Raw genomic sequence first — 183400 nt, 5'->3', positions numbered from 1 at the left:
CCAGAATGCTGCGGGTTCGAGGCTTGATCCACCCGACTTCGGCCGTTTGCGCGACGACAGACACCGCTCGGGGCGAAGAACGCTTGCCCAGCGAGCAAAATCAGGCGATCTTGAAGTCAAGCGGCAGGCCACTTGGGGAATGTCGGATCGAGATCCGCTGAACTTCAGTTCACCAACAATCTCAAATAGCCTCTCGCGACAATCTCTTTATCGTGTTCAGTTCCGCAAGCCCTTGTATGGCTGTCGAGACTTCCCGTCCAAGACCGGTAGCTCAACTAAGCCCAGGACAAGCCGTTTGCCGTAGCTCAAGGCTCTGATCCTGTTGCCGTCTTCACAGAAGATGGCAGTCTAGAACGACTAGCAATCCGGTTGCGGACTGAGGATGAAATAGCCTACACTGGTCAAGCAGATAGAACTGTCTATTTTCACGACTGTTAGCTCTTGTCGTCGCAGGGGGTATGGGCCTTGACCCGCAGGAAGTCCAAGGATCTTAACTGGCCTGTCGAGCAGCGCTACGCGTTCATCGAGTATAGGCTGTATTGGGAGGGACGGCTGAACCGAGGGGATCTCGTCCAATGGTTCGGTCTATCCACCCAGCAGGCCTCCATCGACATCAACTCCTACATCGATCGCGCAGCCCGAAACCTCGTTTATGACAAGAGCCAGCGCACTTATCGCAGGGGCGTTCGCTTCAAGCCGCAGTTTTACACTCCCTCAGCTGAGACCTATTTGGCTGAGGTGCGGGCGCGAGATCAGGGGTGGGTGAAGGCGAGTGAGACATGGATCGGCGAGATGCCACCGCTTGGCTGCGCACCAAGTCCAGTCCGCGGGATCCAGCCGGACATTCTGAGGGATGTGTTGGCGGCGATCCATAATGGAAATGCCATTCAGGTGACCTATCAGTCTATGTCCCGACCGGAACCTGCAAGCCGCTGGATCGAGCCCTATGCCCTGGCAGATGACGGATTTCGATGGCATGCCCGCGCTTACTGCAGGAATAATAATATTTTCAAAGACTTTCTGATTTCTCGAATTAACAGTATCACAATGTCAGAACCACGCACCGTAGACCCTTTGATGGACACCGCATGGCATACAGACGTCGTCCTCGAAATTGGACCCCACCCTGAACTAACTGCTGGGCAACGGCGGGCCATCGAAATGGACTACGGGATGACAGACGGAAAGACGACCATCCAGACCAGAAGGGCTCTTCTCTATTATACACTGAAGCGGCTTGGTCTGGATACGGATCCCGCGTTGCGTCGAGCGCAGGATCAGCAGATCATTCTGTTGAATCGCGCGCAGGTAATTGGGGCGGCGCGATGAATAGCGGATCTCAAAAGCGCGCTCAGGAAGACGTTGTCTCTAACCTGAAAGCCAGACTGGTTGATTTTCGGGACCGCAGGGTCCGTCTCACCGAGTCAGACACGATCCGCGTTCTGGTTCTGCCCTTGCTGGAAGCACTCGGTTGGGACTTACAGGATGTGGAAGAAGTCCGAAGCGAGTACCGGCACGCCTCCGCAGACAACCCCGTCGACTATGCCCTGTTTCTACACGGTTCACCCGCCCTTTTCGTGGAGGCGAAGGCGCTTGGGGTGAGCTTGGATGACCGAAAGCCGCTCCTCCAGACCCTGAACTACGCCAACGCAGCCGGGGTAGATTGGTGTGTGCTGACGAACGGAGCCGAGTGGCGGATCTACAAAGTTCACGCCCCCGTCGCGGCGGAGGAGAAGCTCTTCCTGACCGCCAAACTCGACCAGACGGTGGCGGAGACGGGACTGATCACCTCCACCCTTTCGCTCCTGTCGAAGGATCGAATGCGCGCGCGCGCGATAGACGCACTGTGGTCGGAGTGGCGGGTGGATCGGGCAGTTGAGCGTGTCCTCGACACGATCACCGATGATGACGCGTTCATCCGGCTGATCGCGAAACGCACCGACGGGCTAACCCTGGGCGAAGTGCGCGCTTCCCTGAAACGGTCGGGTCTGCGCAGCTTCTACCCGGCGGTGGATGCCTTCATGGCCTGGCTCGATGGCCAACCGAAGTCGATGGCGATGACGGTGCCCACAGCGGACGTGGCTGGGGCTGCAACACCGCCCCCTTTCCCAGTGCCGCCGTTGACTGGAGCCGGACGGGCCAGCCTGATGAAGACGGGAGAGATGGTAGAGCGGGGGCTCTTGTCCATCGGAACCGTTCTGACCATCAAGGACCGGCCTGACAGCGCCGCCCGTGTCGTGGATGGCAAGCGGGTCGAGTTCCGTGGCGAAGTGATCAGCTTCAACGACTGGGGCTGCCGTGCGACCGGCTGGACCGCGATCCAGATTTACAAGTGGGCTGTGCTTCCGGACGGTCGGCTTCTTGAAGCCTTGCGTGAGGTGAGTGTGTGAACCCGGCTGAAATCTACGACGCGCTCGCGGCCCTCGCGGCCAAGCCTTACGACCCGGTCGAGTTCCCCTTCGACTTCGCGCTCGCGACAGACAATACCCCCGCGACGGTTGCCAAGCTCAAGGGCGGGACCTTCAACAAATCGGACCTCCCCGGTGGGGTCCTGATGAACCAGAAGTTCCATTTCGCTCCCGCCCTGACCGGGATGGCTGCGGTCACCCTGGACGCGCTGCGAGCCAACAAGCGGACCCTGAAGCACAAGCCCGCCATCCTGATCGCCACGGACGGGGTCGAGATCGCGGCCGAGCATCCGAAATCCGGCGATACGCTCCACTGCGCCTTCGCGGAGCTGGGCGACCGGTTCGGCTATTTCCTGCCCGCCGCAGGCAAGGAGCGGTACCGGGCCGCCGAGGAGAACCCGGTTGACGTCAAGGTCTCGGGCAAGCTCGCCAAGCTCTATGACGCGCTGATCCGGCGAAACCCGGACTGGGCGACCGACGCGCGGCGGCACGACATGAACCAGCTGATGACCCGGCTGATCTTCTGCCTCTTCGCCGAGGATGTGGGGATCTTCCCGGACAACCAGTTCAGCCGCCTGATCTTCACCCATGCCGGCGACAAGGGCGAGGGGATGCGCGAGGTGCTGATCAGCGCCTTCACCGCGATGAACACCCCCCGGGACCGGCGTGATGCGCTGCCCGCCTGGGCGCGCGAATTCGAATACGTCAATGGCGGCCTCTTTGCGGGCGGGATCGACGCTCCCGTGTTCGATGCCCCCTCTGCCCGCTACCTGCGGGACGTCAGCGCGGAGAATTGGAAGGGGATCAACCCGGATATCTTCGGGTCCATGATCCAGTCGGTCGCGGACGCGAAGCTGCGGTCCGAACTGGGGATGCACTACACATCGGTCCCGAACATCATGAAGGTGCTTGGTCCCCTGTTCCTCGATGATCTGGACGCCGAGATCGAAAAGGCGTGGGACCGGGAGCGCGCCCTGCGGCATGTGCTGGACCGGATCGCGAAGATCCGGGTCTTCGATCCGGCTTGTGGGAGCGGGAACTTTCTGGTGGTCGCATATCGGGCCCTCCGTGAACGCGAGATCCGGGTCCTGACCCGGCTGGCGGAGCTGACCGGCGGGGCGCAGACGGAAATGTGGTCCGTGGTGCCGATCCGGAACTTCTACGGGATCGATCTTGCCGATTTCGCGGTGGAGACCGCCAAGCTCGCCCTGTTCATCGCGGAGTATCAGGCGAATGCGCTGTTCCAGCAGGCGTTCGGTCGCAAGCCGGCGGACCTGCCGCTGAGGGATGCGGCGAATGTGGTCTGCGGGAACGCGCTGCGGCTGAACTGGGAGGCGGTCTGCCCGGTGCCGGAGGATGGGGGCGAGGTGTTCATCGCTGGGAACCCGCCATTCCTGGGGAAAGCCCAGCAGGAGGATGACCAGAAGGCCGACAAGGACGCCGTGTTTTCGGGCGTGACCAAGAAATACAAGGCCTTCGATTATGTCGCCGGGTGGTTCTACAAGGCGGGTCAGTACATCGCGGGTCGGAACGCCCGAGCGGCGCTGGTGTCTACCAACTCCATCGTGCAGGGTGACGCGGTTTCGACGATCTGGCCTCTTGTTTTAGGGGCCGAGCGGGAAATCTTCTTCGCACACCGGACCTTCAAGTGGCGTAACAACGCCTCGGCAAATGCCGCGGTCATGTGCGTCATCGCCGGGATCCGGAACCGGTCCACGGCGCCCAAGACCTTGATTGACGGGGAGCTCAGCTTCACCGCAGCGAACATCAATACCTATCTGCTTGATGGTCCTGATCTTGCGGTTACCCGACAGAGCACTTCGCTATTCGACTTGCCTACAATGCGGTTCGGGAACATGCCCGGCGACGGAGGGCACCTGATACTGTCCACCGAAGAGGCTCGAGATCTTCGTGAGAAGTCACCGGAAGCATCGCCTTTCCTTTTCAAATTCTTGGGTTCACAGGAAGTTATCAGGGGAATTGAGCGTTGGTGTCTGTGGCTCCCCGAGGAAGATAAGCCTGATTGGGAACGCGTTGATGAGATATCACGGCGCCTAGAACTTGTGACTGAGTTCCGGGCAGAAAGCTCGAGGGAGGAAACGCGCCAATTGGCGGGTGAGCCCCACCGATTTATTTTCGAGGCGGGAAAACAACGCGATCACGCGATCCTGGTGCCAAGCGTTACTTCAGAACGTCGCCCATATCTCCCGTTCGAACGCGTTGGGGCGGATACCATCGCCTCCAACCTGAACTTCGCCCTCTACGACGCCCCCGACTGGTGCATGGCGCTGATCGCCTCGCGCCTTCATCTGATCTGGATCGGGACGGTCTGCGGCAAGTTAAAATCCGACTTCCGCTATTCCAACACCCTCGGCTGGAACACCTTCCCCGTCCCGAAATTTACCCAAGACCAGCTGGATGCGCTGACGAAATCCGCGATGGCGATCCTGCGCTGCCGCTACGGGCATTACCCGGCCACGATCGCCGAACTCTATGACCCGGAAAAGATGCCCAACGACCTGCGCGCCGTCCACAAGGCGAACGATGACCTGCTGGAAAGCATGTATATCGGCCGCCCGTTCCGAAACGACACGGAACGGCTGGAGCACCTGTTCAAGCTCTACGCGGCCCGGGTGAAGAAGCTGAAGAAGGGGGCCGCCTGATGACCGATTTCGTCCGCGTGACCTACGGCCAGACCGGCAAGACCCAGGCGCCTAACGCGATGGGGATGCGCCCTATGCAGGCCCGGGTCTATGAGGCCCGCGCCGCCCAGTTCCTGCTGCTGAAGGCCCCGCCCGCCGCCGGCAAGTCCCGCGCGCTGATGTTCGTGGCGCTCGACAAGCTGGAGAACCAGGGGGTCGGCAAGGTGATCGTCTGCGTGCCCGAAACCTCGATCGGGGCCTCGTTCCGGTCCACCGACCTCACTTCCTACGGGTTCTTCGCGGACTGGGAGGTCCAGCCCCGCTGGAACCTCTGCCTGAACGGGGCGGAGGAGGGGGCGACCGCGCGCAAGGTGCGCGCTGTGCGGGAGTTCATGGCCTCCGACGACCGGGTTCTGGTCTGCACCCACGCCACCTTCCGCTTCGCCTTCGACGAGATCGCAGAAGATGAGGGGACGGCTGCCTTCGACGACTGCCTGATCGCCATCGACGAATTCCACCACGTCAGCGCCGGGGACGACAATCGGCTGGGCGAGATCCTGCGCCGCCTGCTTGCCCGGGGCCGGGCGCATATCATGGCGATGACCGGGTCCTATTTCCGGGGCGACAGCATCCCGGTCCTGCGCCCCGAGGATGAGGCGCTGTTCCGGTCGATCACCTACAGCTACTACGAGCAGCTGGATGGGTACCGGTTCCTGAAAAGCCTCGGGATCTCCTACAGCTTTTACCGGGACAACTATATCAGCGCGATCCCGGAGGTCTTGAACCCGGACCTCAAGACGATCATCCACATCCCGCACCGCGGCTCGGCCGAGGCCTATGACGTCAAGCAGTCCGAGGTGGGCGCAATCCTCGACGCCTTGGGCGAGGTGATCGGCCGCGAGCCCGAGACCGGGTTCGATCTGGTTCGACTGCCGGACGGGCGGGTGTTGAAGGTGGCGGACCTGGTCGATGACGGGCCGGAACGGGACACGGTGAAGGCGTCTTTGACGCGAGAGGTCACCGGCCCTGACGGGAAGCGGGAAGACGCGGCGGACAGGGACAAGGTCGACCTGATCATCGCGCTGGGGATGGCGAAGGAGGGGTTCGACTGGGTCTGGTGCGAGCACGCGCTGACCATCGGCTACCGGTCATCGCTGACCGAGATCGTGCAGATCATCGGTCGCGCCACGCGCGATGCGCCCGGCAAGCGCCACGCCCAGTTCACCAACCTGGTGGCGGAGCCGGGAGTGGAAACCGGGTTGGTCACGGACGCGGTCAACGACATGCTGAAGGCGATTTCCGGGGCGCTCCTGATGGAGCAGGTCCTGCAACCGAACTTCAAGTTCTACCGGCGCGAGGACGGGGACACCCGGCCCCCGGTCGAAGTGGACCATGAGGGACGGGTCCATATCGGGATCGGCGGCCTGATGCTGCCACCCACCGCCCGGGCGCGCGAGATCGTCGAGAACGACATGCACGAGCTTGTCGCCAAGGCCTGCCAGCAGATCGACCGGCGCACCGTGGCGGATGACGTGGCGCCGGAGGTGGCGACCCAGCTGATCCTGACCGACATCATCGAGAAGAGCTACGAGAACCTGACCCCGGATGAGACGGAGGCGATCCGACAGGACTTGGCCGCCCGGATGAACATTGCGGCGATCGCGCGCCGCATGGCGCAGGAGGAGGGGCAGAAGGGGCTGGCCGAACCGGCGGGAACATGGACTACCGCCCCGCCGGATGGCGAGCCGAACGCCCCGGACGCGATGAACCTGATACGGATGGTGAAGAAGTTCATCAACGTGCGCGAGCTGGACATCGACCTCATCGACTCGATCAACCCGTTCCGCGAAGGGTTCGACGTTGCCTCCAAGGCGCTCGACACCCCGCTCCTCCAGCAGATCCAGAGCGCGATGGTCGCGCAACGCATCCAGATGACGGAGGAGGAGGCGTTGGTCCTATGGCCCCGGATCAAGCGTTTCACGGCCCAAGAAGGCCGCCCCCCGAACCCGCACGCCGCCGACGACCTTGAGCGTCGGCTGGCCGAGGCACACGCCTACATTCGGACCAAGAAAGCGGAGCGGATGCGTGCCGCCCAAGACGCGGCGCGGGGTTGACGCATGGCCCGGTACCGGTCGATCGAGGAGATTCTTGCGGAGGAGGACGATCTGGGCCTCCTGAACGTGACGCTCCGGCCCCGTGCTGCCCGCACCCCGGAGCGGGAGCGGGACGCGCAACTGGTCGAGAAGGTGAACGAGTTCTTTGAACGGAGCGGTCGGGTCCCGAACCCGGAGGCGGAAGACCATGATGAGATGCGGCTCGGGGTCATCTGGAAGCGCCTCGCGGACAACGGGCCGGCGGAGGACCTGGCGGACGTGGATCGGAACAGCCTCCTATCCGGCGGACCCTTGGCGCTGACCGCTGCGCCACCGCCTCCGGACCGGGATTGGCGCGAGGAGCCGGATGAGAGGGAGATCCCCGCCTCCCTCGACGACATCTTCGATGACGATGAGCTGGACGTGTCCGAGGCGCTGACCACGATCCGGCACGTCACCCCGGCGGAGGATCGGCTGGTCCCGGATCATAAGGCAGAGTTCTACCCCTGCCACGACTTCGACCGGTTTCGGGAGATGTTCGAGCGGACCCAAGCCGCGCTCGAGTCCGGAGAGCGGGAGGTGCGCCCTATCAACTTCAACGAGGAGGTCCGGGTGGACGAGGGGTCCCTCTTCATCCGCAAGGGGCTCCTGACCTACGTGGCCGAGAAGGCGGAGATGACCGCGCGGGCCGGCAAGCGGGATCACCGGCTCCGGATCATCTTTTCGAACGGGATGGAGAGTGACCCGCTCCTCTCTTCCTTCCGCAAGGCGCTGGCGGACGACCCGACCGCGCGTGCTATCCACCGCCACGGGCTCGGGGCGATGGACCCTGACTGGGAGGCGGACCGGATCGACCTGACCGGGACAGTCTACGTGGTCCGGAGCAAGTCGAAGGACCCCGCCATCGCGGCGGTGAGCGGCATCCTCCTGAAGATCGGGGTCACCACCCAAGAAGTCCGCCGCCGGATCGCGGACGCGCGCGACGACCCGACCTTCCTGCTGGCCCCCGTGGAGTTGGTGGCGACCTATGACCTGGTGAACCTGTCATGGCGCAAGGTAGAGGGGCTTCTGCACCGGTTCTTTGACGCCGCCCGTCCGCGCGACTTGTGGATCACGGACCGGTTCGACCGGAAGGTCTACCCGCGGGAGTGGTTCTACGTGCTGCCGGAGCATGTGAGCCGGGCCGTACAGGCAATTCGAGACGGGAACTTGCATGAGCTGGAATACGACCCACAGAGCCAGACCATCCGGAAAAAGGCAGGCGCCCAACCCTAAGAATGCTGGGGCGCTTTAGCGTCAGATAGATGCGGAATATCAATGGTTAACAGAAGCTGCGGTTAGATGTTTCATGATTTGTGAGAGAACAATCGAATTCGGGGCGTGATCGGAAGGGAAGAACAAGTTGGAGTTACTTGGCGGCATCGGGACGGGCATGTCCCAGTTCATTTTCTGGGCCTCTTCGTTCCTTACCCAGGAGCAGATGCCCGGCTGGATCTCCATTCTGATCCTCTGCTGGCTCGCCCTTTCGGTGCTCATGGTGGTGGTCACCACGCGTCAGAAGCTCACCACCTTGCGTTGGTTGAACGGGCTGATCGCGAAGCCCAACAATGAGGAGGAATTCACGGCCCAGTCGCCGCGGATCGACTCTGAAGTGAAGTCCCGTCGCACCAAGAAGGGGTACGCGCATATCACCGCCGCCTGGTCAGAGTTCCGGGAGACGCTGGTTCTCGACGAGACGGTCTCCCCGCCCGTGCTTCGCAACAGCGTTCGCCCTTCGAGCTTCTTTAACCTTGAGGATCTCCACTACGGCCCGGGGTTCTACAGACATCTGCCGGGTCTTTTCGTGTCCGTCGGCCTCCTACTGACCTTCCTCGGACTCATCTCGGCGTTGCAGGCGATCGGAGTTGGTCTCAGTAACGCGGCGGATCAAATTGCGATGCAGGACGCACTTACCAACCTGCTCGGGGCCGCGTCCGCAAAATTCATCATGTCCTTGACCGGTCTTCTGGCGTCCATCCTGTTCACGATCACACTTCGGGTCTCCATGGGGTGGGTCGAGCGCGACATCCATCTGCTCTGCGTGCGTCTGGAGGAGCGTCTCAGCTTCGTAAGCCTTGAGGGGGTCGCCCTCAAACAGCTGGCAATCGCCCGCGGTCAGGAGGACAGCTTCAAGCGGATCGGGCTTGAGCTGGTCGAGAAGCTCGGCGAGCCGCTGCGCAAGGAGATCCCGGAGTCGATCGCCACCTCGATCGGGGCCGCTATGGCCCCGCTGCTTGAACGGGTCGGGAAGGCGGGCGCCGACGGGGTCGGCCAGATGGTAAACGACCTGTCCTCCCGCTTCTCGGAGGACGTGGGACGCGCCCTCTCCGAGGCGAGCACGCAGCTTTCCGCCGCCGGCGAAAAGATCGCCCACCTTTCGGACCGCATGGACCAGAGCGCTGGCCGGATGGGCCAAGAGATGGAGAGTTCCATCGCCCGGCTCGCCCGGGCCGCTGAGGACCTGACAGCCCGCCTCGCCTCCGCCGCGGAGACGACGGACGGGACGCTGAACGCGGGCGCTGAAAAGCTCCTTGGGATCATGAACGAAACCCTTGAGGGGATCCGGCGAAACACGTCCGAGGGGGCGGACGCGCTTCGGGAGGCGGCCGACGCGATGCGGACGTCTGCGGACAGCTTCAAGGAGCGGCTTGAGGCGGCGGCCGAATCCGGCTCTGCCGCGGTCCGGTCCAGGATGGAGATGGCCGGGGTGGAGGTCAGCGGCGCCGTGAGCCTGGCTGGTAAGGAACTGGTCGAGGCGGTCTCTCGTAGCGGGGCGGACCTCCTGAGCGCCACCGGGTCATTCGGGGACAAGCTCCGTGAAGACCTGATCGACCCGATCAGCGAGGTTGTTGAGCAGCTGGACCAGATGGCGACCCGCCTGAAGGACGGGTCCGGGCAGATCGCGACCGCGGCCGGGAACATCCGGGCAGGGGGGGAGGCGACCCGTGACGCGGCCCAGTCCGTCACAGCCGCCTCGCGTGAGCTCGCGGCCGCGGCCGGACCTATCCGGGGCAGCGTGGAACAGATCGAGACGGCAGTGACCGGACTCTCGATAAGCGCGGAGCGCGCCGCGGACACGGTCACTCGTAGCGCCCGGGAGACAGCTGAGGGGGCCGTGCGGATCCTTGACGCGGCGAAGTCCGCCCTTGGCGCGGAGCAGAAGCTCCTCGAGGCGACACTTGCAAAACTTGGGGAGGCGCTGACCCAGATCGAGCGCCAGCGCGAGCAGATCGACGACATGGACGAAAAACTCGGGTCAGCTTTCGAGGAGTTCACCAAGCACGTCCGAACCGCGGTGGACACCCTGTTCGGGCACGTTCGCACCATGAACGGGGAACTCGCCCCGGCGATCGACAAGATGCACGAGATCGTCGACCGGGCCGAGAAGTTCCTTCCTGAATCGAGGCGCTGATCATGCGGGGGCTCGTTCGGCGGCGGACACAAGAGGATGAGGAGGAGTCCGTCTTTGTTACGATGACGGACATGACGATCAGCTTCCTTCTGATCGTGATGATCCTACTCGCCTTCTTCGCCACCCAGCTCAGCAGCCAGGACACGGTCCCGCGGGATCAGTTCAACGTGATCCTCAACGATCTTCGGGAGGCACGTGCGGATATCCGGCGGCTGGAGGCGGAACGGGACGCGGCACGCGAGGCGCTGGATGCCGCGATCTCCGAGCGCAATGCGGCAATCGAGGAGCGGGACCGGCTCAGGGCGGAGAATGCGGACCTCCTTGCGCGGATCAGAGAGCTTGAGGCGCTGGTCGATCAGCTTCAGCGTGATCTTGATGCCGTCACGGCGGAACGCGACGATCTCCTTGAGCGCCTCTCCCGGCTTCAGCAGATCAACCCTCTGGAGGCCTATCTGGCCCAAGCGATCGAGCAGCGCCGGGAGATACTGATCGAGCTACGCGAGCGGCTCCTGATCGAGTTTCCTGACCTTCAGGTGGTCATCAGCGCGGAACAGGACGCGCTCCGCTTCCAGGGGGAAGGCCTTTTCAGGAGCGGGTCCAGCCAGCTTGAGCCGCGGCAGCGGCAGATCGTCGACACGATGGGTCGCCTGCTGGATGAGATCCTCGTCTGTTTCACCCTCGGGGACCGAGCGAACCGCGGCCCGGACTGCGACAGCGGCAACGCGCTGATCGAGGCGGTCCAGATCGAGGGACACACGGACGCAGACGGGTCCGACCTCAACAACCTCCGTCTGTCAACAGATCGGGCAAACGCGACCCTGCTCGTCATGCTGGACGAGGAACGGACGATCCTTGCCCATGAGAACCTTCGGGGTCAGCCGGTCATGTCAGTATCCGGTTACGGGGAGATGCGGCCGATCGAGACCAACGCGACCACAGAAGGGAAGGCCGCGAACCGGAGGATCGACCTCAGGATCATCATGTACGCCCCGAGCACCGTGGAGGAGGTCGAGGAGATCGGCCGCCGCCTTGACGCTCTCCGGGCCGCCGGGGGGTCCGAATGAGGCTCGATGACGCGATCACCCGGCTGATCCGGTTCAGCCCGCCGGCGGTTCCGGAGCTGCGCTACATCGAGACGGCGGTCCAGAGGGTTCATGAGCGCTGGCCGGACGTGGCCGTGAACGTGAACCCGCGCGAACGGGAGGCGCTCGCCGTCCGACTGCGTGACCGGGTCGCCAAGGATGACTGGGAGAACGCCCGGATCTCCTTCGTCCTCGCGGCCGCCTCGGCGGTGTTCGACCCAGAACGGCGCGACAGGGCGGACCTCGCACAGGCGCGCAGCTTCCTTATTGAGGAGCTGCGCGCCTCCCGATCCGAGACGTTCCTGTCCGGGCTGTTCGCGGTCTATCTCGAGAGCTATGTGGCGAACGGGGCGCACACCCGGTCTGTCGCCTCCGCGATTGACGCCGCACGGGGCCGGATGAGCCCGTCCGTGCGAGGCCTCCTGCAGGAGGTGCCGGAGCTCCTTGACGCGGCGGACGGACCCCGCCTTCTCGCGTCCCGGATGGTCCGGATGACGGACCCGTTCCTTGAGCTGAGCCGGGCCGGCCTGCGGAACCCTCACGGGCCCGGTTTCATGGAGCGGGTGCATGAGGTCCTCTCCGCGCTGGTCGCGCCGGAACTCACCGGGCGGACCCGGATCAACTGGTACATCGACTGGATCCGCCCCCCGGGTCGTGAGGCCCGCACAATCGGGGCGGAGCGGGCGATCGAGGCGCTGACCAGCCCGTGGATCAACACGGCCCCGTCCGATCTGCTCCGGTCCCATCTCGTCGAGGCGCTGATCGAGATGTACGGGGATCCCCGTATCCGGTCCGGCGGGGTCTGGGCCGGGGTCGGCCGGGCACACATGGAGGTCATCCACCGCTGGCTCACCCGCGAGGACATGCGCTTCTTCACCGGCGTGGTGGACGCGGCGCAGAAGGATGCGATGTGGCCGCCGAGGCGGGACTTCTGGCTCAAACTGTTCGACGAGAAGCGGATCGATGCGGCCTGGGTGGCCTTCTCTTCCCAGGCGGCCGATTACGCGCGGGCGCACCTGATGCGGGAGGACGCCCGCAACGCGGACAGCCGGTTCGGGTTTCAACGCGCCAGGCAAAACACCTCGCTCCTGATCATGAAGATCGGCAACAAGATCATGGTCGACGGGTGTCACAGCTACAAGACCCACGTTTTCGATCAGGACGACCCTATGGCGCCGAAGCTGTTCCAAGAGGGCTACGATTGCGACGAGATCATGCGGGCGTCCCCGGAATCGAAACCCCACAACAGTATCGATTCGTGGCAGCGGTGGGTCCGCGACATGATCAACGCCGACGTGGGGCGTTCTCACCGTAAGAACCCATACACCAAGGTGTATCGCCCCCGTGCACCAGCGGCTCGTTATACGCCGCCACCCCGCCCGTACGCTCCCCCGCTGAGACGGGACCCGCCCGTCCAGCCCCAATTTGATCTGGGGGCTCGCGCGCCTGCCGGTCCGGCCCCGCACCCCGCTGGCCCGGCTGCGGTCCCACCCCGCATCATCATCACCTCTCCCCCCCGGTCTCCGGCCGCAGGAACGGCCGCCCCTCCCGATCGCGCCCGGACGACGCTTGACCTGCTGTTGAAGTCCGGCGCCCCCGCAGCACGGGCGATCATCGATTATTTTGATCGGCTGGGTGACGGGAAAACGAAGACCCTTCTCTCACCGAACGCGCGCGCCAGTCTGGAGTGGATCATCCGCTCGAACGGGCCCCTGCCGGACAACCTGCGCAACGCACTCGCCCACCTCCTGTCCTCGATGGAGACGTTCGGGCACGGTCCAGCCGGAATCATGGCCCGTTCCGTGGAGACGCCGCTGCGGGAGGTGACGGACCCGGCCCCGCTTCCCCCGCTCCCGGACACGTCCGAGCAGCGGCTTGAGCTCCTTTTCCGGCACGCCGAGGTGATGGAGGCGTTCGCACGCGAACGCTACGTCTTCTCCGGGGATCGAACCCTCGGGACGGCCCTGGCGAAGCTAAAATCAAGGAACCCGGATCTCCGCCCGGCGGAGATCCACGACCTTCAGCAGCTCTATGAGCTAATGCGGCGGGACGCCGCACGGGGGCGAAGATGATTCAGCTTTTCTACGACACGGATTGGGTGACCCTGGAGTTCCGCTCCAGGCAGACCTTGCTCAACCGGCTGTTGTCGCGCCCGTCGGACCGGATCATCGACCATGATCAGCACCTCAGCTTCGCCCTCGCGGACGTGAGGTCGACCGCCGAGGAGGCGGGGGACGAGGTGGAGATCGGCGGGAGCCGGATCCGCATGACCCACCGCACGCTTAGCGGGCTCTCCTCGGAAACGGCGGAGGCGCTGGGGCTCCCGCCGCTGATCGACCTCACCCTCAGGACGGACGTGTCCGGCCTTCTCGGCGCGCCGGATTTCCGGCTGACCCATGAATGGGTCCGCGCCGGACGACCGGAACTGGTCCATCGGACCGGCGCGATCGCCCAGACGTCCGGGGCGGGCTCGGACGGGCTGCGACGGCTCCCGCGCTGGATGCTGGACGCGCTCGAGGTGGCGGACCGGTTCCGGTCCGGGTCCGATCTGGATGCGCACTGGGATGCATTGGCCCGGTTCCGCCGCGCACTGGAGCCGGGGGTCCGGATGAGCGGGAAGGACGCGGAGGCCAGGCTCGGGATGACGGACTTCCTGTCCGGGCTCGAGGTGACCCTGACGGACCGGTTCGCGATCAGCCCGAGGGGGGAGGACCAGTTCGCGATCATCCCGTTCTCCGGGGAGGCGGTCGATACGGCAGCCACCGAAGGGGCACCGATCAGCGAGCGTGAGGCGGAGCTGAACGGGGGCCGACTGGACACGTTCCAGAACCTCGCCTTCTCGCGCGGAGCACGGCCCGCCTACAAACTCGGGGCGCAAAGCTACCTGGTGGTGGATCCTTCTGCGGCCCCTGTCCTGAAGGTAATGACGGAAATGCAGCGGGTGGACCCGGTCACCCGCGCCGCCTTCATGCGCAACCCGCGCCAACGGATCACTGATGCAGTGACCGAGCACCTCCGCTCGAAGGGACGTCTCGAAGGGCTCTCGCCAGCGGAGGAGCAGGAACTGATCGAGCAGGCGGCGGAGCCCGCCTTCGTGGAGACGGTCGAGTATTCCGAATACTCCGACCGGGTGATCGGGGTCGCGGTCTATGAGAAGCCGGATATCCAGATCACCGGCTCCGGCACCACCTGGCTGCCGGAAGCATTCACCGGCGCGGCGGCGCAGAGGATCGCTGCGATGCCACCGGATCAGGTTGAGCAGCTGATCGGCGAGGTGGAACGGGCCATGGCGGTCGGCGCCCCAACCGTCGATGTCGGTGGCGCGGAGATCCCGGCCACCCAGACCACTCGGGTGGCGCTAGAGCAGCTTCTCGAGACGCTGAAAGGGCGCGGTGAGGCTGATCCGGTTCCACGACCAGACGAGCCCGTTGAGCAGCAAGTTGGTCCGATCATTGTGGACACGGCCGACAACCTGTCGGAGCTGAGATGGGCGGCACGTGTAAAGCCGCGCACCAGACTCGCTCCGGACACCCTGCCTGAGGTCGTGCAGGCGGATCTGAAGGGGCACCAGCGGGACAGCTTCCGCTGGAAGCTGGACGCTTGGGCTGCCGGACTGCCCGGGGTCCTTAACGCCGATGAGCAGGGGCTCGGTAAGACCCTTCAGGCGATCGCCTTCCTCGCCTGGATGAAGGAGAACATGTCGCGCGCTGAAGGGGGCCGCACCGGACCGGTCCTTGTTGTCGCCCCCACCTCGCTCCTCGAGAACTGGGAGCTGGAAGTCGACAAGCATCTCTGGGCGCCCGCGCTCGGCAACGTGATCCGGCTCTACGGGTCCGCGCTGGGCGGGAAGAAGAAGCCGGGACCGCAAGGGGTCGAGACGGAGAGCGGGAACGCGATCCTGGACCTCTCGGACCTTCATGAAGCGATCGTGGATGGGCGCGGTCACCGCTACTGGGTTCTGACCACCTACACGACCCTGACGAACTACCAGCATTCCCTCGCGAAGATCCCCTTTTCGACCGCCGTGTTCGACGAGATACAGAACGTGAAGAACCCGACCACGCTGAGCGCAAAGGCGGCGATGGCGGTGAACGCCGACTTCCGGATTGGGCTCACCGGGACGCCGATCGAGAACAGCACCGTCGACCTCTGGGCGATCATGGAGCAGATCACCCCGGGCCGCTTCGGGTCCCTGTCGGACTTCCGGGCCCGGTTCGGGGAGCCGGCAGAGGGGAACATGCGTGAGCTCTACTCGCTCGTGTTTGAGCCGCAGGACGGGCTGCCGCCCGTGGCGCTACGGCGTCTCAAGGAGAAGGTCGCCAAGGACCTGCCCACCAAGGGGCGGCGTATTCACCCACGCCTCATGCCGGATATTCAGGCAGCCACTTATGAGGAGGCCCGGCGCAAGCTCTCCTCTGGGACCCGAGGGGCCGCCCTCAAGATGCTGCACCATATCCGGTCTGTCTCCGTCCACCCGAACGCCGAATCCGCCGCGGAGGACGCGGCCTATGTGGCGATGTCCGCCCGGCTTCAGGCCGCAGTGGACATCCTGCGCGGGATCAGGGATCGGGGGGAGCGAGCGCTCGTCTTCATCGAGCACATCAAGATGCAGCACCGGTTCATCGAACTGGTGAAGCGGGAGTTCCGACTGCCCCGCGTTGACCTGATCAACGGGAGCACCCCGATCCCGCGGCGTCAGGAGATTGTCACCCGGTTCCAGCGTCACCTGAAGCGGGATGAGGGGTTCGAGGTGCTGGTGCTCGGCCCGAAGGCGGCCGGGACAGGCCTGACCCTCACAGCTGCGACGCACGTGATCCACCTGTCCCGCTGGTGGAACCCGGCCGTCGAGGAGCAGTGCAACGACCGGATCCACCGGATCGGACAGACCCGGCCCGTCACTGTGCACATCCCGATGGCGATCCATCCGGGGTATCAGCACAATTCGTTCGACTGCCTGCTCCACTCCCTCATGACCCGCAAGCGTCGGCTGGCCAACTCCGCGCTATGGCCAATGGGGGACACCGAGGGCGATGCAGGCCAGCTTCAGCAGATGTTGGCAGACGGAGCCACGATCCAGACAGGAGATCCAGTGCGCTCGGCCATGACCTTGATGTTCAGCCGTGATCAGACAAACTTGCCGCTAGCGAACCCAGACGGCTCAATCCCGTATTCCTGACCTGTGCCGCTGCTTGGGATGCTTATGTCCGAGAGTTCGACTTGCCATCCATACCACAAGTGGGATTGGCGGATGCCTCTAGACCTACCCCCACGTGCCGGTATTCCGGCGCAAGCAAAGGTGGTTGCGCCCTCCTTCCACCTCGAACCCCCACGCCTTCGCCTCGACGGCTTTGATCCGTGGCTTTGCCAACTCACTCGGCCGCGAAATTCTCCGCTGGGTAGGGCGCCCGCGCTGCCACAAGGCGATGCAGCGCCTCAGGCCGGATGTGGGTATACCGCCGGAGCATCTTCCAATCTTTGTGCCCGGTCACCAGCGCAACTTGTTCGATGGACAGGCCGACCTCGAACAAGCGGCTGGTGCCTTCGTGGCGTAGGTCATGGAAGTGCAAATCCTTTACGTCGGCGTCGGCGCATGCGCGCCGGAACGCAGTTCCGACGGATTTGGAGTTGTAGGGGAAGATCGGACCCTTCGCGTTTCCGAGATGCTTGGCCTGCGCCATGACGAGGGCCCAGGCATCGAACCCAGTGGCGGCGAAGAGCGGGATCCGTTGGTCGTTGCCGGCCTTGTTGCGCGGGTCCTTGCGGTCCCGGATCAGGAGCATCCGGCGGTCTATGTCGAGGTCGCTCCAGTCCGCGCGGCAGATCTCGTCCAGCCGCATCGCGGTAGCGATGGCGAACTGCACGATGCGCGTCATGGGCATCGTCAGGCGCGCATTTTCGTCAAAGCAGCGGAAGAGGCGGCCGAGTTCAGCTGTCGTCGGGCGTCGGTCGCGCTCTATACCCTTGCCTATGAGACCAAGCCGCTTCAGTGCCACTCGGGCCAGATCGACGCCTTCCACGCGGATCTCCAGCCCATGGACAGCAGCGGCATGTGTCAGGATCATCTTGATGACGCCGATGTCGATGCCGAGCGTTACCGGCCCGGCACCCTGGTCTGCACGCTTGCGGCCATACTCGATGAGCTTGTGACGATCGAGGTGGCCGATCTTCTCTTTCCCGAGGTCGCGCTTCAGCGTCGCGAGTGTCGCCGCCTTGCTGCGTCGGGGTGGTTTCCCTACGGCGCACATATCGGCTATATGAAGGTCAACCAGGTCACCGAAAGTGTGCAGGCGGGCCACGGACGATCGGTTGGGCGGAAGCCCCTGATCGACCAGGGTCTCGGCTTGGCGCGCCCATTTCTGGGCGTCGTCACGGCGCAGGAACGTCTCGCTCGCGTAGCGGCCCTTCCGTCTGACTTGGACCCGGTAAGCACCGGAGGGAAGCTTGGTGATCGAGGCCATTTTCGTGTGCGCTATGTGTGCAGTGAGTCGTCGAAACAGGGGATATTGGGGGCTATCAGGGCGTAGTCTGGCGTGGACACAAACTGTGCCAACGGATTGAAGATACAAGAAAAATGACAGAAAATCAATCACATAGACTATCGGTTGCGCCCATGATGGACTGGACGGACAGGCATTGTCGCGTCCTGCACCGCCTGATGACGCGGCGGGCGATGCTTTATACCGAGATGGTCACCGCCCCCGCCGTGGTGCATGGCGACCGGGCGCGGCTTCTGGGCTATTCCGAGGTGGAGCATCCCGTGGCGCTGCAGCTGGGCGGATCGGACCCGGCGGAGCTGCGCGCGGCGGTGCGGCTGGCGCTGCCCCATGGCTATGACGAGATCAACCTGAATGTGGGCTGCCCGTCGGACCGGGTGCAATCGGGCTGTTTCGGCGCGGTGCTGATGGAGCGCCCGGCGCTGGTGGCGGATTGCGTGGCGGCCATGCTGGAGGCGGCGGATGTGCCGGTGACGGTGAAATGCCGGATCGGGGTGGATGATCAGGATCCCGAGGTGGTGCTGCCCGATTTCCTGGAGCGGGTTTCGGCGGCGGGGGTGCGGCATTTCGTGATCCATGCGCGCAAGGCCTGGTTGCAGGGGCTGTCGCCGAAGGAAAACCGCGAGATCCCGCCGCTGGATTACGGGCTGGTGCTGCGGATGAAGGCGGCCTTTCCGCATCTGACGATCTGCATCAATGGCGGGGTGACCTCGCTGGATCAGGCGCGGGGCTTTCTGGCGGCGGGGCTGGACGGGGTGATGATCGGGCGGGCGGCCTATCACGATCCGGGGTCGGTGCTGATCGGGGCCGATGCGCTGTGGGGCGATGGGCCGGGGCTGGATGCGGTGGCAGTGGTCGAGGCGATGATGCCCTATGTCGCGGCGCATCTGGCGCAGGGTGGGCGGCTGCATCAGATTACGCGGCACATGCTGGGCCTGTTCCATGGCCGCCCCGGGGCGCGGGGCTGGCGCAGGGTTCTGTCCGAGGGGGCGTCGCGGCCCGGGGCGGGGCTGGAGCTGATCGCGCAGGCGCTGGCCGAGGTGACGGGTCAGGCGGTGGGGGCGGGCTGAGCCCGCCGGGCCAGCGCGAGGCGCGACAGGATCAGGGCAAGCAGGCCGCAAAGCGCGATGGCCCCCAGCATCGGCGTGGCGGTGCCGTCGAAGAAGGGGCCGGTGGCCGCGACCATGGCCCCGCCCGCCAGCATCTGCAGCGTGCCGCCGAGCGAGGAGGCAAGGCCCGCGATATCGCCGTGATCATCCAGCGCCATGACCATGGTCGTGGGGATGATCAGCCCGAGGAAGGCGTTGGCGACAAAGAGCCCGGCCATGCAGAGGACCAGCCCCACCTGCCCCAGAAGGGCCAGAAGGAAAAGCCCCCCGGTCGCCAGCGCGAAGCCGAGGCTGGCCACTGCCATCACCCGCCGCGCGCCAAGCCGCAGGCCAAGGGGGCCCGCCGCCTGCGAGGCGGCGAAGAAGCCCACCGCATTTGCGGCGAAGGCCAGCGAGAAGCCGGTGGGCGAGAGGCCGAAGCTTTCGGTATAGACGAAGCTTGCCGAGGCGATGAAGACGAAGAAGCTGGCCATGCCGAAGCCGCCGAGGAAGGTGAGGCCCATGAAGCTGCGGTCGCCCAGCAGGCGGCGGGCGCCGCGCAGGGTGGCGGTCATGTCGAAGGGCTGGCGATCCTGGGCGCGCAGGGTTTCGGGCTGGGCGAGGGCCAGCACGGCGAGGCTGGCGAGGCCCGCCAGCAGGAGGGCGGCGAAGATGCCGCGCCATCCGGTGACGGCCATCAGCCCCGAACCTGCCAGCGGCGCGAGCATGGGCGAGACCGAGATCACCAGCATGACCGCCGCCATGAGGCGGGTTGCGGCGGGGCCGGTATGCATGTCGCGGATGATGGCGCGGGGCACCACCATCATCGCGGCCCCGCCCAGGCCCTGCACGAAGCGGCCCGCGATCAGCCATTCGACCGTGGGCGCGAAGGTGCAGAGGACGGAACCGGCGAGGAAGATCGCGATGCCGGCATAGAGCGGCGGCTTGCGTCCGGCCTGATCGGCCCAGGGACCGTAGAGCAGCTGGGCCAGGCCGAAGGCGATGAAATAGGCGGTGATCGTGGTCTGCATGGCCGGGACCGAGGCCCCGAGTGCCGCGCCGATCTGGGGCATAGCGGGCAGATACATGTCGATGGCGAAGGGCCCGATGCAGGACAGAAGCCCGAGGATCAGGGCGGGGCGCAGGAAATTGTCGGACATGAAAGGGCCTTTGCCATCGGAAATGAAGGATGCGGGATACGCCTTTTCGCGGCGGGCTTCCAGTGCGAAGAAGGGGCGGTTGCAGAGGGGGCGGCATGGCGGGGGAAGCGGAAGGCCGGGGGTGGCGGCGGGTCGTATCCGGCAGGATCGCGGCCTGGGCGGCGGCGGCGGCAGGCCCGGCGCGCGCGGCGGTCGCGCGCGGGGGGGCGGCGGGCTGGCGCTGTGGCGGGACATGGTTCGTGGGGCTGGATGCGCTGCCCAACGGGCCGGACGGGGCGATGGGGGGCGTGGAGTTTCCGTGGCGGGATCTTGGGCTGGCGCCGGTTCCGCTGCATCCGGGGCAACTGTCGGTGACCCGGGCGGGCTATCCCAGGCCATCGGAGGAAGAGGGCGAGGCGGCCTACCGCTTCCGCCTGCTGCGGGATGCGGCGCATCTGGACGGGTTGTTGCCCGTGGGGCCGGACAAGCGGCGGATGGTGAAGGAGCCGCATGGCTGGATCCTCGGGCTGCCGCTGAACCGGGCGGGGGCGGGGGCGGCGCCGCTGGTGGTCTGGGAGGGCAGCCATCTGGTGATGGGGGCGGCGCTGCGCGCTGCCTTTGCCGGGGTGAGGGGGCCGCTGGAAGATCACGACATTACAGAGGTCTATCAGGCCGCCCGCAGGCAGGTGTTCGAAACCTGCCGCAGGGTGGAACTGCCGGGAACCCCCGGTGAGGCGGTGGTGCTGCACCGCCACCTGATCCACGGCGTCGCGCCCTGGGCCGAGGGGGCAGAGGCAGAAGAGCCGGGGCGGATGGTGGCCTATTTCCGGCCCGTTATGGCCTCGGTCGCCGCATGGTTGGGGCAGGAGGGATAGGCCACCATGGGCGGCGGTGATCTTCGCCATGCCACAGAGGGGCGGGGAACCCGTGCTGCTGCCTGTGCATGGGCTTGCAGTGCCAACGGATCATTAAGGTTAACGCAGGGTTGAGGCGGGTGCTGCTGGCGCGGGCGGGGGGCCTTTGACCGGGCTGCGCGCTTTTGCGAAGGCGTTCGGGAGGGGCGGCGTTCGGCAGGGGCGGGGCTTGCCGCGCGGGTGTCGGAGTGGGCGCGGTTGGCGCGGTCAGGGGGATCCTTGACCGGGCTGCGCCTTGTCGCGGAGGCGTTCGGGTGGGACGGGTTGTGCGGGCGGGTGTTGGGGTGGGCGCGGCTGGCACGGGCGGGGGGGGCCTTGACCGGGCTGTGCCCTGTCGTGGAGGCGTTCGGGAGGGGCGGGGCTTGCTGGGCGGGTTTCGGAGTGGGTGCGGCTGGCGCGGGCAGGATGGCCTTGATCGGGCTGCGCGCTGTCGCGGAGGCGTTCGGGATGGGCGGGGTTTGCCGGGCGGGTGTTGGAGTGGGCGCGGGTGGCTCGGGCGGGGGGGGCCTTGATCGGGCTGCGCCCTGTCGCGGAGGCGTTCGGGAGGGGCGGGCTGTGCGGGCGGCTGTTGGGGTGGGCGCGGGTGGCTCGGGCGGGGGGAGCCTTCTTCGGGCTGCGCCCTGTCGTGGAGGCATTGGGGAAGGGCGGCTTGTGCGGGCGGGTGTTGGGGTGGGCGCGGGTGGCTCGGGCGGGGGTGCCTTGATCGGGCTGCGCCCTGTCGTGGAGGCATTGGGGAAGGGCGGGTTGTGCGGGTGGGTGTTGGAGTGGGCGCGGCTGGCGCGGGCGGGGGGAGCCTTCATCGGGCTGTGCCCCGTCGCGGAGGTGTTCGGGAGGGGCGGGCTGTGCGGGTGGGTTTTGGAGTGGGCGCGGGTGGCTCGGGCGGGGGGAGCCTTGACCGGGCTGTGCCCTGTCGCGGAGGCGTTCAGGAGGGGCGGGGCGTATCGGGCGGATGTCGGGTGCAGGGGGGCAGGCGAGGCGGTGTCGCCCCCGGCAGGAGCAACCCCGGGGCGGTTCGGGGCAGGCGGCGGTTGCGTAGGGCGGGCCGGGGGGAAGGTCAGTCCTGCAGGCGGCCCATGCGGCCGCCGCGGCGCTTGGCCAGGCGGGGGGCGCGGGCGGGGAGTTCGGCCATGATGGCGCTGCGCGCCTCATGCGGGAGGCGGGACCAGGCCGAGATTTCCTCGATCGTGCGGTAGCAGCCCACGCAGATGCGTTCGGCGGGGTGGATGGTGCAGAGCTTGATGCAGGGGGACTGCACCTCGTCGCGCTTCCAGACGTCGTCCTTCAAGGCCGCACCCCGTTTCCCATATGGCCCATCCGATCAAGGGCCCCTTGCAGGATATAGCCTGCGGCGACTGCGTCGATCACCTCTTTCCGACGCTTTCGCGACGTATCCGCCTCGAGCAGTGCCCTTTCTGCCGCAACGGTGGAGAGGCGTTCATCCCAGAAGGCGATGGGAAGGTCGGTCAGGCGGGTGAGGTTGCGGGCGAAGGCCTGTGTCGCCTGCACCCTTGGCCCCGTGCTGCCATCCATGTTCAGCGGCAGGCCGAGGATGATGCCCCGCACCTCGCGCGCGGACAGAAGGGCGAGGAGACGGTTGGCATCTTCGGTGAATTTCACCCGGCGCAGGGTCTCGTTCGGGGTGGCCACCATGCGGCGCAGGTCGGAAATGGCGATGCCGATGGTCTTGTCGCCGAAATCCAGCCCGCAGATCGCGCGGTTGGGCGGCAGGAGGGCGGCGAATTCTTCCAGCGAGGCGCAGATCACGGGGTCAGGCCCGCATCCAGCGCGGCTTCGCGCAGGAAGCTTTGCTGCGAGGGGGAGCCTTCGAATTTCGACAGCGCCTCGGCATAGATTTCCTGCGCCTCATCCTTGCGGTTCAGCACGGAGAGGGAGGAGATCAGGCGGGCCCATTCCTCGACCGTGCCGCCTTCGGTGGCCAGCCGTTCGCCGAGTTGGGCGACCATGCCTTCGATCATGGCGGTGCGATCCTCGGCCGTCATGTCTTCGGCGGCGGCCATGGCATCGGCATCGGGGCCGGGCAGGCCTGCGGCGGGGGGAAGGGTGAAGTCGATGCCCGCGCGCATGGCCACATCCTCGATCTGGGCGCGGATCGGTTCGATCCAGGGCGCATCGGGCGGGCCTTCGTCAAGCAGCGGGCGCCAGAGCGCGAAGGTGCGGTCGAAGCGGCCGACCTGGGCGGTCATCAGGCCATAATAGTAGCGGGCGGTCGCGTTGCGCTGTTCCAGGGTCAGCGCCCGGGCGAGATGGCTTTCGGCCTCGGGCGAGACGAGGCCGCCCGCGGCCATGATCATCAGTTCGGCAAGGGCCGCATGTTCATCGGCGGTGGCCTGATCGCCCTTGACGCGGATCAGGTTCTCCATCGCGGCGCGGGCCTCGGGCAGGTTGCCGAGGCGCGCCTCGTTCGCGGCCAGAAGCTCGAGGCCGCGGGCATCGTCGGGGCGTTCGGCCACGGCGGCGCGCAGCTTTTCCATCAGCCCGGCGAATTGGGCATCGGGCTGGATCGGGGCGGGGCGGGAGGCGGCGGCGGTGGCCTCCATCTCGGCCTGGGGGGGGCGGCTGGCGCGCAGGGCATCGGATTGGGCGAAGCGTTCGGCCAGTGGCAGATCGGGATAGCCGGGCGCGCCGAGGCGCGTGTAGACCCAGTAGCTGCTGCCCAGCACGAGGACGATCAGCCCGGCGGCGAGCATCAGCCCATCGCGCGAGGCGGCGCGGCTGGCGCGGCTGGCGGCGCGGTCGGCCTCGAGCAGGCGACGCGACACCTCGACCCGCTGGCGTTCGCCTTCATCGGCGGGCAGGGTGCCGCGGGCGATGTCGCGGTCGATTTCGGCCAGCTGGTCGCGATAGACCTTGAGATCGAATTCGGCGGCGGTGGCGATTTCGGAGCGGGCGCGCAGCAGGGCCAGAACGAAAAGCGCGGCCAGCGCGAGGCCCATGCCGCCGGCGGCTGCCCAGAAACCGATCATCTGCATCCTGTCCGTCCGTTCTGCCCAAGGGTCGCGACAGGATTTAACCTTTCGGCCGGGCTGGCGGAAGGCGCAAACGCGAAAGTGACGGCGGCGACCTTGTCGCAGGGCGGGATGTCGCATTTTTCCCGATTGTGGCGCTGGCAGGTGGGGAATTTCCGGCGGGAGGCCGCAGAAGGGCGGGAGGTCGGAACAGATGCGCCGGGGCGGGATGCCCTGCGCGACGGGGGTCATGCCATGAAACGCTATTCGGTCTTTGCCATCGCCCGCGAAGCGCTGCGCCATCATGCGGGATGGGAGCGGGCCTGGGCCTCGCCGCAGCCGAAGGCCTCGTATGATGCGATCATCGTGGGGGCCGGGGGGCATGGCCTGGCGACGGCCTATTACCTGGGCAAGAATTACGGGATCACCAATGTCGCGATCCTGGAGAAGGGCTGGCTGGGCGGCGGGAACACGGGCCGGAACACGACGATCATCCGGTCGAACTATCTGCAGGATTCGTCGGCTGCGATCTATGAGAAGGCGCGGTCTCTGTACGAGACGCTGAGCCAGGACCTGAACTACAACGTGATGTTTTCCCCGCGCGGCGTGATGATGCTGGCGCAGACCCATCACGAGGTGCGCGGCTATCTGCGCACGGCGCATGCCAACAAGCTGCAGGGGGTGGAGACGGAATTCATCACGCCCCAGCGGGTGAAAGAGTTGTGCCCGATCCTGAACATCGACGGGCCGCGCTATCCGGTGCTGGGTGCCTTGTGGCAGGCGCGCGGCGGCACGGGGCGGCATGATGCGGTGGCCTGGGGCTATGCGCGGGCCTGTTCGGCGATGGGGATGGACATCATCCAGCAATGCGAGGTGACGGGCGTCCGGTCCGAGGGTGGCAAGGTCGTCGGGGTGGACACGACCAAGGGTTATATCGGCACGAAGAAGCTGGGCATCGTGGTGGCGGGCCATTCGGGGCAACTGGCCGAGATGGCGGGGTTCCGGCTGCCCATTGAGGCGGTGGCGCTGCAGGCGCTGGTGTCGGAACCCATCAAGCCCTGCATGGATATCGTGGTGATGGCCAACACCGTGCATGGCTACATGAGCCAGTCCGACAAGGGCGAGATGGTGATCGGCGGCGGGACGGACGGGTTCAACAACTACACCCAGCGCGGCAGCTTCCATCACATCGAGGAAACGCTGCGGGCGCTGATCGAGACCTTCCCGATCATCAGCCGCCTCAAGATGCTGCGGCAATGGGGCGGGATCGTGGACATGACGGGGGACCGGTCGCCGATCATCTCGAAAACGCCCTTGGGCAATTGCTTCATCAACTGCGGCTGGGGCACGGGCGGGTTCAAGGCGATCCCCGGTTCGGGCTGGGCGATGGCGGAACTGATGGCCAAGGGCGAGCCGGGGCCGCTGGCCGCGGAGTTCGACATGTGGCGCTTCAAGGAAGGGCGGTTCATCGACGAGTCGGTGGCGGCCGGGGTGGCGCATTGATGTCTGGGATCATGGAAACCTGTTTCGGGGGGCGCGCGCATGCTGCTCATTGAATGTCCTTGCTGCGGCGTGAAGGCCGAGGAGACGGAGCTTAGCCCGGGTTATGAGGCGCATCTGAAGCGGTTCGGGCCGGGCTCCACGGACGAGGAGTTCGAGGCCTATATGTTCGCCCGCAAGAACCCCAAGGGCGTGCATTTCGAACGCTGGCGGCATGCCTATGGCTGCGGGAAGTGGTTCCTCGCCGCGCGCTGCACGGCCACGCTGGAGGTGTTCGGCACCTATCCGGCGCAGGTGGGAGAGCCGCCTGCCGACATCATCGAGAAGATCAAGGCCCGCAGGCCGGACTGGAAGGGTTACAAATGAGCACCCGTCTTTCGAAAGGGGGCCGTCTGATCGACCGGTCGGCGGCGCTGGAATTTTCCTTCAACGGCAAGCGGTTGAAGGGCTATCGGGGCGATACGCTGGCGGCGGCGCTGCTGGCCAATGACCAGATGCTGGTGGGCCGGTCCTTCAAGTATCACCGCCCGAGGGGCATCGTGGCGGCGGGGCCGGAAGAGCCGAATGCGCTGGTCAACCTCGGGTCTGGGGGGCGGCTGGAGCCGAACCAGCGGACAACGGTGACCGAGCTTTTCGACGGGCTGGAAGCGGCCAGCCAGAACCATTGGCCCAGCCTGGAATTCGATGTGGGGGTGGTGAACAACTATGTCAGCCGCTTCCTGCCGGCGGGGTTCTATTACAAGACCTTCATCCATCCGCGCCCCTTCTGGAAACATGTCTTCGAGCCGATCATCCGGCAATCGGCGGGGCTGGGTTCGGCGCCGAAGGATCGCGATGCGGATCGCTATGAGCAGGCCTATGCCTTTTGCGACCTGCTGGTCGTGGGGGGCGGGATCGCGGGTCTGCAGGCGGCGCTGGTCGCGGGCCGTGCGGGTGCGCGGGTTCTGCTGCTGGAGCAGGCCGCCCATTGGGGCGGGCGCGCGCCGGTGGATGGCGATGTGATCGACGGCAAGCCTGCCGGGGACTGGGTCGATGCGGCCGTGGCGGCGCTGGAGGGGATGGAGAATGTCACCCTGCGGGCGCGCTGCATGGCGGCGGGGGTCTATGATCACGGCTATGTGCTGGCCGATGAGAAGGTGGCGGATCACACGCCCGGCGACGGACGGCCCAAGCATCGGCTGTGGCGCATCCGGGCGGGCAAGATCCTGACGGCGACGGGGGCGATCGAGCGGCCTCTGAGCTTTGCCGGGAACGACATTCCGGGCGTGATGCTGGCGGCATCGGTGCGCGACTATGTGGTGAACTGGGCGGTGTCGCCGGGGGATCGCACGGTTGTCGTGACGAACAATGATGACGGCTATCGCACGGCGATCGCGCTGCGCGAGGCGGGGCTGGCGGTGCCGGCCATCGTGGATGCGCGGGCCAATCCGGCGGGCGATCTGGTGGCGAAGGCGCGGAGCCTTGGCCTGCGGATCGAGGCGGGGCGCGGGATTGCCAAGGTGAAGGGCGGCAAGCGCGTCACCTCGGTCGCCATCTGCTTGCAGGCGGGCGAGGGCGCGGTGATCGACGAGATCGCCTGCGATGCGGTGGCCATGTCGGGCGGCTGGTCGCCGGTGGTTCACCTGTGGAGCCATTGCGGCGGCAAGCTGACCTGGGATACGGCGAATGCCTGCTTCCGGCCCGATCCGGCGCGGCCGCCGCTGAACCATGATGGCGGGGCGATGGTCCATGTGGCCGGGGCGGCCAATGGCGCGATGAAGGCGGCGGAGGCGCTGCTGGATGCGACGGCTGCGGCCGAGGCGGCGGTCACGGCGCTGGGGATGAAGCCGAAGAAGGCCAAGGCCCCGGTGGCAGAGGCCGTGGCGGAAGGGCCGATGGAAGCGGTCTGGATCATGCCGCAGGGCGCATCGGCCGAGTTGAAGGCCAAGATGTGGCTGGACTATCAGAACGACGTGAAGGTCAGCGACGTGCAGCTGGCCGCGCGCGAGGGCTATGAATCGGTCGAACATACCAAGCGCTATACCACGCTGGGGATGGCCACGGATCAGGGGAAACTGTCCAATATCAACGGACTGGCGGTCCTCGCTCAGGCGTTGAATGAAGATATCCCGCAGGTCGGCACCACCACCTTCCGCCCGCCCTATACGCCCGTGACGCTGGGCGCGCTGGCGGGCGAGGCGCGGGGCGAGATCTTCCAGCCGCTGCGCCGGACGCCCATGCATGAATGGCATGAGAGGAACGGGGCCTATTTCGAACCCGTGGGCCTGTGGCGGCGGCCCTATTGCTTCCCCCGGGCGGGCGAGACGCATGAACAGGCGGTGCATCGCGAGGTGACGAATACGCGCGAGCGGTTGGGGCTGCTGGATGCCTCGACCCTGGGCAAGATCATCGTGAAGGGGCCGGATGCGGGGAAATTCCTCGACATGCTGTATACCGGCGTGATGTCGACCCTGCCGGTGGGCAAGTGCCGCTATGGGCTGATGTGCAACGAGCAGGGTTTCCTGTCGGATGACGGCGTTGTGGCGCGCATCGACGAGGAGACCTGGCTGTGCCACACCACATCGGGCGGGGCGGATCGCATCCATGGCTGGATGGAGGATTGGCTGCAATGCGAATGGTGGGATTGGCAGGTCTATACCGCCAATGTGACCGAGCAATATGCCCAGGTCGCCGTCGTGGGCCCGAATGCGCGCAAGCTGCTGGAGAAGATGGGCGGGATGGATGTCTCGAAAGAGGCGCTGCCCTTCATGCAATGGGCGGACGGGCGGCTGGGCGGGTTCCCGGTTCGGGTCTATCGCATCTCCTTCTCGGGCGAATTGTCCTATGAGATCGCGGTTCCGGCGAGCCATGGCGCGGCCTTCTGGGCGGCGCTGCATGCGGCGGGGGCGGAACTGGGCGCGATGCCCTATGGCACCGAGGCGCTGCATGTGATGCGGGCCGAGAAGGGCTTCATCATGATCGGGGACGAGACGGACGGGACGGTGATCCCGCAGGATCTGGGCCTTGACTGGGCGATTTCGAAGAAGAAGGAAGACTTCCTCGGCAAGCGCGGGCAGCAGCGGACCTTCCTTGCCAGCGCGGATCGCTGGAAGCTGGTGGGGTTCGAGACGCTGGACGGATCGGTGATCCCGGATGGCAGCTATATCGTGGCGCCGGGCGTGAATGCGAACGGGCAGGGGAAGACGCAGGGGCGCGTCACCTCGACCTACTATTCGCCCACGCTGAAGCGCGGCATCGCGATGGGTCTTCTGCATCGCGGACCCGAGCGGATGGGCGAGGTGGTGGAGTTCAACACCGTCAAGGGTGGCACGGTGAAGGCGCGGGTGGTGAACCAGGTCTTCTTTGACAAGGACGGGGAGAAGCAGAATGTCTGAACCCATGAGCGCGCTTGGGGGCGCGAAGTCCGAGGGCTTTGCCTCTGTCCGCGAGATCGGCCCGCTGGGGATGATCTCGCTTCGGGCCAAGGCCGATGTGAAGGCGCTGCCCAAGGCGATCAAGGCGGCGGTGGGGACGGGCGTGCCCGGCTTGCGCCGGATCGAGATCGAGGGCGAGCGGGCCTGCGGCTGGATGAGCCCGGACGAATATCTGCTGGTCATGCCCTATGGGGCGGTGGCGGGCGCGCTGGAGGCCATCGCCAAGGCGATGGGCGGGGCGCATCATCTGGCGGTGGATGTGTCGGATGCGCGGGCGGTGTTCCGGGTGGGGGGGGCGAAGGCCGATCAGGTGTTGGCCAAGCTTGCGCCTGTCGATTTCGCCACGCTGGGAACGGGCGAGTTGCGCCGGACGCGCGCCGCGCAGGTTGCGGCGGCGCTGTGGAAGGAGGGGGACGGGTTCACCGTCGTCTGTTTCCGGTCGGTGGCGCGCTATGTGTTCGACCTGCTGGCGACGGGGGCCACGCCGGGATCGGAACTGTCCTGACGCGCGCCGGGGGACAGCCGTCCCCCGGACCCCCTGCTGCGCGCCATTTGCGGGCGTGGTGCGGGGTGGTGGGTGGAACAGGGGTATTTGGGCCAGGATGAAGGGGCGGGGTTTCCGGCCCCTTTCTTCGTGGCGGATGACTGGATCGTGACCCTGTGTGAGCGGTTCCATGGGGCGGCGGCATTTCCGGATTTCGGAACTTTTGCCATGGTGGCGGCGGGGTCGTGCGTCGAGGGTTTCATGCTAACGCGCGCCGGGGGACAGCCGTCCCCCGGACCCCCTGCGCGTCGCTTGTGGCGTGGTGCGGGGTGGCGGGTGGAAGAGGGGTATTTGGGCCAAGATGAAGGGGCGGGGTTTCCTGCCCCGTTCTTCGTAGCGGATGACTGGATCTTGACCCTGTGTGAGCGGTTCCATGGGGCGGCGGCATTTCCGGATTTCGGAACTTTTGCCATGATTACGGCGGGGTCGTGGGACGGGGGTTTTCATCTTGCCGCGCCGTGGGTTCGGGATGCTGTCCGGGGCGGGGGTGGTGGCGCTGGCGGCGCTGTCCTGACGCGCCCGGGGGACAGCCGTCCCCCGGACCCCCTGCTGCGCACCACTTTTGGGCGTGGTGCGGGGTGGTGGGTGGAAGAGGGGTATTTGGGCCAAGATGAAGCGGCGGGGTTTCCGGCCCCTTTCTTCGTGGCGGATGACTGGATCGTGACCCTGTGTGAGCCGCCCCGGACGGGCGGCATTTCTTGCCATCGGAAGGTTTGCCATGGTGGCGGCGGGGTTTTGTAACGGGGGTTTTCATGTTGCCGCGCCGTGGGTTCGGGATGCTGTCCGGGGCGCGGGGGCGGGTTCGGCGCTGTCCTGACGCGCGCCCGGGGGACAGCCGTCCCCCGGACCCCCGTCTGCGCGCCATTTGCGGGCGTGGTGCGGGGTGGTGGGTGGAAGAGGGGTATTGGGGCCAGGATGAAGGGGCGGGGTTCCCGGCGCCTTTTTTCGTGGCGGATGACTGGATCGTGACCCTGTGTGAGCGGCTCAGGAGGGGCGGCGGCATTCCTTGCTTGCGGAAGGTTTGCCATGGTGGCGGCGGGGTCGTGAAACGGGGGTTTTCATGCTGACGCGCCGTGGGTTCGGGAGGCTGTCCGGGGCGGGGGTGGTGGCGCTGGCGGCGCCTGCCCTGGTGCGGGCCGAGGAGGCGGTGGCCGCGGCGCGGGAGGCGGCGCTGGGGCTGGCGCAGTTGCATGCGATCCTTGTCGCGCGGGGCGAGGAGCGGGTGATCGCAGAAGCGCCGCGCGGGGCGGGGCTGGGGCGGGTGGCGAATATCAAGTCCTGTTCCAAGAGCGTGCTGGCCCTGCTGCTGGGATCGGCGGTGGAGCGGGGGGAGGTGGCGTCGCTGTCGGCGCGGCTGGGGGAGGTTGCGCCTGACCTGCTGCCCGAGGATGCCACGGAAGGCGCTGCGGATCTGACGCTGGAGCATCTGGTGACGCTGCGGGCGGGGCTCAAGGGAACATCGGGCGCGCAGTATGGCGCCTGGGTCGGATCGCGGGACTGGGTGGGCCATGTGCTGCGCCAGCCGCGCATCGCGCCGAATGGCGGGCGGATGATCTATTCCACCGGGACGACGCATGTTCTGGGCGCGGCGCTGGCGGTGGCCACGGGGCGGAGCCTGCTGGACCTGGCGCGGGAGCGGCTGGGCGGGCCCCTGGGGATCGAGGTGCCGGGATGGACGCGCGATCCGCAGGGCTTCTATTTCGGGGGCAACGAGATGGCGCTGACGCCCGAGGCGATGCTGCGGCTGGCGGTCCTGCTGCGCGATGGCGGGCGCCATGGCGGGGCGCAGGTGATCGGGGCGGAGTGGATCGCGGCCTCACGGGTGGTGCGGACGCGGTCGCCCTTTTCGGGGCTGGGCTATGGCTATGGCTGGTTCCTGTCGGAGAGCGGCTGGATGCTGGCACGGGGCTATGGCGGGCAGGTGATCGCCGCCCATGCGGCGCGGGGGCTGGCGGTGGCGATCACGTCGGATGCGGGGCGACCGGCGCGGTCGGAGGGGTATTTCGGGGATCTGATGCGCCTGCTGGACGGGCCGGTGCTGGCGCTGGCGTAAGGGGGGGCGTGACGGCAGGCGTGACGGGGGGCGTGAGGGGCGGGGCGGAACCGGGGCGGGCTTTGTGCGTTGGGACAGGGCGGCGGTGCGGCGGTTCTGCCGCTTTGGCCCTTGACCTTCGGGCCGTGAGGCATCTTATCTGCCCCATCTTCGTGAACCGCGAACAGAGAGGAACATCCCATGGCCTTCACGCTTCCCGATCTTCCCTATGCCCATGATGCGCTGGCATCGCTTGGCATGTCGAAGGAGACGCTGGAATATCACCACGACCTGCACCACAAGGCCTATGTGGACAACGGCAACAAGCTGATTGCCGGGACCGAATGGGAAGGCAAGTCGCTGGACGACATCGTGCGCGGCACCTATCAGGCGGGCGCCGTGGCGCAGAACGGCATCTTCAACAATGCCAGCCAGCACTGGAACCACAACCTGTTCTGGGAAGTGATGGGCCCGGGCGAGGACAAGAAGATGCCCGGCACCCTTGAGAAGGCGCTGGTCGAGGCCTTTGGCTCGGTGGCCAAGTTCAAGGAAGATTTCGCCGCCGCGGGCGCGGGCCAGTTCGGCTCTGGCTGGGCCTGGCTGGTGAAGGACAAGGACGGGTCGCTGAAGGTGACGAAGACCGAGAACGGGGTGAATCCGCTTTGCTTTGGGCAGACCGCGCTGCTGGGCTGTGATGTGTGGGAGCATTCCTATTACATCGACTTCCGCAACAAGCGCCCGGCCTACCTGACCAACTTCCTGGAAAAGCTGGTGAACTGGGAAGCGGTGGCGGCGAAGCTCTGACCCTCGTCTGATGGTTTGGGGAAGGCCCGTCGCGTTTGCGGCGGGCCTTTCCGTTTTGCAGGCGGAGCGGGCGTGCCGCCCGCACGCCCTTTAAACTTGTATCGCGCCAAGGGGCGGACAGAAACCAAGCTTCAGAGCCGACATCTTGTCATGAATTCCTGAAGCTCTTCGTCCGGATGTATGCCGTGGCCAACCTTCTGATTTCGTCGCCGGCAGACATCATTGAAGGCATCAGCAAGCTTAATCGACTTCTGGATCGCGTAATTGCAGTACACCACCGGATATCCGGTTTTCTCTCCTTTGACGCGACCGTAAACGACAGCCACTTCTTGGCCGTTGGCAATCGGTAGATCGTACCTCCAGATTTCAATCTGTTCGTCAGCTTTGTCGGCCCGCTTTAGGAAGAACTCCGTCACGGGGAAGATCATGTTTCCGTCTCGTTTCTGATACTTTGACGCACCGTAAACGATGCCTCGGTAGTAGAAGAAATCGAGAAAACGTTCGGCCCTTCTTTGCTCCTGCTGTGCCTCCATCGCTTCCCGTCGCACGCGAGCGGCCTCGGCCTCGACCTCAGCTTTCTTCTTTGCCGCTTCTTTTGCTCTCTCCAGCGCATCTGGGAAACGAGGGTGCCGAACAAGCCTTATGGCGCTCCTGCCAATGTAGAATCCGAACAGAGATGACGGCAGTAAAAGTAAATCCGCGCTATCGGCGCAGCTGTATACTCTTTTCCATTCTTGAAGAAGGTTTCGCTCTTGATCCGACAGCGGATCATCCGGTCCAGCAGACATCATCACCACCTACGCTTAAGGCACGTTTGGAGAATTGCGACAGAACCGACCTCAGTCAACAGCTTGATGCCCGAACGGGCTATCGAGCGGAGCGGGCGCAGGCGCCCGCAAGCCCTTGAGACCTGTCCCGCGCGGGGCGCGCGGGACAGGGCGGGGGGGCATTCTGCCCCCGTCGCCATGCGGCGACTCCCCCTGAGGATGTTTTGGAACGGAAAATGGGCCGGGGCGGTTTTCGCGGCTTTGGGTCGGGGATCGGCTTGCGGCCATCGGTGCGCGGTGCGAGGAGGGGGCGAGGCGCGGGAGGGCGGGATTTGGGCGAGGCGGGCAGGGGCATTCTGGCGATCGTGGGGGCCTGCACGATCTGGGGGACGGCGACGCTTTACTACAAGGCGATGGCGCATGTGCCGCCGTTGGAGGTGCTGGCGCATCGGACGGTCTGGACCTTGGCCTTCTTTGGCGTGCTTCTGGCCGTGCAGGGGCGGTTTTCGGCGGCGGTGGCGCTGTTGCGCGGGGCGCAGCGGCGGCGGGTGTGGCTGGCTGCGGGGATCGTGGCCTGCAATTGGGGGCTGTTCATCTGGGCGATCCAGACGGGCCATGCGGTGCAGGCGTCGCTGGGCTATTACATCTTTCCGCTGGTGACGGTCTGTCTGGGGGTCGTCGTCCTGGGCGAGCGGCTGTCGCGGGGGCAGGGGGTGGCGGTGGGGCTGGCCTGCGGGGCGGTTCTGGTGCTGACCTGGGGGCTGGGGGTCGCGCCCTGGGTTGCGCTGGCGTTGGCCTTTTCCTTTGCGCCCTACATGCTGATCAAGAAGCAGCTGGATGCCCCCGCGGCGGTGAGCGTGACGGCGGAGGTGCTGCTGCTCTTGCCGCTGGCGGTGCTGTGGCTGGGGCTGGCGCAGGGCGGTGTGGTGGCGGGGGGCTGGTTCGGGGCGGATGCCTTCACGAGCTGGATGCTGCCCCTGTCGGGGCTGATCACGGGGGGGCCGCTGATCCTGTTTTCCTGGGGGGCGCAGCGGGTGCGGCTGTCGACGCTGGGGCTGGTGCAATACCTGAACCCGACCTTGCAGGCGCTGTCGGCGGTGCTGGTGTTCCGCGAGACCTTTACCGGCTGGCACGCGGCGGCCTTCGCGATGATCTGGGGGGCGCTTGCGCTTTATTCGCTGGAGGGCTGGCGTCAGGAGAGGGCGGCGCGCAGCCTGGCGAGCAGCGCGGGCAGGTCGGGCACGGTGATGTAGTAGTCCTGCATCGTCTCTTCGGCGAAGCCTTCGTCGATGATGTGGCGGATCAGCGCGGCGAGGGGCTGCCAGTAGCCATCGGTATCCAGAAGGAAGATCGGCTTGCGGTGCAGGCCGATCTGGCGCCAGGTCAGCACTTCGAAGAATTCGTCCAGGCTCCCCGCCCCGCCCGGAAGCACGACGATGGCGTCGGAGTTCATGAACATCACCTTCTTGCGTTCATGCATGTCTTCGGTGACGACAAGCTGCGCGAGGTCGCGCTTGCCGCGTTCGCGCGTCATCAGATGGGTGGGGATCACGCCCATGGTGGCGGCACCGGCGGATTGCGCGGCGCGCGCCACTTCGCCCATGAGGCCGACATCGCCCGCGCCATAGACCAGCCGCCAGCCCTCGGCGGCCAGGGCCGCGCCGAAGGCGCGGGCGGTGGCGGCATGGGCGGGGTTCAGGCCGGGACGTGAGCCACAGAAGACACAGACGGAACGCAGCGGGGGCATCGGGCAACTTTCGGGGTGTAGGAGGTTCTGGCCTTCCGTGTTATCGGGCTTGGTAAGGGAAGGGAAGAAGGGGCCGGAGACAGGCCCCGGGTTCCGCAGGGAAATGGGGACGTTCGGATGAAGCCTTGGGCAGAGATGTCGGCCGGTGGCCGCTTTGGCGTGATCGGATCGGTGGCGGCGGTTGTGGTGGCGCTGTTCTGGGGGGCCTGGCAGATGCGCCCGGTGCCGCCGGAAGGGATGCAGGCGACCGGCACGTCGGAGGCAGAGGGGCAGGCTGAGGAAACCGCGGCGGGCGCTGGTGCTGAGGCTGAGGCTGGGGCTGAGGCAGAGCCGGAAGCGGCGGCGGAAGCGGCGACAGGCGCTGAGGCTGGGGCTGAGGCGGGGGCTGCACCTGCGGCAGAGAGCGGAGCCGAGGCCGTGACCGAAGCGGCAGAGCCGGAGGCGGCACCCGCGCCCGGATCGGAGGACGCGGCTGCGGGCGAGGCTGTCGGCGGAACGGTGGCCGAAGCGGTGCCGGGCGCAGAGGCCGAGGCTGCGGAGGAGGCCGCCTCTGCGGCAGCGGCGGAAGCCGCGCCAGAGGCGGCAGCGGGGACGGCAGAGGCGACGGACGGGGCTTCCGGCGGCGATGGGGCAGAGGCCGAAGCCGCGCCGGAGGTGGCAGAGGCCGCCCCGGCGGAGGCGGCCCCGGCCGAGGCCGCGCCGGAGCCGCCGCTTTTCGATCTGGTGCGGGTGGAGCGGGACGGATCGGCCCTTGTGGCCGGATCGGCGCAGCCCGGATCGCAGCTGTCTCTGCGGGTGACGGGGGCGGAGATCGCCCTTGTCCCGGCGGATGGGCAGGGAAATTTCGTCGCGCTCTTCAACCTGGCCCCCAGCGCCGCGCCGCGCGTGCTGTCGCTGGTGATGCAACTGGCGGACGGGACGGAGGTGCCGGCGGCGGGCACGGTGGTGATTGCGCCGACAGTGGCCCCAGTCGCCGCGCCAGTGGCGGTGGCGGCGGGCGCGGCTGCGCCGGAGGCGGCGGAGGAGCAGCCCGAAGCGGTGGACGAGGCCGCCGCGCCAGCGGCGCTCTTGCTGACGGATGAGGGTGCGAAGGTGCTGCAATCGGCAGGGGACATGCCCGCGGAGATGGTGGCGAATGTGACCATCGACACGATCACCTATACGCCCGAAGGGGCGGTGCAACTGGCCGGGCGCGGCACGGCCGAGCGGATGGTGCGGATCTATCTGGACAATGCCCCGATCGCGGAAGCCGCGATTTCCGGGGCGGGGGATTGGGCGGTGACGCTGCCCGAGATCGCGCCGGGGATCCATGTCCTGCGCGCCGATCAGCTGGATGCGGCGGGTGCGGTGACGAGCCGCTTCGAGACGCCCTTCAAGCGCGAGACGGCGGAGGCGCTGGCGGCGGCCTCGGGTGCGGAGCCTGCGGCAGAGGCGGCGGCAGACGGGACGGAAGCGCAAACCGGAGAGGTGGCCGCTGCCGGGGATGCCGCCGGGGCGGCGCAATCGGGGCCGGTGACGGTGACGGTGCAGCCGGGCTTCACGCTGTGGCGGATCGCGACGGAGAACCTGGGCGAGGGCGTGCGCTATGTGCAGGTCTTCGAGGCGAACAGGGACCAGATCCGCGACCCGGATCTGATCTATCCGGGCCAGGTCTTCACCATTCCGCAGGAGTGAGGCGGGGCCGGGCGGCGTTCGGGGCCTGGGCTTGCATCCCTGCACAGGGGGCTGTTCGGGCCGCCCTCTGGTGCTTTTTCGGGAAGCGGCATAGGTAGGGGCCGAGAGGATCCCGACCCATGCGACAGAGCCCCGTTTCGACTGTGACCGAAAAGCCTGCCTCCGGCTGGCAGACCATCCGGCGCGTGCTGCCCTATCTCTGGCCCGAGGGCGAGGGATGGGTGAAGCGGCGCGTCGTGGGCGCGCTGGTGATGCTGGTTCTGGCCAAGATCGTATCGGTCTCGACCCCGTTCCTTTACAAGCAGGCGGTAGACCGGCTGGCCGGGGACATGCCGGATGCGGCCACGATCATGGGGCTGACGGCGGTGGGGCTGACGGTGGCCTATGGGCTGGCGCGGCTGGGGACGGTGGCGTTTCAGGAATTGCGCGACGCGATCTTCGTGCGGGTGGGGCAGCGCGCGCTGCGGCGGCTGGCGCTGCAGACCTTCCAGCATATCCATGCGCTGAGCTTGCGCTATCACATCACGCGCAAGACCGGGGGATTGAGCCGGATCATCGAACGCGGGGTGAAGGGCGTCGATTTCCTGCTGCGCTTCATGCTGTTTTCCATCGGGCCGCTGATCCTGGAACTGGCGATGGTGGCGGTGATCTTCGCCACGGTCTTCGGGATTTCCTACATGCTGGTCGTGGTGGGGGTGATCTCGCTCTATGTCTGGTTCACCTTCGCGGTGACCGAGTGGCGGGTGAAGATCCGGCGCGAGATGAACGAGCAGGACACCGATGCCAACCAGAAGGCCATCGACAGCCTGCTGAATTTCGAAACGGTGAAGTATTTCAACGCCGAGGCGCGCGAGGCGGCGCGCTATGACCGGGCGATGCAGCGCTATGAGGTGGCGGCGGTGAAGACCGGGCAGAGCCTGTCCTTCCTGAACGGGGGGCAGGCGCTGTTGATCACCACGGGGCTGGTGGCGGTGATGGTGATGGCGGCGCTGGGGGTGCAGCGGGGCGAATTGACGGTGGGCGATTTCGTGATGGTGAACGCCTACATGATCCAGATCACCATGCCGCTGAACTTTCTCGGCACGGTCTACCGCGAGATCCGGCAGGCGCTGGTGGATATGGGCGAGATGTTCGGGCTGCTGGGCCAGCCGGCCGAGGTGGTGGACAAGCCCGGCGCGCTGCCGCTGGCGGTGGCGGGCGGCACGGTGGAATTCGACCGGGTGGAATTCGGCTATGATGCCGCGCGGCCCATCCTGAAGGGGATCAGCCTGACGGTGCCCGCCGGGCAGAAGGTGGCGCTGGTGGGGCCTTCGGGATCGGGCAAGTCGACGATCGGGCGGCTGATGTTCCGCTTCTATGACGTGAACGGGGGCGCGATCCGCATCGACGGGCAGGACCTGCGCGATGTCACGCAGGGGTCGATCCATGCGCAGATCGGGGTGGTGCCGCAGGATACGGTGCTGTTCAACGACACGCTGCGCTACAACATCGCCTATGGACGGGCCGATGCGACCGAGGACGAGATCGTGGCGGCGGCGAAGGCCGCGAAGATCCACGATTTCATCCTGTCGCTGCCGGAAGGTTTTGATACGACCGTGGGCGAGCGGGGGCTGAAGCTTTCGGGGGGCGAGAAGCAGCGCGTGGGGATTGCGCGGACGCTGCTGAAGAACCCGCCGATCCTGATCCTGGACGAGGCGACAAGCGCGCTGGACACCCAGACGGAGCGGGACATCCAGGACAGCCTGCACGAGATGGGCCGGGGGCGCACGGTGATCACCATCGCGCATCGCCTGTCGACCATCGCGGATGCGGATCAGATCGTGGTGCTGGAAGCGGGCGAGATCGCCGAGCGCGGCACGCATGAGGAATTGCTGGAACGCGGCGGGCGCTATGCCGCGATGTGGGCGCGGCAATCGGCCGAGGAAGAGGACGAGACGCTGGCGGCGGAGTGATCCGCCAGCGCCGGGCCCGGCATCAGGTGACGCGGGTGAGGGTGATCTGCGCCGCCGTCAGGGTGGTGGTGCCCTGCACATAGGCGGCCAGCGTGCCATCGACGAAGACGAGCGAGCGGTTGCCGGCCGGATCGGCCGTGACGGTCACCCGGGGCGTGGTGGTGCCGGACCATTCCACCACCAGACGGTCTTCCGCGCCGAAATCGGCAACTGTCGTCACGCCTTCCGGGTTGCCCGCGGTTTCGAGGATGAAGTCATCCGCGCCGGTGCCCCCTGTCAGCGTGTCATTGCCGGTGCCGCCGACGAGGGTGTCGTTCTCGTCCCCGCCCGAAAGGCTGTCATTGCCCGCGCCGCCGGCAAGCCAGTCGTCGCCGCCATCGCCGGTGATCGTGTCATTGCCTTCCCCGCCCGTCACGCGATCCGTTCCCGCGCCACCGCCGAGGGAATCATTGCCCGCGCCGCCATCGAGGATGTCGTCATCGGCCCCGCCATAGAGGCTGTCATTGCCCGCGCCGCCTGCGAGGCTGTCATCGCCTTCGAAGCCGCTGAGGAGATCCTGGCCCTCTTCGCCCTGCAGCGTGTCGGCCCCGGTGCCCCCGATCAGGCTGTCATTGCCCGCGCCGCCGAGAAGAAGATCATCGCCCGCATCGCCCGACAGGCTGTCATCTCCCAGACCGCCCGAAAGGCTGTCATTGCCCGCGCCGCCGAAGAGGCTGTCCTTGTCGGCGCCGCCATCGAGGCTGTCATTGCCGGAACCGCCGTAAAGCGCATCCTCGCCCGCATCGCCGAGGAGGGCGTCATTTCCGGCCCCGCCATGCAGGCTGTCGCCGCCGGTGCCGCCGGTGAGGCTGTCATCGCCGAGGCCGCCATGCAGGAAATCGGCGCCGCTGTCGCCCAGAAGCGTATCGGCGCCGGTGCCGCCGAAGGCGAAATCGTCGCCCGCGCCAAGGCCGAGGCTGTCATTGCCGCTGCCGCCCGTGGCCCAGTCATCATCGCCGCTGCCGGTGACGGTATCGTTGCCCGCGCCGCCGGAGAAGGCGATGTCGGTGGCCCCATCGGGGGCTGTCAGGGTGTCATCGCCGGTGCCGCCGGTGACGGTATCGGTATAGTCACCCGACGAGAAAAGCGCCGCCGCGTCGGGATCGCCCGTCTCGCTCTTGCTGCCTGCGGTTGTCGTGCCGGGAATGTAGCCGGCATCCGGATCGTCATCGGGGGTGTCGGTGGCCGTGCTGCCACCATCATCGCCGCCCGTCAGAAGATCATATCCCACCAATCCCGCAAGCAGGAGCGGCCACATCAGAAACTCGATACCCATTCCGGACCCCGGCTACTGGTTACATGTTACAGACTGCCACCTTGTCAGCCGGATGTGGAGAAATTTGGACAGTTTGCAGGTATCGCTGCGGCGGGCGGATCGTCACCGCAGATGGGGGCAGGGCTTGGCAAGGGTTCCTGCTTGCGTGTAAGACGGGGGAAAAGGACTGGAGAGGCCCGTGAGCAATCCTGACAGCTTCATCGAAGAGGTGACCGAGGAGGTCCGCCGCGACAGGCTGTTTGCACTGTTCCGCAAATATGGCTGGATCGGCGCGCTGGTCGTGCTGGGCACGGTGGGCGGGGCGGGCTGGACGGAATGGACATCCGCCCGCGAGGAAGCGCGCGCGCAGGCCTTTGGCGATGCGGTGCTGGATGCGCTGGATCTGGGCGCGCCCGAAGAGCGGGTGGCGGCGCTGGAGGCGGTGGCGACGGACGGGTCGCAGACGGCGATCCTGAAGCTGCTGCTGGCCTCGGACCCGGTGGCCGACCGGGCCACGACGCTGGCCGCGCTGGAGGCGCTGGCCGCCGATGCCAGCCAGCCGCCGAGCTATCGCGATCTGGCCGCGCTGCGGCGGGTGGTTGTGGCCGGGGCCGAGATGCCCCTGTCGGAGCGGCGCGCGCTGCTGGACGGGATTGCCGCGCCGGGGCGGCCCTATCGCGCGATGGCGCTGGAGCAGATGGCCTATCTTCTGGTCGAGGACGGCAAGACGGACGAGGCCATCGCGGCGCTGACGGCGCTTCTGTCGGATCAGGAGGCCACTTCGGGCATCCGGACGCGGGCACAGGAAATGATCGTGGCACTGGGCGGCGAGGTGGCACCTGCCGCCGAGGCGCCGGTCGCGGCAGGGGATGATGCAGGCTGACGCGCCCGGTGGGCGCGGCGTGCGGATGCAGGGAAAGATGGGGGCCGGGACGGTGAAACGCAGGTTTTGGGTGACGATCTCTGGTTTGGCCATGGTGACGGCCCTTGCCGGATGCGAACGGGAACTGATCCTGCCCGGCGAACGCTTTCCGGTGCGGGCCGATCTGGACGCCTCGATCCCGGTCGAGGGGCAGCCCGCCCCCGTGGCCCCGCCGATCCGGCCCGAGAACCGGGCCGAGCCGATTTCCCTGCCCGCCGCGGTGGCCAATGCCGACTGGAGCCAGCGCGGCGGCGCGGCCAATCATGCCCAGCCGCATGGCGCGCTTTCGGCCAGCCCGGTGCGGGTGTGGTCGGTCAATGCAGGCAAGGGCAACAGCCGCAAGAACCGCGTGAGCGCGGCCCCCGTGGTGGCGGAAGGGCGCGTCTTCACGATGGATGCGGCGGCGATGGTGCAGGCCACCTCGGCCAATGGCGGGGTTTTGTGGCAGACGGATCTGACGGCGGAATTCGACCGGGGCGGCGGCGTGTCGGGCGGTGGCCTGGCGGCGGGCGCGGGCCGGGTCTATGCCGCCACGGCCTATGGCGAGCTGGTGGCACTGGATGCGGCCAGCGGCGGCGTGGTCTGGCGGCAAAGGCTGGACAGCGCGGTGACGGGCGCGCCGACCGTGTCGGGCGGGACGGTCTTTGTTTCGGGGCGTGACGGATCGGGTTGGGCGATTGCCGCCGATACGGGCCGTGTGCGCTGGACCGTGCCGGGGGCCGTGGGCAGCACGGGGATGATCGGGGCGGCGGGGCCGTCGGTCGGGGATAACCTTGTCCTCTTCCCCTTTGCCAACGGGTCGATCACGGCGGCGCTGAAGGTTTCGGGGGTGCAGGTCTGGCAGGCCCCGGTGACGGGGCAGCGCGTGGGCCGCGCCTATGCGGGCGTGACCGACATCACCGGCGATGCGGTGGTGATCGGGGATGTCACCTATGTGGGCACCGCCTCGGGCCGGACGGCGGCGATGGATACCTCATCCGGCGAGCGGATCTGGACGGCGGTCGAAGGTGCGCTGAACCCGCCGCTGGTGGTGGGCGGATCGGTCTTTCTGGTGAATGACGAGAACCGCCTTGTCCGGCTGGATGCCGCGACGGGCGAGCCGATCTGGGCGATCGACATGCCCTATTTCACCAAGGAAAAGCCCAAGCGGCGCAAGGCGATCGTTCCGCATTTCGGCCCGGTTCTGGCGGGCGGACGGCTGGCGGTGGTGTCGGGCGACGGGCAGCTGAGGCTGTTCAACCCGGCCGATGGCGCGCTGGTAGGCGGGGCGGAAATCCCGGGCGGCGCCTCGGCCCCGCCGGCGCTGGCGGGGGGGACGCTTTATGTTGTCAGCAACAATGGGCAACTTCACGCTTTCCGTTGACCTGATCCGCGTGTAAGGGGTTCCCCTTCGGAATTCAGGAGCGGCAGATGAGCTTCACCCTTGCGATCGTGGGTCGCCCCAATGTGGGCAAGTCCACGCTGTTCAACCGCCTTGTCGGGCGCAAGCTGGCGCTGGTCGATGACCAGCCCGGCGTGACGCGCGACCTGCGCGAGGGCGATGCGCGGCTGTTCGACCTGCGCTTTACCGTGATCGACACGGCGGGGCTGGAGGAAGTGACCGACGACTCGCTTCAGGGCCGGATGCGGCGGCTGACGGAACGCGCGGTGGAAATGGCCGATGTCTGCCTCTTCCTGATCGACGGGCGGGTGGGTGTGACGCCATCGGATGAGGTATTCGCCGATATCCTGCGCAAGAAGAATGCGCGCGTGGTGTTGGGGGTGAACAAGGCCGAGGGCGCCGCGGGCGACAGTGGCGCGTTGGAGGCATGGAGCCTTGGTCTGGGCGAGCCGGTGCGGCTGTCGGCGGAACATGGCGAGGGGATGGATGACCTGTATCGCATCCTGATCCCCTTCCGCGAGGAATTCGCCGAGCGCGAGGCCGCGAACACGCCCGAGACGGAGGTCGATATCCCCGAGGAGTTGGGGGATGAGGAGGCCGATCCCGCGGCCCATCGCCCGACCGCGAAGAAGCCCCTGCAGATTGCCGTGATCGGGCGGCCCAATGCGGGAAAATCCACGCTGATCAACAAGATCATCGGCGAGGACCGTCTGCTGACGGGGCCCGAGGCCGGGATCACGCGGGATGCGATTTCGGTGCGCGCCGACTGGCAGGGCACGCCGATCCGGATCTTCGACACGGCGGGGATGCGCAAGAAGGCGCGGGTGACGGAGAAGCTGGAGAAGCTGTCCGTCGCCGACGGGTTGCGCGCGGTGCGCTTTGCCGAGGTCGTGGTGGTTCTGCTGGATGTGGAGATCCCCTTCGAGACGCAGGATCTGCGGATTGCGGATTACGCGGAAACCGAGGGGCGGGCAGTCGTCATCGCGGTGAACAAATGGGATCTGGAAGACGATAAGCAGGAAAAGCTGGCCGAACTGAAGGAGATGTTCGAACGGCTTCTGCCGCAGTTGCGCGGGGCTCCGCTGGTGACGGTATCGGCCAAGACGGGGCGCGGGCTGGACCGGCTGCATGACGCGATCTGCCGGGCGCATGATGTGTGGAACAAGCGGATCACGACGGCGCGGCTGAATTCCTGGCTGGGGGCGATGACCGAGGCGCATCCGCCGCCGGCGCCCGGGGGCCATCGGATCAAGCTGCGCTACATGACGCAGGTGAAGGCGCGTCCGCCGGGTTTCGTGGTGATGTGTTCGCGCCCTGATGAGATGCCCGAAAGCTATAAGCGCTATCTGGTCAACGGGCTGAGGGACCATTTCGAGATGCCGGGCGTGCCGATCCGGATCATGTTCCGCAGCCAATCGGACAAGAACCCGTTCAAGGAGCGCAAGTTCCACACGCCAAGCCGGTTGCGCAAGCATATCGAGGGACGCAAGGACTGATCCTGGACGAATCCCCCCCACCCCCGGCCCCTCCCCCGCGAAGGGCGGGGGAGGGGAGGGCGCCGTCAGGCGACCGGGGGTGGGGGTGGCTGGCGTCGGATTTGGGTATTTACGCCAAGATGAAGGGGCGGGGCGGTCTTATCCCTGCCGGCTGGAGCGCAGGACGAGGGCCATCAGGCCGATGCCGATGCCTGCGAGGATGGCGACGACGGGGTTCAGCCCGGCATTGGCCACGGTGATGCCGATCAGCGCCCAGATCACGGTGAGGCCATAGACGGGCATCCGGGGCTTTTGCCGCTGGGTCCAGGTGGCAAGGGCCAGGGTCAGGGCAATCATGGCCACGGCGGCGACAGTGTCCGACATGAGCCCATATCCCGCGATCACCACCCCGGAGGAGACGGCTGCCGCCGCCGACAGCCAGCCTGCAAGGATGGCGATGGGGGCGGAGAGAAGCCAGCGATCGGTTTCCGTATCGGCGCGCAGGAAGGCGGCGATGGCGGCGGCGGCCATGATCAGGATTGTGACCGTGGCCCAGATAGGGGCGACCGGGGCGATGGAAAGCCAGGCCGAGCCCAGGGCGATGGCCAGGGCCAGTGGCAGGCGCGGCCTGTCCCAGGCCGGATTTTCCGAATGTTTCCAAAGGCCCAGCACGGCATGGGAAATGAGCCAGAGGTAGATCACGCTCCAGATTCCAAAGGCATAGGCGGCAGGCTGGATGGAGGGGCGGGCGATCTGCACCGGGAAGAGGGCGGGGTCGTAGCCGCGGAAGGGGGGCGTGAGGAAGGGGGCCGCGCCGAAGGCGAGGGTGACGAGGAGGAGGAGGGCGGCGCGGGCCTTCATGCCAGCGCGCCCTCGGGGGTGATGCGGGTCTTGCCGCCGAGATAGGGGTGGAGGGCGGCGGGCAGGTCGACCGAGCCATCGGCCTGCTGGCCGTTCTCCAGCACCGCGATCAGGGTGCGCCCGACTGCGAGGCCGGAGCCGTTAAGTGTATGGACGAATTCGGGTTTTCCACCACCCGCCGGGCGGAAGCGGGCGTTCATGCGGCGGGCCTGGAAGTCGCCGCAGACGGAGACGGAGGAGATTTCGCGATAGCGGTTCTGGCCGGGAAGCCAGACTTCCAGATCATGCGTCTTCTGCGCGCCAAAGCCCATGTCGCCGGTGCAAAGCACGATGGTCCGGTAGGGAAGCCCCAGTTTTTCAAGGATATTTTCCGCGCAGCGCGTCATCCGTTCATGTTCGGCGAGGCTGGTTTCGGGGGTGGTGATCGACACCATCTCGACCTTTTCGAACTGGTGCTGGCGCAGCATGCCCGTGGTGTCCTTGCCCGCGGAGCCGGCTTCGGAGCGGAAGCATTGCGTATGGGCGGTCATGCGGACAGGCAGTTGATTTTCTTCCAGAATATCGCCCGCCACGGTGTTCGTCAGCGTCACCTCGGAGGTGGGGACAAGCCACCAGCCATTGGTTGTCTGATAGCTGTCCTCGGCGAATTTGGGGAGCTGGTTGGTGCCATACATGGCGTCTTCCTTGACGAGGACGGGGGTCCACATCTCGGTTAACGCATGGTCGTTCACATGGGTGTCGAGCATCATCTGCGCCAGCGCCCGATGGACGCGGATCACCGCGCCGCGCAGCACGACGAAGCGCGCGCCGGAGAGTTTGGCGGCGGTCTCGAAATCCATTCCGGGCTTCACGCCCGGGATTTCGAAATGTTCCAGCGGCTTGAAATCGAAGGCGCGGGGGGTGCCCCAGCGGCGGAGTTCGACATTGTCTTCCTCGTCGCGGCCTTCCGGCACATCGGCGAGCGGCAGGTTCGGGATGCGCATGAGCATGTCGCGGAGCGCGTCGTCCCGGGCATCGGCCTCGGCCGTCAGCTGCGCGATTTCCGCTTTTTTTTCAGCCACTAGCGCGCGGAGGCGTTCGAATTCGGCGTCATCGCCGCGCGCCTTGGCGGCGCCTACGTCCTTCGACGCGCGGTTCTGGTCGGCGGTCGCGGTTTCGGCGGCGACGATCCGGGCGCGGCGGTCGGCGTCGAGGGCGAGGATCTCGGGCGAGGCGGGGGGGAGGCCACGGCGGGCGAGGGCCGCATCGAAAGCGGCGGGGTTTTCGCGGATGGCGCGGATATCGTGCATGGCCCTGTCCTCTGGCGGTCAACGGGGGTGGTATGCCTGTTTTGGCGCGAAAGGGGAAGGGGGCGGCAAGGGGCTGATCTTGCAGGGAAAGAGTTTTGGGGGCGTTCAGCAGCGCAGTGCAGACGCGCAGTGCAGAGGGCTGTGCATACAAATCGGGATAGGGACGGCCGGGCAAAGGTGGTTAAGGGTGCGCGGGCGCACAGGATGGAGAGACCCCGCCCCGGACCTGATCCGGGGCCTCCTGCCGGGGTGGAGGCCCCGGGTCAGGCCCGGGGCGCGGGGGTGGCGGGGGGTGATGTGGGGCCTTTCGCCGGGGCGGAGGGCCAGGGGCGCGCGGCGGGGTGGGCTGGGTTTTGGACCTTGGTCCGGGACTTTGGGGGGATGATCGGCTTGTCAGGGATCGGGTAGGGATTAACATGGATTAAATCCGTTCCGGCCCATCCGCGGCCGGAGCCCCAGCCGACCGGAGCCCCCATGACCCGACCCGTCCTGCCGATCGACCCCGAGACCCTGCTGATTTCCACCGATGCCGCACGCGAGGCGGCGCGGCCCCATGCCGAGGCCTATCGCGCCGCCCAGCCCTATCCGCATGGCGGGTTCGACGATTTCCTGCCGCCCGAGATCCTGGAGCGGGTGCTGGTGGAGTTGCGCGACCTGCCCGAGGCGGAAACCAGCTTTGACCGGGCGCAGGAGCGGCTGAAGACCAGCTATACGCCCGAGCGGCTGGGCACCTATACCAAGAACCTGTTCTATGCGCTGAATTCCAAGCCCTTCATCCTGTTCCTGGAGGAGTTGACGGGGATCACCGGGCTGATCCCGGACCCCTATTTCTCGGGCGGGGGGATCCACCGGATCGAGACGGGGGGGCATCTGGATATCCATGCCGATTTCAACCATCACGCCAAGATGAACCTGGAGCGGCGGCTGAATGTCCTGATCTATCTGAACCATGACTGGAAGGCCGAATATGGCGGTTCCTTCGAGTTGTGGGACAAGGAGATGAAGGGGATGGTCAGCTCTTTCGTGCCGAGCTTCAACCGGATGGTGTGTTTTTCCACCACCTCGGACAGCTGGCATGGCAATCCGTCGAAGGTGAACCACCCCGAGGGCCAGCCGCGCCAGTCCATCGCGCTTTATTACTACACGGCCACATGGGATGCGACGCGCAAGGGCCATACCACGCTGTTCAAGCCGCGCCCCGGCACGGCGGACCAGAAGGACAAGCGCACGGCGCGGATCGAGCTGATGCAGGATCTGCTGCCGCCCATCGTCTATCGCAAGGTGGCGGGGCTGATGTACCGGCTGGGGATCTGAGCCGGGCGCGAAGATCGGCGACGAGGGGCTGGCAAAGCGGGGGGGCGCACTTATATCGGGGCGGCGCGGGCCTTGTGGGGGATGGCTTCGGGGGCCGCCTTGCCTTCGATAGCCCCCGCCTATAGGGTGCGCGCCAAATCGCCGGGGCAGCCCGGCCCCTGACGAGACAGTGAGAGGACGCCCATGTTCGCAACCCCCGCCTTTGCACAGGCCGCCGGCGCCGGTGCCGGTTCTGCCTTTGCCTCTTTCATCCCGCTGATCCTGATCTTCGCGATCATGTATTTCCTGCTGATCCGCCCGCAGCAGAAGAAGATGAAGGAGCACAAGTCCATGGTCGAGGCGCTGCGGCGCGGGGATCAGGTCGTCACGCAGGGCGGGATCGTCGGCAAGGTGACCAAGGTGCAGGAAGACGGCATGGTCGAGGTGGAAATCGCCGATGGCGTGAAGGTGAAGGTGATCAAGGGCACCATCGCCCAGGTGATGAACAAGACCGAACCGGCCGCGGCCTGAACCGAAAGCCCAAGCCATGCTGCAGACGCCGCTTTGGAAGCGCATCCTGATCTGGGCGACGGTTGCGCTCGGTCTGGTGCTGGCGGCCCCGAACCTGTTCTATTCCCGGGTCGAGGGCCATAATGATGCCGCGCAGGCGGTGGAGGCGGCGGGTTTTGCCACCGTGGAACAGCAGGCGGCGCTGGATGCCTGGCCGTCCTGGCTGCCATCGGGGATCGTGAATCTGGGGCTGGATCTGCGCGGCGGCGCGCATCTTCTGGCCGAGGTGCAGGTGGCCGATGTCTACAAGGCGCGCATGGATGGCTGGTGGCCGGAAGTGCGCGACGCGCTGCGCGAGGTGCGGGCGGATGTGGGGGCGGTGCGCCGCCAGCCCGCGACGGACCCGGCCGAATTGCGGGTGGAGATCGAGAACGAGGCGGGCATGGCGGCCGCGGTGGCGGCGGTGAATGCGCTGGCCTCGCCCATCGTGTCGCTGACGGGGATCGGCGAGAATGACATCTCGGTGACGGCCGAGGGCAAGACGCTGATCGTGGCCCTGTCGGAAAGCGAGCGGGCGGCGGTGGACCAGCGGACGATCCAGCAATCGCTGGAGATCATCCGCACGCGGGTGGATACGGCCGGCACGCGGGAACCCACGATCCAGCGCCAGGGCGCGGACCGGATCCTGATCCAGGTGCCGGGGATCGGATCGGCGAGCGAGTTGAAGGCGCTGATCGGGACGACGGCGAAGCTGACCTTCAACCCGGTGGTGCGGCGCGGCACATCCGAGGATGCGGCCCCCGGCGCGGGCAATGTGAGCCTGCCCTCGATGGACGAGGAGGGGGTCTGGTACACGGTCGAGGAGGTGCCCGTCGTTTCGGGCGAGGATCTGACCAATGCCAAGGGCGACTTTGACCAGAACGGGCGGCCCGCGGTGGCCTTCCAGTTCGATGCGCGCGGCGCGCGGGCCTTTGGCGATTACACGGCGCAGAACATCGGCGCGCCCTTTGCCATCGTGCTGGATGGCGAGGTGATCTCGGCCCCGGTGATCCAGAGCCATATCCCGGGCGGATCGGGGATCATCACCGGGAATTTCACGGTGGAAGAGGCGAACCGGCTGGCGGTGCTGCTGTCGGCGGGGGCATTGCCTGCGAGCATGACCTTCCTGGAAGAGCGGACCATCGGGCCGGAACTGGGGCAGGACAGCATCGACGCGGGCAAGGTGGCGGCGGTGATCGGGATGGTGGCGGTGAGCCTGTTCATGATCGCCTCTTACGGGTTGTTCGGGGTGTTCGCGGTGCTGTCGCTGGCGCTGAACATGGCGATGATCTTCGGGATCCTGTCGATCATCGGGGCCACGCTGACGCTGCCGGGGATCGCGGGGATCGTGCTGATCATCGGGATGGCGGTGGATGCGAATGTGCTGGTCTTTGAACGCATCCGGGAAGAGCTGAAGAATGCCAAGTCGCCCGCGCGGGCGATCGAGATCGGCTATGAGCGGGCCTTGTCGGCGATTGTCGATGCCAACCTGACGACGCTGATCACGTCGCTTGTGCTGTTCACCATGGGGGCGGGGCCGGTGCGCGGCTTTGCCGTGACGCTGGCCATCGGGATCGTGACCTCGGTCTTCACCGCGCTGTATGTGACGCGGCAGATGGTCGAGACATGGTACGGCCTGCGCCGCCCGAAAACCGTTTACGTATAGGAGAGCGCAGCATGGCATGGCGTCTGCGGCTTGCGCCGGAAAAGACAAACTTCGACTTCTTCCGCTGGCAGGGGGTGACCTTCGGCGGGTCGATGCTGCTGATGGTCCTGGCCTTTGTCGCCTGGGGCGTGATGGGGCTGAATTTCGGGATCGATTTCAAGGGCGGCACCACGATCCGCACGGAAAGCGCCCAGGCCGTGGATGTGGCGGCCTATCGCGCGGCGCTTGAGGAATTGCCGCTGGGCGATATCGCGATCACGGAAGTCTTCGATCCGACCTTCGGGCCGGAGCAGAATGTGGCGATGATCCGCATCGCGGCGCAGGATTCGACCGAGGCGGTGACGCCCGAGCAGATCGCCGCCGTCGAGGCCGCGCTGCGGACGATCGACCCGGCGATGACCTTTCCCAGCGTGGAAAGCGTGGGGCCGAAGGTATCGGGCGAGCTGGTCTGGGGATCCATCCTGGCGGTGGCGCTGACCTCCTTCGCGGTGCTGGCCTATATCTGGATGCGTTTCGAATGGCAGTTCGCGCTGGGGGGGGTGCTGGCGCTGCTGCATGACGTCTTCATCACCATCGGCATCTTCGCGCTGTTCCAGATCAAGTTCGACCTGACCATCGTGGCGGGGCTGCTGACGATCCTTGGCTATTCGATCAACGACACGGTGGTGGTCTTCGACCGGCTGCGGGAGAACCTGCAGAAATACAAGCAGATGCCGCTGCGCGACGTGATGAACCTGTCGGTGAACGAGACGCTGAGCCGGACGCTGATGACATCGGTGACCACGCTGATCGCGGTGGGGACGATGATGATCTTTGGCGGGGACGTGATCCGGGGCTTCTGCTTTTCCATCTTCATGGGCGTGATCCTGGGGACCTATTCCTCGGTCTATGTGGCCAAGAACATCGTGCTGTTCATCGGGCTGGACCGCAGCGAAAAGCCGAAGAACAAGGGCACGCCGGACGAGTTTGCCAATATCGACGCCTGAGGAACCGCGATGCGCCTGACCGAGATCAGCTATGGCACAGCCCAGCCGATCGCGGGCTATGGGCCGGGCTTCTTTCGGGTGGGGGCGCATGTGCTGCGGGGGGCCTGTCTGGTGACGCCCTGGGATGCCGGACCCTGGGGCGGGCTGGAGGACAGCGCGACGCCGCTGAGCCTGGCGGGGCGGATCGACGTGCTGTTCCTGGGCATGGGGGCCGAGATCGCCCATCCGCCCGCGGCCTTCCGCACGGCGCTGGAGGCGGGCGGCATCGGGGTGGAGGTGATGACCTCGCCCGCGGCCTGCCGGACCTATAACGTGCTTTTGAGCGAGGGCCGCCGGATCGCGGTGGCGCTGCTGCCCGTCGGGGGCGCGTGATGGCGCGCGGCGGGGTGGAAAAATTTTCGGCGAAAATTTTTCGGGAAGGATCTTCTCTGGAAGATCCTTCCCCCGCCCGGAGGGCGGGATCCGCTGGGGCTCTGGCGGTTTGCGATCCGGGAGCGACGCGGGGGGAAAAGTTTTCAGTGAAAACTTTTCCGAAAGATCTTCGCTGGAAGATCTTTCCTCCGCCCGAAGGGCGGGCCTCGGCATGGAGTTGAGCGTTTCCGATCTGGCGGTGGCGCGGGGGGGCTTGCGGGTGCTGGAGGGGCTGTCCTTCCGGCTGGCCGCGGGGCGGGCGCTGATCCTGCGCGGGCCGAACGGCGTGGGCAAGACCACGCTCTTGCGCACGCTGGCAGGGCTGCAGCCGCCGCTGGTGGGGCAGGTGTCGCTGCCGCCCGAGGCGATTGCCTATGCCGCCCATGCCGACGGGTTGAAGGCGGTGCTGACAGTGGCGGAGAACCTGGAATTCTGGGCCGCGATCCATGGCACCGACCGGGTGGGGCGGGCGCTGGAGGAGATGAACCTTGTCGCGCTGCGCAATCGGCTGGCGGCGAATCTCTCGGCCGGGCAGAAGCGGCGGCTGGGGCTGGCGCGGCTTCTGGTGACAGGGCGGGAGATGTGGCTGCTGGATGAGCCGACGGTCTCGCTCGATGCGGCTTCGGTGGCGCTGTTCGGGGGTGTGGTGCGGGCCCATCTGGCGGCGGGCGGGGCGGCGCTGATCGCCACGCATATCGACCTGGGCCTGGCGGAGGCGGAGGTGCTGGAGCTGGGCCCCTATCGCGCGAAAAGCCCGGCGGCGGGTGGCGCGCGCGGGGATTTCGACGAGGTTTTCGGATGAGGGCGGGGCGGGGAACCCGGCCAGAGGCGCGGCGCCCGGTGGCGGGCCGGGACGGGGGGCTGTCTGCCCCCCACGGCGCGTGCCGCGCCTCCCCCCGAGGGTATTTTTCCCAAGATGAAGCTGCGGGATCGAAAGACGGGGAGGGGCGCGCATGGGGGCGCTGCTGAGCCGGGACCTGCGGCTGGCGATGCGGGCGGGGGGCGGGTTCGGGCTGGGGCTGGCCTTCTTCCTGCTGCTGGCGGTGCTGGTGCCCTTGGGCGTGGGGCCGGAGGGCGGCACGCTGGGGCGGATCGCGCCGGGGATATTGTGGGTGGGGGCGCTGCTGGCCTGCCTGCTGTCGCTGGACCGGATCTTCGCGCTGGATTTCGAGGATGGGTCGCTGGACCTGCTGGCCACCAGCCCGATGCCGCTGGAGGCGGTGGTGGCGGTGAAGGCCCTGGCGCATTGGATGGTGACCGGGGTGCCGCTGACCCTGGTCGCGCCGGTGCTGGGGGTTCTGCTGAACCTGCCGGTCGAGGGCTATGGCTGGCTGGTGCTGTCGCTGGCCCTTGGCACGCCCGCGCTTTCGGTGATCGGGGCCTTTGGCGCGGCGCTGGTGGTGGGGGTGAAGCGGGGGGGATTGCTGCTGTCGCTTCTGGTGCTGCCGCTTTATGTGCCGACGCTGATCTTCGGGGCGGAAGTGGTGAAGCGGGGGGCGGCGGGGCTGGAGGTGGCGGTGCCGCTGCTTCTGCTGGCGGGGATCACGCTGGCGGCGGGGGCCTTGTTGCCCTTTGCGGCGGCTGCGGCAATACGGATCAACCTGAGGTGACGCTAGCGTGTTAGTGAGTTGAGACGCGCGCGAAGAGGATTTAGAGAGCCAGCATGTCGATCTGGGAATATGCCAATCCGAAGCGGTTCATGCAGACATCGGCCTGGGTCCTGCCCTGGGTGGCGGTGCTGGCGCTGGCCTGTCTGGTGGCGGGGCTGATCTGGGGGTTCTTCTTCACGCCGGATGATTTCCGGCAAGGGTCGACCGTGAAGATCATCTACCTGCATGTGCCAAGCGCGATGATGGCGATCAATGCCTGGGTGATGATGCTGGTCACCAGCCTGATCTGGCTGGTGCGGCGGCATCATGTGAGCGCGCTGGCGGCCAAGGCCGCCGCGCCGATCGGGTTGACTTTCACGGTCATCGCGCTGGTGACCGGGGCCTTCTGGGGGCAGCCGATGTGGGGGACGTGGTGGGCCTGGGACCCGAGGCTGACGTCCTTCCTGATCCTGACGCTGTTCTATCTGGGCTATATCGCGCTGTGGCAGGCGGTGGAGAATCCCGACACCGCCGCCGATCTGACGGCGGTGCTCTGTCTGGTGGGATCGGTCTTTGCGCTGTTGTCGCGCTATGCGGTGCTGTTCTGGAATCAGGGGCTGCATCAGGGGGCGTCGCTGTCGCTGGACAAGGAGGAGAATGTGGCGGATGTGTTCTGGCTGCCGCTTCTGGTGTGCATCGCGGGCTTCGTGCTGCTCTTCGTGGCGCTGGTGTTGATGCGGACGCGGACGGAGATCCGGGCGCGGCGGTTGCAGGCCTTGTTGGCGCGGGAGCGGCTGGCATGATGCCGGATCTGGGGAAATACGCCTTTGCCGTGCTGTCGTCCTATGCGGCCTCGCTGCTGCTGCTGGTGGCGCTGGTGGGCTGGACGATGTGGCGCGGGGCGCGGGTGAAGGCGCAGTTGCGCGAGGTCGAGGCGCGGCAGGAGCGCGAGAATGGCTAGATGGCTGATGGTGCTGCCGCCGGTGCTGTTTCTGGGGCTGGCGGGGATGTTCTGGGTGGGGATGCAGCGCAGCAATCCCGATGACCTGCCGTCGGTCTTCATCGGGCGGCAGGCGCCGGAGGTGCCGGCGCAGGCCCTGCCGGGCTATGCCGCGCTGACGGATGCGGATCTGCGGGCGGGCGAGGTGACGGTGGTGAATTTCTGGGCGAGCTGGTGCCCGCCCTGCCGGGCCGAGCATCCGGTGCTTTTGGAGATGGCCGCGCGGGGCATCCGGGTGGCGGGCGTGAACATGCGCGACGATGCGGCGGCGGCGACGAAATACCTGGAGGAGGAGGGCAATCCCTTCTTCGCGGTGGGCTTCGATCCCGATGGCAAGGACCGGGTGGAATGGGGCGTGACCGCGCCGCCCGAGACCTTCATCCTGCGGGGGGATGGGACGGTGGCCTTCCGCTTCATCGGGCCGCTGGTGGGGACGGATTACGAGGCGCGCTTCCTGCCCGCGCTGGAGGCGGCGCTGGCGGAAGAGGCCGGGTCGCCCTGACGCGGGCGGGCGCGGCGATTGCCGGATCAGGACTGCGGGAATGGAAAAAGGGGGGCAGGTGACTGCCCCCCTTTTCTGGCCTTCGCCCAAGGGAGAGCGGCGGCCGACCTGAAATCGAACTCCGGGAAATTCCGGTCACATACCTGAAAGCACAAGGCAGAGCAGGGCGAAGAGAAAAAGCCCTTCGCCCAAGGGAAGACACGCGCCGGGGCGCGCCATGCGCCTTGAGACAGGGGGGGGTGTTAAGACGATCATCTGGCGGTTCCCGGCGTGAGTGACACTCATACGCGACGGGATCAGAATAGCCGATTCCGGCGGGAACACAGTCCGCTTTGTTGGAAACAGTAGGTTTCCACAGAGGCGCGCACAGGCGCCGGGTTTTCCCCCGGTCCTGCGCGTGCGGCCTTGCGCGATGGCGGCTTTGTGCCTGGGGAATGCGGCGGGAAAGCGGCGGAAAAGCGGAAGCCCCGCGGCATTTCTGCCGCGGGGCCTGATGGTTGCAAGTTCCATGCCGGATCAGGCGGCGGCGAGGTTCCTGAGCACGTAATGCAGCACGCCGCCATGTTCCACGTATTCGATCTCGATCTCGGTATCTATCCGGCACTTGATCTGGATCGTCTTGGTGGTGCCATCGGCGAAAGTGATGTGGCAGGGGACCAGAGACAGGGGTTTCAGGTCGCCTTCCAGCCCTTCGATGGAGACGGTTTCATCGCCCTTGAGCCCCAGCGATTTGCGCGTGTCGCCATTGGTGAATTCGAAGGGGATGACGCCCATGCCGACGAGGTTGGAGCGGTGGATACGTTCGAACGACTCGGCGATCACAGCCTTGACGCCCAGAAGCGCCGTGCCCTTGGCCGCCCAGTCGCGCGAGGAGCCTGCGCCGTATTCGATGCCGCCGAAGATGACGAGGGGCGTGCCATTCGCCTGATAGGCCATGGAGGCGTCGAAGATCGAGGTCTGCGCGCCGTCCGGGCCTTTGGTGTAGCCGCCTTCGACGCCATCGAGCATCTCGTTCTTGATGCGGATATTGGCGAAGGTGCCGCGCATCATCACCTCATGGTTGCCGCGGCGGGCGCCGTAGGAGTTGAACTCCGACACGGGGACCTGACGGTCGGTCAGGTATTTGCCCGCAGGCGTGGTGGCCTTGAAGGAACCCGCCGGGGAGATGTGGTCGGTGGTGATCATGTCACCCAAGAGCGCAAGGACGCGGGCGTTCTTGATGTTGCTGATCGTGCCCGGGGTTTTCGCCATGCCGCGGAAATAGGGCGGGTTCTGGATATAGGTGGAGGAGGCGGGCCAGTCGTAGGTTTCGGCCTCGGTGATTTCCACCCCTTGCCATTTGGTGTCGCCCTTGAAGACGTCGGCGTATTTCTTGAGGAACGCCTCGCGCGTCACGGTGGCGTGGACGAGGTCGGCGATTTCCTTGTTCGTGGGCCAGATGTCACGCAGGTAGACGGGTTTGCCGTCCTTGCCGGTGCCCAAGGGTTCGGTGGTCAGGTCGATGTTCATGTCGCCTGCCAGCGCATAGGCCACGACCAGCGGCGGGCTGGCGAGGTAGTTGGCGCGGACATCCGGCGAGATGCGGCCTTCGAAGTTGCGGTTGCCCGACAGCACGGCGGTGGCGACGAGGTCACCTTCCGCGATGGCGGCCGAGATTTCGGGTTGCAGCGGGCCGGAGTTGCCGATGCAGGTGGTGCAGCCATAGCCCACGAGGTTGAAGCCCACGGCATCAAGATCTTCCTGCAGGCCTGCGGCGTTGAGGTATTCGCTGACGACTTGGCTTCCCGGTGCCAGCGAGGTCTTGACCCAGGGCTTGCGCGTCAGGCCGAGTGCGCGCGCCTTGCGCGCCACGAGGCCTGCGCCGATCAGCACATAGGGGTTGGAGGTGTTGGTGCAGGAGGTGATCGAGGCGATCACCACCTTGCCGGAGGAAAGCTTGTAATCCTCGCCCTTCACGGCGACCTCAACGCCCATCGGGCGCTTGAACGAGGCTTCCATTTCCTTGGCGAAGGAGGCCTTGGCATCGGTCAGCGGCAGATAGTCCTGCGGGCGCTTGGGGCCGGAGATGGCGGGGACGATCTCGCCCATGTCGAGATGCAGGGTCGAGGTGTAGATCGGATCGTAATCCGCGCCGCGCCACATGCCGTTGGCCTTGGCATAGGCTTCGACCAGCGCGATGCGCGCTTCATCCCGGCCCGTCTGGCGCAGGTAGCGCAGGGTTTCGTCGTCTACGGGGAAGAAGCCGCAGGTGGCGCCGTATTCGGGGGCCATGTTGGCGATGGTCGCGCGATCAGCCAGCGGCAGGTGATCGAGGCCTTCGCCGTAGAATTCGACGAACTTGTTCACCACGCCGTGCTTGCGGAGCATCTGCACGACCTTCAGGACGAGGTCGGTCGCGGTGGTGCCTTCGCGCATCGCGCCCGTCAGCTTGAAGCCTACGACTTCGGGGATGAGCATGGAGACGGGCTGGCCCAGCATCGCGGCCTCGGCCTCGATGCCACCCACGCCCCAGCCGAGGACGGCGAGGCCGTTGACCATGGTGGTGTGGCTGTCGGTGCCCACCAGCGTGTCAGGATAGGCCACTTCGTTGCCGTTCTGGTCTTTGTCGGTCCAGACGGTTTGCGCGAGGTATTCGAGGTTGACCTGGTGGCAGATGCCGGTGCCGGGCGGGACGACGCGGAAGTTGTTGAAGGCCTTCTGGCCCCATTTCAGGAACACGTAGCGTTCCATGTTCCGTTCATATTCACGGTCCACGTTGGCCTGGAAGGCGCGGGGGGTGCCGAATTCGTCGATCATCACCGAATGGTCGATGACGAGGTCCACAGGCACCAGCGGGTTGATCTTTGCGGCGGAGCCTTTCAGCCCGAGGATGCCGTCGCGCATCGCGGCGAGGTCCACCACGGCGGGAACGCCGGTGAAATCCTGCATCAACACGCGGGCGGGGCGGTAGGCGATTTCGCGCGGGTTCTTGCCGCCCATTTTCGCCCAGTCGCCGAAGGCGCGGATGTCGTCGACGCTTACAGTCTTGCCATCCTCGAAGCGCAGCATGTTTTCCAGCACGACCTTGAGCGCGGCGGGCAGGCGCGAGAAATCGCCCAGGCCCGCTTCCTGCGCGGCGGGGATGGAGTAATAGGCGACAGACGCGCCGCCTGCGGTAAGGGTCTGGCGGGTTTTTGCGCTGTCATGTCCGACGGTGACGGTCATGCTTGCCTCCTGCGAATGGCTGGCGTTCACGATGGACCCGGGAAGCGGGCCTCTCTGGGGTTTCCGATGCCTGAAAGAATCCTGTCGGGCAAGGGGTTCTGCGCTGTTGTATGCAATTGTATGCAGAAAATCCAGTCCCTTTCTGCGGGAAATCCGGCGGGGTGGGGGCGTGTCCTGCGGCACGCAGGGGCGTGAAATCCGGCGGCATGGCAATCGCAAAACCTTGATTGGCCGCGGGGGCGGGCTTTTTGTTACAGCAAGACGACGTTGGAAGATCGGGAAGGAACAGATGCGACATATCGTCAGCGGGGCCTGCGGGCTGCTTCTGTGCCTTGCCGCGCCGGTGGCGGCGCAATCGACCGAAGGCGTGGTGGTGGAGCTTTACACGAGCCAGGGCTGTTCCTCATGCCCGCCCGCGGATGAATTCATGGCCGAGCTTGCCACCCATGAAGAGGTGATCGCGCTGGCGCTGCATGTGGATTACTGGGATTACATCGGCTGGGAAGACAGCTTTGCCAAGGCCCAGTTCACCGAGCGGCAGAAGAGCTATGCCCGGGCGGCGAAGAGCCGGATGATCTATACGCCGCAGATGATCATCGGCGGGGTGGAGCGGGTCGAGGGCAATGAGCCGGAATCGGTGGTGAAGCTGATCGGCAAGCATCTGGCGGCGGTTCCGACGGTGCGGGTGACGCTGGAGCGGATGGGCGATCAGGTGCGCATCGGCGCGGTGGCGGATCGGCCCCTGCCGGGCGGAGCGGTGGTGCAGATGGTGCGCTATCTGCCCGCGGCGGAAGTGGCCATCGAGCGGGGCGAGAATGCGGGCCGCGTGGTGACCTATCGCAACATCGTGACGGAATGGAAGACGCTGGCGGATTGGCCGGGGCAGGCCCCTCTGGAGATGATGGCGGATGCGCCGGGGGCGGAGCCGGTGGTGGTGATCGTGCAGGAGCCGGGGCCGGCCTCGGTTCTGGCGGCGGCGCGGCTGGAGTGAGGCCCTGATCAGCCCGCGCGGCGCGCGCGGGTTTCGCGGTGCCAGACATAGAGCCCCGCGATCACGATGATCGCGGCCCCCAGCAGGGTAAGCGCGTCGGGCCATTCGTCATAAAGGATGATCCCCCAGCCCGTGGCGAGGATGATGCCCGCATAGCCGAAGGGGGCGATGGCCCCGGCCTCGGCCATCGAGAAGGCGCGGATCAGGCAGATCTGGGCCGCGGTGCCAAGCGCGCAGATGAGCGCGAAGCGCCAGAGGTCGGCCGCCGCGATGGGCTGCCAGACCATGGGCATCACGGCCGACATGACGATCGTGCCGAGGAAGGCGCCGTAGAACATGGCGGTCCAGGGGCTTTCGGTCATGCCGACCTTGCGGGTGAGCAGGGCGGCGGTGGCATAGGACAGGGCGCAGGCCAGGGGCAGCAGGGCGGCGGGGGTGAAGACATCGGCGCCGGGCCGGATGATGATCAGCGCGCCGATCATCGCGGCAAAGACGCCCGCGATCCGGCGCGGACCCAGTCTTTCGCCAAGGAAGAGCGCGGCGCCAAGGGTGATGAGGACAGGGTTCAGATCGGCGAGGGCCGTCGCCTCGGCCAGGCCGATATGGCCGAGCGAGGCGAAGAAGAAGCCGGTCGCCCCGAGCTGGGCCAGCGAGCGCAGCGCATGCAGCCCGGGATGGCGGGTGCGCAGGGCCGGGCCGAGCCGGATGTTCAGGATCAGCACCACAAGGAAAAGCTGCCCCGCGAAGCGCGCCCAGATGACCTGGGCGGTGGGATAGGTCTGGACCAGCCCCTTGGCCAGCGCATCCATCGCGGTGAACATCAGAAGCGACAGCAGCATGAGGACGATGCCCTGGCGGGTGGAGGCTTCGGTCGGGTGCTGCATCGCGGATTCCTTGCTGGGGCGGACCCTAGGCGGGCGGCGGGCCGGGTGCAAGGCGGCGCGTGGAGGAGGCAAGGGGCGTGCCGCCCCCTCTGCCGGCGCGTGCCGCGCCGTCATTCACCCCCTGCGGGTATTTGGGCCAAGATGAAGGGGCGGGCCGCCGGTGCGGGGGTGTTCCGGGAGGGGAGGCAAGGCCGAGGGGCTGGCCATGCGGGCGGCGTGGCCCCTGCGGCCCCGGTCCGAGGGGGAGATGAGCGGGAGGGAGAGCAGGAGGTGGACAGGCAGGGGCGGGAGTAGGGACGGGGAAAGGGGGACGGTGTGAGGTTGGAGAGGGGACGGAGGAAACAAGGGCAGGGAGGGACGGTGTGAGGGAGCGGGAGCAGGAGGTGAACGGGAAGGGGCAGGAGAGGGGGAGGGGGGTAGGTGGTGAGGGAAGGTGAGAAGGAGGTGAGGGGGGAAGGGGGTGGCAAAGGGAGAGAGGGACGGTGAGAGGGAGGTCACGGGGGAGGGACAGGCGAAGGAGGAGAGAGACTGTGAGCGGGCGGTGAAGGGAGAGGGGGACGGTGAAGCGGAAGGGGAAAGCGAAGGCGAAGGGAAAGCGAGGGCGAAGGCGAAGCGGAAGCGGAAGACGACAGGGAAGTGGAAGGCGAAAGGGAAGGCAAAGGCAAAGGGAGGGAGGGACGGTGAGAGGGAGGTCAAGGGGGAGGGAGAGGCGAAGGAGGAGAGGGACTGTGAGCGGGCGGTGAAGGGAGACGGGGACGGCGAGGCGGAAGGGGAAAGCGAAGGCGAAGGGGAAGCGGAAGCGGAAGCCGAAGGGGATGTGGAAGGTGAAAGGGAAGCGGAAGGCGAAAGGGGAGGCGAAGGCGGAGGCGAAAGGGAAGGGGAGGGCGAAGCGGAAGGGGAGAGCGAAGGCGAAGGCGAAAGGGAAGCGGAAGGCGACAGAGAAGTGGAAGGCGAAAGGGAAGGGGAAGGGGAAGGGGAAGGGGAAGGGGCCCCGGTCACTCCCCTTCCTGTTTCAGAGTGAGTTCGCCCGAGGCTTCGAGGTTGCGGATGGCGGTGGTGATCGCGGTGAAGGCGGCATCGGCGTCGCGGGGCGTGACGCTGCCCCGGGCGGCCATGTCTTCGCGCAATTGCTGCACCATGCGGGGGGAGAGCGCGGCGAGGATCTGTTCCAGGACGGGAGACAGGGCAGGATCGGCGGCGGCGGCGGCGAAGGCCGTGGTCAGGGTGGGCGCATCGACGGCGCGCAGGATGCGCGGCAGGTCGCGCGGGGCGATGCGGGCGGGGATATGGGCGAAGGTGAAGATCGCGCGGCGGACCTGTTCGGCGAAGCTGGCATCGGCCTCATCCAGCCCGGCGAGGACATCGTCGCGCGTGGTGGCGGGCGAGACGTTGAGGATGGCACCGATCCGGTCGACCGGGCCGGTGGAAAAGGCGCGGGGCGGGCGCTGATCCAGTTGCGCCAAGAGCGACAGGCCGATTCGGCGTAGGGTTTCCGGCGCGATGGCGGCGGTGCGCGACATGGCAAGGGCAACCCGGCGCGCGCGGTCGCCCGGCATGCGCGACAGAAGATCGGCGGCCCGGGCGACGGGCAGTTTCGACAGGGTGACGGCGGCGGTTTCGGCCGCCTCTTCCGCGATGAGGGGAAGCAGGTCTTCGGGCGGGAGGGTGGCGATGCGTTCCCAGGGATCGGTGCGGGCGGTGCTGGCGGCCATGCGGCGCAGGCGGCTGGCGGCATTGGGCGAGATATGGCCATCGACCAGGGCCAGCGCATCATCCAGCCCGTCGGGAAAGGTGAGGCCGGCGGCATCGAGCGCGGTGAGGAAGTCATCGACCACGGCGGCAAGCGTGGCACGATCCACAAGGCCCATGCGGGCCATCTGTTCGGCGAGGCGGGTCTGGTGATGTTCAGGCAGGCCCGACAGCGGCAGCGGCGCGCCTTCGGCCAGCATCAGCCTCACGATGATCGCGGCCTTTTCCGTGGGGGTGGTGCTGCGCGGCAGAAGCCCCGCGACCGGGGCGTTGCGCGCGAATGCGACAGGGCTTTCGTCCTGCATGGTGATCCTTCCCGATGCGACTTTCGGAAAGGGTAGCGGGGCCGGGTTAACCGGCCCTTACCGGGCCCCCGATCAGGAGGTGGTCTGCGGCACGCAGGTGCCCGATTTCGCATCGTAGACGGTGCCTTCGGCACAGGACGAGGCGGATTGCTGGGTTTTCTCCCAGTTGCAGCCGCCGCCGGCGAGGGCGAAGGTCGGCGCGAGGCCGAGGGTCAGGGCAATGAGGGTGGTCTTGATCTTCACGGGTCGTCCTTTCATGCGCGTGTTGCTATGGGCAGGGCGACCGGCCGTCGGAAAATCCGCATCCGGTACGTATCTTTGAAGGTAACATGGAATCGACAAAGGCAAGGATGGTTTTTTCCGTCCCTGCCGCAGGTCGTTTTCACGCTTTCGTGAGATCAGCCGAAGACGCGGGCGAAGATCGTGTCGACATGTTTGGTGTGATAGCCAAGGTCGAATTTCTCTTCGATTTCGGCGGGCGAGAGGGCGGCGGTCACCTCGGGATCGGCGAGGAGTTCGGTCTTGAAATCGGCGCCCTTCTCCCAGACCTTCATCGCGTTGCGCTGGACGAGGCGGTAGCTGTCCTCGCGGCTGACACCGGCCTGGGTGAGCGCGAGGAGAACCCGCTGCGACATGACCAGACCCTTGAACTTGTTCATGTTCTTCAGCATGTTCTCGGGATAGATCACCAGCTTTTCCACCACGCCCGCCAGGCGGTGCAGCGCGAAGTCGAGCGTGATGGTGGTATCCGGGCCGATGGCGCGCTCGACCGAGGAATGGGAGATGTCGCGTTCATGCCAGAGCGCCACGTTTTCCAGCGCGGGCGTCACGGACATGCGCACAAGCCGGGCAAGGCCGGTGAGGTTTTCGGTCAGGACCGGGTTCCTCTTGTGCGGCATGGCGGAGCTGCCCTTCTGGCCGGGAGAGAAGAATTCCTCGGCCTCCAGCACCTCGGTGCGCTGCATGTGGCGGATCTCGATGGCGATGTTCTCGATGCTGGAGGCGATGACGCCCAGCGTGGCGAAGAACATGGCGTGGCGGTCGCGGGGGATCACTTGCGTGGAGATGGGTTCGGGGATGAGGCCCAGTTGCGCGCAGACATGTTCCTCGACGCGGGGGTCGATATTGGCGAAGGTGCCGACGGCGCCGGAGATGGCGCCGGTCGCGATTTCGGCGCGGGCATTCACGAGGCGGGCGCGGTTGCGGGCCATTTCGGCATAGAAGCGCGCGAAGGTCAGGCCCATGGTGGTGGGTTCGGCATGGATGCCGTGGCTGCGGCCGATGCGGACGGTGTCCTTGTGTTCGAAGGCGCGGGCCTTCAGCGCGGCAAGCACCCGGTCGAGGCCGGCCAGCAGGAGGTCGGCGGCGCGGGCAAGCTGGATGTTCAGCGTGGTGTCCAGCACATCCGACGAGGTCATCCCCTGATGGACGAAGCGCGCCTCGTCATTGCCGATGATTTCGGCCAGATGGGTGAGGAAGGCGATGACGTCATGCTTGGTGACGGCCTCGATCTCGTCGATGCGGGCGACGTCGAAGGTGACGTCGCGTGCCTTCCAGACGGCTTCGGCATTGGCCTTGGGGATGACGCCGAGGGCGGCTTGCGCGTCGCAGGCATGGGCCTCGATCTCGAACCAGATGCGGAAGCGGGTCTGGGGTTCCCAGATGGCGACCATGTCGGGGCGGGAATAGCGGGGGATCATGGGGGCCTCATGTCAGGACGGGGTCGCGCAGGCCTTACGCCGGGACGGCAGGCGAGGCAAGGCGCAGGGCGGGGTCGGAGGGCACGAATTTTCTGCGAAAATTCTGAAGGAAGGGGGACTTTGCGTCCCCCTCGGCGCGTGCCGCGCCTCACCCCCTGCAGGATGTTTTCAGAACAGATGAAGGGAAAGGCGGGCCTGCTGCTTCATCTGTTTTCAAATATCCTCGGGGGTGAATTGGCGCGGCACGCGCCAAGAGGGGGCGGAAAGCCCCCTGATTCTTCGCAGAAAAATCGCAAATCACGGCTGGCCCATCAGGGCGCGGTCAAAGGGGTAGCGGGTCAGGTTCTCGCAGCCGGTTTCCGTGATCAGCACCTGATCTTCCAGCTTGATCGAGAAATCGCCGCCCTCCGGGCTGACCAGAGCCTCGACGCAGATCGTCATGCCGGGTTCCAGGACGGCGTCGAAGGCGCCCTCCATCCAGCCGTCGGGATAGGTGACATAGGGCCATTCATCGCAAAGCCCCACCCCGTGCATCTTGCAGGAGTATTTCTGCTTCCAGTAGCGGTCTTCCAGCTGATGGCCGCCGAAGGTTAGCTCGCGGATCGACACGCCGGGTTTCAGCCGCGCCTGATGGTCGCGGATATGGTCCAGCGCATGGGCATGGGCCGCGATCATCGCATTGGTCGGGCGTTCGTCGCCCACCCACCATGTGCGCGAGATGTCGATGCAGAAGCCGTAGGCGCCGATCAGGTCGGTGTCGAAGGCCACGATCTCATTGTTCTGCACGATCCTTGGCCCACATTCCTGAAACCAGGGATTGGTGCGGGGGCCGGAGGCGAGGAGGCGGGTTTCGATCCATTCGCCGCCGCGGCGGATGTTTTCGGCATGCAGGACCGACCAGATGTCATCCTCGGAGATGCCGCCCTTGGGCACGTTCTCGCGGGTGAAGGCCTCCATCGCGGCCACCGCGCTTTCGCAGGCATGCGCGGCGCAGCGCATGGCGAGCATATCGTCGGGGCCCTTGATGGCGCGGGTGCGTTCGGTAAGTTCTTCGCCCTCTGTCACCTCAAACCCGATGGCTTCCAGCGCGCGCAGGCCGTGGACCATGATCTTGTCCACTGCAAGGCGGCGATTGGTGCCGGCATGGTCGCGCATCACCTCGTCCACCTGGGCGGCGAAGGCGCGGGCGGCGGCCTCGCCCCGGTCGCCGGTGGAATTGTAGAAGAAGGTGGCGCCGGAGCGGAGTTCCTTCACCAGCGGGTTGAAGGTCACGAGGAAGGGGGAGTTCTTGTATTCCCACATCACCATATGCCCGTCGGCGCAGAGGAGGCAGGCGCGGAAGGGGTTGTGGGTGTTCCAGATCTGCATGTTGGTGGTGTCGGTGGCGTAGCGGATGTTCAGCGGATCGAACATCAGCAGGCCCCCGCAATCGCGGGCGTGGAGCGCCTTGACCAGCCTGTCCCAGCGGTATTCGCGCATCCGGGCGAGGTTCGGGGGGGTGAGGCCTGCGGCCTCCCACTCGGTGAAGGCAAGCTGGGTGGGGCCGATCTCTACCCGGTCATTCTCGTTCGGGGTGCCATCGGCGAGGCGGGGGCCGCGCGTCGGGTCGATCTTGCGGCGGTCGGCATGGTATTGGGCGGTCATGCGGCATCATCCCCCTGTCGGTTTTCCCGATGGTGGCGGGGGGCGGGGGTGCAGGATTGCCGGGGGGCGACGGGGCGCGTCGGATTCAGACCGGCTTGCACGGGTTTCGCGCGGCGGCTAGCAAGGGGCATGCGCGCGCCGGTTCTTCAGGACAGATTGCCCCATGTGCCGTGGATGGATCCGCGGACCTGGCGGCTGCCCGGGATGCTGCCCTGCGGGGCGGAGGACTGGATCCGCGCGGATGAGGCCTTTGCCGGGCAGATGGCCGAGCGCGACTGGCTGATCGCCACGCGCCAGCCACTGGTGCATGCGCTGCTGCCCGAGGGGCGGGCGGCGGCGGAGGAATTGCTGGAGACGGTGCTGGAGATCCTGTCGCGGCGGCCGGGCTATGGGGTTGATCCGGCGCGGGTGACGCGGCCGGATGGGGTGGAGGTGCGGGTGGACCGGGCCTATCCCCTGGTGACGCTGGGGCGGCTGGTGCAGGAGGATCTGTGCCTGATGCAGCGGCAGGGCGCGGAATCGGTGCTGACGGGGGCGATCCTGTGCTTTCCGGCCAGCTGGACGTTGGCGCAGAAGATCGGCAAGCCGATGACGGGCATCCATCGCCCGGTGCATCATTATGACGAAGAGATCGCGCGCCGGGTGCAGCGGCTGTTCGACATGGTGCGGCTGGGCCAGCCGCTGGAGCGCTATAATGCGCTGGTCTATGACGATCCGACGCTGTTCCAGCCGAGGCTGGAATTCGACAGGCGGCCCTATGCGGTGGAGCGGCTTTACCTGCGGTCCGAGCGGCAATGCATCCTGCGGCTGCCCGTGACGGAGGCGGTGGTGTTCTCCATCCACACCCATATCGTGCCCTTGGCACGCTTCACCGAGGCGGAGCGGGCGGCCATGGCCGAGGCGGGGCTGTAGCGGCGCGAAGGGGGCGTCAGAGGATCGACAGCGTGGGCGTCAGGCCCGCGATATGGCTGAGCGCCATCAGCGTGCAGGTAAGCGCCATGACCCGGCCCGAGGCATTGACATCGCCGCCGCGCAGAAGCGAGCAGGTGAGCATGGCCGCGCCCATGGGCAGGTAGACCATCATCAGCGTGACATCGAGCGTCGAGGCGGCCAGCCGCATGCGGACATTCTGGCCCTGGGTTTCGGCCTCGGGCGGGTAGAGGGCCTCGCGGATCTGGCCGAGATCGGCCGCGACGGGGCGTGAGGCGGAAGGCGGGGCCGGATCGGGGGCGGCATTGGCCGCGGGCGGGGCGGTGATCGGGCCGGGCGCGAAGCGGGCCAGGGTGGCGCGGGCGCGTTCGGCCTTGGCGGCCTTGATGGCCATGGCCTTTTCCACGAAGGAGACGGGGGTGTCATCCTCGGCCTCGGGGAAGGCGCGGATCGCCTCGGCCGGGGCGGAGCGGCGGGTCAGGGGGCGGGCGGCGGAGACGGAGCCGAAATCGGGCAGGCGGTCGAAGAGATCATCCACCAGATCGGCGGTGACGGGGCCTGCGACCTGATGCCAGAGCGTTTCGCGTGGGGCGAAGCGGTGGCGCAGGCGATCGGCGATGAGGTGGCAGAGATCCTCGTACCGCTGGCGGTCCTTGCCATCGACGCGGCTGACCGCGCCGGGGCCGACCGAGATCATCAGGCTGCTGGGCAGGCCGGGGGCAGCTTCGCCGGTATAGGAAAGGGTGAAGCGGACGCCGTCGAGATCGACGAAGACGAGGTCTTCGCAATCCCAGGTGATGCGGCGCTGGCCCGCGCCGGAACGCCCGAGTGCGGCATCGAGTTCGCGCACCAGAAGCGGCAGGTTCAGCGCGGGATCGCGGTCGAAGACGAACTGGGCGATGGTGCTGTCATCGAATGCCAACGGCGTGCCCTCCTGTCTTTCGCATGGCCACGCGTTAAGGTTGATGAACAAATGCGCCGAATTTCGGGTGGGTTTGGGGAAGTTGTGCGGAATCGACCGTGTTTCTGCCCGATTGTTGCCTGAATTGGCGCTGAATGGGCGGGAAACCGCCGAAAGGCCCGGGGTTGTCGCCGGAACGTGAACGGCACCGGGCAGGGTGCGCGGCTAACCCCGGGTTGATCGCCTTGCGTCAGAGGATGGCGGAGGAGAGCGACAGGCCGATCATGGCCAGCATGGCGCAGCCCGCGACGGCGCGCGGTGCGAGGGGCGGCAGCAGGAGGGCGCGCGGCGGGGCGAGCCGGTCGCGCAGCGCGGCGGCCCGGGGCGCGAGCAGGGTGAAGAACGGCAGGAAGACCGCGACAAGGGCCTGCCAGAGCGCGGCGGCGCGGTGGGGTTGCGGTGGTGCCTCTGCCCCGGCGGGATCTTCGGCATAGAGCGCGTCGCGGATCAGGTGCAGCTGTTCCTGCAGCGGGTCCAGCTCGGCCGGGGCCTGGGGCGGGGTGGACCGGACGCTGCGCGGGGTCAGGTGACGGACGATGCGGCGGCGGGGATGGGAGGCGGTCGCGGGGCATTCCGTCTCGGTCACGGTGAAGCCTGTCTCGGGGGCGGCGGGTTCTGCCGCGTCGTCGATATCCATGTCGTGCCAGAGATTGCGCGCCTCGGGCGGCAGATCGGCCTGATGCGCGGCGAGGCAGGCGCGGGCGCGATCCCGGCCGCGTTGCAGGCGGGGGTCGATCCCGGGGCCGTGCAGGCTGTCATCGTCGAAGACATTGGCGAAGAGGTTGAGGACGGGCAGCGTGACGGGCGCGTGGTCGCCGCCGTCGCGGGCGGGGGTGAAGCGCAGCGGGCGGCGCGGCGTGATGGCGCGCGCGTCGGGGGTGGTGGTGTCGGTATCCTCGGGGGCCTGCCCGGTGAGCGGGGTTTCGGCGGGTGTCGGCGCGAGGGCGGCCGGTTCCTCTGCTGTCGGATGCCCGGGGGCCGGATCGCGCGGGACTGGCACGAAGCTTGCAGCATCGGTGCAGGCGGCGAAGGACTCGGCGCAGAAGGGGAGATCGGAAGACCGCGCCAGGCCCTTGGTCGGCGCGCGACGGATGGTGTGAAACTCGGGCACAAGGGAGAAGGATGCGTCACTGTCCAGCATGGCGGCGGCTCCTTAAGTTTTTTTAAACGAACCATCCAATCGTGACGAGATTTTGTCCTTTCTGAGGAGGGCGCAGGGGGATTGCCTGCAATTATTGGCGTATTCCATTCCTAAGGTTGTATCCGCCGACAAAAGGTTGCCTGAAAGCTGTGGCGGGAATGAGAAAGGGCCACCCGAGGGCGGCCCTTTCGGCAGTGCTGCGATGATCCCGGAAGATCAGCAGGAATAGTACATCAGGTATTCCACCGGATGCGGCGTGTGTTCGAAGGCGTAGACCTCTTCCCATTTCAGCGCGATGTAGCCTTCGAGCTGATCCTTGGTGAAGACGTCGCCTGCGAGCAGGAAGTCGTGGTCCTTTTCCAGTTCCTCCAGCGCCTCGCGGAGCGAGCCGCAGACGGTGGGGATGGCAGCCAGTTCTTCGGGCGGCAGATCGTAGAGGTCCTTGTCCGAGGCGGGGCCCGGGTCGATCTTGTTCTTGATGCCGTCGAGGCCGGCCATCAGCAGCGCCGCGAAGGCCAGATAGGGGTTGGCCGAGGGATCGGGGAAGCGGGCCTCGACGCGCTTGGCCTTGGGCGATTCCGTCCACGGAATACGGACGCAGCCCGAGCGGTTGCGGGCGGAATAGGCGCGCAGAACCGGGGCCTCGAAGCCCGGGATCAGGCGCTTGTAGCTGTTGGTCGAGGGGTTGGTGATCGCGTTCAGCGCCTTGGCATGCTTCAGGATGCCGCCGATGAAGTAGAGCGCCTCCTGGCTGAGGTCGGCGTATTTGTCGCCCGCGAAGAGCGGCTTGCCGTCCTTCCAGATCGACATGTTGACGTGCATGCCGGAGCCGTTGTCGCCCTTCATGGGCTTGGGCATGAAGGTCACGGTCTTGCCATAGGCTGCCGCGACGTTGTGGATGACGTATTTGTACTTCTGGATGTTGTCGGCCTGTTCGGTGAGGCCGCCGAAGATCATGCCCAGTTCGTGCTGGCAGGTCGCCACTTCGTGGTGGTGCTTGTCGACCTTGATGCCCATCCGCTTCATGGTGGAGAGCATCTCGCCGCGCAGGTCCTGCGCTTCGTCGATCGGGTTCACCGGGAAGTAGCCGCCCTTGTAATTGGCGCGGTGGGCGAGGTTGCCGCCTTCCATGACGGTGTCCATGTTCCAGGCCGCCGCTTCGGCGTCGATCTGGTAGGAGACCTTGTTGGGCGAGACCGCATAGCGGACATCGTCGAAGATGAAGAATTCGGCTTCGGGCCCGCAATAGAAGGCGTCGCCGATGCCCGAGGATTTCAGATAGGCTTCGGCCTTCATCGCCGTGCCGCGCGGATCGCGGCTATAGGCCTCGCCCGTGTCGGGCTCGACCACGTTGCAATGCACGCACATCGTCTTTTCGGCATAGAACGGGTCGATATAGACCGAAGACGCATCGGGGATGAGCTTCATGTCGGACTGGTCGATCGACTTCCAGCCGGCGATGGAGGAGCCATCGAACATGAAGCCTTCTTCGAAGAAGTCCTCATCCACGAGGTCGGCCACGAGGGTGACGTGCTGAAGCTTGCCCTTCGGGTCGGTGAAGCGGATGTCGACATATTCGACTTCCTCGTCCTTCATCAGCTTCAGAGCATTCTTTACTGCGCTCATCATGATGCCTTTCGGTTTGGTGTTTCAGTTTCCGCGTTGCCCTTGCGGGCGCGCGGTGTTCATCAGACCGCGTCGTCGCCGGTTTCGCCGGTGCGGATGCGGATGGCCTGTTCGATGGGCGAGACGAAGATCTTGCCATCGCCGATCTTGTCGGTGCGGGCGGCAGAGACGATCGCCTCGATCGCGGTGTCGACCATGTCGTCGGTGAGGACGACCTCGATCTTCACCTTGGGCAGGAAATCGACCACATATTCGGCGCCGCGGTAAAGCTCGGTATGGCCCTTCTGGCGGCCGAAGCCCTTGACCTCGGTCACGGAGAGGCCCTGGATGCCGGCTTCCTGAAGGGCTTCCTTCACCTCGTCCAGCTTGAACGGCTTGATGATCGCCTCGATCTTCTTCATGGGCCGACTCTCCCCCCGTGTGCCTTGTCTTTCGGGGTATGATCATTTCTGCTGGGGAGGGACAATCGCAGTTCCGACACGGCGAAAGGTTAAGGGGCCGTTTCGGGGTGGTGTGATTAAAATTTGTGCAAAGCGGCTGTTTGGTGGGCGGTTTGCGAACGGATTGGGCGGCGGGATGGCTGAGCTTCTGACTTCTGCACAAATGCGCGCCATCGAGGCGGCGGCGATTGAAAGCGGCGCGGTGACCGGGCTGGAGCTGATGGAGCGGGCCGGGCGGGGGGTGGTGGAGGCGATCCTTGCGGAATGGCCGGAGTTGGTGGCGGGGTCGTTCCGGGCGGTGGTGCTGTGCGGGCCGGGGAACAATGGCGGCGACGGGTTTGTCGTGGCGAGGTTGCTGCGGGAGCGGGGGTGGGAGGTGACCTGCTACGCGTGGGACGATCTGGCGCGACAGGGGCCGGATGCGCGGGCGATGCGGGCGCGGTGGGAGGCGGCGGGGGGTGAGACTGTTCCCTTCCGCGAGTTCCATGTTGCCCGGGACTGGTTCGACGTCGCGGTGGATGCGCTGTACGGGATCGGCATGCGCGACGGACATGGCGTCGACGCAAGTCTTGAGGAGTTTCTGTCCTGCACGGAGCGCATGGTGGCGGTGGACGTGCCGTCGGGGTTGATCGCGGATGATGGGAGGAGCGTGGAGCCGAAGTTGGTGGCTGCGCTTACGGTAACCTTTCATGCACCGAAGCTTGGGCATTTCCTCGGGGTTGGGCCGGGATGCTGTGGCAAGTTGGTGGTGAAGGAGATCGGACTGAGCGGGGGCGGTGGCGTGCCTCTGGTCGATCCGCCTTCGACGGACCGTCTGAAACGGACGTTCTGGACGAACAAATATTCGAATGGTGCGGTTCTCGTTCTTGGCGGGCCTGCCGGACGCGGGGGCGCGGCGCGGCTGGCGGCGCGGGGGGCGCTGCGGATCGGGGCGGGGGTGGTGACGGTGGGGTGTCCTTCGGCGGCCTTGGTCGAAAATGCGGCGCGGCTGGATGCGGTGATGTTGCGGGTGGTGGAGGACGGGGGGGCCTTGGAAGCCGTGCTGGAGGATGGGCGGATCGGGGTGGTCTGTCTGGGGCCGGGGCTGGGGACCGGGGCGCGGGAGGTGGGGTTGGTGGCGGCGGCTTTGGGGGGGCGGGGTGAACCCCTTCAGCGGCGGGGTGAACCCCGCCCTACGGGAGTCGTGCTGGATGCGGATGCGCTGACGATCCTGTCGCGGGAGGCGGGGCTGTTCGGGGCGCTGCATGGGGCTTGCGTGCTGACGCCGCATGGCGGCGAGTTTGCGCGGCTGTTTCCGGATATTGCGGAACGGCTGCTGGCACCGGCGGTGACGGGGCCTGCCTATTCCAAGGTGGATGCGACGCGGGAGGCCGCAGTTCGGGCGGGCTGTGTGGTGCTGTTCAAGGGGGCGGATACGGTGATTGCGGCACCCGATGGGCGCTGTGCGGTGAATTCGGCGCAGTATGAGCGGGCGGCGCCGTGGTTGGCGACAGCCGGGTCGGGGGATGTGCTGGCGGGGTTCATCGCGGGGTTGATGGCGCGGGGGTTTTCGCCTTTCGATGCGGCCTGCACGGGGGCCTGGCTGCATGTGGACTGCGCGCGGGAGTTCGGGCCGGGGCTGATTGCGGAGGATCTTCCCGAGATGCTGCCTGCGGTGTTTCGGCGGTTGGGGGTGTGAGGGCGATTTTTGACGCAAAAATCGCGGCGGAATTTGACGCAAATTCCGGTTTGCGGGCAGGATGCCCGCCACGTTTCCTGCGTCAGGAAACGGCGCGAAATCTGTGTCAGATTTCGCCCTGATTTTCCTCTCGCATCCCCCGTGGGGCTTTGCTAGAACGGCGCGGAATTTTCAGGGCGCGTGCGGGCCGGACCTGAGGGGACGGGCGGGCGCGTTTTGGGCAATTTGCGGGTGTGGCGAAACTGGTAGACGCACCAGATTTAGGTTCTGGCGCCGTGAGGCGTGGGGGTTCAAGTCCCTCCACCCGCACCAGGGATGAGATGAGAAGGACGGAAACATGCAGGTCACCGAGACCCTGAACGAAGGTCTGAAGCGCGCCTACACCATCACGGTGACGGCGGCCGAGCTGGACGCCAAGGTGCAGGAAAAGCTGGTCGAGGCGCAGCCCGAGATCGAGATGAAGGGCTTTCGCAAGGGCAAGGTGCCGCTGGCGATCCTGAAGAAGCAGTTCGGCCAGCGCCTGCTGGGCGATGCGATGCAGGATGCCATCGACGGCGCGATGAAGGACCATTTCGACAAGACCGGCGACCGCCCCGCGCTGCAGCCGGAAGTGAAGATGGTGGATGGCGAGACCTGGTCGGAAGGCAAGGATGTCGTCGTCGAGATGAGCTATGAGGCACTGCCGCCGATCCCGGATGTCGATGCGGGCAAGATCAAGCTGGAGAAGCTGGTCGTGAAGGCCTCGGACGCCGATGTGGAAGAGGCGCTGAAGAATCTGGCCAGCAATGCGCAGAACTTCGAGGACCGCAAGAAGGGCGCCAAGGCCAAGGATGGCGATCAGGTCGTGATCGACTTCAAGGGCTCGGTCGATGGCGAGCTGTTCGATGGCGGCTCGGCCGAGGATTATGCGCTGGTGCTGGGGTCGAAATCCTTTATCCCGGGGTTCGAGGATCAGCTCGTCGGTGCCAAGGTCGGTGACGAGGTTTCCGTCAATGTCACCTTCCCCGAGGAATATGGCGCCAAGCATCTGGCCGGGAAGGCCGCGGTCTTTGCCTGCACCATCAAGGCGGTGAAGGAAGCCAAGCCCGCCGAGATCGACGATGAGCTGGCGAAGAAATACGGGGCCGAGGATCTGGCCGCGCTGAAGGGCCAGATCGCGGAGCGTCTGGAGGCCGAATACAAGGGCGCCTCGCGCGCCGTGCTGAAGCGGGCGCTGCTGGATCAGCTGGACGGGCTGGTGAAGTTCGACCTGCCCGCGCGTCTGGTGGAGGCGGAAGCTGCCCAGATCGCGCATCAGCTGTGGCACGAGGAGCATCCCGAGGAGCATGGGCACAACCACGGCTCCATCGAGCCGACGGATGAGCACAAGACCCTGGCCGAGCGCCGGGTGCGCCTTGGTCTGCTGCTGGCCGAAGTCGGCCGCAAGGCCGAGGTCACCGTGACCGATGCAGAGATGACGCAGGCCGTGCTGGCGCAGGCCCGCAACTATCCGGGCCAGGAGCGCGCCTATTTCGAGTTCGTCCAGAAGAACCAGCAGGTGCAGCAGCAGCTGCGTGCGCCGATCTTCGAGGACAAGGTCGTGGATCACATCGTGGCCGGGGCCAAGGTGATCGAGAAGGACGTCAGCAAGGACGATCTTCAGAAGGCCATCGAGGCGCTGGACGAGATGTGAGGGGCGGCCCCCCGGAATTTGGGGGGCATGCCGGAACTTCCGGGCCGGGGGCGATGTCCCCGGCCTTCTTTATTGCCGGGTGGTGGCTGCCTCGCGCCAGAGGATGAAGAGCCCGGCCCCGACAATGACCGCGATGCCGAGCCAGTCGAGCGGGCCGGGCCACTGGCGCCAGAAGATCCAGCCATAGATCACCGACCACAGGAGCCCGGTATATTCGAAGGGCGTCACGACCGAGGCTTCGGAGATGCGGTAGGCCTGCGTCAGCAGCGTGAGCCCGAGGGCCGCGATGACGCCGCAGGACATCATCAGCATCAGGTCGAAGGGCGTGGGCATGACCCAGCCGCGCAGCAGGAAGGCGAGCGAGGGATGCGCCTCGTCCGCGTAATGGCCGGTGCCGAGCAGGGCCGAGAGCGCAAGCGCCGCGGCGAGGAAGACGGCATTGCCCCAGAAGGCGAGGGCGGCGGCGGTTTCCGTCTGGCCGAGGCGGCGGGCGGAGATCATCGAGATGGCATAGGCGAGCCCCGAGAGGACGGGCAGCAGGGCCGCCCAGTCGAAGAGATCGCCGCCGGGGCGGACCATGATCAGCACGCCCGCAAATCCTGCCAGAAGCGCCAGCCAGCGCCGGGGGCCGACCTTTTCGGACAGGAAGAAGACCGAGAGGATGGTGATGAAGAGAGGGGCAGAGAAATAGAGCGCCACGGTCGTGGCCATCGGCAGGGCCGCGAGGGCGAGGTAATAGGCGGTATAGGCGGCAAACATCACCAGCCCGCGCCCGATCATGGCCCGCGTGCCGGGGGTGAAGAGGCGGTTCAGGCCGCCGTCGCGATGCACGAGCAGCAGCAGGAAGGGAATCGCGGTGAGCGAGCGCAGGACCATGGCCTGATGCAGCGGATAGGCCCCGGAGAGCAGTTTCAGGATCATGTCCTGCACGGAAAACACCGCGACGCCCGCGACAAGCAGGGCGATGCCTTTTGCCGTCTGGCCGGGCAGGGGCTGGATCGTGGGGGTCATGGGCTCCTCCGTCCGCCACGCTAGGGGGCGGCGGGGAGGATGGCTTGGGCGGCGGCGACATCGGCATGTCGCGGCTGGGGAAGGGAGCAATCCCCGAGGGCGGAAAGGAAAGGGCCGCGCGGTTGGCACCGCGCGGCCCCTTTGACTTGCCTGACGGCCCGTCGCTTAGGCGTCTTCCGACGCAGCCCCGCCGAGATCGTCGAAGAGTTCGGCGATTTCGAAATCGGCTGCGGCTTCGGCTTCGGCGGCGAGGTCCTGGATGGACTTGCCGGAGGCCTGCAGTTCGGCCTCTTCGGGCGAGCGGGCGACGTTCAGCGTGATGCGGACCGAGACTTCGGGATGCAGCACCACCGAGACGGCGTGCAGGCCGAGATCCTTGATCGGGCGATCCAGCACGACCTGGGCACGGTTCACGGTGAAGCCGGCCTCGGTCGCGGCTTCGGCGGCGTCACGGGTGGTGACGGAGCCGTAGAGCGCGCCCGCGTCGGAGGCGGAGCGAATCACCACGAAGGTCTGGCCATCGAGTTTCGCGCCGACGACTTCGGCCTCTTTCTTCGTTTCGAGGTTCTGGAGTTCCAGCTGGGCCTTCTTGGCCTCGAACGACTTGATGTTGGCCTCGTTGGCGCGGAGCGCCTTGCCCTGCGGCAGGAGGAAGTTGCGGGCATAGCCGTCCTTGACGTTGACGACTTCGCCCATCTGGCCAAGCTTGGCCACGCGCTGAAGGAGGATGACTTGCATCTGGGTCTCTCCTTATTTCACGGCGTAGGGCAGCAGGGCGAGGAAGCGGGCGCGCTTGATGGCTTGCGCCAGTTCACGCTGCTTTTTCGCCGAGACCGCGGTGATGCGCGAGGGGACGATCTTGCCACGCTCGGAGATGTAGCGCTGCAGGAGACGGACGTCCTTGTAGTCGATGGCCGGAGCATTGTCGCCCGAGAAGGGGCAAACCTTGCGGCGGCGGAAAAACGGTTTGTTCGCCATGGTTTATGGTCCTTTCCTGGGCCTGATCAACGACGGAAGCCGCCGCGGTCGCCGCCGCGGTCGCCACCACGATCGGGACGGTCGCCGAAGCTGCGCTCACGACGTTCGCCACCGCCGAAGCCGCCTTCGGGACGGTCGCCACGATCGCCACGCTCACGCTCGTCGCGCTTTTGCATCTGGACGGAGGGGCCTTCGCCATGGGCATCGACCTTGATCGTCAGGACGCGCATCACGTCGTCATGCAGGCGCATCAGGCGTTCCATTTCCTGCACGGCGGCCGAGGGGGCATCCGATTTCAGGAAGGCATAGTGGCCCTTGCGGTTCTTGTTGATCTTGTAGGCCATCGTCTTGACGCCCCAGTATTCGGATTCGACGACCTTGCCGCCGTTGTCCGAAAGGACGGTCGAGAAATGTTCGATCAGACCTTCGGCCTGCGCGTTGGACAGATCCTGACGCGCAATGAAGACATGCTCGTAAAGAGCCATGTTCACTCCAGTTCTTGTCATGGCGCATTTCATAGGGCGGGCGTTCGGCCTTTCCGCGGCCCGTCCACGAGAGGCTGCGCCGGTTCACGTGAATGCGGAAAGGATGGGGCCTTATACAGAAAGGCGGCAGGAAGGCAAGGCTTTGCGCCGTGGCGCTGCGGGGATGCCGGGGAGGCGATTTCTGACGCAGAAATCGCGGAAAATCCTGAGGCAGGATTTTGGCGGGCGGGGCCCGCCGCGCGGATGGGCGGGCGGGGGAGGGCGTCAGCGCGCCGAGGCGGGCAGGCCGAAGAGGCGGTCGAAGGCGAAGGTGAAGATCCAGGTGTAGATCAGGAAGGCGAGGATCAGCGCGGATTCATAGGCCAGCGCCTGGAGGAGCGGGACCGAGAACCACCAGGCGGTGAGGGGCAAGAGGAAGAGGACGAGCCCGCCTTCGAAGAGCAGGGCATGGGCGCTGCGGCGGGCAAGGCTGCGGCCGCGGATGGGCTGGCGGGATTCCCATCTTTCGAAGGCCGCGTTGAAGGCGAGGTTCCAGAGCATGGCCACGGTCGAGGCGAGGATGGAGAAGACGAGCGAGCTGCCCGCCGTGGTTTCGGCCATGGCGAGAAGGAGCAGGGTGGAGAGCAGGATGCCGCCCGCCTCGAATGAGGTGGCATAGATCACGCGGCGCAGGCGGGGGTGCTGATGGAGGGCCATGGCGGGGATGTGCCATGGCCGCCCGGGGGCGGCAAGGGCCGGGCGGAAGGGGGGGCGATATCAGGCGCGATAGGCCAGCCGCAGGCCGCCCCAGTGGCGGCCCTGGACAAAGATCGGGGCCGAGACGTCCTTCATCAGGGCGAAGGTGCCGCCGCCCATGTCGCGCCGGTAGGATTGCAGGTAGAAGGGCCGGGTGCTGCGCCCGGCGCCGAGGCCCACGCGATCGGCGAAGATGCGGCGGTTGCGGCAGTTCGCCGTGTTCCATGTGGGATCGCCCGGACGCTGGGGTTGCGAGAACTTGCGGTTATGGGTGGGCAGATAGCCGTTCACATCCACCGCGGCACAGAAGACCACATCGGGCGAAAGATCGAGAAGCGGTTCCTGCACGGCGGGAAGGAGGCGGTCGGTCAGCGCGGTGAAGGCGGTCATCACCTGCTGGGGATCGCTGCCCGGGATCGGGCGGTAGGTCTGATCGAAGAGGTCATGCAGCGAGATCCGGCCTGCCGCAACCTCGGCCTCGAAAAGGGCGGAGATGCGGGCGGCGGCCTCTTGCACGGCATTGATATAGGGGGTGTCGACGGTATCGACGCCAAGGCGGGCGGTGGAGGCGACGAGGCGTTCGCTGGCATCGACGAGATCGGAGAGGCTGCCTTTCGCGGCCGAGAGCCGCCCCGCGGCCTGCGTCACCCCGACGCCGATGCCCTGACAGCCCTGTTCGGTGGCGGCCACCTGGGTGGCGGCGGCGTCGGTGCAGGCGGTGATCTGATCCTGCCGGTCGGCGATGGCGAGGACCGCGCCGTCGATCTCCGTCATCACGCGGGAGACGTGATCGGCCTCGCGCCGGACCTTGCCCGCGCTTTCGGCGGCGGAGCGGCCCGCCTCGGCCAGGGCGGTGATTTCGCGGGTGAGATTGGCGAGATTGGCGTCGATGAGCTGGGTCGCCTCTTGCGTGCGGCCGGAGAGCTGCTTGACCTCTTGCGCGACGACCATGAAGCCGCGCCCGGCGGCACCGGCGCGGGCGGCCTCGATCGAGGCGTTGAGGGCGAGGAGGTTGGTGGTGCGGGCGATGGCGTCGATATCGCCTGCGGCGCGGGCGACGCGGGTCAGGGCCTGGGTGAGCGACTCGATCCGGTCGCCGAAGAGCGCCACCTGATTGGCAAGGGCGGTGACATCGGACAGGGCGGCGCCGATCCGGGTCTGGCCGGAGGCGACGGTTTCGCGCGCCTCGACCGTGGCGCCGCGGGCGGCGCGGGCGGCGTCGCGGATGGCCTCATTCCCGCGGGCGAGGGATTCGGACAGGCCGTGCAGGCCGCGCAGGGTTTCCACCTGGGCGTGCATGAGCTTGTCCACATCCTCGACCGCGCCGGAGACATCGGCGAGCGAGACCGAGAGGGTGCCCACCTCGGCCGCGATGTCGCGGATCACCCCGGCGTTGCGATCCGTGGGATGGCCGACGGGATGGCCGGTGCCATGATCCGCGATCATCGGCATTTCTTCGTGGGAAATGTCTTTCATGGTCACCTTGCGGAAGGATGTGGGGGGCGGCGGGTGTCACCGGGTCTCAGGCATCTTGAACGACGGATATGAAGCCGGGTTTAACCGCCGGGCGGATCGGATCGGGCGCGGGGCCGGGCGGGATGGGGCGGGGCGCTGGGTGATTGCGCGCGGAGGGGGCATTGGGTAAGCGGAAGGGGAGGCGGGCCGCAGAGGGCCCGGAGCCAGGGAGGGACGGGCGATGAGCCGAGCATTCGTGTTTCCGGGACAGGGGGCGCAGACCATCGGGATGGGGCGCGCGCTGGCCGAGGCCTATCCGGCGGCGAAGGCCGTCTTCGACGAGGTGGATGCGGCGCTGGGGGAGAAGCTTTCGGCGTTGATCTGGGAGGGCGACATCGCGGAACTGACGCTGACGCAGAATGCCCAGCCCGCGCTGATGGCCACCTCGATCGCGGCGCTGCGGGCGCTGGAGGCGGAGGGGATCACAGTTTCCTCGCATGCCGGTTTCGTGGCGGGGCACAGCCTTGGGGAATATTCCGCGCTTTGCGCGGCGGGGGCGCTGAGCCTGTCGGATACGGCGCGGCTGCTGCGGATCCGGGGGCGTGCGATGCAGGAGGCGGTGCCGGTGGGCGTGGGGGCGATGGCAGCCCTTCTGGGCCTGGATTTCGAGGCGGCGGTGGCGGTGGCGGCCGAGGCCGCGCAGGGCGAGGTCTGCCAGGCCGCCAATGACAACGATCCCGCGCAGGTGGTGGTATCGGGCCACAAGGCGGCGGTGGAGCGGGCGGTGGAGATCGCCAAGGCCAGGGGCGCCAAGCGGGCGCTGCTGTTGCCGGTCAGCGCGCCCTTCCACTGCGCGCTGATGCAGCCCGCCGCGCGGGTCATGGCCGAGGCGCTGGCCGCCGTGGTGGTGGACAGGCCGGTTGTGCCGGTGGTGGTGAATGTCCGCGCCGAGGCGGTGACCGAGCCGGACCGCATCCGTGATCTGCTGGTGGCGCAGGTGACGGGATCGGTGCGCTGGCGCGAATCCGTCTTGTGGATGGAAGGCGCGGGCGTGACCGAGTTCTGGGAGATCGGCGCCGGAAAGGCGCTGTCGGGGATGATCAAGCGGATCGTGTCAGGCGAGATGTCCCTGCGCGCCATCGGCACGCCCGAGGATGTGCTGGGGGCGAAGGGCTGATCCCGGGGCGGCGGCGTGTGATCTCGCTGTCGGCCCGGACCGGGCCGGGGGCACCTTGCCCCCTTCTGGCCCGGGTTGGCGACCGTCGCAGGTAACCGGCGCAAGGGGGAAGCGGGATGTCGGAGGAGAGCGTCGAGATTGCGGGATTCGGGCCTCTGCCCTGTCTCGCCTTCGGATCGGCGGGAGCGCAGGAAAGGCTGGCCGCGCTGGTGATTGCGGGGCGCAAGCGCGCGACGGTCTGGGATGGGCGGGAGGCGAACCCGACGGTTCCGGGCATGGCCTGGGCGGTGATGGCCGCAGGCCGCGCGGTGGCGGTGATCGAGACGGTCGCCGTCGGGCGGCGGCGGCTGGACGAGATTGACGCGGAATTTGCTGCGCTGGAGGGTGAGGGCGATGGATCGCTGGCCTTCTGGCGGCTGGCGCATGAGGCGTATTTCCGCGCCGAGGGATACTATCGGCCGGACATGTGGCTGTGGTGGGAGGAGTTCCGCCTGCTTGCCGTGCTTGATGCCGACCTGGCCGCCGCCGCGCCGGGCCATGTGGCCGCGGAAGAGGCCGAGGCGGTGGCGAAGTCCCTGCTCTGATCAAAAATCTTCGAAGATTTTTGCAAATTTCTTCGAAGAAATTTGGGCCGCGTCTAGGGGCGGCGGCTGCCGAGGGCGGTGATGCTGGCGCTGCCCGCCACGGGGGCCAGATGGCCCTGGACGCGCTGGCGCAGAAGGCCGGGGTCGAAGTCGGGCTCGACCTCGATCAGGGGGACCCCGGCGCGGCGGATCGCCTCGCGCTTGACGGCGTCGCGCATGAAGGCGGTGCCCTGGTGATGGCCTTCGCCCTGATATTCCACGGCAAGGGCCAGCCGGCCGGCCCTGTCGATGATCGCGAAATCGAGGCGTTTGGAATTGATCGAGGCGAAGGCGGCGTTGCGGTCATCGGGGCCTGCGCTGTCGGGGCGGGGGCGGATCAGCTCGCCCAGGCTGGTCTGGGCCATGACGCGGTGACCGGCGCAGAGATCGCGGGTGGCGGATTCGAGCAGCGGGAGAAGGCGGGCTTCCTTGCGGTTCAGGAGGGGCGTGCATTCGAATTCCACCCGCGCGATGGCATGCAGTTGCTGGGCGGGATCGCGCAGGTCGGGGGAGGCGGGCGCGACGGGCGCTTCAGCGCTGGCGACGGGGGGCGCTGCGGGCGGGGGAAGGGGATGGATCGCGGCGGGGCCGGACCATCTGCTGAACTCCGTGCCATGGCGCGCGCGGCGGCGGTGGCGGCGACGATGGGGCCGCGCGAGGCGGCGCAGGATCAGCGCGGCGAGGGGGAGAAGCAGAAGGGCGACAAGCACCGCTTCGGGAAAAAGGCTGTTCGACATGGCTTTGCCTGCTGGCAGAAAGCCCCCGATGGAAGCTTGCCGGAAGCGGCGGGGCCGCGCAATGGCTGGTATGGCGGAATTGATGCTGCTAGGGAAACCGTCAGTTTCTGAGCGAAGGGAGCAGGCGATGTTCGATCTGACGGGTAAGGCGGCGCTGGTGACGGGGGCCTCGGGCGGGATCGGGGCCGATATCGCGCGGGCGCTGCATGGCGCGGGGGCGACGGTCGGGCTTTCGGGCACGCGGGTGGAACCGCTGGAGGCGCTGGCGGCGGAACTGGGGGGGCGCGCGCATGTGCTGCCCTGCAACCTGTCGGTGGCGGAAGAGGTCGAGGCGCTGGTGAAGCGGGCGGCCGAGGCGATGGGATCGGTCGACATCCTGGTGAACAATGCGGGCATCACGCGCGACGGGCTGGTGATGCGGATGTCGGATGACGACTGGGCGAGCGTGCTGGACGTGAACCTGACCGCGACCTTCCGGCTGTGCCGGGCCGCCGTGCGCGGCATGATGAAGGCGCGCTGGGGGCGGATCGTGAATATCGGCTCGGTCGTGGGGACCACGGGGAATGGCGGGCAGGTGAACTATTCCGCGGCGAAGGCGGGGCTCCTGGGCCTGTCGAAATCGCTGGCGGCGGAAGTGGCAAGCCGGGGGATCACGGTGAATGTGGTGGCGCCGGGCTTCATCGCCACGGCGATGACGGACAAGCTGAACGAGGAGCAGAAGGCGCGCATCCTGACGGCGGTGCCCGCCGGACGGATGGGTGATCCGGCCGAGATCGCGGCGGCGGTGCTGTATCTTTCCTCGGCCGAGGCGGGTTATGTGACCGGTGCCACCTTGCATGTGAACGGCGGGATGGACATGGTATAGCGCAGCGTCGGGCCTGTGGCATGGAAAGCGTTTGCCTTGCGGGAACGCCCTTGCTATAGGCGCGGCGAAAGGGCCGGGAGTTAACCCGGCCTTCCCGTATGGTTTGCGGGGACGGTGCCCCCCTGGGGCAGGGACAAGGAACGGGATGCGATCCCGCAACGGAAAAGAGGAAGAGACATGAGCGACATCGCTGCACGCGTGAAGAAGATCGTCGTCGAGCATCTGGGCGTCGAGGAAGACAAGGTGACCGAGAACGCCTCGTTCATCGACGATCTGGGCGCGGATTCGCTCGACACCGTGGAACTGGTCATGGCCTTTGAGGAAGAGTTCGGGATCGAGATCCCGGATGATGCGGCCGAGACCATCCAGACCTTCGGCGATGCGGTGAAGTTCATCTCGGAAGCCGCCTGATCCCTTCCGGATCGGCAGGGTTTGGCGGGCGTCCCGAAAGGGGCGCCCGTTTTCCTTTGCGTGGTTTTGGGGTGGGGGACCCCCTCCCCGACGCTCCCCCGAAACGGGGGAGGGAGAAGGGCGCGGGGTGCGGGGCGTCCGGAGCAGGGGTGCCGGGGGGGTGCGGGGGGGCGGTTGCCCCCCCGTCTGCCCTGGCAGGCCCGGGCGGACCGGCGGGGAGTGGCGGGCGCGGGGGGCTGGCGGCGGGGCCGTGTTGCACGGCCCCGCCCCCCCGTGTATCACCCGGCAGGACAGGCGTTCATGGAGGGGCCGAATGCGTCGGGTTGTCATCACGGGTCTGGGTCTGGTCACGCCGCTGGCCTGCGGGGTGGAAGAGACCTGGGAGCGGCTGCTGGCCGGGCAGTCGGGCGCGGGGCCGATCACGCGTTTCGATGCGTCGAACGTCGTCACGCAATATGCCTGCGAGATCCCTTTCGGCGATGGCAGCGACGGCACCTTCAATCCCGATGACTGGATGGAACCCAAGGATCGCCGCAAGGTGGATGATTTCATCCTCTACGGCATGGCCGCGGCCGAGCAGGCGGTGCGGGATTCGGGGTGGATGCCGGAAGACGAGGAAGGCCGTCTTCGGACGGGCGTGATGATCGGCTCGGGGATCGGGGGGCTGACCTCGATCGCCGAAACCGCCGTGCTGATCAAGGAGAAGGGGCCGAAGCGCGTTTCGCCCTTCTTCATTCCCGGCGCGCTGATCAACCTGATTTCGGGGCAGGTCTCCATCCGCTTCGGCTTCAAGGGGCCGAACCATGCCGTCGTCACGGCCTGTTCCACCGGCGCCCATGCCATTGGCGATGCGGCGCGGTTGATCCAGTGGGGGGATGCCGATGTGATGCTGGCGGGCGGGGCGGAAAGCCCCATCAGCGAGATCGGGATTGCCGGGTTCAACGCCTGCAAGGCGCTGTCCACCAAGCGGGCCGATGATCCGGCCAAGGCATCCCGCCCCTATGACGCGGATCGCGATGGATTCGTGATGGGCGAGGGTGCGGGTGTGGTGGTGCTTGAGGAATACGAGCATGCCAGGGCGCGCGGCGCGAAGATCTATGCCGAAGTTCTGGGCTATGGCCTTTCGGGGGATGCCTATCACATCACCGCGCCGAGCGAGGATGGCGACGGGGGCTTCCGGTCGATGTCGGCCGCGCTGAAGCGGGCGGGGATCGGGCCGGATCAGGTGGATTACATCAATGCCCATGGCACCAGCACGATGGCGGATACCATCGAACTGGGCGCGGTGGAGCGGTTGATGGGCGATGCGGCGGCCAAGGCCACGATGTCTTCGACCAAATCCAGCATCGGGCATCTTCTGGGGGCGGCGGGCGCGGTGGAGGCGATCTTCTGCGTGCTGGCGATCCGCGATCAGGTGGCGCCGCCGACGATCAACCTGGACAATCCGGCGGTGCAGCCGAAGCTGGACCTGGCGCCCAACAGGGCGGTGAAGCGCAGGATCGACGTGGCGCTTTCGAATTCCTTCGGCTTTGGCGGCACGAATGCGAGCCTTGTCCTGGGCAAGGTGACCGGCTGATGTGGCGGTCCATCGCCTCGAATGCGCTGACGCTTTTCGTCGTGGTGATGGTGGCGGCGGCGGGGCTGCTGGCCTGGGGGCGCGAGCAGTTCACCGGGCCGGGGCCGCTGGAGCAATCCATCTGCTTCCGGGTGGAGCGGGGGGCGTCGCTTTCGGCGGTGAGCCGCGCGCTGGAGGAGCAGGGGGCGGTATCGGATGCGCGGATCTTCCGCATCGGGGCGGATTATTCCGGCCGGGCGGATGCGCTGAAATTCGGGTCCTACCTGGTGGTACCGGGCAGCAGCATGACCCAGATCCTCGAATCGCTGACGGCGGGGGGGCAATCGACCTGCGGGCGCGAGGTGAATTTCCGCATCTCGGTCGCGACGAGCGAGGTGGTGCTGCGCGAGCTTGACCCGGCGACGAACCGCTATGTCGAGGTGGTGAAATTCGATCCGGCGGCCGAGGCGGCGCCTGCGGATTATGTGGATGTGGCAGAGGCGGATGATATCCGCTGGCGGGTGACGCTGGCCGAGGGCGTGACAAGCTGGCAGGTGGTGGATGCGCTGAAGCGGGCGGAGTTCCTGACCGGCGAGATTGCCGAGGTGCCGCCCGAGGGGACGCTGGCGCCTGACAGCTATGAGGTGGCGCGGGGCGCGGATCGCGCGGCGCTGCTCGCTGAGATGGCGGCGCGGCAGAGCGCGGCGCTGGCCGAGCTTTGGGCCGCGCGGGCCGAGGGGCTGCCCTATGACACGCCGGAAGAGGCGCTGATCATGGCCTCGATCGTTGAAAAGGAGACCGGCATCGCCGAGGAGCGCCGCCGGGTGGCCAGTGTCTTCGTGAACCGGCTGGAGCAGGGGATGCGGCTGCAGACCGACCCGACGGTGATCTATGGCGTGACGCGGGGCGAGGGTGTGCTGGGGCGCGGGCTGCGGCAGAGCGAGCTGCGCCGCGAGACGCCGTGGAATACCTATGTGATCGACGGGCTGCCGCCGACGCCCATCGCCAATCCGGGGCGGCTGTCCATCGAGGCGGCGCTGAACCCGGAGGAGACGGATCTGCTGTATTTCGTGGCCGATGGCACGGGGGGGCATGCCTTTGCCCGCACCCTGGCCGAGCATAACGAGAATGTCGCCCGCTGGCGCGCGATCGAGGCGGAACGCGGCGAGGCCGAGGCGGGGGGCGTGCAGGACTGATGAAGAAAGGGTTAAGGCTGCGTCCGGCAAGCCTTTGATCCGAAACGGAAAAGCTTGACTCGGCGCGCGGCCTGGTCTATAGCTTTGTGCATGATGGGACAGTTGGGCAAGCGGCACGGGGGATGACCCCGGGGCCGCTTTTCCTTTTCCGCCGTTCGGATCGGCAGAGGGCGGAGTGACATATGCAGGATGGTAGCACGGGCAGGCCGCCCCTTATGGGGGCGGAGCTGCTGGATCATGCGTTGCAGGTTTTCGATGCCGCCGCAGCCGATGTGGCGGCGGCCCTGGAGGCGATGCGCGGACAGGGCGCGGAAGGATCGGGGCGGACCTTGCTGGCCGTGCGCGATCTGCAGGCGGCCTTGGCCGTGCTTATGGACGAGAGGGTGAAAGTTGACAGGCTTCGCAACCAAGTGGCCGGCGTCGTCGGAGAGCGCGCTCTCGACCTCGATGCTGCGCGGGCTGAGATCGGGCGCCGTCTGGCTCGCCTCCGCGACGCCGGAGGCGGTGACTGAGTTCCTGCACGGGCTGAGCGAGGGGGCCTTTCTGGCGCTGCCCTGGCTGTTCGAGTTCTGGGCGCTGCCGCATCAGATCGCGCCGGATGGCGCCTGGCGGACATGGGTGATCATGGGCGGGCGCGGCGCGGGCAAGACGCGGGCGGGTGCGGAATGGGTGCGCGGGCAGGTCGAGGGGGCCGGGCCCGCGGATGCGGGCCGGGCGCGGCGGGTGGCGCTGGTGGGCGAGACGGTGGATCAGGTGCGCGAGGTGATGATCTTCGGCGAAAGCGGGATCCTGGCCTGTGCGCCGCCGGATCGCCGCCCGGTCTGGGAGGGGGGGCGCAAGCGGCTGGTCTGGCCCAATGGCGCGGTGGCGCAGGTGGTTTCGGCCCATGACCCCGAAAGCCTGCGCGGGCCGCAATTCGACGCGGCCTGGGCGGATGAATATGGCTGCCCGGCGGTGGACAAGGGCACGAACCAGCCCAACCTGTTTCAGGATGCGGCCTCGTCCGAGGGGGCCTTGCCGCGCGCTTCGGCGGGGATGCGGGATGACCTGATCCAGATGCAATACTACCGGGCGGTCACGGGCTACTGGGGGCAGGCAGAGGCCAATCCGGTATCGCCTGTCTATGGCGGGCCGATGGTCGATCTGGAGAATGCCCATGCCTGGGCCTGGGATGCGCGGCCCTTTCCGGCCTTTCCGCTGCGCGAGGATGTCTGGTCGGACGGGCCGAACCATGCGCGGGGGCACTGGCTGAACGGGCGGGCGACGGCGCAGCCGGTTGAGGCGGTGCTGGCCGAGATTGCCGAGCGCGCGGGGCTGGACCTGCCGGATCTGGACCGGGTGCAGGGGGTTGTGCGGGGCTATGCGCTGGACAACCTCTCGACGGGGCGGGCGGCAATCCAGCCCTTGATGCTGTCCTGCGGGTTCGATGCGGTGGAGCGCGGTGGGAAGCTTGCCTTCCTGCGCCGGGGCGCGCGGCCCGTGGCCGGGTTCGGGACGGGGGATCTGGTGGAAGGCGGCGACGAAGGCGCGCTGTCGATCCAGCGCGCGGGCGAGGGCGAGGCGGCGGGGCGGCTGCGGCTGTCCTATCTGGATGCCGAGGGGGAGTTCCGCCGTCTGGTGGCGGATGTCCTGCGGCCGGATCATGCCGGGGCGGGGGCGCTGGATCAGGATGTGCCGCTGGCGCTGCTGCCGGAAGAGGCGCGGCGGATGGCGGAGCGCTGGCTGTCGGAGGCGCGGGTGGCGCGGGAGGTTGCGCGCTTTGCGCTGCCCTATTCGGCGATGGGGGTGGGGATCGGCGATGTGGTGACGCTGGAGGGGCAGCGCTGGCGGATCGACCGGCTGGAACAGGCCGAGGCCCTGATGGCCGAGGCCGCGCGGGTGGAGCCGGGGGTTTACCTGCCCGGCCCGGACCGGGGCGAGAAGAGCCGCATTCCGGCCTTTCTGCCGGCGGTGCCGGTCTATCCCGTCTTCATGGACCTGCCGCTGATGACGGGGCAGGAAGTGCCTCATGCGCCGCATCTGGCGGTGGCGGCGCGGCCCTGGCCCGGGCGGGTGGCGCTGTGGGCGGCGGATGGGGCGGATGGCTTCGTGCTGAACGGGGTGCGGACAGAGGCCGCGGTGATCGGCGAGACGGAGAATGCCCTGCCCGCCGCGCGGCCGGGCCTGTGGGACCGCGGGCCCGCGCTGCGGGTGCGCTTTGCGGGGGGCGCGCCTGCAGCGGCGCTGCGGGGGGCGGTGCTGAACGGGGCCAATCTGGCCGCGATCGGGGATGGCAGCGCGGATCGCTGGGAGTTGTTCCAGTTCGCCGAGGCGGTGCTGGAGGGGCCGGATCTCTGGGCGCTGTCGCTGCGGCTGCGCGGGCAATGCGGGACCGAGGCGGGGATGCCCGACTTCTGGCCCGCGGGCAGCCGGATCGTGCTGATCGACCCGGCGGTGACGCAGGTGGATCTGCCCGCGTCGCTGCGCGGGCTGGAGCGGACATGGCGGATCGGGGCGGCGGATCGGGGATTCGACGATCCCGATGTGGAGGAGCGCCGCCTGGCCTTTGCCGGGATCGGGTTGCGGCCCTATGCGGTGGCGCATCTGCGGGCGCGGGCCGTTGCGGGAGGGTTGCGGGTGACGTGGGTCCGGCGGAGCCGGATCGACGGGGACAGCTGGGAATCGGTCGAAGTGCCGCTGGGCGAGGAGCGGGAAGCCTATTCCCTGCGCGTCATGCGGGACGGGCTGGTGCTTCGGACGGTGGAGGTCGGCACGCCGGACTGGACCTATGGCAATGCCGAGAGGTTGGCCGATGGTTCGGGGCCGGTGCGGATCGAGGTGGCGCAGGTGTCCCAGCGCTTTGGGCCGGGGCCGTATCGCGGCATCGCGGTGGATTGATGCGGCGCGTCCTGATCGGGGATCTGCTGGCGCTGGCCGCCTATCTGGAGGCCGCGCCGCAGGAGCGGGCGCAGGCGGTGCTGGCCGAAGTGCATGCCGCGCATCGCTACATGGACCGCTTTCGCCGCCCGCATCCGCGCTGGGGAAATGGCAGCCTGATGTCGCGGCTGGGGCCGGTTTCGGCTGCCGGGCCACGGGGCGGCGGCGGGGTCGCGCCGCTGGCGCTGGCGCGGGCCTGCCTTGCGCTGGAGGAATGGCGGGCGAGGCCATGGTTGGCCTGTCCTCCGCCGCGCCTATATGATATGCGTTCAGTCCAAAGCGGAGGGCGCAGCATGGCCGAGACCAGAGCAAAAGTGACAACCGTCGATCCGGTCTGGACCCGCGTCTGTGACGAGGCGCGCGAGGCCATCGCCACGGAACCCCTGCTGGGCGGGTTGATCCATTCCAGCCTGCTGCATCATTCCGGCATGGAACGCGCGCTGGCCTATCGGTTTTCGCTGAAGCTGGCGAGTGGCGAGATGAGCGAGCAGATCCTTCGGGAAATCGCCGATCAGGCCTATGACAGCGACCCGGAACTGGGGGCGGCGGCGCGGGCGGACCTGATGGCGGTCTATGACCGCGATCCGGCCTGCCATCGCTATATCCAGCCCATTCTCTTCTTCAAGGGATATCAGGCGGTGCAGGCCTATCGCATCGGACATTGGCTTTGGACGCAGGGGCGCAAGGATCTGGCCTATTTCGTCCAGATGCGGGTGTCCGAAGTGTTCGGGGTGGATATTCACCCCGCCGCGCGGGTGGGCAAGGGGCTGATGATCGACCACGCCCATTCCATCGTGATCGGCGAAACGGCGGTGGTGGGCGACAATGTTTCCATGCTGCATTCCGTGACGCTGGGCGGCACGGGGAAAGAGGATGGCGACCGGCATCCGAAGATCGGCAATGGCGTGCTGATCGGGGCGGGGGCGAAGGTGTTGGGCAATATCACCATCGGCAACTGCTCGCGCATCGCGGCCGGTTCGGTGGTGTTGCAGGATATCCCGCCGATGAAGACGGTTGCGGGCGTTCCGGCCAAGATCGTGGGCGAGGCGGGCTGTTCGCAGCCGGCCGTGTCGATGGATCACAAGCTGACGGGTTGCGTCGACTGCGAGTGATGCAAGACATGAAAAAGCCCCCGGAAGCTGTTGCTTCCGGGGGCTTTTCTGTTTCCTGCGTCTGGCTCAGGCCAGCATGGCCATCGGGTTTTCCAGATTGTCCACGATGGCCTGCATCAGTTGCGCGCCCAGCGCACCGTCGATGACGCGGTGATCGACGGACAGCGTCATGGACATGACCGTGGCCACGCCGATGCTGCCATCCTTCATCACCACCGGCTTCTTGATCCCGGCACCCACGGCAAGGATCGCGCCATGGGGCGGGTTGATGACGGCATCGAAATTCTCGATCCCCATCATCCCGAGGTTGGAGATCGCGAAGCTGCCGCCCTGATATTCGTGGGGGGCCAGCTTCTTCGTCTTGGCACGGGTGGCGAGATCCTTCATCTCGGCCGAGAGGGCGGAGAGGGATTTCTGATCGGCATCCCTCAGGACGGGGGTGAAAAGGCCCCCCTCCACGGCGACGGCCACGGCCACATCCGACGGTTTCAGCTTCAGCATCCGGTCGCCCGCCCAGACGGCATTGGCATCCGGCACGGCCTGCAGCGCAAGCGCGCAGGCCTTGATGATGAAATCATTGACCGACAGTTTCACGCCGCGGGTTTCCAACTGCTTGTTGAGCTGTTCGCGGAAGGCCATCAGCGCATCCAGACGCACCTCGCGCCGCAGGTAGAAATGCGGGATGGTCTGCTTCGCCTCGGTCAGGCGGGCCGCGATGGTGCGGCGCATGCCATCAAGCGGCACTTCGGTGAAGGCCCGGCCCTGATACATCTTCAGCACCGTTTCCGCAGCCGGTCCCGTGGGCATTGCCGCGGGCGCAGGGGCTGCTGCCGCCGCGACCGGGGCTGCTGCCGGGGCCGCTGACGCCGCCACGGGCTTTGCCCCTTCCACATCCGCCTTCACGATGCGGCCATGCGGGCCGGAACCCTGCACCTTCGTCAGGTCCAGCCCCTTTTCCGCAGCGATGCGACGGGCGAGGGGCGAGGCGAAGACGCGCGCCCCGCCGACCTTCGGCGCAGCAGGGGCAGGGGCCGCCGCCGCGACCGGGGCCGCTGCTGCAGGGGCCGCTGCCGGAGCCGACGCCTTTACCGGCGCAGGCGCGGCATCGGCGCTTTCGCCTTCCTCGACCAGCACGGCGATGGGCGTGTTGACCTTCACCCCCGCCGTGCCTTCGGCGATCAGGATGCGGCCGACGGTGCCTTCATCCACGGCCTCGAATTCCATCGTGGCCTTGTCGGTTTCGATCTCGGCGATGATCTGGCCGGACTTGACGGTATCGCCTTCCTTGACCAGCCATTTCGCCAGCGTCCCTTCCTCCATCGTGGGGGACAGGGCGGGCATCAGGATCTCGGTTGCCATGATCCCCTCCCTTACCGGTAGCAGACGGATTTGACGGCGGCGACCACTTCGGCGGTCGTCGTCAGGGCGAGCTTTTCGAGGTTCGCCGCATAGGGCATCGGCACGTCTTTCCCGGTGCAGTTCACCACCGGCGCATCCAGATGGTCGAAGGCCTTCTGCATGATCGTCGCGGCGATGTGGTTTCCGATGGAGCCCACGGGGAAGCCTTCCTCGACCGTCACGCAGCGGTTGGTCTTCATCACCGAGGCCAGAACCGTGTCATAGTCGATGGGGCGCAGGGTGCGCAGGTTGATCACCTCGGCGCTGATCCCCTCTTTCGCCAGTTCCTCTGCCGCCTGCAGCGCATAGGTCAGGCCGATGCCGAAGGAGACGATGGTGACATCCGTCCCCGCCCGCAGGATCGACGCCTTGCCGAAGGGAATGGTGAAATCACCCTCTGCCGGAACCTCGAAGGACCGCCCGTAGAGGATTTCGTTTTCAAGGAAGATCACCGGGTTCGGATCGCGGATCGCGGTTTTCAGCAGGCCCTTCGCATCCGCCGCCGAATAGGGCATGGCCACCTTGATGCCCGGAATGGCCGCATACCATGCCGCGTAATCCTGGCTGTGCTGCGCGCCCACGCGGGCGGCGGCGCCGTTCGGTCCGCGGAAGACCATCGGGCTGCCCATCTGGCCCCCCGACATGTACAGCGTCTTGGCCGCCGAGTTGATGATGTGGTCGATGGCCTGCATCGCGAAGTTGAAGGTCATGAATTCCACGATCGGCTTCAGCCCGCCCCAGCTTGCGCCGACGGCGATACCTGCAAAGCCATGTTCCGTGATGGGCGTATCCACCACGCGCTTGGCGCCGAATTCATCCAGCAGACCTTGGGAAATCTTGTAGGCCCCCTGATATTCGCCGACCTCTTCCCCCATCAGGAAGACGTTCGGATCGGCGCGCATCTCTTCCGCCATCGCCTCGCGCAGCGCTTCGCGCACTGTCATGGTCTTGGTCGGCACGCCTTCGGGCAGGTCCGAATGGGGCCAGCCCTGCGCCGCCACGGGGGCGGGCGTCGCAGCCGGGGCCGCGACTTGCGCGGGGGCCGAGGCGGCAGGGGCCGCAGCCGCCGCAGCAGCCGCCGGGGCAGGGGCGGCATCGGCCGACTCGCCCTCTTCCACCAGAACGGCGATGGGCGTGTTCACCTTCACCGATGCGGTGCCTTCGGCCACCAGCAGCTTTCCAACGATCCCTTCATCGACCGCCTCGAATTCCATCGTGGCCTTGTCGGTTTCGATCTCGGCGATGATCTGGCCGGATTTGACCTTGTCGCCTTCTTTCACCAGCCACTTGGCCAGCGTGCCTTCCTCCATCGTCGGAGAAAGCGCGGGCATCAGAACTTGCGTTGCCATCTGTCTTTCCCCCCTTACGCGTAGATATCCGTCCAGAGCTCCTCCAGCGGGGGCTCCGGGCTGTCCTTGGCGAATTCGGCGCTTTCGTTGACCAGCGCCTTGATCTCCTTGTCGATGGCCTTCAGGTCGTCATCGGACGCAAGGCCGCCCTGCAACAGCAGGTCGCGCACATGTTCGATGGCGTCCTTTTCCGACCGCATCTTCTCCACCTCTTCCCGGGTCCGGTATTTCGCCGGGTCCGACATGGAATGGCCCCGATAGCGATAGGTCATCATCTCAAGGATATAGGGGCCTTCGCCCGCGCGGCAGGCGGCAACCGCCTTTTCACCCGCCGCCTTCACGGCCAGCACGTCCATGCCATCGACCGCCTCGCCCTTGATGCCATAGGCGGCACCGCGTTCCCAAAGGGAGGGCGACTTGGTCGACCGCTTCACGCTTGTCCCCATCGCATATTGGTTGTTCTCGATCACGAAGACGACGGGCAGGTTCCAGAGTTCCGCCATGTTGTAGGTCTCATAGACCTGGCCCTGGTTCGCGGCCCCGTCGCCGAAATAGGCAAAGGTCACGTTGTCATTGCCCAGATACTTGTCGGCGAAGGCCAGCCCCGCGCCCAGCGGCACCTGCGCGCCCACGATGCCGTGGCCGCCGTAGAAGTGCCGCTCTTTCGAGAACATGTGCATGCTCCCGCCCTTGCCCTTGGAATAGCCGCCGATGCGCCCCGTCAGTTCGGCCATCACGCCCTTGGCATCCATGCCACAGGCCAGCATATGCCCGTGATCGCGGTAGGAGGTGATGCGCTTGTCGCCTTCCTTGGCCGCGGCCTCAAGCCCCACGACCACCGCTTCCTGCCCGATATACAGGTGGCAGAACCCCCCGATCAGGCCCATGCCATAAAGCTGGCCCGCCTTCTCTTCGAACCGGCGGATCAGCAGCATCTCGCGGTAATATTTCAGCAACTCGTCCTTCGACACGTTCGGTCGATCGGCTGGCTTCTTCGCGGCCATCGGCGGTGTCCTCCCCTCGGCTGGCAATAAAGTAGTTCAACGTTAAACGACCTATACCGTATCGGGGTTTCTTGGGTCAAAACAAAAAATCCGGCGCAAGGCCGGGGGGGCGCATGGCTGCCATGCAGCAGGGGAAAGGCTGGCAGGGGGTGGCGAGGCCCCGCCCGGACGCGATCCGGGGCCTCTGGCGATGCGGTTATGGGGAGGTCCCGGGTCGGGCCCGGGACAGCGTCAGTGAATGACGACCTCATCGGCGCGGACATAGCCCAGGACGCTGCGCGCCTGTTCGTCCAGCAGGTCGATATCGAGATATTCATCCGACAGGCGCGTCGTGCGATTCTGCATTTCGGCCAGTTCGGCGGCCAGACGATCGCGTTCTGCCATCAGCACCTCGGCCTCGGCGGCGATCTCGACCTGGCGGAAGACGCCGTAATCGCCCTGCACCGCGGCAAAGGTGAAATAGCTGCCCAGCGTGAAGGCCAGAAGGAAATAGGCCAAGGCACCAAGCGAGGGCCGGGTGGAATTCTGTGACATCTGCGTCCGCCTCATGCCGCCCCTCTTGCCGGGGGCGCGTTTGAAAGGAGTTCACCATATTCCCCGGGCGGGACCAAGGGCCTGCGGCCTTGCCCATGGCCGGAAGGCAAGGAATGGGGCATCCGTGCCACAGGAACGCCGGCGGAGGGGCCGGCCCGATGGCCGGCCGCCCCTTCAGCCCGCCACAGAGGCGGCCCAGATCCCTTCGATGGCCTGGCCCAGCATGGCGTTGAATTCGGCATCGGACTGCTGGGCATTCAGCCCTTCGGTCAGCGCGCGGCTGAAACTTGCGATCACGCCGCGATTGCGCGCCAGGATGGCATTGGCCGCATCCCGTGCATGGCCGCCCGACAGGGCCACCACCCGCAGCACGCGGGGATGATCCACCAGCGGCAGGTAGAAATTGTCCACGCTGGGCAGGCTGAGCTTCAGCATGACCTGCTGATCGGCCGGAAGCCTGTCCAGCTCTGCGAGGATGGCATCGCGCAGCAGCGATTCCGCGGCGGCCTTGTCGGGGATGGAGATCGTCACCTCGGGTTCAAGGATGGGCATCAGCCCCGCCGCGATCACCTGCCGGCCGAGCGCGAATTGCTGGGCAACGGCGGCCTCGATCCCTCTGGCGTTGGCGGCATTGATGACCGAACGTTCCTTCGTGCCAAAGATCCCGGCGGCAACGGCGCGCGCCAGCAGGGCATCCAGCCCGGCGATGGGCTTCATCAACTGCACGCCGTCGGCTTCGGCCTCCAGCCCCTTGTCGATCTTCAGGAAGGGGACGACGCCGCGCTTTTCCCAAAGGAAGCGGGCGGTCGGCGTGCCGTCGACGGTGCGGTCCATGGTCTGTTCGAACAGGATGGCCCCGATGACCTTTTCGCCGGTGAAGGCGGGCGAGGTCATGATGCGGGCGCGCATGGCATGCATCAGGTCGAACATGCCCGCCTCATCGGACCATGCCGTTTCGGCGATGCCGTATTGGCGCAGGGCCTTGGGCGTGGAGCCACCCGACTGGTCGAGGGCGGCGATGAATCCCCGGCCCTCGCGCATTTTTGCGGTCATTGCGGCGGTGGTCATGTCTGCTCTCCCCGTGGAACATGCTGCCTGCGCACATAGCCTGGGAAAAACCCGTCCGGCAATGCAGTTAGCGCCAACGCAGATGGAAATTCGGGCACCTTTTCCAGATGCCCGACCGTTCAGGCCATCAGCGCGGAAACGCCGGGCAGATCCTTGCCTTCCATCCATTCGAGGAAGGCCCCGCCCGCGGTGGAGATGAAGGTGAAATCCGCCGCCGCCCCGGCCGCGTTCAGCGCGGCGACCGTATCCCCCCCGCCCGCAACAGAGACGAGCGTTCCGGACCGCGTCAGCCGGGCCGCCGCCTTTGCGGCGGCATTGGTGGCGGCATCGAAGGGCTTGATCTCGAAGGCGCCCAGCGGGCCGTTCCAGATCAGCGTCCGGGCCGATTCGAACACCGCCTGAAGGGCGGCCACCGTGGCAGGCCCGGCATCGAGGATCATCGCATCCGCTGGGCAGGCGGTGACGGCGACCGTCTCGTTCGCGGCCCCGGCCTTGAATTCGCGCGCCACCACAACGTCGACGGGCAGATGGATGGTGCAGCCCGCCGCCCTGGCCTTGGCCAGGATGGCGCGGGCGGTATCGGCCATGTCACGTTCGGCCAGCGACTTGCCGACTTCCACCCCCTGCGCCACGAGGAAGGTATTCGCCATCCCCCCGCCGATCACCAGATGATCGACCTTGGTCACCAGATTTCCCAAGAGGTCGAGCTTGGTCGAAACCTTGGCCCCGCCCACCACCGCCACGACAGGCCGCACCGGATTTCCCAGCGCCGCCTCGAGCGCGCGCAGTTCCGCCTCCATCAGGCGGCCCGCCGCTGCGGGCAGCAGGCTGGCGATCCCGGCGGTGGAGGCATGGGCGCGATGGGCGGCCGAGAAGGCATCGTTCACATAGACATCGCCCAGCGCCGCCATGCCCTGGGCAAGGGCGGGATCGTTCTTTTCCTCGCCCGCGTGAAAGCGGGTATTCTCCAGCAGGACGACATCGCCCGCCGTGGCTGCGGCAATCGCCGCGCTGGCGGGCGCGCCGATGCAATCGGCGGCAAAGATCACCTTGCGGTCCAGCGCCGCCTGAAGCGCGGGCAGGACATGGCGCAGGCTCATCTCCGGCACGACCTTGCCCTTGGGCCGGTCGAAATGCGCCAGCAGCACCACCTTGCCGCCGCGCGCGATGATATCCTCGACCGTGGGGCGGATCTTCTCGATCCGCGTGGCATCGGTCACCCGGCCCGCCTCCATCGGCACGTTGATATCCACCCGCACCAGCACGGTCTTGCCCGCCAGCGCCACATCGTCGAGCGTCTTCCAGCCCATCATCGCCTCCTTCACGGAATGGTGCCCCCTCTTTCCGCCGCTTCCCGCCCCCCGTCAACCATGACGCAGGCTTTCGCCCTTTCCATGACAGTGGCGCACCATTAGGTTCGCCCCCGAAGAAACCGAAGGATTCCCCGCATGGCCGATATCAAGGACCCCGAAAACACCATCATCCTGACGCTGAAGGATGGGGAAGTGGTCATCGAACTGCTGACCGACATCGCCCCGAAACATGCCGAGCGGATGAAGCAGCTTGCCCGCGACAAGGCCTATGACAATGTGGCCTTCCATCGTGTGATCGAGGGCTTCATGGCCCAGACCGGCGATGTGGAAAACGGCAATATGGAGAACAACTTCAACCTGCGCCGGGCGGGCACGGGCGGATCGCAATATGACGATCTTCCCGCCGAGTTCAGCCGCATCCCGCATGATCGCGGCACGCTGGGCGCGGCGCGTTCGGCCAATCCGAACTCGGCCAACAGCCAGTTCTTCATCAACTTCACCGACAACCATTTCCTGAACGGGCAATACACCGTCTATGGCCGCGTGATCAAAGGCATGGAACATGTCGACAAGATCACCCGGGGCGAGCCGCCGGCCAGCCCTGACCGCATGATCACCGTCCGGGTGGCCGCCGATGTCGCGTGACCGGTTCATCGCGGCGGGGATCTTCGCCCTTGGTCTGGCCGCGCTGGGTGGCTTTGCGCTCAGCCAGTCGGCCACGGCGCAGGATGCGACCGATGGGCCGGGCCCGAATCTGGTGATCGAGGTGGCGGGCGGCACCGCCGGGACCATCGTGATCGACATGGCGCAGGACGTGGCCCCGAACCATGTGGCCCAGATCACCGCGCTGGCGCAGGAAGGCGCCTATGACGGGGTGGTGTTCCACCGCGTGATCGACGGGTTCATGGCACAGACGGGCGATGTGGAATTCGGCAAGACCGGGGGCGATCTGTCGATGGCCGGGATGGGCGGATCGTCCAAGCCCGATCTGGCGGCGGAATTCTCGTCCCTGTCCTTTGATCGTGGCGTGGTGGGTATGGCGCGGTCGATGGACCCGAACAGCGCCAATAGCCAGTTCTTCATCATGTTCGCCCCGGCCCCGCATCTGGATGGGCAATATACCATTGTGGGCAAGGTGATTTCGGGGATGGAGGTCGTCGACGCCATCAAGAAGGGCGATGAGGCGGCAAATGGGGCCGTCGAGGCCCCCGATTACATGGCCAAGGTCACCGTGCAGGAGTGATCCTGCCGCAGAACGAATTTTCTGCGAAAATTCGGGGCCGGCCGCTTTGGCGGCCGGCGCCTTTCCATCATTAGCCGAGTGTCACGAGCGCGTGGCGCTTTTTCCCGGCGGTCAGCTTCAGCGGTTCGGCCAGATCCCCCGCGCCCAGCCGCAGGGCGACATCGGTGACGATCTCGTCATTCACCCGCGCCCCGCCTTCGGCGATCAGCCGCTTGGCATCCTTGCCCGAGGCGGCAAGCCCCGCCCGCACGAAAAGCTGCACGATGCCCACGCCATCGGCGATCTCCTCGGCGGCCAGCTGGATGGCGGGAAGATCCTCGCCGATCCCGCCCTTCTCGAACACCTCGCGCGCGGTCGCCTCGGCGGCGGCGGCTGCCTCGGGGCCGTGCAGGAGCGCCGTCACGGCATTGGCGAGGATGATCTTCGCGGCGTTGATTTCCGCCCCGGCCAAGGCGCCGAGTCGGTCGCATTCCTCGACCGGCAATTCGGTATAGAGCTTGAGGAACCGCCCGACATCGGCATCCGTCGTGTTCCGCCAGAACTGCCAGAATTCATAAGGCGACAGCATCGCCCCATCCAGCCAGACCGCGCCCGAGGCCGACTTGCCCATCTTGCGCCCGTCGCTGGTGGTGAGCAGCGGCGAGGTGAGGCCGAAGATCTCGCGGTCAAGCACGCGGCGGGTCAGGTCGATCCCGTTGATGATGTTGCCCCATTGATCCGATCCGCCCATCTGCAGAAGGCAGCCGTAGCGGCGGTTCAGTTCGAGGAAGTCATAGGCCTGAAGGATCATGTAGTTGAATTCGAGGAAGGACAGCGACTGCTCGCGATCAAGCCGCGATTTGACGGATTCGAAGGACAGCATGCGGTTCACGCTGAAATGCCGCCCGATGTCGCGCAGGAAATCGAGGTAGTTCAGGCTGTCGAGCCATTCGGCATTGTTGAGCATGATCGCATCAGTCGCGCCCGCGCCATAGGCGAGGTAGCGGGCAAAGACCTTCTGCATGCCCGCGATATTGCTGTCGATCTGCGCGGGTGTCAGCAGCGGGCGCTCTTCGGCGCGGAAGGAGGGATCGCCCACCTTGGTGGTTCCCCCGCCCATCAGCGTGATCGGCTTGTGGCCGGTCTTCTGCAGCCAGCGCAGCATCATGATGTTCAGAAGATGCCCCACATGCAGGCTGGCCGCCGTGGCATCATAGCCGATATAGGCGGGGACGATCCCCTTCACCAATGCCTCGTCCAGCGCCTGATAATCGGTGCAGTCGGCCAGATAGCCGCGCTCGATCATCACGCGCATGAAATCCGATTTCGGATGGTAGGTCATGGGTCACCCGTGCTTTATGATGCCGGTGGGGTATAGCCGGGGCAGGGGGCAAGGGGAAGATGCTGAAAGGCGGCGCAGTCTGGGCCCTGGGATGCATGTCGGGAACCTCGCTCGACGGGGTGGATGCGGCCATGCTCCTGACCGATGGCGAGCGGATCCTGGAGTTCGGGCCGACCGCCTTTCGCCCCTATGACGCCAGTGAACAGGCGGTGCTGCGGGCGGCCCTTGGCCGCTGGCCGGGCGAGCCGGGGGTAGAGGAAGCCGCCGCCGTGGTGGAGGCCGCCCATGCCGAGTTGCTGTCGCGCTTTTCGGGGGCCGGGATCATCGGCTTTCACGGCCAGACGCTGGCGCATGATCCGCGCGGGCGGGGCACGCATCAGGCGGGGGATGGCGCGCTGCTGGCGCGGATGCTGGGCTGCCCGGTCGTGTGGGATTTCCGTTCGTCGGATGTGGCCCTGGGCGGACAGGGCGCGCCGCTTGCGCCGTTCTTCCACTTCGCCTGCGCCCGCCATGCCGGGGCGACGCAGCCTTTGGCATTCCTGAACCTTGGCGGGGTGGGCAATGTGACATGGATCGACCCGCGCCAGCCCGCGCCGGAAAGCGCGGGCGCGCTCTTGGCCTTCGATACCGGCCCGGCGAATGCGCCGATCAACGATCTGATGCAGGCGCGCGAGGGTTTGGCGCAGGATCCGGGCGGGCGTTTTGCGCTGGCGGGCGCGGTGGATGAGGCGCGGCTGGAGGCCTTTCTCGCCCATGGCTGGTTCCATCGGATGCCGCCGAAATCGCTGGACCGGAATGCCTTTCATGCGGTTCTCGACATCGGCAACCTGTCGACCGAGGATGCGGCGGCCACGCTGACCGCCGCCGCCGCCGCTGCCGTTGCACGCGGGGCCGAGCATTTCCCGATCCCCGTGACACGGGTGCTTGTCTGTGGCGGCGGGCGGCACAATGCGGCGCTGATGGCAGAGCTTGCCGCAAGGATGAAGGTGGATGTCGCCCCGGTCGAAAGCATCGGGCTGGATGGCGACATGCTGGAGGCGCAGGCCTTCGCCTTTCTGGCGGTGCGGGTGGCGCGGGGGATGGCCACATCGGGGCCTGCGACCACGGGCGTTGCCGCGCTGGTTGGCGGGGGGCGGGTCAGCCAGCCGGACTGATCCCTAGCGCTGGCGCAGCATGGAGGCGGTGTAGATCACCAGCGCCGCCCAGATCATCGGAAAGGCCACCGCGCGGGCCATGCCGAAGGGTTCGCCGAACAGGAAGACCGCCGTCAGGAAGATCATCGTCGGGGCCACATATTGCAGGATGCCGATGGTGGACAGGCGCAAGAGCTTTGCCCCATTGGCATAAAGCATCAGCGGCACCGCCGTCACGACGCCTGCGGACAGCAGCAGCAGCGTGATCAGGCCATCGCCAAGGAAGACCATCTCGCCCCGGGCCGCAATCCAGCCCATCCACCCCAAGGCGAAGGGCATCAGGATCATCACCTCGAGCATGAAGCCCTGATTGGGGCCAAGCGGCAGCCGTTTCTTCAGATAGGCATAGAAGCCCCAGGAAACGGTCAGCCCCAGCGCCACCACCGGCACGCGGCCCGCCTCATAAGTCAGCACCAGCACGGCCAGCGCGGCCAGCGCGATGGCGGCCCATTGCGCGCGGCTGAGCCGCTCCTTCAGCAGGACCGCGCCAAGAAAGACGGAAAACAGCGGGTTGATGTAATATCCCAGCGCCGCCTCGAGCGCCTGGCCAGACTGGATCGACCAGACATAGATCGCCCAGTTGACCGAGATCAGCGCAGCGGTCAGCCCTGCCATCCCGATCATGCGCGGGTTGCGCAGGGCCGCGCGCAGGTCTGCGGTGCGCCCCAGCCAGATCAGGATCGCCCCGGCCACCGGGACCGACCAGATCACCCGATGGGCCAGCACCTCCAGCACCGGCACATCTGATAGCGCCTTCATGTAGACGGGCAGGAACCCCCAGAGCATGTAGGCCGCGAGGGCAAAGCCGAAGCCGCGCGCGCTGTCCCTGTTCTCTGCCCTGTCCATGGCCCCGGTTACCCCAAGGGCGGGACGGGTGCCAATGCTATCTTGTGCCCGTCACAATCGGCCATCCGCGCGAGGGACGCTATCCGCGTGGGATGTCAAACCCCGGCGGGGCGAGGGTGAAGCCGTCGAACAGGAAGCCCGGGCTGACGGTGCAGCCCACCAGCGACCAGTCGCCCGTGCTGCGCGCGGCCTGCCAGTGATCCTTGGGCACGATGCCCTGCGGGCGCTGGCCTGCCAGCAGATCGGGGCCAAGCAGAAGATCCGTCACCGGCCCCGCATCGCCGGGGGCAACCGACAGGATCAGCGGGGCGCCCGCGTGGAAGTGCCAGATCTCCACCGCGTCAACCCTGTGCCAATGGCTTGGCTTGCCCGCCTCCAGCAGGAAATAGATCGCGGTGCCGACGGGGCGGCCCGGCCCATCGGCCACCCATGTCTGGCGATACCAGCCCCCCTCGGGATGGGGGGCCAGATCAAGCGCGGCGATCACCGCCTGCGCCGTGGTCATGCCTGCCGCATCCACCGCAGCAGGCCGAAGACCATGGCCACAAGTCCGACGCCCATCAACCCGCCGCCGATCATGCCGGTGATCCGGCCGATCTCGGCCGCGGCCTCGGGGGATTGCGCGGGCGGCAGGAAGGCGGGCAGGGCAAAGGCCAGCCCGCCAAAGACCAGAAGCGTAAGACCCATCAGGAAGGGGCCGCGGGAAAACAGGCTCTTGCGTGCCATCATCAGCCCTTCAGGATGGAGGCCCCGGCATATTCGGCGGTTTCGCCCAGCATCTCTTCGATCCGGATCAGCTGATTGTATTTCGCCAGACGGTCCGACCGCGACAGCGAGCCGGTCTTGATCTGCCCGCAATTCGTGGCCACGGCCAGATCGGCGATGGTGGCATCCTCGGTCTCGCCCGAGCGGTGGCTCATCACATTGGTATAGCGCGCGCGATGGGCCATCTCGACCGCCTGCAGGGTTTCCGTCAGGGTGCCGATCTGGTTGACCTTCACCAGCATGGAATTCGCGCAGCCCTTCGCGATGCCTTCGGCCAGGCGCTTGGGGTTGGTCACGAACAGATCGTCGCCCACCAGCTGCACCTTGCCACCCAGACGGTCGGTCAGCAGCTTCCAGCCTTCCCAGTCATCCTCGGAACAGCCATCCTCGATCGAGATGATGGGATAATCCGCCGCCAGACCGGCAAGGAAATCGACGTTTTCCGCGATGGAAAGCGACTTGCCCTCGCCCTTCATCTCGTACCGGCCGCCCTTGAAGTATTCGGTCGCCGCGCAATCCAGTGCCAGATAGATATCCTCGCCCGGGCGATAGCCTGCCTTTTCGATGGATTTCAAAATGAAATCAAGCGCGTCGCGGGCAGAGTTCAGGTTGGGCGCAAAGCCGCCCTCATCGCCGATCCCGGTATTGTGGCCCGCATTCTGAAGCTCTTTCTTCAGCGTGTGGAACACCTCGGATCCCATGCGGATCGCGTCGCGGATATTCTCCGCGCCCACCGGCATGATCATGAATTCCTGGATGTCGATCGGGTTGTCGGCATGTTCGCCGCCATTGATGATGTTCATCATCGGCACCGGCAGGACCCGGGCCGAGGTGCCGCCCACATAGCGGAACAGCGGCTGGCCCGATGCCTCGGCCGCGGCCTTGGCCACGGCAAGCGACACGCCAAGGATGGCGTTCGCGCCAAGGCGGCCCTTGTTCGGCGTGCCGTCCATCTCGATCATGGTGCGGTCGATGCCGACCTGTTCCATGGCGTCGAAGCCGACGATCTCTTCGGCGATTTCGCCGTTCACGGCGGCGACCGCCTCCAGCACGCCCTTGCCCTTGTAGCGGGACTTGTCGCCATCGCGACGCTCCACCGCCTCATGCGCGCCGGTCGATGCGCCCGAGGGCACGGCGGCACGTCCCATGACGCCGCTTTCAAGGGTGACGTCCACCTCGACGGTGGGGTTGCCGCGGCTGTCGAGGATTTCGCGGGCATGGATGTCGATGATCGTGGTCATGGCGGATCTGCCTCCGTATCGGACGGGTGGATGCTCTCGCCCGTTCGTTTAGCGGCTGTGGCCCTGCAAGGAAAGGGCGCGTTTGCGGGCACGTTCGCGTGCCAGCGCGTAAAGGCCCGAACCGATGATCATCGTGGCCCCGATGAGCATCGGCAGGTCGGGCGTTTCGGCGAAAACCGCCCAGCCGATGGCGATGGCGAAGACAAGCCGCGTATAGCGGAAGGGGGCCACGACGGCCACTTCCCCCGTGCGCGAGGCCGATACCACCAGCCAATAGCCCACCGTGCCGAAGGCGACCGCCCCCAGCAGCGTCGCCGCCTGAACCCCGTCGGGCCGCATCGCGCCACCCTCGACCATCAGGCCCGCCCCCAGAAGGGCGACGGAAAGCAGGCCCCAGGCCGAAACCTGCGCCGATGTGCAATCGGGCGGGATCGCGCGGGTGGCAAGATCGCGCAGCGTAAGCCCCGCCACCGAGACGAGAACCCAAAGCGCCTCGGGGCGAAAGCCGTCAAGGCCCGGGCGGATCACCACCAGCACGCCGGTGAAGCCCACCGCGATGGCCGACCAGCGCCGCCATCCCACGCTTTCGCGCAGAATCACGGCGGCGCCCAGCGTCACGGCAAGGGGCAGGGCCTGAAGCACGGCCGAAACCGTGGACAGGGGCACAACGGCCAGGGCGGTAAGATAGGCGAAGGTGGCGACCATCTCGCCCAGATTGCGCGCCAGCACGGCGGGATGCAGGGCGGCGCGGGTCAGCGTGCGGCCACCTTCGGCCCGGGCCATGAGCATGAAGATCGGCGCGCCAAAGGCCCCGGCGGCAAAGATGACCATGCCCACGGGCATTTCGGCAGCCGCGAGTTTCAGGAACATGTCCTCGACAGCGAAGAACGCCATGGAGGCGACCATCAGCGCGATGCCGCGCAGGTTCTGCGATGCATTGTCCAAGGTCAGGGTTTCTTGATCGGCACGCCCAGCAGTTCCAGCCGGTGCCCGACAAGCCTGTAGCCAAGGCGCGCAGCGATGCGTTCCTGCAGTTCCTCGATCTCGGGATCCACGAATTCGATCACGTCGCCGGAATTGACGTCGATCAGGTGATCGTGGTGGTCGCGTTCGGCATCTTCATAGCGCGCGCGCCCATCGCCGAACTCAAGCTTGTCGAGGATGCCCGCCTCTTCGAACAGCTTCACCGTGCGATAGACCGTGGCAATGGAAATGCGCGGATCAATGCGGGCGGCCCGCGCATACAGCTCTTCGACATCGGGGTGGTCTTCGGCATCGCCGATGACGCGGGCCACGACCCGGCGCTGATCCGTCATGCGCAGACCCCTGGCCTCGCAGCGGGCGATGATATCCGCCATCCCGTGCCCTTCCTTCTTCCCTTGCGCCGGATTTACGTGATCCGGTCGCGCGGGACCAGTGCTAACGTCTTGCATGTCGATTCGACGCCACCGCCGGGACAGGCCGGGCGTTGCGGCCGGGAGGGGCGGGGAAGATGCAGCGGAAGGACAGGCTTGACGCCTTTGGCGCCGGGGCGCTGCTGGCGGTGACGCTGCTGCTGGCCTTCAACCAGATCCTGGTGAAATGGATCAATGACGGGCTGCAGCCGGTATTCTTTGCCGGGCTGCGTTCGGTGCTGGCGGTGGTCTTCGTGGCGGGCTGGATGGCCTGGCGGGGACGGCCGCCGCGGCTGACAAGGGGCGATCTGCTGCCGGGCCTGCTGATCGGCACGGTCTTTGCGGCGGAGTTCCTGTGCCTGTTCCTGGCGCTTGACCTGACCGCCGTCAGCCGCGCCTCTGTCATCTTCTATTCGATGCCGGTCTGGTTCGCGCTGATGGCGCATTTCCTGCTGCCCGGCGAACGGCTGGTGCCGCAGCGGGCGCTGGGGCTTGCGCTGGCCTTTCTGGGCACCGCCTGGGCGATCCTGTCGCGCGATGGCGACAGGGCGGGCAGCCTTGCCGGGGATCTGCTGGCGCTGGGGGGCGCGCTTGGCTGGGCGGGCACCGCGATGATCGCCCGTGTCTCGCGGCTGAAGGCGGCGGGGCCCGAGATGCAGCTCTTCTGGATGGTGCTGGTTTCCGGGCCGATCCTGATTCTGCTCTCGCCCGCCTTCGGCCCCCTGATCCGCGAAGTGACACCGCTACATGTAGTGGGTGTCATCTTCCAATCCTCCATCGTTGTGGCGGGGGGCTTTATCGGATGGCTCTGGCTTCTGTCGGTCTATCCGCCCTCGACGGTGGCCAGTTTCTCTTTCCTTACCCCGATCCTGACGATCTTCCTGGGCTGGTCGCTGCTGGGTGAGTCGGTCTCTCCGGCGCTTCTGGGGGCGGCGCTGCTGGTTGCGGTGGGAATTGCGCTGATCAACCGAAGGCCTGTCCCCGGCAGGGAATCGCAGGGGGGCGGGGCAGGGCGCTGATCGCCATATTCAACCTTGCCGTGAAATCCCTGATCCAAGCCCGCGCGATTGCGCCAGAATTCGCCGATGTCCCAAAGTTTCGCCGGTGTTTTTCCACCGGGCTGTCCACAGAATGGCGGCGTTCCGCCGACCTGTTGCAGGAAAACAGTCAAGCGAAAAATCGCCCGCAGGACCCCAAAATTCCCGTTGAATGCAGTCACGGTTTACGACAGTTTGACGAAGCCGACGGGACGGCCACAAGATGTAGTGGCTACCGGGAGGCAAAGCAAAGAACTCGGCAGAAGGGGCGGCCTTGGCGCTGCCTTGATCCTTTGTCCACGGGGCAGGGGGTGGCGAAGCCTTGTCTTGCGGCAGGTAGAAACATCGGACGGGGCGCAGGCCCTGCCATAACTGGAGACGGGGCAGCGATGAAGATCGAGCGCAAGTTTACCACCGAGACGACCGGCGCCTATGGGGCCATGTCCTTTGCGACGACGACTTCGGAAATCCGCAATCCCGATGGCAAGGTCGTCTTCCGCAACGATGCGGTGGAAGTCCCCGAAGGCTGGAGCCAGGTCGCCTCGGATGTCATCGCGCAGAAGTATTTCCGCAAGGCCGGCGTGCCCGCGCGGCTCAAGCGCGTGAAGGAAAAGGGCGTTCCCGAATTCCTGTGGCGCTCTGTCCCCGATGAGGCCGCACTTGCCGAACTTCCGCAGGCCGAACGCTTCACCGGCGAAACCTCGGCCAAGCAGGTGTTTGACCGTCTGGCAGGCGCCTGGGCCTATTGGGGCTGGAAGGGTGGCTATTTCACCGCCGAATCCGACGCCCGCGCCTATTACGACGAGATGCGCTTCATGCTCGCGCGCCAGATGGCCGCGCCGAACTCCCCCCAGTGGTTCAATACCGGCCTGCACTGGGCCTATGGCATCGACGGCCCGTCGCAGGGCCATTTCTACGTCGATTTCCAGACGGGCAAGCTGACGAAGTCCGACTCGGCCTATGAACACCCGCAGCCCCATGCCTGCTTCATCCAGTCCGTCAGCGACGATCTGGTGAACGAAGGCGGGATCATGGACCTCTGGGTCCGTGAGGCGCGGCTGTTCAAATACGGCTCGGGCACCGGCACCAACTTCTCTTCCCTCCGCGGCGAGGGCGAGAAACTGTCGGGCGGCGGCAAATCCTCGGGCCTGATGGGCTTTCTGAAGATCGGCGACCGCGCGGCGGGCGCCATCAAGTCGGGCGGCACCACGCGCCGCGCGGCCAAGATGGTGATCTGCGACATGGATCACCCCGATATCGAGCAATTCGTGAACTGGAAGGTGATCGAAGAGCAGAAGGTCGCCTCTCTCGTCGCCGGCTCCAAGGCGCATGAGCAGAAGCTGAACGAGATCTTCGCCGCGATCCGGGAATGGGACGGATCGTCCGAAGATGCGGTCGACCCGTCGAAGAACCCCTCGCTGAAGGCGGCGATCCGGTCTGCCAAGAAGGCGATGATCCCCGACACCTATACGAACCGCATCCTGCAATATGCGCGTCAGGGTTTCACCTCGATCGAATTCCCGACCTATGACACCGACTGGGATTCCGAGGCCTACATCACCGTCTCCGGCCAGAACTCCAACAACTCCGTCCGCGTGACGGATGCCTTCCTGAACGCGGTCAAGAACGACGAGGATTGGGCGCTGATCCGCCGCACCGATGGCAAGGTCGCCAAGACGATCAAGGCGCGCGATCTGTGGGATCAGGTGGGCCACGCCGCCTGGGCCTGCGCCGACCCAGGGATCCAGTTCCATGATACCGTGAACGCCTGGCACACCTGCCCCGAAGACGGCCCGATCCGCGGATCGAACCCCTGCTCGGAATACATGTTCCTGGATGATACGGCCTGCAACCTGGCCTCGATGAACCTGCTGACCTTCTACAAGGACGGCAAGTTCGACGCCGCCGCCTATATGCATGCGACGCGGCTCTGGACCGTGACGCTGGAAATCTCGGTCACCATGGCGCAGTTCCCCTCGAAGGAGATCGCGCAGCTTTCCTATGATTTCCGCACGCTTGGCCTTGGCTATGCCAATATCGGCGGCCTGCTGATGAACATGGGCCTTGGCTATGACAGCAAGGAAGGCCGCGCGCTGTGCGGGGCGCTGACCGCGCTGATGACGGGCGTGACCTACGCCACCTCGGCCGAGATGGCCAAGGAGCTTGGCCCCTTCCCGGGCCATGCCCGCAACGCCGCGCATATGCTGCGCGTGATCCGCAACCACCGCCGCGCCGCCTATGGCGAAACCGCGGGATATGAGGCGCTGAACGTCAACCCCGTCGCGCTGGATCAGGTGAACTGCCCCGATCAAAACCTTGTCGCGCTTGCGAAATCCGCCTGGGATGAGGCGCTTTCGATGGGCGAGGCGCATGGCTATCGCAACGCCCAGACCACGGTGATCGCACCCACCGGCACCATCGGCCTTGTGATGGATTGCGACACGACCGGGATCGAGCCCGACTTCGCGCTGGTGAAGTTCAAGAAGCTGGCCGGGGGCGGCTATTTCAAGATCATCAACCAGTCGGTGCCTGCCGCGCTTGAGACGCTGGGCTATGCCTCGTCGCAGATCGCTGAGATCGTCGCCTATGCCGTGGGTCACGGCAGCCTGGGCAACTGCCCCGGCATCAACCATACCGCGCTGATCGGGCATGGCTTCGGCCCGCGCGAGCTGGAAAAGATCGACGCGGCCCTGCCTTCGGCCTTTGACATCCGCTTCGTCTTCAACCAGTGGACGCTGGGCGAGGAATTCTGCAAGGGCACCCTGGGCATCCCGGCCGAGAAACTGGCCGATCCCACCTTCGATCTGCTGCGCCACCTTGGCTTTACCAAGGCCCAGATCGACGCCGCCAACGATCACGTCTGCGGAACGATGACACTGGAAGGCGCGCCCTTCCTGAAGCCGGAACATTACGTGGTCTTCGACTGCGCCAATCCCTGCGGCAAGAAGGGCACGCGCTACCTGTCGGTCGACAGCCACATCCACATGATGGCGGCGGCGCAGTCCTTCATCTCGGGCGCGATTTCCAAGACGATCAACATGCCCAACTCGGCCAGCATCGCCGAAACGCTGGCGGCCTATGAACTGTCGCACTCGCTGGGCATCAAGGCCAACGCGCTCTATCGCGATGGGTCGAAGCTGTCGCAACCGCTCGCCTCGGCGCTGGTCGAGGATGACGAAGAGGCCGAAGAGATCCTCGCCACCGGGTCCGCGCAGGAAAAGGCCGCCGTTCTGGCCGAGAAGATCGTCGAAAAGATCGTGGTGAAGGAAATCATCCGCACCAACCGCGAAAAGCTGCCCGAACGTCGCAAGGGCTATACCCAGAAGGCCATCGTGGGCGGCCACAAGGTCTATCTGCGGACCGGCGAATATGGCGACGGGCGCCTGGGCGAAATCTTCATCGACATGCACAAGGAAGGTGCCGGCTTCCGCGCGATGATGAACAACTTCGCCATCGCCGTCTCTGTCGGCCTGCAATATGGCGTGCCGCTGGAGGAATTCGTGGAGGCCTTCACCTTCACCCGCTTTGAACCGGCGGGCATGGTGCAGGGCAATGACTCGATCAAGAACGCGACCTCGATCCTTGACTATATCTTCCGCGAACTGGCGATTTCGTATCTCGACCGCACCGACCTCGCACATGTCAAACCGCAAGGCGCCGCCTTCGACGATCTCGGCCGCGGCGATGACGAGGGCAAGCGCAACTTCGGCGAAGTGAGCGAGTCGGCTGCGTCGAAGTCGGTGGAACTGCTGCGCTCCATCTCCTCGACCGGCTATCTGCGCAAGCGGCTGCCGCAAGAGCTTGTGGTGTTCCAGGGCGGGATGGGGGCGACAGCGCTCTCCACCGGCACGGATCCGGTGGCCGCGCTGAACACGCTGATCCCCGAAACCATGGGCGGTGGCGCAACCACGGCGCTTGCCTCGGGCACGGTCAGCATGGATGCGCGCACCAAGGCCAAGATGCAGGGCTATGAGGGCGATCCCTGCGGGGAATGCGGCAACTACACGCTGGTGCGCAACGGCACCTGCATGAAGTGCAACACCTGCGGCGGCACGAGCGGGTGCAGCTGATCCCGGCGCTGTCGCCAGACAGGAAAGGCCCGCCACAGGCGGGCCTTTTTCCATTCCGGGCCAGAGCCGAGCGTGGCGCTTCAGGCCCGCTTGATAAGCCGGATGACGATCAGCAGGATCACCGCGCCGATGGTGGAATGGAGGATGGCCGAAGGCACGCCGCCCCCAAAGCCGAATCCCAGACGGGGCAGCAGGAAGCTGGCGATCAGGGCGCCAAGGATGCCCACCGCCATATTCCCCAGCAGCCCGAAGCCAGAGCCGGAAACCAGCTTTCCCGCAATCCAGCCGGCCACCGCGCCGACCAACAGCATGACAAACAGACTTTCGATCCCCATGGTCGCACCCGGCAAGCCGCGGCCCACACGCCGCAAGAATTGCCTAGCACCGCTGGCGCCATAGGACAACGCTGAGCCGAGCGGGGATTGAAATGTCATGGGAACAAGGTTTTGGCTGGGGCGCTAGGACTCGATGACCTATGGAGGCCGCCAAGGGGTCTCTGCGGTAGCGGATGGCGGGTGGGGCATCCCGTGTGGCAAATGAAACGGCAAGTAGGGCTATAGGCAGTCTCGATAAACAAAGGAGCACTATAATGGCTGTCCCAAGGTGTACCTTCCGGTGACCATCCGCTCGACAATGCTTTGCGGCGGCAAGACACTTCCGATCTCTGCCTTTTCATACGTGGGGCTCAAAGTTCCAATCTCCTGAAAAGGCTCGTTAATCCGCCATACATACCAACGCCGCGAAACCTTTACGTCCGGGTTTCCATCGTCCCAGCAGCCACGAAAGAGCACTTCAATTCTGTCGGGTACTGGGGCGTTGCCTACGTTCTTCCAGAATCCGTGCATTACGCAGACCTTGAGAAAGACATGCGCGTAGAATGCAACCTCCAGTGACACTACCTCGGCAATGTCTAGAGGACCGGCTAGGTCGTATACTCCCCGGAACACCCTGATCACATAGCTATCGAGCATTGACGCGTCATCGGCGACGTATTGGACATACCCAGCCGTCCCGTTCGGAAGGGGCACTGCGAAAACATCCCCTATTTTCAGTCGTTTGGGCATAACAATCCCCTAGCCAGAAGCACGTCGCAGCAATTGAATTCTGGCTCGGATGCACTCGAATCTCAATCTATTCCGTCAAGGGAGCCGACTGAGCTAGTTGCCATATGTGACGAACAAGTTGGAGCAACCTGTGGGGCACCCGGAGCAGTGCGCTATCACCAATGTCGGTAGAAACCATGGACGCCACGAGCATCGCGGGTGGCTGGCTGGGGCGCTAGGATTCGAACCTAGGTATGGCGGTACCAAAAACCGCTGCCTTACCACTTGGCGACGCCCCAACCGTGCCGGGGTGTTTAGCGAAGGCTTCGGGGGGGTGCAAGAGGGATGCGCAGGAATTTCTGCATGATTGTGCCGCTGCTTCCAAGCGGTTAGGGAGAGCCATGCAAAAGACCGATGTCATCGTCCTTGGGGCCGGCGCGGCCGGTATGTTCGCCGCGATCGAGGCCGGTCGTCGGGGCCGAAAGGTGCTGGTCATCGACCACGCCAAGGCGGCGGGCGAGAAGATCCGCATCTCGGGCGGGGGGCGGTGCAACTTTACCAACATACACACGGCGGCGGACCGTTTTCTCGGGCGAAATCCGCGCTTTGCGCTGTCGGCGCTGCGGCGCTACACGGCCCAGGATTTCATCGCCCGGGTCGATGCGGCGGGGATTGCCTGGCATGAAAAGGCGCTGGGTCAGTTGTTCTGCGACGGGTTGGCCACGCAGATCGTGGCCATGCTGCTGCGCGACATGGCCGAGGCCGGGGTGACGCTCTGGCTGGACACCAGCCTTGGCGCTTTGCGCCGGGTGGCCGGGGGATTCGAGGTCGAGACAGGCCGCGGACTGGTGCGGGCGGAGGCGGTGATCGTGGCCACGGGGGGGAAGTCCATCCCCAAGATGGGCGCCACGGGATATGGCTACAAGGTCGCGGAATCCTTTGATATTCCGGTGACGGAGACGCGACCCGCGCTGGTGCCCCTGACCTTTGCCGAACAGGAACTGGATTGGATGAAGCCGCTGGCGGGGGTGTCGCTGGCGGGGCGGGTGAGCCTGGGGCGGGTGGGGTTCGACGAGGCGGTGCTGTTCACGCATCGGGGATTATCGGGGCCCGCGATCCTGCAGATATCAAGCTATTGGCGGGAAGGTGAGGCGATCACACTGGATCTGGTGCCCGGGCGGGATGTGGCGGGGTTCCTGCTGGCCGAGAAGCAGGCCGCAGGCCGCGCGGCGCTGCGCACGGCGCTGGGAAAGCTTCTGCCCGAGAAGCTGGCGCGCCTGCTGGAACAGCGGGCCGGGGTGGATGGACCCCTGGCCGAGATGTCGCGCCAGAAGATCGACAGCATCGCTGCCGGGATCGGGGCATGGCAACTTCGTCCTGTCGGATCAGAGGGTTACCGGACAGCCGAGGTGACGCTGGGCGGCGTGGATACCGATGCGCTGGATGGCCGCACGATGCAGGCCCGCGCGGTGCCCGGCCTTTATTTCGTGGGCGAGGTGGTGGATGTCACCGGCTGGCTGGGCGGCTACAATTTCCAATGGGCCTGGTCTTCGGGCTGGGCAGCGGGGCAGGTGGCCTGAGCGGAAATCCCGCCAGAGGGCGTGCAGCGGCCGGTGCAGATGCGCGGTGCAGCAGGGCGTATGCACGAAGGTGCATCCGGGCGACGGGAATCGTAGGGCGGGGTTAACCCCGCCCTACCGGGCGATCAGATGCGGATCGGGTCGGCCTTGGCGAGACGGTCGAACTGCATCAGGCTTTCCACCAGCGCGGGCATGGCGGCCAGCGGGATCATGTTCGGCCCGTCGGAGGGCGCTGTATCCGGTGCCTCATGCGTTTCGATGAAGACGCCCGCAATGCCCAGCGACACGGCGCAGCGCGCCATCACCGGGGCGAATTCGCGCTGCCCGCCCGAGGATCCGCCCTGGCCGCCCGGTTGCTGCACGGAATGGGTGGCATCCATGATGACGGGCCAGCCCGTCCTGGCCATGCGGGGCAGGCCGCGCATGTCGGCCACCAGCGTGTTGTAGCCAAAGCTGGTGCCACGTTCCGTCAGCAGGATGCGCTGATTGCCGGTCGAGGCGACCTTTTCGGCCACATTGTCCATGTCCCAGGGCGCCAGGAACTGGCCCTTCTTGATGTTCACCACCGCGCCCGTCTCCCCCGCCGCCAGCAGAAGATCCGTCTGCCGGCAGAGGAAGGCGGGGATCTGGATCACATCCACCACTGCCGCCGCCATCCGCGCCTGTTCGGCATCGTGGATATCCGTCAGGACAGGCATGCCCATGGCGCGCACGGCTTCCAGCACCTTGAGCCCCGCCTCGATCCCCAGTCCGCGACGGCCCTTGAGAGAGGTGCGGTTGGCCTTGTCATAGCTGGCCTTGAACACATATTGCGCGCCCGCCCTGGCGCAGGCCTCGGCCATGGTGCCCGCGATCATCTGGGCGTGATCCAGGCTTTCCAGCTGGCAGGGACCGGCGATCACCAGAAGCGGGCTGTCATTGCTGACCGACAGCCCGCCGATTTCAACTTGCTTCATCTTGTCCTCAGGCCGTGACCTGTTCGCGCAGGATTGCGGCAGTCATCGACAGGACGAGGTATATACCGGCAAAGATCAGCATCGCCACCATCGTATTCTCGAATGCGCGGGGATAGGTCGCCTCGTCCGGTGCGACGGGCGCCACGGAGAGCGAGATGTAGCGCGCCTGACGGTTCGCCTCGATCCGGGCGGTTTCCATCGCCTGCAGCGATTGCGCCAGCATCATCTGCCGGGTTTCGGCATCGGCCTCGGCCACGGCAAGCTCGGATTGCACGCGGGCCAGCGACTGGCCGGAACTGTCTTCCTCCACCAGCTTGGCGCGCAGGATGGCGATTTCGTTTTCCAGCGTGGCGATGCGCCGCTTCAACGGCTCCATCCTTGCGGGGTTTGGCGTGGCGTTCGATTCCATCTGCGCCAGCGACAGCTTGTCGGCGGTCAACTGCCCTTCAAGCTGGCCGATCTGGCCGGTGATCAGGCCAACCTCCACCTCGGAGGACAGCACCTTGTAGGTTTCCTGCAGCGTCACCGCGCGCTGGCGCGCGTCCAGCAGGGCTGCCTCGGCCTCGGTATAGCTTTCGCGGGCGCCCTTCATCGCGTCTTCGCGCAGGCGCTGGGTCAGTTGATCGACCTGTTCCTCGGCATAGCCGATCAGCGCTTCGGAGAAGCGGACGGAAACCTGCGGATCGGGGGCGATCACCTCCATCCGGATGATGCCCTCGGTCGGGTCATAGGAGACGCGGACATTGCGCTGATAGATCTTGTAGGCGGCTTCATTCGTCGCCGCCGGATCGAGCCGCTGGATCGGGTCGATCCCCGGGGCGGAGAAGACATCGCGAAAGCCGATGTCGCGATCCAGCCGCAGCATCGCATCGCGCGATTGCAGATAGCCCTGCACGGTGATCGAATCCTGCATGTTGGCCATCGGCGTATTCGACAGGCCCCCGAGCGAGGAACTGGAGGTCTGCTGCGGCATGGCCTGCTGGATGACGAATTCGGTCTTCGTGGCATAGAGCGGGGTGGCGATGCGGTAATAGTAGAAGCCCGCCAGAAGCGTGGGCAGCATGACGAAGAAGACCAGCCGCGCCATCATCAGCATCGAACGCCGCCGCCGCCGCCGCGCCAGATCGCGCTGCATCTGCAGGATCTCGGCCGCGGGGTTCATCTCTTCGCCCGGGGCGGGCATCTTGACCGGCTTGATCGTCTGGGGAAGGCGCGCGCCAGCGGGCACCGGCATCATGTTGCCCGGCCCGGCCTGGGCGGGGCCTGTGGCGGCAACCTCGTCTTCGGCCACGATCTCGACCACGGGGTTGGGGCGGAAGGGATCCAGCCCGGCCTGGCGCAGAAGGCGGACGGCATCGAAATCAGATGTGGCGGGCAGGCCGTATTTCTGCGCCATGCGCCGGGCGAGGCGCAGTTGCCGCCCCGTCAGCCCTTCGCGGCGGATGGAATCGATATCCGTCGCCTGATCCTTGGCGACGGGCGAGCCCGCCTCCTCTGCCGTGGCGGCGACGGCGCTGGCCCCGGCGGTGGGGAAGGGCTGGCTGCCGAAGCCGTCCTCGGTCTGGGCGAAAAGCGCCTCATCCGACGTGCGGGCCGGGCCGGATGGTGCGGCGGCAGGGGCAGGGGCGATGGTCTGCGGCGCGTTGCGCAGGGCCGGGCGCGACGGCACGGCCTGGGGGGCCGCAGGCTCCGGCATCGGTTCGGGACGGCGCGTGTTGTACCGCTTAACCTTGAGTTTCATAGTTATACAGCCGTTTCGCTTCTTCGAGGGTGTCGAACATGTGCAGCCGCCCGTTCTTCAGGACGGCAGCGGAACGACAGAATTTTTCAAGGGTCGAGGCCTGGTGCGACACCACGACCACTGTGGCATCGCGCAGGCGCTGACGCAGGATCGTGCCCGCCTTGCGGTTGAATTCGGCATCCGTGGTGCCGGGCATGCCTTCGTCGATCAGGTAGATGTCGAATTCCAGCGCCAGGAGCAGCGCAAAGGAGAACCGCCCCCGCATCCCCGAGGAATAGGTGCCGACCGGCATGTCGAAATATTCGCCGATGCCGCAAAGCCAGCGGCAGAAGCTTTCCACGTAATCGGGATCGAGCCCGTAGAGCCGCGCGATGTAGCGCGAATTCTCGGTCGCGCTGTGGCGGTTCACGACGCCACCCATGAAGCCCAGCGGGAAGGAAATCCGCGATGTGCGCTTGATGGAGCCTTCGTCGGGCTGTTCGAGGCCCGCCATCATGTTGATGATCGTGGTCTTGCCGGTGCCGTTCGGGGCGAGGATGCCCAGCGAATTGCCCACTTCCACGCGGAACGTGGCCTGATCGAGGATCACCTTGCGCGTCTTGCCCGTCCAGAAGGACTTTGAGACGTTCTCGAACTCGATCATACCTGCCCTTTCCGCAAGGCGGCCCTTGATCGCCACCCGGTAACACGCACCCCCGGTTTATCGCCCGGTTTCGTCCACAACCGCAAGCGCGGCGCCTGCCTGTTGCTGCATTTCTGCCTCGCCACCCGGCTAGCCCCGCATTCTGGCGATATTATGTCGGAATTCACCGATGTCTGACAATGGCGCAAGAAAGCCTCTCACTGTTTCCTTGCAGATACGTGAAACCCGCCGCCGGTTTTAGCGGGCGAGCAAGCGTTTCAGCAGAAGTGCGGCGGGCCAGGCAAGAAGCGACAGCGCAAGGCCAAGGCGCGCGGCCTCGGCCATGGCGCCGCCGGGCAGGGCGCCGTCGATGGCGAGGACCGGGGCCGTGAAGCCGATGCCCGAGATCACCGCCACAAGCACCAGATCGCGGATGCGGATCCCGGCGGGCATCGGCACGCGGAAAAGCCGCGCCGCGGCCAGCGCGCCCAGCACCAGCCCCGCAGGCTTTCCCAGCCAGAGCGCGGCCAGCACGGTCAGCGTCGTCGGGGCAAACGCCCCCAGATCGACGCCGCCCTGCACCATCCCGAAGAGGAAAAGGACGACCGACAGCGGCTTGACCAGAAGATGCGCCATCCGGTTCAGCGGATCATGCAGGTATTCCTCGGCCTCGGCGAACAGGCCGAAGGCGCGGTCGGCATGGGGAATGGCGGGGATGATCGGCAGAAGGCCAAGCGCGCCGGGCAGGCCCGCGGCCACCATCCCGAACCAGGACAGCGCCCCCGCCACCATATAGGGCCAGATCGCCATGCCGCGCCGCCGTTCCCTTTCGCTGGCCGTCGGCGCGACGGCCCGTCCGAACAGGCGGTTCACCCCGATCGCCGCCGCCAGCGGCAACAGAAGCCAGAGGGGCTGCAGATCGGCGGGCGGAAAGGCGAGGCCAAGCGTCAGCAGCCCCAAGATATTCGTCGCGATGCTGATCAGCAAAAGCAGATGCAGCGCCGGATGCCCCGCGCCAAAGACCATGCGCCCCGCGACATAGCCCAGCACGATCTCGGATCCGATGGGCAAGGGCCAGCCCGCCCACCAGGAGACCCATTCCTCGGCATTGAAGAGCGCGGCATGGCCAAGCCAGACAAGCACCGCCCCAAGGCAGCCGCCCAGCACCGCCCCGGCGGGAAGAAGCGCGCGCCGCCCAGACAGCGCCCCGCGTTTCAGGACCAGCGCCTCCCACAGCTCCTTGCCCACGAAGAACATGAAGAAGGCCATCAGCAGATCCGACACCACGGTGATCGGCGTGATCACCAGCGTCTCGCCCGCGATCCAGACGGGTTTGTGCAGGTCGAGCAGCCGGTATTCCATCGCATCGTAATAGCTGCCGGGCGACAGGTTGACCCAGGCCGTCGCCAATCCCGCGCCGCCCAGAAGGGCCCAGGCAAAGCGGCGAACGAAGGGAGAGACGCGATACATCGGCGCATAGCCCCTGGCGTGACTGTCTGCAGGCGGCCTAAGCGCGCGCCCCGTACTCTGCAAGGGGAATCGCGCCGGGGTGGCGGCGGGTGTTGCCTGCACGCCATGAACCGCCCATCCTGCGCCCCTGTCGATCCGGAATACCCCAAGAAGCCTTGCCATGTCCCGCATCCCTCTCCCTACGCCCCCGAAAGCTTCCCCGCCTGCGTCCCCGCCTGCGCCCCTGCCGGAGTCTGCCGCCGACCTGATCGGGTCGATCCGCGCTTGCAGGATCTGTGCCGATCGCTTCGCGGCCACCGCGACCCGCCATGATCCCCGCCCCGTCGCCTGGTTCGCCCCCGGCGCGCGCCTGCTGATCGCGGGACAGGCGCCGGGGACGCGGGTGCATGCCTCGGGCCGGCCCTTCACCGATCCCTCGGGCGACCGGCTGCGCGACTGGACGGGATTGAGCGAGCCGGACTTCTATGATCGCGGCCGGGTGGCCATCGTCCCGATGGCCTTCTGCTTTCCGGGCCAGGACGGCAAGGGAAGCGACCTGCCGCCCCCCACCATCTGCGCGCGGCAATGGAGGGGCAGGGTGATGCAGGCCCTGCCGGAGATCCGGCTGATCCTGGCCATCGGCGGGGCCGCGCAGCGCTGGCATCTTGGCCCCGGGGCTGTCAGCCCGAGGGTGGCGGATTGGCGCAGCCATGCCGCGCGGGGCATCTGGCCCTTGCCCCATCCGTCCTGGCGCAATACCGGATGGCTGCGCCGCAATCCCTGGTTCGGCTCCGAGCTGCTGCCCGAACTGCGCCGCGCGATCCGCACCGTGATGGAGACAGACCGATGACACCGCTGGATGCCGCCCATGCCGCGATGGAACGTGATGGCGCGGATGAGACCGACCGGCTGCGATTCTTCGAATGCCTGGCCGATGGGGAATTCTTCCTGCTGCTGGAAGAGGAAGCGCAGGGCACCGATCTGAAGCCCCGGGTCTTTCCGCTGGAAAGCGGCCCTGTCGTGCTGATCTTCGATCTGGAAGAGCGGATGGCCGAGTTTTCGGGCGGGATCGCCCCCTATGCCGCCCTGCCGGGGCGGGTGATCGCCCAGCAACTGGCGGGGCAGGGGATCGGGCTGGGGGTCAATCTGGGATCGGCCCCGTCGCAGATGATCCTGCCGCCCGAGGCGATGGATTGGCTGGCGGGCATGCTGGAGGACGGCCCCGAAGAGATCGAGGCGGTGCCCGAGCGCTTTCATCCGCCGGTGGCCCTGATCGGGCCGGTGGAAGAAAGGCTGCGGCGCAAGCTGGGCATGGCGGCGGGGCTGGCCACGGCGGCCTTGCTGGCAGGCGTCACCTATCGCGATGGCCGCCATGGCCATATGCTGGTGTTCCTCGACCCGGCCTCGGGGGCCGAGGCTGCCCTTGCCCGCGCCGCGCATGAGGCGGTGGCCTTTTCCGGCGTCGATCTTGGCGCGCTGGACGTGGCCTTTCTGGCCAGCCCGGACCCGGCCGCGGGCAGGATCGCCGCCGTTGCCACGCGGATCGACCTGCCGGCCCGCGCGGCGCCCAAGGCCCCGACCGCGCCCTCTGCCCCCGGGATGGACCCGGACCGCCCGCCGAAGCTGCGATAGGGGCCGGTCGCGGGCGAAAATCGCCCCAAGAGATGGGGTATTCGGATACCGTTTTGACAAACCATTGAAATACCTGTATTAAAACTGATCCGTCGCCCTTGACCGCAAGGCGACAAGGCGCGATAAGCCGCCATCCGAGATTCCGGGGGTTCGCCCTCGCTTCAACTTCACAGGGTTCGAGATGAAAACCTTCACGGCTACGCCGGCGGACATCGAGAAGAAGTGGATCCTGATCGATGCCGAAGGCATCGTTCTGGGCCGCCTCGCCACGATCGTCGCCAACATCCTGCGCGGCAAGAACAAGCCGACCTTCACCCCCCATATGGACATGGGTGACAATGTCATCGTGATCAACGCCGACAAGATCCAGATGACCGGCAAGAAGCGCGACGACAAGGTCTATTACTGGCACACCGGCCATCCGGGCGGCATCAAGAGCCGCACCGCGCGCCAGGTGCTGGAAGGCAACCACCCCGAGCGTGTGGTGATCAAGGCCGTCGAGCGGATGATCACCCGCAACCGTCTGGGCCGCCAGCAGATGACCAACCTGCGCGTCTATGCGGGTGCCGCCCATCCGCACGAAGCCCAGCAGCCCACCGTTCTGGACCTGCGCGTCCTGAACCCGAAGAACACGCGGAGCGCCTGATCATGGCCGACATCAAATCCCTCGACGATCTGAAATCGGCCGTCTCCGGTTCGGCCGCTCCCGCCGCTGCGGAAGCTGCTGCCCCGAAGACCCCCGTGCGTGATGCGCTTGGCCGTTCCTATGCGACCGGCAAGCGGAAGGACGCGGTCGCCCGCGTCTGGGTGAAGCCCGGCTCCGGCAAGGTTGTGGTGAACGGCAAGGAAATGGCCGTCTACTTCGCCCGTCCCGTGCTGCAGATGATCCTGAAGCAGCCCTTCCAGATCGCCAATGTGGAAGGCCAGTTCGACGTCTATGCCACCGTGGCAGGCGGCGGTCTTTCCGGCCAGGCGGGCGCGGTGAAGCATGGCATCTCCAAGGCGCTGCAGCTTTACGAACCCTCGCTGCGCCCGGCGCTGAAGGCGGCAGGCTTCCTGACCCGCGACAGCCGCGTGGTGGAACGGAAGAAATACGGCAAGGCAAAGGCCCGCCGGTCCTTCCAGTTCTCCAAGCGCTGATCCGCGTCACATCCTTCGAAAGGCCCGCCCCATGGCGGGCCTTTTGCATTCGGGGCGGCGGGGCGGTTCTGTGCCTTTTTGCACAGGTCACTTGCAAGCCCCCCGTTTCACGGGTTCCATCCAGAGAGATCACCGCTGCGTGAGGGGATTTTCCGGGCCGCAGCCCCGACTTGGCCCTTTCAGGGCGGTTTGGACGGCCAGAAGGGGCCGGAAGGGACCTGCGGAAAAAGTTTCACCTCACAGCGGCCACATCTGCGTGAGGGAGTGCGATTTTCTTGTGATTTTTCAAATGGAAGGGCAGGGGCCATATCCATCTCACCAGGCCACGGACGGCCTGACCCGGAACCGGGTTCAACCAACGACCGACTTCAATAAGGAAAGCATCATGAAAAAGATCCTTGCTGTCACCGCCCTTGTCGCCGCTTCGTCGACCGCTTCCTTCGCCATGAACGTGGATGGCGAGCTGACCACCGCCACCAAGATGGAAGCGCGCCAGCTGGTGCCGAATGCCGATCTGGACAACCTGACCCCGGCCCAGGCCCGCGCCATCGCGAATGCCGTCCACAGCGACGAAAGCGGCGCGGCCGCGCTGATCCGGTCGATCCTGGCAAACGGCTGATCCGGGCGGAAGCCTGCGATTGCAGAGAGGGAAGCGGCGGGCCACGGCCCGCCGTTTCGCATTTCTGCGGGCGGGGGCGGCCAAAAAAGAAGGGCCGGATGGAACCGGCCCAGTCAGGGGATCAATCTCGGGGATCTGTCTTGGGAAGGTCAGTCCTGCCAGAAGTGCCTGCGCAATTCGTCGGCCCGGCAGTCATGGGTCATGCCGATGTCACGCAACAGGTGATCGTCCAGCCGCGCCAGCGCATGACGCCCGCGCAGGCGGGTTTCCCATGCGGCCAGGGTCAGCCCGACGGTGACCAGCAGGCGCGACAGCGGCGGCAGGCTGGCAGGGATCGCGGCGGGCATCGAACGGGCGGCCATCGTCTCATTCCTTTTGTATTGATACAAGAAAGGCGTTACGTTAAGAAGATTGATACAATGAGTTGAAAGCTGGGGCCAGAGGAACATTGTGATCAGCACAATATGGAAGCCAGACCTTTCCGCCTATCCCGGCCCCAAATACCTGGCCCTGTCGCGCGCCCTGCGCGAGGCGATCCGTTCGGGGGAATTGCCGCAATCCGCCCAATTGCCGACCGTGCGCGATCTGGCCTGGGCGCTGGGGGTGACGCCGGGCACCGTGTCGCGCGCCTATGCGCTGGCGACGCAGGAAGGTCTTCTGGCGGCAACGGTCGGGCGCGGCACATTCGTTGCCGCCCGCGCGCCGCGCCTTGGGCCGACCCAGCCCCTGCTGCTGGAACGCGAACCCGATCAACTGCATGGCCGGATCGACCTGCGCGCCCCGCGCCTGCCCGATGTGGGCCAGGCGGATGCCTTCCGCGCAGCACTTCAGGACATCCTGCCCCGCATCGGCGAGGACTGGATCGACTATCCCACCCAGCGCGGCGAGGTGCCCTTGCGCGCGGCGCTGTGCGATTGGCTGGGCGACCGCGATCTGGGGCCGGTTTCGGCCGATGACATCGCCCTGACGGCGGGGGGGCAGAATGCGATTTCGCTGATCCTGCTCTGCTGTCTGCGCGGGGATCGCCCCGTCGTGCTGACCGAGGAACTGGCCTATCCCGGCTTTCGCCATGCCGCCCGCCTTGCCCGGGCCGAAGTGATCGGCGTGGAAACCGATGATCAGGGCATGATCCCCGAAGCGCTGGAGGCCGCCTGCCGCCGCCATGGCGCGCAGGTGCTGTGCCTGACGACCGAGGCGCAGAACCCCACCACCGCCCGGATGACGCCGGATCGCCGCGCCCGCATCGCCGCCATCGCCCGGCATTTCGACCTGCAGGTGATCGAGGACGACTGCTATACCCTGTCCGAAAGCGAATGGCCCGCCCTGCGCGCGCTTGCGCCGGAACGGGTCTGGCATGTCGGCAGCCTGTCCAAGACGATCTCGGCCGCGCTGCGGTTCGGCTATGTCGTCTGTCCCGCCGGCATGGGGGAAACCGGGCGGCTGACGGCACAGCACGCCTTCTTTGCGCTGCCCAAGGCCGTGAGTGATCTGTGCCTGCATCTGTTCCAGAGCGGCACCGCCGAGGCGATCCGCCGCCGCGTGGGCGAGGATCTGGCCAGCCGGATCCGGATCATGGTCAATCATCTGGGACGCTTCGATCTGTGCTGGCAGCCGGGGCTGCGCTTTGCCTTTCTGAACCTGCCGCAGGGGTGGCGGGCCTCGACCTTTACCCGCATGGCCGAAGCCGAGGGCGTGCTGCTGCGGTCGGCCGATGAATATGCGCTGATCCATGGGCGCGCCCCGCAGGCGGTGCGCATCGCGCTGGCGGGCCATATCCCCGAAGAGCGCTTCACCCAGTCGATGGAGCGTCTGGCCACGCTTCTGTCGCGCCCGCCCTATGACCCGCCCGCTGTCTGACGCGTCCTGAATTGTGGCGTAATCATGGCAATTCGGGGGCGGATTGTCACAATCCGCGGCCAGGAAGGGCCAATCTGTGGCGGCGATGGCGCGGATTCGGGAAATTGTATCGCAATCGTTAACGATTGATTGACGCAACCACGCGCGGCCGGTTTTCCTTTCGGGGCACGAGCAGCAAACATATGGACCCGAAAATGGGACAGCAGGCATTCTTTCACGCGCCGCATGGCGGCGCCGATTTTCTTGGTATTCGCAAGGCCCGCAATGGCGGCATGGAAATCGTCTATGATGACGGTGTGACGCGTCGCATGGTCTGGCGCGTCGAGGGGCAGGCCCCGGAAGGCAAGCTTTCCGATGCGCTGCGCGTCGCCGTGGGCAGCCTGCGGGTTCTGCCGACACTTTATGACGAGTTGAAGAAACGCGCGATCTCGATCGAGCGTGTGGCGGGCTGACCGCATCTTCCCCTGGCGTCGGGTGGCGATGAAACTTCGGGCGATTGCGGAAGATTTCGCCGCCCGGGCCCCTTGTCTGCGCGTCTGTCCCTTGCGTCAGGGATCGGATTGCGTCTAGTTTTGATCAAAGATCAATAAACGTGCCAACAGGGGGCATGATGGCGACCAGCACCGGAAAGGGCGGGGAAACCCGCTCCGAGGCGAGAAGCGGCTTGCTGCTTGTCAGCCCGACCTTGATCTACGCGGTCCTGCTGCTGGCGGCACCGCTGGCCACGGTCCTGTTCTATTCGCTTTCGCTGCGCGATGGCGGTTTCGGGCTGGAGAATTACGCCACCGCCTGGTCGGACCGGATCAACCAGCTTTTGATCATGCGGTCCCTGACCGTGTCCTTCTCGGTCACGCTGGCGACGGTGGTTCTGGCCTATCCGGTGGCCTATTTCGTCAGCTTCTATGTCAAGCCCGAGCGGAAATCGCTCTGGCTGTTCCTGATCACGATTCCCTTCTGGACCAGCTACCTGATCCGGGTGTTCCTGTGGAAGGTGATCCTCGGCTATAACGGGGTGATCAATTCCGGGCTGATTTCGCTGGGCCTGATCGACGAACCGCTGCAGGCGATCAATTACAACGTGCCCGCGCTGGTGATGACGCTGGCCCATGCCTATGCGCCCTTCGCGATCCTGCCGATCTTCGTGTCGCTGGAAAAGATCGACCGGTCCTTCCTTGAGGCGGGCCGCGATCTGGGCGAAAGCCAGATCATGACCTTCATCCGCGTGACGCTGCCCCTGTCGATGCCCGGTGTCATCGCGGCGGTGCTGATCGTCTTCATCCCCACGGTGGGCGATTATGTGACGCCCGATCTGATCGGCGGGGGCAAGCTGCCGATGATCGCCAACCGGATCGAGGGCACGCTTCTGAAACAGAACAACCGCGAGCTTGGCTCTGCCATCGCGGTGACGGCGATGCTGGTCGTGGCCATTGTCAGCGTGGTCTTCCTGTTGCTCAACCGACGCTTCCTCAAAGGTGCGAAATGAAGTCGCCGCTCTTTCGCAGCTATACCATCGCCTATCTGGTCTTTCTCTATGCGCCGATCGTCCTTTTGCCGATCTTTGCCTTCAACGACAGCAAGGTGATCGCCTTCCCGCTGCAGGGATTCACCACCAACTGGTTCAAGGAGATGTGGGCCGATGTGACGCTGTGGAATGCGGTGCGCAATTCCATGACGATCTCGATCTCGGTCGCCGTGATTTCCACCACGCTGGGCCTGTTCGCGGCGCGCGCCAGCACAAGGTTCAAGTTCCCCGCCAAGGCCGGGATCATGGGCCTGATCATGCTGCCCCTCGTGCTGCCGGAAATGATCGTGGCCATGTCCATGCTGGTGGTGCTGCTGGCGGTGGGGATCGAGCTGTCGATCTTCACCATCATCCTGGGCCATGTCCTGATCTGCACGCCCTTTGCCGTGGCGATCCTGTCTTCGGCCTTTCAATCGCTGGACAATTCGCTGGAAGAGGCGGCCTATGACCTGGGCGAGACGCCGCTTTCCACCTTCTGGCTGATCATCCTGCCGCTGGTCATGCCGGGGATCATCTCGTCGCTGCTGATCTGCTTCACCATCAGCCTGGACGAGTTCATCATCGCCTATTTCCTTGGCGGCAACGAAACCGTGCTGTCGGTCTATATCTACGGACAGTTCCGCTTTCCGGCCAAGGTGCCCGCCATCATGGCGCTGGGGACGATCCTTGTCCTTCTGTCCATCACCCTTCTTGCAATCGCTGAATATTTCCGCCGTCGCGGCATCGCCCGGTCGGGCGGCAAGGATACCGGAGGCTTCCTGTGACCACCAATGACACGATGATCGAGTTCCGGGACGTCCACAAATATTACGGCGATTACCACGCCCTGCGCGGGATCACGGCGACGATCCGCCCGGGCGAGTTCTTTTCGCTGCTTGGCCCCTCGGGCTGTGGCAAGACCACGCTTCTGCGCACCATCGCGGGGTTCGAGGGGATTTCCTCGGGCGCCGTGCTGATCGACGGGCGTGACATGGCCGGGGTGCCGGCCAACAAGCGCCCGACCAACATGGTGTTCCAGTCCTACGCCATCTTCCCGCATCTGTCGGTGGCCGAGAATGTGGGCTTCGGCCTGCGCCGCGACACGCGGTCGAAGGAGGAAAAGGCCAAGGCCGTGGCCGAGGCCTTGGAGATGGTGGGGCTGAAAGGCTATGGCAGCCGCGCCGCGCATGCCCTGTCGGGCGGGCAGCGGCAGCGCGTGGCGCTGGCGCGGGCGCTGATCCTGAAGCCGAAGGTGCTGCTGCTGGATGAACCGCTTTCGGCGCTGGACAAGAAGATGCGCGAACAGATGCAGGTGGAACTGATCCGCCTGCAGCGGCAGGTGGGCATCACCTTCATCCTGGTCACCCATGATCAGGAAGAGGCGCTGGTCATGTCGGACCGGATCGCCGTGATGTTTGAAGGCGAGATCGCGCAGCTGGCCGATCCCGAAACGCTCTATCGTCGCCCCAACAGCCGCAAGGTGGCGGATTTCATCGGAACGATGAACTTCCTTCCCGCCAAGGTTCTGTCCGAGAGCAGCGATGCGGTGGAGATCGACGCGGCGGGCTTTGGCCGCATCCATATCGAGGCCAGTCAGGTCATGGGCGGAGCCACCGCCGAAGGGGCGACCGTGGGCTTCCGGCCCGAGACGCTGACCATCCTTTACGAGGGCAGCGCGGCCACGGATCGCGAAAGCATGGCGACCATCGAGGAGGTCGTCTATTTCGGCGACATGACCTATTACGACGTGCGGATCGACGGGACCGAGGCCCCGGTGCGCATCTCGATGCGCAATGTCTTTGGCCGTCCGGTTCTGGATCGCGGCGCCCGGGCGCGGGTGGGCTGGTCGCCGGGGGCGCTGGTCCTGTTCCGGTAGGGCGGGGTTAACCCCGCCTTACCTTTGGCGAGAATGGCGGGGTGAACCCCGCCCTACGCGGCCCGGTTGGGCGCAGGCCCGTCAGCAGTCGGGGGGCAGCAGGCCAAGACCGCGCAGGTAGATGCCTATCCCGGCCTCCAGCAGGTCTTCGGGCGTGAAGGGCGATTTCGCCCCCGGTGCGCCGCGCATGTAGAGCTCCACCACGCCATGGCTCATGGCCCAGACATGGGCTGAGAACATCGTGGCCGGGGGTCGGCGGTCGGCGGGCATCTGTTCCGACAGTTTCTCGGCGGCCTTTTCCAGAACGCCGCGCGCCTTGGTGGCCACAAGCGCGAGGTCAGGATGCGCGTTGAAGGACAGGCCGCTTTCGAACATGGCCATGTAATGGCCGGGATATTTGCGGGCAAAGGCCAGATAGGCGCGGCCCGTCGCCTCGAAGGCGGCCAGCGCGGTGGGCTGGCCGTCATTATAGGCGAATTCCATCAGGGCGGCGAAGATGTCATAGCCTTGGCGGGCCACTTCGGCGATCAGGTCGTCGCGGCCCGCGAAATGGCGATAGACGGCGGCGGGCGTCACATCCGCGCGCTTGGCCGCCTCGGACAGGGTGAAACCCGTCGGTCCCCGTTCGGCAATCAGGACAAGCGCCGCCTCGACCAGCGCCTGCCGCAGGTTGCCGTGGTGATAGCCGTGCTTCATCTCACTCCTTCGGGCGCAGGTCCGGCCCGCCACAGATCGCCGGATCGGGCGTGCCGATCAGCGCGTCATCCTTGCCCTTGAAATCCACCGCGCGCAGCACCGTCTGGATGGCGGCGATGCGGGCGCGTTTCTTGTCATCGGACAGGATCACCGTCCAGGGGGCAAAGTCGAAATGGCAGCGCGCCATCGTTTCATCAATGGCGGCGCAATATTCATCCCATTTTCCCAGACCTTCGATGTCGATGGGCGAAAGCTTCCATTGCTTCAGCGGATCCTGTTCCCGCGCCAGGAACCGCCGCAACTGTTCCGCGCGGCCCACTTCCAGCCAGAGCTTCACGAGGGTGAATCCCTCATCCACCAGCATATGTTCGAATTCCGGCAGCTGGCGGAAGAAGGTTTCGCGCTGCGCGGGCGTGCAGAAGCCGAAGACATGTTCCACCATGGCGCGGTTATACCAGCTGCGGTCGAACATCGCCATTTCACCCGCGGCGGGCAGCCAGTCGACATAGCGCTGGAAATACCAGCTTGCCGACTCGCGGTCGGATGGTTTGGAGAGCGCCACGACATTGCAGACCCGCGGGTTCAGGTTTTCGCGCATGACGTCGATGGTGCCGCCCTTGCCGGCGGCGTCGCGCCCTTCGAAAATGACGATGACGCGCTTGCCGCTGGCCTTGATATCGGCCTGCATCCGCACAAGCTGGCGCTGCAGACCCTCCATCGCGGCATCATAGTCCTTGCGCTTCATCTCGGCGTCATAGGGATAGGACGGGGTCAGGATGTCATCCTTCCCGGCCTTCTCGATGGCCTTGCGGATCGCCTTCGGGGCGCCCTTTTCGAAATAGCGGGTGATCGCGGCATCGAAGGGAAGGTCTGTCATGGCATCCTCGCGCTGGTCTGCGCGCATCAGTATGGCGATGGGCGCGGTCAGCGCAATCCGGCGCGGGCTGCGGCGCGGTGAATGGCGGCGATCACCGCGTCGGGATGGCTGTGATGGGGCATATGGGCGGCGTCGGGGATCAGGGTCAGCGCGGCATCGGGCAGGCGTTCCGACAGGGGAACCGCATGGATGCGCGCGGGGACGATGGTATCGGCCGTGCCATGCAGGATCTCGACCGGCAGGACAAGCCGGGGATAGGCCTCGGCCATGCGGGTGACATGGGGCTTCAGCCCCGTCACCTGGGCCGCGTTGATGCGCAGCGTGTCGCGCCGCATGGTCAGGCCCGCGCCGACGTAATCGGCATAGCCGGGCGGGGGCGGGGCGGGGGCGAAGATGCCATCGATCACGGCTTCGGCCCGGTCCGGCGGGGCAAAGGCGGTGATGGCGGGGATCACGGTCGCGGCCCCGATCCGGCTGCCGGTGATGGCATAGAAGGGGCCAAGGCCCCCGGGCCAGGGCATCGTCGCCCCGGAAACGATGACCAGCGCCGCCGTATCGGGCGTATCCGTCAGCCCCCAGGCCATGGCCACCGCCCCGCCATAGCTGTGGCCCAGAACGATGGGGCGGCGCACGTCCAGTTGATCGGCGGCGGCCTGCAGGAGGCGGGCCTGCATCATCGGGCTGATGCCCTCTGGCCCCATGTCATCGGACCAGCCCAGACCCGGGCGATCGAAGGCGATGACGCGGTAATCCTGCGCCAGCCTGTCCACCAGCGCGAAGGTGAAGTCGCGCGTATTCCCGCTGGCGCCATGGATCAGCACGAGGTCGGGGCCTTGGCCCTGCACATGGGCATGCACGCGCCGCCCTTCGACCATCAGGATCTGCCCGGTGGGGGGATAGTCCGCCTCGGCCGCTACTTCGCGCGCGGTGGCGCGGCGGTCTGTCAGCAGGGCGCAGCCGCCGATGGCGGTGGCGGCAAGAAGCAGGCTAAGTGCCAATCTCGGCGATCTCATAGGGCGTGGACTGGTAAATCTCGTTGATCCAGTTGCCATATAGAAGATGGGCGTGACTTCTCCAGCGATTGAGGGGGGGCATCGCGGGATCGTCATCGGGATAATAGTTCATCGGCACATTGATCGGCGTGCCATTGGCCACGTCGCGATCATATTCCTGTTTCAGCGTGTCGCTGTCATATTCGAAATGGTTGAAGATATAGAGCGCGCGATGGGCGGCATCCTCGACCAGGCAGGGGCCCACCTCATCGGAGCCCAGCAGCGTGCGCAGGCCGGGCTTGCCGTCGATCTCGGCCTGGCGCATTTCCGTCCAGCGGCTGACGGGGATCACGAAATCATCCGAGAACCCCCGCAGGAAGGGCGAGGTCGGCGCAAGGTTGCGGTGGCGGTAGCAGCCGAAGGCCTTTTTCGGCAGCATGTGCTTTTCGACGCCATGGAAGTGGTTGATCATCGCCATCCCCCCCCAGCAGACGCCGAAGGTGGATTGCACATGGGTCTGCGTCCAGTCGAAGACCTCGCACAGCTCGTCCCAATAGGTGACATCCTCGAAGGGCAGGTGTTCGATGGGCGCGCCGGTGATGATGAGGCCGTCGAACTTCTCGTCCCGAACCTCCTGGAAGGGGCGATAGAAGGTTTCCATATGTTCGGCGGCGGTGTTGCGGGTCTGGTGTTCCGTCATGCGGATCAGATGCAGGTCGATCTGCAGCGGCGTGGCCCCGATCAGGCGGGCGAACTGGTTCTCGGTCTGGATCTTCTTCGGCATCAGGTTCAGAAGACCGATGCGCAGCGGCCGGATATCCTGCCGCGCCGCACGTTCGGGCGACATGACCATGACGCCCTCGTTCCGCAGAACGTCATAGGCGGGCAGGGTCTCTGGCAGGGTGATGGGCATCCATATCCTCGGGCAGGCTGGGCAACAGCGCAGGGAGGTAATCGGATTTCAGCCGAACTTCAAGCCGGGGGCGTTCTTCCGGGCGGCCACGGCTTGACCTTGGCCCGGGCCTCGCCCACGGTCGGGCAGGGCGGGCGGCCCTTGCGCCGACCATGCCCGCCGACCATCAAGGATCCTGCCCCATGCGTGCCTGCCTGCCCCCGGCCCTTCTTCTGTCCCTTACGATGGCCTCTGCCGTCGCGGCCCAGGAGGCGGACCCGATGGCAGAGCAGCGCTGCGTCTGGGCCTGCCTTGCCAATTCGCCGGGCGCGGCCAGCGCCGAATATTCCGCCTGCGTTGCCGAATTCTGCAGTCCCGAACCGGGGCAGGGCGCCGCGGCCAGTGCCGCGCCCGCGGCCCCGGCCCCCGAAACCGGTCTGGCACAGTCGCCGCGTCCGCAATCCCGCCCTTCGGTGCCGCAGGATGGCAGCGCGCCGCAGGCAGAGGCTGCTGCACCCCCTGCCGCCCCCGCCATGCCCCTTGCGGCAGGGCCGGGCGCAGGCTGGACGCATGGCCCCGGCAGCGATGGCACGGGCATGTTCGCCGGCGTCATGGATGAGACGCGGGGAACGCGGCTCGATTGGCTTTGCGCCAAAGGCTATCCCTCGGTCCTTGCGCTGTCGCCCTATGCCGGGACGGGCGCGGTGGTCTTTGTGGTGGATGGCCGCCCGCGCCCGGCAGAGTTCACGGTCAAGGGGGTGGTGGGCTTTGCTCCGATCAGCCTGAGCGATCCGCTTTTCCTGCATCTCGCCTCGGGCCAGTCGGTCGAGGTGCAGGATGCGGGCGGCACCCTGCTAGGCCAGTTCACCATGGCCGGGGCGCCGCTGGCCATCGGGCAGGCCGAAGGGCGCTGCCGCTAGCTAGCGCCGGTCGATCGCCCGCGCCACCAGATCGGCAAAGCCCGCGGGATCGCGCACCTCGGCCACCTCCTCGGCGGTGACGGTGACGCCCCATTCGGCCATGGCCGCATAGCGCGGCTGGCGATGGTCCAGGATGCGCGCATAGCCAAAGCGCAGGAAGGCATCGGGATCCACGGCGCTTTCGGGCTTCTTCTCCTGCGCCAGATATTCCGCCCAGAGCCCGGCCAGGAAATCCGGCTGATAGTAGATCGGCTTCGGCGCGCGGTCGAAGCGGCGGACAAGTTCCGCCCGATGCGCCTCGGACCCCTTGATCCAGACCAGCAGCAGGTTTTCCGACAGGGCGCGCATCACCGGATCGGCGGGGTTTGCCGCATCCACCACCTCGCAGATCGACCCGCCGCTGTCGCAGACGAAGTTGGAATAGCCATAGATCTCGCGCGCCCGTTCGATGAAGCGCGTCGTATCCAGCAGGGCGGCAATCTCGGCCTCGCGGTGCTGGGCCTGACGCTTGCAATATTCGGCGAAAGGCACGCCGCCGCGCGCCGGATCGCCCGGCTTGCCCAGATAGGTGGAGAGGGGGGCAAGATTGTTGAAGGTGATGTTGGAGGCGATATAGACGCTGTCCGTCATCAGCAGGTCGCGCAGGAGCGGAACCTTCATCGCCTCGCGCTTGAAATTGTCGGCGATATATTCGCCCATGTAGCGGGTGCCGATGCGGTAATCGACGGAATAGTGGAACCAGCCGCCGCCCTGATCGGGCGGCGCATCGCGCAGCAGGTTGGAAAGATGCGTCTTGCCCAGCCCCGACATGCCGAAAAGCAGCACCCGCTTTTCCGATGCCGCGCGAAATTCGGCGCCGCTTGCATAGATCATCACCCGCCCCCCATTGGCATTCCTGCCTGATATCGCCGCACGTCGCGGATTTCACGCGGAAAATGAAAAGGCCCCGCAATGCGGCGGGGCCTTTGGATCGGAAGGCGTGGCAGGATCAGAAGGAATAGCCGACGCGCACACCAACAGCCGTGTAGCTATTGTCGGTGAACTGGCCACCGATGCCCGAGGTCGTCGCATCACCGATCCACCCGTGGCTCGCGCCGACCGTCATCTTCATCCCCGTCGGCATGGTATAGACAGCGGCCAATGTCAGGCTCGTGTAGCCGTCGGTCGGGCCAAGGTTGCCCGAAAGCCCGCCCGCAGCAGGCTCATAGCCGACCGAAGCAGAGGCGGAGAAGCTGTCGCTGAACCGCCGCCCGACACCGAGTGAATAGGTAATCGTATCCTCGTAATTCCCGGCCAATGCAATCGTGCCACGCGGCACGATCTGGAACTCCGACCAGTCCCGCCAGCGGATCGACCCGAACAGCAGCGTATCCGCCGCGATCCCCGTCTGGAAGTCGAGGTTCAGCCCCTGCGGAACGGTCGACGAAAAGCCGGCCCCTGCACCGAAGCTGTCGGACGCTTCAAAGGAATGGGTGATTTCCGAGATATAGGACAAGGAAACCCGCAGCGCGATATCGGGCCGCTCATAGGCCGCGCCGATGACATAGCCGTAATCCACTTCGGCCGAGGTGGTCATGTCGTAGGTCGGCAAAAAGCCCGTCGCTGCGCCCAGGTTCACGTTGTCTACCGTCCCTTCAACGCGTTGCGACCGCAGGCCGCCATAGACGCTGAAATTCGGGGAAAAGCGATAGTGACCGATCACGCTCAGTTGCAGTGCCGACACGTTGGCGCTGGAGGTGGAGAAGAAATAGCCCGTCCCGCCCGGATAGGCCACATCCACGCCGACCGGCTGATCCACGACAATCCCAAGCGCGAACTGATCCGTGATCTGGTATTTCACAGAGCCTGAAATCGTCGTGTAGGTCGATGCCATGTCACCCGAGTTCGCCGCCAATGCCACGCCCGATACATCGGGCGACACCGCGCCGAAGGACAATTCGAAGTAGTTTCCCGCCTCGAACAGGAAGCCCGGATTGAAGGCCGACCGCTCGATCCCGCCTGCCTGTGCCGACAGCGTTCCCACCACAAGTGCCGTGGTCGCTGCGAAGATTGTTCTGATCACTGCCATTCCCCTTGATCCTCCCGCGCACGTCCCCACGGGCGCCCTCATGCCTAACGGTATGTCCGGGCGGATTTTGGGTCAATTCATGACGCCACGTCACGGAATCGTGACTGTGCCGACTGTTGCAGGCTTGCGCGTTTCGGCCCGGATATTGGCCCAGTTGCCCAGAAAGATGATCACCGCGCCCAGGATCACGAAGGGATCCAGCGCCTCGGCGTAAAGCACCACGCCCACCAGCGCGATCACCGGCAGGCGGGCGAAGTCGATCGGGATCACATAGCTGGCCGGGGCCAGCGACAGGGCCGTGGTGATGCACAGATGCGCCAGCAGCCCGCAGAAGCCGATCACGGCAAGCCAGGGCAGGGTGGCCGCGGTGGGCATCCGGATCACCCCGTCATGGCCTGCCATCACCAGCCCGAACATCCCCTGCATCAGCGTCAGCCAGAACAGGATCGACACGATGCTTTCGCCGCGGGTCAGCTTCTTCGTCATCAGGTTCGTTGCCGCAAAGCAGATGGCACTTGCCGCCGCGGCCAGAACGCCCGGCTCCAGCGCGGTGAAATCGGGGCGCGCCACCAGCAGGATCCCCACGAAACCCATCACCGCGGCAAGGATGCGCGGCCGCGTCAGCCTTTCGCCCAGCACCAGCGGCGACAGCAGGATCACCCAGATGGGCGAAGTGAATTCCAGCGCGAAGACCTGCGCCAGCGGGATCATCGTCAGCGCCCAGAACCACAGGTTCTGCCCGGTGAAATGAAAGAGGTTGCGCACCAGATGCTGGCCCAGCGTATCGCGCCGCACCTCGCGCAGGCGGCCCAGCGCGCCGCCCACCGCCAGCACCAGCGCAAAGCCCAGCACTGATCGCCACAGCATGATCTCGAACGTGTCATGCGCCCCGGCGATCTGCCGCGCCGCGATGGCCATCGCGGTGAAGGAAAAGACCGATCCGGTCATCCAGATCGCGGCGGCAAGGGGGCGGTGCGTCGTCGTCATGGCGGCACAGTCATGCGGGCGGGGGGGATTGTCCAGTGCCGGACAGGGATCAATAGCCCGCCGTCAGGCCGAAATCCACCATCACCGCCGCGCCCGTCACCCCCGCGCTGGCCGGGGAAAGGAGGAAGGCCGCCTGCGCCGCGACCTCGTCGGGGGTAAGGAAGCGGGCAGCCTCGGCTTGCGGGTAATGGGCGCGCAGGCGGGCGAGGTAGCCGTCGGGATCGCCCCCGCCGAAACGGGTGGCCTGATAGGCGAGCATCGGGGTTTCGATGTCAGAGGGGCAGAGCGCGTTGATACGGATGCCGCGCGGGGCAAGTTCGCGGGCCAGCGCGCGCACCATGAGGACGACACCGCCCTTCGAGGCGCAATAGATCGCGGCCCCGGCATTGCCGACGATGCCCGCATCCGAGGCGATGGCGACCACCGCGCCCTTCGTTTCGGCCAGCGCGGGGATGGCGCGGGAGATCAGGAAGAAAGTGCCCTTCAGGTTCACGTCGATGCAGGCGGACCAGTCGGCCTCGGTCGCGTCTTCCGAGGGGCCTTCGACCCAGAGCCCCGCCGCCGCCACCACCGCGTCGATCCGGCCAAGGCGGGAAAGGGTGGTCTGGATCACGTTCTCGCAGGCCGCGACGTCGCGCAGGTCGGCAGGCAGGTGGAGCGCGGCGGGAAGGCCCGTCAGGCTTTCGCCGCGCAGGTCGGTGGCGGCGATGGTCGCGCCGAGGCCGTGCAGAAGGCGCGCGGTCGCCCCGCCCACGCCGCCGCCCGCGCCGGTGACGAGGACGACCTTTCCGGCGAAAAGGTCGGGGGCGAAGACATGCTGCATGGATCAGCCCCCCGGCAGGACGATGGCGCGAATCTCGCCCGGCCGGGCGGGGGCGGCGATGGCGGCGGCGGCTTCCTCCAGCGGCAGGGTGCGGGAGATCAGCGGATCAAGCTGCAGCCGTCCGGCAGCTATCATGGCGGCGGCGCGGTCTTGCGTGAAAGGGTTGATGAAGGAGGAGAGGAACTGCACCTCGCGGAACAGCAGGTCGAAGGGTTCGATCTGCACCTTCTGGCCTGCGGGCAGGACGCCAAGGATGACGACGCGCCCGCCATCGCGCGTCAGGCGGGGGGCGGATTCGACGGTGTCGGTCACGCCTGCGCATTCCACCACGAGATCGGCCCCCTTGGGCCAGATCGTCCGCGCCTCGGCCTCGCTGCCTGCCGTTTCCGCAGCACCCAGCCTGCGGCCAAGCGCCTGTTTCGAGGCAGAGCGGGTGACGAGCATCACCTCGGCCCCGGCAAGGGCGCAGAGTTGCAGGGCCAGCATGCCGATGACGCCGCCGCCAAGGATCATCACGCGCTCGCCCGCCTTGGGCGCGCCGATGTCGATGCCGTGGATGGTGCAGGCGAGCGGTTCGCAGAAGGCGCCGTGCAGGGGGTTCAGGTCGGCGGGCAGGACATGGGCCTTGTGCGCGGGGAAGGCGCAGAATTCGGCGAATCCGCCGTCGCGGCCAAGGCCGGTGGCGACGTTGTTCAGGCAGAGGTTCACGCGGCCGCGCAGGCAGTTTTCGCAGCGCCCGCACCATGTATTCGGATCGCAGGTCACGCGCGTGCCTTCGGGGATCGTGACGCCCTCACCGCGGCCCACGACGATGCCCGCGAATTCATGGCCCAGCGTGAGGGGTGGTTTGGATGGAAATTCGCCGTGCAGGAGGTGGCGGTCGGTGCCGCAGATGCCGCAGGCCTCCACCCGGATCAGCACTTCGCCTGGGGCGGGGCTGGGGATGGGGACGTCCTCGGTGCGGATGTCGCCGATGGCGATCAGTCGGGTTGCCTTCATGTCGTGATCCTCCCGCAGCCATTGGTGCTTGGGGGAGGGGGCGCGTCAATCCCGCAATTCCTCCACCCGGAAATCGCGCAGGATGCGCCGCGTGGCGGCGAACCATGCGCTGTCGCGGGTGCGGGTCTGATGCGCGTCAAAGGCCGCGCGGTCGCGGAAGGATTCGCTGACGTCGAAGATCATGGGATCGTCGGTGTCGTCGATGCGAAAGCTGATGCAGCCCGCTTCGGCGCGCGTCGCGGCTTCATGCGCGGGGCGGTGCGTCAGGACCGCCGCGCGTTCCTCTTCCGTCATGCACACAAGGCGACCGGACAGGCGGATCATTCGAGTTCGATCGTCCCCGGCGGTTTCGAGGTGCAGTCATAGAAGACGCGGTTGACGCCCTGCACTTCGTTGATGATGCGCGTTGCGGTTTCGCCAAGGAAATCGTGGGTGAAGGGGTAGTAATCCGCCGTCATCCCGTCCACGGACGTCACGGCGCGCAGCGCCAGCGCATAGTCATAGGTGCGCCCGTCGCCCATCACGCCCACGGTGCGCATCGGCAGGATCGCGGCGAAGGCCTGCCAGATCTCGTCGTAAAGTCCGTGCTTCCTGATCTGGTCGATATAGACGGCATCGGCGCGGCGCAGGATATCCAGCTTTTCGCGCGTGATCTCGCCGGGGCAGCGGATGGCAAGGCCGGGGCCGGGGAAGGGGTGGCGGCCGATGAAGGCATCGGGCAGGCCCAGTTCGCGGCCCAGCGCGCGGACTTCGTCCTTGAAGAGTTCGCGCAGCGGTTCGACCAGCTTCATCCCCATCTTTTCCGGCAGGCCGCCCACATTGTGATGCGACTTGATGGTGACGGAGGGGCCGCCGGAGAACGACACGCTTTCGATCACGTCGGGGTAGAGCGTGCCTTGCGCAAGGAAGGTGGCGCCGCCGACGGATTTGGCGTGTTTCTCGAAGACCTCGATGAACAGCCGCCCGATGGTCTTGCGTTTCACTTCCGGGTCCGACACGCCTTCCAGCGCGCCGAGGAAGAGGTCGCTTTCATCGGCATGGATCAGCGGCATGTTGTAATGGTCGCGGAACATGGTGACGACCTGCTCCGCCTCGCCCAGCCGCAACAGCCCGTGATCGACGAAGACGCAGGTAAGCTGATCCCCGATCGCCTCATGGATCAGAACCGCCGCCACCGAGGAGTCCACACCACCCGACAGGCCGCAGATCACCTTCTGATCGCCCACCTGTTCGCGGATCTTGCGGATCGCCTCTTCGCGATAGGCGCCCATCGTCCAGTCGCCCTTGAACCCCGCCAGTTTCACGAAATTCTCATAGAGTTTCGCGCCCCTGGGGGTGTGATGCACCTCCGGGTGGAACTGCACGGCATAGAAGCGGCGGGCGGGATCGGCGGTGATGGCGAAGGGGGCGTTGGGCGAGGTGCCGTAAACCTCGAACCCCGGCGCAATGGCCGAGACGTGGTCGCCGTGGCTCATCCAGACCTGTTCGCGCCCGTCGGCGAACCAGCCGTCGAGGATGGGAAGCCGCGCCTCGGTCGGCGTGACATAGGCGCGGCCGAATTCGGCGGTGCCGTGGCCGCGTTCCACCTTGCCGCCAAGGCAATGCATCATCACCTGCTGGCCATAGCAGATGCCGAGGATCGGCACGCCCATCTCGAACACGCCCGCAGGCGGCATCGGCGCGCCTTCGGCAAAGACCGAAGCCGGACCGCCGGAGAAGATCACGGCTTTCGGCGCGAAGGCGCGGAGAAAAGCGTCATCCACCTTGTTGAACGGGTGGATCTCGCAATAGACGTTCAGCTCGCGCAGGCGGCGCGCGATCAGCTGCGTCACCTGGCTGCCGAAGTCGATGATGAGGAGGCGGTCATGCGTGCTTTGGGTCATGCGCCCGCGTAGCCGTTGCGGCCCGTTTTCGCAAGGGGGGCAAAGCGCGACGGCTGCGCGGGATGGCAGGCCCCCGGGGGCTTCACCCCCGGACCCCGAGGGTATTTGGGCCAAGATGAAGGAGCGTGTCGCGTTCGTTCCCTGGCAATGTCGTTTTTGATATCCAAGCGCCGCATTCGTCTGCCGCCTTGTCCTGCTTTGGGCGCATAAGGGCGGAAAATGTGCGGCCCCCAAGGGCTGCGGGAGCCTATGGAGAGAACGATGAGCGACACCGATCTTGCAGTGGCAGGCGCAGGGCGCAGGGCGCGGGGCGGCGGCGGGTCGGCGCGGCGGGCGGAGCGGACGGCGGTCAGCCTTGAAACCGCGAAGTTCATCCAGCGCAACATCCCGAATTTCGAGATCCTGAACGAGGAAGCGCTTCAGATCATCGAATGGAATGCCGAGACGGTTCTGGAAGAGATCGGCGTCAATTTCGTGGAAAACCCCGAGGCGCTGAAGCGCTGGAAGGATGCAGGCGCCGATGTGCAGGGCGAACGCGTCCGCATTCCGCGCGGTCTGGCGCGCAAGCTGTGCGCCACCGCCCCGCGCGAATTCACCCAGCATGCCCGCAACCCGGAACGCAACGTCCAGGTGGGCGGACGCAACCTCGTCCTTGCCCCGGTCTATGGCCCGCCCTTCGTGCGCGACATGGAAGGCGGCCGCCGCTATGCGACGATCGCCGATTTCCAGAATTTCGTGAAGCTGGGCTACATGTCCAAATGGCTGCACCATTCGGGCGGCACCGTCTGCGAGCCGACCGATGTGGCGGTGAACAAGCGCCACCTTGATATGCTGCACGCCCATATGGTGCTGTCGGACAAGCCCTATATGGGATCCGTCACCGAACCCAGCCGCGCGGCGGATTCGGTCGAGATGTCGAAGATCCTCTTCGGGTCGGATTTCGTCGACCAGAACACGGTGATGACCAGCCTGATCAACATCAACAGCCCGCTGACATTCGACGGGATCATGATGGGCGCGCTGGAGGTTTATGCCAAGGCCAATCAGGCGGCGATCATCTCGCCCTTCATCGTGGGCGGCGCAATGGCGCCGGTCACGGTGGCGGGGACGCTCACGCAGGTTCTGGCCGAGGTGCTGGCGGGCGTGGCCTATAGCCAACTCATCCGCGCCGGTGCGCCGGTGATCTTTGGCGCTTTCGTCACCTCGATCGACATGAACTCCGGCGCGCCGACCTTCGGCACGCCCGAGGCCGCGCATATCACCTATGGCGCGGGGCAACTTGCCCGCCGCCTGGGCCTTCCCTACCGCTCGGGCGGGTCTTTCTGCGGATCGAAGCTGCCCGACGCGCAGGCGGCCTATGAAACGGCCAACAGCCTGAACATGGCGCTGCTGGCGGGCGTGAACTTCATGCTGCATGCCTGCGGCTGGCTGGAAGGCGGGCTGGTGTCCTCTTACGAGAAATTCGTGATGGATGCCGACCAGCTTGGCACGCTGCACCACCTGGCGCAGGGCGTCTTCATGGATCAGAACGGGCAGGGGATGGACGCGATCCGCGAAGTCGGCCCCGGCGGCCACTACCTTGGCTGCGCCCATACCCAGGCCAATTTCAAATCGGCCTTCTGGCGGTCTGACCTGCTGGATTACAAACCCTTCGAGACCTGGGCCGAGGAAGGCAGCCGCGACACGATGCAGCTTGCCAATGAGCGGGTGAAGAAGCAGCTGAACGACTATCAGCAACCCGCGCTGGACGAAGGCATCCGCGAGGCGCTGAATGAATACGTGGCAAAGAAGAAGGCCTCCATGCCCGACGCCTTCATCTGAGGCTTCGGCCCGCCACGGCAAACCCTGATCAGGCCCGCGCTATGGCGCGGGCCTTTCCATTGGCGCCAGCAGCGCGCGCTCGGACAGAAGCGCGATCAGCAGATCGACATGCCGGATGCTGGACCAGAGCGGCGATCCCGCCCGCCGGGCAAGTTCGGCCGCGGCCTCCAGTTCCGCCAACTCGGCTGCCGCCGGGGCGGGCAGGGGCACCCGGCCCAGAAGCCGCGCCAGATCCCTGTCGCGCCGATACTGCACCATGCCATGCCGGGCCGCCGCCAGCAGAAGGCGGGGCCGCGTCAGGGCGGACGCGTCGTCACAGGCGACAGGCGCCTTAACGGGGAAATCGGGTTCGGCTCTGGGCAAGGGTCGCATGGCACACTCCGCAACGGCATCGGCCCGACCCTAGGCCCCAAGCCCGTCCCGTTGCGGCTGTCAGGCCTCCAGCGCGCGCAGGTGTACAGTTTTGTTGACACTTGGCGGTGGATCATCGGTTTTGCGCCCATTCGTTAACGGTCCGCTAACCAAAACAAGTTTCGGTTGCATTTACGGATCGTTTACATCTTCAGGGCGTGAAAAAGGCAAGAGATGCACAACCAGATGACCCCCTTCACCTGTCTGACGCTGCCGCCCTGGCTGCCGGAATCGGTCCGACACTACCTCGATCATACGGCCACGGGCCTCGCCTTGCGGGAGGTCGCGCGCCGGGATGGCGTCGCGGCCTCTACCGTGCTGCGCCAGGTCCGGAACTGCGAAACCCGGCGGGATGATCCGCTGGTCGATGCAGCACTCGAGACGCTGCAGCGCGTCGCTGTTCAGGCAGATCCGGGGCGCCCCCCAACCGATGAGGATCACATGACCGCACATACCAGAACCACCAGCCTGCCGCAGGATGCGGCCACACTTGCCGCCGAGGCGCGCCGCGTGTTGCGCCGCCTTGCCGAACCCGGCGCTGTCCTGGCCGTCTCGGCCGATCTGGACCGCGCCGTCGTCCTGCGCAGCCAGCCCGGCCAAAGCCAGACCCGGCTTTGCGTCGTCGAACGCAGCGTGGCCCAGGCCTTCGCCCTGAAGGACTGGATCGCCACCGATCGCCCGGGCCGCATCGCCAGCTATCACATCACCGCCGCCGGACGGGCCGCCCTGCGCCGCCTTCTGGCCGAGGATGACCTGCGCGCGGGCGGTGTGCGCGAGGCGCAGTTCATCTATGCCAGCCAGCATCGCGACATGGCCGAACGCGACGTGCAAACCCCCGAGGGACGCCGCCGTATCCGCTATAACGCCGCCGAAAGCCCTGTCACCGCGCTTGGGCGGAAGCTGGATCGCGATGGCAAGCCCTATCTGGAACAGGATCTCGTCCGCACCGCCGAACGCCTGCGCGAGGATTTCGAACTGGCCCAGATGGGCCCCCGCATCACGCAGAACTGGGATCGCTTTCTCAGCGGGGCCGATCATGGCAGCTATGCGCCGGACAGCGGGCCGGGGGATGGCCCCCGCGCCGCGCGCGACCGCGTGGCCGATGCGTTGCGCGATCTTGGCCCCGGCCTTGGCGATGTGGCGCTGCGGGTCTGCTGCTTTCTCGAAGGCATCGAAACCACAGAACGGCGCATGGGCTGGGCGGCCCGGTCCGGCAAGATCGTGCTGCGCATCGCGCTGCAACGGCTGGCGCGGCACTACAAGGAAAGGCTTTCCCGCCCCATGGTCGGCTGATCTCAGGCCGCGACGCCGCCGGCCATGATCATCACGGAAAGACCGGCAAGCCAGATCGCCGCCACCCGCCGCCAAAGCGACGGGATGGCGGCATCAGGGCCTGCCGCGCGCCCCATGCCGGCCCCGAAGGCCGCCCAGCAGGCGGCCACCGCGCAAACCGCCACGGCAAGCACGCCAAGGGCGGCGCCGGTCGCGCCTGCGGCGGGCAGCAGCACCAGCCCGATGATCAACCCCTTGGGATTGAGAAGCGTCGTCACCGCAAGCCGCGCGCCTGTCACCGTCGCGGCAGGGCCGATGCCGCGCTCCGGGCGCCACAGGGTCCAGGCCAGATACAGCACCCAAAGCCCCGCCAGCACCGCCACGACCGGGCGCAGGATCCCCATCTGCGCCGCCAGCCCCTCTGCCAGCAGCGCCAGGGGCAGCACGACGGCCAGATAGGCCGCCAGTTCCACCGGAATCAGCCACAGCGCCCGCGCAAGGCCCCGCTCCGCCCCGGCCATCAGCATCAGCGTATTGGTCGGCCCCGGCGTCAGCAACAGCACGGTCAGGGCCAGCCCCAGTTCCACAAGCGTCATCCGTCAGATCCCTGCATCGGTTCCCGCGCATATTGCACAGCGCAGGCCATGCGTCCCTTGACATGGCGCAAAGCCGCGACCCTTGCATGCCATGCAGACCCCCGCGGCGACGGGCGGCGTTGCCTCATGCGGCGCAAGGGCTTATGTATCGGCCCATCCCCAGGGAGGATCACCCGTTGCGCGACCTGAAACTGCCCGATCAGCGCCATCCCGAAAAGGCGCATCGCCCGGACAATGAACAGCCCAAGAAACCCTCCTGGATCCGCGTCAAGGCGCCCACCTCCGCAGGCTACAAGGCCACGCGCGACATCCTGAAGGAAAAGAAGCTGGTCACCGTCTGCGAAGAGGCGGGCTGTCCCAATGTGGGGGAATGCTGGTCGCAGGGCCACGCCACCATGATGATCATGGGCGAGATCTGCACCCGCGGCTGCACCTTCTGCAACGTGGCCACCGGCAAGCCGCAGGCGCTCGATGCCTTTGAACCGGGCCGCGTGGCCCATGCGGTGGAACAGCTTGGCCTGAAGCATGTGGTGATCACCAGCGTCGACCGCGACGATCTGGAAGATGGCGGGGCCGAACATTTCGCCCAGACCATCCGCGCCATCCGCCACCGCGCCCCCGGCACCACGATCGAGATCCTGACCCCGGATTTCCTGAAATGCCCGCCTTCGGCGCTGGAAACCGTGGTCGAGGCGCGGCCCGATGTCTTCAACCACAACCTTGAAACCGTGCCGGGGCTTTACCCCGAGGTGCGGCCCGGCGCGCGCTATTTCCATTCGCTGCGGCTCTTGCAGAAGGTCAAGGAACTCGATCCCGGGATGTTCACCAAATCGGGCATCATGGTGGGCCTGGGCGAGGAACGGCAGGCCGTCTTGCAGGTGATGGATGACATGCGCGCGGCCGATGTCGATTTCCTGACCATCGGGCAATATCTGCAACCCACGCCGAAACATCACCGCGTCGCCCGCTTCATCACGCCCGAGGAATTCCAGGCCTATGAGACCGCGGCCTATGGCAAGGGGTTCCACATGGTCTCGGCCACGCCGCTGACGCGGTCTTCCTATCATGCGGGCGATGATTTCGACCGGCTCCGCACTGCGCGCAACGCAAGGCTGGGCCGCGCCTGACCCTGTCTGCGGCGCGCGCGACTTCGCGCCCGGATCGTGCTAGGCTGCCCCCCGTATCCGTTCAGATGATCGGGGGTGATCATGGTGCTGCGTGTCCTGTCGTGGAATGTCGAACATTTCGGTGCCTCCGAATCCGGGGCGCTTGCCCCGCGCCTCGGGCGGGTGATCGACCTGCTGCAGGCCGTTTCCCCCGATGTCTTCGCCATACTCGAGGTTTCGGGGGCCGAGGTCTTCGATGCCTTCACCGATCAACTGGCCGATTACAGCTTCACCATTTCCGAAGGGCCGCAGTCGCAGGAAATCCTCGTGGGGATCCGGCGCGGCCTGCGCAGTTTCGTCACCCAGCGCAGCGAATTCAAACGCTCGAACCCCAATCTGCGCCCCGGGATGCTGGTCACCGTCACGCGCGACGGGCGCAATCTGCCGATCCTCTTCAACCACCTGAAAAGCAGTTCCACCCCCGAAGGCTTTGGCCTGCGCGCCGCCATGCTGGATCACGCCCGCGATCTGGCCCGCGCCATCCGCGCCCGTGCCACGGCAAGGGCAGAGCCGCCCGCCTTCATGGTGATGGGCGACCTGAACCTGATGGGGATGAACCTGACCTATGCCAAGGGCGACATCACCGCCCCGCAGGAAATCGCCCGCACCGCGGGCTTCATGGGCGAACAGGGGCTGCGCCTTCTGTCCAAGACCCACCCCGCCACATGGAGCGGCGGCCCCGGATCCAGCTATCCCGACAGCGATCTCGACCATGTGCTGGCCTTCCGCGAGATGGCCTTCCTGCCGCAACCCGGCGGGGCCGAGGTGCGCGTCGCGGGCTGGGCGGAACTCACGGGGCAGGCGCGGACGGATTGGCTGGCCAGCCATTCCGACCACGCGCCCCTGATCCTTGACGTGGACGGCTTCTGATCCGAAATCCGTTTCAGATCAACGACCTGCGCGCCAATCCCTATTCAGAACCTGAACCCGACAGAGGCATCCAGCGTCATGCTTGTCCGGTTGCCATCGGCCGCGCCGAACTGCGCGAAGGCCCCGTTGGAAAAGCCGTATTCCGCCTCCACCCCGACCATGTTTCCCGTCACCGTGCCATCCTCGCTGCGCAGGTGGCCCCGCAGCGTCAGCGACGGCGTCACCGCATAGCCCAGATAGGCCGTCGCCGCCTCGGTATTGCCGAGGATGCGCTGGCTGGTCAGGTAAAGCCCCATGTCGAACTGGCCCGCCTGATGGTTCGCCCCCACCGTGACGCCCAGATTGCCATCCTCGCCCTCGACCGCGCCTTCGATCTGGGTGCCGCCGCGCAGGGCATATTCGCCCGCCACCTGCCAATGCGCCCCGCTCTGATGGGTGATCCCGTGGATCGACGCGCCATAACGCAGCGATCCCGTCTCGGCCATCAGCCGCGCGCCATAGATCTGCTCGCCCAGCGATTTCGCAACCCCCGTCGCGATCCCGGCCATGCGCTGATCAAAGCCAAGCTGCAATTCCCGTATGCCCGCGAAATCGGGCAGGTCGATGATCCGGTCCACCACCGGCTGCGGTGCGCCCACCGCCACCTCGCCCGGTCCGAAACCGAAGGTCAGCGCCAGATAGGGCACCGTGAAATCGCCGCCCGTCTCCAGATCCTGGTCGATATCCGCGCCCAGTTCAAACCCCACCGGCCCCTCCAGCCGCAGGAACAACTCGCCCCCCGCCAGCGTGCCCGAGGCCCCGTTGCGCCGCGTATGTTCGAATTCCAGATCGCCCGAAAAGCTCAGCGCTTCCATCCCCTGCGACAGGGCCGGAACCGGCGATGCGAGAAGAAGCAGCGCCAATGCGCCGCCGGAATGCCTGTTCATAGGATACACCATGCTGCTCTGTTTTTTTGCAGCACTACCACGTATGGGGATTGCCTGCAATCACAAGCAGATGACCCGGATCCCCCCCACAGCGGGTGGATCATTCCACGGCAGGCACCTTCTTCAGATAGGCCGCCACCGCCTGCCGGTCGCTGTCGGGCAGGCGGGCCATGTTTTCCACAACATGCGCCATATGGCCGCCCACGCTGTCATATTCCGGGGTAAAGCCGCTGGTCAGATAGGTGACGATCTCGCCCGTCGACCAAGTCAGCTTCCCGGGCGTGATGTTGGGGATGTTGCCCTCGCCCGAAGGATTGGGCGCCCCCGCCAGCCAGCGCGCGCCATCCATCCCGCCCAGCGCATTGCGCGGCGTGTGGCATTCCCCGCAATGGGCCAAGGCCTCCACGATCTCGCGCCCGCGCGTCTCTTCCGGGGTCAGATCGCCCTGCAAGACCCAATCGGTGTTCAGGAACAAAAGCTTCCACCCCCCGATGCTGCGCCGGATGCTGAAGGGAAAGCCGATCTCATGCGGCAGGCTTGCCACATCCGAAGGCGGCAGGCCCTGCATATAGGCATGGATATCGGCCACGTCCTGCGGCTGCATCCGCGCGTACGAGGCATAGGGCAGGGCAGGGTAGTAATGCGTCCCCTCGGGCGACACGCCCCGCATCAGCGCATTGCCCAGCTCCGCCACCGACCACCCCCCGATGCCTGCCGCCGAGGGCGAGATGTTCGGCGCGACGAAAGTGCCGAAATCCGATGGAAAGCGCTGCCCGCCCGACAGGACCAGTTCCGCCTCTCCCTCCGCCCCCGGCGCCATGTGGCACGAGGCGCAGCCCGCCGCGACAAAGACCGTCTCGCCCCGCGCCGGATCGCCGGTCAGCCCCTCGAAGGTGGCGGCGGGCAGCGGGGCAGGGGCCGTCAGCCACCATCCGGCGGCAGCGCCGCCAAGGGCAACAAGGGCAAGGGCAGGCAGAATGCGCATGATGAAACCTCGGCTCCGGTGATCAATCCCCGCAGCCTATCGCCCGCCCCGGCCTGCGGCCAGTGACGAAGTCGCGACCGCGTGCCGTTTCGCCGGATCAGGGCCGGATCTTCTGCGGCACCAGCCAATCGGGCCAGCCGAAGGCCCATTCATAGCCGAAGATCAGCAGGCAGAGCGCGATCACGCCAAAGACCAGCTTCACCCGGCCGGGCGAGGGCGGGTTGCGCGCCCAACGCGCCATGCGCACCAGCCACATCGGATTCATCGCCTCACCCCGTAAACCGCACCTTGCCGATATAGGGAAGGTTGCGGTTGCGCTGCGCGAAATCAATCCCGTAGCCGACGACGAATTCATCGGGGATTTCAAACCCCGTCCATGTGGCCTTGATATCCACCTCGCGCCGCGAGGGTTTGTCCAAGAGGGCGCAAACCTCCAGCCGCTTCGGCTCGCGGCTCAGCAGCAGGTTCTTCACATGATGCAGGGTAAAGCCCGTATCGACGATATCCTCTACCACCAGCACGTCGCGCCCCGCGATCTCGCCCCGCAGGTCCTTCAGGATCCGCACCTCGCGCGAGGAATGCATCGCGTCGCCGTAGGAGGAGGCCTCAAGGAAATCCACCTCCACCGGCAGGTCGATCTCGCGCACCAGATCGGCGATGAAGACGAAGGAACCACGCAGAAGCCCCACCACCACCAGCTTGTCGGTGCCCGCGTAATGCGCCGTGATCTCGGCCGCCAGCGCCTCTACCCGCGCGGCAATCGCCTTGGCGCTGATCATCTGGTCTATGACATATGGCCGCTCTGGCATGCCCCACCCCTTGATTTCCCGCCCCGGTCTAACCAATACACGAAGCCAAGTCACGAAAAGTCAGGCGCCGCCATGCCCACCCATCACGAAATCAAGCGCCTGCCCTACACGGCCCGGCAGATGTATGATCTGGTGGCCGATGTCGGCTCCTATCCGAAATTCCTGCCGTGGAATTCCGCCGCCCGCATCCGCTCGCGCCGCCCGATAGATGGCGGGGGCGAGGTGATGGAGGCCGATCTCGTGATCTCCTTCAAGGTCTTCCGCGAACGCTTCGGCAGCCGCGTCACCCTCTGGCCCGAGGCGCAGAAGATCGACACCGAATATCTCGACGGGCCCTTCAAGCACATGAAATCCACCTGGTCCTTCCGCGATGTCGAAGGCGGCTGCGAGGTGGAATTCTTCGTCGATTTCGAATTCCGCAATGCCATCCTGCAGGGGATCATCGGCGTCGTGTTCAACGATGCGATGCAGCGCGTGGTGCGCGCCTTCGAACGCCGCGCGGCGGAATTGCACGGCCCCAGGGTCTGACGCGACGGAACAAGCAGGGACCGGCGTATCAGGGTCATTCATCTTCCTTATCACGGGGAATTGACATGCTCCGCCTGCTTCTTCTTCTGCTGGTCTTCGCCCTTCCCGCGAGCGCCGAAACCATCCGCCTGGGCGATCGCAGCTACCGGATCGACCTGCCAGCCCGCCCGCAGGGCGCGCCGCTGATCCTTGCGCTGCACGGGGGCGGGGGCAGCGCCGATCAGTTCGCGCGCTCGTCCGGCCTTGCCCGCCCGGCCAACCGTCTGGGCTATGCCGTGATCTTCCCCGAAGGCACCGGACGCGCCGGCACCTGGAACGGCGGCTATTGCTGCGGCAGCGCCGCGCGCAACGGGGTGGATGACATGGCCTTCCTGGATGCCGTCATCGCCGATGCCAGCCGCCGCTTCGGGCTCGATCCCGACCGGGTCTATCTCACCGGCATGTCGAACGGATCCATCATGGCCGAAACCTATGCCGCCCGGCGCGCCGCGCGCATCCGCGCCGTGGCGGGGGTCGCGGGCACCATGGACACGCGCCGCAACCGCGTCACCGCCCCGGTTCCCCTTCTTCACATCCACGGCACCGCCGATCCCATGGTCCCCTATGCGGGCGGGCAGGGCGACAGCAGCCTCACCCGCACCGATTTCGCCTCTGTCGCCTCGGTCGAGGCGGCCTTCCTCGCCCCCTTTCCGATGCTTTCGCGCAGCGAACGCGTGATCGACCCCGCCGCCGATGGCATGCGCGTGATCGAACGCAATTACAGCGATGGAAGGGGCCGGGCGCAGGTCCGCATCCTGACGGTGGAAGGCGGCGGTCACGCCTGGCATGGCAGCCGCCGCGCCGCGCGGCAGGGCGGCACAAGGGATATCGACGCCACGGCCGAGGTGCTGCGCTTCTTCGAAAGCCACCCCTGATCCCCGGTCTTCATCTTGGGAAAAATACCCTGGGGTCCGGGGCAAGGCCCCGGGGCTCTCCACCCCGCGCAGCGCTCAGGACAGCGCGCCCGCCATCAGGGCCAGCGCATGCGCCACCGTCGCCCGGCGCACCTCGGCCCGGCCGATGGGGCCGAATTCCACCGTCTCCACCCGCGTCTCCCGGCCTGCCCGGGCCAGCCCGAAACAGACCCGCCCCTCGGGCTTGAACTCCGATCCGCCCGGCCCCGCGATCCCGGTCACGGCCACGGCCAGCGTGGCGGTGGAATGGTCCAGCGCGCCCTCGGCCATCTCGCGCGCCACCGCCTCGGATACCGCGCCATGCGCCTGCAGCGTCTCGTGCCGCACGCCCAGCATCTGCATCTTGGCCTCGTTCGAATAGGTGACGAAGCCCCGGTCGAACACATCCGACGATCCCGCCACATCCGTCAGCGCGGCCGAGATCATCCCCCCGGTGCAGCTTTCCGCCGTGGCGATGCTCACCCCCCAATAGCGCGCCGCCTGCAACACTTCCGCCGCCGTTGCCATCCGCATCACCCCATCAGGACGCCATGGGCGATGCCCGCCGCCACCACCACCCCGATCCCGGCGAAGATCCCGGCCCAGATATCGTCCAGCATCACCCCCGCCGCATCGCCCCGCGCATCGGCCCGCCCCACCAGCCAGGGCTTCCAGATGTCGAACAGCCGGAACAGCAGAAAGGCCGCCAGCCAGCCGGGATAGGGCATCCAGCCCTGAAAATCCCGCATCCAGAAGGCGAATGAGGGGAAAAGCAGCGCGATCCACTGTCCCGCCACCTCGTCGATCACCACCTCTGACGGGTCATCCCCCGGGCCGCAGACGGCCTTGCAGGCGGCAAAGCCCGCAACCAGCGCCACCACCGTCGCCAGTGCAAGGCCCGGAAAACCCGCGAAACGGTCGATCACCACGCCAAGCGCCAGCGCCGCCGCCGATCCCCAGGTGCCCGGTGCAGGGCGCAGCAGGCCCACGCCAAAGAAGGTCGCCAGCCACCTCATGCCCGCACCAGACAGGCGGTGGCCAGCGCGGCGATGCCCTCCTCCCGGCCCGTGAAGCCCAGCCGTTCCGATGTGGTGGCCTTCACGCCGACGCGCCCCGCATCCACCCCCATGATCGCCGCCAGCGCCGCCTGCATGGCGGCAGCATGCGGGCCGATCTTCGGGCGTTCGCAGACCAGCGTCACGTCGCAATTGCCCAGCTCATATCCCCGCGCCCGCATCAGGCCCGCCGCATGGCGCAGGAAGATATGGCTTTCCGCCCCCTTCCATTGCGGATCGCTGGGCGGGAAATGCCGCCCGATATCCCCCTCGGCCAGCGCGCCATAGATCGCATCGGTCAGGGCATGCATCCCCACATCCGCATCCGAATGGCCCAGAAGCGCGCGGTCATGCGCCACCTTCACCCCGCACAGCCAGACGTGGTCGCCTTCGGTGAAGGCATGCACGTCATAGCCATTGCCCAAGCGCACATCCATGTTGCGGTCCTTCATCATCGCCTCGGCCCGCGCGAAATCGCCCGGAAAGGTCACCTTCAGATTGGCCTCATCCCCGTCCACGATGGCCACGTCAAGCCCTGCCGCCCGCGCCACCTCGACATCATCCGCCGCCCCGCCCGGATGGGCGCGATGGGCGGCAAGGATGGCCTCGAAGCGAAAGCCCTGCGGCGTCTGCGCCCGCCACAGCCCCGCCCGGTCCTGCGTGCCGCGCACAAGGCCGCCGTCCCCGCGCCACAGCGCATCCGTCACCGGCAGGGCAGGGGCCGCGCCGGCCGATGCCTCCAGCGCCGCCAGCACCCGCGCGATCACCGCCCCCGGCACGGCCGGGCGCGCGCCGTCATGGATCAGCACATGGCGCAGGCCGCTTCCCGCCAGCGCCTCCAGCGCATTGCGGACAGACTCCGCCCGCGTGGCCCCGCCTTCCACCAGCAGCGCATCGCCCGCGATGGCCTGCGCCGCGGCGCGGTCATCGGGATGGATCACCACCACCAGCCGGTCCACCCGCCCGCGAAAGGCCGCGATCGTATGGGCCAGCACCGGCTGGCCCGCCAGCATCTGCCATTGCTTCGGCCTGTCGCCGCCCGCGCGGCTGCCGCGCCCTGCGGCGACGATGACGGCTGCCGTGGTCATGGTTGGGGCGACTCCCTTGCTCTTTCGCTCTTCCTAGGCCACACCGCCGCGCCTGACAATCTGGCGTCGCCCTAGGCATAACCGCCTAAAATTTGTGCAACGCCGGTTTTTCAGTCATAAACGCCACGGCGCCGCTTGGCATCCCGCCTGAGGCGGCCCTAACACCGATCCATCTGCACAAGGAACAGGCAATTGGCCCTCTGCCTCGGACCCCAGACGATTCACCCGCCGGTGCTTCTCGCGCCGCTGGCCGGGATCACCGATCTTCCCTTCCGCCGACTCGTCGCGCGGTTCGGGGCGGGGCTGGTCGTATCCGAGATGGTGGCGAGCCAAGAGGTCGTGCAGGCCCAGCCCGAGGCGCGGGCGCGGGCCGAGCTGGGCCTTGGCGATCAGGCCAGCTCGGTGCAACTGGCGGGCCGCGATCCCTGGTGGATGGCCGAAGCCGCCCGCCTGATGGAGGCGAACGGCGCCCGCATCATCGACATCAACATGGGCTGCCCGTCAAAGCGGGTGACGACAGGGCTCTGCGGCTCGGCCCTGCTGCGCGATCTGGATCTGGCGCTGGAGCTGATCGAAAGCGTGGTCAAGGCGGTCAGCCTGCCCGTCACGCTGAAAACCCGGCTGGGCTGGGATGACGCGCTTCTGAACGCCCCCGATCTGGCCCGCCGGGCCGAAGGGGCAGGGGTGCGGATGATCACGATCCATGGCCGCACCCGCTGCCAGTTCTACAAGGGCCGGGCCGATTGGGCCGCCATCGCCCGGGTGAAAGAGGCGGTTTCGATCCCCGTCATCGCCAATGGCGACATCGTGGATGCCGCCACCGCCCGGCAGGCGCTGGCGCAGTCGGGCGCGGATGGCGTGATGGTGGGGCGCGGCGCGCAGGGCGCGCCCTGGCGGCTGGCCGAAATCTCGCATGCGCTTTACGGCACGCCCGCGCCCGCGATCCCCGAAGGCGCGGCGCTGGCCGATCTGGTGGCCGAACATTACGAAGCGATGCTCGCATTCTACGGCCCCGCGCTTGGCCTGCGCTGCGCGCGCAAGCATCTGGGCTGGTATCTGGACGGGGTCGAGGGCGCGGTGCCGCGCCACGCCATCCTCACCTCCGACGACCCCGCAGAGGTGCTGCGGCTGATCCGGGCGGGATTTGCCGATACGGATCGAAAACGGGTGGCTGCATGACACCATACCGCACGCCATACCCGGTTCCCGGTGTCGTCTGGGCCTCGCTGCCGCTGCCTGCGCTGCTGATCGGCCCCGACAACCGGATCGCCGAGGTGAACCCGGCGGGCGAGATCTTCCTGAATGCCTCCTCCCGCAGCCTGATGGGCCAGCCCGCCTTTGACCGCCTCGCCATCGACGCCCCGATGGATGAGGCGCTGGCACGCGCCCGGCTGAACCAGTCGCCGCTGTTCATCAATGATGTGGATGTGACCACCGGCGAACGCGCGCCGGTGCAATGCAACATCCAGGTCGCGCCGATGCATGACAATGCCGAGGTGATCCTTCTGATCATCTCGCCCCGCGACATCGCCGACAGGCTTGGCCGCGCGATGCAGGTGAAATCCGCCGCCAAATCCGCCATCGGCATGGCCGAGATGCTGGCGCATGAGATCAAGAATCCGCTCGCGGGGATTTCTGGGGCGGCGCAGCTCATCGGGATGAACCTGCCGCCCGAGGATCGCGAATTGGCCGATCTGATCGTGGAAGAGACGCGGCGCATCGTGAAACTGCTGGAGCAGGTGGAACAGTTCGGCAACCTGCGCCCGCCGGAACGCCGCCCCGTCAACATCCACGACGCGCTCGATCGCGCGCGTAAATCCGCCATGGTGGGCTTCGCCGCCCATATGCAGATCGTCGAGGATTACGATCCCTCGCTTCCCCCCACCCATGCCGATCCCGACCAACTGATGCAGGTCTTCCTGAACCTGATCAAGAACGCGGCCGAGGCCTGCCAGAGGGCGGGCGAAGGCACCACGATCCGCCTGCACACCTTCTATGACCTGTCGCTGCGCCTGCGCGGCAAGGATGGCCGCCCCGCAGCACTTCCCCTGCAGATCGAGATCATCGACGACGGCCCCGGCATCCCGCCCGAAATCGCCGCCGACATTTTCGAACCCTTCGTCTCTGGCCGCGAGAACGGCACGGGGCTGGGGCTCGCCCTCGTTTCCAAGATCATTTCCGACCATGAAGGATGGATTTCCGTGGATTCGGTGCCCGGGCGCACCGTGTTCCGGGTCTCGCTCCCCATGGTGCCGAAGGACAAGAAGGAGAAAGCCTGATGGATGGCACCGTCCTCGTTGCCGATGACGACCGCACGATCCGCACCGTGCTGACCCAGGCGCTGACGCGGGCGGGCTGCAAGGTGCATGCGACCTCCAGCCTGATGACGCTGATGCGCTGGGTCGAGGAGGGCAAGGGCGATCTGGTCATCTCCGATGTGATCATGCCCGATGGCAACGGGCTGGACGCGCTGCCGCGCATATCCAAGATGCGGCCGGGCCTGCCCGTCATCGTGATTTCGGCGCAGAACACAATCATGACCGCCATTCAGGCCGCCGAGGCCGAGGCCTTCGACTACCTTCCCAAACCCTTCGACCTGCCCGATCTGATGAAGCGGTCCGCCCGCGCGCTGGAACAGAAGCGCCGCACCCCCGCGCGCCCGGCCCAAAGCCGCGAAGCGGGCGATGATCTTCCGCTGGTGGGGCGCACGGCGGCGATGCAGGCGCTTTACCGGCTTGTCGCGCGGGTGATGAATACCGATCTGGCCGTTCTGATCACCGGGGAATCGGGCACCGGCAAAAGCCTGATCGCCAAGGCCATCCACGATTTCTCGGACCGCCGGTCGCAGCCCTTCGTCGTTGCCCAGGCCGCCGATCTGGCCGGGATCGACGGCCCCTCCGCCCTGATGGCGCGGGCGCGCGGCGGCAGCCTCGTCTTCGACGAGGTCGCCGATTACGATGACGAGGTTCAGGCCCGCATCGTGCGCATGCTGGATCTGGCGGGCGACAATGCCCCGCGCATCATGGCCACCTCGCAGACCGATCTTTCCGCCCGGATGGAGGCGGGCCAGTTCCGCCAGGACCTGTTCTACCGCCTCTCCGGCGTCACCCTGCATGTGCCTGCCCTGCGCGAACGGGTGGATGACATCCCGCTTCTGGCCGAACATTTCCTCGCCCGGGGCGAACGCGATTCCGGCGCGCTGCGCCGCCTGTCGGGCGATGCCCGCGACCTTGTCCGCGCCTATTCCTGGCCCGGAAATGTGCGGCAACTGGAAAACACCCTGCGCCGCCTGATGGTCACCTCTTCGGAGACCGAAATCACGCGGGGCGAGGTGGAAGCCGTCCTTGGCAGCCAGCCCGCGATGGAGCCGCTGAAGGGCGGGGGCGAGGGTGAGAAACTCTCCGCCTCGGTCGCCCGCCACCTGAAGCGCTACTTCGATCTGCATGGCGGGCAACTGCCCCCGGCAGGCGTCTATCAGCGCATCCTGCGCGAGGTGGAGATGCCCCTGATCGAGATCGCGCTGGATGCCACCGCCGGAAATCAGGCGAAATGCGCCGATCTGCTGGGCATCAACCGCAATACTTTGCGCAAGAAGATCACAGATCTCGATATCCGCGTGACTCGTCGCCGCAAGCTGATGTAAAACCGCAACATCAAGCGTGTTCCCCCTGCCGCAATCGGGCATGGGCCACAAGATATGGGCGACGGGGGGAATCGGCCCCTCGGGATGAAGGGGTCGGTCGGCGTGCATCGCAGCGTTGGCAGCAACACCTGGGCGCGGCTCAGCCGCCTGCGCCGGCAAAGACAGGTGCAGAATGCCATGACCTTCGGTCTGGTGTTTCTCGGCCCGCTTCTGGCCGTGGCCACCTTCCTTGCGCTCGGGCCGCTCAATCAGGGCGGCAACTCGCCCGCGCTCAGGCTGATCCTGCTGGCCGACCTTGTCTATATCCTTGTCGTGGCCACGCTTGTGCTGGCCCGCGTCGCCCGCATGGTGGCCGACCGGCGCAGCAAATCCGCGGGCTCGCGCCTGCATATGCGGCTGACCTTCGTCTTTGCCGTCGTGGCGCTGATCCCCACGATCCTTGTCGCCGTCTTTGCCGTGGTCACGGTGAATTTCGGCCTGGAAGGCTGGTTCTCGGATCGCGTGCGCTCTGTCGTCGGCTCGTCGCTTTCGGCGGCCGAGGCCTATGAGCAGGAACACCGCCAGGATCTGATCGCCGATGCCGAGGCGCTGGCGCGCGAATTGAACCTCTTCAAGCAGTCGATGTTCTTCCTCGAAGACAACCAGATGCGCCCGATCCTGACACAGGCGCAGGCCACCATCCAGCGCGGCCTGAAAGAGGCCTATCTGATCGACGGCGCGGGCGAATTGATGACGCGCGGCGAACGCAGCTATCTTTTCGACTACGAACAGCCCGGCCCCGAGGAAATCCAGCGCGCCCGCGCGGGCGAAACCGTCCTGATCCAGGACTGGGACAACAACGAATTCCGCGCCCTTGTCCATCTTGACGCCTTCGCCGACCGTTACCTCTATATCTCCCGCACGGTCGATGGCTCCATCCTGTCGCTCTTGGACGGCACGCGCGAAACCGTGGCGCTTTATCACCAGCTTGAATCCGAACGCGGGCGGCTTCTGTTCGAATTCGGGCTGCTCTACCTTGGTTTTGCGATGATCCTGATCCTCGCCGCCGTCTGGCTGGGCCTGTGGTTCGCCGAACGCCTGTCACGGCCCGTCGGGCGTCTGGCCGAGGCCGCCGAACGCGTGGGCGAGGGCGATCTTGACGTTCAGGTGCGCGAGGAAGAGGGCGATGACGAAATCGCCTCGCTCGGCCGCTCCTTCAACCGCATGACGCGCCAGTTGAAGGGCCAGCGCGACGCGCTGGTCGACAGCCATAGCCAGACCGAACGCCGCCGCCGCCTGTTCGATTCCGTCCTGTCCAATGTCACGGCAGGCGTGATCGGCCTTGGCTCGGATGGCCGGATCGACTTTGCCAATCGCGCCGCCGAACGGCTGCTGGATCTGGGGGCAGGGGTCTCGGCCGATCTTCCGCTTTCGGTGGTGGTGCCGGAATTCGGGCCCCTTTTCGAACGCCTGATCGAAAGCGGCCTGTCCGCCGCGCAGGAAGAGGTGCGCCTCACCCGCCGGGGCAAGCTGGAAAGCCTGCTTGTCCGCCTGTCCGAACGAAGGAACGAGGATGGCGGCCTCGAAGGCTATGTCGTGGCCTTCGATGATGTCACCGATCTTGTCAGCGCCCAGCGCATGGCCGCCTGGGGCGATGTCGCCCGCCGCATCGCGCATGAGATCAAGAATCCCCTCACGCCCATCGCGCTTTCGGCCGAACGCATCAAGCGCAAGTTCCGCCCCCAGGTTACCGAACCCGAAGACCTTGACCAATATACCGATGTCATCGTCCGCCAGACCAATGACCTGCGGCGCATCGTCGACGAATTCTCCAAATTCGCCCGCATGCCCGAACCCGACCGGCGCGAGAATGACCTGACCGCGCTCTTGCGCGATGCCGTCCTCCTGCAGGAAAGCGGCCAGCCCGGAGTGACCTTCCGCCGCGATCTGCCCGAAGCCGCCATGATGCTGGATCTGGATGCCACCATGATCAGCCAGGCGCTGACAAACCTGATCAAGAACGCAGGCGAAGCCATTGAATCCCTGCAGGAAAAAGGCCCACCCGCCGATCTGCGCCCGGAGATTCGCATTGCGCTTTGCGAAGAACAGGACAGCGCCGTGATCCGCATCGCCGATAACGGGATCGGCCTGCCACCCGACCGCGCGCGCCTGTTCGAACCCTATGTCACCACCCGCGAAAAGGGCACCGGCCTTGGCCTGCCCATCGTCAAGAAGATCATCGAGGAACATGGCGGCACGCTCGCCCTTCTCGATGCACCCGTTTTCGAAGGCAACAGCCACCGGGGCGCCATGGCGGAGATCCGTCTCCCGCGCAGCCCCCGCAGCCGCAGCCGCAAACCCGCGGCCCTCGCCGCACAAGGGGGATAAACCATGAGCAGCATTCTGATCGTAGATGACGAAAAGGATATCCGCGAACTCATCGCCGATATCCTCAAGGACGAAGGCTATCTCGTGCGCCTTGCCGGGAATTCGGATGATTGCATGGCCGAAATCAACAGCGAGCCGCCCGCGCTGATGATCCTTGATATCTGGCTGAAGGACAGCCGCATGGATGGCATCGACATCCTGAAAACCGTCAAGCGCGACAATCCCGATGTGCCGGTCGTCATCATCTCGGGCCATGGCAATATCGAAATCGCCGTCGCCGCGATCAAGCAGGGCGCCTATGACTTCATCGAGAAACCCTTCAACATCGACCAGCTGATGGTCGTGGTCAGCCGCGCGATGGAAACCTCGCGCCTGCGGCGCGAGAATTCGGAACTGCGGCGCAAGGATGTCACCTCCACCGACATGCTGGGATCAAGCCCCGCCTTCAAGGCGCTGAAATCGCAGCTTGAAAAGGTCACCAAATCGAATGGCCGGGTGATGCTGACGGGGCCTGCCGGATCGGGCAAGGAAATGGCCGCCCGCTTCATCCATTCCAATTCCAACCGGGCGGGCGCGCCCTTCGTTTCCGTCTCTTCGGCCACGATCGAACCCGAACGCATGGAAGAGGTGCTGTTCGGCCGCGAAACCGCCGAACGCGGGGTGGAAAAGGGGCTTCTGGAACAGGCCCATGGCGGTGTCGTCTATTTCGACGAAGTGGCTGACATGCCCATCGGCACCCAGTCAAAGATCCTGCGCGTTCTGGTGGAACAGCAATTCACAAGGGCAGGGGGCACCGACAAGGTCCGCGTCGATCTGCGCGTCATCTCCTCCACCACCCGCGACCTGCGCGCCGAAATCGGCGCGGGCCGCTTCCGGCAGGAACTCTATGATCGGCTCAACGTCGTGCCGATCCCCGTGCCCAGCCTCGAGGACCGGCGCGAGGACATCCCCGAACTGACGCGCCATTTCATCGACATGTTCCACCGCACCCAGGGCCTGCCGCAGCGCCCCCTCTCCTCCGAGGCCGAGGCGATGCTGCAAACCATGCCCTGGCCCGGCAATGTGCGCCAGTTGCGCAACGTCATCGAACGGGTGCTGATCCTGGGCGATGGATCGGGCCCCATCGACGCCCGCGAACTGCCGGGGCAAGAGGCGCCCGAAGGCGAAAGCGGCCGTCTGGTGCTGGGCGGGGCCATGGCGACCCTTCCCCTGCGCGAGGCGCGCGAGGTCTTCGAACGCGAATACCTGCTGACCCAGATCAACCGCTTCGGCGGCAATATCAGCCGCACGGCCAGTTTCGTCGGCATGGAACGCTCGGCGCTGCACCGCAAGCTGAAATCGCTGGGCGTCGTCACCACGTCGAAAGGCGGCGGCCGCCTCGCCCGTCTGGATGAGGACATGGACGAGGACGAGGGCGAAGAGGTCTGACCGCGCGCGCCGCCAGCCCGCCATTGACCGCCGCGCGCCCATCTGCCACTCAGGGGGCGCGATGAACCGGAGGCAGCCATGAAGGTGATCATCTGCGGCGCGGGGCAGGTGGGCTGGCAGATCGCCCGCCAGCTTTCGGGCGAGAAGAACGACGTCACCCTTGTCGATTACAACGCCGATCTGGTGCGCCGCGCGACGGATACGCTGGATGTGCAGGGCGTCGTGGGCTTCGCCTCCTACCCGGATGTGCTGGAAAAGGCGGGCGCGCGCGATGCCGACATGATCATCGCCGCCACCCATTCCGACGAGGTGAACATGGTGACCTGCGAGGTGGCCCATGCGATCTTTTCCGTCCCGCGCAAGATCGCCCGCCTGCGCGCGCAATCCTATCTCGATGCCATCTATTCCGATCTCTACCGCCGCGATCACCTGCCCATCGACGTGGTGATCAGCCCCGAACGCGAAGTGGCCGAGGCCGCGCTGCAACGCCTTGCCGCGCCCGCCACCTTCGATACCGAAAGCTTCATGCTGGGCCGCGCGCAACTGCTGGGCATCCAGCTGGATGAGGATTGCCCCGTCCTGAACACGCCGCTTCGGCAGTTGAACGATCTCTTCTCCACCCTGCGCGCCATCGTCGTGGGCGTGCGCCGCGAAGGCCGGCTCTTCGCCCCCGAACCCGGCGACCAGTTGTTCGCCGAGGATCAGATCTATGTCTTCACCCATTCCGAAGACGTGAACCGCACGCTGGAAATCTTCGGCAAGCAGACCCGCAAACAGGAACGCATCGTCATCATCGGCGGCGGCAATGTGGGGCTTGGCGTCGCCCGCGCGCTGGAATCCCGCACCGATCGCGTCCGCGCCAAGATCATCGAAAAGAACCGCGCCCGCGCCGAACGCGCCGCCGACAGTCTGGAACGCACCATCGTCCTGAACGGCGACGGGATGGACATGGACATCCTGCTCGAGGCCTCCATCGACCGCGCCGATGCCGTGCTGGCCGTGACCGATGACGACAAGACGAACCTTCTGGTCGCGGTCCGCGCCAAGCAGGCGGGTTGCCCCATGTCCATCGCGCTGGTCAATGACCCGACGCTTGCCCCCCTGATGGGCCCCCTGGACATCGACGCCTATATCAACCCGCGCGCCACCACCGTCTCCTCGATCCTGCGCCACATCCGCCACGGCAAGGTGCGCGCCATCTATTCGCTGGGCGATGCCGAGGCCGAGATGATCGAGGCGCAGGTCCTGTCCACCTCGCCCCTGGCGGGCCGCCTGATCCGTGACATCGAATTCCCCGAAGGCGTGCTGGTGGGCGCGCTGATGAAGGGGGAAAAGGTCGTCAAACCCACCGGCGACACGCGCATCGAGGCCGGCGATGTCATCGCGCTGTTCGTCATGGCCACGGACGTGCGCGAGGTGGAACGCCTCCTGCAGGTCTCGATCGACTTCTTCTGATGCTGCGGCGCCTGTCCGAGCTTCCGCTTCTGGTCCTTCTGATGGGGATCACCTCGCTTTCGATGTGGCTGCCCGCGGCCCATGCGGCGATCCTGCGCGATCACGATACCGGACGGGCCTTCTTCTATTCCGGTGTGATCCTGCTGATCCTTACCGCCATGATCGGCATCGCCACCGTCAATCACCGCGCCCGCAACCCGGCGCGGGCCAATCTCGTGGCGCTGGTCGGGGCCTATATCGTGCTGCCGCTCCTGATGGCGCTGCCCGTCATCCAGGCGCTGCCCGATACCAGCTGGAGCAATGCCTGGCTGGAAATGGTTTCCTCCTTCACCACCACGGGGGCCAGTCTCTATGAACCCGGACGCCTGCCACCCTCCATCCATCTCTGGCGCGCGCAGGTGGGCTGGATGGGCGGGCTCTTCATCCTGGTGGCGGCCGTTGCCATCCTTGCGCCCATGACGCTGGGCGGGATCGAGGTGATGTCCGGCCGGGTGCCGGGGCGCGGGGCCGAAGGGCTCAGCCAGATCACCGCCACCGCCGATCCGGCCCGCCGCGTGGCCCGCCAGGCCGCGGTCGTCCTGCCCATCTATGCCGGGCTGACGGTCCTGCTCTGGATCGCGCTGCTGATGGCCGGTCAGCCGAACTTTCCCGCCCTGATCCATGCCATGTCCAGCGTCTCCACCTCGGGCATCTCCGCCTCGGGCGGCCTGCCGGTCGAGGGGCCAACCTTCCTTGCCGAACTGGCCATCTTCCTTGCCCTCTTCGGCGGCATCACGCGCCGCTTCTGGCCGGGTTCCTTCGCCTATGAACCGGGCAGCCGCCTGTCGGGCGATCCCGAATTGCGCATGGCCCTGACGCTGCTTGCCATCATTCCCGCCATCCTCTTCCTGCGCCACTGGATCGCCGCCACCGATGGCACCACGCCGGGTGAAGGCGACGGGCTTGCCGGGCTGCGCGCGCTCTGGGGGGCGGTGTTCACCACGCTGTCCTTCCTCACCACCACGGGCTTCACCTCCGCCGATTGGTCCGCCGCCCGCGACTGGTCGGGGCTGGAAACGCCGGGCCTCGTGCTGGCCGGGCTTGCCATCTTCGGCGGCGGCATCGCCACCACGGCGGGCGGGGTGAAACTCCTGCGCGTCTACGCGCTCTTCCGCCATGGCGAACGTGAGTTGGAACGCCTTATCCACCCCAATTCCGTGGGCGGGGCAGGGACCAGCGCCCGCCGCCTGCGGCGCGAGGGGGCCTATCTCGCCTGGATCTTCTTCATGCTCTTTGCGCTGTCCATCGCCGTTCTCGTCGCGGCCCTGGCCCTTGCCGGGATCGACTTCGAACCCGCCCTCATCCTGACACTGGGCGCGCTGACGACGACCGGCCCCCTGACCAGCATCGCCGCGGTCGATCCCATCCCGCTGGCCCTGCTGCCCGCCGCCGCCAAGGCCATTCTCGGCGCGGCGATGATCATCGGGCGGCTGGAACTGCTGGCCATTCTGGTGCTGCTGGCCCCCGACAACTGGCGCCGCTGACAGCCGCTGCATGACACTCCTCTAAAACTCTGTTTTTGGACTGGAAACTGTCCGCAAGGCGTTACATACTTTGTTCGTCGGACGGCATACTCGGGCTGAGGGAACGGGTGTCCGGCAATCGCGCGACAAGACCAATAACAAAGGCAAAGACAAAATGGCCGGCGACAAACAGAATTTGCAGGACGCTTTTCTCAATCACGTCCGGAAGGCGAAGGTTCCGGTAACGATTTTCCTGATCAACGGGGTAAAGCTGCAGGGCGTGATCACCTGGTTTGACAATTTCTGCGTGCTTCTGCGCCGCGATGGCCAGTCGCAGCTTGTCTACAAGCATGCGATCTCCACCATCATGCCGGGCGCACCGATCAACCTCTACGAAGGCGAAGACTGATTTCAGACCTGCCGGAAGACGAGGAGGACGATCTCCCGCTCCTCAAGGGGCGGGACGGTCGTGATCGTTCCACCCATGCCCGCGCCACGCGCGCCTTCGTGCTGCATCCCGACATCCGCGCCGACAAAAGCCGCCGCCTGCCCGAACATGGCCTGGCCGAGGCGATCAGCCTGGCCCATGCGCTGCCCGAACTGGATGTGATCGGGGGCGAGGTCGTCCGCCTTCCCCGCGTCCATCCCGGCATGCTTTTCGGCTCGGGCAAGGTGGCCGATCTCAAGGCCCGCTTTGCCGCCGATGACATCGCCCTTGTCCTTGTCGATGGCCCTGTGACGCCCGTCCAGCAGCGCAATCTGGAAAAGGAATGGGGGGTCAAGCTCCTCGACCGCACAGGTCTCATCCTTGAAATCTTCGCCGACCGCGCGCGCACCCGCGAAGGCGTGCTGCAGGTGGAACTCGCCGCGCTCAGCTACCAACGCACCCGCCTTGTCCGCGCCTGGACCCACCTCGAACGCCAGCGCGGCGGCTTCGGCTTTGTCGGCGGCCCCGGCGAGACGCAGATCGAGGCCGACCGCCGCGCCATCGACGATCAGGTGATCCGGCTGAAACGCCAGCTCGACAAGGTGGTCAAGACCCGCGAACTCCACCGCGCCGCGCGGCGCAAGGTGCCGTTCCCCATCGTGGCACTGGTGGGCTATACCAATGCGGGCAAAAGCACGCTCTTCAACCGCGCCACGGGGGCGGATGTGCTGGCCAAGGACATGCTCTTCGCCACGCTCGACCCCACGATGCGCGGCATCACCCTGCCATCGGGGCGCAAGATCATCCTGTCCGATACGGTGGGTTTCATTTCCGACCTGCCCACCCAGCTCGTCGCCGCCTTCCGCGCCACGCTGGAAGAGGTGCTGGAGGCCGACCTCATCCTCCATGTCCGCGACATCGCGCATCCCGAAACGGGCGAACAGGCCGCCGACGTGGCCGATATCCTGCAATCCCTCGGCGTCGGCCCCGCCACCCCGATGTATGAGGTCTGGAACAAGCTCGATCTCACAGCCCCCGCCGAACGCGAGGCGCTGTTGGCACAGGCCGAAACCCGCGACCGCGTCTTTCCTGTCTCGGCCCTCACGGGCGAAGGCGTGCCGCGCCTGCTCGATGCCATTTCCGCGGCATTTGACGAGGAAAAGACCGAACGCAGCCTCGCCGTCCCCTTCACCGATGGCCGCCGCCGCGCCTGGCTTCATGCCGAAGGGGTGGTCCTGTCGGAAACCCCCACCGATACGGGTTTCGCCGTCACCGTCCGCTGGACCGCCCGTCAGGAAAAGCGCTACCGCGATCTGGGCTGAGCCTCTGCCCCTTCATCTGTTCTCAAATATCCTGCGGGGGTCCGGGGGTGCAAAACCCCCGGTCCGCCGCTCAACACGCCGCGCCGCGGCCCGCCATGATCTCCGGCATCCGCCCCTCGACCCAGCGCGCAAGCCCCCGCACCAGCGCCGCCGCCTCCTCGCCGATCTCGGTCAGCGAATAATCCACATGCGGCGGCACCACGTCATGCGCCACGCGCCGCACCATGCCATGCGCCTCCAGCCCCTGCAGGGTCTGGGCCAGCATCCGCTCGCTCACATCCCCCAATTCCCGCCGCAATTGCGAAAAGCGCAGCGTCCGCCCGGTCAGCGCCACAAGGATCAGCGCGCCCCAGCGGCTGGTCAGCAACCCCAGCACCTGCCGCGACGGGCAAAGCGGATGCAGCACATTCGGCGCGGCCCCCGGGGGCGGGGCAGGGTAATCCTTCATCGCACAGACCCTTGTGAGGAAAAGCGGTATACTTACAAAAATGTAGGTTCTTCCTTTTCGTAAGTAAAGCCGTCATCTGAAGGCAACCCGCAACGAAAGGAGCCTTCCATGACCATCGCCATCTCCGCAGCCACCGGCCAGCTTGGCCGTCTTGCCCTTGCCGCGCTGCAGGCGCGGGGCCACGCCCCCATCGCACTTGTCCGCGATCCGGCCAAGGCAGCAGGCCTGAAGGCCGAAACCCGCGCCTTCGATTACAGGGCGGCAGACGGCCTTGCCCCCGCCCTTGCCGGGGTGACGACGCTTGTCCTGATCTCCTCCAACGATGTGGACGACCGCGTGGGCCAGCACCGCAACGCCATCGCGGCGGCCCGGGCGGCGGGGGTGGGGCGCATCCTCTATACCTCGATCCTGCGCGCCGATACCTCGCCCCTGCTGCTGGCCGCCGATCACAAGGCCACGGAAGAGATCATCCGCGCCTCCGGCCTTGCCTTCACCCTGCTGCGCAACGGCTGGTACACCGAAAACCACACGGGCAGCCTTGGCGGGGCCATTGCGGCAGGCGCGCTGATCGGGTCGGCGGGGGAGGGGCGGTTTTCAACCGCCGCCCGCGCGGATTATGCCGAAGCCATCGCCGTGGCCGCAGGCCCGGGGCATGAGGGCGCGGTCCATGAACTGGCGGGCGACACGGCGCACAGCTATGCCGACCTCGCCGCCGAGGTGTCGCGCGTGACGGGCAGGGCGATCCCCTATAACGACCTGCCGCCTGCGGTCTATGCGGGCATCCTGCAGGGCTTCGGCCTGCCCGAAGGCTTTGCCCATGTCCTTGCCGATGCCGATGTGCAGGCAGGGCGTGGCGGGCTTTACGATGACAGCCGCACCCTGTCGCGCCTCATCGGCAGGCCCACGACCCCGTGGCAGGAGACCGTCGCCAAGGCGCTGGCCTGAGGCCACTGGGGCAGGGGGTCAGGCCGCCCGCTTGGGCACCACCCCCTGCGCCACCACGCCCTGATCCATCAGCTTCCCGATCTGCCCCGACCCAAGGCCCAGCACATCGCCAAGGATTTCCTCGGTATGTTCACCCAGCACCGGGGCCGGGGCAGGCCCCATCCGCGCCAGATCGGAAAAACTCACGGGCGATCCCGGCACGGGCAGGCTGCCCACCCCCGGCTGATGGATCACCCGCATCATCGGGTTGTCCTCCGACAGGTCGGGGTCCTGATGCACCGCCTCGGCAAAGCTGCGGAAGACCGACCATGTCAGCCCCGCCCCGTCGAACAGTGGCGCCACCTCCTCCAGCCGCCGCGCCGCGAACCATGGCGCGAAAAGCGCCGTGATCTCCTTCCCCGCGGCCCAGCGATCCCCCTCGCGCGACAGGTCCAGCGCCATGCGCTGCCCCAGATTGGCCACCTCCTGCGCAAGGCCCAGCACCTTGACCAGCCCCCGCCATTGCCGATCCGTCAGCCCGATCACCATCACCCGCCGCCCGCAGGCCAGCAGGAAATCCTGCCCATAGGCACCATACAGCGAATTGCCCGCCTTGGGGCGATCCACGCCATTGGCCACGACCTCGCCCAGGATCCCCAGATTGGCCAGCATTGCCGCCGCCACATCCTTCAGCGCCAGTTCCGCCACCTGCCCGCGCCCCGTGCGCAAGCGGTGCCGTTCGGCCGCCAGCAGGGCATTCACCACCATCCCCCCCGCGATGCAATCCCAGGCGGGCAGGACATGGGCGACCGGGTCCGACGACCCCTCCGCCCCCGTCGCCATGGGAAAGCCAAGCGACGGGTTCACCGTGTAATCCACCGCAGGTTCCCCCCGCCGCGTGCCCAGAAGGCTGACCATGATCAGGTCGTCCCGCCGCGCCTTCAGCGCGGGATAATCCATCCAGCCCCGCACCCGCAGATTGGTCAGGAACATCCCCGCATCCGGCCCCGGCGCGCAGATCAGATCGGTCACGATCTCCTGCCCCTCGGGGCGGGCCATATCCACCGCCAGCGACCGCTTGCCCTTGTTCAGCCCCGCCCAGAACAGGCTGGTGCCATCCCGCGTCACCGGCCAGCGATGGGCATCAAGCCCCCCCTGCGGGCGATCAAAGCGGATCACATCCGCCCCCATCTGCGCAAGCGTCATCCCCGCCAGCGGCACCGCCACAAAGGCCGATCCCTCCACCACCCGCATCCCCGCCAGAACACCCGCCATCGCCTAATCCTCCCACTCGGCCTGCATGCAGACCAGCCCATCCCCGTTCACCGTCGCCAGTTTCGCGCCCACGCCCTGCAGGGACAGGGTGTCGAAATGGAAAAGCGGCCTTACCCCGCGAAAGCGGTATCCGCCCGGCATCGCGCCGCCCCGACGCGCGCGCGCGGCCTCCATCAGCAGCATCGCCTGCATCGGCCCATGCACCACAAGACCCGGATATTTCTCCACCCCCGTCGCATAGGGCAGGTCGAAATGGATGCGATGGGCATTGAATGTGAGGGCCGAGAAACGGAACAGCCGCACCTCATCCATCGCCAGATCCTGCCGCCAGTCCGGCGCGGGGGCCTCGACCGGCGGGGGCGGGGAATAACGGTCGGGCATGGCGATGAAGACGATGTCCTGCTCTTCCTCGATGGCGAGGCCCGCCGCGCCATGCACGTCATGGCGCACCGTGACAAAGACCATCCGCCCCGTCGTCCCGGTCTTTTCCGCCACCTTCACAATCTCGGATCGCCGGAACAACCCCTCGCCGATCCTGAGCGGCGCCAGAAAGCGCAGCCGCCCCCCCGCCCACATCCGCCGCTCCAGCGGCACCGGCGGCAGAAAGCCGCCCCGCGCCGGATGCCCGTCGGGGCCAAGCTCGGCCATCCGCGTCTCGGGCGTCCAGCCCATCCAGTGCCAGAGCGGCGGCAGCACCGCCCCCGGCGCGAAATCCCCGCCGACATCCAGCGTGGCCGCCATCTGCCGCGCCTGCCGATCGCTGATCCGATCCTCGGCCTCTTCGACCCGGCCCATCCAGGCGCCGAAAATGTCGGACATCTTTTTTCCCTGATCCCTGCCATCGCGCAATTTTATTGCTCAATGATGTTGCGACCCGGGCAAAGGTCAAGCGACGCACCGTCGCAGGCCGCGTCATTTCCGACGGCGCGCGCCTTCGGGTTCAGGGCAGGGCGAAAGGGGGAGGGAAGGTCAGTTCCCCGCCGGGGTCAGCTCCGTCACGCCCACCGCCGCCGCCCGCGCCAGTTCCGGGTCCAGCGACATGGGCACATATTCGCCCCGCCGCCACAGCTCGCCCAGATCATCGTAGAACCGGCTGAGAGGATGGCCCGATTGCCCGGTCGAGGTGATGAAGACCGACGAATCCGGATCGGCGAAATCATAGACCCCGCGATAGCCCGCGCCATGCACGTTCAGGAAGGGGTTCGGCCCGTCGCCCCGCGTCTTGCCCCGCATCAGCGTATGGTCATCGCCGCTGGTCGATTGCCGGATATTCACGAAATAGCGCAGCACCGGCAGCGATCCCAGCACCGGATGATCATGCGTCGCCTGATGCGCATCGCCCCAGCGCCAGCTTTCGGGATTGGGTCCATAGGTTTCCGACAGCGTCAGCAGCGCCTCGTCCAGCGCGATCCGCGCCAGATCGGAGCAGCTTTCCACCACCGCCGATTGCACCACGTCGCACCAGATGCTGGCCCCCTCCACATTGCGATAGACCCGCTCGATCAGCAGCGGCTCCACATGGGTAAAGGTATCGGCCAGCGGCCCCAGATCATCGCGGATCAGCCGGTCCTGCAGGGCGCGGATCCAGGCCTGATAGATCAGCGGCTCTGGCAGATGCTCGCTCATCTCGCCATTCCAGGCGGCCAGGATCTCCAGCGCGCGCTGGCGCAGCCGTTCGGGCGTGCCTTCCGGCGCGGCCTCGCCCGTGAACCACAGATCCGCCCCGATCAGCGGCAACAGCGACCGCGCGGTAAAGCTGACGGTATCAAGCTGCGCCTCGATGAAGCTTTCGCGCGTATGCACCTCGCGCGCCTTCATCAGCGTCAGCCAGCGCTGGATGCGCTGCGTATCGCCCCAGTCATAAGAGACATGCAGCGGGAAGGGCCGGTCCACCGTCTTGTTGTTGGTATTGCCCAGAAGCCCCGAACGCGGGTTCATCTCGCGCGGATTGTCCTCATAGGGCAGGATCCCCTGCCAGCGGTTCTCGGCGATCCAGCCCGGCACCGGCATCCGGCCCTTGCTCTGATGGCCCGGATCGCGCGCGGGCATCGCCCCCATCAACTGCATCGCCACGCCCCGCGTATCGGCCAGCGTCACGTTCTGCGCCGGGGCCACGACCAGCCTGCCGATCTCCATCGCCTCGGCCACGGAACCCGCGCCCATCATCCCGATCACCGCCGACATCGAGGTGTCGGCCCCCGTCAGCGCCGTCCAGGACAGGGCCGCCACATGCCCCGGCGGGGTGATGGAGCCGATATCGTAATGCGTGCCCGGCAGCACCGGGCCATTCTCCGTCCAGCGCAGGGTGATCGTCACGGGCGCCGCATCCTTCACCGTGATGATCGACTTGCGGGTGACGAAATCCTTCCAGCCGTCGGGGGTGCGATACTGTTCGGTATTCTCGGGGTTCACCTCTTCGATGAACAGGTCCTGATCATCCAGATAGCTGGAGGTCAGCCCCCAGCCCAGGGCCTCTGACCGGCCCACCAGCACCGCCGGGATCCCCGGCACCGTGCCCCCGATCACCCCGCCCGAGGCCAGTTCCAGCCGCGCCAGATACCACACCGTCGGCGCGGTGAAGCCCAGATGCGGATCATTGGCCAGGATCGACCCGCCCGCCGCCGAACGCGCGGGCGCCGCCGCCCAGGCATTCGATGCCCCGGCCATCTCGCGCGTCGGAAAGGGCGACAGCCCCCCACCCGATGCCATCTTCAGGGGCGCAAGCCCCGGCGAAACGCCGGGCACCAGGCTGGCATAATCGGGCAGGGCGGTGATGCCGCTGCCCGGCGCATCGGGCAGGATGTCGCGCAGCCGCGCCTCGGGCAGCACCAGCGACAGCCGCGCGCGCAGCACCTCATTCTCCAGCTGCCCCGAAAGCTGCAGCGCCAAAAGCTTCAGGATCGCGATGGAATCCGCCGGTTGCCAGGCCGCGATCTCGTTCGAGAAAAAGAAGAATTCCGGCGCGCCGCGCCCCCGCGCCCCCTCGTTGATCTGCGAGATCCAGGCATTCACCCCCCGCGCATAGGCCTCCAGCGCCGCGGTCGTGGCTGCGTCCTGCACGGCGACCGAGTCGAGCGCGAGCCCGTAAAGATCATAGCGCCGCATCAGTTCGTCGATCTTCAGCGTCCTGCTGCCGAACATCTCGGACAGCCGCCCCTGCGCCGTGCGGCGCAGCATCGTCATCTGCCAGAGCCTGTCCTGCGCATGGGCAATGCCCAGGGCGAAGAAGACATCGGCATCCGTCCGGCCAAAGACATGCGGAACATTGTCATTGTTGCGCACGATCTCCACCGGGGCCGAGATGCCCGCGATCTGGAAGGACTCGGAATAATCCGGCAGCGACCGCGACAGGAAATAGTAGAGGATCACCCCCGCCAGCAGGCAGAGCGCGATCATCCCCGTGAACAGGCGCAGCATCCAGCGAAAGACAAGGAACATCGGGGGCCCGTTCTTGACGTCGGTTGACGGATGGTCTCCTAGTCCATAGCGGATCGAAGGGCAATGCAACGGGCGGTGAAGATGGCGAAAGTGGCTTTTCTCGGCTTGGGCGTGATGGGCGGGCCGATGGCGCGCCATCTGGCGTCCAAGGGGCATCAGGTGACGGTCTACAACCGCACCCCCGCCAAAGCCGCGGCCTGGGTCGCCGCCCATGGCGGCAGCCAGGCCGCGACACCCGCCGCCGCGGCCGCGGGGGCCGATGTCGTGCTGGCCTGCGTCGGCAATGACGACGACCTGCGTCAGGTCTGCATCGGCGAAAGCGGGGCCTTTGCCGCCATGGCGCCCGGCACGCTCTTCATCGATCACACCACGGTTTCGGCGCAGGTGACGCGGGAGCTTGCGGCCCAGGCCGCAGCGCGCGGGATCGGCTTTGTCGATGCGCCCGTCTCGGGCGGGCAGGCCGGGGCCGAAAATGGCGTCCTTTCCATCATGTGCGGCGGGGCCGAGGCGGATTATGCCCGGGCCGAACCCGTCATGGCGGCCTATGCCCGCATCTGCCGCCGCCTTGGCGACAGCGGGGCCGGGCAACTGGCCAAGATGATGAACCAGATCTGCATCGCGGGCCTGATGCAGGGCCTGTCCGAGGCGCTGGCCTTTGGCCAGAAGGCCGGGCTGGACGGCGAGGCGGTGGTCGAGGTGATCAGCCAGGGCGCCGCCGGATCCTGGCAGATGGTCAACCGCCACAAGACCATGCTGGCCGATAGCTTCGATTTCGGCTTCGCGGTGGACTGGATGCGCAAGGATCTGGGCATCTGCCTGAAGACGGCGGACGAGATCGGCGCCAGCCTGCCCGTCACCGCGCTGGTGGACCAGTTCTACAAGGATGTGCAGCTGATGGGCGGCGGGCGGAACGACACGTCAAGCCTGATCCGCCGCCTGCGCTGAAGGGGCAGGGGGGCAACAGCCCCCCCGCACCCCCCCGTCACGGAATGATCCGCGTGTATTTCACCCCGGCCAGCGTCGCCCCTGCGATCAGCCCCTGCTGACCGAAGACCAGCGCGATCACCGGGTCGATCTCGGTGGTTTCCTTGCCGATGCTGGCCCCCTGTTCAGGCGTGGCATATTTCAGATCCGCACTCGCCGCCCAGCCCGTCGAGGCGCGGAAATCCCCCAGCGCCGCCTCGGTCATGAAGAACAGCGCATGGGCATATTGCTGCGCGCCGATCTGCAGCCCGTAGCTTGCCTTGGTCGAGGAATAGTAATCCACCGTCACATCCCGGATCCGCAGCGCGCCGCGCCCATAGGCGCCGCCAAGGAAGAAGCCGGCCTCGGTGATCAGCGGCATGTAAAGCACGCCGTAAGCCCGGCTCGCCAGATCCTGCGTCCCGGGATAGCGCGAGAAGAGGAAGTTCCGCGTCGCATCCACCCGCGCGTCGATCTGCTGCGCGCCATTGCCGCCCACGCCATTGCCGCAGGCCGCCGTCAGCATCAGCGATGCCCCGGCCCCGCCCAAAAGCGCCCGTCTCGAAATCCGTTCCATGAAATCCGCCCTCTCTTGCCTGTGGCGGGATTCTTCCGATCCCGCTCCTGTCTCAAGGATAGTGCCTTTCCGGCCGCCTGTCATGCCCCGCCGCGGCCAAAGGCAAAGCGCCGCCGATCAGCCCCAGCTCCAGCCCGCGCGCAGCTTGCGCGCCACCGCCGGGGCGAAATAGGTGAGGATCCCGTCGCAGCCCGCCCGCTTGAACCCCATCAGGCTTTCCATCATCGCCTTCTCGCCGTCGATCCAGCCGCGTTCCGCCGCACCCGCGATCATCGCATATTCGCCCGACACCTGATAGGCATAGGTCGGGGCGCCAAAGGCCTCTTTCACCCGGCGGCAGATGTCGAGATAGGGCATCCCGGGCTTGACCATCACCATATCTGCCCCCTCGCGCAGGTCGCGCTCCACCAGGCGCAGCGCCTCGTCGCTATTGGCGGGGTTCATCTGATAGGTCTTCTTGTCACCCTTCAGCGCGCCCGATGCCCCCACCGCATCGCGGAACGGCCCGTAAAAGGCCGAGGCATATTTCGCCGCATAGGACAGGATTGCCACGTCCTTGTGGCCCGCCCCCTCAAGTGCCGCGCGCATCGCGCCGATCCGCCCATCCATCATGTCCGACGGGCCAAGGATATCGGCCCCGCATTCCGCCTGCACCAGCGCCATCCGCACCAGGCATTCGATCGTCTCGTCGTTCAGGATCACCCCATCGCGCACCAGCCCGTCATGGCCATTGGCGTTGTAAGGGTCCAGCGCCACATCCGTCATCACCGCAATCTCCGGCACCGCCGCCTTGATCGCCCGGATCGCACGGTTGGCCAGATTGTCGGGATTCCACGCCTCTTCGCAGGCATCGGTCTTCAGCGCCGGGTCGGTATAGGGAAAGAGGCAGATCGCCGGAATGCCCAAGCCCGCCGCCTCTTCCGCCGCCTTCACCACCAGATCGACCGACAGCCGCTCCACCCCCGGCATCGAGGCGATGGGTTCCCGCACCCCCGCGCCATCGCGCACGAAGACCGGCCAGATCAGATCGCCCACCGAAAGCAGCGTCTCCTGCGCCAGCGCGCGCAGCGCGGGCGTCCGGCGCAGGCGGCGAAAGCGGGTGGCGGGGGTCGGCGCGGAAATCGGTCGCATGCGGCAGGCTCCGGGGCAGGGATCATCCAACGGGGCTTGCGCCCACGCCCCTTGCCTGCCAGAGAAAGAGCCGCGCCTCAAGCCCGCTTGGCCCCGATCCCCCGCCAGGCAGGGCCGCGCGCAGCAGGACAGGCAGACAGGGAAGCGCGGGTTGGACTGGTACAAGACGATTTTCGAAGTGATCGACCTGCGATCCTTCTCGAACCTCTGGTTCTGGCTTGCCCTCGCCGTGATGTGGTCCACCGTCAGCCACTATGTCATCGGCGTGCCGCATGACATGATCCGCCGCGCCGAACGCGACCCGGGCGATCCGCTCCGCGATGTCGAGGCGCTGGCCCATATCTATACCCGCCGCCTGCTTTTCGTGATGCGCAGCGGCGGGATCTTCCTCATCGCCTTCCTCTCCTTCCTCGTGACGGGCCTGCTGGTGCTGGCGATCCACTACCGGATCGAATTCGCCCAGGCCGTGCTCTGCCTGCTCTTGCCCATGCTTGGCGTCGGCATGCTCACGCTCAATACCTGCCTCGCCATCGAACAGGGCGATCTGCATGGCCCCGATCTGCTGCGCCGCCTGCGCCGCCACCGCGTCACCGTGCAGACCGTCGGCATGTTCGCGCTTTTCTTCACCGGCATGTTCGGGATGTATCAGAACCTGACGCTGGGCGTCTTCGGCTGATCCTTTCCCGGTTGACGCCGCCGCCCCCGCAGTTAAGTCACGCCCATCATGTCGACAGCATCCCGCATCCTCCTTGGTGGCGCGCCCGAAGGCCATGACGCCCGCCTCCTCGCCCGCGAGCTGGAGAAGGGTGCGCCCGTCATCCACATCGCCCGCGATGACAAGCGGGCCGAGGCGATGGCCGCGGCGCTGGCCGTCATGGCGCCGGGGGCCACCGTGCTGGACCTGCCCGCATGGGATTGCCTGCCCTATGACCGCGTCTCGCCCAACCCCAACCTCTCGGCCCGCCGCATGGCGACGCTGGCCGCGCTGGCCGAAGGGATGCGCGGCCCCTTCGTCCTGCTCACCACGCTGAACGCCGCCACCCAGCGCCTGCCTGCGCGCGAGGTGATCCGCGGCGCCTCCTTCTCGGCCCGCGTGGGGGACAGGGTCGATGAGGCGCGGCTCAAGGGCTTTCTCACCCGCATGGGCTTTTCCCCCTGTTCGACCGTGGCCGAACCGGGCGATTTCGCCATCCGGGGCGGGATCGTGGACCTCTGGCCACCGGGCAGCCGCACGCCGATCCGGCTCGATTTCTTTGGCGACGTGCTGGATGGCGCGCGCCGCTTCGATCCCGAAACCCAGCGCACGACCGAGAAACTCACCGCCATCGACCTGGCACCCATGTCCGAGGTGATCCTGGACGAGGCCGCGATCACCCGCTTCCGCCAGAATTACCGTCTGGAATTCGGAGCAGGCGGGTCGGATGACCCGCTCTACGAAGCCGTCAGCGCGGGCCGCAAGCATCAGGGGATGGAGCATTGGCTGCCCTTCTTCCACGACAGGCTGGAAACGCTGTTCGACTACCTTCCCGACGCCACCGTGATGCTGGACGACCAGATCACCCCCGCCCGCCTGGCCCGCTGGGAAGGGATCGAAGACCAGTATGACGCCCGGCGCGAGGCGATGACGGCCAAGGGGCGGCTGGACTCTGTCTACAAACCCTGCGCGCCGGGCCTCCTCTATCTCGACGATGCGGCGTGGGAGGCCGCCACCGCCCCCCATCGCCTGATCCAGCTTTCGCCCAATCCGCAATCCCCCGGCCCGGGCGTTCTGGATGCGGGCGGCCGCCTCGGGCGCAATTTCGCGCCAGAGCGTCAGCAGGAAAGCATAAGCCTTTTCGGGGCCTTGGCGGCGCATCTGAAGGAACAGCTTCAGGATCGCCAGGTCATCATCGCCTCCTGGTCCGATGGCGCGCGAGAAAGGCTTGAGGGGCTTCTGTCCGATCAGGGCGTCAGCGGCGCCAAGCGCATCAAGGACATACGCGAAGTGCCGGAAGGCAAAGGCGGATTGTTCCTCCTCGTCTGGGCGCTTGAGGCCGGGTTCACCGCCCCCGGCCTTGCCGTCATCTCCGAACAGGACGTGCTGGGCGACCGTCTGGTCGGCAAACCGCGCCGCCGCCGCAAGGCCGAGAACTTCCTGCGCGAGGTGGACAGCCTCTCCCCCGGCGATCTGGTCGTGCATGTCGAACATGGCGTCGGGCGCTATCTGGGGATCGAAACCATCACCGCGCTTGGCGCGCCGCACGCCTGTGTCGCGCTGGAATATGCCGAAGGGGCAAAGCTTTATCTGCCGGTCGAAAACATCGAACTCCTCTCCCGCTACGGGCATGAGGAAGGCTTGCTCGACCGTCTCGGCGGCGGGGCATGGCAGGCCAAGAAGGCCAAGCTCAAGGAACGCATCCGCGAAATCGCCGATCGGCTCATGCGCATCGCCGCCGAACGCGCCCTGCGCCATGCGCCGATACTGGAGGCCCCCCATTCCCTGTGGGAGGCTTTCGCCGCCCGCTTCCCCTGGCAGGAAACCGACGATCAGCTATCGGCCATCGCCGATGTCGTGGCCGATCTCGAATCCGGCCGCCCCATGGACCGCCTCATCGTCGGCGACGTGGGCTTCGGCAAGACCGAGGTAGCCATGCGCGCGGCCTTTGTCGCGGCCCTCGCCGGCATGCAGGTCGCCGTCATCTGCCCCACCACGCTGCTCGCCCGCCAGCATTACCGCAGCTTCGCCGAACGCTTCCGCGGCTTTCCGATCAGCGTCAAACCCCTCTCGCGCTTCGTCAGCGCCAAGGATGCCAAGGCCACCCGCGAAGGGCTGGCCAATGGCACGGTGGATATCTGCGTCGGCACCCATGCGCTGCTGGCCAAGGACATCCGCTTCAAGTCGCTCGGCCTTCTGGTGATCGACGAGGAACAGCATTTCGGCGTCGCCCACAAGGAACGGCTCAAGGAGATGCGGTCGGAAATCCACGTCCTGACCCTGACCGCCACCCCCATCCCGCGCACCCTGCAACTCTCGCTCACCGGCGTGCGCGATCTCTCCATCATCGCCACCCCCCCGGTCGACCGCCTCGCGATCCGCACCTATGTCAGCGAATTCGACCCCGTCACCCTGCGCGAGGCGCTTCTGCGCGAACGCTATCGCGGCGGGCAAAGCTTCATCGTCGTCCCCCGCATCTCCGACCTGCCCGAGATCGAGGATTTCCTGAAGACCCACGTCCCCGAGGCCACCTATATCATCGCCCATGGCCAACTCGCCGCAGGCGATCTCGACGAGCGGATGAACGAATTCTACGACGGCAAGTATGACGTGTTGCTCTCCACAACCATCGTGGAATCCGGTCTCGACATCCCCACCGCCAACACGATGATCATCCACCGCGCCGACATGTTCGGCCTCAGCCAGCTTTACCAGATCCGCGGCCGCGTGGGCCGCGCCAAGACGCGCGCCTATTGCTTCCTCACGACCAAGCCCCGCGCGCCCCTGACCCCCGCCGCCACCAAACGCCTGCGCCTTCTGGGCAGCCTCGATTCCTTGGGCGCGGGCTTCAACCTCGCCTCCCATGACCTTGACCTGCGCGGCGCGGGGAATTTGCTGGGCGAGGAACAGTCGGGCCATATCAAGGAAGTGGGATACGAGCTTTACCAGCAGATGCTGGAAGACACGATCGCCAAGCTGAAATCGGGCGAGCTCTCGGGCCTCGCCCCCCTTGATGATCATTGGGCGCCACAGATCAATCTCGGCGTGCCCGTCCTGATCCCCGAGGATTACATCCCCGATCTCGACATCCGCCTCGGCCTCTACCGCCGCCTCTCCTCGCTCACCACGAAAGTGGAACTCGAAGGCTTCGCCGCCGAACTGATCGACCGGTTCGGCGCGCTCCCGCGCGAGGTGAACACCCTGATGCTGGTCATGCGGATCAAGTCGATGTGCAAGCGCGCGGGCATCAGCCGGCTGGACGCAGGGCCGAAGGGCGCCACGGTGCAGTTCCACAACGACAAGTTCGCCAATCCGGCGGGGCTGGTGGATTTCATCAAGGCCGATCCCGCGGCGCGGGTGCAGGGCAACAGGATCGTGCTGTCCCGCGACTGGAAGACCGAGGGCGACCGCATCAAGGGCGCCTTCGCCATCGCCCGCGATCTGGCCGAAAAGGTGGTGCGCCCGAAAGGGTAGGGCGGGGTTCACCCCGCCATCCGCAACCGCCGCTGTAGGGCGGGGTTCACCCCGCCATGCGCAACCACCGCTGTAGGGCGGGGTTCACCCCGCCATCCGCAACCTTCACCGTAAAGCGCTGTTCACCCCGCCCGGCGCAACCGTTACCGCGGCATCACCCGCATCAACCCCCATCCCGCAGCCGCAAAGACCGCCACCCCCGCCATCAGCGGATAGGCCGTCCCGTCGAACATCAACCCGACCGGGGCCGCCAGAACCACCGAAACCACCGTCGCGATCGCCCCCATCACGCTGGCAGCCATCCCCGCGACATGCCCCACCGGCTCCAGCCCCAGCGCATTCAGGTTGCCGATGGTCAGCCCCGTCATGAAGAAGACCCCCGTCGTCCACAGAAGATGCGCCGGAAAGGCCAGGGCAGGCGGCCAGATCCCCCCCGCCTTGGCCGCCAGCATCAGGGCCGAGAACACCACCTGCGCGGCCAGCGTCGTGGAAATCATCCGCCGCATGCCCAGCCGCACCACCAGCCGCGCATTGATGAAACTGGCGCTGCCCGCCACCACCGCGATCAGCGCGAACCAGATGGGAAAGCGATCCCCCTCGCCATAGACCTGATCAAGGATCGGCTGCGTTGCCGAAAGCGTGGCGAAGAGGCAGGCAAAGACCAGCGTCTGCACCGCGATGGACAGGACGACCACCCGATGCGACAGCACCTCGACGAAGGCCGCCCGCAGGCTGGCCAGCTTCAAGGGCCGCCGGGCCGCGCGCGGCACCGTCTCGGGCTGGCGCAGGAAGAACCACAGCATCGACAGGGCCGAAAAGGCCACGAAGGCCAGAAAGATCCCCCGCCATCCCGCCACCCAGATGATCCCCTGCCCGATGAAGGGCGCAATCGCGGGCACCAGCGTGAAGATCATCATGGCGAAACTGACGACCCGCGCCATCTCGCGCCCCTTGTAAAGGTCGCGCACCAGCGCCAGCGACACGACCCGCGGCCCGGCCGATCCCAGCCCCTGCAACAGCCGCGCGATCAGCACCCCCTCCAGCGTGGGCGAAACATAGGCCACGACCGCCGCCAGACAGTAGAGCGCGGCCCCCGCCAGGATCACCGGCCGCCGCCCGAAGGCATCCGACAAGGGCCCGGCAAACAGCGTGCCGATCCCCATGCCCAGAACGAAGGAGGTCAGGATCAGCTGCGCCGCATTGGGCGCCTCGGGCGAAAGCTCTGCCGCGATCTGCGGCAGGGCGGGCAGCATTGCATCGATGGAAAAGGCGATGGTGGCGAAAAGCACCGCGATCAGGGCGATGAATTCGATCTGCCCCATGCGGGGGGCCGGGACGGGGGAAGGGGCTGGCTCTGACATGCGGCCAGCGCTACCACGCCCCCGTATCAGCCGCCAGCATCCGCCCCGCACAGAGGCCTGTGCGCAAAGGGGGGGCTACGAATTTCCTGCGAAAATTCCGCCCCCCGACCCGGCTTCCCCCTTTGCAAATCGCGCAGGGCCCCGCATCGGGGCCTGATTTTTCGCAGAAAAATCGTTGGCCCCGGGCCGGGTCAGGCCAGTTTCTCGGCCAGTTCGTCGATCACCTGCTGCCAGGTCTCCACCGGCTGCGCCCCCGCAATCACATAGCTTTGCGCGATCAGGAAGGTCGGCACCGCCGTTACCCCCTTGTCGCGGGCATCCCGGTCACGGGCGGAAATGTCGTCGGCATCCGCATCACTTGCCAGAAGCCGCGCTACCGCCGCGGCCTCCATCCCCACCTCGCCCGCCAGCCGCGCCAGCGTGGCCGCATCGCCGATATCCTCGCCCTCGCGCCAATGCGCCCGGAACAGCCGCGCCACCATCGGCGTCTGCCGCCCCTCGATCCCCGCCCAGTGGATCAGCCGATGCGCATCCAGCGTATTGGGCAGGCGCGTCACCTTTTCCATGGCGATCTCCGCCCCCGCGATCCGCGCCTGTTCGGCCACCTGCAGCATGGCCTGGATGGCCTTCTCCTTGCTGCCAAAGCGCGCCGCCAGATAGTCCACATGCCCCACACCCCCCTTCGGCAGCCCGGGATTGAGCTGGAAGGGATGCCACTGGATCGCAAAGGGATGATCCGGGCGGCTTTCCAGCGCGCGGTCCAGCAGGGTCTTGCCGATCAGGCACCAGGGGCAGACAGGATCGGAAAAGATGTCGAGACGGATCATGCTGTGCCCTCCCCGGGCAGGTCCGGGCGCGGCAGCAGGACGGCCAGCGCGCGCCGGTTCACCTTGTTGTTGGCGGATCGCGGCAGGGCGTCAAGCCTGTGATAGAGCCGCGGCTGCTTCCAGCGGGCCAGATGCGCCGCGGCATGGGCTTCCAGCGCCGCTTGCCCGATGGGCTCGGCGCTGACGAAGAAGCACCCGATGACGCGCACACCCGGCCTCACCTCCACCTCCGTCACGGCGCAATCCTGCACCCCGGGGAAGGCCAGCATTGCCGCCTCCACCTCCTGTGGTGAGACGCGGAACCCGCCCGCATTCATCAGGTCATCCTCCCGCCCGCGATAGATCACCGCCCCCTCGGGCGTCATCTCGGCCAGATCCCCCGTCACGAACCAATCCCCCCGATACCGCGCCGCCGTGCCTTCGGCATTGCTCAGATAGCCCAGCATCAACCCCGGATCGCCGCGATGCACCGCCAGCAGGCCCACCTCGCCCCTCGGCCGGGGCTGGCCATCCTCCCCCAGCACCGCCACCCGACGCCCGGCCTGCACCCATCCCGCCGTCCCCGCGGCCTGCGGCCGCGCCGGACTGCCCGAGATATAGGTCGACACTTCCGTCATCCCCAGCGCCTCATGCACCGCACAGCCCGTCGCCGCCTGCCAGGCCGCACGAAGATCGGGCGGCATCGCCTCGCCCGCGCTCAGCCCATGGCGCAGCCGGGGCAGGGCGGGCAGGCCCGCGCGCAGCATCTGCCGATAGATCCCCGGCGCCGCGGCAAAGACCGTGACATCGAAGCGCTTCATCAGCAGGGGCAGCGCCGCAGGCGCCACCCCTGCCGCCGGGATCAGCGCCACCGCCCCCAGCGTCCAGGGATCCATCAGCCCCGTGCCCAGCGTATAGGTCCAGTTGAAGGCCCCCGCATGCAGCACCCGGTCGCCTTCGCCGAACCCTTCCCAACCCTGATGCATCATCCCCCGCGCCCAGATCGCGCGATGCGCATGGCCCACCGCCTGCGCCCCCCCCGACGTGCCCGAGGTGAACACCGCATAGGCCAGCCGGTCGGGATCGCCCATCTCCCAGTCGCAGGGCGGCAGGGCCTCCCAGCCCAGCATCTCGGCCACGCCCAGCACCGGGCAGGGCAGCGGATCGGGCAGGGCCAGGCCCTCGGCCGCCACGATCAGCGCAGGCGCCACCAGCGCCGCCATGCGCGTGATCTCCGCCCCTGTCAGCGCCGCCGATGTGGGCACCGGCACCAGCCCCGCCGCGATGGCCCCCAGAAACAGGATCGGAAAGGCCACCTCATTGCCCAGCCGCATCAGCACCCGGTCCCCCGGCCGCAGACCGCGCGCCAGAAGCCCCGTCCCGCAGCCCCGCACCGCCGCCTCCAGCCGGGCATAGCTCCAGCGTTCCGCCCCCCGCGGGCTGATGATCTGCAGCGCCATCCGGTCGGGATGATGCTGCGCCGATCGCTCCAGCACATGACGGGCCAGGTTGAACGGCGTGGGGCAGGGCGGCCAGGGGCCTTGGTCGATCTCGGACAGCATCCTGCCTTTCTATCCCGCCACAGCGCCGTTGCAAGGCGGGCCGCCCTCGCGTAATGGCGATCCATGGCCGGATCCGATCCCAAGACCCTCATCCGCATCGCCCGCGAAAGCGGGCCGGATGCGCCTGTCGCCCCGCTGAACCTGGGCGAAAGGGTGCGCGACCTGCGCAAGGCGCGCGGCTGGACGCTGGAACAGGCGGCAAGCCAGGCCGGCCTCGCCCGCTCGACCCTGTCCAAGATCGAGAACGGCCAGATGTCGCCCACCTACGAGGCGCTCAAGAAACTGGCCGAAGGGTTGGCGATCTCGGTCCCGCAGCTTTTCACGCCGCCGTCAAAGGCCCAGGTCTCGGGCCGCATGGCGGTGACGAAACAGGGCGAAGGGCAGGGCCACGCGACCGCCACCTATGAACATGAACTCCTCGCGGGCCATCTCACGCGCAAGCAGATGCTGCCCTACCGCGCCCGCATCCGCGCCCGCGACGTGGGCGAATTCGACGGCTGGGTCCGCCATGACGGCGAGGAATTCCTCTATGTCCTGACCGGCGTCGTCCGGCTCTATACCGAATTCTACGAACCCGTCGACCTGCGCCGCGGCGACAGCGCCTATTACGATGCCTCGATGGGCCATAACGTGATCAGCCTGTCGGAAGAGGACGCGACGATCCTCTGGGTGACCTCGCTCGTCTGAAGGCGTTTCCTGACACAGGAAACGCGCCGAAATCTGACGCAGATTTCGCCCCCCGCCGTCGCACGGCCCGCAGGGCCGCGGAATTTGCGTCAAATTCCGCCGCGATTTCTGCGTCAGAAATCGCCAGCCGGGCGCAGCGTCAGAACATGTTCCCCACCGCCCGCGCCCCGGACGAGATGTCCTGCCCCGCGCCTTCGATCGTCGCACAACCCGCCAGTGCGGCCAGCACGGCCAGCAGAACCACAGCCTTCTTCATTGCTCGCTCCTCATCAGTCCTCATACCACCAGACCTCGGGCTGAAAGCCCGGCCAGTCGCCATAAAGCGGCAACCGTTCGGGATATTTCAACTCCTTCCGATGGGCGATCCGCGACACGTCCGAATACCAGATCGGCACCACATACCGCCCCGTCGTCAGCACCCGGTCCAGCGCCTGCACCGCGGCAATGAACTCGTCCGGGCCCTTGGCGGCAAGCATCGTTGCGATCATCGCCTCGGCGGCGGGCGAATTCATGCCCATCCAGTTGCGCGTGCCCGGCTCCGTCACCCCGGCCGCGCCCCAGTAAAGCGTCTGCTCATTCCCCGGCGACAGCGACAGCGACCGGATGTAATGCGTCATGTCGAAATCGTAATTCGTCGTCCGTTCCTTGTACTGCGCCGAATCCACCGTCACGACCCGCGCCGCGATCCCCAGCCGCTTCAGCCCCTCCACATAGATCGTGGCGGCATTGATGATGTCATCGGCCCCATTGGTGATCAGGATCTCAAAGGCGAAGGGCGTGCCCTCCGCATTCTTCAGAACGCCCTCCTCGACCGTCCATCCCGCCTCTTCCAGAAGGCCGCTCGCCCGCCGGATCGCCGCGCGGTTGGCCTCGGTCCCGTCGCCCACCGGCAGGGCATAGCCCTCCAGCGCGCCGGGCAGAAGCTCGGCCTTGAACGGCTCCAGCAACTCGGCCACCCGTCCCTCGGCCGGTGCCCCCGGCACCATCCCCAGCGGCGAGTTCGAGAAATAGGACTGGATCCGCGGCGGGATCCCGGCATTCAGCGTCCGGTTCACCAGTTCGAAGTTGAAGGCCGCAATCAGCGCCTCGCGCACCCGCCAATCGGCGAAAAGCGGACGGCGCGTGTTGAAGACAAAGCCCTCGATCCCCGAAGGCCGGCTGTGCGGGATCACCGATTTCACCACATCCCCCGCCGCCACGGCGGGGAAATCGTATTGCTGGTCCCATTTCACCGGGTTCGTCTCGCGCCAGCTGGTGATCTCGCCCGCCTTGAAGGCCTCGAACACCACCCCGCCATCGCCGAAATAGTCATAGCGGATCTCGTCCAGATTGTGCTGGCCCCGGTTGAACGGCAGCTCCGCCCCCCACCAGTCCGGGTTCTTCCGATAGGTGACGAACCGCCCCGGCTCGAATTCCGCCACCACATAGGGCCCCGATCCGATGGGCGCCTCCAGCGTGGAGCGGGTGAAATCCTTCCCCTCCCACTGCGCCTTCTTCAGGATCGGCCGCAGCCCCAGGATCAGCGGCAATTCCCGGTCAACCGTGTTGAAGGTGAACTTCACGCTGCGCGGCCCGGTCTGTTCCACGCCGCCGATCTTGCCCCATGCCGCGGCATAGCGCGGCTGCCCCTGCGTGCCCAGTATCTCGAAGGACCAGATCACATCCTCCACCGTCACCGGGCTCCCGTCCGAGAATCGCGCCCCCTCGCGCAGGGTGAATTCCACGAAGCTGCGCGCCTCGTCCGTCACCACCGATTCGGCCAGCAGGCCATAAAGCGTGAAGGGCTCGTCATAGGACCGGCCCAGCAATGTCTCCACCGTATGCGCCGACAATCCCGCCGGGGCGATGCCGTTGATGATGAAGGGATTGAGCGAATCGAACCCCCCGCTCTCGCCGAAAACGATTCGTCCGCCCTTCGGCGCATCCGGGTTGGCATAGGGCAAGGACACAAAATCCGGGGGAAGGGCAGGCTGGCCATACATAGCTATGCCATGCGTCTCTGCCCCCGACAGGGCCGGCATCCCCGCCAGCATCAGAGCCGCGGCGACCCCGCGAAGACCGCCAAGAATTCCTGAACACATTGCCCTAACTCTCCCCGGGTGGACGTTTTTCTTGAACCCGACCCTAAGCCTGCTTCCCGCCCTTTTCAAACTTTTAGCTTGGATACCGGCAACAGGGCGCGTATATAGAAGGCACTGCTCGATAGGTTTCTTGCCTGTATGAAACCTGCCTCAATAACTAGACGCCGGCCTCGCGCCGGCGTTTTTTTTGTGCATCACAGCCCCGCGACATGGTTCTGACAGGGGTGGAATTCGCCCCCGCAGCATGCATAGCTTTGCAGATGCAGCAAAGGGGGGCCATCATGGACCTGAAGGGCAAGACCGCCATCATCACCGGATCGAATTCCGGCATCGGGCTTGGCGTCGCGGAAGAACTGGCCAAGGCCGGGGCCGATATCGTGATCAACAGCTTTACCGACCGCCCCGAGGATCACGCCCTGGCCGCGCGCATCGCCGCCGATCACGGCGTCTCTGCCCGCTACATCGCCGCCGACATGTCCGATGCCACCGCCTGCCGCGCGCTGGTGGAACAGGCCGGGGGCTGCGACATCCTCGTGAACAATGCAGGCATCCAGCATGTCGCCCCGGTCGAGGAATTCCCGGTCGAGAAATGGAACCAGATCCTTGCGATCAACCTCTCCTCCGCCTTCCACACCACCGCCGCCGCCCTGCCGGGGATGCGCGCAAAAGGCTGGGGCCGCATCGTCAACATCGCCTCGGCCCATGGCCTGACGGCGAGCCCCTTCAAATCCGCCTATATCGCCGCCAAGCATGGCGTCGTGGGCCTGTCCAAGACCGTGGCGCTGGAAACGGCGGGGCAGGGGATCACCTGCAACGCCATCTGCCCCGGCTATGTCCTGACGCCGCTGGTCGAGGCGCAGATCCCCGACCAGATGAAGGTCCACAACATGGACCGCGAGACAGTCATCCGCGAGGTGATGCTCCTGCGCCAGCCCTCGCGCCAATTCGCCACCACCGAACAGATCGGCGGCACCGTCGTCTATCTCTGCTCGCCCTTCGCCGATCAGGTGACGGGCACCACGATCAGCGTGGATGGCGGCTGGACGGCGCTGTGACCCAACAATCTTCGAAGATTTTTGCAAATTTCTTCCAAGAAATTTGGCAGAAGGCAGCGCAGCCATGACCACCCGCCTCTCCCTCGCCCTGCAAGGGGGCGGCGCCCATGGCGCCTTCACCTGGGGCGTGCTGGATCGCCTGCTGGAAGAGGAGGCAATCGAGATTGCCGCCATCTCCGGCACTTCGGCGGGCGCGCTGAACGGGGCCGCGCTCAAGGCCGGGATGATTGCGGGCGGGCGGGCGGGGGCCAGGACCAGCCTCGCCGCGCTCTGGGCGCAGGTGGCCAATGTCGGCGACTTTCGCATGGCGCGCTGGATGCAGCCCTTCTGGACCGCCTCCCGCGCCATGTCCGACGTCGTCGAAACCGCCTTTCCCGTCTCGCCCCAGGGCATCGCCGCGCAGCTCTGGTCGCCCTATGGCTGGGGTCCGTTCTGGGAAAACCCACTGGAACCCGTGGTCCGCCGGCTCGATTTCAGCCAGGTCTGCCATTCCGAAGGCCCGCGCCTGTTCATCGGGGCCACCAATCTGCGCACCGGCCGCATCCGCATCTTTCAGGGCGACGAGATCACGCCCGAGGCGCTTCTCGCCTCGGCCTGCCTGCCTTCGGTCTTTCAGGCCGTCACCATCGGCGCGGATGCCTATTGGGATGGCGGCTATTCCGGCAATCCCGCGCTCTTCCCGCTGTACGAACCCGATCTGCCCGATGACATCGCCATCGTCTCGATCAATCCCTGGCTTCGGGACGAGGTGCCGAAAACCCCGCTCGATATCCAGAACCGCGTGAACGAGATCAGCTTCCACGCAGCCCTTCTGGGCGAACTCCGCGCGGTGAATTTCGTCAAGCGCCTGATCGCCGAAGGCCGCATGGAACGGGGCCGGATGAAGGACGTGCTCCTGCATCTGATCGCCGATGACGCGGTGATGACGGCACTTTCCGCCTCGACCAAGCTGTCGCCCGATCCCGCCCTGATCACCACCCTCTGCGCCGCCGGTCGCGCCGCCTGCGACGGCTTCCTGCAGCGCCACCGCGCCGATCTGGGCCGGCGCGCCAGCCTCGATCTGGCGGCGCTCTTCGGCTAGCTCACTTGGAAACCAGCGGCTCCTTCTGCGCCGGATAGACAAGCCCGCCTGACACCACCAGCTTCGCCGCCTCGTCCGGCTTCATGTCCAGATAGATGACATCCTCGCGCGGCACATAGATCAACACCCCCGATGTCAGCGGCGTCAGCGCCACGAAGACGGCGATCATGTCGCCCGGCAGCTTTGCCGCGATCTCGCCCTTGGGCGAGGATGCGACAAGCCCCACCGCCCAGGCCCCCGGGCGCGGAAATTCCACCAGACAGGTCCTGTCAAAGGTCTTTTCCTTCTGCGCGAAGACCGTCTCGGTGATCTGCTTCAACCCGCCATAGACGGATCGCACCACCGGCACCCGGTCCACCAGCAATTCCGCCTGTCCCATGAAGGCACGGCCCAGAAAGCCGCGCGCCATCCAGCCGATCAGCACGGTAAAGACCAGAAACACCGCCACGCCCACGCCGCGCAGCGGAAAGGCGACATCCGGCCCGAACAGGCGATGCACGATCTCTTCGGGCTGATAGGCCGCCGGGATCAGCGGCAGGATCCACCCGTCCAGCCACCCCACGACCGACCAGATCAGCCACAAGGTCAGCCCCGTCGGCAGCACGACGACAAGCCCGGTCAGGAAACTCGCCCGCAAGGCGCCCAGAACGGTCCGCTTCGGCGGCTGGATGTCGGTCATGCTGATCTGTCCCCTCTCCCCGCCAATCTAGAAACCGCCGCAGCCCCTTACAAGCGGCGGCTCATCCCTGCCGCGCCAAGGCCCCGGCAATCGCCGCGCCAAGACGGGCATTGTTCAGAACAAGGGCGATATTGGCCGCAAGCGACCGCCCCCCGGTCAGTTCGAAGATGCGCTGCAGCAGGAAGGGCGTCACCGCCTTGGCGGCAATCCCCTGCGCCGCCGCCTCGGCCAGGGCCTGCTCCACCACCGGCATGATCTCTGCCCGCGCGATCTCCGCCTCAGGCGGGATCGGATTGGCCACCAGCTGTCCCCCGGGCAGCCCCAGCGCCGCCCGCATCCGCGCCGCCGCCGCGATCTGATCAGCGCTGTCCATCCGCAAGGGCGCCTTCAACCCGCTGTCGCGCGACCAGAAGGCAGGGAAGGCCTCCTGCCCATAGGCGATCACCGGCACCCCCGCCGTTTCCAGCCATTCCAGCGTCTTGGGCAGGTCCAGAATGGCCTTCGCCCCGGCAGCCACCACCGTCACCGCCGTCTGCGCCAGTTCCGGCAGATCGGCGCTGATGTCGAAACTCGTCTCCGCCCCGCGATGCACGCCGCCGATCCCGCCCGTGGCAAAGACCGAAATCCCCGCCAGCCGCGCGCAGATCATCGTGGCCGCCACCGTCGTGGCCCCGGTCCCGCCCGTGGCGACACAGGCGGCAAGGTCAGCCCGGCTCAGCTTCGCCACACCCTTGGCCTGACCCAGCACCTCAAGCTCCGCCCCGGTCAGCCCCACATGGATGCGCCCCCCCATCACCGCCATCGTCGCGGGCACCGCGCCATGGGCGCGCACCTCGGCCTCGACCGCCCGCGCCGTTTCCACATTCTGCGGCCAGGGCATGCCATGGGTGATGATCGTCGATTCCAGCGCCACCACCGGCGCCCCCTCGCGCAGCGCCGCCGCCACTTCGGGCGCGAAAGTCAGGCAGTCCATCTCACTCTCCATTATGCAGATCGCGCGCGATGGGCGGGCCGCAGCGGTAATCGCTGAACCGCACCCGAAAGCGCGCCCGTTCCGGCGAACAGGCCATGATCCCCACCTTCGCGGGCATCCCCCCCGGCAGATAGCCCAGCCGTGCAAGCCACCAGCCGCCGCCGCGCCGGGCCACATCCACCCGCACGGCATCGCCATGGCGGCTCAGCCGCAGCCGGACCGATGCCGGATCAGCGGGCAGGGGCATCGTCGCCCAGTCCGACCGCAGGTTCGTCACCACCGTCGAAAAGACCGGCTGGCCGTCATTCACCTCGACCCCGCACTTGATCCAGTGCTGGTCCGACAGCAGCATCATCAGCCCCGCCTGATCGTAAAGCGCCCGGTATTTCCCCGCGATGGTCACCTCGGCGGTGAAATCGCCCTGCACCGTTTCCCACAGGAAATGCCCGCTATGGCGGACAAAGCCGTAGAATCCCACATTCTCCAAGTAAGTCGCTGATTTCGCTGTCGTAATCGTGATATTTCGCATATAAATCATGGCGTTGACGGC

167 protein-coding genes, 2 tRNA genes and 1 pseudogene are annotated in these 183400 nt (G+C 66.5%); 88 read left to right on the top strand and 82 right to left on the bottom strand.

From position 1 onward, the window contains the following. Positions 1 to 465 precede the first annotated feature (465 nt). The 9 genes from G5V65_RS08605 to G5V65_RS08565 all read left to right on the top strand — a co-directional run bounded on the left by G5V65_RS08605 (position 466) and on the right by G5V65_RS08565 (position 16852). Positions 466 to 1329 (top strand): WYL domain-containing protein, encoded by an 864-nt coding sequence (locus tag G5V65_RS08605; protein WP_165048958.1) that lies wholly within the window; start codon positions 466 to 468, stop codon positions 1327 to 1329. After that, a complete protein-coding gene (locus tag G5V65_RS08600) occupies positions 1326 to 2390 on the top strand; it encodes a type I restriction endonuclease (protein ID WP_165048956.1) in 1065 nt (354 codons plus the stop codon). The genes G5V65_RS08605 and G5V65_RS08600 overlap by 4 nt, the downstream gene beginning before the upstream one ends. Then, entirely contained in the window at positions 2387 to 5071 is a 2685-nt protein-coding gene (locus G5V65_RS08595) for a class I SAM-dependent DNA methyltransferase (RefSeq protein ID WP_165048954.1), read from the top strand. The genes G5V65_RS08600 and G5V65_RS08595 overlap by 4 nt, the downstream gene beginning before the upstream one ends. Next, on the top strand, positions 5071 to 7164 hold the full coding sequence (locus tag G5V65_RS08590; RefSeq protein WP_165048952.1) for a DEAD/DEAH box helicase: 2094 nt from the start codon (positions 5071 to 5073) through the stop codon (positions 7162 to 7164). Before G5V65_RS08595 ends, G5V65_RS08590 begins: the two co-directional genes overlap by 1 nt. A gap of 3 nt (positions 7165 to 7167) precedes the next feature. Continuing rightward, positions 7168 to 8418: a GIY-YIG nuclease family protein gene (locus tag G5V65_RS08585; protein ID WP_165048950.1), complete on the top strand. Its 1251-nt coding sequence runs from the start codon at positions 7168 to 7170 to the stop codon at positions 8416 to 8418. Between the two features lie 157 nt (positions 8419 to 8575). Beyond that, positions 8576 to 10594 (top strand): anti-phage ZorAB system protein ZorA, encoded by a 2019-nt coding sequence (zorA, locus tag G5V65_RS08580; RefSeq protein ID WP_165048947.1) that lies wholly within the window; start codon positions 8576 to 8578, stop codon positions 10592 to 10594. A gap of 71 nt (positions 10595 to 10665) precedes the next feature. Beyond that, positions 10666 to 11658: an OmpA family protein gene (locus tag G5V65_RS08575; protein ID WP_165048945.1), complete on the top strand. Its 993-nt coding sequence runs from the start codon at positions 10666 to 10668 to the stop codon at positions 11656 to 11658. Next, entirely contained in the window at positions 11655 to 13748 is a 2094-nt protein-coding gene (locus G5V65_RS08570) for an EH signature domain-containing protein (RefSeq protein WP_165048943.1), read from the top strand. Before G5V65_RS08575 ends, G5V65_RS08570 begins: the two co-directional genes overlap by 4 nt. Further along, positions 13745 to 16852 (top strand): DEAD/DEAH box helicase, encoded by a 3108-nt coding sequence (locus tag G5V65_RS08565; protein ID WP_165048941.1) that lies wholly within the window; start codon positions 13745 to 13747, stop codon positions 16850 to 16852. Before G5V65_RS08570 ends, G5V65_RS08565 begins: the two co-directional genes overlap by 4 nt. Positions 16853 to 17045: 193 nt before the next feature. Here G5V65_RS08565 and G5V65_RS08560 read toward each other — a convergent pair whose 3' ends face one another. Further along, a complete protein-coding gene (locus tag G5V65_RS08560) occupies positions 17046 to 18134 on the bottom strand; it encodes a site-specific integrase (protein WP_107326037.1) in 1089 nt (362 codons plus the stop codon). A 113-nt stretch (positions 18135 to 18247) separates the two neighbouring features. Here G5V65_RS08560 and dusA point away from each other — a divergent pair, with 113 nt between their 5' ends. Beyond that, positions 18248 to 19240, top strand: a complete 993-nt coding sequence (gene dusA, locus G5V65_RS08555) for a tRNA dihydrouridine(20/20a) synthase DusA (protein ID WP_165048939.1) — start codon at positions 18248 to 18250, stop codon at positions 19238 to 19240. Here the strand turns inward: dusA and G5V65_RS08550 are convergent. Further along, positions 19219 to 20418 carry a multidrug effflux MFS transporter gene (locus tag G5V65_RS08550; RefSeq protein WP_165048937.1) on the bottom strand — a complete coding sequence of 400 codons (1200 nt, stop codon included), beginning with the start codon at positions 20416 to 20418 and terminating at the stop codon, positions 19219 to 19221. The two genes, dusA and G5V65_RS08550, sit on opposite strands and share 22 nt — an antisense overlap. Positions 20419 to 20513: 95 nt before the next feature. Here G5V65_RS08550 and G5V65_RS08545 point away from each other — a divergent pair, with 95 nt between their 5' ends. Further along, positions 20514 to 21272, top strand: a complete 759-nt coding sequence (locus G5V65_RS08545) for a hypothetical protein (protein WP_165048935.1) — start codon at positions 20514 to 20516, stop codon at positions 21270 to 21272. 1093 nt (positions 21273 to 22365) lie between these two features. On the opposite strand, the gene G5V65_RS08540 is transcribed toward G5V65_RS08545, so the two are convergent. From G5V65_RS08540 to ccmI, 3 genes are read right to left on the bottom strand one after another with little or no spacing between them, the layout of a single operon-like run. Continuing rightward, on the bottom strand, positions 22366 to 22596 hold the full coding sequence (locus tag G5V65_RS08540) for a DUF1289 domain-containing protein (RefSeq protein ID WP_165048933.1): 231 nt from the start codon (positions 22594 to 22596) through the stop codon (positions 22366 to 22368). Continuing rightward, positions 22593 to 23075 carry a Holliday junction resolvase RuvX gene (gene ruvX / locus G5V65_RS08535; protein WP_165048931.1) on the bottom strand — a complete coding sequence of 161 codons (483 nt, stop codon included), beginning with the start codon at positions 23073 to 23075 and terminating at the stop codon, positions 22593 to 22595. Before ruvX ends, G5V65_RS08540 begins: the two co-directional genes overlap by 4 nt. Beyond that, positions 23072 to 24295, bottom strand: coding sequence for a c-type cytochrome biogenesis protein CcmI (ccmI, locus tag G5V65_RS08530; RefSeq protein ID WP_241250497.1), 1224 nt, complete (start codon positions 24293 to 24295; stop codon positions 23072 to 23074). Before ccmI ends, ruvX begins: the two co-directional genes overlap by 4 nt. A gap of 237 nt (positions 24296 to 24532) precedes the next feature. Between ccmI and G5V65_RS08525 the strand changes: the two genes are divergently transcribed. The 6 genes from G5V65_RS08525 (at position 24533) to G5V65_RS08500 (ending at position 32570) form a co-directional block, all read left to right on the top strand. Beyond that, complete coding sequence (locus G5V65_RS08525) at positions 24533 to 25780, top strand: sarcosine oxidase subunit beta family protein (protein ID WP_165048927.1); 1248 nt, start codon at positions 24533 to 24535, stop codon at positions 25778 to 25780. Between the two features lie 39 nt (positions 25781 to 25819). Beyond that, the gene (locus G5V65_RS08520; protein ID WP_165048925.1) at positions 25820 to 26143 is read left to right on the top strand and encodes a sarcosine oxidase subunit delta; all 324 of its coding nucleotides are present in this window, start codon (positions 25820 to 25822) and stop codon (positions 26141 to 26143) included. Further along, positions 26140 to 29151: a sarcosine oxidase subunit alpha family protein gene (locus G5V65_RS08515; protein ID WP_165048923.1), complete on the top strand. Its 3012-nt coding sequence runs from the start codon at positions 26140 to 26142 to the stop codon at positions 29149 to 29151. Before G5V65_RS08520 ends, G5V65_RS08515 begins: the two co-directional genes overlap by 4 nt. Then, on the top strand, positions 29144 to 29695 hold the full coding sequence (locus tag G5V65_RS08510; protein WP_165048921.1) for a sarcosine oxidase subunit gamma: 552 nt from the start codon (positions 29144 to 29146) through the stop codon (positions 29693 to 29695). The genes G5V65_RS08515 and G5V65_RS08510 overlap by 8 nt, the downstream gene beginning before the upstream one ends. A 1099-nt stretch (positions 29696 to 30794) precedes the next feature. Continuing rightward, positions 30795 to 31787, top strand: coding sequence for a serine hydrolase domain-containing protein (locus G5V65_RS08505; RefSeq protein ID WP_165048919.1), 993 nt, complete (start codon positions 30795 to 30797; stop codon positions 31785 to 31787). A gap of 180 nt (positions 31788 to 31967) precedes the next feature. Continuing rightward, positions 31968 to 32570: a superoxide dismutase gene (locus G5V65_RS08500; RefSeq protein WP_165048916.1), complete on the top strand. Its 603-nt coding sequence runs from the start codon at positions 31968 to 31970 to the stop codon at positions 32568 to 32570. A 131-nt stretch (positions 32571 to 32701) separates the two neighbouring features. Here G5V65_RS08500 and G5V65_RS08495 read toward each other — a convergent pair whose 3' ends face one another. Further along, positions 32702 to 33358: a hypothetical protein gene (locus G5V65_RS08495; RefSeq protein WP_165048914.1), complete on the bottom strand. Its 657-nt coding sequence runs from the start codon at positions 33356 to 33358 to the stop codon at positions 32702 to 32704. Between the two features lie 311 nt (positions 33359 to 33669). Between G5V65_RS08495 and rarD (G5V65_RS08490) the strand changes: the two genes are divergently transcribed. After that, positions 33670 to 34590, top strand: coding sequence for an EamA family transporter RarD (gene rarD, locus G5V65_RS08490; protein WP_165048912.1), 921 nt, complete (start codon positions 33670 to 33672; stop codon positions 34588 to 34590). Here the strand turns inward: rarD (G5V65_RS08490) and G5V65_RS08485 are convergent. Then, the gene (locus G5V65_RS08485) at positions 34530 to 35084 is read right to left on the bottom strand and encodes an LOG family protein (protein WP_165048909.1); all 555 of its coding nucleotides are present in this window, start codon (positions 35082 to 35084) and stop codon (positions 34530 to 34532) included. The two genes, rarD (G5V65_RS08490) and G5V65_RS08485, sit on opposite strands and share 61 nt — an antisense overlap. A 117-nt stretch (positions 35085 to 35201) precedes the next feature. On the opposite strand from G5V65_RS08485, the gene G5V65_RS22650 reads away from it, so the two are divergent. Together G5V65_RS22650 and G5V65_RS08475 are read left to right on the top strand one after the other, a co-directional pair. After that, a complete protein-coding gene (locus tag G5V65_RS22650) occupies positions 35202 to 36758 on the top strand; it encodes a LysM peptidoglycan-binding domain-containing protein (protein WP_277602918.1) in 1557 nt (518 codons plus the stop codon). A 119-nt stretch (positions 36759 to 36877) separates the two neighbouring features. Continuing rightward, the gene (locus tag G5V65_RS08475) at positions 36878 to 38710 is read left to right on the top strand and encodes an ABCB family ABC transporter ATP-binding protein/permease (RefSeq protein ID WP_165048907.1); all 1833 of its coding nucleotides are present in this window, start codon (positions 36878 to 36880) and stop codon (positions 38708 to 38710) included. 22 nt (positions 38711 to 38732) lie between these two features. Here G5V65_RS08475 and G5V65_RS08470 read toward each other — a convergent pair whose 3' ends face one another. After that, entirely contained in the window at positions 38733 to 40025 is a 1293-nt protein-coding gene (locus tag G5V65_RS08470) for a calcium-binding protein (RefSeq protein WP_206526726.1), read from the bottom strand. Positions 40026 to 40203: 178 nt separating this feature from the next. Here G5V65_RS08470 and G5V65_RS08465 point away from each other — a divergent pair, with 178 nt between their 5' ends. From G5V65_RS08465 to der, 3 genes are read left to right on the top strand one after another with little or no spacing between them, the layout of a single operon-like run. Further along, positions 40204 to 40887, top strand: a complete 684-nt coding sequence (locus tag G5V65_RS08465) for a tetratricopeptide repeat protein (protein WP_165048905.1) — start codon at positions 40204 to 40206, stop codon at positions 40885 to 40887. A 52-nt stretch (positions 40888 to 40939) separates the two neighbouring features. Continuing rightward, complete coding sequence (locus G5V65_RS08460; protein ID WP_343162830.1) at positions 40940 to 42289, top strand: outer membrane protein assembly factor BamB family protein; 1350 nt, start codon at positions 40940 to 40942, stop codon at positions 42287 to 42289. 47 nt (positions 42290 to 42336) lie between these two features. Continuing rightward, on the top strand, positions 42337 to 43803 hold the full coding sequence (gene der, locus G5V65_RS08455) for a ribosome biogenesis GTPase Der (protein ID WP_165048903.1): 1467 nt from the start codon (positions 42337 to 42339) through the stop codon (positions 43801 to 43803). A gap of 138 nt (positions 43804 to 43941) precedes the next feature. Here der and G5V65_RS08450 read toward each other — a convergent pair whose 3' ends face one another. Both G5V65_RS08450 and serS read right to left on the bottom strand, forming a co-directional pair. Beyond that, a complete protein-coding gene (locus G5V65_RS08450) occupies positions 43942 to 44643 on the bottom strand; it encodes a hypothetical protein (protein ID WP_165048901.1) in 702 nt (233 codons plus the stop codon). After that, positions 44640 to 45932: a serine--tRNA ligase gene (serS, locus tag G5V65_RS08445; protein ID WP_165048898.1), complete on the bottom strand. Its 1293-nt coding sequence runs from the start codon at positions 45930 to 45932 to the stop codon at positions 44640 to 44642. The genes G5V65_RS08450 and serS overlap by 4 nt, the downstream gene beginning before the upstream one ends. 474 nt (positions 45933 to 46406) lie before the next feature. On the opposite strand from serS, the gene G5V65_RS08440 reads away from it, so the two are divergent. The 10 genes from G5V65_RS08440 (at position 46407) to G5V65_RS08395 (ending at position 53928) form a co-directional block, all read left to right on the top strand. Then, complete coding sequence (locus G5V65_RS08440) at positions 46407 to 47246, top strand: 2OG-Fe(II) oxygenase (RefSeq protein ID WP_165048896.1); 840 nt, start codon at positions 46407 to 46409, stop codon at positions 47244 to 47246. 183 nt (positions 47247 to 47429) lie between these two features. Then, positions 47430 to 47756 carry a preprotein translocase subunit YajC gene (gene yajC / locus G5V65_RS08435; protein WP_165048894.1) on the top strand — a complete coding sequence of 109 codons (327 nt, stop codon included), beginning with the start codon at positions 47430 to 47432 and terminating at the stop codon, positions 47754 to 47756. A gap of 16 nt (positions 47757 to 47772) precedes the next feature. Beyond that, the gene (gene secD, locus G5V65_RS08430; protein WP_165048892.1) at positions 47773 to 49440 is read left to right on the top strand and encodes a protein translocase subunit SecD; all 1668 of its coding nucleotides are present in this window, start codon (positions 47773 to 47775) and stop codon (positions 49438 to 49440) included. 11 nt (positions 49441 to 49451) lie between these two features. Beyond that, entirely contained in the window at positions 49452 to 50426 is a 975-nt protein-coding gene (gene secF / locus G5V65_RS08425) for a protein translocase subunit SecF (protein WP_165048889.1), read from the top strand. A gap of 9 nt (positions 50427 to 50435) precedes the next feature. Beyond that, positions 50436 to 50798, top strand: a complete 363-nt coding sequence (locus G5V65_RS08420) for an Mth938-like domain-containing protein (RefSeq protein WP_165048887.1) — start codon at positions 50436 to 50438, stop codon at positions 50796 to 50798. 211 nt (positions 50799 to 51009) lie between these two features. Beyond that, a complete protein-coding gene (gene ccmA / locus G5V65_RS08415) occupies positions 51010 to 51639 on the top strand; it encodes a heme ABC exporter ATP-binding protein CcmA (protein WP_165048885.1) in 630 nt (209 codons plus the stop codon). A 151-nt stretch (positions 51640 to 51790) separates the two neighbouring features. Beyond that, positions 51791 to 52447, top strand: coding sequence for a heme exporter protein CcmB (gene ccmB / locus G5V65_RS08410; protein WP_165048883.1), 657 nt, complete (start codon positions 51791 to 51793; stop codon positions 52445 to 52447). Positions 52448 to 52500: 53 nt separating this feature from the next. Next, complete coding sequence (locus G5V65_RS08405) at positions 52501 to 53229, top strand: heme ABC transporter permease (protein ID WP_165048881.1); 729 nt, start codon at positions 52501 to 52503, stop codon at positions 53227 to 53229. Next, positions 53226 to 53387: a heme exporter protein CcmD gene (gene ccmD, locus G5V65_RS08400; RefSeq protein WP_206526725.1), complete on the top strand. Its 162-nt coding sequence runs from the start codon at positions 53226 to 53228 to the stop codon at positions 53385 to 53387. Before G5V65_RS08405 ends, ccmD begins: the two co-directional genes overlap by 4 nt. Continuing rightward, on the top strand, positions 53380 to 53928 hold the full coding sequence (locus G5V65_RS08395) for a DsbE family thiol:disulfide interchange protein (RefSeq protein ID WP_241250496.1): 549 nt from the start codon (positions 53380 to 53382) through the stop codon (positions 53926 to 53928). The genes ccmD and G5V65_RS08395 overlap by 8 nt, the downstream gene beginning before the upstream one ends. 516 nt (positions 53929 to 54444) lie before the next feature. Here G5V65_RS08395 and acnA read toward each other — a convergent pair. Beyond that, positions 54445 to 57132, bottom strand: coding sequence for an aconitate hydratase AcnA (gene acnA / locus G5V65_RS08390; protein ID WP_165048879.1), 2688 nt, complete (start codon positions 57130 to 57132; stop codon positions 54445 to 54447). Between the two features lie 289 nt (positions 57133 to 57421). Between acnA and G5V65_RS08385 the strand changes: the two genes are divergently transcribed. After that, positions 57422 to 58123 (top strand): DUF1223 domain-containing protein, encoded by a 702-nt coding sequence (locus G5V65_RS08385; protein ID WP_165048876.1) that lies wholly within the window; start codon positions 57422 to 57424, stop codon positions 58121 to 58123. An 8-nt stretch (positions 58124 to 58131) separates the two neighbouring features. Here the strand turns inward: G5V65_RS08385 and G5V65_RS08380 are convergent, their stop codons facing one another. Then, positions 58132 to 59007, bottom strand: a complete 876-nt coding sequence (locus G5V65_RS08380) for a DMT family transporter (protein ID WP_165048874.1) — start codon at positions 59005 to 59007, stop codon at positions 58132 to 58134. 460 nt (positions 59008 to 59467) lie between these two features. On the opposite strand from G5V65_RS08380, the gene G5V65_RS22085 reads away from it, so the two are divergent. Continuing rightward, the gene (locus G5V65_RS22085) at positions 59468 to 60028 is read left to right on the top strand and encodes a hypothetical protein (protein ID WP_206526724.1); all 561 of its coding nucleotides are present in this window, start codon (positions 59468 to 59470) and stop codon (positions 60026 to 60028) included. On the opposite strand, the gene G5V65_RS08370 is transcribed toward G5V65_RS22085, so the two are convergent. The 4 genes from G5V65_RS08370 to dddP form a co-directional block, all read right to left on the bottom strand. Then, a complete protein-coding gene (locus G5V65_RS08370; protein WP_165048872.1) occupies positions 60003 to 61061 on the bottom strand; it encodes a FliG C-terminal domain-containing protein in 1059 nt (352 codons plus the stop codon). The two genes, G5V65_RS22085 and G5V65_RS08370, sit on opposite strands and share 26 nt — an antisense overlap. A gap of 72 nt (positions 61062 to 61133) precedes the next feature. Further along, positions 61134 to 61319, bottom strand: a complete 186-nt coding sequence (locus tag G5V65_RS08365) for a hypothetical protein (protein WP_165048870.1) — start codon at positions 61317 to 61319, stop codon at positions 61134 to 61136. Positions 61320 to 61459: 140 nt separating this feature from the next. Further along, positions 61460 to 62761 carry an adenylosuccinate lyase gene (gene purB / locus G5V65_RS08360; protein ID WP_165048867.1) on the bottom strand — a complete coding sequence of 434 codons (1302 nt, stop codon included), beginning with the start codon at positions 62759 to 62761 and terminating at the stop codon, positions 61460 to 61462. Between the two features lie 297 nt (positions 62762 to 63058). Next, positions 63059 to 64405, bottom strand: a complete 1347-nt coding sequence (dddP, locus tag G5V65_RS08355) for a dimethylsulfonioproprionate lyase DddP (protein ID WP_165048865.1) — start codon at positions 64403 to 64405, stop codon at positions 63059 to 63061. A 129-nt stretch (positions 64406 to 64534) separates the two neighbouring features. Between dddP and G5V65_RS08350 the strand changes: the two genes are divergently transcribed. Then, a complete protein-coding gene (locus tag G5V65_RS08350; protein WP_165048863.1) occupies positions 64535 to 65317 on the top strand; it encodes a heme-dependent oxidative N-demethylase family protein in 783 nt (260 codons plus the stop codon). A 16-nt stretch (positions 65318 to 65333) separates the two neighbouring features. Here G5V65_RS08350 and G5V65_RS08345 read toward each other — a convergent pair whose 3' ends face one another. From G5V65_RS08345 to G5V65_RS08330, 4 genes are all read right to left on the bottom strand, one after another. After that, positions 65334 to 66257 carry a hypothetical protein gene (locus tag G5V65_RS08345; RefSeq protein ID WP_165048861.1) on the bottom strand — a complete coding sequence of 308 codons (924 nt, stop codon included), beginning with the start codon at positions 66255 to 66257 and terminating at the stop codon, positions 65334 to 65336. A 229-nt stretch (positions 66258 to 66486) separates the two neighbouring features. Beyond that, a complete protein-coding gene (locus tag G5V65_RS08340) occupies positions 66487 to 67437 on the bottom strand; it encodes a hypothetical protein (RefSeq protein ID WP_165048859.1) in 951 nt (316 codons plus the stop codon). 216 nt (positions 67438 to 67653) lie between these two features. Next, the gene (gene glnA / locus G5V65_RS08335; protein WP_165048858.1) at positions 67654 to 69063 is read right to left on the bottom strand and encodes a type I glutamate--ammonia ligase; all 1410 of its coding nucleotides are present in this window, start codon (positions 69061 to 69063) and stop codon (positions 67654 to 67656) included. A gap of 62 nt (positions 69064 to 69125) precedes the next feature. Further along, complete coding sequence (locus tag G5V65_RS08330; RefSeq protein ID WP_165048856.1) at positions 69126 to 69464, bottom strand: P-II family nitrogen regulator; 339 nt, start codon at positions 69462 to 69464, stop codon at positions 69126 to 69128. A gap of 175 nt (positions 69465 to 69639) precedes the next feature. Between G5V65_RS08330 and G5V65_RS08325 the strand changes: the two genes are divergently transcribed. The 3 genes from G5V65_RS08325 to tig all read left to right on the top strand — a co-directional run bounded on the left by G5V65_RS08325 (position 69640) and on the right by tig (position 72853). Continuing rightward, positions 69640 to 71181, top strand: a complete 1542-nt coding sequence (locus G5V65_RS08325; RefSeq protein WP_165048854.1) for an NAD(P)H-hydrate dehydratase — start codon at positions 69640 to 69642, stop codon at positions 71179 to 71181. A gap of 227 nt (positions 71182 to 71408) precedes the next feature. Next, positions 71409 to 71493, top strand: a tRNA-Leu gene (locus tag G5V65_RS08320). 25 nt (positions 71494 to 71518) lie between these two features. After that, positions 71519 to 72853 carry a trigger factor gene (tig, locus tag G5V65_RS08315; protein ID WP_165048852.1) on the top strand — a complete coding sequence of 445 codons (1335 nt, stop codon included), beginning with the start codon at positions 71519 to 71521 and terminating at the stop codon, positions 72851 to 72853. Between the two features lie 69 nt (positions 72854 to 72922). Here tig and G5V65_RS08310 read toward each other — a convergent pair whose 3' ends face one another. The 6 genes from G5V65_RS08310 to G5V65_RS22645 all read right to left on the bottom strand — a co-directional run bounded on the left by G5V65_RS08310 (position 72923) and on the right by G5V65_RS22645 (position 77538). Beyond that, positions 72923 to 73864 carry a DMT family transporter gene (locus tag G5V65_RS08310; RefSeq protein WP_165048849.1) on the bottom strand — a complete coding sequence of 314 codons (942 nt, stop codon included), beginning with the start codon at positions 73862 to 73864 and terminating at the stop codon, positions 72923 to 72925. 165 nt (positions 73865 to 74029) lie between these two features. Then, entirely contained in the window at positions 74030 to 74602 is a 573-nt protein-coding gene (gene rplI / locus G5V65_RS08305; protein ID WP_165048847.1) for a 50S ribosomal protein L9, read from the bottom strand. Positions 74603 to 74614: 12 nt separating this feature from the next. Beyond that, complete coding sequence (gene rpsR / locus G5V65_RS08300) at positions 74615 to 74842, bottom strand: 30S ribosomal protein S18 (protein ID WP_023666208.1); 228 nt, start codon at positions 74840 to 74842, stop codon at positions 74615 to 74617. Positions 74843 to 74868: 26 nt separating this feature from the next. Continuing rightward, positions 74869 to 75327, bottom strand: a complete 459-nt coding sequence (rpsF, locus tag G5V65_RS08295; protein ID WP_165048985.1) for a 30S ribosomal protein S6 — start codon at positions 75325 to 75327, stop codon at positions 74869 to 74871. 264 nt (positions 75328 to 75591) lie between these two features. Then, positions 75592 to 76023: a PACE efflux transporter gene (locus G5V65_RS08290; RefSeq protein ID WP_165048845.1), complete on the bottom strand. Its 432-nt coding sequence runs from the start codon at positions 76021 to 76023 to the stop codon at positions 75592 to 75594. Between the two features lie 60 nt (positions 76024 to 76083). Beyond that, positions 76084 to 77538 (bottom strand): methyl-accepting chemotaxis protein, encoded by a 1455-nt coding sequence (locus G5V65_RS22645; protein WP_206526722.1) that lies wholly within the window; start codon positions 77536 to 77538, stop codon positions 76084 to 76086. A gap of 220 nt (positions 77539 to 77758) precedes the next feature. Here G5V65_RS22645 and fabD point away from each other — a divergent pair, with 220 nt between their 5' ends. Then, the gene (fabD, locus tag G5V65_RS08280; protein ID WP_165048842.1) at positions 77759 to 78694 is read left to right on the top strand and encodes an ACP S-malonyltransferase; all 936 of its coding nucleotides are present in this window, start codon (positions 77759 to 77761) and stop codon (positions 78692 to 78694) included. Between the two features lie 116 nt (positions 78695 to 78810). Then, entirely contained in the window at positions 78811 to 79278 is a 468-nt protein-coding gene (locus G5V65_RS08275; RefSeq protein ID WP_165048840.1) for an ASCH domain-containing protein, read from the top strand. A gap of 53 nt (positions 79279 to 79331) precedes the next feature. Here G5V65_RS08275 and G5V65_RS08270 read toward each other — a convergent pair whose 3' ends face one another. Further along, positions 79332 to 80054: a DUF2726 domain-containing protein gene (locus tag G5V65_RS08270; RefSeq protein ID WP_165048838.1), complete on the bottom strand. Its 723-nt coding sequence runs from the start codon at positions 80052 to 80054 to the stop codon at positions 79332 to 79334. Positions 80055 to 80181: 127 nt separating this feature from the next. Here G5V65_RS08270 and fabG point away from each other — a divergent pair, with 127 nt between their 5' ends. The 8 genes and pseudogenes from fabG (at position 80182) to cysE (ending at position 88109) form a co-directional block, all read left to right on the top strand. After that, positions 80182 to 80919: a 3-oxoacyl-[acyl-carrier-protein] reductase gene (fabG, locus tag G5V65_RS08265; RefSeq protein WP_165048836.1), complete on the top strand. Its 738-nt coding sequence runs from the start codon at positions 80182 to 80184 to the stop codon at positions 80917 to 80919. A gap of 177 nt (positions 80920 to 81096) precedes the next feature. After that, positions 81097 to 81330, top strand: a complete 234-nt coding sequence (locus G5V65_RS08260) for an acyl carrier protein (RefSeq protein WP_023666215.1) — start codon at positions 81097 to 81099, stop codon at positions 81328 to 81330. A gap of 313 nt (positions 81331 to 81643) precedes the next feature. After that, entirely contained in the window at positions 81644 to 82906 is a 1263-nt protein-coding gene (gene fabF / locus G5V65_RS08255; RefSeq protein ID WP_165048834.1) for a beta-ketoacyl-ACP synthase II, read from the top strand. Continuing rightward, positions 82906 to 84081: an endolytic transglycosylase MltG gene (mltG, locus tag G5V65_RS08250; RefSeq protein ID WP_165048831.1), complete on the top strand. Its 1176-nt coding sequence runs from the start codon at positions 82906 to 82908 to the stop codon at positions 84079 to 84081. The genes fabF and mltG overlap by 1 nt, the downstream gene beginning before the upstream one ends. A gap of 182 nt (positions 84082 to 84263) precedes the next feature. After that, positions 84264 to 84593 (top strand): hypothetical protein, encoded by a 330-nt coding sequence (locus tag G5V65_RS08245; protein ID WP_165048829.1) that lies wholly within the window; start codon positions 84264 to 84266, stop codon positions 84591 to 84593. Continuing rightward, on the top strand, positions 84529 to 86958 hold the full coding sequence (locus tag G5V65_RS08240) for a phage tail protein (RefSeq protein ID WP_165048827.1): 2430 nt from the start codon (positions 84529 to 84531) through the stop codon (positions 86956 to 86958). The genes G5V65_RS08245 and G5V65_RS08240 overlap by 65 nt, the downstream gene beginning before the upstream one ends. Then, a pseudogene (locus G5V65_RS23035) lies at positions 86958 to 87113 on the top strand (DUF7742 family protein); the annotation flags it as partial. The gene G5V65_RS08240 and the pseudogene G5V65_RS23035, both read left to right, overlap by 1 nt. 177 nt (positions 87114 to 87290) lie before the next feature. Next, entirely contained in the window at positions 87291 to 88109 is an 819-nt protein-coding gene (gene cysE, locus G5V65_RS08235) for a serine O-acetyltransferase (protein WP_165048981.1), read from the top strand. 66 nt (positions 88110 to 88175) lie between these two features. On the opposite strand, the gene G5V65_RS08230 is transcribed toward cysE, so the two are convergent. From G5V65_RS08230 to G5V65_RS08205, 6 genes are all read right to left on the bottom strand, one after another. Next, entirely contained in the window at positions 88176 to 89468 is a 1293-nt protein-coding gene (locus G5V65_RS08230; protein ID WP_165048825.1) for a pyruvate dehydrogenase complex dihydrolipoamide acetyltransferase, read from the bottom strand. Between the two features lie 11 nt (positions 89469 to 89479). Then, positions 89480 to 90856 carry a pyruvate dehydrogenase complex E1 component subunit beta gene (locus G5V65_RS08225; RefSeq protein ID WP_165048822.1) on the bottom strand — a complete coding sequence of 459 codons (1377 nt, stop codon included), beginning with the start codon at positions 90854 to 90856 and terminating at the stop codon, positions 89480 to 89482. Between the two features lie 14 nt (positions 90857 to 90870). Continuing rightward, positions 90871 to 91860 carry a pyruvate dehydrogenase (acetyl-transferring) E1 component subunit alpha gene (gene pdhA / locus G5V65_RS08220; RefSeq protein ID WP_165048820.1) on the bottom strand — a complete coding sequence of 330 codons (990 nt, stop codon included), beginning with the start codon at positions 91858 to 91860 and terminating at the stop codon, positions 90871 to 90873. A 231-nt stretch (positions 91861 to 92091) separates the two neighbouring features. Further along, positions 92092 to 92394, bottom strand: coding sequence for an FtsB family cell division protein (locus tag G5V65_RS08215; protein ID WP_165048818.1), 303 nt, complete (start codon positions 92392 to 92394; stop codon positions 92092 to 92094). 174 nt (positions 92395 to 92568) lie between these two features. After that, positions 92569 to 93462 carry a fructose bisphosphate aldolase gene (locus G5V65_RS08210; RefSeq protein ID WP_165048816.1) on the bottom strand — a complete coding sequence of 298 codons (894 nt, stop codon included), beginning with the start codon at positions 93460 to 93462 and terminating at the stop codon, positions 92569 to 92571. 119 nt (positions 93463 to 93581) lie between these two features. Then, positions 93582 to 94772 carry a phosphoglycerate kinase gene (locus tag G5V65_RS08205; protein WP_165048814.1) on the bottom strand — a complete coding sequence of 397 codons (1191 nt, stop codon included), beginning with the start codon at positions 94770 to 94772 and terminating at the stop codon, positions 93582 to 93584. 138 nt (positions 94773 to 94910) lie between these two features. On the opposite strand from G5V65_RS08205, the gene G5V65_RS08200 reads away from it, so the two are divergent. Then, entirely contained in the window at positions 94911 to 95420 is a 510-nt protein-coding gene (locus tag G5V65_RS08200; protein WP_165048812.1) for a peptidylprolyl isomerase, read from the top strand. Further along, positions 95410 to 96018, top strand: a complete 609-nt coding sequence (locus G5V65_RS08195) for a peptidylprolyl isomerase (protein WP_165048809.1) — start codon at positions 95410 to 95412, stop codon at positions 96016 to 96018. Before G5V65_RS08200 ends, G5V65_RS08195 begins: the two co-directional genes overlap by 11 nt. 70 nt (positions 96019 to 96088) lie before the next feature. Here the strand turns inward: G5V65_RS08195 and tyrS are convergent, their stop codons facing one another. Continuing rightward, positions 96089 to 97339, bottom strand: coding sequence for a tyrosine--tRNA ligase (gene tyrS / locus G5V65_RS08190; protein ID WP_165048807.1), 1251 nt, complete (start codon positions 97337 to 97339; stop codon positions 96089 to 96091). 59 nt (positions 97340 to 97398) lie between these two features. Here tyrS and G5V65_RS08185 point away from each other — a divergent pair, with 59 nt between their 5' ends. Further along, a complete protein-coding gene (locus G5V65_RS08185; RefSeq protein ID WP_165048805.1) occupies positions 97399 to 98493 on the top strand; it encodes an anhydro-N-acetylmuramic acid kinase in 1095 nt (364 codons plus the stop codon). Between the two features lie 3 nt (positions 98494 to 98496). Here the strand turns inward: G5V65_RS08185 and rarD (G5V65_RS08180) are convergent, their stop codons facing one another. The 6 genes from rarD (G5V65_RS08180) to G5V65_RS08155 form a co-directional block, all read right to left on the bottom strand. Further along, on the bottom strand, positions 98497 to 99378 hold the full coding sequence (gene rarD, locus G5V65_RS08180) for an EamA family transporter RarD (RefSeq protein WP_165048803.1): 882 nt from the start codon (positions 99376 to 99378) through the stop codon (positions 98497 to 98499). 79 nt (positions 99379 to 99457) lie between these two features. Further along, positions 99458 to 99883: a cupin domain-containing protein gene (locus G5V65_RS08175; protein WP_165048802.1), complete on the bottom strand. Its 426-nt coding sequence runs from the start codon at positions 99881 to 99883 to the stop codon at positions 99458 to 99460. Beyond that, a complete protein-coding gene (locus G5V65_RS08170; protein ID WP_165048800.1) occupies positions 99880 to 100107 on the bottom strand; it encodes a hypothetical protein in 228 nt (75 codons plus the stop codon). Before G5V65_RS08170 ends, G5V65_RS08175 begins: the two co-directional genes overlap by 4 nt. Further along, the gene (gene eno / locus G5V65_RS08165) at positions 100107 to 101384 is read right to left on the bottom strand and encodes a phosphopyruvate hydratase (protein WP_165048798.1); all 1278 of its coding nucleotides are present in this window, start codon (positions 101382 to 101384) and stop codon (positions 100107 to 100109) included. The genes G5V65_RS08170 and eno overlap by 1 nt, the downstream gene beginning before the upstream one ends. A 48-nt stretch (positions 101385 to 101432) precedes the next feature. Further along, a complete protein-coding gene (locus tag G5V65_RS08160) occupies positions 101433 to 102329 on the bottom strand; it encodes a DMT family transporter (protein ID WP_277602915.1) in 897 nt (298 codons plus the stop codon). A 2-nt stretch (positions 102330 to 102331) separates the two neighbouring features. Then, positions 102332 to 102742 (bottom strand): Fur family transcriptional regulator, encoded by a 411-nt coding sequence (locus tag G5V65_RS08155; protein ID WP_165048796.1) that lies wholly within the window; start codon positions 102740 to 102742, stop codon positions 102332 to 102334. 134 nt (positions 102743 to 102876) lie between these two features. On the opposite strand from G5V65_RS08155, the gene G5V65_RS08150 reads away from it, so the two are divergent. Continuing rightward, complete coding sequence (locus tag G5V65_RS08150; protein ID WP_165048794.1) at positions 102877 to 103797, top strand: DMT family transporter; 921 nt, start codon at positions 102877 to 102879, stop codon at positions 103795 to 103797. Between the two features lie 407 nt (positions 103798 to 104204). After that, on the top strand, positions 104205 to 107885 hold the full coding sequence (locus tag G5V65_RS08145) for a vitamin B12-dependent ribonucleotide reductase (RefSeq protein ID WP_165048792.1): 3681 nt from the start codon (positions 104205 to 104207) through the stop codon (positions 107883 to 107885). An 80-nt stretch (positions 107886 to 107965) separates the two neighbouring features. On the opposite strand, the gene G5V65_RS08140 is transcribed toward G5V65_RS08145, so the two are convergent. The 3 genes from G5V65_RS08140 to G5V65_RS08130 all read right to left on the bottom strand — a co-directional run bounded on the left by G5V65_RS08140 (position 107966) and on the right by G5V65_RS08130 (position 109227). Next, complete coding sequence (locus G5V65_RS08140; protein WP_165048790.1) at positions 107966 to 108220, bottom strand: GlsB/YeaQ/YmgE family stress response membrane protein; 255 nt, start codon at positions 108218 to 108220, stop codon at positions 107966 to 107968. A gap of 249 nt (positions 108221 to 108469) precedes the next feature. Then, positions 108470 to 108949 (bottom strand): Imm26 family immunity protein, encoded by a 480-nt coding sequence (locus tag G5V65_RS08135; RefSeq protein ID WP_165048788.1) that lies wholly within the window; start codon positions 108947 to 108949, stop codon positions 108470 to 108472. A 203-nt stretch (positions 108950 to 109152) separates the two neighbouring features. After that, positions 109153 to 109227: transfer RNA gene (locus G5V65_RS08130), tRNA-Gln, on the bottom strand. Between the two features lie 102 nt (positions 109228 to 109329). Here G5V65_RS08130 and G5V65_RS08125 point away from each other — a divergent pair. Beyond that, positions 109330 to 110508, top strand: coding sequence for a BaiN/RdsA family NAD(P)/FAD-dependent oxidoreductase (locus tag G5V65_RS08125; RefSeq protein ID WP_165048786.1), 1179 nt, complete (start codon positions 109330 to 109332; stop codon positions 110506 to 110508). Between the two features lie 125 nt (positions 110509 to 110633). Here G5V65_RS08125 and kdsA read toward each other — a convergent pair whose 3' ends face one another. From kdsA to G5V65_RS08105, 4 genes are all read right to left on the bottom strand, one after another. Then, on the bottom strand, positions 110634 to 111464 hold the full coding sequence (gene kdsA / locus G5V65_RS08120; RefSeq protein WP_165048784.1) for a 3-deoxy-8-phosphooctulonate synthase: 831 nt from the start codon (positions 111462 to 111464) through the stop codon (positions 110634 to 110636). Positions 111465 to 111471: 7 nt separating this feature from the next. Then, the gene (locus G5V65_RS08115; RefSeq protein ID WP_206526721.1) at positions 111472 to 113205 is read right to left on the bottom strand and encodes a capsule biosynthesis protein; all 1734 of its coding nucleotides are present in this window, start codon (positions 113203 to 113205) and stop codon (positions 111472 to 111474) included. Continuing rightward, complete coding sequence (locus G5V65_RS08110) at positions 113189 to 113848, bottom strand: ABC transporter ATP-binding protein (RefSeq protein ID WP_165048781.1); 660 nt, start codon at positions 113846 to 113848, stop codon at positions 113189 to 113191. Before G5V65_RS08110 ends, G5V65_RS08115 begins: the two co-directional genes overlap by 17 nt. A 237-nt stretch (positions 113849 to 114085) precedes the next feature. Next, a complete protein-coding gene (locus tag G5V65_RS08105; protein WP_165048779.1) occupies positions 114086 to 115459 on the bottom strand; it encodes a Na+/H+ antiporter NhaA in 1374 nt (457 codons plus the stop codon). Here G5V65_RS08105 and G5V65_RS08100 point away from each other — a divergent pair. The 5 genes from G5V65_RS08100 (at position 115458) to G5V65_RS08080 (ending at position 118667) form a co-directional block, all read left to right on the top strand. Further along, a complete protein-coding gene (locus G5V65_RS08100) occupies positions 115458 to 116126 on the top strand; it encodes a uracil-DNA glycosylase family protein (RefSeq protein WP_165048777.1) in 669 nt (222 codons plus the stop codon). The two genes, G5V65_RS08105 and G5V65_RS08100, sit on opposite strands and share 2 nt — an antisense overlap. Beyond that, positions 116123 to 116908: an SseB family protein gene (locus G5V65_RS08095; protein ID WP_165048775.1), complete on the top strand. Its 786-nt coding sequence runs from the start codon at positions 116123 to 116125 to the stop codon at positions 116906 to 116908. The genes G5V65_RS08100 and G5V65_RS08095 overlap by 4 nt, the downstream gene beginning before the upstream one ends. A gap of 181 nt (positions 116909 to 117089) precedes the next feature. Continuing rightward, the gene (rplM, locus tag G5V65_RS08090) at positions 117090 to 117554 is read left to right on the top strand and encodes a 50S ribosomal protein L13 (RefSeq protein ID WP_165048772.1); all 465 of its coding nucleotides are present in this window, start codon (positions 117090 to 117092) and stop codon (positions 117552 to 117554) included. 2 nt (positions 117555 to 117556) lie between these two features. Further along, positions 117557 to 118048 (top strand): 30S ribosomal protein S9, encoded by a 492-nt coding sequence (rpsI, locus tag G5V65_RS08085; protein WP_165048770.1) that lies wholly within the window; start codon positions 117557 to 117559, stop codon positions 118046 to 118048. Between the two features lie 385 nt (positions 118049 to 118433). Continuing rightward, positions 118434 to 118667 carry a hypothetical protein gene (locus G5V65_RS08080; protein ID WP_165048768.1) on the top strand — a complete coding sequence of 78 codons (234 nt, stop codon included), beginning with the start codon at positions 118434 to 118436 and terminating at the stop codon, positions 118665 to 118667. Positions 118668 to 118816: 149 nt separating this feature from the next. On the opposite strand, the gene G5V65_RS08075 is transcribed toward G5V65_RS08080, so the two are convergent. Continuing rightward, positions 118817 to 119029: a DUF1127 domain-containing protein gene (locus tag G5V65_RS08075; RefSeq protein ID WP_165048765.1), complete on the bottom strand. Its 213-nt coding sequence runs from the start codon at positions 119027 to 119029 to the stop codon at positions 118817 to 118819. 88 nt (positions 119030 to 119117) lie between these two features. Between G5V65_RS08075 and G5V65_RS08070 the strand changes: the two genes are divergently transcribed. The 5 genes from G5V65_RS08070 to G5V65_RS08050 all read left to right on the top strand — a co-directional run bounded on the left by G5V65_RS08070 (position 119118) and on the right by G5V65_RS08050 (position 123901). After that, entirely contained in the window at positions 119118 to 120524 is a 1407-nt protein-coding gene (locus G5V65_RS08070) for an aminotransferase class I/II-fold pyridoxal phosphate-dependent enzyme (RefSeq protein ID WP_165048763.1), read from the top strand. 194 nt (positions 120525 to 120718) lie between these two features. Next, positions 120719 to 120976 (top strand): hypothetical protein, encoded by a 258-nt coding sequence (locus G5V65_RS08065; protein WP_165048761.1) that lies wholly within the window; start codon positions 120719 to 120721, stop codon positions 120974 to 120976. Between the two features lie 158 nt (positions 120977 to 121134). After that, positions 121135 to 122007 (top strand): ABC transporter permease, encoded by an 873-nt coding sequence (locus G5V65_RS08060; protein ID WP_165048759.1) that lies wholly within the window; start codon positions 121135 to 121137, stop codon positions 122005 to 122007. Continuing rightward, a complete protein-coding gene (locus G5V65_RS08055) occupies positions 122004 to 122810 on the top strand; it encodes an ABC transporter permease (protein WP_165048757.1) in 807 nt (268 codons plus the stop codon). The genes G5V65_RS08060 and G5V65_RS08055 overlap by 4 nt, the downstream gene beginning before the upstream one ends. 14 nt (positions 122811 to 122824) lie before the next feature. Then, positions 122825 to 123901 (top strand): ABC transporter ATP-binding protein, encoded by a 1077-nt coding sequence (locus tag G5V65_RS08050; RefSeq protein ID WP_165048974.1) that lies wholly within the window; start codon positions 122825 to 122827, stop codon positions 123899 to 123901. 81 nt (positions 123902 to 123982) lie between these two features. Here the strand turns inward: G5V65_RS08050 and G5V65_RS08045 are convergent, their stop codons facing one another. The 4 genes from G5V65_RS08045 to metA are packed head-to-tail and all read right to left on the bottom strand — an operon-like array spanning position 123983 to position 127379. Next, a complete protein-coding gene (locus G5V65_RS08045; protein ID WP_165048755.1) occupies positions 123983 to 124597 on the bottom strand; it encodes a TetR/AcrR family transcriptional regulator in 615 nt (204 codons plus the stop codon). Between the two features lies 1 nt (position 124598). Then, complete coding sequence (gene ppk2 / locus G5V65_RS08040) at positions 124599 to 125474, bottom strand: polyphosphate kinase 2 (RefSeq protein WP_165048753.1); 876 nt, start codon at positions 125472 to 125474, stop codon at positions 124599 to 124601. Between the two features lie 47 nt (positions 125475 to 125521). Next, on the bottom strand, positions 125522 to 126472 hold the full coding sequence (locus G5V65_RS08035; RefSeq protein ID WP_241250495.1) for an alpha/beta fold hydrolase: 951 nt from the start codon (positions 126470 to 126472) through the stop codon (positions 125522 to 125524). Next, entirely contained in the window at positions 126462 to 127379 is a 918-nt protein-coding gene (metA, locus tag G5V65_RS08030) for a homoserine O-acetyltransferase MetA (protein ID WP_165048749.1), read from the bottom strand. The genes G5V65_RS08035 and metA overlap by 11 nt, the downstream gene beginning before the upstream one ends. A 182-nt stretch (positions 127380 to 127561) precedes the next feature. Here metA and G5V65_RS08025 point away from each other — a divergent pair, with 182 nt between their 5' ends. Beyond that, positions 127562 to 128278, top strand: coding sequence for a hypothetical protein (locus tag G5V65_RS08025; RefSeq protein ID WP_165048747.1), 717 nt, complete (start codon positions 127562 to 127564; stop codon positions 128276 to 128278). On the opposite strand, the gene G5V65_RS08020 is transcribed toward G5V65_RS08025, so the two are convergent. The 7 genes from G5V65_RS08020 to guaA form a co-directional block, all read right to left on the bottom strand. Continuing rightward, complete coding sequence (locus G5V65_RS08020) at positions 128279 to 129151, bottom strand: ATPase (protein WP_165048745.1); 873 nt, start codon at positions 129149 to 129151, stop codon at positions 128279 to 128281. A gap of 115 nt (positions 129152 to 129266) precedes the next feature. Next, a complete protein-coding gene (locus G5V65_RS08015; RefSeq protein ID WP_165048743.1) occupies positions 129267 to 130346 on the bottom strand; it encodes an outer membrane protein transport protein in 1080 nt (359 codons plus the stop codon). 90 nt (positions 130347 to 130436) lie between these two features. After that, the gene (locus tag G5V65_RS08010) at positions 130437 to 131333 is read right to left on the bottom strand and encodes a DMT family transporter (RefSeq protein WP_165048741.1); all 897 of its coding nucleotides are present in this window, start codon (positions 131331 to 131333) and stop codon (positions 130437 to 130439) included. 49 nt (positions 131334 to 131382) lie between these two features. Further along, positions 131383 to 132156, bottom strand: coding sequence for an SDR family NAD(P)-dependent oxidoreductase (locus tag G5V65_RS08005; protein WP_165048739.1), 774 nt, complete (start codon positions 132154 to 132156; stop codon positions 131383 to 131385). Between the two features lie 3 nt (positions 132157 to 132159). Next, positions 132160 to 133155, bottom strand: a complete 996-nt coding sequence (locus G5V65_RS08000) for a zinc-dependent alcohol dehydrogenase family protein (protein ID WP_165048737.1) — start codon at positions 133153 to 133155, stop codon at positions 132160 to 132162. 45 nt (positions 133156 to 133200) lie between these two features. Next, a complete protein-coding gene (locus tag G5V65_RS07995) occupies positions 133201 to 133479 on the bottom strand; it encodes a putative quinol monooxygenase (RefSeq protein ID WP_165048735.1) in 279 nt (92 codons plus the stop codon). Continuing rightward, complete coding sequence (gene guaA, locus G5V65_RS07990; RefSeq protein ID WP_165048732.1) at positions 133476 to 135038, bottom strand: glutamine-hydrolyzing GMP synthase; 1563 nt, start codon at positions 135036 to 135038, stop codon at positions 133476 to 133478. The genes G5V65_RS07995 and guaA overlap by 4 nt, the downstream gene beginning before the upstream one ends. 261 nt (positions 135039 to 135299) lie before the next feature. On the opposite strand from guaA, the gene G5V65_RS07985 reads away from it, so the two are divergent. Then, positions 135300 to 136859, top strand: a complete 1560-nt coding sequence (locus tag G5V65_RS07985; protein WP_165048730.1) for a trimethylamine methyltransferase family protein — start codon at positions 135300 to 135302, stop codon at positions 136857 to 136859. 39 nt (positions 136860 to 136898) lie between these two features. Here G5V65_RS07985 and G5V65_RS07980 read toward each other — a convergent pair whose 3' ends face one another. Continuing rightward, positions 136899 to 137231, bottom strand: coding sequence for a DUF6477 family protein (locus G5V65_RS07980; protein ID WP_241250494.1), 333 nt, complete (start codon positions 137229 to 137231; stop codon positions 136899 to 136901). A gap of 225 nt (positions 137232 to 137456) precedes the next feature. On the opposite strand from G5V65_RS07980, the gene G5V65_RS07975 reads away from it, so the two are divergent. Next, entirely contained in the window at positions 137457 to 138563 is a 1107-nt protein-coding gene (locus tag G5V65_RS07975; protein ID WP_165048728.1) for a DUF6456 domain-containing protein, read from the top strand. Between the two features lie 2 nt (positions 138564 to 138565). On the opposite strand, the gene G5V65_RS07970 is transcribed toward G5V65_RS07975, so the two are convergent. Further along, on the bottom strand, positions 138566 to 139138 hold the full coding sequence (locus G5V65_RS07970; RefSeq protein ID WP_165048725.1) for a hypothetical protein: 573 nt from the start codon (positions 139136 to 139138) through the stop codon (positions 138566 to 138568). A gap of 143 nt (positions 139139 to 139281) precedes the next feature. On the opposite strand from G5V65_RS07970, the gene lipA reads away from it, so the two are divergent. Together lipA and G5V65_RS07960 are read left to right on the top strand one after the other, a co-directional pair. Next, the gene (lipA, locus tag G5V65_RS07965; protein ID WP_165048723.1) at positions 139282 to 140265 is read left to right on the top strand and encodes a lipoyl synthase; all 984 of its coding nucleotides are present in this window, start codon (positions 139282 to 139284) and stop codon (positions 140263 to 140265) included. A gap of 81 nt (positions 140266 to 140346) precedes the next feature. Beyond that, complete coding sequence (locus G5V65_RS07960; RefSeq protein ID WP_165048721.1) at positions 140347 to 141174, top strand: endonuclease/exonuclease/phosphatase family protein; 828 nt, start codon at positions 140347 to 140349, stop codon at positions 141172 to 141174. A 44-nt stretch (positions 141175 to 141218) separates the two neighbouring features. Here the strand turns inward: G5V65_RS07960 and G5V65_RS07955 are convergent, their stop codons facing one another. The 4 genes from G5V65_RS07955 to hpt all read right to left on the bottom strand — a co-directional run bounded on the left by G5V65_RS07955 (position 141219) and on the right by hpt (position 143894). Further along, a complete protein-coding gene (locus G5V65_RS07955) occupies positions 141219 to 142100 on the bottom strand; it encodes a hypothetical protein (RefSeq protein WP_165048719.1) in 882 nt (293 codons plus the stop codon). Positions 142101 to 142200: 100 nt separating this feature from the next. Beyond that, positions 142201 to 143088: a c-type cytochrome gene (locus G5V65_RS07950; protein WP_165048970.1), complete on the bottom strand. Its 888-nt coding sequence runs from the start codon at positions 143086 to 143088 to the stop codon at positions 142201 to 142203. 94 nt (positions 143089 to 143182) lie between these two features. Next, positions 143183 to 143350: a hypothetical protein gene (locus G5V65_RS07945; RefSeq protein WP_165048717.1), complete on the bottom strand. Its 168-nt coding sequence runs from the start codon at positions 143348 to 143350 to the stop codon at positions 143183 to 143185. A 4-nt stretch (positions 143351 to 143354) separates the two neighbouring features. Beyond that, on the bottom strand, positions 143355 to 143894 hold the full coding sequence (gene hpt / locus G5V65_RS07940) for a hypoxanthine phosphoribosyltransferase (protein WP_165048714.1): 540 nt from the start codon (positions 143892 to 143894) through the stop codon (positions 143355 to 143357). A gap of 72 nt (positions 143895 to 143966) precedes the next feature. Here hpt and G5V65_RS07935 point away from each other — a divergent pair, with 72 nt between their 5' ends. Continuing rightward, positions 143967 to 144422: a type II toxin-antitoxin system RatA family toxin gene (locus tag G5V65_RS07935; RefSeq protein ID WP_165048712.1), complete on the top strand. Its 456-nt coding sequence runs from the start codon at positions 143967 to 143969 to the stop codon at positions 144420 to 144422. A 65-nt stretch (positions 144423 to 144487) separates the two neighbouring features. After that, a complete protein-coding gene (locus G5V65_RS07930) occupies positions 144488 to 145336 on the top strand; it encodes an alpha/beta hydrolase family esterase (RefSeq protein ID WP_165048710.1) in 849 nt (282 codons plus the stop codon). 75 nt (positions 145337 to 145411) lie between these two features. Here G5V65_RS07930 and G5V65_RS07925 read toward each other — a convergent pair whose 3' ends face one another. From G5V65_RS07925 to G5V65_RS07915, 3 genes are read right to left on the bottom strand one after another with little or no spacing between them, the layout of a single operon-like run. Then, entirely contained in the window at positions 145412 to 145882 is a 471-nt protein-coding gene (locus tag G5V65_RS07925; protein WP_165048968.1) for a CinA family protein, read from the bottom strand. Between the two features lie 5 nt (positions 145883 to 145887). Further along, positions 145888 to 146370 carry a phosphatidylglycerophosphatase A family protein gene (locus tag G5V65_RS07920; RefSeq protein WP_165048708.1) on the bottom strand — a complete coding sequence of 161 codons (483 nt, stop codon included), beginning with the start codon at positions 146368 to 146370 and terminating at the stop codon, positions 145888 to 145890. Next, a complete protein-coding gene (locus G5V65_RS07915) occupies positions 146367 to 147497 on the bottom strand; it encodes a bifunctional 2-C-methyl-D-erythritol 4-phosphate cytidylyltransferase/2-C-methyl-D-erythritol 2,4-cyclodiphosphate synthase (RefSeq protein WP_165048705.1) in 1131 nt (376 codons plus the stop codon). The genes G5V65_RS07920 and G5V65_RS07915 overlap by 4 nt, the downstream gene beginning before the upstream one ends. A 192-nt stretch (positions 147498 to 147689) precedes the next feature. Between G5V65_RS07915 and dusB the strand changes: the two genes are divergently transcribed. The 9 genes from dusB to hflX all read left to right on the top strand — a co-directional run bounded on the left by dusB (position 147690) and on the right by hflX (position 159641). Next, positions 147690 to 148676 carry a tRNA dihydrouridine synthase DusB gene (gene dusB / locus G5V65_RS07910; protein WP_165048703.1) on the top strand — a complete coding sequence of 329 codons (987 nt, stop codon included), beginning with the start codon at positions 147690 to 147692 and terminating at the stop codon, positions 148674 to 148676. Beyond that, a complete protein-coding gene (locus G5V65_RS07905; protein WP_165048701.1) occupies positions 148673 to 149776 on the top strand; it encodes a two-component system sensor histidine kinase NtrB in 1104 nt (367 codons plus the stop codon). The genes dusB and G5V65_RS07905 overlap by 4 nt, the downstream gene beginning before the upstream one ends. Continuing rightward, the gene (locus G5V65_RS07900) at positions 149776 to 151140 is read left to right on the top strand and encodes a response regulator (RefSeq protein WP_165048699.1); all 1365 of its coding nucleotides are present in this window, start codon (positions 149776 to 149778) and stop codon (positions 151138 to 151140) included. Before G5V65_RS07905 ends, G5V65_RS07900 begins: the two co-directional genes overlap by 1 nt. Before the next feature lie 84 nt (positions 151141 to 151224). After that, entirely contained in the window at positions 151225 to 153507 is a 2283-nt protein-coding gene (locus G5V65_RS07895) for a sensor histidine kinase NtrY-like (protein ID WP_165048696.1), read from the top strand. 3 nt (positions 153508 to 153510) lie between these two features. Then, entirely contained in the window at positions 153511 to 154935 is a 1425-nt protein-coding gene (gene ntrX, locus G5V65_RS07890) for a nitrogen assimilation response regulator NtrX (RefSeq protein ID WP_165048694.1), read from the top strand. A gap of 78 nt (positions 154936 to 155013) precedes the next feature. Further along, positions 155014 to 156390 carry a Trk system potassium transporter TrkA gene (gene trkA / locus G5V65_RS07885; protein ID WP_165048692.1) on the top strand — a complete coding sequence of 459 codons (1377 nt, stop codon included), beginning with the start codon at positions 155014 to 155016 and terminating at the stop codon, positions 156388 to 156390. Continuing rightward, positions 156390 to 157913, top strand: a complete 1524-nt coding sequence (locus G5V65_RS07880; RefSeq protein WP_241250493.1) for a potassium transporter TrkG — start codon at positions 156390 to 156392, stop codon at positions 157911 to 157913. Before trkA ends, G5V65_RS07880 begins: the two co-directional genes overlap by 1 nt. Positions 157914 to 158067: 154 nt before the next feature. Further along, positions 158068 to 158301, top strand: a complete 234-nt coding sequence (gene hfq / locus G5V65_RS07875; RefSeq protein ID WP_023664101.1) for an RNA chaperone Hfq — start codon at positions 158068 to 158070, stop codon at positions 158299 to 158301. A 98-nt stretch (positions 158302 to 158399) separates the two neighbouring features. Next, positions 158400 to 159641, top strand: coding sequence for a GTPase HflX (hflX, locus tag G5V65_RS07870; RefSeq protein ID WP_343162829.1), 1242 nt, complete (start codon positions 158400 to 158402; stop codon positions 159639 to 159641). A gap of 70 nt (positions 159642 to 159711) precedes the next feature. On the opposite strand, the gene G5V65_RS07865 is transcribed toward hflX, so the two are convergent. After that, positions 159712 to 160089, bottom strand: a complete 378-nt coding sequence (locus G5V65_RS07865) for a winged helix-turn-helix transcriptional regulator (RefSeq protein ID WP_165048690.1) — start codon at positions 160087 to 160089, stop codon at positions 159712 to 159714. Between the two features lie 108 nt (positions 160090 to 160197). On the opposite strand from G5V65_RS07865, the gene G5V65_RS07860 reads away from it, so the two are divergent. After that, positions 160198 to 161034: an NAD(P)H-binding protein gene (locus G5V65_RS07860; RefSeq protein ID WP_165048687.1), complete on the top strand. Its 837-nt coding sequence runs from the start codon at positions 160198 to 160200 to the stop codon at positions 161032 to 161034. 18 nt (positions 161035 to 161052) lie between these two features. On the opposite strand, the gene G5V65_RS07855 is transcribed toward G5V65_RS07860, so the two are convergent. From G5V65_RS07855 to G5V65_RS07845, 3 genes are all read right to left on the bottom strand, one after another. Next, the gene (locus G5V65_RS07855; protein WP_165048685.1) at positions 161053 to 162288 is read right to left on the bottom strand and encodes a CoA transferase; all 1236 of its coding nucleotides are present in this window, start codon (positions 162286 to 162288) and stop codon (positions 161053 to 161055) included. Positions 162289 to 162291: 3 nt separating this feature from the next. Continuing rightward, positions 162292 to 163107, bottom strand: coding sequence for an FAS1-like dehydratase domain-containing protein (locus tag G5V65_RS07850; RefSeq protein WP_165048683.1), 816 nt, complete (start codon positions 163105 to 163107; stop codon positions 162292 to 162294). 150 nt (positions 163108 to 163257) lie between these two features. Further along, positions 163258 to 165726 carry a penicillin acylase family protein gene (locus G5V65_RS07845; RefSeq protein WP_165048681.1) on the bottom strand — a complete coding sequence of 823 codons (2469 nt, stop codon included), beginning with the start codon at positions 165724 to 165726 and terminating at the stop codon, positions 163258 to 163260. Between the two features lie 63 nt (positions 165727 to 165789). Between G5V65_RS07845 and G5V65_RS07840 the strand changes: the two genes are divergently transcribed. Beyond that, positions 165790 to 166671 carry an NAD(P)-dependent oxidoreductase gene (locus G5V65_RS07840; protein WP_165048678.1) on the top strand — a complete coding sequence of 294 codons (882 nt, stop codon included), beginning with the start codon at positions 165790 to 165792 and terminating at the stop codon, positions 166669 to 166671. A 37-nt stretch (positions 166672 to 166708) separates the two neighbouring features. Here the strand turns inward: G5V65_RS07840 and G5V65_RS07835 are convergent, their stop codons facing one another. Together G5V65_RS07835 and hemB are read right to left on the bottom strand one after the other, a co-directional pair. Next, on the bottom strand, positions 166709 to 167266 hold the full coding sequence (locus G5V65_RS07835; RefSeq protein ID WP_165048676.1) for a lipid-binding SYLF domain-containing protein: 558 nt from the start codon (positions 167264 to 167266) through the stop codon (positions 166709 to 166711). A 117-nt stretch (positions 167267 to 167383) separates the two neighbouring features. Then, the gene (hemB, locus tag G5V65_RS07830) at positions 167384 to 168397 is read right to left on the bottom strand and encodes a porphobilinogen synthase (protein WP_165048674.1); all 1014 of its coding nucleotides are present in this window, start codon (positions 168395 to 168397) and stop codon (positions 167384 to 167386) included. A 151-nt stretch (positions 168398 to 168548) separates the two neighbouring features. Between hemB and G5V65_RS07825 the strand changes: the two genes are divergently transcribed. Together G5V65_RS07825 and mfd are read left to right on the top strand one after the other, a co-directional pair. Beyond that, on the top strand, positions 168549 to 169073 hold the full coding sequence (locus G5V65_RS07825; protein ID WP_165048672.1) for a component of SufBCD complex: 525 nt from the start codon (positions 168549 to 168551) through the stop codon (positions 169071 to 169073). A gap of 48 nt (positions 169074 to 169121) precedes the next feature. Next, complete coding sequence (mfd, locus tag G5V65_RS07820; protein ID WP_165048670.1) at positions 169122 to 172565, top strand: transcription-repair coupling factor; 3444 nt, start codon at positions 169122 to 169124, stop codon at positions 172563 to 172565. 143 nt (positions 172566 to 172708) lie between these two features. Here mfd and G5V65_RS07815 read toward each other — a convergent pair whose 3' ends face one another. From G5V65_RS07815 to G5V65_RS07805, 3 genes are all read right to left on the bottom strand, one after another. Next, complete coding sequence (locus tag G5V65_RS07815) at positions 172709 to 173926, bottom strand: multidrug effflux MFS transporter (protein ID WP_165048667.1); 1218 nt, start codon at positions 173924 to 173926, stop codon at positions 172709 to 172711. A gap of 191 nt (positions 173927 to 174117) precedes the next feature. Then, the gene (locus tag G5V65_RS07810; protein WP_165048665.1) at positions 174118 to 174753 is read right to left on the bottom strand and encodes a DsbA family oxidoreductase; all 636 of its coding nucleotides are present in this window, start codon (positions 174751 to 174753) and stop codon (positions 174118 to 174120) included. Next, positions 174750 to 176294, bottom strand: coding sequence for a class I adenylate-forming enzyme family protein (locus G5V65_RS07805; protein ID WP_165048663.1), 1545 nt, complete (start codon positions 176292 to 176294; stop codon positions 174750 to 174752). Before G5V65_RS07805 ends, G5V65_RS07810 begins: the two co-directional genes overlap by 4 nt. A gap of 63 nt (positions 176295 to 176357) precedes the next feature. Here G5V65_RS07805 and G5V65_RS07800 point away from each other — a divergent pair, with 63 nt between their 5' ends. Beyond that, on the top strand, positions 176358 to 176981 hold the full coding sequence (locus G5V65_RS07800) for a helix-turn-helix domain-containing protein (protein WP_165048661.1): 624 nt from the start codon (positions 176358 to 176360) through the stop codon (positions 176979 to 176981). Positions 176982 to 177120: 139 nt separating this feature from the next. On the opposite strand, the gene G5V65_RS07795 is transcribed toward G5V65_RS07800, so the two are convergent. Then, positions 177121 to 177237 (bottom strand): entericidin EcnA/B family protein, encoded by a 117-nt coding sequence (locus tag G5V65_RS07795; protein WP_165048659.1) that lies wholly within the window; start codon positions 177235 to 177237, stop codon positions 177121 to 177123. 13 nt (positions 177238 to 177250) lie between these two features. Further along, positions 177251 to 179062: an extracellular solute-binding protein gene (locus G5V65_RS07790; protein ID WP_394352233.1), complete on the bottom strand. Its 1812-nt coding sequence runs from the start codon at positions 179060 to 179062 to the stop codon at positions 177251 to 177253. Positions 179063 to 179343: 281 nt separating this feature from the next. Between G5V65_RS07790 and G5V65_RS07785 the strand changes: the two genes are divergently transcribed. Further along, complete coding sequence (locus G5V65_RS07785; RefSeq protein ID WP_165048657.1) at positions 179344 to 180117, top strand: 3-hydroxybutyrate dehydrogenase; 774 nt, start codon at positions 179344 to 179346, stop codon at positions 180115 to 180117. Positions 180118 to 180181: 64 nt separating this feature from the next. Beyond that, the gene (locus G5V65_RS07780) at positions 180182 to 181198 is read left to right on the top strand and encodes a patatin-like phospholipase family protein (RefSeq protein ID WP_165048655.1); all 1017 of its coding nucleotides are present in this window, start codon (positions 180182 to 180184) and stop codon (positions 181196 to 181198) included. Position 181199: 1 nt separating this feature from the next. On the opposite strand, the gene G5V65_RS07775 is transcribed toward G5V65_RS07780, so the two are convergent. From G5V65_RS07775 to G5V65_RS07765, 3 genes are all read right to left on the bottom strand, one after another. Beyond that, a complete protein-coding gene (locus G5V65_RS07775) occupies positions 181200 to 181877 on the bottom strand; it encodes a DUF502 domain-containing protein (RefSeq protein ID WP_165048653.1) in 678 nt (225 codons plus the stop codon). A gap of 61 nt (positions 181878 to 181938) precedes the next feature. Then, positions 181939 to 182850: a pseudouridine-5'-phosphate glycosidase gene (locus G5V65_RS07770; protein ID WP_206526719.1), complete on the bottom strand. Its 912-nt coding sequence runs from the start codon at positions 182848 to 182850 to the stop codon at positions 181939 to 181941. Position 182851: 1 nt separating this feature from the next. After that, positions 182852 to 183400, bottom strand: a 549-nt coding sequence (locus tag G5V65_RS07765; RefSeq protein WP_206526718.1) for a DUF1349 domain-containing protein, incomplete at its 5' end; no start/stop codon positions are given.

The organism is Paragemmobacter kunshanensis (assembly GCF_011059185.1).
GTDB lineage: Bacteria > Pseudomonadota > Alphaproteobacteria > Rhodobacterales > Rhodobacteraceae > Paragemmobacter > Paragemmobacter kunshanensis.
The sequence above is the reverse complement of the archived record's forward strand: the minus strand, read 5'-3'. Positions and strand labels throughout refer to the sequence as shown.

Bases quoted from the DNA above. Each gene is read 5' to 3' on its own strand.
- G5V65_RS08600 (WP_165048956.1), top strand. From the start codon at position 1,326: ATGAATAGCGGATCTCAAAAGCGCGCTCAGGAAGACGTTGTCTCTAAC.
- G5V65_RS08590 (WP_165048952.1), top strand. From the start codon at position 5,071: ATGACCGATTTCGTCCGCGTGACCTACGGCCAGACCGGCAAGACCCAG.
- G5V65_RS08585 (WP_165048950.1), top strand. From the start codon at position 7,168: ATGGCCCGGTACCGGTCGATCGAGGAGATTCTTGCGGAGGAGGACGAT.
- zorA (WP_165048947.1), top strand. From the start codon at position 8,576: ATGTCCCAGTTCATTTTCTGGGCCTCTTCGTTCCTTACCCAGGAGCAG.
- G5V65_RS08575 (WP_165048945.1), top strand. From the start codon at position 10,666: ATGACGATCAGCTTCCTTCTGATCGTGATGATCCTACTCGCCTTCTTC.
- G5V65_RS08570 (WP_165048943.1), top strand. From the start codon at position 11,655: ATGAGGCTCGATGACGCGATCACCCGGCTGATCCGGTTCAGCCCGCCG.
- G5V65_RS08565 (WP_165048941.1), top strand. From the start codon at position 13,745: ATGATTCAGCTTTTCTACGACACGGATTGGGTGACCCTGGAGTTCCGC.
- G5V65_RS08560 (WP_107326037.1), bottom strand. From the start codon at position 18,134: ATGGCCTCGATCACCAAGCTTCCCTCCGGTGCTTACCGGGTCCAAGTC.
- dusA (WP_165048939.1), top strand. From the start codon at position 18,248: ATGACAGAAAATCAATCACATAGACTATCGGTTGCGCCCATGATGGAC.
- G5V65_RS08550 (WP_165048937.1), bottom strand. From the start codon at position 20,418: ATGTCCGACAATTTCCTGCGCCCCGCCCTGATCCTCGGGCTTCTGTCC.
- G5V65_RS08545 (WP_165048935.1), top strand. From the start codon at position 20,514: ATGGCGGGGGAAGCGGAAGGCCGGGGGTGGCGGCGGGTCGTATCCGGC.
- ccmI (WP_241250497.1), bottom strand. From the start codon at position 24,295: ATGATCGGTTTCTGGGCAGCCGCCGGCGGCATGGGCCTCGCGCTGGCC.
- G5V65_RS08525 (WP_165048927.1), top strand. From the start codon at position 24,533: ATGAAACGCTATTCGGTCTTTGCCATCGCCCGCGAAGCGCTGCGCCAT.
- G5V65_RS08520 (WP_165048925.1), top strand. From the start codon at position 25,820: ATGCTGCTCATTGAATGTCCTTGCTGCGGCGTGAAGGCCGAGGAGACG.
- G5V65_RS08515 (WP_165048923.1), top strand. From the start codon at position 26,140: ATGAGCACCCGTCTTTCGAAAGGGGGCCGTCTGATCGACCGGTCGGCG.
- G5V65_RS08510 (WP_165048921.1), top strand. From the start codon at position 29,144: ATGTCTGAACCCATGAGCGCGCTTGGGGGCGCGAAGTCCGAGGGCTTT.
- G5V65_RS08505 (WP_165048919.1), top strand. From the start codon at position 30,795: ATGCTGACGCGCCGTGGGTTCGGGAGGCTGTCCGGGGCGGGGGTGGTG.
- G5V65_RS08500 (WP_165048916.1), top strand. From the start codon at position 31,968: ATGGCCTTCACGCTTCCCGATCTTCCCTATGCCCATGATGCGCTGGCA.
- G5V65_RS08495 (WP_165048914.1), bottom strand. From the start codon at position 33,358: ATGTCTGCTGGACCGGATGATCCGCTGTCGGATCAAGAGCGAAACCTT.
- G5V65_RS08485 (WP_165048909.1), bottom strand. From the start codon at position 35,084: ATGCCCCCGCTGCGTTCCGTCTGTGTCTTCTGTGGCTCACGTCCCGGC.
- G5V65_RS22650 (WP_277602918.1), top strand. From the start codon at position 35,202: ATGAAGCCTTGGGCAGAGATGTCGGCCGGTGGCCGCTTTGGCGTGATC.
- G5V65_RS08475 (WP_165048907.1), top strand. From the start codon at position 36,878: ATGCGACAGAGCCCCGTTTCGACTGTGACCGAAAAGCCTGCCTCCGGC.
- G5V65_RS08470 (WP_206526726.1), bottom strand. From the start codon at position 40,025: ATGGGTATCGAGTTTCTGATGTGGCCGCTCCTGCTTGCGGGATTGGTG.
- der (WP_165048903.1), top strand. From the start codon at position 42,337: ATGAGCTTCACCCTTGCGATCGTGGGTCGCCCCAATGTGGGCAAGTCC.
- G5V65_RS08450 (WP_165048901.1), bottom strand. From the start codon at position 44,643: ATGAAGGCCCGCGCCGCCCTCCTCCTCCTCGTCACCCTCGCCTTCGGC.
- serS (WP_165048898.1), bottom strand. From the start codon at position 45,932: ATGCACGATATCCGCGCCATCCGCGAAAACCCCGCCGCTTTCGATGCG.
- G5V65_RS08440 (WP_165048896.1), top strand. From the start codon at position 46,407: ATGACCCGACCCGTCCTGCCGATCGACCCCGAGACCCTGCTGATTTCC.
- yajC (WP_165048894.1), top strand. From the start codon at position 47,430: ATGTTCGCAACCCCCGCCTTTGCACAGGCCGCCGGCGCCGGTGCCGGT.
- secD (WP_165048892.1), top strand. From the start codon at position 47,773: ATGCTGCAGACGCCGCTTTGGAAGCGCATCCTGATCTGGGCGACGGTT.
- secF (WP_165048889.1), top strand. From the start codon at position 49,452: ATGGCATGGCGTCTGCGGCTTGCGCCGGAAAAGACAAACTTCGACTTC.
- G5V65_RS08420 (WP_165048887.1), top strand. From the start codon at position 50,436: ATGCGCCTGACCGAGATCAGCTATGGCACAGCCCAGCCGATCGCGGGC.
- ccmA (WP_165048885.1), top strand. From the start codon at position 51,010: ATGGAGTTGAGCGTTTCCGATCTGGCGGTGGCGCGGGGGGGCTTGCGG.
- ccmB (WP_165048883.1), top strand. From the start codon at position 51,791: ATGGGGGCGCTGCTGAGCCGGGACCTGCGGCTGGCGATGCGGGCGGGG.
- G5V65_RS08405 (WP_165048881.1), top strand. From the start codon at position 52,501: ATGTCGATCTGGGAATATGCCAATCCGAAGCGGTTCATGCAGACATCG.
- ccmD (WP_206526725.1), top strand. From the start codon at position 53,226: ATGATGCCGGATCTGGGGAAATACGCCTTTGCCGTGCTGTCGTCCTAT.
- G5V65_RS08395 (WP_241250496.1), top strand. From the start codon at position 53,380: ATGGCTAGATGGCTGATGGTGCTGCCGCCGGTGCTGTTTCTGGGGCTG.
- acnA (WP_165048879.1), bottom strand. From the start codon at position 57,132: ATGACCGTCACCGTCGGACATGACAGCGCAAAAACCCGCCAGACCCTT.
- G5V65_RS08385 (WP_165048876.1), top strand. From the start codon at position 57,422: ATGCGACATATCGTCAGCGGGGCCTGCGGGCTGCTTCTGTGCCTTGCC.
- G5V65_RS08380 (WP_165048874.1), bottom strand. From the start codon at position 59,007: ATGCAGCACCCGACCGAAGCCTCCACCCGCCAGGGCATCGTCCTCATG.
- G5V65_RS08370 (WP_165048872.1), bottom strand. From the start codon at position 61,061: ATGCAGGACGAAAGCCCTGTCGCATTCGCGCGCAACGCCCCGGTCGCG.
- G5V65_RS08365 (WP_165048870.1), bottom strand. From the start codon at position 61,319: ATGAAAGGACGACCCGTGAAGATCAAGACCACCCTCATTGCCCTGACC.
- purB (WP_165048867.1), bottom strand. From the start codon at position 62,761: ATGATCCCCCGCTATTCCCGCCCCGACATGGTCGCCATCTGGGAACCC.
- dddP (WP_165048865.1), bottom strand. From the start codon at position 64,405: ATGACCGCCCAATACCATGCCGACCGCCGCAAGATCGACCCGACGCGC.
- G5V65_RS08350 (WP_165048863.1), top strand. From the start codon at position 64,535: ATGCGCGCGCCGGTTCTTCAGGACAGATTGCCCCATGTGCCGTGGATG.
- G5V65_RS08340 (WP_165048859.1), bottom strand. From the start codon at position 67,437: ATGCTGGACAGTGACGCATCCTTCTCCCTTGTGCCCGAGTTTCACACC.
- glnA (WP_165048858.1), bottom strand. From the start codon at position 69,063: ATGAGCGCAGTAAAGAATGCTCTGAAGCTGATGAAGGACGAGGAAGTC.
- G5V65_RS08330 (WP_165048856.1), bottom strand. From the start codon at position 69,464: ATGAAGAAGATCGAGGCGATCATCAAGCCGTTCAAGCTGGACGAGGTG.
- G5V65_RS08325 (WP_165048854.1), top strand. From the start codon at position 69,640: ATGGCTGAGCTTCTGACTTCTGCACAAATGCGCGCCATCGAGGCGGCG.
- tig (WP_165048852.1), top strand. From the start codon at position 71,519: ATGCAGGTCACCGAGACCCTGAACGAAGGTCTGAAGCGCGCCTACACC.
- G5V65_RS08310 (WP_165048849.1), bottom strand. From the start codon at position 73,864: ATGACCCCCACGATCCAGCCCCTGCCCGGCCAGACGGCAAAAGGCATC.
- rplI (WP_165048847.1), bottom strand. From the start codon at position 74,602: ATGCAAGTCATCCTCCTTCAGCGCGTGGCCAAGCTTGGCCAGATGGGC.
- rpsR (WP_023666208.1), bottom strand. From the start codon at position 74,842: ATGGCGAACAAACCGTTTTTCCGCCGCCGCAAGGTTTGCCCCTTCTCG.
- rpsF (WP_165048985.1), bottom strand. From the start codon at position 75,327: ATGGCTCTTTACGAGCATGTCTTCATTGCGCGTCAGGATCTGTCCAAC.
- G5V65_RS08290 (WP_165048845.1), bottom strand. From the start codon at position 76,023: ATGGCCCTCCATCAGCACCCCCGCCTGCGCCGCGTGATCTATGCCACC.
- G5V65_RS22645 (WP_206526722.1), bottom strand. From the start codon at position 77,538: ATGAAAGACATTTCCCACGAAGAAATGCCGATGATCGCGGATCATGGC.
- fabD (WP_165048842.1), top strand. From the start codon at position 77,759: ATGAGCCGAGCATTCGTGTTTCCGGGACAGGGGGCGCAGACCATCGGG.
- G5V65_RS08275 (WP_165048840.1), top strand. From the start codon at position 78,811: ATGTCGGAGGAGAGCGTCGAGATTGCGGGATTCGGGCCTCTGCCCTGT.
- G5V65_RS08270 (WP_165048838.1), bottom strand. From the start codon at position 80,054: ATGTCGAACAGCCTTTTTCCCGAAGCGGTGCTTGTCGCCCTTCTGCTT.
- fabG (WP_165048836.1), top strand. From the start codon at position 80,182: ATGTTCGATCTGACGGGTAAGGCGGCGCTGGTGACGGGGGCCTCGGGC.
- G5V65_RS08260 (WP_023666215.1), top strand. From the start codon at position 81,097: ATGAGCGACATCGCTGCACGCGTGAAGAAGATCGTCGTCGAGCATCTG.
- fabF (WP_165048834.1), top strand. From the start codon at position 81,644: ATGCGTCGGGTTGTCATCACGGGTCTGGGTCTGGTCACGCCGCTGGCC.
- mltG (WP_165048831.1), top strand. From the start codon at position 82,906: ATGTGGCGGTCCATCGCCTCGAATGCGCTGACGCTTTTCGTCGTGGTG.
- G5V65_RS08245 (WP_165048829.1), top strand. From the start codon at position 84,264: ATGCAGGATGGTAGCACGGGCAGGCCGCCCCTTATGGGGGCGGAGCTG.
- G5V65_RS08240 (WP_165048827.1), top strand. From the start codon at position 84,529: ATGCTGCGCGGGCTGAGATCGGGCGCCGTCTGGCTCGCCTCCGCGACG.
- cysE (WP_165048981.1), top strand. From the start codon at position 87,291: ATGGCCGAGACCAGAGCAAAAGTGACAACCGTCGATCCGGTCTGGACC.
- G5V65_RS08230 (WP_165048825.1), bottom strand. From the start codon at position 89,468: ATGGCAACCGAGATCCTGATGCCCGCCCTGTCCCCCACGATGGAGGAA.
- G5V65_RS08225 (WP_165048822.1), bottom strand. From the start codon at position 90,856: ATGGCAACGCAAGTTCTGATGCCCGCGCTTTCTCCGACGATGGAGGAA.
- pdhA (WP_165048820.1), bottom strand. From the start codon at position 91,860: ATGGCCGCGAAGAAGCCAGCCGATCGACCGAACGTGTCGAAGGACGAG.
- G5V65_RS08215 (WP_165048818.1), bottom strand. From the start codon at position 92,394: ATGTCACAGAATTCCACCCGGCCCTCGCTTGGTGCCTTGGCCTATTTC.
- G5V65_RS08210 (WP_165048816.1), bottom strand. From the start codon at position 93,462: ATGACCACCGCCGCAATGACCGCAAAAATGCGCGAGGGCCGGGGATTC.
- G5V65_RS08205 (WP_165048814.1), bottom strand. From the start codon at position 94,772: ATGGGCTGGAAGACGCTCGACGATGTGGCGCTGGCGGGCAAGACCGTG.
- G5V65_RS08200 (WP_165048812.1), top strand. From the start codon at position 94,911: ATGGCCGATATCAAGGACCCCGAAAACACCATCATCCTGACGCTGAAG.
- G5V65_RS08195 (WP_165048809.1), top strand. From the start codon at position 95,410: ATGTCGCGTGACCGGTTCATCGCGGCGGGGATCTTCGCCCTTGGTCTG.
- tyrS (WP_165048807.1), bottom strand. From the start codon at position 97,339: ATGACCTACCATCCGAAATCGGATTTCATGCGCGTGATGATCGAGCGC.
- G5V65_RS08185 (WP_165048805.1), top strand. From the start codon at position 97,399: ATGCTGAAAGGCGGCGCAGTCTGGGCCCTGGGATGCATGTCGGGAACC.
- rarD (WP_165048803.1), bottom strand. From the start codon at position 99,378: ATGGACAGGGCAGAGAACAGGGACAGCGCGCGCGGCTTCGGCTTTGCC.
- G5V65_RS08175 (WP_165048802.1), bottom strand. From the start codon at position 99,883: ATGACCACGGCGCAGGCGGTGATCGCCGCGCTTGATCTGGCCCCCCAT.
- G5V65_RS08170 (WP_165048800.1), bottom strand. From the start codon at position 100,107: ATGATGGCACGCAAGAGCCTGTTTTCCCGCGGCCCCTTCCTGATGGGT.
- eno (WP_165048798.1), bottom strand. From the start codon at position 101,384: ATGACCACGATCATCGACATCCATGCCCGCGAAATCCTCGACAGCCGC.
- G5V65_RS08155 (WP_165048796.1), bottom strand. From the start codon at position 102,742: ATGGCGGATATCATCGCCCGCTGCGAGGCCAGGGGTCTGCGCATGACG.
- G5V65_RS08150 (WP_165048794.1), top strand. From the start codon at position 102,877: ATGCAGCGGAAGGACAGGCTTGACGCCTTTGGCGCCGGGGCGCTGCTG.
- G5V65_RS08145 (WP_165048792.1), top strand. From the start codon at position 104,205: ATGAAGATCGAGCGCAAGTTTACCACCGAGACGACCGGCGCCTATGGG.
- G5V65_RS08140 (WP_165048790.1), bottom strand. From the start codon at position 108,220: ATGGGGATCGAAAGTCTGTTTGTCATGCTGTTGGTCGGCGCGGTGGCC.
- G5V65_RS08135 (WP_165048788.1), bottom strand. From the start codon at position 108,949: ATGCCCAAACGACTGAAAATAGGGGATGTTTTCGCAGTGCCCCTTCCG.
- G5V65_RS08125 (WP_165048786.1), top strand. From the start codon at position 109,330: ATGCAAAAGACCGATGTCATCGTCCTTGGGGCCGGCGCGGCCGGTATG.
- kdsA (WP_165048784.1), bottom strand. From the start codon at position 111,464: ATGAAGCAAGTTGAAATCGGCGGGCTGTCGGTCAGCAATGACAGCCCG.
- G5V65_RS08115 (WP_206526721.1), bottom strand. From the start codon at position 113,205: ATGAAACTCAAGGTTAAGCGGTACAACACGCGCCGTCCCGAACCGATG.
- G5V65_RS08110 (WP_165048781.1), bottom strand. From the start codon at position 113,848: ATGATCGAGTTCGAGAACGTCTCAAAGTCCTTCTGGACGGGCAAGACG.
- G5V65_RS08100 (WP_165048777.1), top strand. From the start codon at position 115,458: ATGTCCCGCATCCCTCTCCCTACGCCCCCGAAAGCTTCCCCGCCTGCG.
- G5V65_RS08105 (WP_165048779.1), bottom strand. From the start codon at position 115,459: ATGGCAAGGCTTCTTGGGGTATTCCGGATCGACAGGGGCGCAGGATGG.
- G5V65_RS08095 (WP_165048775.1), top strand. From the start codon at position 116,123: ATGACACCGCTGGATGCCGCCCATGCCGCGATGGAACGTGATGGCGCG.
- rplM (WP_165048772.1), top strand. From the start codon at position 117,090: ATGAAAACCTTCACGGCTACGCCGGCGGACATCGAGAAGAAGTGGATC.
- rpsI (WP_165048770.1), top strand. From the start codon at position 117,557: ATGGCCGACATCAAATCCCTCGACGATCTGAAATCGGCCGTCTCCGGT.
- G5V65_RS08080 (WP_165048768.1), top strand. From the start codon at position 118,434: ATGAAAAAGATCCTTGCTGTCACCGCCCTTGTCGCCGCTTCGTCGACC.
- G5V65_RS08075 (WP_165048765.1), bottom strand. From the start codon at position 119,029: ATGGCCGCCCGTTCGATGCCCGCCGCGATCCCTGCCAGCCTGCCGCCG.
- G5V65_RS08065 (WP_165048761.1), top strand. From the start codon at position 120,719: ATGGGACAGCAGGCATTCTTTCACGCGCCGCATGGCGGCGCCGATTTT.
- G5V65_RS08060 (WP_165048759.1), top strand. From the start codon at position 121,135: ATGGCGACCAGCACCGGAAAGGGCGGGGAAACCCGCTCCGAGGCGAGA.
- G5V65_RS08055 (WP_165048757.1), top strand. From the start codon at position 122,004: ATGAAGTCGCCGCTCTTTCGCAGCTATACCATCGCCTATCTGGTCTTT.
- G5V65_RS08050 (WP_165048974.1), top strand. From the start codon at position 122,825: ATGATCGAGTTCCGGGACGTCCACAAATATTACGGCGATTACCACGCC.
- G5V65_RS08045 (WP_165048755.1), bottom strand. From the start codon at position 124,597: ATGAAGCACGGCTATCACCACGGCAACCTGCGGCAGGCGCTGGTCGAG.
- ppk2 (WP_165048753.1), bottom strand. From the start codon at position 125,474: ATGACAGACCTTCCCTTCGATGCCGCGATCACCCGCTATTTCGAAAAG.
- metA (WP_165048749.1), bottom strand. From the start codon at position 127,379: ATGCCCATCACCCTGCCAGAGACCCTGCCCGCCTATGACGTTCTGCGG.
- G5V65_RS08025 (WP_165048747.1), top strand. From the start codon at position 127,562: ATGCGTGCCTGCCTGCCCCCGGCCCTTCTTCTGTCCCTTACGATGGCC.
- G5V65_RS08020 (WP_165048745.1), bottom strand. From the start codon at position 129,151: ATGATCTATGCAAGCGGCGCCGAATTTCGCGCGGCATCGGAAAAGCGG.
- G5V65_RS08015 (WP_165048743.1), bottom strand. From the start codon at position 130,346: ATGGCAGTGATCAGAACAATCTTCGCAGCGACCACGGCACTTGTGGTG.
- G5V65_RS08010 (WP_165048741.1), bottom strand. From the start codon at position 131,333: ATGACGACGACGCACCGCCCCCTTGCCGCCGCGATCTGGATGACCGGA.
- G5V65_RS08005 (WP_165048739.1), bottom strand. From the start codon at position 132,156: ATGCAGCATGTCTTCGCCCCCGACCTTTTCGCCGGAAAGGTCGTCCTC.
- G5V65_RS08000 (WP_165048737.1), bottom strand. From the start codon at position 133,155: ATGAAGGCAACCCGACTGATCGCCATCGGCGACATCCGCACCGAGGAC.
- G5V65_RS07995 (WP_165048735.1), bottom strand. From the start codon at position 133,479: ATGATCCGCCTGTCCGGTCGCCTTGTGTGCATGACGGAAGAGGAACGC.
- guaA (WP_165048732.1), bottom strand. From the start codon at position 135,038: ATGACCCAAAGCACGCATGACCGCCTCCTCATCATCGACTTCGGCAGC.
- G5V65_RS07985 (WP_165048730.1), top strand. From the start codon at position 135,300: ATGAGCGACACCGATCTTGCAGTGGCAGGCGCAGGGCGCAGGGCGCGG.
- G5V65_RS07980 (WP_241250494.1), bottom strand. From the start codon at position 137,231: ATGCGACCCTTGCCCAGAGCCGAACCCGATTTCCCCGTTAAGGCGCCT.
- G5V65_RS07975 (WP_165048728.1), top strand. From the start codon at position 137,457: ATGACCCCCTTCACCTGTCTGACGCTGCCGCCCTGGCTGCCGGAATCG.
- G5V65_RS07970 (WP_165048725.1), bottom strand. From the start codon at position 139,138: ATGACGCTTGTGGAACTGGGGCTGGCCCTGACCGTGCTGTTGCTGACG.
- lipA (WP_165048723.1), top strand. From the start codon at position 139,282: ATGTATCGGCCCATCCCCAGGGAGGATCACCCGTTGCGCGACCTGAAA.
- G5V65_RS07960 (WP_165048721.1), top strand. From the start codon at position 140,347: ATGGTGCTGCGTGTCCTGTCGTGGAATGTCGAACATTTCGGTGCCTCC.
- G5V65_RS07955 (WP_165048719.1), bottom strand. From the start codon at position 142,100: ATGAACAGGCATTCCGGCGGCGCATTGGCGCTGCTTCTTCTCGCATCG.
- G5V65_RS07945 (WP_165048717.1), bottom strand. From the start codon at position 143,350: ATGAATCCGATGTGGCTGGTGCGCATGGCGCGTTGGGCGCGCAACCCG.
- hpt (WP_165048714.1), bottom strand. From the start codon at position 143,894: ATGCCAGAGCGGCCATATGTCATAGACCAGATGATCAGCGCCAAGGCG.
- G5V65_RS07935 (WP_165048712.1), top strand. From the start codon at position 143,967: ATGCCCACCCATCACGAAATCAAGCGCCTGCCCTACACGGCCCGGCAG.
- G5V65_RS07930 (WP_165048710.1), top strand. From the start codon at position 144,488: ATGCTCCGCCTGCTTCTTCTTCTGCTGGTCTTCGCCCTTCCCGCGAGC.
- G5V65_RS07925 (WP_165048968.1), bottom strand. From the start codon at position 145,882: ATGGCAACGGCGGCGGAAGTGTTGCAGGCGGCGCGCTATTGGGGGGTG.
- G5V65_RS07920 (WP_165048708.1), bottom strand. From the start codon at position 146,370: ATGAGGTGGCTGGCGACCTTCTTTGGCGTGGGCCTGCTGCGCCCTGCA.
- G5V65_RS07915 (WP_165048705.1), bottom strand. From the start codon at position 147,497: ATGACCACGGCAGCCGTCATCGTCGCCGCAGGGCGCGGCAGCCGCGCG.
- G5V65_RS07905 (WP_165048701.1), top strand. From the start codon at position 148,673: ATGACACCATACCGCACGCCATACCCGGTTCCCGGTGTCGTCTGGGCC.
- G5V65_RS07900 (WP_165048699.1), top strand. From the start codon at position 149,776: ATGGATGGCACCGTCCTCGTTGCCGATGACGACCGCACGATCCGCACC.
- G5V65_RS07895 (WP_165048696.1), top strand. From the start codon at position 151,225: ATGAAGGGGTCGGTCGGCGTGCATCGCAGCGTTGGCAGCAACACCTGG.
- ntrX (WP_165048694.1), top strand. From the start codon at position 153,511: ATGAGCAGCATTCTGATCGTAGATGACGAAAAGGATATCCGCGAACTC.
- trkA (WP_165048692.1), top strand. From the start codon at position 155,014: ATGAAGGTGATCATCTGCGGCGCGGGGCAGGTGGGCTGGCAGATCGCC.
- G5V65_RS07880 (WP_241250493.1), top strand. From the start codon at position 156,390: ATGCTGCGGCGCCTGTCCGAGCTTCCGCTTCTGGTCCTTCTGATGGGG.
- hfq (WP_023664101.1), top strand. From the start codon at position 158,068: ATGGCCGGCGACAAACAGAATTTGCAGGACGCTTTTCTCAATCACGTC.
- G5V65_RS07865 (WP_165048690.1), bottom strand. From the start codon at position 160,089: ATGAAGGATTACCCTGCCCCGCCCCCGGGGGCCGCGCCGAATGTGCTG.
- G5V65_RS07860 (WP_165048687.1), top strand. From the start codon at position 160,198: ATGACCATCGCCATCTCCGCAGCCACCGGCCAGCTTGGCCGTCTTGCC.
- G5V65_RS07855 (WP_165048685.1), bottom strand. From the start codon at position 162,288: ATGGCGGGTGTTCTGGCGGGGATGCGGGTGGTGGAGGGATCGGCCTTT.
- G5V65_RS07850 (WP_165048683.1), bottom strand. From the start codon at position 163,107: ATGTCCGACATTTTCGGCGCCTGGATGGGCCGGGTCGAAGAGGCCGAG.
- G5V65_RS07845 (WP_165048681.1), bottom strand. From the start codon at position 165,726: ATGTTCCTTGTCTTTCGCTGGATGCTGCGCCTGTTCACGGGGATGATC.
- G5V65_RS07840 (WP_165048678.1), top strand. From the start codon at position 165,790: ATGCAACGGGCGGTGAAGATGGCGAAAGTGGCTTTTCTCGGCTTGGGC.
- G5V65_RS07835 (WP_165048676.1), bottom strand. From the start codon at position 167,266: ATGGAACGGATTTCGAGACGGGCGCTTTTGGGCGGGGCCGGGGCATCG.
- hemB (WP_165048674.1), bottom strand. From the start codon at position 168,397: ATGCGACCGATTTCCGCGCCGACCCCCGCCACCCGCTTTCGCCGCCTG.
- mfd (WP_165048670.1), top strand. From the start codon at position 169,122: ATGTCGACAGCATCCCGCATCCTCCTTGGTGGCGCGCCCGAAGGCCAT.
- G5V65_RS07815 (WP_165048667.1), bottom strand. From the start codon at position 173,926: ATGTCAGAGCCAGCCCCTTCCCCCGTCCCGGCCCCCCGCATGGGGCAG.
- G5V65_RS07810 (WP_165048665.1), bottom strand. From the start codon at position 174,753: ATGATCCGTCTCGACATCTTTTCCGATCCTGTCTGCCCCTGGTGCCTG.
- G5V65_RS07805 (WP_165048663.1), bottom strand. From the start codon at position 176,294: ATGCTGTCCGAGATCGACCAAGGCCCCTGGCCGCCCTGCCCCACGCCG.
- G5V65_RS07800 (WP_165048661.1), top strand. From the start codon at position 176,358: ATGGCCGGATCCGATCCCAAGACCCTCATCCGCATCGCCCGCGAAAGC.
- G5V65_RS07795 (WP_165048659.1), bottom strand. From the start codon at position 177,237: ATGAAGAAGGCTGTGGTTCTGCTGGCCGTGCTGGCCGCACTGGCGGGT.
- G5V65_RS07790 (WP_394352233.1), bottom strand. From the start codon at position 179,062: ATGTGTTCAGGAATTCTTGGCGGTCTTCGCGGGGTCGCCGCGGCTCTG.
- G5V65_RS07785 (WP_165048657.1), top strand. From the start codon at position 179,344: ATGGACCTGAAGGGCAAGACCGCCATCATCACCGGATCGAATTCCGGC.
- G5V65_RS07780 (WP_165048655.1), top strand. From the start codon at position 180,182: ATGACCACCCGCCTCTCCCTCGCCCTGCAAGGGGGCGGCGCCCATGGC.
- G5V65_RS07775 (WP_165048653.1), bottom strand. From the start codon at position 181,877: ATGACCGACATCCAGCCGCCGAAGCGGACCGTTCTGGGCGCCTTGCGG.
- G5V65_RS07770 (WP_206526719.1), bottom strand. From the start codon at position 182,850: ATGGACTGCCTGACTTTCGCGCCCGAAGTGGCGGCGGCGCTGCGCGAG.